This is a genomic window from Tessaracoccus terricola, assembly GCF_054776555.1.
Genome location: NZ_BAAHBS010000003.1, coordinates 1 through 229,025, shown reverse-complemented (window position 1 = coordinate 229,025; position 229,025 = coordinate 1). Strand labels below are relative to the sequence as shown.

Sequence of the window (229,025 nt, the reverse complement as noted above, 5' to 3'; positions counted from 1 at the left end):
GCCGCTCGTAGGAGTGCAGGCTGCCGTCGGCTCCGATGGCGCGCAGCAGCGCCAGCGAGAGTGCGCCGGAGCCGACGCCCGCCTCCAGCACGCGGGCCCCCGGGAAGATGTCTGCCCACATCAGGATCTGGGCGGCGTCCTTGGGGTAGACCACGGCGGCCTCGCGGGGCATGGAGACCATGAACTCACTGAGCAGGGGCCGCAGCACGAGGTACTCCATGCCGCCGACGGAGGTCACCACGATGGCGTCGGGCCTGCCGATCATGTCGTCGTGGCTGACCGCACCCTTGGTGGTGTGCCAGACCCCACCCTCGCGCAGTACGAGGGACTTGCGGCGTCCCTTCGGGTCGGTGAGGGTGACGCGGTCGCCCACCTGGAGCGGGCCGTCGGTGACGCCTGATAGGTTCATCTGCTTCTTTCGTTCCAGACCGCCACCAGATCGTCCCAGGTGGTGGACCTGAGCCCGGTGGTGGAGACCTGCATCCTCGGGTGCGGCTCGAGCTGAGCCAGAGCCGGTACAGCATAGACCACCGCGCCCGCCGCGAGCGCCGCCTGGGACCCGGGCACCGAGTCCTCCAGCACGATCACGTCCGCGGGCTCGACGCCCAGACGTGCCATCGCCTGCAGGTAGCCCTCGGGGTCCGGCTTGCTGTTCTCGACGTCGTCGGAGGTGACCACGAAGCTGACCGTGGGCGGCAGGTGCTCCATCACGGGCGCCATCACGCGGCGGCTGCTGGCGGTCACGATGGCGCTCGGCACCCCGGCGGCGTCGATCTGCTCCAGCAGGTCGTGCGCCCCGGGCAGCCAGGAGATGCCCTCCCGGATCCGGGCGACCACCCCCTCCTCCGCGCGATCGTAGAAGTGGATGGCCTTGTCCGCGTCCCCCAGCGCCTCCGCCACCAGTTCGGCGGTGGTCATGGCACCGATCCCGATCAGGGAGTTCATCTTCTCGTCGTCCCAGTACAGGCCGTAGGTGGCCAGAAGCTCCTGTTGGACCTGGGACCAGACGGTCTCGGTGTCTGCGAGGGTGCCGTCGAAGTCCCACAGGACGGCGGCGGGGGTGTGCTTGCTGGACATGTCCCCGACCCTACTTCGCGTTGAAGTACTTGGCCTCCGGGTGGTGCAGCACGATCGCGTCCGTCGACTGCTCCGGGTGCAGCTGCAACTCCTCGCTCAGTTCCACGCCGATGCGGTGCGGCTCCAGCAGTTCGACGAGCTTGATGCGATCCTCCAGGTCCGGGCAGGCCGGGTAGCCGAAGGAGTACCGGGAGCCACGGTAGGCCTGGTCGCGAATGGCCCCCTCGACGTCCCCTTCGCCCTTGAGGCCGAGCTCCTGCCGGGTGCGGTGGTGCCAGAACTCGGCCAGGGCCTCGGTGAGCTGCACGGACAGGCCGTGCAGTTCGAGGTAGTCGCGGTAGCTGTTGGACTCGAACAGCTTCGCGGTGCCCTTGGCCACCTCGGAGCCCATCGTCACCAGCTGCATGGCCAGCACGTCGGGGCCGAGCTCCGCGGCCTCCTCCGCGTTGCGGAAGAAGTCGGCCAGGCACAGGTGGCGGTCGCGGCGCTGCCTCGGGAAGGTGAACCGCGTCAGTTCGCGGCTGGGATCCTCCGGATCTCCGACGATGAGGGTGCGGCCCTCGCTGTGCACCGGCCAGTAGCCGTGCACCACCGCGAAGTTGGCCAGGTTCTCGGTCTTGATGCGGTCCATCCACATCCGTAGCCGCGGCAGCGCCTCGGTCTCGACGAGTTCCTCGTAGGACACGCCATCCCGGGTGCCCCGCAGCCCCCACTGCCCCATGAACGTGGCCCGGTGGTCCAGCCACTCGGCCACGTCCGCCAGTGCGATGCCCTTCACCACGCGGGAGCCCCAGAACGGGGGCGTGGGCACGTCGATGCGGCGGGCGACGTCGGAGGTGGGGAGCTCGTCCATGTCCACCTCGTCCACCACCTCCACCTTTGCGTAGCGGCGCTTGCGCGGCTCGGGCAGCTTGGCGCCGGGGACGCCCTGCTTGACGGCCATCACCGCGTCCATGAGCGCGAGCCCTTCGAAGGCGTCCTTGGCGTAGCGGACCTGGCCCTCGAACATGTCGCCGAGGTCGTGCTCGACGAAGGTGCGGGTGAGCGCGGCCCCGCCCAGCAGGACCGGGTACTTGTCAGCCAGCCCGAGCCGGTTCAGCTCGGCCAGGTTGTCCTTCATGACCAGCGTGGACTTCACCAGCAGGCCGGACATCCCGATGACGTCGGCGTTGTTCTGCTCGGCGGCATCGACGATGGCGTTGATGGGCTGCTTGATCCCGATGTTGATGACGGTGTAGCCGTTGTTGCTGACGATGATGTCGACGAGGTTCTTGCCGATGTCGTGCACGTCGCCGCGGACGGTGGCGAGCACCAGGGTGCCCTTGCCGGCGGAGTCCTCCACCTTCTCCATGTGGGGCTCGAGGTGGGCCACCGCGGTCTTCATCACCTCGGCGGACTGCAGCACGAACGGCAACTGCATCTGGCCGGACCCGAACAGTTCGCCGACCACCTTCATGCCGGCCAGCAGGTCCTCGTTGATGATCTCGAGCGCGGGCTTGGTCTGCAGGGCCTCGTCGAGGTCTGCCTCAAGGCCCTTGGCCTCGCCGTCGATGATGCGGCGGGAGAGCCGCTCGGACAGCGGCAGCGCGGCGAGTTCGGCGGCGCGGGTGGCGCGGACGTCGGCAGCGGTGACCCCCTCGAAGAGCTCCAGGAACTTGGTCAGCGGGTCGTAGCCCTCGCGGCGGCGGTCGTAGACGAGGTCCAGGGCCACCTTGCGCTGGTCCTCCGGGATCCGGTCCATCGGGAGGATCTTCGCGCTGTGCACGATGGCGGAGTCCAGGCCCGCGGCCACGCACTCGTTGAGGAACACCGAGTTCAGCACGATGCGGGCGGCCGGGTTGAGCCCGAAGGAGACGTTGGAGACGCCCAGGGTGGTGTGGACACCCGGGTACTTGCTCTTCAGCTCTCGGATGGCGTTGATGGTCTCGAGGCCGTCGCGGCGGGTCTCCTCCTGGCCGGTGGCGATCGGGAAGGTCAGGCAGTCCACCAGGATGTCGCCGACGTCCATGCCCCAGTTGCCGGTCAGGTCGTCGATCAGGCGGGAGGCCACCCGGACCTTCCACTCGGTGGTGCGGGCCTGGCCCTCCTCGTCGATGGTCAGGGCGACGACGGCGGCGCCGTGCTCCTTGACCATCGGCATCACGCGCGCGAACCGGGACTCGGGACCGTCGCCGTCCTCGTAGTTGACCGAGTTGATGATGCAGCGCCCGGCGAGCCGCTCGAGGCCGGCCTGGATCACGGGGGGCTCGGTGGAGTCCAGCACGATCGGCAGGGTCACGGCGGTGGCGAGGCGGAAGGCGAGGGTGTCCATGTCCCGGGCGCCGTCGCGGCCGACGTAGTCGATGCAGAGGTCCAGCACGTGGGCGCCGTCGCGGGCCTGGGCCTTGGCGATCTCGACGCACTCGTCCCAGTTCTCCGCGAGCATGGCCTCCCGGAAGGCCTTCGAACCGTTGGCGTTGGTGCGCTCACCGATGTTGAGGTAGCTGGCGTCCTGCTCGAACGGGGTCTCGATGTAGAGGCTGGACACGGAGCGCTCCAGGTCCGGGGTGCGCTGCTTGACCGGCTTGCCGCTGAACCGCTCGGCCAGCAGCCGGATGTGCTCCGGGGTGGTGCCGCAGCAGCCGCCGATGACGTTCATGCCGAACTCGTCCAGGTACTGCCCCAGCGCGTCGGCGAGGCCCTCGGGCGTCAGCGGGTAGCGGGCGCCGTCGGCGGTCAGTTCCGGTAGGCCGGCGTTGGGCATCACGCCGATGGCGATGTCCGCGCGGCGCGAGAGGTGGCGCAGGTGCTCGCTCATCTCGGCCGGGCCGGTGGCGCAGTTGAGGCCGATGACGTCGACGCCCAGCGCCTCGAGGGTGGTGAGCGCGGCGCCGATCTCGGAGCCGAGCAGCATGGTGCCGGTGGTCTCCACGGTGACGTTGACGAAGATCGGGAGTTCGATGCCGAGCTTGGCGCGGGCGCGCTTGGCGGCGATCACGGCGGCCTTGGCCTGCAGCAGGTCCTGGGCGGTCTCGATCTGGACGGCGTCGATGCCGCCGGCCACCATGGCCTCCACCTGCAACTGGTAGGCGTCGCGCACCTCGGCGAAGGTGACGTGCCCCAGGCTGGGGAGTTTGGTGCCGGGTCCGACGGAGCCCAGGACGTAGCGGGGCTTGTCCGGGGTGGAGAACTCGTCGGCCACCTCGCGGGCGATCTGCGCCGCCGCCAAGGCCAGTTCCTCGAGCCGGTCCGTGATGCCGTACTCGTTCAGCGCCGCGAGGTTGGTGCCGAAGGTGTTGGTCTCCACGCAGTCGGCGCCGGCCTCGAAGTAGGTGCGGTGGATCTGGGCGACGATGTCGGGCCGGGTGACGTTGAGGATCTCGTTGCAGCCCTCGAGGTCCTGGAAGTCGTCGGCGAGGCTCAAGTCACCGAACGACTGCAGCATCGTTCCCATGGCTCCGTCGGCGACGAGGACACGGGACTGCAGGGCGTTCAGGATTGATGTCGACATGGTGCCCAACACTATCCCTCGCGGCGGGGTGCTCCTGACCGCGTTCGCGAACAGCCGAGACGCCGGCACCCAGCCTGCTGGGGTCCCCCACAACCGCGCCCTATGATGGAGGAATGCAGTTCGAGCGTCTGGGAGATCTTCGCGACCCCGCCGTCGTGATCGCCTTCAGCGGGTGGAACGACGCCGGCAACGCGGCGAGCGACAGCGCCCTTTACTTCCTGGAGAAGTACCCGAACGAGGAGTTCGGGCGGATCGACGACGAGCGATACTACGATTTCCAGGCCACCCGGCCCAATGTCCGCAGCTCGCCCGACGGGCCGTGGCTGCAGTGGCCCCACACCACCCTGCAGCTCGTGCGGCACCCGGATCGGGACCTGCTGGTCGTGGTCGGCCCGGAGCCCAGCCTGCTGTGGCGCTCCTACGTGAACGAACTGGTGGACCGCATCAAGCAGGTGGAGCCCGGGATGGTGGTGCTGCTCGGTGCGATGCTCAGCGACACCCCGCACTCCCGCCCCCTGCCGGTCAACATGTACAGCTACGACTCGGCGCTGCGGGAGCGGCTCGCGCTGGGCACCTCCGAGTACGAGGGCCCCACGGGGATCGTCGGCGTGGTCAACCAGTTCCTGATGGCGGAGAACATCCCCACCATCTCGTTGTGGGTCTCCGTGCCCCACTACGTGGCCACGCCCCCGAACCCGAAGGCGCAGCAGGCCGTCCTGACACAGCTCTCGGACGCGCTGCAGATCTCGGTGGAACTCGACGACCTGCCGGCAGAGGCGGACAAGTGGACGGCCGCCGTCGACGAGCTCAGCCAGGAGGACCCGGACGTGGCGGAGTACATCGAGCAGCTCGAGGAGGCCAAGGACGCCTCCGACGTCGAGGACGCCACCGGCGACGCGATCGCGGCCGAGTTCGAGCGCTACCTCCGTGGCCGCCAGAACCCACCCGGCCCGGGCGGCAACTGACACGCACGAAAGGGGCCGCAGCTCGAACACGAGCTGCGGCCCCCTGCCGTGGCTGACCGGAGTCAGCGCTTGAACCGGACGATGTTGTTCACCACCCATCCGGCGTCGTGGCGGTGCTCCCACACCCCGGCGGAGTCCTGGGACGAGGACACGTACTGGCTCCACACCCAGGAGCGGCACCCGCCCCGGCCGGTGACGGCGGTGTCACACTCGGTCCGCCACTTGCGGCCGTCACTGACCCACTCGCCGGCATTGGCCAGCGGGTTGCTGCCCCAGGCGGCTCTGGTCATGAGCGGGACGTAGGTCAGGGTGTTGAAGTACCAGCCCGTCTCCGATCTGAAGGCTCCGTCGCCGTAGGTCACCTGGGTGGCCCAGATGTTGGTCCGGCAGCGAACCGTCTGCGAGTAGGCCTCGCACTCGGTGAACCACAGCCGGCCGTTGGTGTTGTGAAACCCGGGCGTCGTGTAGACGTCCTTGTCCGCCGGCACGGTCGGCTTCGTCGTCGGAGTCTGCGTGGGCTCCTTGGTCGGCTTCTCGGTCGGCTTGTCCGTGGGCTTCTCGGTGGGCTCCGGATCCGGGTCCTCCGCGACGGTGGAGACCGTCAGGTTCCGCATCCGGCCGAAGTTGTCGAAGGACCCGAACCCGACCCGACCTTCGGTGAAGGTGGTGTCGTTGGCCGTCATCAGTGGCCGCTCCAGCCCGTCCACCCAGACCGCGATGTCGCCGGTGTCCACGCAGTGCACCAGGCGCACGTCGTGGAACTCCTCGTCGGTGACCGCGGGCGGTGCGCCGACGGTGCCGTCCCACTGGTCGTCGATGCGTTCGCGGTCCTTGCCGTCCACCTTGAAGATGCCGTTGTGGGCGTAGATGGTGTTGTCCTTGGACAGGTGCGCGTAGTAGTACTCCGTGTCCGACTGGTGGCCGAACACGAGGATCACGTCCCGGTTGTTCACCGACGCCGGCTCGTCGAGGCGGACCTCCGCGTCGATCGCGACGGACCCGAAGGGCCCCTCGTCCAGGAGCGCGTACTCGAACGGCCGACGGATGCCGTCGTCCGGGTTGGTCCCGGCGCGCGTGAGGATGACCTCGTCGTTCTCGAACGCCCACAGCTCGGGAGTACGGGGCTCCCAGTGCTCCTGCCCCATCACTCCGGTGATCTCGGAGTCGAAGGTGCACTGCGGGATGGTGGGCTCCGGCGCCTGCGCGACGTCGAAGAGCTCGTACTGGGCCCTGACCTGTTCCGGCGACACCGAGGTGTCGAGGAACATCAGGTCATCCATGCGGCCCGTGAACGGGTTGGCCTCCCGGTTGTTCTGCGGGAAGCTGCCGCCGATCTTGATGCCGGCCGGCACGCTCGGGGACGTCTGGCCCTCACCCCACGGGTTGTTGGGGTTGGTGTAGTCACCATCCAGTTCCTCGCCGTTCATGAACAGCTTCATCTCGCCCGCCGCGAAGTCGAACGACGCCGCCAGGTGCACCCACTCGCCCTGCTTGAGGATCTGGTCCCATGGCAGCTTGGCCGCATAGGTCCAGGACGCGGCGCCGTCGACCCGCCGGGCCAACGCCACGACCCGCTGCTCCCCGCCGACGTCGATGACCTCGAGGAGGGCCCGGACGGCATGGCCGTCGGAGGTGCCGGTCAGGACGCCGGCCAGCCCGATGGCGTTGTAGCGATCGTCGGGGTCGGGGGTGTTGCTGTTGGGTGCGGGATGCTCCCCCATCGGCTTGAACCAGCCCATCACTGCGGTGGAGTCCAGCCCCGCCAGACCGCTGAGCGTCTCGACGCCGTTGGCGTCGTGGATGCCCGCCTTCCAGTCATCGTTCGACTGCTCGGTGGGGCTCATCTGCTGGGTCAGCAGGGCCCTGCCGGCGCCGGGGTAGGCCGCGTCGGCGACGCGCATCTCCACGCCACCGTTGACGAGTTCGATCTCCGTGCCGGAGGTACCCCGGTCGGACTCGAAGGTGGGAATCCCCTCCACGGGATGGTCGAAGTCGTAGTGCGCGACGACGTTGCCGGCCAGTTCCGGCAGGACGAACTCCGACTGGGCGGCGACGGTGTGCGCGCCGGTGACCTTCCAGATCTTGCCGTTGGCCTTGGCGACCAGGTACAACTCGCCGTCGGCGTCCGAGCCGAAGCGCAGGTCCACGCGCTTGTCCCCCACCAGTTCCTGGAACGTGGTCTCCTCACCGTCGGCGAAGACCCTGAGCTCGGTGATGGTCGCCAGGTCCGCGATGTCGCCGTCGTTGCGGACCATGTCCTCGTGGTCTGCGGCCAGCACCCATCCACGGACTAGGTCGGTGAACAGGAACTTGCCCTGCAGTGCCTCGATCTCGCCGCGGTAGACGAAGCCGCCGTTGGTGGCCACGCCGGCGTCTCCGGTCTGACCCGGGTCGCGGTTGTGGTCGTAGGCCGCCACCGGGTAGGTGTAGCCGAACTCGGCGTCGTTGTCGGGCAGCGGGAAGATCTGCCGGTTCTCGGCGACGAAGGATCCCTCGCGCACGGACCAGCCGAAGTTGTCGCCCGGCTGGACCTCGTAGATGGACTCCACCTGCCACTCACCGATGTGCCCCAGGTACATCTGGTGCGTGCCTCCCAGGTCCCAGCTGATGCGGTGGGGGTCACGCATGCCGATGGCGTAGATCTCGGGCAGTGCGCCGGCCTCGTCGAGGAACGGGTTGTCTTCGGGGATGCCGTACTGGCCGTTGGCGCTGTCACTACCGAGGGGATCGATCCGCATGATGGTGCCGTGGGCGGTCCCCAGGTCCTGCGGGTTGCCGTTGCCCACGCCGACGCCGCCGTCGCCGACGAGGATGTAGAGCATCCCGTAGTCGGCGTCACCGGGCTCGACGGTCGGGTTGAAGGCGATCTGCTGCACCGTGTGGACGCGCCCACCGAACGGGATGCGCATCAGCTCGCGGCTGGTGCCCGAGAAGGTCTCGGCCGCGGGGTCGGTGGCCGTCCACTCCGTGATGACGCTCTGGAACGCGTCGCCGCCGTAGGCCTCGAAGTCGGCCTCGTCCTCCGGCGCGAGCTTGCTCGAGTCCTCGGTGTGGACGGTGTAGAAGACGCCGTTGTCGGCGAAGTCGGGATGGAACTCGGCGAACCCGAAGCCGGTGCCCAGACCGGCGTGGTTGTGGAAGTTGTCGATGAAGGCATCCCGGACGTTGAGGTAGGCGGTGTGCTCGCCGCTGGCCTTGTCCACCATGTACAGGATGTCGTTCATGTCAGGCACCATCAGCCGGTCGGAGCCGTCGGGCACCTCGTCGAGGTGCGTGATGCGGTTGTGCCGCACCAGCCGCTGGTCCTGGGTGGCCGGGGTGGTCGAGGACTCCGGCAGTTGCGCCAACTCGGTCACCTCGATGCCCAGGGTGGACAGTCTCGGATCCGGCAACGGGTTCAGCAGCGGCTCGGCCACGTCACCGGTGTAGGCGCAGTCGTTCGGGTTGCCGGTGGGCAGCGCGAGGTTCTGGCCGGTGTTGTCGATGGCCACGTCGTCCAGGGCCAGCTGGCCGTTGCTGGAGGCGCCGTTGATCCAGAAGAACCGGTCCAGGTCCCCGTTCACGGCCTGGCGGAACTTGAACTGGCGCTCGACGTCCACGGGAAGCCTGGTCTGCTGCTCGTAGGGACCGCCCTGCGTGTAGACGGTGATCTCGTCGGCGGCGTTGTCCGCCACCACCCACACGCACTGCCAACTGCCCTCGCTCCAGTGGCCGATGGGACCACTGAAGGCCCCGCCGTCGCGCGCAAGCATGTCGTCGGTGTTCTGGTTGTTCACGTAGGCGCGGCTGTTGCCGGTCTGGTTGGGCGAGTCGACGTCGGTGACCCCGAACGAGGTGTCGACGCTGCCGTCGCGGTAGAACCGGAAGAACAGCGTCCCGGTGCTGCCGTCCGCGATGGGCGGGATGGCATGGTGGGCGTGGTTGTTGCCGCCACGCATCTCCAGCACCTGGTTGTTCCCGTTGAGCGGGTCCGCGATGACCTTGGCCGCACCGGTGGCGGTCCACCCGTCCTGCCCGTTGAGGGCGGTGCGTTCGTAGGTCTCGAAGTCGAGGTGTTCGGTGAACTCCCCGTCCTCGGCGACGGCGGGGGCCGCCATGGTTCCGATCCCGAGCACTGCCGCCAGTGAGAGGGCGAGCAGTGATCTCCTGGGACGGCGATCAACACGTTGAGACATCATTGTCCTCCTTGGGTAAGCGCATTCCAAGCGCGCCGCTCCTCACGGTATACGCTTACCCGGCTCATCCACAGGCTTCTGACGAGGGATAGTAGTTTTCCTAGTTTTCCGTCAGCCCACCCGGTCACCCCCCTCGTTGAGGTTCTCGATAGGCTGGCGGCATGCGCATCACGCCCAGCATCCTCAACGCCGACTTCGCCAACCTCGGGGCCGAGATCGCCCGGATCCCGGACGCTGACGCGATCCACGTCGACGTCATGGACAACCACTTCGTGCCCAACCTGACCATCGGGTTGCCCGTCGTCGAGGCCATCCGCAGGGCGACGCAGCAGATGCTGGACATCCACCTCATGATCGCGGACCCGGACCGTTGGGCTCCCGCCTACGCGGAGGCCGGCGCGGAGTCCGTCACCTTCCACGTCGAGGCCGCCAAGGCCCCCGTCCGACTGGCCCGCGAACTGCGCCGCCTCGGTGCCCGGGCATCCCTCGCCCTGAACCCCGCCACCTCCATCGACTCCGTCGCCGATGCCCTCGGGGAGGTGGACATGGTCCTGCTGATGACCGTGGAGCCCGGCTTCGGCGGCCAGAAGTTCCTGGACCTCGTGCTGCCGAAGATCCGCCGCACCCGCGAGCTGCTGGGCGAGCGCGACGTCTGGATCCAGGTGGACGGCGGCGTCTCGGTGGAGACCATCGAACGCTGCGCCGAGGCCGGCGCCAACACCTTCGTGGCCGGGTCCGCCGTCTACTCCGCCGACGATCCCAACGCAATGGTCAACCGCCTGCGAGACCTGGCCGTCTCCGCCTGCACCCACTGGGCTTCACGCTGAAGTTGCCGCGGATGGTGCCCCTCGGATCCAGCGCCTCCTTGAGGGCACCGAGCCTGCAGCCGCGGCGGCATCCGTGGGCACGCCGAACATGTAGAGCGCGAACGGCTCGGACAGCGAGCCGTGCGGGTTCTTGGTGGGTCCGGCGAGCGCACCGCCCAGGTGCCGCACCTGCACCAGCATGAGCGGCGCGAGCGGTTCCGTCAGGAGCTCCTCGACGCCCGCGGCGTCGAACCGGGTCAGCAGTTCGGCGCGTGACATGCCAGGTGCAGGGTCCGTCGGTCCGGCAGCGCCGTCAGGCCGTGGGCGGCGGCCGCGCGCTGCAGGTCCCCCGAGCGAGTTCGGCCGGCTGCTGCAGCTGTTGGACCCAGACATCCGACTCCGCAGCGATGCCGACGCCGTCGCCCTCGCAGCGGAGGGGGTGGAGCACGGGGCCCCGAAGCTGGCGGCGTCAGTGCATGGGCGGGACGCGGTGGCCCGGGTGTTCGCGGGCCGGGCGGAACTGGCGCGCCCCATCCTGGTCTGGGGCGTGCCAGCTGCCGGCTACGTGACGGACGGCACGGTGCATGCCGTGTACCTGGTCACGCTGCGGGGCGGCCGGGTCTCCGGACTGGAGGTGCTGGCTGATCCAGCCCACATCAGCGCCCTGGGAGCAACGGCCTGACCCGGGTGGTCAGACCCGGCGCAGCAGCGCCAGGAACATCGCGTCAGTGCCGTGGCGGTGGGGCCACAGCTGCACGAAGTCGCCGTCGGCGGCGTCGAGGTCCGGGGGCAGGAACTTCGACGCGTCCAGCAGCTCCACCCGACCCTCGGCCAGCACGTCGGCGATGACGTCGCGGGTCTCGGCGCGGTGCGGGGAACAGGTGACGTAGGCCACCACTCCCCCAGGCATCGTCACCTCGATGGCCGAGCGCAGCAGCTCCCGCTGCAGCCCGGCGAGTTCGCCCACGTCGTCAGGGCTGCGCCGCCAGCGCGACTCCGGGCGACGTCGCAGGGCCCCCAGACCGGTGCACGGCGCGTCCACCATCACCCGGGCGTACGGACCCCGTGCCCCGAACGCTGCCGGGTCCCGGCCATCGGAGCACACCACCTCGGCGGTGCCCTCCGGGTACGCCGCGAGGGCCTGCTCCACCAGCTTCGCCCGGTGCTCGGCCACCTCGTTGGCCACCAGCACCTGACCCGCCGCGCGGGCGAGCCCCGCCAGCAGTGCGGCCTTGCCGCCGGGGCCTGCGCACAGGTCCAGCCATGGTCCCTCGGGGGCCTCGGCGAGGGCCAGCGCCCACGCCACCAGCTGGGAGCCCTCGTCCTGGACTCCGGCACGGCCGTCGCGCACCGGTTCCAGGCTCGCCGGTTGGCCGTCGAGGACTGCTCCGAACGGGGAGAACCGGGTGGGCTCCGCGCCGAGTCCGACGAGTTCGTCGCGTTCCAGGAGGCCCGGACGGACCACCAGCGTCGGCACGGGGGCGACGTTGTTGGCGGCCAACGCGGCGGTCACCTCGTCCTCCGGGAGCACGTCGGCGTAGGCGTCGGCCACCCACTGCGGGTGGTGGCCGTTCAGGCCCAGGGCCCGGTCCCACTCTTCCAGGGACTTGGCAGCCACCTTGCGCAGGATGGCGTTGACCACCCCGGTGACGCGGTGTCCGACCGTCTCGCGGGCGAGGTCGACAGTCTCGGTGACGGCGGCGCGGGCCGGCACCGCCATGCTGAGGGCTTGGTGGGCGCCGAGCCGCAGCAGGTCCACGACGGCGGGCTGGAGCGTGCCGAGCCCGCGACCGCCGGCGGCCTCGATGATCCGGTCGTAACTGCCCATGAGCCGGCAGGTGCCAGAGACCAGTTCGGTGACGAAGCCGGCGTCGCGGGTGTCCAGCCCGGCCGAGGCGAGGCGTTTGGCGAGTGCCAGGTTCGCGTACGCGTCATCGCCGGTGACCTGGCGCAGCACGTCGAAGGCCACGCGACGGGGGGAGGCCGCGGTCCTCGTCACGCCAGCACCGCCCCGGAGTGGCCGCCCCGCGCCCAGTCGGCCGCGGTCATGCGCTTCTTGCCGGCGGCCTGCACCTCCTGCAGTTCGAGGAGGCCCTCACCGGTCCCGAGCAGCACCCGGTTCTTCTGCAGCAACAGCTCGCCCGGTGCCAGTGCCACGTCGTCGGTGGCGACGGCGGCGCGGTAGATCTTGATCCGCTGGCCGTCCAGTTCGCACCAGGCACCCGGGTCCGGCGAGCAGGCCATGATGCGGTTCCGGAGGGCCCGGGCGTCGCGGGAGAAGTCCAACCGTGCCTCGTCGACGGTGATCTTGGGTGCCAGTGTGATGCCCTCCCGGGGCTGGGGCACGGGCTGCTCGCCGGCCGCCATCGCGTTCACGGCGTCCAGCAACTGGACCGCACCAGACTCGGCCAGGTGGGCCAGCACCTCCCCGGCGGTGGCATCCGGCATCGGCTGCGGCTCCATCCGGTAGACGTCACCGGCGTCGAGTTCCTTGACGATCCGGAAGCAGGCCGTGCCGATCTCCTCGTCGCCGGCCATGATGGCCCGCTGCACCGGGGCGGCGCCCCGCCAGCGCGGCAGCAGTGAGAAGTGCAGGTTCACCCAACCCAGCCGAGGGATGTCCAGCACGCTCTGCGGCAGCAGGCCGCCGTAGGCCACCACGGGGCAGACGTCGGGTGCGAGCTCCTTCAGGCGGGCTTTGAACTCCTTGTCGGAGGGCTTCGCCGGCTTCAGGACCTCGATGCCCAGTTCCTCGGCGCGCTGCCCCACCGGCGACGGCGCCAGCCTGCGCCCGCGGCCCGAGGGTGCGTCCGGGCGGGTCACCACCGCCACCACCTCGTGATCGGAGGCGAGCAGTGCCTCCAGCGGTGGCAGGGCCACCTCGGGAGTTCCTGCGAAGACCAGTTTCATGCCTACTCCATAACCTCGGGGTCCACCTGGATGTACAGCCTGCCACCTTCCTTGCGCGCAGACCTGATCGCGGCCGCGGCCTTCACCCGCGACACCAAGTTCCGGCCCCGTTCCAGGGGCACGCGCAGGAGGGCTGCGAACTCCGGTTCCGGGCCGGCGCGCAGTTCGGTGGGGCCGAGGATGTCGACACCCTCGAAGGGGTCGTTGTCCAGGAACTCGTTGAGGGCGTCCGGGTCACCGCCCACGCGCACCACCTTCGCCGACGGCGGCAGCCCCACGTCGGTGCGCTCCGCCAGTTCGCGTTCCATGAAACCGCCCACGTCGCCGCGCACCAGCGCCTGCAGCGCCGGGTGCTGGGACGTCCCCACCGCCACCACGGTGCCGCCCTCCTCCGGGCCGCGGCACAGGGCGATGGCGTTCAGCCAGCGTCGCAGCGACTCCTCCTCCACCCGCAGGTCCGGCCGGGCCAGCATCAGGCCGGTGTCCAGCAGGAGCACCCCGGCGTAGCCGTGCGGGGCGACGGGCTCGGCTCCCGGGGTCGCCACCACGATGGCGGAGGTGTCAGGCACCTCGGAACGGATGGACTCGGCCGAACTGTTGACGGCCAGCACCCCGGGGAACGCCCGGGCGAGTTCCTCCGCGGTCCGTGTGGCGCCGGCCACGGTGGAACGCAATTCGGTGCCGTGGCAGTGCCGGCACTCCCAGCGCGCCGGCTGGTGGCCGCACAGCGAGCAGGACGTGACGCCCCTGGACCGCATCCGGAGCGGCGCACTGCACTTGCCGCACAGCGCTTGGTTGCCGCAGCGTCGACAACTGAGGGAGGCGGAGTGGCCCGCGCGGGGTACCTGCACCAGCACCGGCCCCTGCGGCAGCCGATCCCGCAGGAACCGGAAGGCGTCCGACGGCAACCGTAGCCTGGCGGCGGTGGGTTCACGCGCCGGGTCGTCGCCGACGATCCGGACCGGCGGCCCCACCCGGCGGGACTGGGCGGGTGTCATCGCGATGGGGTGCAGCCAGCCGGAGGCGATGAAGCCCTGCGCCTCGGCGGAGCGGGCGTGCGAGGCCAGCAGCAGCGCGCTGCCGGACTGGACGGTCCGCAGCACCGCCACTGTGCGGGAGTGCGGGTAGGGCGCCCGGAGCTCGGCGTGCGAGTCCGAACCGTCATCCACCACCACCACCAGACCCAGGTCCTTCACCGGCGCGAACGCAGCGCTGCGGGTGCCCACCACGATCCTTGCCTGGCCCCGCACCGTCGCGAGGTAGTTGCGGTACCGGGCCGAGCGCCCGAGGTCGGCGCTGAGGGTGGCGACGGCGTTGGCCCCGAACGCGGCGGCGAGCCGGGCCTTGGCCTGTTCGAGCTCGCGGGCCGTCGGGACCACGACGATGGCGCTGCGGCCGGAGGCGACGGTGGCCGAGACGGCCTCAACCACGCCCCCGAGGAGGTCACCGGGTGCTGCGGAGGTGGCCGGGACCTGCCAGAACGCGCGGGGGCTGCCACCGGAGGCGATGGCGCCGAGGAACCCCTCGCCGCCGTCGAAGCGCGGCAGCACCGTCGGCGCAGCCTGCTGCGCGGGGTCCGGCCACTCGCGCTGGTTGGCCTTCTCCGTGGCGCTGTGCCGGGGCGGGATGGCGAGGCGGGCGACGTCGGTCCACACGCCGGCGTAGTGGTCGGCGACGCTGCGCAGGAGGTCGTACAGCTCCGGCGTCAGGATCGGTTCGGGTGAGATGACGGCGTGGAGCTTGGACAGTTTCATGCCCGCCTCGGGCTCACCGAAGCCCACCAGCCAGCCGTCGCGGAGTTGGCCGCTGAACCGGACGCGGACCCGGGCGCCCGGCACTGCGGCCTCGAGCATGTCGTCGGGCACGACGTAGTCGAACAACCGGTCCAGGTGCGCGAGGGGAATGTCGACGGCGACCCGCGCCACCCTGGGTGGCTGCGGGTCGCCGATCAACGCTGGCGCGTCCTGCGACATGTCAGTCGACTAGCCCTTCACCGCCCGGGCGAGGGCGTCGGCACGATCCGTCCGCTCCCACGTGGCGTTCGGGACCTCGCGGCCGAAGTGGCCGTAGGCGCTGAACTCCCGGTAGATGGGGCGCAGCAGTTCCAGGTCGCGGATGATGGCACCGGGGCGCAGGTCGAAGGTGGCCAGCACGGCGTCGCGGATCTGCTCGTGCGGCACGGCCTCGGTCCCGAAGGTGTCCAGGTAGAAGCCCACCGGGTGGGCCTTGCCGATGGCGTAGGCCACCTGCACCTCGCACCGCTTCGCGAGGCCCGCGGCGACGACGTTCTTGGCCACCCACCGCATGGCGTAGGCCGCGGAGCGGTCCACCTTCGAGGGGTCCTTGCCGGAGAAGGCGCCGCCGCCGTGGCGGGCCATGCCGCCGTAGGTGTCGACGATGATCTTGCGGCCGGTGAGGCCTGCGTCACCCATCGGGCCACCGATGACGAACTTTCCGGTGGGGTTCACCAGCACCCGGTCCGGTGCGGCGAAGCCGTACTGCTCCAGCACGGGGTTGATCACGTGGCGTTCGATGTCCGGGCGGATGACATCGTCGAGGGAGACCCCGTCGGCGTGCTGGGTGGACACGACGACGGTCTCGACCTTGGCCGCGCGGCCGTCGGAGTAGACCACTGAGGCCTGGGTCTTGCCGTCGGGGCGGACGTAGTCCAGCGTCCCGTCCTTGCGCACCTGGGTGAGGCGTTCCGCGAGGCGGTGCGACAGGTCGATGGGCAGCGGCATCAGCGACGGGGTCTCGTCGCAGGCGTAGCCGAACATCAGGCCCTGGTCGCCGGCGCCTTGGTGGCTGCCGGCGTCGGTGTCGTGCTCGACGCGCGCCTCGTAGGCGGAGTCCACGCCCTGCGCGATGTCCGGGGACTGGGCGCCGATGGCCACCGAGACGCCGCAGGAGGCGCCGTCGAAACCCATCGCGGAGGAGGTGTATCCGATGTCGAGGATGCGTTGCCGCGCGATCTGCGCGACGTCCGCGAATCCGGTGGTGTTGACCTCTCCCGCGACTACGACGAGTCCGGTGGTGACGAGCGTCTCGACCGCGACGCGGGCGCCCGGGTCCTGCTCCAGCAGGGCGTCCAGGACGGCGTCGGAGATCGAGTCGGCGATCTTGTCGGGGTGTCCCTCCGTGACTGACTCGGAGGTGAACAGTCGACTCATGGTGTTTCTCCTAGGTGTGGCGACAAGCCACGATCGGTGTTTTTGGGTGGCAACAAGCCACCAACCCCGCCAGCAGCGGGGAATCCTTCAGGAGGTGATCAGGAGGCCGGGTCGGGGTTCTGGTCGGCGAACGGGTCGACGAACGCGAACGCCGGATCCGCCTCGGCCTCTTCCGCGGCAGCAGCCTCGGCCTCGGGATCGATGTCGGTGTACTCGAGCAGGTCGTCCTTGATCTCGCGCAGCGCGATGGACAGCGGCTTCTCCTGCGGAGCTGCGGACACGAGCGGTCCGACGTTCTCCAGCAGGCCCTCGCCGAGCTGCGAGTAGTAGGCGTTGATCTGGCGTGCACGCTTCGCCGCGAAGATCACCAGCCGGTACTTCGAGTCGATGGACTCCAGAAGATCGTCGATCGGCGGGTTGGTGATGCCCTCAGGTTGGATGCTCAAGGTTGACCTCTGATCAAAGTGTGCGGAAACTGCCTGTGGTCACAAGCCCATCAAGCTTATCAAAGTGGCCACGGTTTCCTCGACGTCGTCATTCTCCACCACCTCGTCGGCCTCGGCCATGGCCTCGAGCTCCAGTTTCGCCGTCTCCAACCGGCGAGCCTGGGTCTCCTCGTCCTCGGTGCCGCGGCCCCGCAGCCGCTTGACCAGTTCGTCCCACGACGGCGGCTGCAGGAACACCAGCTTCGCCTCGGGAAGGTTCTGCTTCACCTGCCGGGCGCCCTGCAGGTCGATCTCCAGGACGACGGTGCGGCCCTGGGCCAGCGCATCCTCCACCGCCGCGCGCGGCGTGCCGTAGCGGTGCAACCCGTGCACGATCGCGTGCTCGAGCATCTCACCGTCGTCGATGAGTTGGCGGAAGTGATCGTCGGTGACGAAGTGGTAGCTCACCCCGTCGGTCTCGCTGGGGCGCGGCTTGCGCGTGGTCATCGAGACCGAGAAGAACACCTCCGGCCGCTGCTTGCGCAACGCTGCGCAAACCGTTCCCTTGCCGACCCCACTGGGGCCGGAGATCACCCAGACCGACGCGTTCTTGTTGTCCACCCGGGACAGCCTAGCGACTGGGTCAGGAGAACATCTCCTTGAGGCGTTCCACCTGGTGGCGTCCGAGGCCCCGGATGCGTCGGTTGGGGGCGATCTGGAGGCTCTCCATGATCTCCTGGGAGCGGGTGATCCCGACGCGCGGCAGTGCGCGCAGGAGGTCGACCACCTTGACGCGCGAGAGGACCTCGTCCTCGGCGGCGCTGTCGAGGGCCTGCCCGAGGGTCACCTTCCCGGTGCGCACCTTCTCCTTGAGCTCGGCACGTGCTCGCCTGGCCGCAGTTGCGGCGCTTCGGGCGGACTCGAGCTGCTCGGGGCTCAACTGCGGTATGGCCATGTCTACTCCGTTCAACAACACCCGATCCCCTCGGTCGGGCGTACCAACACTTTGGAGCAATGTAGCCCGCCGCAACGGCTGTTAGCGCGAACAAGCAAAAGGTTCGTGCGATTTCGGTGCCGGCCCGCCCGGGAAGGGGTCAGCCGAGCTGCGCGGACTGCTCCAACAGGCGCGTGGCGCGGTCCTCGAGTTCGGCCCGACCAGCGCCGATGACCTCGCGGCTGGCGGTGGGCAGCACCAGGGCGGAGGCGTCGCCGAAGACCCGCCGGACGGCCTCGATGGTCCCGCCCTGGGCCCCGATCCCTGGCACCAGGATGGATGCGTTGAACGCAGAGACGTCGCAGCCCAGGTCCTCGTGGGTGGCACCCACCACCAGGCCGACGGCGTGCTCCCAGCCGGGGTTGCCCGCGGCGACGGTGTCGACGACGTGCTGGGCGACGCTGCCGCCGTCGACGGTGCCGGTCTGGATGGCGTGCCCGTCGGGGTTCGAGGTGCGGGCCAGGACGTAAATGCCCCGTCCCGCGGCCACCGCCCGCTCGATGGCGGGTGCCAAGGAGCCGACGCCGAGGTAGGGGCTGAGGGTGATGGCGTCGGCGCGCAGCGGGGAGGCCTCGTCGAGGTAGGCGGTGGCGTAGCCGGCCATGGACGAGCCGATGTCGCCGCGCTTCACGTCGAGCAGGGACAGCGCCCCGGCGTCGCGGATGTCGGCGAGGACCCGCTCCAGCACGGCCACGCCCGCGGACCCGAAGGCCTCGAAGAACGCCGACTGCGGCTTGAACACGGCGACCTTGTCACCGAGTTCCTCGACGATGCCACGGGCACACGCTTCGAGCCCCGCCAGGTCCACGCCGAGGCCCCAGGCCTGCAGCACCGACGGCATCGGGTCCACCCCGACGCACAGGCGCCCGCGCCCGTCGGTCAGCTGCTCAAGCCTGCTTCGGTAGCTGCTCATTTCGCTCCAGTTCCCGGATCCCGCTGATCAGCGCGGTGCCCTCGTAGATGAATCCCGTGTACAGCTGCACCAGTTGCGCACCGGCGTCGAACATCCGCCCGGCGTCCGCCGGGGCCATGATGCCGCCCACCCCGATGACGGGGAGGTCGGTGCCGGTGGCCACGTCGTCGACGAAGCGGAGCGCCCGCTGGGTCAGGGGTGCCCCGCTGAGACCCCCTGCCTGCTCCCCCACTGCCCGGTCCGCCGGGGCGAGGCCCTCGCGGGAGAGGGTGGTGTTGGTGGCGATGATCCCGGCTGCGCCGGAGTCATTGATCACGGCGAGGGTCTCGCGCAGCTGCGCCGGCTCCAGGTCCGGGGCCAGTTTGACGAGGATGGGCGTCGGGCGGCCGGAGAGCCGGGCAGCCTCCCCCACCAGTGATGCCAGCAGCCCGGCCAGTTCCTCGGCGGCCTGCAGGTTGCGCAGCCCCGGCGTGTTCGGGCTGGAGACGTTGATGGCGAAGTAGTCCGCGTACAGCTCCAGCGCTCGCAGCGAGTGCAGGTAGTCGTCGATGGCGCGGTCCAGCGGCACCACCTTGGTCTTGCCGATTGAGATCCCCAGCGGGATCCCGACGGCGTGGTTGCCCCGCCGGACACCCATCAGGTGCAGCCGCTCGGCCATCGCCTCGGCCCCGGAGTTGTTGAACCCCATCCGGTTGACCAGTGCGCGCGAGTCCTTGAGCCGGAACACGCGCGGCTTCTCGTTGCCGGGCTGGGCCTGGCCGGTGACGGTGCCCAGTTCCGCGAATCCGAACCCCAGGCGTGCCCACGCCGCGGCCGCCCGGCCGTCCTTGTCCATCCCCGCGGCCAGGCCGACGCGGTTGGGGAACCGGATCCCCGCAACGGTCACCGGGTCCGCCACGGCAGCGCGGCCGCCCGTGGGCAGCTTGGACAGCAGCCCGACGACGTCCTCGTGCACCCGCTCGGGGTCTCCCCCGCGCAGCCGGAAGAACAGCGGACGCAGGCCGAGGGTGTAGGCGGCCTGCATCAGCCGCGTGCGGGCGGACGGGTTGGTCATCGGGTGGCTGCCGCCCATTCCTGCAGCGACTCCACCTCGAGGCCACCGCGGCGGAGCGCCTCGATACCCTGCACTGCGGCCGCGAGGCCGGGGACGGTGGTGACGCAGGGCACGTCGGCCAGCACGGCCGCGGTGCGGATGAGGTAGCCGTCCTCGCGGGGCGAGGCGCCGTCGACGTTGCTGCCCTGGGGCGTGTTGAACACGAAGTCGATCTCGCCGCTGCTGATCAGCTCGACGATGGTCGGGGCGGTGTCGCCCTCCTCGCGCTCGGAGAGCTTGTGCACCTCGGTCACCTCGACGCCGTTGCGGCGCAGCACGGAGGCGGTGCCGCTGGTTGCGAGGAGCTTGAACCCGAGGTCCGCGAGCCGCTTGATGGGCCACAGCGCGTGCCGCTTGTGCCGGTTGGCGACGGAGACGAACACGGTTCCGCTGGTGGGCAGGGGGCCACCGGAGGCGGCCCAGGCCTTGGCGTAGGCGGTGCCGAAGTTGTCGGCCAGCCCCATCACCTCACCCGTGGAACGCATCTCCGGCCCGAGGACGGTGTCGACGAACGCGCCGGTGGAGGTACGGAACCGGTTGAACGGCATCACGGCCTCCTTCACGGCCACCGGCGCGCCGGCGCGCGTGGTGGAGCCGTCGCCCTCTGCAGGGAGCAGGCCGGAGTCGCGGAGGTCCGCGACGGTCTCGCCGAGCATGATGCGGGCGGCGGCCTTGGCGAGTTGGATGCCCTTGGCCTTGCTGACGAACGGGACGGTGCGGGAGGCGCGCGGGTTGGCCTCCAGCACGTAGACCGTGTCGGCGTGCAGCGCGAACTGGATGTTCAGCAGGCCGCGCACCCCGACGCCGTCGGCGATCAGGCGGGTGGCCTCTCGGATGTGCTCCACGACGGCGTCGCCGAGGGTGATGGGGGGCAGCGAGCAGGCGGAGTCACCGGAGTGCACACCGGCCTCCTCGATGTGCTCCATCACGCCACCGAGGAACAGTTCCTCGCCGTCGTAGAGGGCGTCGACGTCGATCTCCACGGCGTCGTCGAGGAAGCGGTCCACCAGGACGGGTGCGTCCTCGGTGATCTCGGTGGCGTTGCTGATGTAGCGCTCGAGGGCGGCGTCGTCGTAGACGATCTCCATGCCGCGCCCGCCCAGCACGTAGCTGGGGCGCACCAGGACCGGGTAGCCGATCTCGGCGGCGATCTCCTTGGCCTCGGCGAAGGAGCTGGCCATGCCATGCTTGGGTGCCGGCAGGCCCGCGCGGCTCAGCAGCCGTCCGAACGCGCCGCGCTCCTCGGCCAGGTTGATGGCCTCGGGGCTGGTGCCGAGGATCGGCACGCCAGCGTCCTTCAGCGTCTGCGCGAGCTTGAGCGGCGTCTGGCCGCCCAGCTGGCAGATGACGCCGACGACGGGGCCCGCCTTGAGCTCGGCGTGGTAGATCTCCAGCACGTCCTCGGCCGTGAGCGGCTCGAAGTAGAGCCGGTCCGAGGTGTCGTAGTCGGTGGAGACGGTCTCGGGGTTGCAGTTGACCATGACGGCCTCGTAGCCGGCCTCCCGCAGCGCCATGGTGGCGTGGACGCAGGAGTAGTCGAACTCGATGCCCTGCCCGATGCGGTTGGGCCCGGAGCCGAGGATCAGCACGGCGGGCTTCTCGCGGGTGGGGACCTCGGTCTCCTCGTCATAGGAGGAGTACATGTACGGGGTCCGGGCCTCGAACTCGGCGGCGCAGGTGTCCACGGACTTGAACACCGGGCGGATCCCGAGGGCCCAGCGCACACCGCGGATCACGTCGGTGCTGTGGTTGCGCAGCTGCGCGATCTGGGCGTCGGAGTAGCCGTGCTTCTTGGCCTTGCGCAGCACCTCTGCGGTGAGCTCGGGGGCGTCGCGCACCTCGGCGGCCAGGTCCCGCAGCAGTTCGAGTTGGTGCACGAACCAGGGGTCGATCTTGGTGGCGTCGTAGACCTGCTCGGTGGTGGCACCCTGCTGCAGGGCCTGCATCACGAGCCGGATGCGGCCGTCGTGCGGGCGCGCCGCGTCGGTGAGGAGCTCCTCGACGCTGCGCTCGGCCGGGGCGGTGTAGTCGAAGGGTGCCGACGCGTCCTCCATGGAGCGCAGGGCCTTGCCCAGCGCCTCGGTGAAGTTGCGGCCGATGGCCATCACCTCGCCCACGGACTTCATGTGGGTGGTCAGCGTGGAGTCGGCGGCCGGGAACTTCTCGAAGGCGAACCGCGGCACCTTGACGATGACGTAGTCGATGACGGGCTCGAACGCGGCCGGCGTCACCTGGGTGATGTCGTTGGTGATCTCGTCGAGGGTGTAGCCGACGGCCACCTTGGCGGCGATCTTCGCGATCGGGAAGCCGGTGGCCTTGGAAGCCAGCGCCGAGGAGCGGGACACGCGCGGGTTCATCTCGATGACGATCATCCGCCCGGTCTTGGGGTCGATCGCGAACTGGATGTTGCAGCCGCCGGTGTCGACGCCGACGGCGCGGATGATGGCGATGCCGACATCGCGCATGCGCTGGTACTCGCGGTCCGTCAGCGTCATGGCGGGGGCGACGGTGATGGAGTCGCCGGTGTGGACGCCCATCGGGTCGAAGTTCTCGATGGAGCAGACCACCACGACGTTGTCCGCGGTGTCACGCATGAGCTCGAGCTCGAACTCCTTCCAGCCGAGGATGGACTCCTCGATCAGGACCTCGGTGACGGGGCTGGCGGACAGGCCGGCGCCGGCGATCTGGCGCAGCTCGTCGGCGTCGTGGGCGAAGCCGGAGCCGACGCCGCCCATGGTGAAGCTGGGGCGCACGACGACGGGGAAGCCGAGCTCGTCGGCCGCGGAGAGGACCTCGTCCATGGAGTGGCAGATGAACGACTTCGCCACCTCCGGCGGGCCGCCGGGGACGTCGAGGTTCAGGCAGATCTCCTTGAACTCCTCACGGTTCTCACCGCGCTGGATGGCCTCCACGGAGGCGCCGATGAGCTCCACCCCGTACTTCTCGAGGACGCCGGCCTCGTCCAGCTTGATGGCGGCGTTCAGGGCGGTCTGGCCGCCGAGGGTGGCGAGCACCGCGTCGGGGCGCTCCTTGGCGATGACGCGCTCCAAGAACTCCGTGGTGATGGGCTCGACGTAGGTGGCGTCGGCGAAGTCCGGGTCCGTCATGATGGTGGCCGGGTTGGAGTTCACGAGGATGACCCGGAACCCCTCCTCGCGCAGCACGCGGCACGCCTGGGTGCCGGAGTAGTCGAACTCGCAGGCCTGCCCGATGACGATCGGGCCCGAGCCGATGACGAGGATCGATTCAATGTCCTGGCGGCGGGGCATCAGGCTTCCTTCCCGGCGTTGGCGGCCAGCATCTCGACGAAACGGTCGAACAGGTGGGTGGAGTCGTGGGGGCCGGCTGCGGCCTCCGGGTGGTACTGCACGGAGAACCCGACGCATCGTCCGTCGCGGTGCAGCTCGAGGCCTTCCACGACGTCGTCGTTCAGGCAGACGTGGCTGACGCGGGCGGTGCCGTAGGGGGTCTCGACGTCCTCCCCGACGGGGGCGTCGACGGCGAAGCCGTGGTTCTGGGCGGTGATCTCGACCTTGCCGGTGGCGAGGTCCTTCACGGGCACGTTGATGCCGCGGTGGCCGAACTTGAGCTTGTAGGTGCCGAAGCCCAGCGCGTGGCCGAAGAGCTGGTTGCCCAAACAGATGCCGAAGTACGGGATCTTGTTGTCCAGGACGCTCTTCAGCACCGAGATGGGGCCGATGGCGGCGGCCGGGTCGCCCGGGCCGTTGGAGAAGAACACGCCGTCGGGGCCGATGGCCTCCACGTCGGCCCAGGTAGCGGTGGCGGGTAGCACGTGCTGCTCGATGCCGATCTCGGACAGGCGCGTCAGGGACATGGACTTGATGCCGAGGTCCATGACGGCGACGCTGTACTTCTTCTCGCCCTGTGCCGGGATGACGTAGGCCTCGTCGATGGTGACCTCGCCGGTCAGGTCGGCGCCCTCCATGGAGGGCTGCTGCAGCACCTTGGCCAGCAGCGACTTCTCGTCCAGGTCGGTGGTGGAGATGCCCACCCGCATGGCGCCGGCCTCCCGGATGTGGCGGGTCAGCGCGCGGGTGTCCACGTCGGCGATGCCGACGACGCCCTGCCTGGCGAGTTCGGCGTCGAGGCTGCCCTTTGAGCGCCAGTTGGAGGGGCGGGGGGCTGGGTCCCGCACGACGAAGCCGGCCACCCAGATGCGGGAGGACTCGTCGTCCTCGTCGTTCCAGCCGGTGTTGCCCACGTGCGGGGCCGTGGTGAGGGCCACCTGCTTGTGGTAGCTGGGATCGGTCAGGAGCTCCTGGTATCCGGACATGCCGGTGGAGAACACCAGCTCCCCGAAGGCCTCGCCGGCCGCGCCGAAGGATCGACCACGAAATACGCGTCCGTCCTCCAGAACCAAGATTGCGGGTTGAGAACTCATGCGTACCTCGTCAGTGATCAGTTTTCAGTGGGCTTCAAGGGATCGGCCGCGGCTCGTGAGAGCAGGCCGTTGAGGAATGTCGGTGACTCGTCCGTGGACAGGTCTGAGGCCAGGCGGACGGCCTCGGAGATCGCCACCGACGCCGGGACGTCGCTGTGGTCCAGTTCGAAGACTGCGATCCGTGCCAGATTACGGTCGACGGCGGGCATCCGCTCCAGCGTCCACGAATCTGAGACGGCGGCGGAGATGCGCGCGTCGATCTCGTCGGTGTGCTCGGCGACGCCGTGGACGATGGTGCGGGTGAGCTCGCGGACGGTTCCGCCCCCGAGGCTCAGCTGCTCGTTCAGGAGGTCGACGATGCCCACGCCGCGCTGCTCCGCGGCGAACAGGACGTCCAGTGCGGCCTTGCGGGCCTTGGTCTGGGCGCCGTAGTGCGGGGCCTCAGCCACCGGTGACGCGGCCCAGGTAGGAACCGTCGCGGGTGTCCACCTTGACCTTCTCGCCGTTGGTGATGAACAGCGGGACCTGGATCTCCTTGCCGGTCTCCAGTGTGGCGGGCTTGGTGCCACCGCTGGAGCGGTCGCCCTGCAGGCCGGGCTCGGTGTAGGTGATCTCGAGCTCCACGGAGGCGGGCATCTCGATGAACAGCGGGTTGCCCTCGTGGGTGGCGACGGTGGCCGACTGGTTCTCCAGCAGGTAGTCCTTGGCGTCCCCGACGACGTCCGCGCTGATCATGAGCTGGTCGAAGGTGGTGTTGTCCATGAAGACGTAGTCGTCGCCGTCCATGTACAGGTACTGCATCTCGCTGCGGTCGACGGTGGCGGTGTCCACCTTGGTGTCGGCGGGGAACGTGCGGTCCACGGTCTTGCCGGACAGGACGTGCTTCAGCTTGGTACGAACGACGGTGTTTCCCTTGCCGGGCTTGTGGTGCTGGAACCACTGCACCTGCCAGAGCTGACCATCGAGGTCGAGCACCATCCCGTTCTTCAGGTCATTGGTCGACGCCACAATTTCCGCCTCTCATCCGCGATCCGGGTGAACCCATCAGGGCCGTCGCGAGAGTCTACCCAAGATCCGACGATGCGCGAAAAGTGCGCGACCCCGTCTCACCGAACCACCCGTCGTGACCCCCTCCCCGACGTACATTGGAGGTCTCGTGCAAGCCCGCACGGGTCCGAGAAGAAGGAGTTGCAATGGGATTGGGAGACAAGATTTCCAACGCCGCCGAGCAGGCCAAGGGCAAGATCAAGGAAGGTGTCGGCGACCTCACTGACAACGAACAGCTCGAGGCCGAAGGCCGTGTCGACCAGGGCAAGGGCAAGTTCAAGGAAGGCGTCGAGGACGTCAAGGACAGTGCCGCAGAAGCCTTCAACGACCTCACCGACGATGACAAGGACCGCCGCTGACGGCGCTCACCCCAGGGAGGCGTAGGCCTCCTCGAGGACCCGCTCCTCCGGGTCCGCGATGATCTGTGGCCGGCCCTGCGCGCTGATTCCAACCAGGCGCAGGGTCGAGCCACGGGACTTCTTGTCCAGGCTCATCAGTTTCCGCAGCTCCGGCCAGGCTGCCTGCTCATAGGTGAGCGGGAGTTCGAGGCCGCCGAGCAGTTCGCGGTGCAGCGCAGCGGTCTCGTCGTCGAGGCCCAGCAGCTGCCGCGACACCTCCGCCATGAACACCATCCCGATGCTGATGGCCTCCCCGTGCCGCAGGGTGAACTTCTCGCGCGCCTCGATGGCGTGTCCGAGCGTGTGGCCGTAGTTGAGCGCTTCGCGGCCGATGTCGGCACCCACGGAGGTGCGCTCGGTCAGGTCCGCGGCCACCACCTCCGCCTTCACGGTGATGGCGCGACGCACCAGTTCGGCGAACCGGATGGAGGTCACGTCCAATGAGTCGGCGAGGTCGTCGGAGGCCAGTCGCAGGATCTGCGGGTCCGCGATGAAGCCGCACTTGACCACCTCCGCCATGCCGGCGCGCACCTCGGCGGCGGGCAGGCTGTCCAGCAGCGAGAGGTCGCAGATCACTGCGCGGGGTTCGTAGAAGGCCCCCACGAGGTTCTTTCCGGCCGAGAGGTTGATGCCGGTCTTGCCGCCGACGGCCGCGTCGACCATGCCGAGCACCGAGGTGGGCACGCTCACGTAGGCGACACCGCGCAACCAGCTGGCGGCGACGAAGCCTGCCAGGTCCGTGGCGGTGCCCCCGCCGAGCCCGACGACGACGTCGTTGCGGGTGAAGCCGGCCTCTGCGAGCTGGTCCCAGCACCAGGCGAGCGTTCCGGGGGTCTTGGCCTCCTCGGCGTCGGGGACCTCGATGCGGAACACCTGGATGCCTTCGAGCATCCCGGCGACGTGGTGGGCCACGTCCTCCAGGGGTGCGGAGTGGATCAGGGCGACGCGATCGGCGCCCTCGAGCTGCGCGGGCAACTGGTCCAGGGCCTCGCGTGAGATGTGGACGTCGTAGGGACCGGCCTTGGACTCGACGCGCACCGTCACGGCCGGCGCCTGTCAGCCAGCTCAGCCGCGATCTCGCGGGGCGAGCGGTCGTCGGTGTCGATGGTGGTGGTGGCCACCGCCTCGTACAGCGGTGTGCGTTCGCGCAGCAGTTCGATCAGCCGGCCACGCACGTTGCCGAGGAGCAGTGGGCGGACGGTGTTCATGCCCACCCGGCGGGTGGCCTGGCCGATGGAGACCTTCAGCCAGACCACGTCGTGGTGGGCGAGGGCGTCTCGCACCTTCCGGCTGAGCACCGCTCCCCCGCCGAGCGAGACGATGGCGTCGGTCTGGATGAGCTCCAGGGTGGCGGACTCCTCCAGTTGGCGGAAGTGCTCCTCGCCGTCGTCGGCGAAGATCTCGCGGATGGGCTTGCCGACGACGTCCTCGATGCGGGAGTCGACATCGATGAAGTCGCGTCCGAGTTCCGCCGCGAGTGCCTTGCCCACGGAGGACTTGCCCGATCCCGGGGCTCCCACCAGCACGATGCTCATGAGTGCACCTGCAGTCCACGCTCACCCAGGTGCGCGAGGTAGGACTCGGCATTGCGCCTGGTCTCGGCCACCGAGTCACCCCCGAACTTCTCGAGGACCGCCTCGGCCAGCACGAGCGCCACCATGGCCTCCGCGACGACGCCGGCCGCCGGCACGGCGCAGACGTCGCTGCGCTGGTGGTGGGCGGAGGCCGCCTCACCGGTGGCGACGTCGATGGTGCGCAGGGCGCGGGGGACGGTGGAGATGGGCTTCATGGCGGCGCGCACGCGCAGCACCTCGCCGGTGGACATGCCGCCCTCGACACCGCCGGCGTGGTGGGTGGCGCGCTCGACGCCGGTCTCGCCGGGCAGGATCTCGTCGTGGGCCGCGGAGCCGCGGCGGCGCGCCAGGTCGAACCCGTCACCGACCTCCACGCCCTTGATGGCCTGGATGCCCATCAGGGCACCCGCCAGGCGCGCGTCGAGCCGCTTGTCGCCCTGGATGTGGGAGCCGAGGCCCGGGGGCAGGCCCCAGACCACTACTTCGACGACGCCGCCGAGGGTGTCGCCGGCCTTCTTGCAGGCCTCCACCTCGGCCTCCATCGCGGCGGCGGCCTCGGGGTCGAAGCAGCGGGTGGGGGCGGCGTCGATGGCCTCGAGGTCCTCGAACGTGGGGATCACCCCGGTGGTGTTCTCGGCGGGGCCGAGGGCGACGACGTGGCTGAGCACCTTGACGCCCAAGGTCTGGTCGAGGAACGCCATCGCGACGGTGCCGAGCGCGACGCGGGCGGCGGTCTCGCGGGCGGAGGCGCGCTCCAGGATGGGGCGGGACTCGTCGAAGTCGTACTTCTGCATGCCGGCCAGGTCAGCGTGTCCGGGGCGGGGGCGGGTGAGCGGGGCGTTGCGGGCCACCTCGGCGAGGACCTCCTCATCCACCTCACCGGGGGCCATCACCTGCTCCCACTTCGGCCACTCGGTGTTGCCCACCATGATGGCGATCGGGGATCCCAGGGTCTCGCCGTGGCGGAATCCACCGAGCAGGGTGAGTTCGTCGGCCTCGAACTTCATCCGCGCGCCACGGCCGATGCCGAGCCGACGGCGGGCGAGCGCCTTCGAGATCTCCGGTACTCCGACCCTGACATGGGCGGGGATGCCCTCCATCGTCGCGATCAGGGCCTGGCCGTGCGACTCGCCGGCGGTGAGGTAACGAAGCATGGGCGTCATTCTTCCATGGTTCGTCAGCGACGTCGTAGCTCGGCCTCCGCGGCGGATAGGCAGTCGGCGAAGGTGACCTGCCTCCCGGTCATCAGGTAGAACTGGTCGACCGCCTGGCCGGCCAGCAGATCCAGCCCGGTGATCACCATCTGGCCGTCGGCGGCCGCGCTGGCGAGCGGCGTCGGCCACGGGTCGTAAACGGCGTCGAACAAGACCTTCGACGCCGCTGCCCAGCGGTTGGCGTGGGGTGCGGTGGCGTCGGTGGGCACGGTGGAGGCGAGCAGGTCCAACTCCGGCAGTTCCTCGTCGAGCGCCACGGCCTCGGTGTTGACACCCAGGGCTGTGCCCAACTCGATCAGTGAGGCTGCCCGCTCGGGCCGGCGCGCCAGCACGAGCACCTCGGCCACCTCCAGCCCGGCCAGCGCCACCAGCAGCGAGCGCGCGGTGGCGCCGTTACCGACGACGGCGGCGCGCTTGAGGGTTCCGAGCCCGTGGTGGCGCCAGGCCCGGACGAAGCCGGGGACGTCGGTGTTGTGGACGGTCACGCCGTCGGCGCCCTTGACCAGCGTGTTGCCGCCGCCGACGAGGCGGGCGACGTGGTCCGGCTCACCGTGGGACAGCAGTGCCTCCTTGTGGGGGGCCGTGACGCTGAGGCCCTTCCATTCGGGGTCATCGAGGACGCCCTGCAGGAACCCGTCGAGTTCCTCGGGGGTGACGGTGATGGCGTCGTAGGTCCAGTCGAGCGAGTTGGCCGCGTAGCCGGCGAGGTGGATGGCCGGGGACAGTGAGTGGGCTGCCGGGTCCCCGATGACTGCGCAGCGCATCACACGCAGCGGCCAGTATTGGCCTGGCACCACTGCTGGAACAGTGCGACGTTGGCCTCGTGCTCCTCGGCGGTCGCGGCGAAGCGCGTCTCCCCCGTGTCGAGGTTGACCGTCACCCAGAACACGTAGTCACCCTCCGACGGGGTGAGCGCCGCCTCGATGGCTGCCCGGCCGGGGCTGCTGATGGCGCCGGGCGGCAGGCCCTCGTAGAGGTAGGTGTTGTACGGGGAGTCGAAGGCGCGGTCCTCGGCCGTGGTGGTGACCTTGGAGAAGTCGCCCAGTGCGAAGTGGACCGAGGAGTCCACCTGCAGCTTCATGCCCTGGTCCAGGCGGTTGTAGATGGCGCGCGCCACCATGGGCCGGTACTCGGGGGTGGCCACCTCCTTCTCGATGATGGAGGCGACGGTGATGATCTCGAACGGCGTCATGCCCACCTGGGACGCCCGGGTCTCGATCTCGAGTTCGGTGGCGACCCGCTTGAACTGGGCCACTTGTGCCTGGGCGATCTGGAGGGGGTTCACGGGCTCGGCCACCTGGTAGGTGTCGGGGAACATGAAGCCCTCGAAGTTGCCGTTCGCCATCTCCGGCAGTGCGACTTCTCCGCTGTTGAACGCGGCCGCGATGTCCTCGCGCGGAATGCCCAGGTCGCGGGTGATGACGGTCCACTGCTGCCCCAACGCCATGCCCTCGGGGATGGTGATGTTGGTGACCTCGAGGTTGGCCGGGTCAAGCAGCATCTCGAGCGCGAGCGCGGCGGGGATCTGGGTCTTGAGGTTGTAGCGGCCGGCCTGGATGCTGTTGGAGTCCGGGTTCTTGGCCGCTTCGTCGCGGAAGGTGGCGGTGGACTTGATGACGTCGTTCTCGACGAGGATGTCGCCGATGTTGGTGATCGTGGCACCCAGCGGGACCACCACCGAGATGTCGTCGACGCCCTCGCCGATGTAGTCCTCGGCGGTGCGCCAGGAGACGTAGGCCTCGTTGATCTTGCTGTAGACGAACCAGCCGCCCCCCACCAGGATCGCGGTGGACAGGAGGACGGCGAAGGCGCTGCGGGCGTGGTAGCCGATCTTGCGCCAGTTGAGGTTGCCGTCGTTGTCAACGAAGGCTGGGCTCACGCTTCGTCTCCTTCCAGAGGCTCGCCGGCCGGGTTGCCGGAACTGATCTCGAGGTCCAGCGCGCGCTGCAGGATCTCGACGGCTGCCGCCTGGTCGATCACACTTCTCTGCTGCTTGGCGCGCTGCCCCGCTCTCCCAAGGTTACGCGACGCCGACGATGTGCTCATCCGCTCGTCGACGAGCCGGATGGTGGCGGGGTCGATCACGCTCCCCAGGCCGGCCGCCTGTTCGAGCACGTACTGCGCGGAGAAGCTGCGCTCACCCTTCAGGGTGAGGGGCAGCCCGACGTAGACGATCTCCGGCTCGTACTCGGCCACGATCTCGCCGATCCGCCGCAGCGCACCGGCCCCGGCCTGCACCGTCTCCACCGGGTAGGCGAGGCTGGTGCCGCGATTGCTCGCGGCCACCCCGATGCGGGCCTTGCCCCAGTCGATGCCGAGGCGCGGCCCGATCGGAAGATCAACCACGGTTCTCCAGGGCAGCGGGGATGGCGGCCTCGACGGCGGCCAGCGCGGCCTGCGCGTTCTCCGGCTGCGAGCCACCGCCCTGGGCCATGTCGTCCTTGCCGCCGCCCTTGCCGCCGAGGGCCTGGCAGGCCACCGAGATCAGGCGTCCGGCCTTGAGGCCGGCCTGGCGGGCGGCGTCGTTGGTGGCGACGAGGGCCGCGGCCTTGCCGTCGCCCCCACCCACGAGCGCGACCACGGCGGGGCCGCTGCCCAGCCGGTCACGCAGGTCCGTGGCCAGGGTGCGCAGGTCTCCCCCACCGACACCCGGCACGGGCACCCCGAGGTAGCGCACGCCGGCGACGTCGCGCGCCTGGGCCACGAGCTCCCCGGCACGGGACAGCAGCTGCTGCGCCTGGGCGGCGGCGAGTTGCTTCTCCGCCTCCTTGAGCTCGGCGACGAGCCGCTCCACCCGGCCCACGAGCTGGTCCGGCTGGACCCGCAGCGTGTTGGTGAGGGTGTTGACCAGCGCGCGTTCGGCGGCGAACTTGCTGAACGCGTCCTGCGCCACGAGCGCCTCGACGCGGCGCACGCCGGATCCGATGGACTGCTCGCTGAGCAGGTTGAGGACGCCGATCTGGGCGGTGTTGGGCACGTGGGTGCCGCCGCACAGCTCACGGGACCAGGGTCCGGCGAGCTCCACCATCCGCACCACCGGCGGGTACTTCTCGCCGAACATGGCCATCGCCCCGAGCGCCTTCGCCTCCTCCAGCTTCATCTGCTGGGCGGTGACCTCGAAGGAGTCCCGGATGGCCTCGTTGGCGCGCTGCTCGATCTCGAGCTTCAGCTCCTCGGACATGCCTTGGGCCGCCGAGTAGTCGAAGCGCATGTAGCCGGGCTTGTTGTAGGAGCCGGCCTGGGTGGCGGTGGATCCCACCAGCTCGCGGAGCGCGGCGTGGATGATGTGCGTGGCGGTGTGGGCCTGCGAGCCGGAGTGGCGGTGTGCTGCGTCGACGACGGCGCGGGCGTGCGCCCCCGCCGGCAGCTCACCGAGCACCTGGACCCGGTGCACCACGAGCCCGGGCACAGGGCGCTGCACGTCGAGCACGTCGAGGGAGAAGCCGTCGCCGGTGATGCGGCCGGCGTCGGAGTCCTGGCCGCCCGCCTCCGCGTAGAACGGGGTCTCTGCGAGGACGATCTCCACCTCGTCGCCGTCGCCCGCGCGGTCCACAAGGACGCCGTCGGCGATGATTCCGGAGACGGAGGTCTCGACGTCGAGGTCGGTGTAGCCGAGGAAGGGCGTCTCACCCTTCTCGCGCAGGCCGCGGTAGGCCTCGAGGCTGGCGGCGCTACCCTTCTTCGACTTGGCGTCGGCGCGGGCGCGCTCCTTCTGCTCGGTCATGAGCGCGTTGAAGCGTTCCCGGTCCACCTGGAGGCCCTGTTCCGCGGCCATCTCGATGGTGAGGTCGATGGGGAAGCCGTAGGTGTCGTGCAGCTGGAACGCCTTCTCGCCGCCGAGGGTGGCGGAGTGCTCCTGCTTCGCGGTGGCGACGGCGGTGTCCAGGATGGTGGTGCCGGCCTGCAGGGTGCGGCGGAAGGACTCCTCCTCGGCGCCGGCGGCCTGCGAGATCCGGTCCCAGGACTCGTGGATCTCCGGGTAGGACACACCCATCAGGGCGCGGCTGACGGGCAGCAACTCACCCAGTACCGGGTCGCCGACGCCCAGCAGGCGCATGGCGCGGATGCTGCGGCGCAGGAGGCGGCGGAGCACGTAGCCGCGCGCCTCGTTGCCGGGGGTGACGCCGTCGGTCATCAGCATCAGGGCGCTGCGGACGTGGTCCGCCACCACGCGGAACCGGATGTCGTCGGCGCTGTTCGCGCCATAGGTCTTGCCGGAGAGCTCGGCGGCCTTCGCGATGACGGGGAAGACCTCGTCGATCTCGTAGAGGTTGTTCACGCCCTGCAGCAGGTAGGCGGTGCGCTCCAGGCCGTTGCCGGTGTCGATGTTCTTGGACGCCAGGGGGCGCAGCACGTCGAAGTCGTCCTTGGCGCGCACCTCGGAGAGCTCCTCGGTCTGGAACACGAGGTTCCAGATCTCCAGGAAGCGGTCCTCGTCGGCCTCGGGGCCGCCGTCGGGACCGAACTCGGGACCGCGGTCGAAGTAGATCTCCGAGCAGGGTCCGCCGGGGCCGGGTACTCCCATGTGCCAGTAGTTGTCCTTGAGGCCGCGCTCCTGGATGTGCTCGCGCGGAACGCCCACCTTCTGCCACAGGTCGATGGTCTCTTGGTCGCCGTGGAGGGCGGTCACCCAGATGCGGTCGCCGTCGAAGCCCCAGTTGCCGTGCTCGACGCTGCCGGTGACCAGCTCCCAGGCGTAGGCGATGGCCTCGGCCTTGAAGTAGTCGTTGAACGCGAAGTTGCCGTTCATCTGGAAGAAGGTGCCATGGCGGGTGGTGACGCCCACCTCGTCGATGTCCAGGGTGCGCACGCACTTCTGGACGGACACGGCCCGCTTGTAGGGGGCGGGCTCGTCGCCCAGGAAGTAGGGCTTGAACGGCACCATGCCGGCATTGACGAACAGCAGGGTGGGGTCGTTGTACAGCAGCGACGCGCTGGGCACCACGGTGTGGTCGTGGCGCGCGAAGAAGTCGATGAAACGGCTCCGGATCTCGGAGGTCTTCATGGGTGGTTGTCCTTGTGGTGCGTGGGTTCTCAGTTGCTCTCGGTGACGCCGAGTTCCTCGCGGAGCTCGGCCTCCCGGGCAGCCATGGAGGTCTTGAAGGTGGCGTAGAAGTCACCGAAGCTGGCGGCGGCCTGGTTGCCGGTCTTCTCCACCTGCTGGGCCACGCCGGCTGGCGTGAGGCGGTGGAGGAAGGCGCGTCCCTTCATGATGACGAACCAGGTGAGGACGGCGCCCACCAGGAGCCAGAACAGGTTCTTCACTTCTTCTTGCGTCCCTTCAGAGCCGAGCGGACGCCGTAGGTGAAGGCGGCGGTCTTGACCAGCGGGCCGCCGAGCGTGGCGGAGAACAGCTGGGACATCTGGGCGGCGTTCTCGCTCACCACGGTGGCGTGACCAGAGACCTTGTGGAGATCCTCTGTCACCAGCGAGAGCTTCGCGATCTCGTCGTTGGTGTTCTCGACGGTGCCCTTCAACTCCTGCAGGATGGGCACGGAGTTGTGGCCGACGTCGCGAACTGTGAGCCGGAGCTCCTCCAGGACCCGGCCGAGCTTGAACAGCGGCACGGCGCAGAAGGCCACCAGCACGCACAGTGCCACGGCGGCCAGTAGGCCCGCGATCTCTCCAACGGTCATGTTTCGCTCTCCTCGTTGCGCTTCGCGGTAACTCTAGCTGACTGGGGCCCGCCGGCAGTGACCTCCTCGATGGCGGCCAACCGCTCGCCCACTGCGGCCTCCGCCCCATTGCTGGTGGGCCGGTAGTAGGTGGCGCCGACGAGATCGTCCGGAAGGTACTGCTGGGCCACCAGTGCATGCGGGTAGTCGTGCGGGTACTTGTAGCCCTTGCCGTGCCCCAGCTTCTCCGCCCCGGCGTAGTGGGCGTCACGCAGGTGCGGCGGCACCTCCAAACCCTTGCCGGAGTGGACGTCGGCGATGGCCTCGCCGATGGCGGTGACCACTGCGTTGGACTTGGGCGCGGTGGCCAGGGCGATCGTCGCGTGCGCCAGCGTGATGCGGGCCTCCGGCATGCCGATCAACTGCACCGCCTGGGCCGCGGCCACGCAGGTCTGCAGCACCCCCGAGGCGGCCATGCCGACGTCCTCTGACGCGTGCACGATCAGGCGGCGCGCCACGAACCTGGGGTCCTCCCCCGCCTCCAGCATCCGCGCCAGGTAGTGCAGCGCACCCTGCGGGTCCGAGCCGCGCAGCGACTTGATGAAGGCGCTGATGACGTCGTAGTGCTGGTCGCCGTCGCGGTCGTAGCGGACGGTGGCGCGGTCCACGGCCGAGGCCACGACGTCGGGGGTGATCTCGTTGGTCTCCAGCGCGACGGCGCTGGCCGCGGACTCCTCCAGGAACGTCAGCGCACGCCGGGCGTCGCCCTGGGCCATCCGCACCAGGTCCGAGCGACCGGCCTTGGTGAGCGTGACGTTGCCGTCCAGGCCGCGCTGGTCGATGACCGCACGGTCGATCAGGCCGCCGATGTCGTCGTCGGTGAGCGGCTTGAGGCGCAGCAGCAGCGACCGCGACAGCAGGGGCGAGATGACGGAGAACGACGGGTTCTCCGTGGTGGCGGCGATCAGGGTGACGATCCGGTTCTCCACCGCCGGCAGCAGCGCGTCCTGTTGGGTCTTGGAGAAGCGGTGCACCTCGTCGATGAACAGCACGGTGGGGTTGCCGCGCTCCAGCTCGCGACGCGCCTTGTCCAGTTCCGTGCGCAGTTCCTTGACGCCGGCACTCACGGCCGAGACCTCGACGAAGCGCGCCCCCGATGCGCGGGACACGATGGAGGCCAGCGTGGTCTTGCCCACTCCGGGCGGACCCCACAGGAACACGCTCATCGGCTGGCCGTCCACCAGCCTCCGCAGCGGCGAGCCGGCCTTGAGGAGGTGCTGCTGTCCGACGATCTCCTCCAGCGTCCGCGGCCGCATCCGCACCGCCAGCGGCGCTCCCTCGACGCGGGCGTCACCCAGTGACCCGACGGGCTTGGCAGGCGTCGGGTCCGGGTTGCCGAACAGGTCGTAGTTCACGCGTGCCAGCCTAGCCCGCGCCACTTCGAGCATCGGATACGTTTGAAACATGAACCAGATTCCCCTGTCGGTCCTCGACCTCGTGTCCGTGTCCTCCAACCAGACCCCCGCCGAGGCGATCGAGGTCTCCATGGAGGCGGCGCAGTTGGCGGACCGGCTGGGCTACGAGCGGCTCTGGTACGCCGAGCACCACAACACTGCTTCGGTGGCGTCGTCGGCGACGTCACTGCTCATCGGCCGCGCGGCCGCGCTGACCGAGCGGATCAGGATCGGCTCCGGCGGCGTGATGCTGCCCAACCACGCCCCGCTCATGGTGGCCGAGCACTACGGGACGCTGGCGCAGATGTTCCCCGGCCGGATCGACCTGGGTCTGGGCCGTGCCCCGGGCACCGACCAGCTGACCGCGCGCGCCCTGTCCCGTTCCAGCGCACAGCCCGAGGACTTCACCGCCAACATCGTGGACCTGATGAACTGGTTCGACGGGGGCCGGGACCGCCTCGGCATCCACGCCGGCGTCGCCGAGGGGACAAAGGTGCCGATCTGGATGCTGGGCTCCTCCACTGCGGGCGCCTCCATGGCGGCCGCACTCGGCCTGCCGTACTCGTTCGCATCCCACTTCGCGCCCGACGCCCTGTTCCAGGCACTCGACGTGTACCGCTCGAACTTCGATGCCGAGGCCCAGACCGCACAGGTGACCAAGCCCTACGTCAGCGTCGGAATCAACGTGATGGCCTGCGAGGACGAGGCGGAGGCGCATCACCAGTTCAGCGTCACCCGCAACATGTTCATGGGGATGCAGCGCACCGGCGGTCGCCAGAAGCTGCAGCCGCCCGGCGAGCCCAACTTCGAGGTCACCGAGATGGGCCAGATGATGGCCGACCGGATGCTGATGGTCAGCGCCATCGGCACCCCCGACCAGGTTGCCGAGACCCTCCAGTCGGTCGCGGACCAGACCGGCGCGGACGAGTTGATCACCGTCACCTACGCCCACGACCCGGCCGTACGGCTGCGCTCCCTGGAGCTCACGGCCAAGGCCTGGGGCATGGTCGGCTGAGCCCGGCTCAGCTCTCCTCGGGAGGCTCCACCGGCTGTTCGGCCGTGTCACCGGGTGGCGGGCCCGGCCGATCGCCGGGAGGTGGTCCCCCACCGTCTCCCGGAGGGCGTCCACCGCCGTCTCCCGGAGGCATGCCGCCGCCGGTGGGTTCGGTACGGGTGTCGACGCCCACCTCGAGCCGGACGTCGTAGCCGGCCTCGAGCCCGCCGGTCACCGTGGCCAGTTGCAGCGCACCCTGGTCCTCCCCGAACACGTTGTCCGAGGCGAGGGTGACGCCGGCGAGGTTCTTCACCGACGCGTCGTAGCCGGTGGTGGCGTACACGTCGTTGCAGACGTCCTCGGGCAGCGCCACCTGCGAGGTTGCGATGGCGTTGGTTGAGTCCAGGATGGCGGCCTCGTCGGGGTAGACCTCGAAGTGGATGTGGGGCCAGCGCCCGGCGTAGCAGGCGGGGAAGATGCTCGTGTACCGCACGACGCCGTTCTCGTCGGCCACCTGGACCCCACGCAAGTAGTTCTGGTCCGTGACGCCGTTCGAGTAGAGCGAGTAGGCACCCTCGCGGTCGCAGTGCCACACGTAGACGGCCACCCCGGCAAAGGGCTTGGAGTTGGCGAGGTCGACGATCGCCAGCTCGAGTGTCATCAGGATGCCCTCCGCGGTGCCGGTGTACTCGCCGAAGCTGGAGCGGATGTCGGAGCGGACGATGCCGCTCTCCTCGAGCACGTCCGGCCCGTTCGAGCCGTCCCCGGGATACGGCCCGGCGGTCTCGTCCGGGATCTCGCCCAATCCCCCGGCCGACGTCGTGACTCCCCCGCTCGGCGTCTCGGTGGCGTCGGCGGCGGAGTCCACGCCACAGGCGGCCAGTCCGACGGTGGCGGCCCCCGCACCGATCAGGCCGAGCACCCGCCGTCGGCCCAGCAGCGTGCCGACGTCGAACGCGAGCCCCTGGTCCTCGAGGTCCTCGTCGGGGCGTGGGAGGGCTCTGCCCTCGAAATGGGTGACCCGTTGCGGGTCTTCGCGCTTCGTCATGACCACAAAAGTAGGGCCGGAAACTGTGCGTATCCTGTGGCCGCAATGAATCGTTTCTGTGAACGGGGCAGGTGGGTATAGCATCTGTTGGCAACGTCGCCCACGCCCGAGTCCCCACTCCGCCGTGGGCTCTTCTCATTCCGCACCATTTCCGGAGCATCGTGGAAACCACCAACCTGGGTGACCGCTACAGCAGCCGCCGCCGCATCGCCATCGTCATCGCCCTGGGCCTGCTGACCGCACTGGGCCCCTTCACCATCGACCTGTACCTGCCCTCCTTCCCGAGCCTGAAGGTGGACCTGGACATCACCGACCCCCAGGTCCAGCTCACCCTGTCAGCGACGGTGATCGGGTTCGCGGTGGGCCAGCTCCTGGTCGGCCCGCTGAGCGACCGTTTCGGCCGCAAGCTGCCGCTGGTCGCGATGACCGCGCTGCACGTGGTGGCCTCCGTCCTCGTGGCCCTCGCCCCGAACGTCGCCTTCCTCACCGTTCTCCGCGCCCTGCAGGGCTTCGCCGCGGCTGGCGGCGCCGTCGTCGCGATGGCGATGGCACGTGACCTGTTCGACGGCCGCCGGCTGGTGGTCATGCTGTCCCGGCTGGCCCTGGTCTCCGGCCTGGCGCCGATCATCGCACCGGTGATGGGCTCCTGGCTGGTGGGCATCTTCAACTGGCGCGGCATCTTCTGGGTGCTCGCGGCCTACGGCCTGGTGGTCGTCGTGCTGGTGGCCGTCCTGGTCCCGGAGAGCCGTCCCGCCGCGGACCGCTCCACCGGTGGCGTCCGTGAACTCAAGGGCGCCTACGGGCGGGTGCTGGGCGACCGGACCTTCGTCGGCGTGTGGCTCACCGCTGCCCTCGCGTTCTCCGGGCTGTTCTCCTACGTTTCCACCTCGTCGGTCCTGCTGCAGGAGACCTTCGGACTCACCCCCGGCGGCTTCGGCCTGATCTTCGCGCTGTGCTCGGTCGGTGTGTTCATCGGCGTCCAGGTGGGCAGCCGCCTGGCCGCCCGCCTCGGCCCGCAGTGGACGCTGGTGATGGGGACCTCGGTCATGGTGGTGGCCGCGCTGGTGCTGCTGGCGATCGGCACCATCGCGACGAATGCCTGGGAACTGGTGGTGCCGATGTTCTTCTACACCTTCGGCTTCGGCTCCTCCATGCCGAGCTGCCAGGTCATCGCCCTGCAGAACCATCGTCGCGACTCCGGAACGGCCGCCTCCCTGATGGGCGCCCTGAACATGGGCCTGTCCGCCGTGGTGGGCCCCGTGATCGGGATGTTCGCGATGACCAGCGCCATCCCGATGGCCGCGGCCATGCTGATCTGCGCGTTGGCCGCCGTCATCGCGCTGTGGCTGGTCGTGCGCCCCTGGAAGTTGCAGATCAGCCTCGACTGACACAAAGCAGAAGGCCCTCCCCGATCACGTCGGGGAGGGCCTTCGTCGTCTACTGCTGGATCAGGGGACCTGGACCGGGTCCGCCGACTCACCGTGCTTGGCGTCGGGACGGTCCTGGGACTTGGCGTCCTTGTCCTTCGGCTTGAAGTCGATCCCCGCCTCCTTGCGCTGCTGGGGCGTGATCGGGGCCGGGGCCTGGGTGAGCGGGTCGAAACCGCCGCCGGACTTCGGGAACGCGATCACGTCGCGGATGGAGTCCGACTTGCTCAGCAGGGCGACGATGCGGTCCCAGCCGAACGCGATGCCGCCGTGCGGCGGGGCGCCGAACGCGAACGCGTCCAGCAGGAAGCCGAACTTCTCCTGCGCCTCCTCCGGCCCGATGCCCATGACGTTGAACACGCGCTCCTGGACGTCGCGGCGGTGGATACGGATGGACCCGCCACCGATCTCGTTGCCGTTGCAGACCATGTCGTAGGCGTAGGCCAGGGCGCTGCCCGGGTCCGTGTCGAACGTGTCGAGGTGCTCGGGCTTCGGCGAGGTGAACGCGTGGTGCACGGCGGTCCAGGCGGACGAGCCGAGCGCGACGTCACCCTCGTCGACGGCCTCATTGGTGGGCTTGAACAGGGGCGCGTCCACCACCCACAGGAAGCTCCACGCGTCCTCGTCGATCAGGCCGCAGCGACGGCCGATCTCACCGCGGGCGGCACCGAGCAGGTTCTGCGACGCGGTGCGGGCACCGGCGGCGAAGAAGATGCAGTCACCGGGCTTGGCGCCGGTGCGCTCGGGCAGCGCCGCCAGCTCGGCCTCGTTGAGGTTCTTGGCGACGGGGCCGCCGAGTTCACCGGTCTCGGAGACGGTGACGTAGGCGAGGCCCTTGGCACCGCGCTGCTTGGCCCACTCCTGCCAGGCATCGAACTGGCGACGCGGCTGCGAACCGCCGCCAGGCATCACCACGGCACCCACGTAGGGGGCCTGGAACACGCGGAAGGCGGTGTCGGAGAACAGGTCCGTGAGCTCGTTGATCTCCAGGTCGAAGCGCAGGTCCGGCTTGTCGGAGCCGTACTTGTCCATGGCATCGGCGAACGTCAGGCGCGGGAACGGCGTGGCCAGCTCCACGCCCTTGAGGGCCCAGATCTCCTTGACGACGGCCTCGCCGAGCTCGATCACGTCGTCCTGGTCCACGAAGCTCATCTCGATGTCGAGCTGGGTGAACTCGGGCTGCCGGTCTGCGCGGAAGTCCTCGTCGCGGTAGCAGCGGGCGATCTGGTAGTAGCGCTCCATGCCGGCCACCATAAGCAGCTGCTTGAACAGCTGGGGCGACTGCGGCAGCGCGTACCAGGAACCCGGCGAGAGGCGTGCGGGCACCAGGAAGTCGCGGGCACCCTCAGGGGTGGAGCGGGTCAGCGTCGGGGTCTCGATCTCGACGAAGTCACGCGCGTCCAGCACCTTGCGGGCGGCGCGGTTCACGTCGGAGCGCAGCCGGATGGCAGCGGCGGGGGCGGGCCGACGGAGGTCCAGGTAGCGGTACTTCAGACGCGCCTCCTCACCCACCTCGACGCGCTCGTCGATCTGGAACGGCAGCGGCGCGGCGGTGTTGAGCACCTCGAGCTCGCTGATGGCCACCTCGATCTCACCCGAGGGAAGGTCGGGGTTGGCGTTGCCCTCGGGGCGCTCCTCGACGACGCCGGTGACCTGGATGCAGTATTCGTTGCGCAGGTCGTGGGCGCCGGAGGACTCGAGCACCTCGTCGCGGACCACCACCTGGGCCACGCCGGATGCGTCACGGAGATCGATGAAGGCGACGCCGCCGTGGTCGCGGCGCTTGCCGACCCAACCACTCAGTACAACGGTCTCACCGGCGTCGGAGGCTCGCAGCTCTCCGGCCTTGTGGGTGCGCAGCATGATGAAGCTATTCCTTTCTGGGCGGACTGCAGAGACGGTGCAGCCACCGGTCCCCCATGCTAGTGCGCTCCCCCGCATCTGACGAACGCCGCAGCCCACCCCTGCCCTACGGTTGAGCGGTGCATGAACCCGACGTGGCCGCGGCCTACGACCGGCTCCACGGCCCCTACACCGAGCTGTTCGGATCCGTGGAACTGCTCCATCCCCGGGACCGCGAGTTGGTCACCGCTTGGCGCGACACCACCCGCGGGCCGCTGCTCGACGCGGGCTGCGGGCCGGGGCAGTGGACGGACCTGCTGGCCGCCTCCGGCCGGACCGTCGTCGGGCTGGACGTCGCCCAGGAGTTCCTGCGCAGCGCGGCGAGTCGCTTCCCGGGGCCGGTCTTCGTCGAGGCGTCACTTGGGCAACTGCCCATCCGCCCCAGCAGCGTCGGCGGGATCCTCGCGTGGTACTCGCTGATCCACCTACCTCCCAAGTCTGTTCCCGACGCACTGTCCGGATTCGCCTCCACCCTGACCGACGGTGGCAGCCTGCTGCTGGGGTTCTTCGACGGAGCGTCGGGGACGCCCTTCGACCACAAGGTGGCCACCGCCCACTTCTGGGCCGCCGACGACATGGCCGACGCCCTGGCCACCGTCGGCCTCCTCGTCACCCACGTGGAGACGAGGCAGGACGAGGGTGCCCGGCCCCACGTCGCGATGATTGCGGAGAAGCGCTCGTGAACCTGTACCTGGTGCGGCACGGACGGCCGCTCATGGACCTCTCGGTCCCGGCCTCCCGCTGGGAGCTGGACCCCACTGCGGCCCCGGAGATCCGTGCGCTCGCCGAGTGCCGCGGCCGGCTCCTCACCGCCGTCGAGCCGCTGCTCTCCGACGAGCACGACGTCATCCTCGTGGGCCACGGCACCGCGTGGACCGTCCTGGCCGCGGCCCTCACGGGTGACGAGCCGGACCTCGAGCGCTGGCAGCACCTGCGGATGCCGGACGTGATCACAATCCCCCGCCTACGGACCAATCGTCTCCCACAAGCCCCGACGCCAATTGTCAGTGCTCCATGACAGTGTCGGTGCATGGAAATCGAACCCTTCGAGTTGGACAGGACGCAGGTGGCCGACGAGGCACTGACGCAGGTGCAGCTTGCGCGGGAACGGATCCGCCTCGGGGAGGTGGAGGAGGCAGTCGCGCTGGTGGACCTGGCGCTGGCCTACCGGGTGGAGGTGGACACGCTCATCGGCGAGCTGCAGGACAACTACGTCCGGCCGGGCCACGACGGCACTCCCTACATCTCGGAGTTCCTCGCACTCGAACTCTCCGCGGCGACGGGCACCACCCAACGCTCCGCGCTGAACCGGGTGGCCGAGGTGCTGGACCTGAAGTACCGGCACCCCGCCCTGTGGGAGGCGTTCTGCGCCGGCCTGGTGCCCCGCTGGCAGGCGGTCAAGCTCACCGAGCTGACCGTCGCGCTGGACGTCCGGGCCGCCCACTGGGTGGACGAGCAGCTGGCTCGGAAGGTGGGGCGCGTGTCGTTCCCGCGGCTGCAACGGATCGGCAGGGGGCTGGTGGCCAGGGCGGATCCGGAGTTGCGCAAGCGGCAGGAGGAGGACCTCCGCAGCGCGCGCAGCGTCCAGTTCGGGCATCCCGAGGCCGGCACCACGGATATGTACGCCACCCTCGAGGCCCGCGATGCCAAGGCCCTGGACGAGACCCTCAACCGACTCGCCAGCGCCATGGGTGAGTCCGGCGACGAGCGCACCCGGGAGCAGCGCCGCGCCAGCGCGCTGGGGCTGCTGGCCGACCCGGCCACCGCCCTCGACTGGCTGAACGGCAGCACCAACGGCGACACGTCGACCGGGATCACGCCCGCCGCCTGTTCGGGCAGCACGGCTCGCGGGCATCGTGGACGCACCATCGTGCACGTCCACCTTGCGGCGGAGACCATCGTGGACCCGGCCTCCGGCGTGGCGCGGATCGAGGGCTTCGGCCCGCTCACCACCGCGTCGCTGCCGGAGTTCCTGGCCGGGTCCAACGTGACGCTGCGGCCGGTGATCGACGAGGCACGGATCACACCGGTGGACTCCTACGAGATCCCCGAGCGCATCAGGGAGGCGGTGCACCGCAGGCACCCGGTGGAGAACTTCCCTTTCTCCTCCCGCAGTTCTCGCTCCCTGGACCTGGACCATCTGAAGAGCTATCGGCACGGCAGCGACTGGGAGCCGGGCCAGACCGGCACCCACAACCTCACCCCGCTCAGCAGACGGGTGCACCGCGCCAAGACCTCCGGGGCCTGGCACGTGATGGAGACCAGCACCGGACACTACGCCTGGCGCTCACCGCTCGGGCGGAAGTACATCGTGGACCTCGACGGCACCTCGCCGCCGCCGCACCTCAGGCGGGAATGACCCCCGGATTGCGGTCCTCGACGGGTGGTTCCCACGTGGCCGCATCCGCGGTGACCTGCTCGCCGCTGCGGATGTCCTTCACGGAGTCCGTTCCGAACCACACGTAGGGGATGCCCCTGCGCTCGGCGTAGCGGATCTGCTTGCCGAACTTGTCGGCCTTGGGCGCCACCTCGACGGCGATCCCGCGCGCCCGGATGGCGGCTGCGACGGCGATGGCGTCCTCGCGCGTCTCCTCGCTGTCCACGGCCACCAGCACCGCCGAGGGAACTGAGCGGTTGGCCTTCAGCGCGCCCTTGCCGATCAGCGGTGCCAGGATGCGCGTGATGCCGAAGGAGTAGCCGACTCCGGGAAAGGTGGTCTTGCCGTCAGAGGCGAGGGAGTCGTAGCGGCCACCGGAGGCGACGGAGCCGAGCTTCTCCGAGCCCACCAGCAGGGTCTCGTAGACGGTGCCGGTGTAGTAGTCGAGCCCCCGGGCGATCTTCAGGTCCGCCACCACCCGGTCCGGTACGGAGCGTCGGGCGACGCGCACCAGCGCCCCGAGCTCCTCGAGGCCGGTGGTCAGCAGATCGTGCTCCACGCCCAGGGCCACCACCTCGTCGGCGAAGGACTCGTCGGTGGCGCTGATGCCGGCCAGTGCCACGCACTTCGCCGCTTGGCCGGCGTCGAGGCCCAGTTCGGTCGTGAGGAGTTCGGTGACGGCGTCGGGGCCGATCTTGTCGTACTTGTCCACGCGCTGCAGCACGGGCGCCGTGTCCTCGATGCCGAGCCCGCGGTAGAAGCCCTCCAGCAGCTTGCGGTTGTTGACGCGCAGGCTGACCGGCGGCAGGCCCATGTCCTTGTGCAGCTTCTCGAACACGTCCAGCGCCACGAGCGGGATCTCCACGTCGTGGTGCGACGCGAGGTTGCCCTGGCCGACGATGTCGATGTCGGCCTGGGTGAACTCGCGGTAGCGGCCCTCCTGGGGACGCTCACCGCGCCAGACCTTCTGCACCTGGTAGCGGCGGAACGGGAACGCCAGGTGGCCGGCGTTCTCCAGCACGTAGCGGGCGAACGGCACCGTCAGGTCGAAGTGCAGGCCCAGTTCGTCGGCCTCGCCCTCGGCGGCATGGAGCCGCCTGACCACGTAGATCTCCTTGTCGATCTCGCCCTTGCGCGCAAGCTGCTCCAGCGGCTCGACGGCGCGGGTCTCGATCGGCGCGAAGCCGTGCAACTCGAACGTCTCGGTCACGGTGCGCAGCACCTGCGTCTCGACGAAGCGGCCGGCTGGGAGGAACTCGGGGAAGCCGGAGATCGGCTTGGGACGTGCCATGTGTTGGGGACCTCGGAAGGGGCTGGATTCGGTTATGGAACTGTTACCTCGCAGGCCACAGTCGCGTTCAGCCTACTCGGATCGGACAACGATGCGACGCGGTGACTCATTCCGGCTAGATTTGTGCGCATGACTGAAACGCAAGCGCCCAAGGACTTCGGCCGCGTCGATGAAGACGGCACGGTCTACGTCACCGTGGGTGACACAGAAAGGAGCGTCGGGCAGGTTCCCGACGCCACCCCCGAAGAGGCGCTCGGGTTCTACACCCGACGCTACGAGAACCTTGCTGCCGAGGTGAACCTCCTCGGCTCCCGCGTCGAGTCCCAGGCGATGTCGCCCGAGGATGCCCGCAAGGCGATCGACACCCTCAAGACCAACGTGGCCGAGGCCAACGCCGTCGGGGACCTCCCGGCGCTGACGGCCCAGCTGGAGAAGCTCGAGGCGCTCCTCCCGGCCCAGATCGAGGCCCGCAAGGCCGCCAAGGCGGAACAGAACGCCGCCACCATCGCCGCCAAGCAGGCCATGGTGGACGAGGCCGAGGCCCTGTCCACCGGCAATGACTGGCGCGGCGGGGTGGACCGGTTCCGGAACCTCCTGGAGGAGTGGAAGGCACTCCCCCGGATCGACCGCGCCACGGACAACGAGCTCTGGCGCCGGTTCTCGTCTGCGCGCACGCAGTACACCCGCCGTCGCAAGGCACACTTCTCCGAGGTGAACGCCCACCGTGACGAGGCCAAGGCCATCAAGGAGAAGATCATCGCGGAGGCCGAGCCGCTCGCGGACTCCACCGACTGGGGCCCCACCGCCGGCGCGTTCCGTGACCTGATGTCCCGTTGGAAGGCTGCCGGCTCGGCCCGTCGCTCCGACGACGACGCCCTGTGGGCCCGGTTCCGTGCCATCCAGGACAAGTTCTTCGACGCCCGGACCGCGGCCCAGAACGCCGTCGACGGCGAGGAGGCCGAGAACCTGGCCGCCAAGACCGCGCTGGTGGAGCAGGTGGAGAAGGACCTGGAGGGCGTCACCGACGTCGAGCAGGCCAAGACCACCCACCGCGAGTTCCTGGAGAAGTTCTCCGAGCTCGGGCACGTCCCGCGCAAGGCGATGCGTGACCTGGACAACCGCGTCCGTCGCGTGGGTGACAAGGTCGCCGAGCTGGAGGCCGAGGAGTGGCGCCGCACGGACCCCGAGGCCCGTCAGCGTGCGGAGGACACCGTCGCTCTGTTCCAGTCGCAGGTGGACAAGCTGCAGCAGGACCTGGCCGATGCCGAGGCCAAGGGTGATGCGCGCAAGGTGAAGGACACCACCAAGTCGCTGGAGACCTACCAGTCCTGGCTGGACCAGGCCAAGGAGACCCTGGGCGAGTTCAACGCCTAGGAGGGCCTCCGGTGGCTAGACACGGAAGACGTCGAAGACACCGGGGACCTGGCGCACCTGCTTCATCACATGACCCAGGTGCGTCGGGTCCGGTGCCTCGAACGTGATCCGTCCGATGAACTGGCGGTTCTTCGACGTCGTGATGTTGGCGGACAGGATGTCGATGTGCTGCTCGGAGAAGGCGGCGCTGACGTCGGAGAGCATCCTGGCCCTGTCCAGCCCCTCCACCTGGATGGTCACCATGAAGGAGCCGACGTTGTCGGCCCAGGTCACGCCGATGATCCGTTCGGGCTGCTGCTCGCGAAGTGACGGCACGTTGCTGCAGTCACCGCGATGGACCGAGACGCCGTCGCCCCGGGTGATGAAGCCCACGATCTCGTCACCGGGCATCGGGTAGCAACACTTCGCGAGCTTGACCATCATGGTCGCGTCACCCTCCACCAGGATCCGGGTGTCCCCGGAGGTGTCGGGGCGGTGCCGCTGCTTGACGACGACGTCCTCGGTGACCGTGTCCACCGTCTCGTCCTCGCCACCGTGCAGGGCGACGAGGTGCTCGACGGCGGACTGGGCGCTGACGTGGCCCTCGCCGATGGCCTGGTAGAGGTTGGGGACGTCGGTCTGGCGCAGTTCGTTGGCGACGGCGGTGAGGTTCTCCAGCGTCAGCAGGCGCTGCATGGGCAGCCCCGTGCGCCGCAACTGCTTGGCCAGCATCTCCTTGCCGGCGTCCATCGCCTCGTCCCGGCGTTCCCGGGAGAAGTGCTGCCGGATCTTCTGGCGAGCGCGGCTGGAGACGACGAATTCGAGCCAGTCCCGGCTCGGTCCGGCGTTGGGGCTCTTGGAGGTCAGGACCTCCACCTTGTCGCCCTGCACCAGCGGGGTCGACAGTGCCACGAGGCGGCCGTTCACCCGGGCGCCGATGCAGTGGTAGCCCACCTCGGTGTGCACGGAGAACGCGAAGTCCACGGGCGTGGCGCCCTTCGGCAGTGCCATCACCTCGCCCTTCGGGGTGAACACGTAGATCTCGTCGGAGTTGATCTCGAACAGCACCGAGTCCAGGAACTCGCCCGGGTCCTCTGTCTCCTTGCTCATCACGCCGAGCTGGTGCATGGCCCGCAGGCCCGCCTCCTCCGGCGTCACGCCGTCGCGGAGGTTGGCCTTGTACTTCCAGTGGGCAGCCACACCGTACTCGGCGCGGCGGTGCATCTCGTGGGTACGGATCTGCAGTTCGACCGGCTCGTTGCGGGCCCCCAGCACCGTCGTGTGCAACGACTGGTACATGTTGAACTTGGGGTTGGCGATGTAGTCCTTGAACCGGCCCGGGATGGGTTTCCAGGCCGAGTGGGCGACGCCGAGCACCGAGTAGCATTCCCGGACGTCCTCGACGAGGATCCGCAAACCGATCAGGTCGAAGATGTCCTTGAAGTCACGGCCCCGCACCATCATCTTCTGGTAGATCGAGTAGTAGTGCTTGGGGCGTCCGTAGACGGTGGCCTTGATCTTGTTCTCGCCCATCAGCTGCTGGAACTGGGCGATCAGCTCCCGCAGGTACTTCTCCCGGCCCGGGGCCTGCGCGGTCACCAGTGCGGCGATCTCCGCGAACACCTTCGGCTCGATGGCGGCGAAGGACAGGTCCTCCAGCTCCCACTTGATGGTGTTCATGCCCAGCCGGTGCGCGAGCGGCGCGAAGATGTTGAGCGTCTCGGTGGCGATCCGGACTTGCTTGTCAGGCCGCAGGAAGCCCAGGGTGCGCATGTTGTGGAGGCGGTCGGCGAGCTTGATCACCAGCACGCGCACCTCCTCGCTGGTGGCCATGATCATCTTGCGGATGGTCTCGGCCTTGGCGGTCTCCCCGTAGGTGACCTTGTCCAGCTTGGTGACGCCGTCAACCATCCGGGCCACCTCGTCGGAGAAGTCCTCCCGGAGCTGCTCGAGCGAGTAGTCGGTGTCCTCGACGGTGTCGTGCAGCAGCGCGGCGACGATGACCGGCTCCGTCATTCCCAGCTCGGCCAGGATGGTGGCCACGGCGAGCGGGTGCGTGATGTACGGGTCGCCGGACTTGCGCTTCTGGCCCTGGTGGTGGTGGTCGGCCACCCGGTAGGCGCGCTCGATGATCTCCAGGTCCGCCTTGGGGTGGCTGGTGCGGATGATCTTGAACAGCGGGTCCAGGACGGCCGACCTCGACCGCACCGCTCCGAGCCGCGCCAGCCGATGGCGCATGCGGAAGCGGGGCTGCTCGGGCGACGAGAATCGTCGCAGGATGCTGCCCTGCTCAACCTCCGGCTCAGCCATGATCCACCTCCATCGTCGAGATTACTCCTCCCGCTCCCGTTTCCCGTCGATCCGACCGGCACCCTTGCGGACCACGATCAGTTCGTCACCCGCCTCGATCTTCGCGGCGGTCGGGTCGTAGAAGCGGCGGAGCGTGTCGTTGCGCACCACGCCGATGACGCGCTCCCCGACGAACGAGGCAGGGTTCTTGCCCACCTCGTCGGGGGTGGCCTGACGCTGGTTCACCTCGAGCCCGGTGCCGCTGGTCAGGAGGTCCTGGATGATGGCGCCGAGGTCCGGGCCGACGGCGGACAGTCCCATCAGGCGTCCCACCGTGTCCGCGGAGGTGACGACGGAGGTGGCACCGGACTGCCGCACAAGGGGCACGTTCTCGTGCTCCCGCACGGAGACGACGATGCCGGCGGACGGGTTGAGCTGCCGCACGGTGAGCGTGGTCAGGATGGCCGCGTCGTCGCGGTCCAGGCAGATGATGATCTCCTTCGCCTTGGAGATCTCGGCGCGCCGGAGCAACTGGCGGCGGGTGCCGTCGCCCTGGAACGCGGCGAGCCCGTCCAGGTTGGCGTCCTCGACGGCCATTGAGCTGCCGTCGATGACGACGATCTTCTCCGGGGGCACGCCGTGCCGGCGCATGGTGTTCACGGCGCTGCGGCCCTTGGTGCCGTAGCCGATCACGACGACGTGGTTGCGCATTCTCTTCCTCCACTGCAGGTCACGGATGACACGGCTGCCCTGGTTGGCGAGCACCTCGATGGTGGTGCCCACCAGCAGGACCAGGAACCCGACGCGCATGGGCGTGATGATGATGGCGTTGAGGAGGCGGGCGTGCGGCTCCATGGGCGTGATGTCGCCGTAGCCGGTGGTGGTCATGGTGACCGTCGAGTAGTACAGCGCGTCGATGAACCCGACGCCGTCGGCGTTCACGTTGTCCACGTAGGCTCCCCGGTCCAGCCACACCAGCAGCGTGCTGAACAGCAGCAGGCCGAAGGCGAGCAGGGCGCGCCGCGCCAACTCCATGATCGGTCGCTGCGTGGGCCGCGGCATGCTGACCATGGCGTTGATGCCCCGTGAGTCAGCCCGCCTCACTCTTGCCATGGGTATCAGACTGTCAGGATTGCGCTGGAACTGTCGATGCCACGCTGGAGGAGACGTTGCCTGCCACCCAGGAAACCGAGCTCCATCACGACGGCCACGTGCACCAGCTCGGCGCCGACCTGCTTGAGCAGGTTCGAGGTGGCCCCCACCGTGCCACCGGTGGCGAGCACGTCGTCGACCACCAGAACCCGGGCGCCGGGCTGGATGGCATCTGCGTGCAGGTTGAGCTCGGCGGTGCCGTACTCGAGCTCGAACGACTCAGTCAGCACGGTCCCCGGCAGCTTGCCGGGCTTGCGGACCGGCACGAAGCCCGCACCGATGGCGAGCGCCACGGGGGCGGCGAAGATGAAGCCGCGGGCCTCCATGCCGACGACCACGTCGATGTCCTTGGGTGCGGCGTCGATGATCTCCGTCACGGCAGCCTGGAAACCGTTCGGGGAGGCCAGCAACGGCGTGATGTCCTTGAACGTGACGCCCGGCTTCGGGAAGTCCGGCACGTCACGGATGAGACCCGCAACCAGACGCTTGCGGGCCTCACTCTGCTCCAGGTGGATCAACGCTTCTTCCGTTCGGCCCGGGTGGTGTTGGTCCTGCGCGGCCGGCGGGTGGCCGTCGAGGCGGATGCCACGCTTGCCGGTGACTCCGAACCGACCTCTGCCGTTGCCAGCGCGAACTCGGCCTCCTTCTCCGCACGACGCTGCTCCTTGGCCTCCGCCCGCTCGATGCGGCGCTTGATGGTGGCCCGGTGCTCCACCTGGGCCGGCTCGCGCTCCTTCAGGAGGGCCAGCAACGGCGCGGCGATGAACAGCGAGGAGTAGGCGCCGGCGATCATGCCGACGAACAGTGCGAGCCCCAGGTCCTGCAGCGGACCGCTGGCCAGCGTCAGCCCGCCGATCAGGAGGGCGGCCACTGGCAGCACGCCGATGATGGTGGTGTTGATGGAGCGGACAACCACCTGGTTGGTGGCGAGGTTCGCACGCTCGGAGTAGGTGTCCTTCGAGTCCTTGAGGCCTGCGACGTTCTCCTTGATCTTGTCGAAGACCACGACGGTGTCGTAGAGCGAGTAGCCGAGGATGGTCAGGATGCCGATCAGCGTCGCAGGCGTGACGGTGAACCCGACGAGGGCGTAGACGCCCAGGGTGATGATCACGTCGTGCGCCAGTGCCAGGACGGCGGCTACGGACATCTTCCAGTCCCGGAACCATGCCCAGATCAAGAGCATGACGAGCGCCACGAAGATCACCAGCGCGATGCCGGCCTGCTGGGAGACCTGCTGCCCCCACGAGGCGCCGATGGCGTTGTAGGTGACGTCCTCCGGCGAGACACCCGCGAGTTCAGCGATCGCTGCGCGCACGGAGGTGGTCTCCTCCGGGTTCAGCGAGCGGACCTGGATGCGGACGGCCGAGTCACCGAGGGCGAAGACCTGGGCCTCCAGGTTGTCCACCTCGAACTCGTCGACGGCTGCGCGCACCTCGTCGACCGTGGTGGAGGTCACCTGCATCGGGGCCTGGAAGTCGGTGCCGCCGACGAACTCGATGCCCAGCACGAGCCCGCGCAGGAGCAGTGCGAGAACTGCGATGCCCACGAGTACGCCCGAGGCGATGTACCAGATCTTCTGGTGCTTGATGAACTGGATGGACGCCTGGCCCGTGTAGAGCCGGTGCGCGAGTCCCATCTTGGTGGCAGACATCACGCCTCCTTGAGTCGGTTCGTGCGGCGGATGCGACGGCCCAGCAGGGAGTCACGCGAGACCCCCATGTGGGCGGCGTCGAGGCCGGAGAGCTTGTGGCCTTCGCCGAAGAACTTCGTCCGTCCCAGCAGCGTGACCAGCGGCTTGGTGAAGAAGAAGCACACCGCCAGGTCGATGAGCGTGGTGAGGCCGAGGGCGAAGGCGAAGCCCTGCACGCCGCCGACGGCGAGCAGGAACAACACGGTGGCCGACAGCAGCTGGACGAGGTCGGAGATGACGATGGTGGAGCGTGCCTTCACCCAACCCGTCTGGATGGCCGAGCGCAGGCTGCGTCCCTCGCGGATCTCGTCACGGATGCGTTCGAAGTAGATGACGAACGAGTCCGCCGTCACACCGATCGCGACGATGGCGCCCGCGATGGCGGGGAGGCTGAGCGTGAAGCCCACGGCCTGTCCCAGCAGCACCATCGAGGCGTAGGTGGCCAGCGCGGCCACGGACAGCGATCCGAGGACGACGATGCCGAGTCCCCGGTAGTAGACGAAGCAGTAGAGCAGGACGATGATCAGTCCCACCAGGCCGGCAAGGAGGCCCACCTGCAGCTGCTCGCCGCCCAGCGTCGGGGACACGTTCTCCACCTGCGAGGGCTCGAACGAGAGCGGCAGCGAGCCGAACTTGAGCACGTTGGCAAGGGCCGCCGCTGACTCGGCGGTGAAGTTGCCGCTGATCATCGCCTCGCCGTTGGTGATGTGGGCGTTGGTGGTGGCGGCGGACTCCACGACACCGTCGAGGACGATCGCGAACATGTTCAGCGGCTCTGTCTTGGGCAGCAGCGTCTGGGTCAGCTGCGACATCTGCTGGGCGCCCTCGTCGTCGAAGTCGAGCGTGACGACGTACTGCACCTGCTGGGCCGGGATGCCGGACGACGCGTCGGTCACCTGCTCGCCGGCAATGGCGACGGGACCCAGGAGGTACTTCTGGGAGCCGATGGCGTCGCACGCGAACAGCGGCTGGTCCAGCCTGTCGGTGGTGTCGGCACCGCAGACGAACTCGTTGAAGGCGGCCGTGTCCTCGGCGCTCGGCGTGTAGGCCAGCACCTCTTCCATCGGTAGGCGCTCGCCGTCGCCCTCCTCGGGCGGCGCCGTCGGCAGGCCGGGGCCCTCGTCCTCGGGTTCCGGCACGATGCCCGTGCCGGTGGCCACGGCCAGAACCGGACGGAACGCCAGCTGCGCCGTGGCACCGACGAGGTCCACGAGGTCGTCGCGCTGGACGTTCGGGGCGGAGACGATGATGTTGCGGTCGCCCGAGGTGGACACCGATGCCTCACCGACGCCGAGCCCGTCGACGCGCTGCTGCATGATGTTCTTGGCGGTCTCGAGCGACTCGGCCGGGACGTTGCGGTTGGTGGCCGTCAGGGTGATCGTCATGCCGCCCTGCAGGTCCAGACCCAGCTTCGGGGTCCAGGTGCTGGTGGCGGCCATGAGTGTGTACATCAGGCCGACGACGACCAGGAAGATCGTCAGCGTCAGACCCGGGCGGGGCTTGCGGGAACTTGTTGCCACAGTATGGAGTCGTTTTCGTCGGGGCGCCGCTACCGGCGCCGGATGTCAGTTGTCGTTCTTGCGGTTCTCGTCGTCGCCCTCGGAAGGGCGCGGATCGAACTCGCCGGCACCGGAGCCGTCGTTGAAGTGGTGCGGCTCGAGATCGTCCGCGCTGAACTCCTGCACGGATTCGTCGCCCTCGACGCCTTCGAGGTCTTCGGTGTCCGCCACGGCGTCGTCGCTGAACTCGAACTCCTCCTCGTCCTCGGTGACGACGCGGGCCACGTTGCCCTTGAGGAGGGTGATCTCCACGCCCGGCGCGAGCTCCACGATCATCTGCTTGTCACCGACGTGGCGCAGGGTCGCGAACATGCCGGAGGTCAGCAGGACCCGGGAACCGGGCTGGAGGGAGGCGATGAGTTCCTGGTGCTGCTTCATCCGCTTCTGCTGCGGGCGAATCATCAGGAAGTACATGATCGCGCCGAAGGCGACGACCATAAGAATGAGATCCATTGTTTTCCTTCATTGGGACAAGCAGGTAGCCGTCGTTCACTTTAGCCCACAGCCCCCAAATCCCCCAGACGGTGTTCAGGCCTCGTCGTCGAACAACGAGGGCGTCGAACCTGCGGGTGGCTCGAGGCCGAGATGGCGCCAGCCGGCGGGGGTCGCGACCCGGCCACGGGCGGTGCGCATCATGAGGCCCTCGCGGATCAGGAACGGCTCGGCCACCTCGGAGATGGTCTCGACCTCCTCGCCCACGCTCAGCGCCAGCGTGGAGAGCCCGACCGGTCCCCCACCGAAGAGCTTGCACAGTGCCCGCAGCACGGAGCGGTCCAGCCGGTCGAGGCCGAGTTCGTCCACCTCGTAGAGCTCCAGGGCCTGGCGCGCCTCCACGACGGAGACGACGTGGTGGCCGCCCACCTGCGCGTAGTCCCGGACGCGCCGCAGCAGCCGGTTGGCGATTCGCGGGGTCCCGCGTGACCTGCCGGCGATCTCGTCGGCGGCATCCGAGCGGATGTCCACGCCCAGCTTGCGGGCGGAGGTGCGCACGATGCCGCCGAGGTCCGCGGCGGCGTAGAAGTCCAACTGGGCGGTGAACCCGAACCGGTCGCGCAGCGGTCCGGGCAGCAGCCCCGCACGGGTGGTGGCCCCGACGAGGGTGAACGGCGGCAGTTCGATGGGAATGGCCGTGGCGCCGGGCCCCTTGCCCACGACGACGTCCACGCGGAAGTCCTCCATGGCCAGGTAGAGCAGTTCCTCCGCCGGGCGGGCCAGCCGGTGGATCTCGTCGAGGAACAGGACGTCACCGGAGTCCAGGCCGGTGAGGATGGCCGCCAGATCCCCGGCATGGGTGATGGCGGGCCCCGAAGAGATCCGGAGGTTGGACTCCAGCTCGGCGGCCATGATCATGGCAAGGGTGGTCTTGCCCAGGCCCGGGGGGCCGGACAGGAGGACGTGGTCCGGGCTGGTGCCGCGGAACCGGGCGGCCTCCAGCACGAGGCCCAGCTGGTCCCGCACGCGCGGCTGCCCGTGGAAGTCGTCGAGCCGCTTGGGGCGCAGCGCCGACTCGAACTCACTGTCCTCGGGATGTGCGAGTGCGTCCACCTCGGAGTGCTCCATGGGACGGCTCACTTGCGCGCCAGGGAGTTCAGGGCGGCACGCATGAGGGTGCCGATGGCGATGCCGGGTTCCTCCTCGACGAGGTGCGCGACGTTGTCACACGCGGTTGCGGCGTCCCGGGCGGACCAACCCAGGCCCTGCAGACCCTCGCCGACCTGCTCGCGCCACAGTTCCCCACCGGCGGCTGGCGCCGGGGCCGCGCCGTCGCCCGACTCGTCGTCGGGAAGCAGCAGCACCTTGTCCTTGAGTTCGATCACGATCTTCTGTGCGCCCTTGCGCCCGATCCCGGGCACCGTGCACAGCCGCGCCAGGTCCTCGGTGCTGACCGCGCGACGGATCTCCGCCGGGCTCAGGACGGAGACGATGGCGGCCGCCAGGCGGGGACCCACCCCCGAGGCCGTCTGCACCAGCTCGAAGGCCTCGCGCTCACCGGGCAACTGGAAGCCGTACAGCGTCAGCGAGTCCTCGCGCACCACCAGCGAGGTGTGGATGGTGGAGGTCTCGCCCGGACGCACGGCGGCCGCGGTGGCGGGGGTGGTGTTCACGAGGTAGCCGACGCCGCCGACCTCGAGCACGAAGGACGTGGCCCCCGCCTGCGCGACGGTGCCCGTGAGTTGCGCGATCATCCGATTCCCTTCGCTCGTGCCACTGCGGCGGCGTACCTGTTGTTGCCGCCCCCGCGCCAGAGGTGGCAGATGGCCAACGCCAACGCATCGGCGGCGTCGGCGGGCTTGGGCGCGGCGGTCAGTTTCAGGATGCGGACCACCATCGCACCCACCTGCGCCTTGTCCGCGCGGCCGGATCCCGTGACCGCGGCCTTCACCTCACTGGGGGTGTGGAAGGTCACGGGCAGGCCCCGTCGGGCGCCGACGAGCGCGGCCACCCCGGAGGCCTGGGCGGTGCCGATGACGGTGTTGAGGTTGTGCTGGGCGAAGACCCGCTCCACGGCGACGACGTCGGGGCGGTACTCGTCCAACCAGTCCCCCAGCCCGGCCTCGACCTCGGCCAGGCGGCGGGCGACGTCGAGGGTGGCGTCGGTGCGGACGACGCCCACCCCCACCAGTCTGGCCTGCCGACCCATCTCACCGTCGACCACACCGACACCGCACCTGGTCAGGCCCGGGTCGATCCCCAGTACTCGCATGTCACGCCCTCTCGAACATCTGTTCGGATCCTACCGGGTCTGGTGGGGTCCGTGGGGCTCGACACGCGGGCTCAGTCCTCGCTGGCCAGTTCGGCCTGCACCTCGGGGCTGAGTTCGACGTTGTCGTAGACGTTCTGCACGTCGTCGGAGTCCTCGAGGGCATCCACGATCCGCATCACCTTTCCCGCGACGTCGGCGGAGTCCACGAGCTGCCCGAAGGACGGCACGAACTGGACCTCGGAGGAGTCGTAGTCCAGACCTGCCGCCTCGATGGCCTTGCGGACCTCGACGACGTCGTTGGGATCGGAGATGGCCTCCCACGCCTCGCCGGCATCGTTGGTCTCCTCCAGGCCCGCCTCGAGTGCGGCCTCGAGGATGGCGTCCTCGGAGACCTCACCTGAGGCCTGCTCCTTGGGGACGGTGACGACGCCCTTGCGCGCGAACAGCCGCTGCACAGAGCCGACGTCGGCCATCGTGCCGCCGTTGCGGGTGACGGCGACGCGGACGTCGGAGGCGGAGCGGTTGCGGTTGTCCGTCAGGCACTCGATCAGGATGGCCACGCCCGAGGGCCCGTAGGCCTCGTACATGATGGTCTCGTAGTCCGACCCACCGGACTCGGCACCGGAACCGCGCTTCACCGCGCGGTCGATGTTGTCATTGGGGACCGAGGACTTCTTCGCCTTCTGGATGGCGTCGTAGAGGGTCGGGTTGCCGGCGGGGTCACCGCCCCCCATGCGCGCGGCTACCTCGACGTTCTTGACCAGCTTGGCGAACAGCTTGCCGCGCTTGGCGTCGATGACGGCCTTCTTGTGCTTGGTGGTGGCCCATTTGGAGTGTCCGGCCATTCGACCTGCCTTGAATAGTGGGTGGACGGATTGCGCCCTCCACCCTACCGAACTCAGGGATTGCCCGGAGCCACGAGTTTGCTCATCAGCACCAGGCCGTCGCGGGGCTCGTAACCGAGGTTGCGCTTCAGCAACCCCGGCGAGGCCGGATCCGTCGTGTCCACCCCGATGCCGGCCTCGTCGCAGCCGTCCTCCGCCATGGACACGAGGGTGCGCTGCAGCAGGGCGATGGCGATCCCCCGGCCACGGAAGTCCGGGTGGACACCCACCCGGTCGGTCCAGCCGATGGTGGCCCCCTCCAGGGCGAGGTCCTCGTCCAGCCCTGACAGCGCGTAGCCCACCGGCGCGTCGTCGACGATGGCCACCCAGGACCAGTTGGGGCGGAAGCTGTCACGCTGCAGCGACTCGTGCCAGACCCGCTTGCCCACCTTGCGCGTTCCCAACGTGTCCCGGAAGCAGATGTTGTGCAGGTCCAGCAGGTCGGCCGCGTGCCGGTCGTCGAAGCGCTCGATGCGGACCCCGTCCACGCTCAGCGTGTCGGGCAGGTGCTCGAGGCTGCGGTGCATGTCGTAGAAGTAGCGCTCCTGTTCGAAGCCCAGCTTGCGCAGCAGCTTCTCCAGACCGGTCTGGGCGTGGTCGACGTAGCAGCCGAGCCACACAGCCTCCCCCGGCCGGTGCTCGTCGCGCCACTCCTGCGCGCGCCGCTCCTGCCACCTCAGGACCGAACCCCCTATCCCCAGGTAGCGGTGGGTGGGGTGCACCCCGCCCAGCAGGTAGACCTGCGGGACCTCGGAGTCCTCGGGCACGTTCCAGCCGTAGGCGAGCAGGCTGCCGTAGTTGTCCCACCCCCCGACGCTGTTCTCTGGGAGTCCGGACACGTCATCGGTGCCCACCAGCCGCTCCACCGAGGACAGCACCGGGTCGTCGAGCAGTTCGATCTGCGCGCGCAGGGAGTCCAGGTCCGCCAGGTCGTCCTCGCCCAGGGCTCGCCAGTTCAGGTGTTCATCGACGTACAGGTCCATCGCCACCCCCAGGAGTGTGTTGCCGCCGAGTCTATCCGCGTGGTTTCGACGGCTGTCGCCAGATCCGCCTTCGGGACCTCTGGGCCCGCGGGGCCGTCTGGTGCCACAGGCGGCGCCACCTCGGCATCGGCTCCGCCACGGGCTGGTCCTCGGCACGACGGTGCTGCACCGTCCACCACGACAGGTCCCCGGTGTGGAACAGCTGCTCCACCGACGACTGCAGTTCACCCGTCGCCTCGGCGAGCGAGCGTCCGCGCACGTAGATGGGGGAACCGAAGCGCACGGAGACGTGCGGCTTGTTCTGCAGCGCCAGGCCCAGCACCTCGTTGAGCTTGAACGTCCCCACGAGTGCGACGGGCACGATCGGCACGTTGTACTGGCTCGCGAGCTGGGCGGCCAGCGGGGTGAACTCCCCCACCTCACCGTCGACCACCGGGTCGTCGGTGAACAGCACGACGCTGTTGCCCTTGGCCAGGGATCGGCTGGGTGTGCGGATGGTTGCCCGGAAGCCGCTGGGGAGGATGGCGCGCAGCACCTGCCAGTCGAGGACACCAGCCTCGTTGACCGCGAAGATCACCGGCGGCTGCAGCCCAGACAGGGCGTCGAGTCCGGCCACCTGGTAGTCGAGACGCCACGTCAGTAGTTGCAGCAGGTTGGGGGTCTTCTGCAGGTCGGCCAGGCTCAGGCGGAGCTTGCCCGCGGGCGCCTTGGGCGGGGCACCCTGCGGCCGCTTGTGGCGCAGCCCGAACATGCCACGGGCGAACCCGAACACGTCCGAGAACCAGGTCAGCCTCGCGCGCGGGCGGCCCTTGGACTCCTGTGCCCAACTCTCGAGTTGCCTGGTCACCGCACTACTCCGAGCAGTCGGCCGGGGCCGTGCAGGTGGGTGATGTCCGGGTGGGACCCGACGGTGTTGGAGCCGATCTCCAGTGCGTCGGCGAAGGTGGTGGCGGCGCGGTGGCCGAGCATGGCGGCGCTGCGGCGGTCCCCGCCCACCCAGATCACGTCGCCGAGGCGGGAGGTGGCCTCACGGATCCGGTACCAGGTGTGGAACACCTTGAGGGGGTGGTTGGCGTAGTGGTCGCGGTAGAGCGCCAGGTACCAGGCGTCCAGCGAGGCCGTGGCCTCGAACCGTTCGTGGATCTCCTCGGGGTCCAGCGTCTCGGGCAGCACCGTCGCGAACAGGTCGGCCGCGGCGGACTGGGTGCGGTTGGAGAAGTTCCGCGTCAGCGGGTGGCGGGCGATCAGCACCCCGCCGTCGCGCACCAGCGGCGCACCGGCGTGGCTGCCGGCCTGGGTCACCAGGGCGTCGTGGGCGGCGTGGATCGGGGATCCGACGGGGTTCGCGTTGTCGAACGAGGCCCCCCACACCGACACTGCCAGCACGTCGGCCGAGCCCGGCAGTTCCACCGAGTTGGCGGCCACCCAGGCCTCCCGGGCCTGCTGCCGCACGAGCGCCGGGTCCCCTCCGATCATGTCGGAGATCGCATAGTCGGCAAGGGGGTTGCCGAACAGCTTCTGCGAGCCGCGCTTGGAGACCGCGGTGAACTGGCGCGCCGTCGCGAAGGCGAACTGGTCCGGCAGGCGCCACTCCCACTCGCGCTTGTTCAGGAACGACAGCGAGGTCCCCAGCAGCGGCTGCCCCAGGACGGCCGTGACCGCGAAGGTCGGGACCGCACCGTTGACGAGGGTGATGATCTGCTCGCTGGTGGCGTCGTCGCGGTGCAGTCCCTCGAGCCGGTTGATGGTCTCGACGTCCGTGAGCCCCAGGGCCAGGCCGCAGCCGGAGGTGTGGTCGCTGGCCACGCCGACGCTCACCACCAGGTCCGACTCCGCGACCCGCTTGTTCAACCGCACCGGGACGCCGTCGACCTCGCCGATGGTGACGAGGTCCTCGGCGGTCACGTCGTGGCTACCGATCAGTCCGTCGGGGATGAAGGACGTCGCGACCCGGTCCCCCAGGATCGCGCTGGTCTCCGGGCGGCTCCAGCGGCGGTTGAGGCCGGTGGCTATGACGATCTGAACGTCGTCCACACCCGCCCGGGCCGCGTGCTCGAGGACCCGTTCGACGATGCTGCGCCGGACGTCGAAGCGCATGCGGGGTTCGGGCTGCTTGTCATCGCGCACGACGATGGTCAGCTTCGTGGACCGGCCCAGGCGGTTCGGCAACGCCTCCGCCCCGACGGGGGTCTCGAGCGCGGCGTCGATCAGACCCACCGGGTCCTCCGACGCCACCGGGTCGGCCGGGTAGGCCACCCGGGTGCCGGAGCCGAAGCGCTCCAACCGGAGGTGGGACCCGGACAACGTGAGCAGCGGCGGGGTCTTCTCGTCGACCTCTAGGACAAAACCGGGACGGGACATTTACCGTTCCTCTCTCACGTGGGGAAGCTTCCAGCGGGGCTGCGGGGAGTCGGACGACCACTCGATCACGGACCACGAGCTGGATCTCGCGGCACGCATCAGGCCGACGTCCGGGTTCACTGCGACGGGGTTCCCGACGGCCCGCAGCATGGGGAGGTCCACGTGGCTGTCCGCGTAGGCGAACGACTTGGACAGGTCGAACTTGTGGAGGTTGGCGTAGTGGTTCAGCCACGCGGAGCGGGACTCACCCACCATCGGCGGCCCCGAGAGGAAGCCGGTGCACACGCCGTCCTCGTCGGTGGCCAGGTCCGCGGCCACGATGTGGTCGAACAGGCCCTCGAAGGGACGCGTGAGGGGGCGGATCACACCGGTCATCAGGACCGTGGTGTGGCCGGCCTCGCGGTGTTCGCGGATCCGACGGATGGCCTCCGGGGAGGTGCGGTCCAGGATGAACGGGGACAGGTGCTCCTCGACGAAGTTCTCGAGCTCGGCCAGGTCCGCCCCCGCGTAGCGGCGGTAGATCTGGCGGAGGAACACACCACGGTCCTTGCGCTCGGCCCCGATGTAGTTGGGCAGCTGCCAGATCACCTTCGCGACCTCGGCGGCCCGTTCGGCGATGGACAGCTCCGGGAGCTTGAGCCAGAGGTAGGTCTCCACGACGTTGGTGGCCATCACCGTGCCGTCGAGGTCGAAGGCGGCCAGCACCGTGCCTGGCTCCGAGGGCTTCAGCGTCTTGTAAGTGGCGGAGCGCTGGCTGCGGCGCTTCCGGGCGGCCTCCAGGCGGCGGACGGGGTCCGTGATCGCCGGGATGTGGACCTCCTCCATGTAGTGGGTCCAGTCGAAGTCGCCGGAGTCGAAGCTGAACGCCTCCACGTCGTCCGGGTGCAGCGAGTTGTGCAGGGCGAGCGTGCAGTCGTCGACGAAGTGCACCTCCGACTGCAGGTACTCCCCGTACAGGGTGAGGTACTTGTTCAGGAAGTCCAGTTGCTTGGCGGTCTTGTCCAGGGACGTCGCGGCGGCCCGGACCTTCTTGCCCCTCGGGGCGAAGCTGAGGAGCTTGTTGCCGATCTTGACGCCCTTGTCCGCGAACCAGAGCATCCGCTCCACCGGCTCGGCACCCGGGAACTGCCACTCGGCGAGCGGGACGGATCCCTGTCCCTCGGTGTAGGGGTGCGCCGCGAAGTAGTTGCGGACGTGTTCGAAGATGCCGCGGAACGTCAGCGGGTTCCGGGCCCCCGAACTGCAGTGGTAGAACTCGGGCTCCCCCACCTTCGGCTGGGTGGCGCAGACGGCAACGATGGCGTTGACGACGTAGTCGCAGGGAATGATGTCGATGACGGCGTCCGGTGAGGCCGGGAACTCCGGCAGCTGGCCGCGGCCGTAGGCGAGGATGATCGGGTCAGCCATCTTGAAGCCCTCGATCCAACCCGGGTACGGGTCGACCAGCGAGGACTCCACGATGGCGGGCCGCACGACGGAGATCTGCATGTCCCGGCCCAGGTCCGCGACGACGCGCTCCCCCATCGCCTTCGCGAAGGTGTAGACGTCGGTCCAGCCCAGCGAACGGGCGCGTTCGGTGCCTGCGGCCACCAGCTCCCGGGCCACCCACTCCTGGCGCCGGCGCTCCGTGTCCTCCGACGTCGTCAGGTAACCGGCGCGTCGGTGCAGCTTCTCGGCCTCCTTGCGGAGTTCGGTGAGCTGTTCCGAGCTCCGCGAACGGGTCTCGACGTGCTCCTTCATGGCCATCGCGGCGCGGGTCTCGGCCTCGTAGTCGACGTCGTGGGCGTGGGCCGCCTCCGGGATCGCCCCCCGCCGGCGGCCGGCGGTGTAGGCGGTGGAGATGTGGACGTAGTGCGGGACCCGCTCGAGGTTTCCGTCGGCGTCGCTGCAGGACTCCCGGAACTTGGTCAGCAACGCCTTGGTGCCGATCACGTTGGTCATGAAGGCCTGGTCGATGGGCGGGTCGAAGGAGACGTCGCCGGCGCAGTGGACGAGGATGTCGATGTCGCGCGGCAGGTCGGGCACGTTGGGGAGGTCGCCCTCGATCACGTCGACGCGTTCGGCCATCAGTGCCTCGACGGAGCCGGCGGCCTCCACCAGGGGCTTGAAGATCTTCTTCTTCAGCAGGCTGGCGACGCGCTCGGCGGCGGTGACCGAACCCTTGCGGCGGACGAGGACCCCGGTGCGCACGTCCGGGCACTCGGTGAGGAACTTCCACAGCATCTCCTCGCCGATGAACCCGGTGACACCGGTCATCGCGATCTTCTTGCCGGCCAGCAGGTCCCGGATCCGCCCGTCCAGCAGGGGTGGGTTGTGGACGGTGGCTGTTTCCGGGACGCCGAAGCTACTCCTCGGCGCGCGCGCCATGTCAGGGCCTCCCGGCCACGTCGAGCGCTTCCCGAAGGGTGAAGTTGCCCATGTAGAGCGCGGTGCCGATGATCGCGCCCTCGACGCCGGCGCCGACGAGTTCCCGGAGCCGCCGCAGGTCCTCCAGCGAGGAGATGCCGCCGGAGGCGATCACTGCTGCCTCGGTGCGCTCGCACACCGCCCGGAGGAGGTCGAAGTTGGGGCCGGTCAGCATGCCGTCGGAGTTGACGTCGGTGACCACGAACCGCTCGCAGCCGGCCGCCGACAGCCGGTCCAGGGTCTCCTGCCACGGCCCGCCCTCGCGGGTCCAGCCGCGGGCGGCGAGGTTCTCGCCACGGACGTCGAGCCCGATGGCGATCCTGTCACCGTGCTCGACGATGATCTTCTCGCACCACTCGGGCTGCTCCAGCGCGGCGGTGCCGATGTTCACGCGACGGCACCCCGTCGACAGGGCCCGGTCCAGGGAGGCGTCGTCACGAATGCCGCCGGAGAGTTCCACCTGCACCTCGAGCTGGTCGATGATGCCGCGCAGGAGTTCGGCGTTGGAGCCCCTCCCGAACGCTGCATCCAGGTCCACGAGGTGGATCCACTCGGCGCCGTCGTCCTGCCAGCGCATGGCGGCGGCCAGCGGATCGCCGAACTCCTTCTGGGTACCGGCCACCCCCTGGACGAGTTGGACGGCTTGGCCGTTCTGGACGTCGACTGCGGGCAACAACTGCAAGGCTTCCACGACGGGCAAGCCTATCCGACTCGGCACCCCAAACGGGACACACCCCTTGGGCTGGATTGTTTCCGGCAAGTTCTAGGCCTGGTTCGTCGCACGGCCCGGGGCGAACATCCCGACGCCCGCTACCACGACGCACACCGCGACGGGCGGCAGCGCCACGGCCGGGATGGTGGCCGCGGAGACCAGTACGCGCAGGAAGTAGTCCACGGCCCCGGGCACGTCCCGCAGCAGCGCCCTCGACCCGAGCGAGGCCTGGATGGCCGTGCTGAGCGCCGGGACGATCCAGACCAGCACCAGACCCGCAACCGCGGCCAGCACCCGAGCGACGGTCCTCAGGCCACCCCAGGCGATGGCCGCTCCGACGAGCACGGGTGGCAACCAGCGGGCCAGCAGCCCCAGCACGCCACCGACGTCGAACAGTGGTTCTCCGATGGCGGACCACGGGGCCGTCAGCCACGGCGCCAGCGCCAGGGCACCCACGCTGAGCCCCACCACCGCCCCGGCACGCGGAGCCAGTGCGACGAGCAACAGTGACACCGCGCCCGTGACCACCGCGAGTGCCGTCACCGCCACGAGGGTCCCGAGGTACAGCGCGGCGGATGTTCCCGCCTCCAGCCCGGCGTTGATCTCCAGGGCGGTCTGCCCCAATGCCAGCAACTGGGCCAGCAGCAGGCCGCCGACCAGCACTGCCAGTCCTCCCCGCCCCAGGCGGTGCCGCAACATCCGCCCGGCCAGCCCGGCCACGCCCGACCCGACCACGACCAGACCGATGATGGTGGTCACGTGGTACTGGCTGAACGGGAGCAGCACGAATGGCATGTCGTCGGGCAGGGTCGAGGTGGCCCACAGGTTCTGCAGCGGCGCAGTGCCGCCCGTCACCAGCCAGGGCAGCAGGCCGACGGCGGCAGCCAGGATCCCTGTCACCGCCCCCACCACCGCGGGGAGAGGTACCGGCTGCTCCTGCATGTGTTGCTCCCTCAGACCGCGAGCCAGTTGTGCAGCAGCCGTGCCCCGGCGGCACCGGACTTCTCCGGGTGGAACTGGGTGCTGGCGACGTTGTCCCGCTCGACCGCTGCGACGAAGTCCCGGTCCTCGTGTCGGGCGACGGTCACCAGGCCGTCGCCCGGTGCGTCGGTGGCCGCGTAGGAGTGCACGAAGTAGAACCGTTCCTGCTGCAGCCCGTCGAACAGGAGCGAGCCCGCCGGCACGTCGACGGTGTTCCAGCCCATGTGCGGCAGCCGACGCGCGGGCAGCTGCTCCACGGTGCCCGGGTACAGGCCGAGGCCGGGGGTGGAGATGCCGTGCTCGGTGCCCCCCTCGAAGAACACCTGGTGTCCGACGCAGATCCCCAGCAGCGGACGGCCCGAGGCCACCCAGTCGGAGACCAATTCACGGCCACCGGCGGCCTCGAGACCGGCCATGCAGGCCGCGAAGGCACCGACCCCCGGCACCACCAACGCGTCCTGGCGCTCGAGCAGTTCGCGCTGCGAGGACACCGTGACGTCGGCGCCCGCGGCGCGCAGCGCCTGCGCGGCCGAGTGCAGGTTGCCGGAGCCGTAGTCGAGGAGGCCGACCCGCCTCGGGCCGCTCAGAGTGCGCCCTTCGTGCTCGGGATGGCACCCTGCTGGCGGGCGTCGGGCTCGACGGCGGTGCGCAGCGCACGGGCCAGGGCCTTGAACTGGGCCTCGACGATGTGGTGCGGGTCTCGGCCGGAGATCAGCTTCAGGTGCACGCACAGGCCGGCGTTGAGCGCGAGGCTCTCGACGACGTGGTAGGTCATGGAGCCCGCGTACGGCACGCCCGAGCCCCCGATCAGCGCGTAGACCTGGCTGTCGGGCTCCCCGTCGCACACCACGTACGGGCGCCCGGCGACGTCCACGACGCACTGCGCGAGGGCCTCGTCCAGCGGGACCAGCGCGTCGCCGTAGCGGCGGATGCCCGACTTGTCGCCGAGTGCCTCCCGCAGGGCCTGGCCGAGCACGATGGCGGTGTCCTCGACGACGTGGTGGCCGTCGATGTGGACGTCGCCGGTGGCCTGGATGTCCATGTCGATCAGGGAGTGCTTGCTGAGCGCGGTCAGCATGTGGTCGTAGAAACCGACGCCGGTGGAGATGTTGGACTTGCCCGTGCCGTCGAGGTCAATGGAGACCTTGATGGTGGACTCGCTCGTGGAGCGTTCCTTGGTGGCGGTGCGGTTCATGGCTTGGTTCCTTCCAGCGTCGGCGCGATGTCGGTCAGGGCGTCCCTGAGGGCCGCCATCTCGTCGGGGGTGCCCGCTGATGCTCGCAAGTACCCCTCGGGTCCAGTCTCCCTGATCAGGACGCCGCGATCCAGCAGCTGCTGCCAGACCGCGTGCCGGTCCGGGAAGCGCCCGAACAGGACGAAGTTCGCGTCCGAGGGCACCACGTCGTAGCCGCGCTCGCGCAGCCAGGACTGCAGGGCGCGAGCCTCCGCGGCCAGTTCGTCCACGCGGGCGAGCAACTCGCCGCTGTGCCGGAGCGCCACCCGGGCCACCGCCTGCGTCTGGGCGCTCAGGTGGTAGGGCAGGCGCACGATCCGGCAGGCGTCCACCACAGCGGGGTGCGCGGCCAGGTAGCCCACGCGCCCGCCGGCCAGCGCGAACGCCTTGCTCATGGTGCGTGAGACCACCAGCCGCGGGAACCGCGGCAGCAGCTCGAGCGCCGACCTTCCCCGGGAGAACTCCTGGTAGGCCTCGTCGACGACGACGATCGCGTCGGTGCCGGCGGCCACCTCCTCGATCACCTCGAGGGGTGTGGAGGTGCCGGTGGGGTTGTTGGGGGTGGTGATGAGCACGACGGTGGGTCGGTGCTCGGCGACGGCCGCGAGGATGAGCGCCGCGTCGAGGGTGTGGTCCGGCTTGCGGGGCACCGTCACGTAGTTGGTGCAGGTGTTGCGGGCGTACTCCGGGTACATCGAGTACGTCGGGGTGAACGCCAGCACCTTGCGGCCGGGCCCGCCGAACGCGGTCAGCAGGTGGGACATGATCTCGTTGGACCCATTGGCCGCCCAGATGTTCTCCGGCCCCAGGCCGTGGCCGAGGTAGGCGGCCAGGTCGCGGCGCAGTTCGAGGGCTTCACGCTCCGGGTACCGGTTGAGGGTGCCGGCGGCCGAGACCACGGCGTCGGCCATCTCGCGGCGGACGGCCTCCGAGGGCGGGTACGGGTTCTCGTTGACGTTGAGCACGACGGGTACCACCAGCTGCGGTGCGCCGTAGGGCTCGGCGCCCACGAGGTCCTCGCGCAGCGGCAGGTCCGACAGCTCGAAGGCCTGGCTCACCTGGGCCTCCGCACGGTGATGGCCGCGGCGTGTCCGGGCAGGTCCTCCGCGTTGGCGAAGCGCTCGACGCCGTCGGCCAGCTCCAGCAGCGCCCGCTCGTCGTAGTTGATGACGTGCACGCTTCGCATGAAGCTGCGCACGGTCAGGCCGGAGCTGTGGCAGGCGCAGCCCGCGGTGGGCAGGACGTGGGTGGAACCGGCGGAGTAGTCCCCCAGGCTCACCGGCGAGTAGTCGCCCACGAAGATGGCGCCGGCGTTGCGGATCCGGCGGGCCACCGCCTCGGCGTTGGCGGTCTGGATCTCGAGGTGCTCGGCACCGTAGGCGTCGGCCACGCGGATGGCCTGGGCCTCGTCCCGGACGAGGACGACGGCGCTCTGCCTGCCGCCGAGCGACGTGCGGATCCGCTCGGCGTGCTTGGTCACGGCGACCTGCCGCTCCAGTTCCGCCTGGACCTGCTCGGCGAGCTCCGTGGAGTCCGTGATCAGCACGGAGGCCGCCATCGGGTCGTGCTCGGCCTGCGAGATCAGGTCCGCGGCCACGAAGTCCGGCCGCGCCGTCGAGTCGGCGATGACCGCGATCTCCGTCGGGCCGGCCTCGGAGTCGATGCCGACCACTCCGCGCAGCAGTCGCTTGGCCGCCACCACGTAGATGTTGCCGGGTCCGGTGACCAGCGAGACGGGCTCGCACACCCCGGGCACGCCGTGGGCGAACATGGCCACGGCCTGCGCCCCGCCCACCGCGTACACCTCGGTGACGCCCAGCATGTGGCACAGCGCGAGGATGTTGGGGTGCGGCCAGCCACCGAACTCCTGCTGCGGCGGCGAGGCCACGGCGATGCTGCCGACCCCGGCCACCTGGGCGGGCACCACGTTCATGATCACGCTGGAGGCGAGCGGCGCGAGGCCGCCGGGGACGTAGAGGCCGACGCGCTCCACGGGGATGTTGCGCAGGCCGACGGTGGCTCCCTCCGAGAGGAAGGCCGGCGACGGATTGGGGTCCTTCTCCAGTTCCTCGGCCACCTGGCGACGACGGCGCACCGCCTCCACGAAGGCGGCCGCGAGTTCGGGATCGAGCTCCTCGGCGCACTTCTCGAGCAGCGCCACGGGCACGCGCAGGCTCTCGGGAACCACGCCGTCGAACTTCGCCGAGTACTCCTCGAGGGCCGCCTCGCCGCGGACATGGACGTCCTCGCAGATGGGGCGCACGACCTCCAGCGCGGCGTCGACGTTGAAGTCGGCGCGCGGGAGGTGGGCCCGGAAGTCGAGGTCCACTCCGGTCAGGTCAACAGTTCTCAGCACGACAACACAGTCTAGTCGGCCGCGACGCCCTCCCCGGCCACCATGTCCGCCGGCGTCGGGGACTCCTCGGGCCAGAACGCCGAGAACAGCATCACCGGGGTGATCGCCAGGAACGGGGCCACGAGGATCGCGGCGTGGGCCTGTAGTGCCAGGTCCACCGGTACGACGTCACCGGGACCCGCACTGGCGAGCCGCTCGGAGAAGCCGCTGCCGCCGAGCAGGAGCCCGAACTGCCACACCACGAGCGCACCCGCGGTGGAGCCCACCACCGCCAGGAGGCACACCCACCAGCCCAGGTTGCGGAACAGCAGCCAGCTCACGATCCCCGCCGCAAGGCCGAGGATCCCCACCAGCAGCGTGAAGAACGCATCCGCCGCGAACATGCCGGCCAGCCCGCGCTCGTCCATGGTGGCGCCGAGGTCCTCCAGGACGGTGTATCCCGGTCGGTAGGCCCCCAGGAACCAGATCAGGCCGAGGACCAGTCCCGCCAGTGCGCAGCCCACCAGGAACGACGGTATGGACCACCGCGCGTCGCTCAGTGTCCTGCGCCACCGCGCGAACCAGCGCGGCTGCGCGGCGAAGGGGATCTCACTCATTTGTTCCAACTCTAGCCACGCCCACCGCGCTGGGACCGAGGATGGCCTTCAGGTCCGCGAACAATGGCGAGCCCGGTGCCACGCGGTAGCCGTCGCCCAGCTTGAACGTGGTGACCTTCTGGTCACTGCGCAACTGCAGGTGCACCTCGGAGGAGCCGGGGTACTCCGAGAGCACCTTCTTCAGCCGGTCGACGATGGTGGGGGTGCACCGCACGGCGGGCAGGGTCAGCATCACCGGACCCGAGCCGCCGTCGGGGTTCACCTGTGGGGCGACGATGTCCTGGGCCCGCATCCGGACCCGGTCCTCCTCGGAGTCCACCACGCCGCGCACGGACACGATCGTGTCCGGTGCGAGGTGCATGGCCACCTGGTCGTAGACGCGTGGGAACACCATCACCTCGATCGACGAGGTGAGGTCCTCCACCGTGATCGTCGCCCAGAACGCGCCCTTCTTGTTCACCCGGCGGTTGACGCCGGTGATGAGGCCGCACACCGTCGTCTCGCCGCGATAGCCCTCGGGCGAGGCGACCGACGTGATGGAGTGCTGCCCGTTGGCCTCCAGCACGTGCTCGAGCCCGTTGAGCGGGTGGTCGGAGACGTAGAGACCCAGCATCTCGCGCTCGAAGGCGAGCTTGGTGCGCCGGTCCCACTCGTCCAGGTCCGGGATCGGCGAGTGCTCGTAGGCCTCGTCCCCGTCCTCCATCCCGAAGGCCCCGAAGAGGTCGTCCTGCCCGTTCTCGGCGTTCTTCTTCACGTCGATGATGCCGTCCACGGCGTTCTCGTAGACGCTCATCAGGCTGCGACGGGTGTGGCCGAGTTCGTCGAAGGCGCCGGCCTTGATGAGCGACTCGATGACGCGCTTGTTGCAGATCAGCAGCGGGGCCTTGTCCAAGAAGTCGTTGAAGTCCTTGGCGGGTCCCTTCTCGGCACGCTCCGCGGTCCAGGCCTGCACCACCTTGTCACCAACGTTGCGAATGGCACCCAGGCCGTAGCGGATGTCCTTGCCCACCGGCGTGAACTGCGTCTCCGAGGAGTTGACGTCGGGCGGCAGCACGCGGATGCCCATGTGGCGGCACTCGGCCAGGTAGCCGGCGGACTTGTCCTTGTCGTCGCGGACGGACTGCAGCAGGGCCGCCATGTACTCGGTCGGGTAGTTGGCCTTGAGGTAGGCGGTCCAGTAGGAGATGACCCCGTAGGCAGCCGAGTGGGCCTTGTTGAAGGCGTAGTCGGAGAACGGGAGCAGCACGTCCCAGAGCGCCTTGATGGCCTCCTTGGAGTAGCCCCGCTCCAGCATTCCGCCGGAGAAGATCTCGTACTGGGCGTCCAGCTCGGACTTCTTCTTCTTGCCCATGGCGCGGCGCAGCATGTCGGCACCGCCCAGCGTGTAGCCGGCCAGCTGCTGGGCGATGGCCATCACCTGCTCCTGGTACACGATCAGGCCGTAGGTCTCGCCCAGGATCGGCTCCAGCGCCTCCGCCAGTTCCGGGTGGAGCGGTTCCACCTCCTCGCGCCCGGTCTTGCGTCGGGCGTACTTGTTGTGGGAGTCGGCGCCCATCGGCCCGGGGCGGTAGAGCGCGCCCACTGCGGAGATGTCCTCGAAGGTGTCGGGCCGCATGGAGCGCAGCAGTGCCCGCATGGGCCCGCCGTCGAGCTGGAACACCCCGAGCGTGTCACCGGCCGCCAGCAGGTCGAAGGTCGCCTGGTCGTCGAGGGGGAGGTCGTCCAGGACGAGGTCCACGTCCTGGTTGATCTTGATGTTGCGGACGGCGTCGTCGATCACCGTCAGGTTCCGCAGCCCGAGGAAGTCCATCTTGATCAGGCCGAGGGACTCGCAGCCGGGGTAGTCGAACTGCGTGATGATGGCGCCGTCGGACTCGCGCTTCATCACCGGGATGACGTCCTGCAGCGGGGCGTTGGACATGATCACACCGGCGGCGTGGACGCCCCACTGGCGCTTCAGGTCCTCGATGCCCTTCGCCGTGTCCACGACGGTGCGCACGTCCGGGTCGCTGTTGTAGAGGTCCCGGAACTCGTTGCCCTCGTTGTAGCGCTTGTGGTTCGGGTCGAACAGCCCGGTCAGCGGGACACCCTTGCCCATCACGTCCGGGGGCATCGCCTTGGTGATCCGCTCCCCCACCGCGAACGGCATGTCCAGGACGCGGGAGGCGTCCTTGACGGCGGCCTTGGCCTTGATGGATCCGTAGGTGACGATCTGGGCCACCTTGTCCGAGCCGTACTTGCGGGTCACGTACTGGATCACCTCGCCGCGGCGACGATCATCGAAGTCGATGTCGAAGTCGGGCATGGAGACGCGCTCGGGGTTGAGGAACCGCTCGAACAGCAGGCCGTGCTGGATGGGGTCCAGGTCCGTGATCCGCAGGGCGTAGGCACAGATGGAGCCGGCGCCCGAGCCTCGCCCGGGACCCACGCGGATGCCGTTGTTCTTGGCCCAGTTGATGAAGTCGGCGACGACGAGGAAGTAGCCGGTGAAGCCCATCGAGGAGATGATCCGGGTCTCGAACGCCGCCCGCTCCCGGACCTCCTGCGAGATGCCGTTCGGGTAGCGGAACTGCAGCCCGCGCTCCATCTCCTTGGCGAACCAGGTGTCCTCGGTCTCGCCCTCGGGGACGTCGAACTTCGGCATGTAGGTGCCCATGCCCTCGTCGAACTCGGTCTCGATCTGTTCGGCGATGGCCAGGGTGTTGTCGCAGGCCTCGGGAAGTTCTGAGAACAGGGCGCGCATCTCGGCGGCCGACTTCAGGTAGTAGCCGGAGCCGTCGAACTTGAACCGGTCCGTGGCGGCCTTGCGGGAACCGGCGGACACGCACAGCAGGGTGTCGTGGGCGTCGGCGTCGTCGGCGTGGACGTAGTGGAGGTCGTTGGTGGCCACCAGCGGCAGCTGCAGGTCCTTGGCCAGCCGCAGCAGGTCCTTTCGGACCTTGTTCTCGATCGACAGCCCGTGGTCCATCAGCTCGACGTAGAAGTTGCCGGCACCGAAGATGTCGCGGAACTCCGCCGCTGCGTTGCGGGCGTTCTCGTACTGGCCGAGCCGCAGGAACGTCTGCACCTCCCCCGACGGGCAGCCGGTTGTGGCGATCAGGCCCTTGCCGTACTCGTTGAGCAATTCCCGGTCCGCGCGCGGCTTGTAGAAGAACCCTTCCAGGGAACTGCGTGAGCTGAGCCGGAAGAGGTTGTGCATGCCGGCCTTGTTGGCGGCCCACATCGTCATGTGGGTGTAGGCGCCCTTCGAGGCCACGTCGTCGCCGGTGCCGTCGCCGAACTGGACGCGCTTGCGCTCCGAGCGGTGGGTGCGTGGCGTCAGGTAGGCCTCGAGGCCGATGATGGGCTTCACGTCGTAGTTCTTCGAGGCCTTGTAGAACTCGTAGGCACCGAACAGGTTCCCGTGGTCGGACATGGCCAGGGCGGGCATGCCCATCTGCTCCGCACCCTTGAACAGGTCATGGATCCGAGCTGCACCATCCAGCATCGAGAACTCCGTGTGCACATGCAGGTGGACGAACTGGTCCGACACCCAATCTCCTCTTGTTTCCTCGAGCCTTGGTCAACGAGCCCCCACCCTACCCCTGCGGCCCGACAGTTCTGGCGCGCGACCCGGCCCTCTCGCCTAGGCTCGGGGAAGGCGAGGAGGCCAGCATGAGCAACACCGACACCGACCCACAACTCCTGGACTGCACGGCCAACCGGGAGCACCATCCGGACCACGTCCAGGTGCTCGAGCCCAAGGACGTTCCGCTCGGCGGCGAGGACGCGATGCGCGTGCGCCGGACGCTGCCGTCGATGACCCGCTCGTTCGTCGGGGCCTGGTGCTTCGCGGACCACTACGGCCCGGAGGAGGGCGTCTGCATGGACGTCGCCCCCCACCCCCACACCAGCCTGCAGACGGTGAGCTGGCTGTTCTCGGGTGAGATCGAGCACCGCGACTCGGGCGGCGTGCACGAGATGGTGCGTCCGGGCGAGGTGAACCTGATGACGTCCGGCTATGGCATCTCCCACTCCGAGGTGTCCAAACGAAGCGGGACCTGCTGCACGGCGTCCAGCTGTGGGTGGTGCTCCCCGAGGAGGACAAGGACCTGGTGCGGGACTTCCAGCACCACGTGCCTGACCTGTACGAGGCCGACGGGGTGCGGGCGAAGGTCCTGGTGGGCGCGCTCGACGACGCCTTCTCCCCGGTGCGCTCCGAGACTCCGCTGCTGGGTGCAGAGGTGGTGCTGGACCCGGGCGTGACCTGGGAGTTCGCCGTCGACCCCGGGTTCGAGCACGGGGTGCTGGTGGACACCGGCCACGTCGACTTCGACGGTGTCCGGCTGGACCGCAGCGCCATGGGCGTGCGCGACTCCGGACTGGACCACATGCGCCTGACGAACCCCACCGACGCCCCAGCCCGGGTCATGCTCCTCGGCGGCGAGCCGTTCGACGAGGGCATCGTGATGTGGTGGAACTTCATCGGCCGCAGCCACGAGGACATCGTGCGGCTACGGCAGGAGTGGAACGAGGCGCCGGAGGACCGGTTCGGTCGGGTCCGTGGGTACCGCGGCCCCATGGACCGGCTCCCGGCGCCGGAACTGCCGGCCAACCTGCGGCTGAAGCGCCGGTTCCGGCGCGGCCGCGAGAGCTGAGTTCCGCTACTTCTCGGTCCGGCCGATCCGCACCCGCCAGACCTCCGGCCCGTTCTCGAGGTAGTCCCAGGTGAACTCGCCCTCGTGCTCCGCCGCGAACTGGTAGTACAGCGGCTTCGGGTCGTGGTCATTGACCAGGACGAAGGCCTCGCCGGCACCCAGCGCGTTCCACGTGCTGAAGATGGTGCTGTGGCGCTGCGCGGGAGCGAGTTCTCGGACGTCCAGATCAGGGGTGTCAGTCATGCCCCGAACGTTAGTACAAGTATTTTGTATTTATCCCAGTAGCTCCTGGAGGTGCTGGGCCGCCTCGGCGTGGCCGGGGCGGAAGGCGTAGACACAGCGGATCCGCACCAGGGTGGCCCGCTCGAACACGGCGACGTCCTGCGGGGGCACGCCCAGTGACTCGGCGATCCGGTCCACGGCTGCCCGGACCACGTCGGCCCGGTCCTCGGACCACAGGCCCTGCAGGACACGCCATTGGGCGTGGGCGCGCAGGTTGCCGAGGTCCAGGCCGGGGTGGGCCAGGCACGCGGTGTCGACGTCGAGCAGCCCGGGTCCGAGGTCGGGATCCCACAGGAGCTGCTTGTCGTGCAGGTCCCGGTGGGTGGGCGCCCAGAACGGCACGCGCAGTCGGAGCAGACGGGAAGCGGCGGCGTCGACGAGGCCGCGCAGGCCAGTCGGGTCCTTCACCCAGTCCGCGGCCCGCTGGTACCACTGCTCCAGCACCCTCGCCTCGTCCTCGAGTCCGTGGCGGCGGGCGGGGACGTCTTGGGGCGGCGTGGCCGCCCCGTGGCTGCGCAGCACGGCGTGCGCCACGTCCGCCCAGGCCAGGCGCCACTGCGCGTCGGTGAACTCCTCGGACACGTGGAGGCTGGTTCCCGGGAGTCCTGCGAAGGTGACGGTGGCGTCGGTGGTGCCGAGCACCTCCGGGGTGCGGAACCCTGCCTCGAAGGCGCGAGCCTGGTCGATGCCCGCGAGGATTCCTTCGGCGCGGCCGGCGCGGACCACCTTGGTGAACTCGGCGCCGTCCTCGCCATCCATCTTGACGACGGCGCGCTTGCGGAGGCGGTGGGACACCACGGCGCCCTTCGCAGCCAGCCCGGGCAGGTCCTTCAACTTCGGGTCCGAGCCGACGGGCAGCAGCTCGAGTTCCCCGCCGTGCCAGAGGCCGGCGGCCACCGAGCCGTCGCCGGCGTCAGCCTCGACGGCGAGCCCGGCCGCGGGCTCGTCGCCCAGCGGCCAGGCGCGGGCGATCCGCCAGACGCGACCGTCGGCCACCACCTCCGTGGGCGGCATCTGGACAGTGGTCATGACAGTCTCCCCAAGGCTTGTTCGGTCAGTTCCAGACGGGTGGCGAGCTGCACGGGCCAGTCCGGAAGCAGCTTCCTGAAGGGGTCGATGGCGGCCCGGAACTGCGCGATCGCCTCCGCGATCGTCAGGCGGCGCAGGTCCGGAGGGCCCATGGACTCCGCGTGGCCGGCGAGGAACGGCTCAACCAATTGCGACAGGTCCTCCGCCGCGCAGGCGGCCAGCCACGACCCGACGTCGAGGACCGCGGGCCCGGAACGGGCACGGTCGAGGTCCACCACCCGGATCCCCGCGGAACCGTCGTGGAGGACCTGGTCCGGTGACAGGTCACCGTGCAACCACGACGGCTCGGAGCGTCCCAGTTCGTCGAACAAGGGTGAGAGCCGGTCGGCGATGCGCCGGATGCGGCCCTCCTCCCACGGAGCCGACTCGAGCAGCCCCGCGGCCGTGGCGTCCGGACGGGACTCAGGGGGCGTCTCCGGCTGCCACGCCATACCCTGGGTGCGGGCGTGGAGGGTGCCGAGCCTGCGTCCCGCGGCCAGCGCCGCCGCCGGTAGCGGCTCGGTGTGGAGGTCTCCGCTCCCCCACCAGGGCGTCAGCGAGGCCGTCCCGCGAGACCCCAAGGTCTCGGGCACCAGCGTCGGGACCCCCGCCTCGGCCCAGCGCCGCGACGCGTCGACGAGGTTGTCGGTGCCCGTGCTCACACGGAGCACGGCCGGACCCGAGCCCGCATCGACCGCGGCCACCACTCTCTTGCCGGGGTTGTAGCGCAGCACGCGCCAGTCGATCTCCTCACCGAGGGCCTCGCGGGCGGACAGCAGGTGCTTTCCCAGCGCCCGATCACTGCGCAGCCCTCCCCACAACAGCAGGCTGCTTCCCACCCGCTGGAGTTGGACGTTCTCCCCCGCGAGCTCCGCTCGCAGGACCGCCTTGTCAGCCTTGTGCGGGTCCTTCGTCACCTCCGCCCAGCCCCAGTCCGGCGTCGGGGAGCCGTCGGCCGCCCGCCACGCGACGTGGATGCTGCGTCCCACCTTGAGGCGCACGTGCTCGATGACCGCCCGGTGACCCATCAGCGCGGACAGTGCTGCATCGTCCAGCACGAGCCCGGCGCCTTCGAGGCCTGCGAGGGCGGCCACCGTCTGCGTGGCCTCGGCGGTGCTCGGGGCGGTCATGCGTCCAACTCCACCGGAGTGCGCTGGGAGGCCACCAGCACCTCGGCCTCCGGATTGTGATCGGCCGCCCAGCGGGCCAGGCGACTGCTCGGGTCCGCCAGCAGTTCCTGCGGGCGTCCGTCCTCCAGGATGCGTCCATCCTCCAGCCAGAGCACACGGTCCATGTCGCGCAGCATGATCAGGTCATGCGTGATGGCCAGGGCCGTGCGGTGGCGGGTCAGTTCGCGCAGCCCCTCCTGCACGTGTTGGCGGGAGGCGGGGTCGAGTCCCGTGGTGGGCTCGTCGAGGATGACGATCGGGGCGTCACGCACCATCGCACGGGCCAGCGAGATCCGCTGCCGCTGTCCACCGGAGAGGGTGTCACCGCGCTGCCCGAGCGGCGTGTCGTAGCCCTGGGGCAGGGACATGATGAAGTCGTGGGCGCCGGCGCGGCGGGCGGCCTGCTCCACCTCCGCGTCGGTGGCCTCGAGCCGCCCGTACCGGATGTTCTCACGCACCGTCGTGGCGAACAGTACGGCCTCCTGAAGGAGGATCGCCATGGTGTGGCGCAGGTCCTCCTTGCTCACCAGTCGGGTGTCGAAGCCGTCGATCAGGACCGCACCGGTGTCGGTGTCCGCGAGCCGCAGCAGGTAGCTGACCAGCGTCGACTTGCCGGAGCCGGACGGGCCCACGATTCCCACCCGCTGGCCGGCGGGGATGTAGAGGTCGAGCCCGGCGAAGAGCTGACGGCCACGCCCATCGCGGGCGCTGATGCGGTCGAAGGCGATGTCGCCACGGATGCGGCGCATCGGAACGGCTCGGTCCGGGTTCGCGATCTCGACCTCCTCGTCCAGCAGGTCCGCGATCCGCTCCCCGGAGGCAGTTGCGCGCGAGATCCGGCCGGTGTACTTGGCCATGTCGCGCAGGGGCTTCATGGCCACCTTCAGGTACATCAGGAACAGCACCATGTCTCCGGGGGTCATGATGCCGCCCAGCACCTGCCAACCGCCGAAGCCGAGGACGACAGCGGTGGAGAGCCCCACGAGGACGTCGGTGGAGCGCTCGAGCCGTGCGGACAGGCGCCGGGCGCGGATGTTGGCCTTCAGGGCCGAGGCGTTGCCGGAGGCGAAGCCCTTGGCGACGGTGTCCTCGAGCCCGTAGGCCTGGACGACGCGGATGGCCGCGAGGGCCTCCGCGGCGTCGCCGACGAGCTTGCCCTCACCCTTGCGGGTGGCGCGGGAGGCAGAGGTGATCTTCGGTGCGGAGACCCGCGAGAGCAGGAAGTACAGGCCCGCCGTGGCGACCACGATCAAGGACAGCACCGGGTTGAGCACCAGGACGACGACGAGCAGCACCGACAGCGTCATGACGTTGCCCACCAGCGGCAGGCCGGCGGACACGGCCACCTCCTGCAGCCTGCCCATGTCACCCACCAGTCGCTGCGAGGTGTCGCCGATGGAGGCGTTGGAGTGGTAGCGCATGGACAGCGACTGGATGTGGTTGAACACGCGGGTGCGCAGCCTGGTGACCACCTTCACGCCCGTCTTGGCGAAGGAGATGGTGGACACGTAGTTGCAGGCGGCCCGGCCCGCGACGAGCACGGCCAGAACCAGGGCCCAGGTGACCAGGGTGCGGGCGACGTTCGGGTCCATGTTGGTGACGCCTACGAGGTTGGCGCCGAGCGCCTTGGTGACCGCGTCCACGGCGTACTTTACGGGCCACGGCTCGAGGATGCGGAACACGACGTCGCCGGCCAGCGCGGCCAGGCCGACGGCGATCAGGACGCGATGCTCCTTGAGGTACGGGACCAGCAGCCGCAGGGTCCGGCGCAGGCCGTCGTTGTGGCGGCCGCGATCAGAGGCGGTGCGGCTGCTCATGCTGCGAGCCCCTCCTCCTCGGCGGTCGCGTCGAGGTGGCCGAGCAGTTCCAGCGCACGCTGGTTCCACCCGTGCCCGCGCACCACGGCCTCGCGGCCGGCACGCCCGAGGTCGGCCCGCAGCCCGGGCCGGTCGGCGAGCAACCGCAGGGCTTCGGCCAGCGCCGGGACGTCACCGGGGGGCACGGTCAGGCCGTTGCCCCCGTCGAGCAGGTCTGGCAGTTCGCCGATCGCCGATGCCACAACCGCCACGCCGGCGGCCATGTACTCGTACACCTTGAGGGGTGAGAAGTAGTGTCCGTCCTCGCTGGCGGGAGCCGGGTAGGGGGCGACGGCGACGTCGAGGCCACCGAGCAGCGCCGGGACGTCTGCGGGGGCCACCGCCCCGTGGAAGACGGTCCGCTCGGAGATGCCGAGCGAGGCCGCGAGCTCGGCGAGCCGGCCCCGTTCCGGGCCGTCGCCGCAGATCTCCAGCCGCCAGTCCTCCCGGTCGGCGGCGGCGAAGCCTTCCAGGAGCGCCTCGGTACCGTGCCAGGGCTTCAGGGTCCCGACGAAGCCCACCGTGAACGGGCGGTCCGCGGGGCTCGGGACGGGGCGGATGCGATCAGTGTTGACCCCGTTGGGAATGACGTGGACGCGTCCGGCGGCGCCGGGCGTGCGGCTGCGGACCCAGTCGGCCACGGGCTTCGACACGCAACTGACGACGTCGGCCCCGGCGAGCGTGGCCGAGGTGAGGTCCTCAGCCAGTTCCTCGTGGGCCAGGTGGCGATGGGCGCGCTGCTCATCGAGCAGGGGTGCGTTGACCTCGAGCGCCAGCCGGGTGGCGTGGCCACGGGCCCGCATGAGGGCACGGAGTTGGGCGCCGGCGGCCGAGAACAGGGAGTAGCGCTCGTAGACGAGGTCGATCCCCTCCACCCCGGCGTCGGCGGCGGCCTGCACGGCCATCCGGGCGGCGGCCCGGGACACCTCCAGCTCCCGCTCACCCGGATCCTTGCTGCGAGCCATGGCGATGGTTCGCACCTCGAGGTCTGCGAGGTCGTCGGGGACCAGTTCGTCGCCGTTCTTGAGTCCGCGCAGCAGCGTGTAGACGGTCACCTCGTGGCCCTCGGAGCGCAGCGCGCGGACCATCTCCTGGACGTGCACGGAGGCACCCTTGGTGCCGAAGACGCCGATGCCGGGATCGGCCAGCAGGTATGCGATCCTCATCGCTGTCCCCTTCCGGTGGTGACGAGTTCCCGCAGGCGCGCGGCCTGGCGGCGTGAGTCGAAGGTCTCCTCGACCAGCCGGCGGGCGCGGCGGGTGACTTCGGTGTGGTCGGCCCCGGGCGCCACGGCGTCGGCGACGGCGTCGGTCAGGGCGTCCAGGTCCCCGGTGGGGACCAGCCAGCCGGTCTGGCCGTCGATGACCACCTCGCCGACGGCGGTCACCTCGGCGGCCACGCACGGGATGCCTCGGGCCATGGCCTCAAGCAGCACGGTGGGCAGGCCGTCGGCGTTGCCGTCGGCCCCGATGACGAAGGGTGCGACGAAGGCGTCGTGGCTGCCCAGCAGCCGGCCGACCTCCGCCTGCGTCACCGGGCCGAGCAACCGGACCCGGTCCTGCAGGCCCAGTTCGGCCACCTGGCGGGCAAGGTCCTCGGCCAGGGGCCCGTCGCCGGCGATGTCGCACTCGACGTCGATCCCGCGCTCGCGCAGGGCTGCGACGGCGTCGATGAGCAGGCCGAAGCCCTTCTTCTCCACGAGCCGCCCGACGGACAGCAGCCGGGGGCGTTGCCCGTTGACACGCACCGGGGTCTCCCGCACGGGGAAGCGGTCCAGCTCGAGTCCGTTGTGGACCAGGCGCAGGTTTGCACTCTGGGTCGGGAACCGACGCCGCAGGTCCGTCTCGTTGTAGCCGCTGATGGTGATGGCGTGGTGGGCCTCACCCAGTTTGCGGCCGAGTTCGGCCTCCACGACGTCGTCGTGGAAGATGTCCTTCGCGTGGGCCGTGAAGGAGTACGGCAGGCCGGAGAGCCGGCCCGCGAGCCTGGCCACCGTCGTGGCGACCGAGGCGAAGTGGGCGTGCAGGTGGGTGACACCGTGGGCCAGCGCCTGGTGGGCAACCTCGACGGCCTGGGCCGCCTCGTCGGCCGGGTGGACCAACAGTTCCGGCAGTTCCCGGGCGACGGCGGCGGTGAAGCCGGCGTCGCCGGTCCGCAGCTGTTCCCACATCCGGTTCACCGACGTGGGGCGTCCGACATGGATGACCGGGGCCTGCACCCGCGCCAGTTCCGGGTGGAACTTGGGGTCCGTGGTGGGGCGCAGGGAGAAGATGACGATCCGCTCCCCCTGTGCCTCGCGGGCGAGGATCTCGGAGACCACGAAGGTCTCGGAGAAGCGGGGGTACATCTTGAGCACGTATCCGATGACTGGTTCAGGCTGCATGGTTTCCGACCTTCGCTGCGGTGTTGCGGGAGTTGATGAGTTCTGCGGCCAGGCGGCCCACCTCGGCGAGTCCGTCCAGGCGGATGCCGTCGCGCCGGGTGCGGCCGCCGACGGCGCCGGCGAACCACCGGCCGAGGGCCGTCGGGGAGAGTTGTTCGGCCGGCAGGACCTCGACGGCCCCGAGCGCGGCGAGGTCACCGGCCCGCATGGGCTGCTCCGCCCGGCGGGCGTTGCGCGGGACCACGAGGGCGGGGGTGGCGGTGGCCATGATCTCGGCGAGGGAGTTGTAGCCGGCCATGGACACCACGGCGGACGCCTCCTGGATGAGGGCGGGCACGTTGCTGGCCGAGCGCAGCACCCGGATGCGGTCCCCGTCGGGGTTGTCCTGCCCAAGTGCCCGGGTGGCGGCGACGTCGTCGGTAGGCATCTGCGGTCCGGTGACGATCACGTGGCGGTGTCCCGCGGGCACGGGGGCCGAGGCCGCGGCCCGGGCGATGTGGCCACCGTCCGAGCCACCGCCGACGATGGTGAGGACGTAGGGCACCTCGGCGGCCTCGCCGACGTCGGCCGGCCGCCCCTTGGACAGGTAGCCGGTGAAGTACGCGCGGTCGGCGAACAGGGCAGGCAGTTCACCGGTGGCGAGCGGGTTGTGGACGGCCTCGTCGCCGTAGATCCAGACCGCGTCGTACATGGCGGCGGCAGCCGCGGCCCCGCCGATGTCCTCCCACTCCTGCTGGACCACCGACGGGGTGTCCAGCACCTCGCGCATGCCCAGGATGGTGGTGGTGTGGTGCCGTTCGCGCAGCATCTCGAGGGCTGGGCGGAGTTCGTCGCCGACGCCGAAGGGGTGCCGGTCCGCGATGAACAGGTCCGGGCCCACCGACTCCAGCGCGGCCTTCACGGCCGCTGCTCGGAGGTCAACGAGTTCCTCCATCGCGAAGCCCAGGTTGCGGGCGGCGTAGCCCTCGGGGACCCGGGCGTAGCCGGGCAGGACGAGCCAGTCCCAGCCGTCGGGAAGGGAGTCCTGGGTGGCGTCGGGGTGACCGGCGATCAGGAAGCCGGAGACTTCCTGACCGGTGAGGGCCGGGAGGTGTTCGGCGAGGGCGTGGGCGATGGCCCGGTTGCGCCGGGCGTGGCCCAGTCCCACCGAATCGTGGGAGTACATCGCTACCTTCAACAAGATCTCATCCTTCGCTCGCGGCCTGCTTCTGGCTGGTTGGAAAGAGTCAACCAACCGTTGATGAGCGGCAGATGAGCCGGGGGTGAGTGAATTCTGAGCCCAGGATGAGAGTTTGATGAGAAGGGTGCCCGACGCTGCTGTGGCTACTCCTGCCTGACGCGGTCCTGCAGCAGCAGGACGCGCTCCAGCATGCCCATTCCCGCGAGCTCGTCGTGGTCCAGGTCGTCGAGCTGGTGCCACAGGCCCTGCTGCCAGTCCTCGTCGTCGAGCTCCGGAAGCATCCGGCTGAGTTCGAGCGAGGCGGCGGCCAGCTCCACCTGGTGGCGGGCCTGCCGGGTCAGCGGGTGGTCCGGGCCGTAGGCGGCCCTGCGCCCCGCCAGCAGCTCTGACCCGATGGCGACCTTCTCCCCGAACACTTGGAACCCGATTGCGTGCTCCAGCACGAGCGCGAGGCTGTGCTGCGTGTCCGGATGCGTGCTGCCGAGCAGCCGCCGCTGGGACTCCAGCAGGGGCCACAGCTGCTCGATCCCCTCGCCGTAGTTCCCGGAACCGCTGATCGCGGCATCGACGAACTCCTCGCGCGCGGCGATGGTGTCCGGGTGGTCGTCCCCGTGCCGCTCCAACAGCTCCCTGAGCCGCACCTCCAGCCGATCCGCCTCGTCCTGGGCGTGGCCCGTGGCCTGACGGAAGTCGCTGAGCATCTGCAGGTAGAAGTCGCTCGAGTCCTCGTCGCCGGCCATTGCGGCGTCACGGGCCACTGCCTCCATCTCCGCCACCACCGCGCCGAGGTCACTGCCCTCCGCATGGCCCTGCCACCAGGCCAGGTCGAACCGGGCGGACAGGACCTCGGGGCCCATGGGCGGGCAGGCCGCCAGGGTGTCAGCGAGGAGGCTCTGGGCAAGGTCGATCGCCAGTGCGTGTTCCCCGCCCCAGCCGGCCCTGGCGACCAGCCAGGACCGAAGCAGCCAGAGGTTGCGCTCGGGCAGCCCGGCCTTGCGGAAGCTGCTGACTGCTCCCTTGCCCAGCAGCACCGCCCCGGTGGTGTCGCGGCGGGCGGCAGCGTCCTCGGCCAACCGCCGGAACGCCAGCCCCCGGGCCACCGGGTCAGCCGTCCCGTCCCTGTCGGTGAGGGCGACGTACCAGCGGGCCACGAGCGAGGCGAGGACCGGCTCCCGCAGGTCGAACGTGCCCTCCCTGCGCTCGAGCAGCCATTGCTGCAGCGCAGCGGTGACGTTGCCGCGGACCAGCCGGGACCACGCTCCGCCGCCGAATTGGCTGCCCCGCCTGGCCTCCGCCTCCTCGTGCGCGCACTCGGCGAGGGCGCGCTCGGTGAACAGCTGCCGACCGTCGGGATGGGCCACGCACCAGCGGGCCGGGTCCACCGCGGCGTGGAGGGCCGCGTCGGCCGCGATGAGGGGCATGCCCCGCACCTCCGAGAACATCCTGGAGATGATGTCCAGCGGGAAGGGCGCCGTGACGTCGAGGTCCGGGTCCCGGGGCGCGTCGCCCTGCCACAACGGGTTCGCGACCATGGCGTGCAGCAGCGCCTCACGCGTGTCCGCCGGGAGCGCACGCCACCGGCCGCGCACCACGTCCCGGATGTCCCGGGGCAGGACGACGGAGTCGTCGTCGGACAGGTCGATCGAGCCGGTGACAGGGTCCGGGCCGATGTGCGCGGCCACGTCCTCCTGGGTGAGCCACAGCTTCAGGAACAGCGGGTTGCCGTCGAAACCCTGAGCAATCCTCCGCGCCACCTCGGCCGACGTGGCCCCCGCGTGGTCGAGGACGATCTGCGCCAGGTCCTCCGGCGGCAGCTTCGGCGGTCGACCTCCCCCTCCCCGCCCCGGGTGCGGAGCCGCTCGTAGAGCTCGCGCACGATCCTCGACTTGCCGCTGCCGGATGGTCCGGACAGCAGGGCGATACGCGGGCCGCTCCAGTCCGCACCGTCTCGGCCGCACAAGTCGTCGAGCAGACCTTCCAGCTCGTCGACGATGCCTCGGTGCGGTCCGTGGAGGGCTGCTGCCATGGATGGTCCCTTCGATGCCGTTGGTGTGGTGGCGGAGTCCGGAGACCCGGATCGCTCGACGCGTCACAGTACCGACGGGCGGGGCCATGTGGCGTCCGGATTCCCGGGGTGGGGTGGGCCAAGAGCGCCTGTGGGAAGGGAGTTCAGCGCCTGTGCGCGTCGAGGAAGGCCAGGATCGCGCGCACCCGTGGGTTGGCGTCGGGCGAGCCCGCCAGCCCCAGCTTGGCGAAGATGTTGCCGGTGTGGGTCTCGACGGTGCGCTCCGACAGACTCAGGCGGGAGGCGATGGCCTGGTTGGACCAGCCCTCGGCCATCAGGGCCAGCACGTCCAGCTCGCGTGGCGTGAGGGGGTCCAGCAGGGAGCCCGCCCGGGCGGCGCCCAGCAGGCGCGTCACCACCTCCGGGTCCACCGCGCTGCCCCCGGCCGCGACCCGCGCGAGCGCGGCGAGGAAGTCGGCCACGTCGAGGACCCGATCCTTGAGCAGGTAGCCGATGCCACCACCGGCGAGCAGTTCCACCGTGCGGCGGGTCTCGACGTGCTGGGACAGCAGCAGCACCGGCGTGGGCGGGTCCCAGGCGCGGATCTCGAGGGCGGCGGCGATGCCCTCGTCCGCCGCCGGCATCCGGACGTCCAGGACCACCACGTCCGGTCCCAGTGCCCGGACCTGGCCCACCGCAGCCGCTGCGGTGGCAGCGCGTCCCACCACCTGGTGGCCGTTGGACTCGAGGAGCGCGCCCAGCGCCTCCCGGAACAGCGCCGAGTCCTCCCCGATCACGATCCGCACGGCAGCCTCGCCTCCACCGTCGTGCCGGTGCCGGGACGCGAGTCCAGCGTGAGGGTGCCGCCCAGCGCTCCCACGCGGTCCGCGAGCCCGGTGAGGCCACCGCCCGGGGCCGGCGCGGCGCCGCCCGCGCCGTCGTCGTCCACCCGCACCGTGAGGGTGCCGTCGACGTGCTGCGCGGTGATCCGGATCCGGGAGGCCCCGGAGTGTCGCAGCGCGTTCGCGAGTGCCTCCCCGGCCACGAAGTACGCGGTGGTGGTGATCGCGTCCGGCAGTTCGGGCGCGTCCACGTCGAGCTCGACCACCTCCGGCGCCAGACGCTGCAGGTCCGCCAGCGCGGCACCCAGGCCGTCGTCGAGAGTGCTGGGCCGAACGCCGTGCGCGATGGAGCGCAGTTCCGAGACCGCCGTTGCGATCTCGGCCACGGCCGCTTCCAGGGCAGCGTCGAGGGATCCGTCGGCGCCGACGGAGCGCTGCAGCACACGCATCCGCATCCCCAGGGCGACGAGGCGCTGCTGGGCACCGTCGTGGAGGTCACGCTCCAGGCGGCGGCGTTCCTCGTACCCGGCGCGCAGCAGCCGGGCCCGGGAGGCCTCCACCTCCGAGAGGGCGGCCGCGACGACGGCGTCGGTCCGGACCGCGTCGAGCAGGGGCGCCGTGGCCCGGACCACCTCGGTGCCCGGACGCTTGACCCGCTCCGGGGAGCAGATGATCGCGCCCACCTCCGTGCCGCGCAGGTACACGGGAACGGTGGCGGGGGTGCGGACGGCGGGGCTGCCGTCCAGGTGCTGCAGTCCTGAACCGGCGCCATGCAGGTGCGCCACCCGCAGACCGTGATCACGCAGCGTCTCGCGCAGCACCCCCTCAACCTCACAAGGATGCGCGCTGCCGGCCGCAACCCGTTCGGACAGCGCACGCAGGGCGGCGACGCAGCGGGGCCGCTCCGGGTAGAAGGCCCGCTCCAGGGCTCGCTGCAAACGAGGGTGGAGCAGGGCGGCGAGCGTGGTCAGGACCGCCACCACCACCACGGCTGCCGGTGGCCACCACTGCGCGAGCGTCAGGCCCACGGCTGCGCAGGCGAGGGACAGCACGGCGAGCACCGCGCCCGCGAGGAGCGTGGTCGTGGCGGTGGCGAGGGTGGCCGCATCGACGTCGAACCGGGCCGGGCGGAGCACCGCGACGGCCACCCCGACGGGAATCGCGAGGTGGACCACGACCAGTCCGTAGACCGCCAGCTCGGGCGTCCCCAGCACGAGGTATCCCGCCCAGCACAGCAGCAGGGCCAGCGGCATGGACCAACCAGCGAGGAGGACCCACCCCAACCGCCCACGCTGGGCCTCGTCCGCCACGCGGAACCTGGCCACCGGGGCGGCCGCGCACGCGAGGAGGAGCACGAGGAACACGGGCAGCAACCCGAGCGCGACGCCCTGTGCCCACCGTCCGCCCGCTCCGTGCACCCATTCGAGGGCGACCAGCGCGTTGAAGGCGAGCACGACGCCGAGCATGGCCCAACCGAGCCCACGCCGGCGGGCCGACCCCGCGCGCCCGTCGGGCACCACCAGCAGCAGGACTGCGGGAGCCAGGTACAGCAGCATCCACGAGCCGGCGAAGGGGCCGAGCACGTCCGGGCGGAAGGAACTGGCCGCCACCACGGACAGTCCGCAGCATGCCAGCAACGGCCCGACGCTGCTGCCGGGCTCGGCTCGTGCGACCAGCGTGCCGAGCAGCAGCGGGACCAGCGCCGCCGCGTACACCGCCACCAGTTCAGGCAGCCGGACCAACAGTCCGGGAGCCACCACCGCTGCGCCGACGGCCAGCAGCACCGCAGCGGCCCAGACAGCCGCCACGGCGACGAATGCCCACGGGGCAGGCCCCCTGCCTGCGACCGGTTCCGGTCCTCCCATGGGAGAACTCTACGACCGCCCCGCCGCCCGCGGCATCCGTGCCAGCACGCAGGCGAGGACCGGTGGTGCCACGGTTCCGGTCACTGCCCCACAAGGACGAAGCTCGGTTGATGGACGACCGGATGGAAAGGAACGGACATGGCTGTTGACCTGGAGCAACACAACGCACGACAAGTCCCCGGGGTGCGGGTCGCACCCACCACGCGGTTCCGGCGCGTCGGCGGCGCGCTGGCCCTCCCTGCGGGCTTCGCCCTGCAGGTGGCTGCGAACAGCATCTACGCCGTTGTGTCCACCGAGAGTGGCCTGACCGACACGGGCGACGGCGCCGAGGCCCTGGAGTTCTTCGGCCGCTACCCCGCGCACTTCGAATGGATGACAGTCCTGGCCCTGAGCGGAGTGCTCCTCATCGTCCCCGGGCTGCTGGCCGCCCTGCGCGTCCTGCGGCCCCACCGGCCGGTACTGGGTCTGGTGGCGGTCACGCTGATGGTGGCCGGGTACGTGTGCTACTTCGGGATCGTCCGCACGAACTTCGACACCATCGCGCTGGCAGAGCACGCGCTCGCGCACCCCTCGGCCGATCTCGGCGCGGTGCTTGACAACGCGCTCACACCTGCAGCCGTCGGATTCGCCCTGGTGTTCGTCGTCGGGAACCTCCTCGGCACGCTGCTGCTCGGCCTGGCGGTCCTGTCGAGCCCGGGCAACCGTGTGGTCGGGCTCCTGGTCATCTGCTGGCCCGTCGGTCACGTCGCCAACCTCCTCGGTGGCGGGGAGTGGTTCGCCGTGGCGGGCGGCGCGCTAGAGGTGGTCGGCCTGTCGATGGTCGCGGCACGGGCACTGCGGACGACGGACCCGCAGTGGGTGGCCCGGGGATGAGGAACGGCCCCACCCGCGGAGTTCGCGGGTGGGGCCGTGGTCTCGGAGCTCAGGCCAGCAGCTGGCGCACCTCCGGCCCGATGGGGCGCGGCAGCTTGGAGGTGCCGGAGAGGAACTCGTCGACGCCCTTCGCGCAGGAGCGTCCCTCGGCGATGGCCCACACGATCAGCGACTGGCCACGACCGGCGTCGCCGCAGGCGAAGACGCCGGGGACGTTGGTGGCGTAGTCGTCGTCGCGGGCGATGTTGCCGCGGGCGTCGAAGTCCAGGCCCAGCTGTTCCCCGATGGTCTTCTCCGGGCCGACGAAGCCCATCGCCAGCAGCACCAGCTGGGCGGGGATGTGGCGCTCGGTGCCCTCCACGGGGACGAACCGGCCGTCGGAGAACCGCACCTCGGTGAGGTCGAGCCCGGAGACGTTGCCGGTGCCGTCGTCGGTGAACCGGGTGGTGGACACGGCGTAGACGCGGTCGCCGTTCTCCTCGTGGGCCGAGGAGATGCGGAAGGTCATCGGGTAGGTCGGCCAGGGCTGGTTGTCCGGGCGGGACTCCGACGGCTGGGGCATGATCTCCAGCTGGGTCACGGAGCGGGCGCGCTGGCGGGTGGAGGTGCCCAGGCAGTCGGCGCCGGTGTCGCCGCCGCCGATGATGACGACGTCCTTGCCCTCGGCCGTGACCTGGCCCGGGACGTCCTGGCCCACGGCCACCCGGTTGGCCTGGGGCAGGAACTCCATGGCCTGGTGGATGCCGCCGAGTTCGCGCCCCGGCACCGGCAGGTCCCGCGGCACGGTGGAACCGATGGCCAGCACGACCGCCTCGTAGCGCTCCAGCAGTTCGGGACCGGTGATGTCGGACCCGATAGTGACGCCGGTCTTGAACTGGGTCCCCTCGAGCACCATCTGCTTGAGCCTGCGGTCCAGGACGGACTTCTCCATCTTGAACTCGGGGATCCCGTATCGCAGCAGGCCGCCGATGGCGTCCGCGCGTTCGTGCACCACGACGGTGTGCCCGGCCCGGGTGAGCTGCTGCGCGACGGCGAGACCGGCGGGCCCGGAGCCGACGACGGCCACCGTCTTGTTGGTGTGCCAGGCGGGCTGCTGCGGCACGACGCGGGAGTCGTCCCACGCCTTGTCGATGATCGCCACCTCGACGTTCTTGATGGTGACGGCCTCCCGGTTGATGGCCACCACGCAGGCAGTCTCGCACGGTGCCGGGCAGAGTCGGCCGGTGAACTCAGGGAAGTTGTTGGTGGCGTGCAGCCGTTCGAGGGCGGGCTGCCAGTCCTCGCGCCAGACCAGGTCGTTCCACTCGGGGATTAGGTTGCCCAGGGGGCAGCCGTTGTGGCAGAACGGGATGCCGCAGTCCATGCAGCGGCCGGCCTGCTGCGAGATGATCGGCAGGAGGGCCCGGCCCGGGGTTCCCGGGTAGACCTCCTTCCAGTCCTGCACCCGCTCCTCCACGGGACGGCGCTCGGCCACCTCGCGCGGCGTGGTCATGAAACCCTTCGGATCAGCCATGAGCGGCCTCCATCATCATTCGCGTTGTCACTTCGTCGTCGAGGCCGTCGGAGGCGGCGCGGTCGCGCACCTCCATGATCCTCGCGTAGTCGCGCGGCTGGATCTTGGTGAACCTGGCCGCGAGTTCGGTGTCGGTGAGCGTGATCAGCTCCCCCGCCACCGTGGAGCCCGTCTCGTCGCGATGCTCCAGGAGCAGCTCGCGGACACGGGCGATGTCGGTCTGGTTGAGCTCGATCGGGTCGACAAACTCGGTGTTGAGCCGGATCAGGTCCAGGTCCAGCACCCAGGCGGTGCCTCCGGACATGCCGGCGGCGAAGTTGCGCCCCGTGGGTCCCAGCACCAGCACCTCGCCACCGGTCATGTACTCGCAGCCGTGGTCTCCCACGCCCTCTACCACTGCCGAGGCGCCGGAGTTGCGGACGCAGAACCGTTCGCCGACGAGTCCGCGCAGGAAAAGTTGCCCGGACGTCGCGCCGTAGGCGATCACGTTGCCGGCGACGATCTGCTCGCGCGGTTCGAAGGCCGCGTCAGCGGGGGGTGCCACGACGACGCGGCCGCCGGAGAGGCCCTTGGCCACGTAGTCGTTGGCGTCGCCCACCAGCCGCAGCGTGACGCCGCGGGGAAGGAACGCCCCGAAGCTCTGGCCGCCGGTGCCGTGCATGGTGAACTCGATGGTGCCGGGTTCCAGGCCCTTGCCGTCGGTGGCCATCGTGACGCGGTTCCCGAGGACGGTGCCGACGGTGCGGTCGACGTTGCGGACGGGCACGGTGTGCGACACCTTCTCGCCTCGGGTGAGGGCCGGTTCGGCCAGTTCGATGAGCCGGACGTCGAGCTTGGCGTCGAGGCCGTGGTCCTGGCCGGTGGTGTTGTGCAGCGTCGCCCCCTCGGGCGCGACCGCGGTCAGGATCGGTGAGAGGTCCAGTCCTGCGGACTTCCAGTGGCCGACGGCTCGGTCCACGTCGAGCGCGTCAACCCGGCCGACCGCCTCGTCGATGCTGCGGAAACCGAGCGAGGCGAGGATCTCGCGCACCTCCTGCGCCATGAACTCGAAGAAGTTGATGACGTGCTGTGCCTCACCGGTGTACTTGGCCCGCAGCTCGGGGTTCTGGGTTGCGATGCCCACGGGGCAGGTGTCCTTGTGACACACGCGCATCATGATGCAGCCGGTGACCACCAGCGGTGCGGTGGCGAAGCCGAACTCCTCGGCGCCCAGCAGGGCGGCGATCACGACGTCGCGGCCCGTCTTGAGCTGTCCGTCGCACTGCACGACGATGCGGTCGCGCAGGCCGTTGATCAGGAGCGTCTGCTGGGTCTCGGCCAGGCCGAGCTCCCAGGGGCCGCCGGCGTGCTTGAGGGAGGTCAGGGGCGCCGCACCGGTGCCGCCGTCGTGTCCCGAGATCAGCACCACGTCCGCCTTGGCCTTGCTGACGCCGGCAGCCACAGTGCCCACGCCCACCTCGCTGACCAGCTTGACGTGCACCCGCGCCGAGGGGTTGGCGCACTTGAGGTCGTGGATCAGCTGCTTGAGGTCCTCGATGGAGTAGATGTCGTGGTGCGGGGGCGGGGAGATCAGGCCGACGCCGGGCGTGGAGTGGCGGGTCTTGGCCACCCACGGGTAGACCTTCGGGCCGGGCAGCTGGCCGCCCTCGCCGGGCTTGGCGCCCTGGGCCATCTTGATCTGGATGTCGTCGGCGTAGGACAGGTACTCCGAGGTGACGCCGAAGCGTCCGGAGGCCACCTGCTTGATCGCGGAACGGCGCACGGGGTCGTGGAGGCGTTCGGGGTCCTCGCCGCCCTCACCGGTGTTGGACTTGCCGCCCAGCTGGTTCATGGCGATGGCGAGCGTCTGGTGCGCCTCCAGCGAGATGGAGCCGTAGCTCATCGCGCCCGTGGAGAAGCGCTTGACGATCTCGCTGACCGGTTCCACCTCCTCGACGGGGATGGGCTCGCGGTCGCGGAACTCCAGCATGGAGCGCAGCGTCATCAGGCGTGCCGAGTTGTCGTTGACCAGCGAGGTGTAGCGCTTGAACACGTCGTAGCGGCCGGTGCGGGTGGCGTGCTGGAGCCGGAACACGGTCTCCGGGTCGAACAGGTGTGGCTCGCCCTCCCGACGCCACTGGTACTCGCCGCCCACCTGCAGGTCGCGGTGCGCCAGGGGGATGCCGTCGGAGGGGTAGGCCTGCAGGTGGCGCTGCCGGACCTCCTCGGCGATCTCGTCCAGGCCCAACCCACCGATGCGGGTGGTGGTGCCGGTGAAGTACTTGTCGACGAGCTCCTGCGAGAGGCCGACCGTCTCGAAGATCTGGGCGCCGGTGTAGGAGGCGACGGTGGAGACGCCCATCTTGCTCATCACCTTCAGCACGCCCTTGCTGAACGCCTTGGTGAGGTTCTTGATGGCCTCCTCCGGCAACACCTTCACGAACGTCTCGCGACGTGCGAGGTCCTCGGCGCTCTCGAAGGCAAGGTAGGGGTTGACTGCGGCGGCGCCGTAGCCGAGCAGAAGCGCGACGTGGTGCACCTCGCGCACGTCGCCGGCCTCCACCACGAGGCCCACCTGGGTGCGGGTCTTCTCCCGGACGAGGTGGTGGTGCACGGCGGCGCACAGCAGCAGCGACGGGATCGGGGCCAGGGCCGGGGTGGAGTGGCGGTCGGAGAGCACGATGGCGCGCGCTCCCCCGCGCACTGCGGCGGAGACCTCCTCGCACAGTTCGTCGATGCGGGCACCCAGGGCGCGGCCGCCGCCGGCCACCTTGTACAGGCCGCGCACCACATGGGTGGCGTAGCCGGGGACCTCGCCGAGCCGCACGATCTTGGCGAGCTGCTCCGAGTCCAGGATCGGGCGGTCCATGGTGATCTGGCGCGCCGAGGCAGCGGTGGGCTCCAGCAGGTTGCGCTCGGGCCCGATCTTGGTGGTCAGGGACGTGACCAGTTCCTCACGGATGGCGTCCAACGGCGGGTTGGTGACCTGCGCGAACAGCTGGGTGAAGTAGTCGAACACCAGCCGGGGCCGCTCCGAGAGCACTGGCAGCGGGGTGTCGGTGCCCATGGAGCCGATCGGCTCCGCGCCGGTGTTGGCCATCGGAGTGATGATCTGGCGCAGCTCCTCCGAGGTGTAGCCGAACACCTGCTGGCGCCGGGTCACCGAGGAGTGGCTGTGCACGATGTGCGCACGCCCGGGCAGCTGGTCCAGCTTCATGGTGTTGGCGGCCACCCACTCGGCGTAGGGCTTCTCGGCGGCCAGCTCGCCCTTGACCTGTTCGTCGGAGAGGACCTGGTGGCGCTCGAGGTCCAGCAGCAGCATCCGGCCGGGCTGCAGGCGGCCCTTGCGGACCACCGAGGACGGCTCGATGGGCAGGACCCCCGCCTCCGAGGCGAACACCACGAGCCCGTCGGTGGTCTCCCAGTACCGGCCGGGACGCAGGCCGTTGCGGTCCAGGGTGGCGCCGATGATGGAGCCGTCGGTGAAGGTCATGCAGGCGGGCCCGTCCCACGGCTCCATGATGGCGGCGTGGTACTCGTAGAACGCGCGGCGCTCGGGTGCCATCTCGTCGTGGCCCTCCCACGCCTCGGGGATCATCATCAGCACGGCGTGGGGCAGGGAGCGGCCACCGAGGTGGAGCAGTTCGAGGACCTCGTCGAACGAGGCGGAGTCGGAGCCGTCCGGTGTGCAGATCGGGAACAGCCGCTCGAGCGGGCCGGGGATGGCGTCGCTGACCAGCAGGGCCTCGCGGGCCCGCATCCAGTTGCGGTTGCCGCGCACGGTGTTGATCTCGCCGTTGTGGGCGATCATCCGGTACGGGTGCGCCAGTTCCCAGGCCGGGAACGTGTTCGTGGAGAAGCGGGAGTGCACCAGCGCCAGGGCGGAGGCCACGCGCTCGTCGTGGAGTTCGGGGAACACCTCCTCCAGCTGCGAGGTGGTCAGCATGCCCTTGTAGACGATGGTCCGGGCGGACAGCGAGGCGAAGTAGACCCCCACCTCGTGCTGGACGCGGCGGCGCAGCACGAAGGCGTGCCGGTCCAGCTCGATGCCCTCCTGCCCGGCGCGGCCGGCCACGACGAGGTGCTCGAAGTGCGGCATCGCACCGATCGAGATGGGCGAGAGCGTCGAGGTCTCGACGGGGACCTCGCGCCAGGCGAGGACGTCGAGGTCCTCCTCCTCGGCGATGCGTTCGATGGCGGCCCGGGCCTCGCTGCGGGCGTCGGCGTCGACGGGGAGGAATCCCATGCCGACGGCGTAGCCGCCCTTCTCGGGGAGCCGCACGTCGAGCTGGGAGCGGAAGAACGCGTCGGGCACCTGGATCAGGATCCCGGCGCCGTCCCCGGCCGCCTCGTCGGCGCCGGTGGCGCCGCGGTGGTCCAGGTTGCGGAGGGCCTCGAGGCCCTGTTCGACGATCTCGTGGCGGGCGATCCCGTCCAGCTTGGCGACGAAGGCCACACCGCATGCATCGTGCTCGTACAGCGGGTCGTAGAGTCCGACCTTCTCGTGACGAGGAAAAATCTGATGTGTCATGCGGGCACCTCCAAGTTCGTTACCGGCTTGGAGAATATGCACCCGAACACGGGCGATTCCCCCGGATTCAGCCCTGTTGCACGATTGTAACTTCCGCGTCGCAGAACTGTTGCGACGCAGGAAAACCGCTGTAACGCAGCGGGAAGGAGGCCTCAGGAGTGGCCCCGGCGGACCCCTTCCGCGAGCTGGTCGACGAGGCCCCGGAGGCGGTCCAGGTCACCCGGCATGTCGGCCCCGTCGGAGCCCAGGCACTTGAGCAGGGCGGAGCCCACGATCACCGCGTCCGCGTAACTGGCCACCTCGGCGGCCTGGTCCGCGTTGGACACTCCCAGCCCCACTCCTACGGGCAGCGTTGGGTCGGCCCGGCGGGCCCGCTCCACGATCACGGGGGCGGCGTCGGAGGTCTCGGTGCGGGTACCGGTGACGCCCATCACGCTGGTGGCGTAGACCCAGCCACGGCAGGCCCGCATCGTCATCGCGAGCCGCTCGTCGCTCGAGGACGGGGCCACGAGGAAGATCCGGTCGAGGCCGTGGGTGTCGCTGGCGGCGAGCCACTCGTCGGCCTGGTCGGGCGTCAGGTCCGGGGTCACCACCCCGGCGCCGCCGGCGGCCGCGAAGTCTCGTGCGAACCGGTCCGCGCCGTACTGCTCGATCAGGTTCCAGTAGGTCATCACCACGGGGATCTTCCCTCCGGTCGCCACGGCCTCCGCGGCCCTGAATGCGTCCCGCACCCGCACGCCACGGCGCAGGGCCTTGGTGGTGGCGTGCTGGATGACCTCGCCGTCGAGGACGGGGTCCGAGTACGGGATCCCGATCTCGACGACGTCGGCCCCGACACCATCGGTGAGTGCACTGAATGCCGCGACGGAGTCGTCGACGCTCGGGTAGCCCAGGGGCAGGTACGCCACCAGGGCGGCGCGGCCCTCGTCAGCGGCGGCGGCGAGCACCTTTCCCGAGATGCCCAGCCTGTCGACGTCGGCGAACCTGCTCACTCCATGCCTCCCACTACTGCGTCCGGCTCGCCGGACATGTTGAACCACTCGAACGCGGTGGCCACGTCCTTGTCCCCGCGCCCGGAGAGGCACACGAGGATCTTCGGCCGCAGGTCCGGCTGCTCCTCGGCCAGGCGCTGCCCGAGGCGCTTGGCGCCGGCGACCGCGTGGGCGGACTCGATGGCGGGGATGATGCCCTCGGTGCGGGTCAGCTGCCGGAAGGCGTCCATCGCCTCCGCGTCGGTGACCGGCTCGTAGGATGCGCGGCCGGAGCTGGCCAGCCACGCGTGCTCGGGGCCGACCCCTGGGTAGTCGAGGCCGGCGGAGATGGAGTGCGAGTCGATGGTCTGGCCGTCCTCGTCCTGGAGCACGTAGGTGCGGGCACCGTGCAGCACCCCGGGGCGGCCCGCGGTGATGGTGGCGGCGTGCCGCGGGGTCTCGACTCCCTCACCGGCCGCCTCGAAGCCGAAGAGGGCCACCGACGGGTCGTCGATGAAGTCGGCGAACATGCCGATGGCATTGGAGCCGCCCCCGACGCAGGCCGCCACGTAGTCGGGCAGCCCGTCGTGCTCGGCGATCATCTGGGACCGGGCCTCGGTGGAGATGACGCGCTGCAGTTCACGCACCAGCCACGGGAACGGGTGCGGTCCGCCGACGGTGCCGATCAGGTAGTGGGTGGTCTCGACGGTGGAGACCCACTCCCGCATGGCCTCGTTCATGGCGTCCTTGAGCGTCCGGGAACCCGCCGCGACGGCCACCACCTCGGCACCCAGCAGCTGCATGCGCGCCACGTTCAGCGCCTGTCGCTTGGTGTCCACCTCGCCCATGTAGACCCGGCACTCCAGCCCCAGCAGCGCCGCGGCGGTGGCGGTGGCCACTCCGTGCTGGCCGGCTCCCGTCTCCGCGATCACGCGGGTCTTGCCCATCCGCTTGGTGAGCAGCGCCTGCCCGAGGACGTTGTTGATCTTGTGCGCCCCGGTGTGGTTCAGGTCCTCGCGCTTGAGGTAGATGGTGGCGTTGCCGCACTCCTTGGAGAAGTTCTCCGCCACCGTGATGGGCGTCGGGCGCCCGGAGTAGTCCCGCTGCAGGCGGTGGAGGTCATGGGCGAACGTGGGGTCCGAGCTGGCAGAGGTGAACTCCTCGGCCAGCTCCGACAGGGCAGCTTGGAGGGCCTCCGGCACGAACTTGCCGCCGAAGTCCCCGAAGCGTCCCATTGAGTCGGGGAGCTGGGTCATGCCCACAGCCTAGTGCGAGTTGGCACTCCCGGAACCCGGCGCCCGTTCCACGACCTGCGCGACCACGCCGGCCTCGGTGTGCTCCGCACCGACGACGACGGGCTCGTCGTCGTGCTTCTTGCCGAAGGGCAGGAAGTGGACGACGGCGACGACCACGCCGCCCCAGACGATGCCGATCACCATGGAGCACAGGGTGTTGACCAACCACGCCAGGAAACCACCGACGCCGGGCACCCCCACGACGAAGCCCTCGAGGTGGTGGACGAACTCGTAGGGCAGGTGCCAGCCGAGGGTGTCGAGGCCGGCGAGGATGATGTGGCCGCCCACCCACAGCATCGCGAAGATGCCGATGAAGGAGATCACCTTCAGCACGATGGGCATCGCGGCGACGAGGCCGCGGCCGACGGCTTGGGAGCGCTCCGAGTCCCGCTTGGTCATGGCCAGGCCGATGTCGTCCATCTTCACGATCAGGGCGACGGCACCGTAGACGAGGGCCGTGATGCCCAGGGCCACCACCACAAGGATGATCGCCCGCGAGAGCAGCGGCTCGGTGGCCACCTCGTTGAGCGAGATCACCATGATCTCGGCGCTCAGGATGAAGTCCGTGGTGATGGCGCCCGAGATCACCTTCTTCTCGGCGTCGGCGCCCTTCACGAGGACCGGGGCCTTCTGCTCGGCCTTGTGGCCGGAGACCAGTTCCCAGACCTTCTCGGCGCCCTCGAAGCACAGGTAGGTGCCACCCAGCATCAGCAGTGGCGTGAGCAGCCACGGCAGGAACGTGCTGATCAGCAGGATGGCGGGGAGGATGAAGATGAGCTTGTTGCGCAGGGAGCCGATGGCGATCTTGCGGATGATCGGCAGCTCGCGCTTCGGGTCCACACCCGCGATGAAGCGCGGGGTCACGGCGGCGTCGTCGACCACCACGCCCGCGGCCTTGGCACTGGCCTTCATGGCCCCCGCCGCGACGTCGTCGACGCTGGCGGCGGCCAGTCTGGCCAGTGCCGCGATGTCGTCCAGCAGTGCAGCGAGTCCACCGGCCATGCGCTTGTTACCCCTTGATCAGCTCCGCGACCGCCTCGGTGGGCGACCCGTGCCTCACGAGTGCCTCACCCACCAACACGACGTCGGCCCCCTCGGAGGCGACGCGTGCGGCGTCCGCAGGAGAAAGAATGCCAGACTCGGCGACCTTCACGGCCTGGTCCCCGATGCGATCCGCCAGGGAACCGAAGGTTGCGAGGTCCACGTCGAGGGTCTTCAGGTTGCGGTTGTTGACGCCGATGAGCTCGGCGCCGGCTGCGAGCGCCCGGTCCACCTCCTCGGCGGTGTGGGTCTCCACCAGGGCGGTCATGCCGAGTTCCTTGGAGAGGTGGAGGAAGCGGCCGAGTTCGCTGTCGTCGAGGGCTGCCACGATCAGCAGCACGATGTCCGCGCCGTGGGCGCGGGCCTCGAAGAACTGGTACTCGTCCACCATGAAGTCCTTGCGCAGGACGGGGACGTCCACGCGGTCGCGCACCGCGTCCAGGTCCGCCAGGGTGCCGTTGAAGCGGTGCCGCTCGGTCAGCACGGAGATGGCGGCCGCCCCGCCCTCGGCGTAGGCGGCGGCCAGGGATGCCGGGTCCGCGATCTCGGCCAGGTCACCCTTGGAGGGCGAGCGGCGCTTGACCTCGGCGATCACCGCCAGTTCGGGGGCGCGGAACCGCTCCATGGGGGACAGCGCGGGTGCCGCCTCGACGGCCTCGCGCTCCACGAAGAACATGGGCTTGGCGGCCTTGCGCTCGGCCAGGTCCTCGCGGACGCCCGCGATGATGGAGTCGAGGACGGTGCTCATCAGGGCTGGCCGAGGCCCGCGGCCTTCATCACCATGGTGGTGAGGCACGCGATCAGTACGATGGCGGCACCGATGCCGGTGATGATCCAGTTCGGGCCGAGGACCGAACCGATCGCGGCGACGATGAAGCCGACGGCGCCGATGATGGAGCCGGTCCAGGCAGCGGGGCTGCGTCCGTGGTGGTAGTACTTCGGGGTCCGTGCCATGGCTGGGCCTTTCTGTCCTTGCGGGTCCTCCGGCTGAGATTATCGTGGATCGTCGTCGGGGACCACGTCCGCCTCGCCCGCGGTCGGGTCCTCACCGGCGTCGAACTGTTTCCACTGGTCCCGCGGCGCCTCCCGGGGGCCGTTGCCGGCGCGTGTCGGCCAGCCGGGTCCCCAGCGTGCGGCGGCGGCCCCGCCGAGCACGAGGAGGGCCGCCGGCAGCAGCAGGAACCATCCGGTCCCGCCCGTCAGCGCGCCGAGCACCCCGGCCCCGATGCCGAGCAGGACCAGCAGGACCCCCATGGCCCGCAGCCCGGGGCCCCGGAGCATGAGCATCAGGAAGGCACCGGCGGCAGCGGCCCAGCCCAGGGCCACTCCCCCACCGGAGCCCAGCACGTTGGCGCCGATCACCAGCCCCAGCGCACCGAGCGCCAGGACCACCAGTACCAGCGGCCGCCTCACCGGGTCCGTCCCGACGCGGCAGCGCGTCCCAGGGCCGCGATCACGGCTGCGGCCTTGTGGCTGCACTCGGCATCCTCTGTCTCGGGGACGGAGTCGGCGACGATGCCCGCGCCGGCCTGCACGTGGGCGGTGCCGTCCTTCAGCAGCGCGGTGCGGATGGCGATGGCCACGTCGGAGTTGCCTGCGAAGTCGAAGTAGCCCACCACCCCGCCGTACAGGCCGCGGCGGGAGACCTCGAGGCGGTCGATGATCTCCATGGCCCGCACCTTGGGTGCGCCCGAGAGGGTACCTGCGGGGAAGCAGGCCAGGGTGGCCTCCAGCGCGGTCCTGCCCTCGGCCAACTCGCCGCTGACGGCGGCCTCCAGGTGCATGATGTGGCTGTAGCGGTGGATGTTCATGAACTCGTGCACGGTTACCGAGCCCGGCTTGCTGATCCGCCCCAGGTCGTTGCGGCCCAGGTCCACCAGCATCAGGTGCTCGGCCTTCTCCTTCGGGTCCGCCAGCAGTTCCGCGGCCAGGGCCTGGTCCTCGGCGTCGGTGCGGCCACGGGGCCGGGAGCCGGCGATGGGCCTGGTGGTGGCCACGCCGTCGCTCACGGTCACCAGCGCCTCGGGGCTGGAGCCGACGATGTCGAACCCGTCGAGCCGCAGCAGGTACAGGTACGGGCTGGGGTTGGTCAGCCGCAGGCTGCGGTACACGTCCAGGGCATCCGCGCCGGAGGCGACGTCGAAGCGCTGCGAGACGACGATCTGGAACGCCTCACCCGCCTTGATCTCCTCGATGGCGGCCAGCACTGCGCCCTGGAACTCCTCGCTGCTGCGCTGCCGGGTGACCTCCAGTTCCACCGGCTCCATGGCGATGGGCTGCAGCGCCTCGCGCGGCCTGCGGAGGGTCTCGGCCATCGCCTCCACCGCGGCGACGGCCTCGGCGTGGGCCCGGTCCACGCCGTCGGGGCCACCGTCGAAGTTGATGGCGTTGGCGATCAGCCAGACCTGCGAGGTGTGGTGGTCGAACACCGCCAGCTCCGAGGTCAGCATCATCACAAGTTCGGGCACCTGCAGGTCGTCCGGGTTGCTGTCCGGCAGGTGCTCGATGCGGCGCACGACGTCGTAGCCGAGGTAGCCCACCATCCCCGCATGGAACGGCGGCAGTCCGGGCGTGGCGGGAGTGGCCAGTTCCTCGAGCGTCTGGGCGAGCACCGCCAGCGGGTCGCCGTCGCCTACGCCCACGAGTTCCCGGCCCACCCAGGTGGCCCGGCCGTCGGTCTCGGTCAGGGTGGCGGCGGTGCGAACCCCGATGAACGAGTACCGGGACCACACGCCGGCCTCGGCGGACTCGAACAGGAAGGTGTTGGTCCTGTCCCCGCACAGGGCGTGGTAGAGGGCGATGGGGGTGACGTCGTCGGCGACGACGCGGGCGTGGACTGAGATGACGCGCCTGCCGTCGGCAAGGGCGCGGAACTGCTCGAGGTCGGGGGTGATGTTCATGCCTGCTCCCCGCCGGGGCCGGTGAGTTCGGTGAAGAAGCAGGTGCGGTTGCCGGTGTGGCAGGCGGCACCGGTCTGGTTGACCTTGAGCAGGATGGTGTCGTTGTCGCAGTCGATGGCCACCGAGACCACCTCCTGGGTGTGGCCCGAGGTCTCCCCCTTCACCCAGTACTCGCCGCGGCTGCGCGACCAGTAGGTGGCCCGCTTCGTGGCCAAGGTGCGCTCGAGCGCCTCGGCGTCCATCCAGGCGAGCATGAGCACCTCGCCGGAGGTGGCGTCCTGGGCGATGGCGGGCACGAGCCCGTCGCGGCCGAGCTTGAGTTCGACGTCGAAGGTGGATTCCATGAGCGCAATTGTGCCCGAATAGGATTGGGGCCATGAGTCTCGCCCACCGCATGCGCCAAGCCACCTGTGACACGTTCGAGGAGGTGGGGGCGCTGGCCCCCACCAACTGCGAGGGCTGGCTGGCCCAGGACCTCGCCGCCCATCTCTGGATCCGGGACCGTCGCCTCGATGTCCAGCCCGGGATCGCGCTGGAGCGTTTCGCCCCGCACACCGAACGCGTCCAGCGCGAGAAGCTGCATGAGTTGGGCTTCGAGAAGCTCGTGGCCGACCTGCGTCGACCGCCGCTGCCCATCCGGGTGCTGATGGACTTCCCGAACGCGTCGGAGTTCACCATCCACCACCTCGACGTCGCCCGCCCCAACGGGATCGACGTGGAGCTGACCGAAGCCGAGGAGCGCTCGCTGCTGCCGGTGGTGCGGATGTTCGCCCGCAAGGCTGCCAGGGGGTTCGGTGGCCGCCTCGTGGTGACGCCGGACGTCGGCGGCAGCTTCGCCCACGGCACCGGCAACCGGCCGGTGCACCTCACCGGCGCCCCCTCGGAGATCCTCTACTTCTGCTCCGGGCGCGTCGAACACGCCTACGTCGGGCTGACCGGCGAGGGCGAGACCGTCGAGGCCCTCAAGGCCTCGATCGGCGGACTCTGAGGCCCTTCGGCTACGCCAGCTTCTCCATGATCAACTCCCGGACGCGGGCCGCGTCCGCCGAGCCGCGCATTACCTTCATGACCTGACCGATCAGGGCACCGGCGGCCTGGTGCTTGCCGTCGCGGATCTTGGCGGCCACGTCGGGGTTGGCGGCGATGACGTCGTCGACCGCTGCGGACAGCGCGCCGTCGTCGGAGACCACCTCCAGCCCGCGGGCTGCCACCACCTCGGCGGGGCCGCCCTCGCCGGCGAGCACGCCGTCGAAGACCTGGCGGGCCAGCTTGTCGGTGAGCTTGCCCTCGTCCACCATGGCCTGCACCTCGGCCACCTGGGCCGGGGTGATGGTCAGCTCGTCGACGCCGATGCCGGCCTCGTTGGCGCGGCGGGCCAGTTCGGTGCCCCACCACTTGCGCGCGGCCTGCGGCGAGGCTCCGGCCGTGACGGTGTCCTCCACCAGCCCCAGGGCGCCCAGGTTCACCAGCGTGTCCATCGCGATCTGGTCGAAGCCCCACTCGGAGGCCAGGCGCTTGCGGTGCTCGGCGGGCGGTTCGGGCAGTGTGGCCCGCAGCTCCTCCACCCACTCCGCCGACGGTGCCACCGGCACCAGGTCCGGCTCGGCGAAGTAGCGGTAGTCGTCGGCGTCGGACTTGGGCCTGCCGGAACGCGTGGTGCCGGTGGCCTCGTCGAAGTGCCGCGTCTCCTGGACCACGGTGCCGCCGCCGGCGAGGACGGCGGCCTGGCGCTGCATCTCGAACGTGACGGCCCGCTCCACGGAGCGCAGCGAGTTCACGTTCTTGGTCTCGGTGCGGGTGCCGAGCGTGGTGGCGCCGATGGGTGCGAGTGAGAGGTTCGCGTCGCAGCGCAGCGAGCCCTGCTCCATCCGGACGTCGGAGACGTCGAGCGCCCGCATCAGTTCACGCAGGTGCGCCACGTAGGCGCGGGCGACGGCGGGGGCCTTCGCACCGGCACCCAGCACGGGACGGCTGACGATCTCCACCAGCGGCGTCCCGGCGCGGTTGTAGTCGATCAGCGAGTACTCGGCGCCGTGGATGCGGCCACTGGTGCCGGCATGGGTGAGCTTGCCGGCGTCCTCCTCCATGTGGGCGCGCTCGATCTCGACGCGGAACGTCTCCCCGTCCACCTCGACCTCCACCCAGCCGTCGTGGGCGATGGGCTCGTCGTACTGCGAGGTCTGGAAGTTCTTGGTCATGTCCGGGTAGAAGTAGTTCTTCCGCGCGAACCGGCCCCACGGGGCGATCTGGCAGTTGAGCGCCAGCCCGATCCGGATGGAGCTCTCCACCGCCTTGCGGTTCACCACCGGCAGCGCCCCGGGCAGGCCCAGGCAGACTGGGCAGGTGTTCGAGTTGGGTTCGTCACCGAAGGCCGTCGAGCAGCCGCAGAACATCTTCGACGCCGTGTTCAGCTCTACGTGGACCTCCAGGCCCAGTGCCGGCTCGTAGCGCTCCAGCACCTCGTCGAATTCGAGGATACCCTCGGTCATCGGACCACCGCCTTCGTTCCGGGGAGCGGGGCCATCGAGCCCAGGATCGGGCCGCCCCACTCGCGTTCGAGTTCCGCCTCGAGGAAGCCGCCCACCCGGTACAGCCGGTCGTCGGCCATCGGCGGGGCGATCACCTGGATGCCCACCGGCAGCCCGTCCGACGACAGGCCCACCGGGAAGGACGCCGAGGCGTTGCCCGCCAGGTTCGACGGGATGGTGCACAGGTCCGCCTTGTACATCGACATCGGGTCGTCCATGCGCTCACCGAGCCGGAAGGCGACGGTGGGCGTGGTGGGCGAGACCAGCACGTCGCACTGCGCGAACGCGGCCTCGAAGTCCTGCGCCACCAACGTGCGCACCTTCTGCGCGGAGCCGTAGTACTGGTCCTGGTAGCCGCTGGACAGGGCGTAGGTGCCGATGATCAGGCGCCGCTTCGCCTCCCGCCCGAAGCCCTCGCCGCGGGTGAGGGACATGACCTCCTCCACGCCGCGGGTGCCGTCGTCACCGAGCCGCAGCCCGTAGCGCATCGCGTCGAAGCGGGCCAGGTTGCTGGACAGCTCCGAGGGCATGATCAGGTAGTAGGCGCTCAGCGCGTAGAGGAAGTTGGGGCAGGACACCTCGACCACCTCGGCGCCGGCGCCGCGCAGCAGCTCCACGGCCTCGTGGAAGCGGGCCTCGACATCCGCCTCGAAGCCCTCGCCGCCGAACTCCTTCACGACGCCGACGCGCATGCCCTTGACGTCACCGCGGCGCGCCGCCTCGGACAGCGCCGGCAGCGGCTGGGCGATGGAGGTGGAGTCACGCGGGTCGTGCCCGCCCATCACCTCGTGGAGCAGGGCCGCGTCGAGGGTGGTGCGCGTGACCGGGCCGGGCTGGTCCAGGCTGGAGGCCATGGCCACGACGCCGTAGCGGGAGACGCCGCCGTAGGTGGGCTTGACGCCGACGGTGCCCGTCACGGAGCCGGGCTGCCGGATGGAGCCGCCCGTGTCCGAGCCCACAGCCAGGGGCGCCAGGAAACCGGCGACCGCGGCGGACGAGCCGCCGCCCGAGCCACCGGGGATCCGGTCGGTGTCCCACGGGTTGCGGGTGGGGCCGAAGGCGGAGGTCTCGGTGGAGGAGCCCATGGCGAACTCGTCCATGTTGGTCTTGCCCAGGATCACCAGACCGGCCTCGCGCAGCCGCGTCACCACGGTGGCGTCGTAGGGCGGCACCCAGTCCTCGAGCATCCGGGAGCCGCAGGTGGTGGGCTGCCCGAGGGTGCAGAAGTTGTCCTTCACGGCGATCGGGACGCCGGCGAGCGGGCCGAGCTCAGCGCCGGAGGCGCGGGCGGCGTCGACGGACCGGGCGGCCTCGAGGGCGCCGTCGGCATCGACGTGCAGGAAGACGTTCAGGGTGGGGTTGAGCGCCTCGATCTGCTCGAGGTGCAGCTGGGTCAGCTCCACGGAGCTGACCTCGCCGTCGCGCAACAGTCCGGCCAACTCGTGGGCCGGGCGTGTCAGGAGGGTGGGGTCGGTCATCAGTCCTCGCTCAGGATCTGGGGCACGCGGAAGCGGCCGTCCTCCACGGCGGGCGCGGCTGCGAGCGCCTCTGCCGGGGTGAACGACGGCTGCACGACGTCCTCACGGGTGACGTTGACCAGCGGCATCGCATGGGTCATCAATGGCACGTCGGGGCCGGCCACTTCGGCCACCTGGTGGACTGAGGTCAGGATCACGTCCAGCTCGGGCGCAAGCTCCGCGCACTCCTGCTCGGTGAGCGAGATGCGTGCGAGACCTGCGAGCCGGGCGACCTCCTGCGGGGTCAACGCCACGGTCGATCTCCTTGTCAAGGTTCGGGTTCAGCCCAATCCTAGGGCTCCCCGGCCCCGACGGGGAAAGCGAGTCAGGCGGAGGCCTTCGACAGCCCCCGCAGGATCGGCTCGTAGTGCTTGACCACTGCAGCCCGGTAGGCCTCCGCGTCGCCGGCCTCCGCGGCACGGAGGATGTCCCCGTGGGCCTCGGCGGTGATGTGGACGTCGTCCGGCGTCGGGATCTCCAACTGCGGGTTGACGGCGGTGTGCACGTCCCAGAACGCCGCCACCAATTGTGAGGCCATCTCCAGGCCCGCCTCGTGGAGGAGCCGGGTGTGGAACTCCCGGTCGGCGGCGGCGAAGGCCTGGCCCGCCCGGGCGCACTCGGCCATCTCGTCCACGAGCTCGTGCAACCGCTCGTCGTGCTTGCCGGAGAAGTGGGCCACCACCCGGTTCGCGAAGGCCTGGTCCATGCCGACGCGGACGTCGACCACCTCGCGCAGGGCGCGGAAGTCGTCGCCGGGGCTGATGACGGACCGGAAGGCCAGCGTCTCGACGAGCGGCTGCAGGCTCATGGCGCCGACGAAGGTGCCGCGGCCGTGCTGCACGTCCACGATCTCCAGGGTGGTGAGGGTCCGGATGGCCTCACGCACCGATGAGCGCGAGACGTTCAGGCGTTCACACAGTTCCGACTCGCTCGGCAACGCGTCACCCGGGCGGAGCCCCGAGGACAGGATGAGCGCCTTGATCTGCTTCGCGGCGGTGGCTGCCAGGGAGTTACCATTCCTGACGACCGCACGCTGGCCAATTGCGGCCATCACACCTCCATGTGTATCGATTGGGTCACAGATGCCAAGGATCTCATGTCCATCCCTTGCACCGCGTCTTGACCCTAGTGTATACCTGACATCAGTCATCAGACATCTGATCATCAAAGGAGATCCAAGGATGAACCTCCCAGTCGAAGCGAACGCCCTCTCGCGTCGCTCCTTCGTGAAGCTCATCGGCGCCACCACGGCCGCCGCCGGCCTCACCGCAACCCTGGCCGCCTGCGGCACCACCGAGCAGAACCCCACCTCGGGAGCAACCACCCCGGCCGGCGGTGACACCACCAGCGCCCCGGCCGAGACCACCGGTTCGGGCTCGGGCACCGGCACGATCAACGCGGGGATCTCCTACGAGCTGGGCACCAACGGCTACGACCCGATGACCACCACCGCCGCCCTGACCGTGGCCGCCAACTGGCACACCATGGAGGGTCTCACCGAGATCGACCCCGCCTCGCGCGAGGTCGTCCCGGGCCTCGGCGCGGAGCTGCCGCAGCAGGTCGACGACACCACCTGGGAGGTCACCCTCCGCGACGGCGCCGCCTTCTCCGACGGCACCCCGGTCACCACCGAGGACGTGGTGTTCTCCTTCAACCGCGTGCTCGACCCGGCCAGCGCCTCGCTGTACGCGTCGTTCATCCCCTTCATCGACTCGGTGAGCGCCAAGGACGACACCACCGTCACGATCAAGACGAAGTACGCATTCTCCCTGACCCCGGCCCGTCTGGCCGTGGTGAAGGTCGTCCCGCAGGCCCTCGTCGAGGCCGACCTGGCCGCGTTCGACCTGGCCCCCGTGGGCACCGGCCCGTGGCGCATGACCGACAACGGCGCCGGCTCGCAGCAGGTGGTGTTCGAGAAGAACGAGCACTACACCGGCACCCGTCCCGCACTGGCGGACAGCATGGTCTGGCAGATCCTCCCGGACAACGCCACCCGCACCAACGCCCTCACCTCGGACACCGTCCAGGCGATCGACTCCGTGGCCGCGGCCGACCTCGCCACCCTGGCCGAGACCAAGACCGTCGCCGCCGAGCAGGGCTTCGGGCTCGTGTTCATCATGTTCAACTGCGGCCTGGCCCCGATGGACGACGTCCGCAACCGCCAGGGCATCATGTGGGCGCTGGACTACGACCAGATCTGCAGCGTCGGCATGTCCGACCTGGCCACCCCGGCCACCGCCTTCGTCCAGAAGGAGCACGCTTCCTACAAGGAGGCCGCCAACGTCTACACCCACGACGTCGACAAGGCCAAGGCCCTGTTCGCCGAGACGGGCCTGACCGAGGTGCGCCTGCTGGCCTCCGACCACGGCTTCTTCGAGGCCGCCCGACCGATCATCAAGGAGTCCCTGGAGGCTGCCGGCCTGAAGGTCAACTACGAGGAGAAGCAGTCCGCGGACGTCTACGGCACCATCGACAGCGGCCCCGACTCCTTCGACATCGTCGTGGCCCCGGGCGACCCGTCGGTCTTCGGCGACGACGTCGACCTGCTGCTGCGCTGGTGGTACGCGGCCGACATCTGGACCGACACCCGCATGCACTGGAAGGGCTCCGAGTCCTACAACCAGGTGCAGGCACTCCTCGAGGAGGCCGGTGCAGCCACCGGCGAGGAGCAGCTGGCGGCATGGCACGAGATCTTCGACATCGTCTCCGAGGCGCTGCCGATGTACCCGCTGTTCCACCGCAAGACGCCCACCGCGTGGGACGACGAGACCCTCCAGGCCTTCAAGCCGATCGCGGTGACCGGCCTGTCCTTCCTGGACGTGTCCTCGAGCAAGTAGCAACAGATAGTCCGGCCGCGAGAGTCCCCCGCTCTCGCGGCCGGCACCCCTGCACCGAAGGCAAAGGAGCACAACCCGGTGTCCAACCTCATCCGCGTCCTTGGTAGGCGGCTGATAGCCCTGCCCATCATGATCCTGGGAGCCACCCTGCTGGTGTTCCTGGTCATGGGGCTCTCGACAGCGGACCCGGCCCGGCTCGCCCTCGGCGAGTCCGCCTCCCTCGAGGCGCTCGAGAACTATCGCGAACAGCGCGGCCTCAACGACCCGATGTTCGTGCGCTACGCCCGCTACCTGGGTGCGCTGGTGCAGGGTGACCTGGGGCAGAGCTTCACCGGCGTGAACATCTCGGACATGGTGGCCTACTCCTTCCCGATCACGCTGCAGCTGACCATCCTCGGCGTCGGTCTGGCTGTCATCATCGCCACCGTGCTCGGTGTGGTCGCCGCCCTCTTCCGCGACCGCTGGCCCGACCAGCTGATCCGCGTGCTGTCCATCGCCTCCCTGGCCACGCCCTCGTTCTGGCTGGCGCTCCTGCTGATCCAGTGGCTCGGCAACATCCCCGGCGGGGCCGGCTTGTTCCCCGCGGTGATCACCGAATGGGTGAACTTCACCGACAACCCGGCCCGCTACGTGGACCAGGTGTTCCTTCCGGTCATCGCCATCGCCGTGCCCACCTCGGGCGCGCTCACCCGCGTCGTGCGCACCTCCATGGTGGAGGAGCTCGACCGGGACTATGTCCGCACCGCCATCGGTGCCGGCATCCCGAAGTCCGAGGTGGTGGGCCGCAACGTCCTGCGCAACGCCCTGATCACCCCGATCACCGTGCTCGGCCTCCGTTTCGCCTACGCCATGGGGGGCGCCGTGGTCATCGAGGTCATCTTCAACATCCAGGGCATGGGACAGCTCATCCTGCAGGGCATCACCCGCAACGACATCAACATCGTGCAGGGCGTGACCATCACCGTCGCCATCGCGTTCATCGTGGTGAACATGATCGTCGACCTGCTCTACATCCTCGTCAACCCTCGGATCAGGAGCGTGTGATGCTTTCAGCCGAGTCCCGCAAGAAGCTGCAGCGCCCCGGCCTGCGCCTGCCCGCCCTGAAGGCCCTCCCCCTCGCGTCCAAGATCGTGCTGGTGGTGCTCTTCCTGATCGCCATGATGGCTGTCTTCGCCCCGCTGATCTCCCCCTTCGAGCCCGGCGCCTCCGGCCTCGTGCCACCTGAGAAGATCGTCTACACCGAGGTGGAGATCGAGGGTGTCGGCACCCAGAAGCTGCCCGACTCCTCCATCCCCCCGGACAGCGAGTTCATCTTCGGCACAGACGACAAGGGCCGAGACATCCTCTCGCGCATCATCCACGGCACCCGGGTCTCCCTCCTGGTGGGCCTGGCCTCGACGGGCCTCGCCCTCGTGGTGGCGGCCGTGCTGGGATCCATCGCCGCAACCGCCAACAAGGTGGTCTCCGAGGTGCTGATGCGCATCCTCGACATCGTCATGAGCTTCCCCGGCATCGCGCTCGCCGCCGTCCTGGTCACGGCACTGTCCTCCCGACTGCCGATGCTGCCCGTGGTGATCATGTCGATCGCGTTCCTCTACGTGCCGCAACTCAGCCGAGTGATCCGCGCCAACATCCTCAGCCAGTTCGGTGAGGACTACGTCTCCGCGTCCAAGGTGATGGGCGCCGGCACGGCCTGGATCCTCGTCAAGCACGTGGCCCGCAACTGCGTGGCCCCGATCCTGGTGTTCGCGACGGTGCTGGTGGCCGACGCGATCGTCTTCGAGGCCTCCCTGTCGTTCATCGGCACCGGCATCAGCTCCGTCAACGCCCCCACCTGGGGCAACATGCTCTCCGAGGGCAAGGCGCTGCTGCTGTCCGGTCACTGGTGGACCACGTTCTTCCCGGGCCTGTTCATCCTGATCACCACCCTTTGCCTCAACGTGCTCTCCGAGGGGCTCACCGACACGCTGGCCGCACCGCGCGCCAGGGTGAAGGTGGACGTCGAGGCCGACGAGGCGAAGCTGCACGGCGAGAAGACGGCCGAGGGCATGGCCGCCGTCCACGCCGCCCAGGCCGCATCGCTCAAGGGTCGGCTGGACCTGCTGCGCACCTCGGAACTGGCCCGCGGGGACCGGCTCGTGCTCGCGGACCCGGAGACGGAGCCGCTGCTGCAGGTCAGGAACCTGTCCATCTCGTTCCCGGCCGCCCACGGCGACGTCCGCATCGTCGACGGCGTCTCCTTCGACGTGCGGCCCTCGGAGACCATGGGCCTCGTCGGCGAGTCCGGCTGCGGCAAGTCCATCACCTCCATGGCCATCATGGGCCTGCTGCCGGAGACCGCGAAGATCACCGGGGAGATCCTCTTCGACGGCAAGAACCTCCTGGAGCTCGGCCCCAAGAAGCGCAACGCCCTGCGCGGCCACGAGATGGCGATGATCTACCAGGACGCCCTGAGCTCGCTCAACCCGTCCATGCTGGTGCGCACGCAGCTGCAGCAGCTCATCAAGCGGGGCGGGCAGCGCACCCCCGAGGAACTCATGGAACTCGTGGGGCTGGACCCGGAGCGCACGCTCAAGTCCTACCCGCACGAACTCTCGGGCGGCCAGCGCCAGCGCGTGCTGATCGCCATGGCCCTCACCCGCAACCCGCGCCTCGTGATCGCCGACGAGCCCACCACGGCCCTCGACGTCACCGTGCAGGCGCAGGTGGTGGACCTGCTCAACGAGCTGCGCACCAAGCTCGGATTCGCGATGGTGTTCGTCTCCCACGACCTCGCCCTCGTGGCCCAGGTGGCCCACCGGATCACCGTGATGTACGCGGGCCAGGTGGCCGAGGAGGCCGAGACGCCCGACCTGCTGACCGACCCCCGCCACGAGTACACCCAGGGCCTGCTCGGCGCCGTGCTCTCCATCGAGGAGGGCGTCGGCAGGCTCCACCAGGTGCCCGGCACCGTCCCGAGCCCGCACGAGTTCGTCCCTGGGGACCGGTTCGCGCCGCGCTCGTCGCACCCCACCGTCGGCCTGGAGACCAGGCCGGAGCTCGTCCGGGTGGGCGATTCCAACCACTACTACGCCAGCACCCCGGAGCTGCGCGAGGTCCTTGCGAAGGAGGCACGAGATGTCTGAGGACACCCCCACGGTCGAGCTCAGGGGCGTGCACGTCGTCCACAAGGCCCGCACCGGCAAGCTGTTCCGCCCGGACAAGGTGCATGCCGTCAACGACGTGTCACTGACCGTCTCCCGCGGCGAGACCCTCGGCATCGTCGGCGAGTCCGGCTGCGGCAAGTCCACCACCGCCCGCGTCATGGTGGGCCTGCAGCCCGTCACCGACGGCGAGGTGCTGTTCCGCGGCAAGCCCCTCGCCAAGGGATCCCGGGGCCGCAAGGAACTGGGACGGGCCGTCTCGGTGATCTTCCAGGACCCGGCCACCGCGCTCAACCCGCGCATGACCGTCCGTGAGACCCTGCTTGACCCCTTCCGGGTGCACGGCATCGGCACCGCCGCCAGTCGGCTGGCCAAGGTCAAGGAACTCCTCGGTCTCGTCGGCCTGCCGCAGTCCGCGCTGGACGTGCTCCCCCGCCAGATCTCCGGCGGCCAGCGCCAGCGCGTGGCCATCGCCCGCGCGCTGACCCTCGAGCCCGACGTGATCATCGCCGACGAGCCCACTTCCGCCCTGGACGTGTCGGTGCGTGCGCAGGTGCTCAACCTGCTGATGGACCTGAAGGAGAGCCTGGGCCTCGGCCTGGTGTTCATCTCCCACGACATCAACACGGTCCGCTTCATCTCGGACCGGATCGCCGTCATGTACTTCGGCAAGGTGGTCGAGCTCGCCCCGACCAACGAGATCTTCGACTCCCCGCAAGACCCCTACACAAAGAAGCTGCTGTCCGCAGTCCCGTCGCTACTCCAGGAGCAGAACGCATGAACGCCCCCGCCTTCCAGGGCATCTACCCGCCCGTCGTGACCCCCCTCCACGAGGACGGGAGCATCGACTTCGCCTCGCTGGACAAGGTGGTGGACCACCTCATCGACGGCGGCATGCACGGCCTGTTCGTGCTCGGCTCCACCGGTGAGGTGGCCTACCTCACCGACGAGCAGCGCGTCCAGGTCATCTCCGCCATCGCGCAGCGCGCCGCGGGCCGGGTCCCCCTGCTGGTAGGTTGCATGGACATGACCGCCACCCGCGTGATTGAGCAGGGTCGCCGCGCGGTCGAGGCCGGCGCCGACGGCATCGTCGTGACCGCCCCGTTCTACGCGCTCAGCAACCAGTCGGAGATCGCGGACCACTTCCGCCTGGTGGCCGCCGGCGTCGACGCGCCCGTGTTCGCCTACGACGTCCCCGTCCGCCTCGGCGGGGTCAAGCTCGCCCCGGAGACGCTGGTGCAACTCGGCACCGAGGGCGTCCTGGCGGGAGTCAAGGACTCCTCCGGCGACGACGTGAGCTACCGCCGCCTGATCTCGCAGAACAAGGCGGCCGGCTCGCCGCTGCAGGTGTTCACCGGCCACGAGATGGTCAACGACGCCGTGGTGCTGATCGGCTGCGACGGCATGGTGCCCGGGTTCGCCAACGTGGACCCCGTCTCATACCGCCGCCTCTGGGACGCCGCCACCAGCGGTGACTGGGCCACGGCCGTCGCCGTGCAGGAGCAGATCAACGCCGAGTTCGAGATCGTGTTCAAGCCCCAGGGCCGCGGCGGCGACGCCACCGGCCTCGGCGCGTTCAAGACCGCCATGCACCTGCTCGGGCTCATCGCCACCCCGCGCCAGCCGCTGCCCATCCCGGCCATGACCGAGGGCGACGTCGCGGCCGTGCGCGAGGTGCTCGTCGAGACCGGGCTGTTGAAGTGAGCATCGACGTCGACTCCTTCAAGGGGCGCCTGGTGGTCTCCTGCCAGGCCTACCCCGGCGAGGCGATGCGCGACCCACGCACAATGTCCCAGGTGGCGCAGGCCGCCGTCGTGGGCGGGGCCGCGGCCATCCGGGTGCAGGGCATCGAGGACATCCGCGAGACCGCGAAGGTGGTCGACGTGCCGCTCATCGGGCTGTGGAAGGAGGGCAAGGAGGGGGTCTTCATCACCCCCACGCTGCGACACGCCCTGGCCTGCGCGGAGGCGGGGGCCGACGTCGTGGCCATCGACGCCACCAGCCGTCCCCGTCCCGACGGCTCCACGTTCGCAGACATCGTCGCGGGGCTGAAGGCCGAGTACCGCGAAGTCCTGGTGATGGCCGACTGCGGCTCGCTGGAGGACTGCGTGCGGGCCGAGGCCGAGGGCGCTGACATCATCGGCACCACCTTGGCCGGCTACTCGGGCGACCGCGAGAAGACCGAGGGCCCTGACCTGGAACTGGCCCGCGAGGTGATCGCCGCCTGCAGCCGACCGGTCGTCATCGAGGGCCGCGTCCACACCGTCGAGCAGGCGGCCGCAGTGATGGCGCTGGGTGCGCACTCCGTGTGCGTGGGAACCGCCATCACCCACCCGTCAACCATCACGGGCTGGTTCGCCGCTGCGGTCGAGGGCAGCGCGCTCCGCTGAGACCACCGACGCCCTGGGGGCCTTCCGCAGCCGCGGTTGGTCCACCAGGGCGGCGGAGACGGTCCGCACGAACAGCAGCAGCCACACGAACACCAGCCCCACGGCCACGATCTCGAATGCCGTGACGTTGAGGTAGTCGATGCCGTTGCGCAGGTACACGAACGCCACGGTCAGCACGATGGTGACCGCGGTGACACCGATGAACCCGCCCGGGAGCTTGCGGAACAGGATGGGGACCGCCACCAGCGTCACGGCGAAGATGTACATCAGCGTGTAGGTGAAGAAGTTGTGCCCGAAGCGGGAGAAGCTCACCGGGAAACTCCCGATGCCGGCCAGGCACACCCCCATCGCGAACAGCGAGAGCCGGATGGCGGTGACCTTCCAGCGCCGCTCCCCCACCCGTGAGGCCCAGATCCGCAGGTCGTTGGTGAGGAAGTCGGCCAGCGTGATCAGGACCACGCCGGTGAGGATGAGGGTGAAGTTGAACACGATCCCGGACGCGTCGAGCGTGGCGCCCAGTGCCGAGAAGTGCACCTGCCACCACAGCTCGTTGGAGGCGTTCAGGGCGCTGGCCAGCGCACCCACCACCAGGAAGATCGCCACCAGCAGGGACAGCGACTCCGTGGTCAGTGCCGTGGCGCTTGCCGCCGTGGCGTAGGCGGAGACCCCGCAGACCACCGCCACCATGAATGCGCCCACCCAGTTGTCCAGCAGGACGCCGCGGAAGGCGTCGTTGAACACGGAGAACAACCCGACGGTGACCAGCGTCGCGAGCGCGCCGTGCACCAGCGCGAGGCCCAGGATGCTGAACACCTGCCGGAACTTCGGCAGTTGCCGCAGCCAGGGCCGCACCCGTGCCATGACGAAGTTCATGGCGAAGCCGAAGGCGAGCGCGGAGACGGGCAGCGCCGTCGCGGCGGCCACCTCGCCCACGGAACCTCGGCCGAACAGTCGGGACTCCGGCCCCAGGACGATGAGTCCGACGAGGCCCCCGATGACCAAGCCGATGCCGCCCAGCAGGAGGCTGAGGTTCTCGCGCCTCGAGTCACGCACGACGGGCTGGGTCATGCGCCCATTCTTCCAATGTGGTGCCCGGACGCAAACCGGCGGGTGGCTGGCGTGTTCCTCACCCCAGCACGGCCGCCATCGCCTGCGGCTCGGTGAGCATCAGGTAGAACATGCGGCCCAGGAAGAACACACCGACGGCGAGGGCGACGGCGATCACGGGAACCAGCACGCGCTGCCACTTCTTCCAGCGGGTGCCGGGCACCTGTTCGGGGCCCCACTCGCCCACCTTCGGCTGGGCCCGCATGGGGCTGGGGCCGTTGAGGTTCAGGTCGGAGAAGACGCGCACGCCTCCATCGTAGCGAGCCCGGGGCCGCGGGCTCGGGCTCAGATGCCCCGCTCGGCCCAGACCAGCTCGTCGAGGCGGCGCAGCGCGCTCAGTTCGGGGGCGGTGCGCACGCCGTCGGCCCGGCGCAGGTCCGCCTCGGTGGTTCCCAGTTCCGCGAGGATCGCAGCGCGGGCGGCGTCCACGTCGTCGAGCGTCGTGATGGCGAAGGTGGCGGGGCGGACCCTGGTGCGGGTGCGGGTGGTGTCGTTGAGCATTTCATCCCTCCGTGGTCTCGGTGCTTCCAGCATCGCACCCGCCCTCCGGCCACCTGCAGGCACCCCCCGCTTATCGGGCCAGTTGCTCCTCGAGCAGCGGTGCTGCGGTGCGCAGCGCCTCCAGTTGGGGCACCACGTCCCGCAGCTGCCAGCCCGCGAGGCCGCACCCGGTGCCGAGGACCAGGCGGTCGGTGAGCGATGCCGGGTCCAGTTCGAGGGGTCGCAGGACACGCAGCGCCTCCGTCACCAGGGCATCGGCGCCGCGGCGCTCCGGGCGGGAGGCGTCCACCACACCGGCCACCAGTCGGTGCCCGCCCTCGAGCCAATCGCCCAGCCTGTCGAGGGCGGCGGTGGAGGTGAACAGCCGGGTGTCGATCGCGGCCCCGGTGAAGCCGGCCGCCGCGGCCGTGGGCAGCCAGTCGCCGGGGGCGCAGCAGTGCAGGAGGGCGCCGTCGGAGATGGGCTTGAGGGCGGTGGCGAGCTCGGGACCGTCGACCGCGCGGTGGCGGGAGAAGCCGCTGGCCGTGGGCAGGGAGCCGTCGGCCACGGCGATGAGCAGCGGCTCGTCCACCTGCAGCAGGATGGTGGCGGCGGGCAGGCGGCGGCGCAGGTCCGCCAAGAGGTTGCGGACCCCCTCGGCGAGGGCCTCGGAGAGTTCCCGCCGGGCACCGTGGTCCGCCAGCAACCGGTCGCCACGGGTCCGTTCGACGCTGCCCGCGAGCGTCCAGGGACCGGCCACTCCCACCTTGAGGACGCCGTCGAAGCCCTGGAGGAGTTCCTCGGTGTCGTCCAGGTCGGTGCGCCACTGCGCGGTGACTCGACGGTGTTCGGGGCTGGAGCCGGGGACGAGGCGCCAGCCGGCGGGCTGGAGGTCGAAGCCGAGTCCGTCCACCAGTCCCAGGGCGCGGCCCACCATGCCGGAGGCGGCCCCGCGTGCGGGCAGTTCGGGCAGGGGCAGGACCTCGGGGAGCACCTCGGCCATGGCGGACAGGGCGCCACGGAAGTCGCCACCCGGCAGCGAGCCGGCCGCGGTAACCCGCATCAGTGCGATTCCGCCAGGGTCGCCGAGCCGACGACGCGGTCACCGTCGAAGACCACGACGCTCTGCCCGGGCGCGATGCCCGTCGCCGGCTGGTCGAGCTCGACGACGAGGTCACCCGAGCGCAGGGAGATGGTGGCGTCCACGGGGGTGCCGTGCGCGCGGTACTGCGCCTGGCCCCGCCAGGGCCCCTCGACGGGGTGCTGGGTCCAGGTGGGGCGGATGCCCCGCAGGGTGGACACGGCCAGCTGTTCGCGGGAGCCGACGACGACGGTGTTGTTCACCGGTTCGATCTTGAGCACGTAGCGGGGGCTGCCGTCGGGGGCGGGGATCTTCAGGTCCAGCCCCTTGCGTTGGCCGACGGTGAAGTTGTGGCTGCCGTGGTGGATGCCGAGCTTCACGCCGTCGGCGTCGACGATGTCACCCTCGTCGGTGCCGAGGTAACGGGACAGGAAGCCCTGCGTGTCGCCGTCGGGGATGAAGCAGATGTCATGCGAGTCCGGCTTCTTCGCCACTGACAGCCCGAGCCGCGCCGCCTCCTCACGGACCTCGGTCTTGGGGGTGTCGGCGAGGGGGAACAGGGAGTGGCGCAGCTGGGTCTGGTTCAGCACGCCCAGTACGTAGGACTGGTCCTTGTCCGGGTCCACCGCGCGGTGGAGCTCCACCTCGGAGCCGTTGTCTACGACGCGGGCGTAGTGGCCGGTTGCGACGGCGTCGAAGCCGAGCGCGATGCCGCGGTCCAGGACGGCGGCGAACTTGATCTTCTCGTTGCAGCGCAGGCAGGGGTTGGGGGTGCGGCCGGCCTGGTACTCGGCGACGAAGTCATCCACCACCTGCTCCTGGAATTCCTCGGCGAAGTCCCACACGTAGAAGGGGATGTCCAGCACGTCGGCGGCCCGTCGGGCGTCGTGGGAGTCCTCGATGGAGCAGCATCCCCGCGCGCCCGTACGGTAGCTCTGCGGGTTCTTCGACAGTGCGAGGTGGACACCTGTCACCTCGTGGCCGGCGGCCACCATCCGGGCAGCGGCGACGGCGGAGTCGACCCCACCGGACATTGCAGCAAGAACACGCATGGGCTCCAGTCTACGCCGGGGGCGGCACGGCCCACCGGTTGCGGGACGCCCCATCCGCCACGCGGACGAGCCGGAGACCGTGCGCTGCACGATCCCCGGCTCGCGGGCAACCGAGGGCTACTTGCCCAGTCGCGCAAACTGCGCGGTGAAACCGTCCCAATCCTCCTTCTCCGCCGATGTCGAGTCATCCGCGCTGTAGGGATCGGTGGCAGCGTCGAGCGTCGCAGGGTCGTGGGGAAGGGACCCGATCGCCGACTGGCCGAACGTGGAGATCAGCATCACACCAATCCCGTTGGCCTCGAGGGACTCACGGGTCGTACCGAGTGTCGCGAACGGGATCTTCATCTCATAGATCGTGTCCTGGCTGGTGTCGTGGCCGCTGCCCAGCAGATCGGTGAACCTGGTCACGTCTGCCACATCGGCCGGGGTGTACCCCTCGTACCCGTTGGCCTTGATTCCCATCAGCGAGGACCCGACGAACCCGTCACCATGGGCGTACTCGATGCCACCGGCGGTGAAACCAGTCACGTTCTCGGGTTCGTAGTCGAACGAGTCCGAGGCATTGAGCGAGAACATCGAGGGCTGGCCCACACCGGGCTTGCTCGAGAACAGGGCGAGGTGGTCCACCTCTTCGTTCTCGAAGGTCGTTCGCAGACCCCAGACCCCTTCTTCCGTGCCATCGATCAGGCCATTGCCACCCCGATCGTTGACGTCGAAGGCAATGCCCTGCGGGATGTCTCCGTTGTAGGGCTTCCCGTTGTCGCTGATGGGGTAGCCCTGGCCCGGGTCCACCACGTCGGTCACGTTGGTGAACTGCCACATGAGGTACACGTTGTCATCGTCCCACGCGCCGTAGAGTGCGTACGGGTCATAGACGGGCCCCTCGTGGCTGCCGCGGAAGATGCGCGGGTCGTCGTTGGCGACGCCCTGGGCGATGATCATGTCCTCGCTCCACTCGGAGGCATCCCCGTCCACTGTGATGGTCGCACTCGCCCCAACCTGGCCGTTCGGGTTCTGCTGGTAGTACCCGTCCGAGTAGTCGGTACCCACCGGCGTACCCGGGTTGCCCGGGTCGCCCGGCTCATCGGGATCCTCCCCCGAGCCGGTCGTGACCCGGACGGCCTCACTCCACCCCGAGAGATTCCCGGAGGTGTCCACTGCGCGAACATCGAACTCGTAGTCCGTTGCCTCCTCAAGGTCCGCAAACACGTGCGTGACCTTTGCCGTGGACGTGATGCTGGGCTCGGCGCCAACAACGACCTTGCGGACCTGGTAGGAGGCCACTGCTACGTCGTCGGTGGCCGCATCCCATGACAGCCTCACCGTCGTGCCATCCACCTCGGCACTGACACCACCGGGTACCGAAGGTGCCGTTTCATCGGCCTCGCCGGCCGTCGAGACGGTGATGGTGTCGCTCCATGCCGAGGCGTTTCCGGAGGTGTCGACCGCCTGGACCTTGAACTCGAAGGTCGATTCTGGCGTCAACTGGAAGAACCCGACACTGGTGCCGGTGACGTGCACACCGACGGTGCCCTCTCCGCCCCCGGACTTGAGCACCCGGTATTGGGCCACTGCGACGTTGTCGGTCGAGGCGGACCAAGTCAGGGTGATCTCGTCCTGCACGGCGACGCCTTGCAGCCCTGCTGGGGTCGACGGTGCCTCCGTGTCCTCCACAGGCTCCGGATCGGCGCAAGGGCTGATGCCGGACACGACGCCGTCGGCGATCCTGACCGTCGCCCCACTGACCACGTAGTCCTTGGAAGCGTTGTTGTCCCATTCCCCGCTGCCGTTGTTGAACGCGAGGGTGGCACCGTCGGCGCCAGCGGGTACAGTCAGCGAGGCCCAACCCTCACAGGCCTCCGCCATCCTGGGACCCGGTGCCGTCGTCCACGCACCCGTGCCGACGCGGAAGTGTGCGTGGTAGGCCGACCAGCCCTTGTCCATCTTGTAGAACACCGTCATGTCCTCGCCGGTCGGCTCACTGCACGGTGCCATGCTCGTGACAACCCCGCCGGAGATGGCGACATTCGATCCACTGACCTCATAGTCCCGGGAGCCGTTGTTGTCCCACTCCCCGCTGCCGTTGTTGAACGCAAGGGTGGCCCCCTCAGCGCCCTGCGGCACGGTGGCCGACACCCATCCCTCACAGACATCGGCCATCTTCACTCCCGGTGCCGTCGTCCACGCGCCCGTGCCGACGCGGTAGTGGACGTAGTAGTTCTCCCAGCCCCTGTCCTTCCTGTAGAAGGCGGTCAGGTCACCGGTCGACGGGGTGTCTGCGGTGGTTGCGGAGACGGGGGCACTCGCCCCGGAGCGGTTGACACCGTCCGTGGCTCGCACGGTGTAGGTGTACTCCGTCGCCGGATCCAGCCCGGAGTCGGAGTACGACGTCCCGGTTCCCGGGGACGAGAAGGTTTCGCTGGCCCCGCCACCGGTACGAGTGATCTCGTAGCCGGTGACCGCGCAGTCATCCGTTGAGGCGGACCAGCTGACCGTGATGGTGGTGCCGTTCGCGGTGGCAGCCACGTTCGTCGGGGTCGTCGGCGCCTGCTCGTCCACGCACTCCCCCGGCGGGTCGCCATCGGAGCGGGCGCCCACGTGGAGGGCGACCGCGCCATTGCCCGGAACCGTCGCTTCGAACTGCCCCCCGGAGACCGTGATGGTCTCACCCGACCAGGTGCTCCCGGTCCTCGTCGCCGAAATGACGTTGTAGTACTCACCGTCGGGCAGGCTCGTGGTGAACGTCCGCGTGAACTGTCCGCCGCGGTTGATCACGACAGTGCCCTTCTCACCGCGGCTGAACGCGATGGCGTCGCTGCCGTTGGTCCACTTGTCCGTGACTGCGGTGCCATGGGTGGCAACGCGGAATCCAACCATGTTCTTGATGTTGTTCTGCGCGTGTTTGCAGGTCCACACCGAGCCGGCCGTGCAGGTGGGGTCGATGACTTCTCCCGATGCCGTCTGGGGAGGCCCTGCGTCGTAGTCGGTGAACTCGTACCCGGAGTGCACCGATGGCGAACCGTAGTTCCAGGCCAGTGTGAAGATCTGCGCCAGGTCGTAGGCCGCTCCGTCCTTGTAGGTGAGCGTCTCGCCGTTGCGCTCGGTGTCATGGTTGTCGACGAACACACCCGCGTCGGAGTGGTCGAGGAAGCCCTCCCAGGTCTCACCGATGCCTGCGCCGGTGGTCAGCCAGTTGATGGTGCCGTTGCCGAAGGCCTCCTTGAGTTTGCGGGCGTAGGCGAACTCATGGATGTCTCCCATGCCCAGGTACTCCTCGGGCTGGATCGGCTCGTTGGCGCGGATCACCTCCTGCACGATGTAGAGCTGGTCGCGGTTGTTCACCTTCGACAAGATGCCATCCATGTCGGCAGCCGAGATGTGCTTGACAGCATCGATTCGGAACCCGGCAGCACCCAGGTCCACGAGGCGGTTCAGGTAGTCGGCGATGGTCTGCTGGACGTAGGGCGAGCCCGTGTCGAGGTCCGACAGGTTGACGAGGTTGCAGTTCTGCACCTCCCAGCGGTCCTGGTAGTTGGCGATGTCGCGCCGACACGAGTGGAAGTCGGCGTCGCTGTACAGGCCCGGATAGTCGTAGTGGCCGAACTCGGTGCCGGCCCATCCCGTGCCACCCGCCGACTGGCCGCTCATGTGGTTGATGACCGCATCGACGATCACGCCCACGCCGGCCTCGTTGCACGTGTCGATCATCTGCTTGAACTCCGCCTCGGTCCCGAGGCGGGATTCCAGCTCGTAGCTGACGGGCTGGTAGTAGGTCCACCACTCACCCCCGAGCACGTGCTCCTGCGGTGGCGAGGTCTGGACGTACCCATAGCCCGCCGGGCCCAGGGTGCTCGTGCACTCCTCGGCGATCGCCTTCCATGTCCAGGAGAACATGACCGCGATGGTGTCTTTCGGACCGGGTGCCTCCGCGGCTGCCTTCTGGGCAGGAGTCAGGGACGCGATCAGCGCCACCAGGGTCAGTCCGATCGTGAGCATCGCCCACGAGACCTTTCGTCTGGACCGGCCCCCGGGGCGGTCATGGGTGCGTACGGGGATCATTGTGTGCTCCTTCGCAGACATGAACGGTGTGCCGTCGACTGCTCCGACACCTTGGCCGGGATCGACTGCTCCACACGCTAGGGACTGGAGGATCCGTTCGCAATCATTTCCGCAATTTGCAACGCGTTTGCAGAAACTCAGCCGCCACTGTGTTGCAGAGCTCCCCTGGCGCGGTCGACGGACCCGGGGAGCACCTCAGCCAGTTTCACGACATCCTGCTCGGTGCTGCTGTGTCCCAGGGAGAAGCGCACGGTGGCGGCGGCGTCGTCGGAGCTGCGGCCCATCGCGAGCAGCACCTCGCTGGGCTGGTGGACCCCTGCGCGGCAGGCGGAGCCGACGGAGGCGTAGATGCCGCGCTGGTCCAGCAGGAACAGCAGGTCGTCGGCGCGCAGGCCGGGGAAGGTGACGTTCACGACGTGGGGGGCGTGCTCGGCGCGGGTGGTGTTGACCACTCCCCCGCAACCGGTGACGAGGTCCACGACCTGCTGCTGCAGCCCACGCAGCCGGACCGACTCGGTCTCCAGTTCGGCCACGGCCTGCTCGGCCGCGGCCGCGAAGGAGGCGGCCAGGGCAACGGTCCCCGTGCCGGAGCGGATCTCGCGTTCCTGACCGCCGCCCAGCCCGATGGCGCCGGGCTTGAGGGAGCGCCGCACGGCGAGCGCGCCGATGCCGACGGGTCCCCCCACCTTGTGGGCGGAGACCGACATCAGGTCGAACCCGCCGTCGCGGAACCCGAGCGGCACGTGCCCGAGCGCCTGCACGGCGTCGGTGTGGAACCACGCCCCGACGGCACGGGCCGCCCGACGCACCGGCTCCAGGGGCTGGATGATGCCCGTCTCGTTGTTGACCGCCATCACGGACACCACGCCGACGTCACCGTCGACGGCCGCGACCGCCCGGTCCACGTCGAGGATGCCGTCCGGGGTGACGGGCAGCGTCTGCGCACCGCGCTCAGTCATGCCGAGGACGGCCGGGTGCTCGATGGCCGAGACCAGGCAGCGGGTGCGTCCCTCGCCCTCGCGGGCCCGCATGCCACCGACGACGGCGATGCTGTCCGCCTCCGAGCCGCCCGAGGTGAAGACCACCTCGGTGGGGTGCGCACCGAGCGCGGCGGCCAGTTGCTCGCGGGCCTCCTCGAGGGCGCGGCGGGCGCGCTGGCCGGCCACGTGCAGCGCCGAGGGGTTTCCCACCAGTGAGAGGTGGCGGTTCAGGGCGTCGATGGCCACCTGCCGCATCGGTGACGTGGCGGCGTGGTCGAAGTAGGAGTTGGCGGCGCTCACGCGGCAAACCTAGCGCGTGCGGCGGGGCGGTCCGGGACACCACTGTGAATATCCGTACAATGGAGCGGCTCATAACCACACGTGGGCCATTCTCGATGGACGACCAGGGACTTTCTGCTTCATGACTGATGGGCTTACGGACACGAGCCGGCTCGGTGCGCGCGTGACGAGCGACGGCGTGCGTTTCGGACTGTGGGCGCCACGCGCCGAACGCGTCGAACTGGTCCTGGTGGACGCACTCTCGCAGCAGTCGAACCTCTACATGGCGCTCGGCGAGGGCGGCATCTGGGAGGTGTTCGCGCCCGGCGTCGGTGACCAGCAGTTGTACGGATACCGCGTCCACGGTCCCTGGGACCCGGGAGCAGGCAGCCGCTTCAACCCCGCCCGCCTCCTCGTGGACCCCTACGCCAGGGCCATCACCGGCGGCATCGACTACTCCGGCCCCATCCACGACCACGTCCCCGGCGACCACTTCGAGATGGACCCGACTGACTCGTTCGGCTCGGTCCCGCTGTCAGTGGTGGTGGCGGACACCCCGGCCCCGACGCCGCTGCGGGAGCGCCGCAGCCTGGCCGAGTCGGTCATCTACGAGATGCACCTGCGGGGCTTCACCAAGACCCACCCGGCGGTGCCGGAGCACCTGCGCGGCAACTACGCCGGCCTCGCCTACCCCAGCGTGATCTCGTACCTGAAGGACCTCGGTGTCACGGCGGTGCAGTTGCTGCCCGTCCACCACTTCGTCTCCGAGCCTTTCGTGGCCCAGCGCGGCATGCGCAACTACTGGGGCTACAACACGCTGGGGTTCTTCGCGCCGCACGCGTTCTACGCGACGCTCGGCACCACCGGGCAGCAGGTGCACGAGTTCAAGGCCATGGTCAGCGCCCTGCACGAGGCCGACATCGAGGTCTACCTGGACGTGGTCTACAACCACACCGCCGAGGGCGGCCACGAGGGTCCGACGGTGTCCATGCGCGGCATCGACCACCACCAGTACTACCGCCTCACCAATGACCGCCGCGACGACTACGACGTCACCGGGTGCGGCAACTCGGTCAACACCTCCAACCCGATGGTGGCCCGGCTCGTCCTCGACTCGCTGAGGTACTGGGTGCAGGAGATGGGGGTGGACGGGTTCCGCTTCGACCTCGCGACCACCTTGTTCCGCGACGGCAACCACCACGTGGACCAGAACCACCCGCTCAAGCGCGCCATCAACTCCGACCCTGCGTTCGAGGGCATCAAGATGATCGCTGAGCCGTGGGACGTGGGGCCCTACGGCTACCAGGTGGGCAAGTTCGGGCCGGGCTGGTCCGAGTGGAACGACCGGTTCCGAGACCACTCCCGTGACTTCTGGCGCGGCGCCGTGCCAGGGGTGCAGGAACTCGCCACGCGCCTGTCCGGCTCCCCGGACCTCTACGACCGCCCCGGTCAGCGCCCGCAGTCCAGCATCAACTTCATCACCGCCCACGACGGCTTCACGATGCGTGACCTGGTCAGCTACGACGTGAAGCACAACCTCTACAACGGTGAGGCCAACCGCGACGGCACGGACAACAACCGCTCCTGGAACCACGGCTGGGAGGGCGAGACCGACGACCCTGCCATCAACGCGCTGCGACGCCGGCAGGTGCTGAACCTGCTCGCCACCCAGATCCTCGCCGTCGGCACCCCCATGCTACTGGCGGGCGACGAGTTCGGCCGCACCCAGCGCGGCAACAACAACGCCTACTGCCACGACAACCCGCTCACCTGGGTGAACTGGAACGTCGACGACGAGTGGGAGCAGGTGCGGGAACGCACGGCCGCGCTGCTCAAGTTGCGCGCCGACCACCGATTGCTGCGCAGCGACGAGTACCTCTACCACCAGGAGATCGTCAACCCCCACGGCGAGAACCTGCAGCGCGTCGACCTCACCTGGATGGACGGCGAGCACGGCCAGATGGGCGAGGACGACTGGCACGACGGCGGCCGCCGGCTGCTGGGGATGTACGCGTCGAACTCCACGGAGGCCTTCCTCACCTGGTTCCACTCCGGCCCCGACCCCATCGAGGTCACGCTGCCCGGCCTGCCCTGGGCCAGCGGCTACTCCATCGCCTGGCACTCGGTGCTCGACGGGGAACTCCCCGCCGAGCCGCTGGTGGCGGGCAGCGCGTTCAAGCTGCCGGGGCGCAGCGTGGTGGTGATGCGGGCCGATGTTCCCACCACCACGGCCGACCTGCTGGAACTGCGCGAACTGGAACCGCTCGACTCCGAGGACACCGCCCAGATCTTCGAGTGAGCCCGGCGGCCGGGCGTCGCCGCTAGGCTGGCACCGTGAGCGAGACAGCCCCAGCACGTGCCCACCTGACCCGCACCGAGGGCGGTTTCGGCCGCATCCCCGTGACCGGGGTGCAGCCGGTGATCGCCGACGGCGCCTACCCCGTCAAGGCGGTGGTGCACGAACGCATCCTGATCCGTGCCAACGTGTTCCGCGAGGGTCACGACGCCGTCAACGCGTCGGTGATCCTGACCGCTCCGCACGGCTCGCAGCGCCGCGTCGACCTCAAGCAGGTGGAGCCCATGGGGCTGGACATCTGGCAGGCCCACGTCCGGATGGCCTCGGAGGGCGACTGGACCTTCCGAGTGGAGGGCTGGTCTGACCCGTGGGGCACCTGGCTGCACAACGCGGAGGCCAAGCTGCCGCTCGGGATGGACCTCGAACTGGTCTGCATGGAGGGCCGCGAGGTGGTGGGCCGCGCCATCGACAACGCCCACAAGCTCGGCGTCCACAGCGCAGCCACCATCCTCGAGGCGCTCGTGGAGGTGCTCCGCCCCGAGACCCCGGCCGAGGAACTGGTGGAACTGATCGAGTCCCGCCCGATTGCCCGGGCCATGGCTCGCTTCGGGCCCCGGGACCTGGTCAGCGCGACCAAGGAGTACCCCATCAGGGTGGAACGCAAGCGCGCCCTGTACTCGTCCTGGTACGAGTTCTTCCCCCGCTCGCAGTTCGCTCAGCAGCACGAGGACGGGTCCTGGACCTCCGGCACGTTCGACTCGTCCCACGCCCGCCTGGACGCGGCAGCGGCGATGGGGTTCCACGTCGTGTACATGCCACCCATCCACCCCATCGGCACTGCCTTCCGCAAGGGCAGGAACAACACCCTCACCCCGGGAGAGCACGATCCGGGCTCGCCGTGGGCGATCGGTTCCCCCGACGGCGGCCATGACGCCATCCACCCCGAACTGGGTGACTTCGAGGCCTTCGACCGGTTCGTCGCCAAGGCCAACTCCGTGGGGCTCGAGGTGGCCCTGGACCTGGCGCTGCAGGCCTCCCCGGACCACCCGTGGGTCAAGGAGCACCCCGAGTGGTTCACCACCCGGCTCGACGGCTCGATCGCCTACGCGGAGAACCCGCCGAAGAAGTACCAGGACATCTACCCCATCAACTTCGACAACGACCCGCACGGCATCTACCACGAGGTGCTGCGGATCGTGAAGTTCTGGATCGAGCGCGGCGTCACCATCTTCCGCGTCGACAACCCCCACACCAAGCCCGTCGAGTTCTGGGACTGGCTGCTCGAGAAGATCCACCACTCGAACCCCGAGGTGATCTTCCTGGCGGAGGCGTTCACCCGCCCGCAGATGATGGCAGCGCTCGGCAAGGTGGGGTTCCAGCAGTCCTACACCTACTTCACGTGGCGCGTCACCAAGGCCGAGCTCACCGAGTACCTCACCGAGCTGTCCACGGACATGGCGCCCTACTACCGGCCCAACTTCTTCGTGAACACCCCGGACATCAACCCGTTCCACCTCCAGACGGGCAACCCGGCGATCTTCGCGATCCGCGCCATCCTGGCCGCGACGATGTCGCCCACCTGGGGCGTCTACTCCGGCTTCGAGCTGTTCGAGCACGAGGCGTTCGCCCGGGGCCGCGAGGAGTACCTGGACTCCGAGAAGTACGAGTACCGGCCCCGCGACTACGACGCCGAGCCGAACCTGAACCTCCTGATGGGCAGGCTCAACGCCATCCGGGAGAACCACCCGGCACTGCAGCAGTTGCGTGACGTGGACTTCCACGAGACCAACCACGAACAAGTGATCGCCTACTCCAAGCACGACGGCGACGACGTCGTGCTGATGGTGGTCTCCCTGGATCCCGACAACACCGTGGAGACCGTCCTGTCCCTCGACCTCGAGGCACTGGGCGCCGGGGAGGCCGGGGAGGTCCGGGTGGTCGACGAACTCAGCGGCGAGGAGTACTTCTGGGGCCGGGACCCGTTCGTGCGGCTCCAGCCCGGCCAGCCCGCCCACGTCCTGCACGTCACCGGCGCGTGATCGACGTGTCAGCGCCCGAGGAACTGCTGGCTCCCGTCTGGGAGTTGGCCGCGGACGCCCGCTGGTTCTCGGGACGCTCCCGCGGTGGGGAGCCCGTCGGGTTGGAACTGGGTGAGTGGCTCGCGCCACCCGCCCCCGGTCCCGGGGTGCGCGCCGCGCTCCTGGAAGTGGGCTACCCGGACGCGGCGCCGGAGCGCTACCTGGTCCCGCTGGTCTACCGGCCGTTGGGGACCGAGGTGGCACCGACACTGGCCGAGGCCACGCTCGACGGCGTCCGCCACTGCGTCGGGGAACTGCTGGACGACCCGGAGGCCACCTCGCTGCTGCTGGGCCTGCTCGCCGAGGGCGCACCCGGGTTCGAGCCCGCCAAGGAGGTCCCGACTGGCCTGCCGGGACGGCGCTACTCCGGCGAGCAGTCCAACACCACCGTGTTCTTCGGGCGCGAGGTGCTGTGCAAGGTCTTCCGGCGCCTCGAGTCCGGCCGCAACCCGGATGCCGAACTGCACGAGGCACTGGCCGACACCGGGGCCGTGGCAGGGCTCTACGGCACCTGGCGCTCCGGCGAGGTGGACCTCGCGATCTTCCTGGAGGCGCTGCCCAACCCCGTCGACGGCTACGTGCTGGCCTGCCAGTACGCCGCGGCCGGCCACAGCTTCACCGAGTACGCACGCCGACTGGGCGCGGCCCTCGCGAGGATCCACCACGCCCTCGCCGAGCGGCTGCCGACTGCCACGGCGTCGGGGACCGACTTCGCCACCGCCGCCCGCGTCCGGTTCGACGCCGCCGCCCGCGAGGTGCCGGAGCTGGCCGGGCTCCGCGGCTTCGTGGAGTCGACGCTGGCCGTGGTCGGGCACGGCGAGTTCCCCACCCAGCGCATCCACGGCGACTGCCACCTCGGGCAGGTGCTGCTGACGCAGGACCAGTGGCGCTACGTGGACTTCGAGGGCGAACCGCTCAAGACCATCGAGGAGCGGCGCCGCCCGGACACCCCCTGGCGCGACGTCGCCGGCATGCTGCGCTCCTTCGAATACGCGGCCGCCAGCACCGATGCAGACACGGGCACCTGGCTGCCCGAGGTGCGGCTCGCGTTCCTCGACGGCTACGGCGCCCGCGACGTCGACCAGCGCCTGCTGCGGGCACTCGAGGTGGACAAGGCCGTCTACGAGGTGGTCTACGAGTCACGCAATCGGCCCGCGTGGCGTCACGTACCGATAGATTTCCTTGAATCACTCGCGAGGGAGAACTGACATGACGCACGACTACTTCGGTGGCCTGACCGGCTGGGACTTCGAGGGGTTCCACAGCGGTGGGGACACCGAGATCTGGAAGAAGTTCGGCGCGCACCACGTCACCGTCGCCGACGACGAGCGCGGCTCCGTCGACGGCGTGCGGTTCGCGGTCTGGGCACCCAACGCGCAGGCCGTTCAGGTGGTGGGGCCGTTCAACTGGTGGACCGGCGACGAACTGCGCCTGATCCCCGGTTCCGGCGTCTGGGGCCGCTTCATCGAGGGCCTCGAGGAGGAGACCCTCTACAAGTACCGGATCCAGGGTCCCGACGGCGTCTGGCGCGAGAAGGTGGACCCGGTCGCGAGCTTCAGCGAGCAGGCCCCCGCCAACGCCAGCATCGTGTACAAGTCCCGCTACGCGTGGTCCGACGACGAGTGGATGGCCAGGCGCCGCGAGTCCCGCGCCCACGCCGAGCCGATGAGCGTCTACGAGGTGCACCTGGGCGGCTGGCGAAAGGGCAAGTCCTACCTGGAGCTGGCCGACGAGCTGGTGGAGTACGTCACCTGGCAGGGCTACACGCACGTGGAGCTGATGCCGGTGGCAGAGCACCCGTTTGAGCCGTCGTGGGGCTACCAGGTCTCCGGCTACTTCGCCCCGACTTCGCGGTTCGGCAAGCCGGACGACCTGCGCCACCTCATCGACAAGCTCCACCAGGCGGGCGTCGGTGTCATCCTGGACTGGGTGCCGGGCCACTTCCCCAAGGACGAGTGGGCGCTGGGTCGCTTCGACGGCACGGCCCTCTACGAGCACGCCGACCCCCGGCAGGGCGAGCACATGGACTGGGGCACCTACATCTTCAACTACGGCCGCAACGAGGTGAAGAGCTTCCTGGTCTCCAACGCGCTGTACTGGATCCAGGAGTTCCACATCGACGGGCTGCGCGTGGACGCCGTCGCCTCCATGCTGTATCTGGACTACTCCCGCGAGGAGGGCCAGTGGGTGCCCAACCAGTACGGGGGCCGCGAGAACCTGGAGGCCATCGACTTCCTGCGCTACGTGAACCGCCACCTGTACGAGCGGGAGCCGGGCGTGCTGATGATCGCCGAGGAGTCAACGAGCTTCCCCGGCGTCACCAAGCCGGTGCACGAGGGCGGGCTGGGCTTCGGCTTCAAGTGGAACATGGGCTGGATGAACGACTCGCTGCGCTACCTGCAGCTGGATCCCGTCTACCGGCAGTACGACCACAACCTGCTGACGTTCGCGATGGTGTACGCCTACTCGGAGAACTTCATCCTGCCCATCAGCCACGACGAGGTGGTCCACGGCAAGGGCTCCATGATCAACAAGGTCCCGCAGGACGACTGGCGCAAGTTCGCCACCCTGCGCGCCTTCTACTCCTACATGTGGTCCTTCCCCGGCAAGCAGCTGGTTTTCATGGGTTCTGAGTTCGCGCAGCGCCCCGAGTTCGACGAGTCCACCAGCCTGGAGTGGTGGGTCTCGGACCTGTGGGGGCACGGCGGGCTGCAGCGCCTGTTCCGGGACCTCAACCACCTCTACCGGGACCACCCCGCGCTGTACGAGCTGGACAGCCAGCCCGAGGGCTTCACATGGATCAACGCCGACGACGCCGGCCACAACGCCCTGAGCTGGGTGCGCAACGACTCGGCAGGCAACCGCGTGGCCTGCATCACCAACTTCTCCGCGGACCCGTTGCGGGACTACTCCATCGGCCTGCCGGAGGCGGGAACCTGGGAGGAGATCCTGAACACCGACTCGCTGCACTACGACGGCTCCGGCCAGCACGGCAACCTCGGCGCCGTCGAGGCCTCGGCCGAGCCCTGGGGACACTTCGGCGCCCAGGCCCGGGTCACCGTGCCCCCGCTGGCGTCGGTGTGGCTGCGGCGCAACGCGCAGCGGTGACGGACTTCCGGGTCCACGTCGACATCTCGGCCGGCGTGGGCAGGCTCCGCTGGGAGCAGCAGGTGGTGGACGCGGCGACCCTGCAGCGCGCCGTCAGCCTGGCCGCCGACGACGCCATCATCGCCCACGACCTACGGCGGCTGCAGGTGGACCTGCTCGCCACCGATCGCCCCGCCAGGATCGCGGTCCACCGGTGCGGCTTCCGGCTCGAGGGCAGGCTCCGCAACGCGCAGGAGACGCCCGACGGGGAGCTCGTGGACGTCCTGGTCTACGCCCGGCTGGCCGTGGACCCGGTCTACGGCGCCGAGGGGTTCTCGGGAGTGATGAACTCCGTGCTGCCAACCAAGCGGGTGATCGGGCACGCCGTGTTCCGCAACACCGCCGGCGAGGTGCTCCTGACCGAGACCGTCTACAAGGACGACTGGGAACTGCCAGGCGGCGTGGTGGAGCGCGGGGAGACGCCGCGACAGGGTGCGCAGCGCGAGGTGCTGGAGGAGATCGGGCTCGAGTTCCGGTTCGGCCAGCCGGCGCTGGTGGACTGGATGCCCCCGTACTTGGGCTGGGACGACGCCGTCGAGTACATCTTCGACGGCGGCACCCTCCCCGACGACGTCGCCGCCGCAGCGGTGGCCTCGGACGCCGAGATCCGGGAACTGCACTGGGTGCCGCGCTCCGAGCTGCGTGGGCGGGTCACGGAGCTCTCGGCGCGGCGCATCGAGCTGGTCCTGGACGGCTACCGGGGCATGACCGAGAACGGGTTCCCGGTCACCTGATCCCCCGGAACGAGAACCGGAACACCAGTTCCTCGTCGCGTGGCAGCAGGTACTCGGGGTGGGTCTCGGCCCCCCAGGAGTTGTCGCCACCCACTCCCCTGCGCATCAGTGCCGGGCGCACCACGGTGCGCTGGATGGGCGGCAGGTCCACCGGGTGGAGGGCGTTCTCGATCTCGAAGGGCGTCCAGGGCAGGGCGGAGAACTCCATCTCGTCGGAGGCCTCGAACCGCAGCCCGGCACCCTGGCCGTCGGTGAGTTCCGCCCAGCGCACCCCGGTGCGGCTCCCGGACTCCTGCGGACGCACGTAGCCGGTGAGCATCTCGGTGACGTCCGCGGAGTGGACCCCGAGCCGGGCGCCGGCGCGGCGGTCGACGTAGCACTCGTCGGGGCCCTCGCCGTACCAGGCCAGGTTGCGCAGTTCCGCGCCGGTGGTGAGCAGCATCCCGAACTCCGGCATGTCCGGCAGCCCCACACCGGGGCGGGCCGTGAGGGTGACCTCGATTCGCCCGTCGCCATGGACCAGGTAGGCCACGTCGCACTCCCCCGCCGGGTTGCTGGGCAGTTCGTAGGTGTAGCGCACCTCGACGGCGTGGTTGTGGACCTGCACGGCGGGGCCCGCCTCGCTCGCCTCGGCGTAGCGGCTGGCGAGCAGCCATTGGCCGTCGCGGAAGGGCATGTTCCAGCCGCGCTCGTTGGAGGTGGGAGCGTGCCAGAAGTTGGGCTTGGGGATGCCCTGCAGGAACTCCCGGCCACCGTCGCTGGTCATGCCGTAGCGGTAGGACACCAGTCCGCCGTAGAGCTTGGAGAACAGCGCGGTGAAGTGTTCGCCCCGCACGCCGATGTTGTGCACGCCGTCGACGAGCTCTGGGGCGGGGCGCTGGGGCCGCGGCCGCGGCACGCCCGAGACGGTCACCACCGCCTGTTCCCAGGCCACCTCGTGCCCGGCCGGCGCCCATGCCGTCGGCCGCGCGAGGCGGAAGCTGACGTCGAAGGTGTACTCGCCGTCGACGTCGGGCAGGTCCAGCGGGAGCGGGAACGTGCCGGTGGTGCCGGGCGCCACGTCGACCTGCAGGGTGTGGCCGGCCTGTTCCCGCCCTTCACGCAGCAGCGTGACCACGCAGTCGTATCCGGAGGTGTCGGTGAACAGCATCCGGTTGGTCACCTGCACGGCGTCAGTGGAGATCTCGATCGCCAGCGGCTGGTAGAGCTTGCGCACCTCCGCCAGCAGCGGCTTGGGGGTGTGGTCGGCGAACAGGATCCCGTTGGCGCTGAAGTCGCCGTCGTGGGGTGACTCGCCGCAGTCCCCGCCGTAGCCGAAGAACTCCCGGCCGTGGCGGTCGGTCAGGGCGATGGCCTGGTCCGCGAAGTCCCAGATGAACCCGCCCTGGAACAGCGGCTCCCGGTGGGCGAGATCGACATACTTGTCCACCGCGCCGAAGGAGTTGCCCATCGCGTGGGCGTACTCGCACAGGATGAAGGGCTTGTCGCGGTTGGTGCGCAGGAACTCCTCCACGTCGGCGGCGCTGGTGTACATCTGGCTGACGACGTCGGTGGTCTCCGGGTGGCGGGGGTCCCAGTGGACGCCCTCGTAGTGCACGGGGCGCTCGTCGAGGGATCGGAACAGGTCCGCGACGTCGCGCAGGTTGGTGCCGCCGAAGGACTCGTTGCCGCAGGACCACATCACGATGCTGGGGTGGTTCTTGTCCCGCTGCAGCATGCTGGTGGCCCGGTCGAACAGGGTGGCCCGCCACTGGGGCAGGTTCCCGGGCACGGCCTCCTCGAGCGGGATGCGGCCGCGGGTCACCCAGTCCCACATGCCGTGCGATTCCAGGTTCATCTCGTCGATGACGTAGAGGCCGTAGGTGTCGCACAGTTCGTAGAGGAACGTGTTGTTCGGGTAGTGGCTGGTGCGCACGGCGTTGATGTTGGCGGCCTTCATCAGCCGGATGTCGGCCTCCGTCTGCTCCCGGCTCATGACGCGTCCCTGCAGCCCGAACTCGTGCCGGTTGACGCCGTTGAACACCACCCGCTGCCCGTTGATGCTCAGCACGCCGTCCTCGATGCCGAAGCGCCGGATCCCGACCCGCTGCCGCACCACCTCCGTGGTCCGGCCCGACTCGTCGAGCACCTCCAGGGTGAGGTCGTAGAGCTGGGGGTCCTCGGCGCTCCACAGCCGCGGCCGCTCGACGTTGACCGCCAGGGCACCGTCGGCTTCGGTGAGTTCACCCACGTCCGTGAGCCGGGCCCGGACCCGGCCGGCACCCTCGAGCGTGGTCTCCACCCGCACCACGGCAGTGGACAGGTCCTGCGGGACCTCGGTGGTGACGCGCAGGTCCTGCAGGTGGACGGCGGGGCGGCGGCGGAGCACCACGTCGCGGAACAGGCCCGAGAACCGGTAGAAGTCCTGGTCCTCGATCCAGGCGGCGCCCGAGTGCTTCACCACCTGGGCGGCGAGCTTGTTGCGGCCCTCCACCAGGTGGTCCGTCACGTCGAACTCCGACGGCGTGAACGCGTCGGTCCCGTAACCGACGTAGTGTCCGTTCACCCAGACCGCCACGCTGCTCTCGGCGCCCTCGAAGGAGACGCTGAGGCGCTCGCCGTCGGCCAGGGGATGGTCGAGTTCGAAGTGGGTGACGTAGCTGCCGACCGGGTTGTGGTGCTGCGGGATCTCGCCGGGCGCGATGTCCTCGTAGCCGTCCCAGGGGTGCTGCACGTTGGCGTACTGGGGCCGGTCGTGGCCGGCCAGCTGGATGTGGCCGGGCACCCGGATGTCGTCCCAGTCCGAGGTGTCGAAGTCCACGGCCTCGAACCCCGGGACGGCCAGTCCGCCGTTCCGGGCGTGGTGGAACTTCCAGGTGCCGCACAGGGACTGCTCGAAGCTGCTGCTGCCGGTGGCGAGTTCTGCGTGGTCGGCGAACCAACGGTGGTCCGAGTGGGCCGCCATCCGGTTCTCGGAGACGAACTCCGGGTCGGCGATGCGGCTGGGGTCGAATGTCATTTGATGGCTCCTGTGATGCCCTCGGCGAAGGCGCGCTGCAGGACGAGGAAGATCACCATCGTCGGCAGGGACGCCAGCAGCACCGCGAGCATGAGTACTCCGTAGTCGGTCACGTAGCCGGCCCTCAGGTTGGAGATGAGCATCGGCATGGTCTGGTAGTTGTTGTTGACGAGGATCACCTTCGGCCACAGGAAGTTGTTCCAGGCGGTCATGAAGGTGATGACGGCCGCGGCCGCCAGGGTGGAGCGCATCGTCGGCAGGAAGATGCGCAGGTAGATGCTGACCTCGCTGAGCCCGTCCAGCCGGGCGGCCTCGACGATCTCGTGCGGGAAGGTCCGGGCCGACTGCCGGAACAGCAGCACCAGGAACGGCGTCGAGATCGCCGGGAGGATGACCGCCAGGGAAGAGTTGACCATCCCGTAGTCGGCGAACATCTGGAACAACGGGATCATGATGGCCGCGAACGGGATCATCATCGCCAGCAGCAGGAAGGCCATCAGCCGGTCCTTGCCCTTGGAGTGGAAGACCTCGAAGCCGTAACCGGCGATCGAGCACACGAACAGCGCCAGCACCGTGGTGCCGACGGCCTGGATGGTGGAGTACCACATGGCCGAGGCGACGTCCTGCTGGGCGAGCAGGCTGCTGAGGTTGTCGAACAGTGCGGTGCCCGGCAGCAGCCGGGAGTCGAGCACGTCGTTGCTGGTGTTCGTGGCGGAGACCACCATGAAGTACAGCGGGAACAGCGATGCGATGGCCGCCACGGTGAGGAAGGCGTATCCCGGGATCCTGCGGAGCTTGTTCCTAGTCACGCTTGTCACCAACCTTCAGCTGGATCGCGGCGAGGATGGCCACCATGACCAGGATCACGTAGGAGATGGCGGCGCCGTAGCCGAAGTTCGGGTTCTTCTGGAAGGACAGTTCGAACAGGTAGTGGGACATGGACATCGACGTGTAGGCCGGGCCGCCCTGGGTCAGGTTCCACGACTCGTCGAAGAGTTGGATGGTGCCGTTGGTGGACATGATCGCCGTCAGCAGGATCATGGGGCGCAGTTGCGGGATGGTGACGTACCAGAACGTCTTGAAGGAACCCGCGCCGTCGATCTTGGCCGCCTCCAGCGACGAGTAGTCGATGTTCTGCAGCGCCGCCAGGTAGAAGACCATGTTGTAGCCGGTCCACCGCCACAGCAGCCCGAGGATGATCACGAACCGGGCGGTCTCGGTCTCCCCCAGCCAGTTGATTGGCGAGTCGATGAAGTTCAGGCCCATCAGGACGTCGTTGACGAAGCCGTCGTTGGCGAACATCGTGCGGAACACCAGCGAGTAGCTGACCAGCGAGACTGCGCAGGGCAGGAAGATCGCCGTGCGCCAGAGTCCCCGGAACCGCAGCTTGCGGTCGTTGAGGAGGTTGGCCAGCACCAGCGCCAGCACCAGCATGATGGGCACCTGGATGACCAGGTAGAGCAGCGTGTTGCCGACGGTGAGCTTGAAGATCTCGTCGTTGAGGAGCCGCTCGTAGTTGTACCAGAGCGGTTCGGCGAACTCGAGCCTGGTGCCGCGGCCGGTCTTCATGGACAGGATGAATGCCTGGAGCATGGGCCAGAAGTTCATCCACAGGATCAGCAGGGCGGCCGGGAGCAGGAAGACCCAGCCGGTCAGGCTGCGCTGCTTCTCGAGCCCGAAGCGCCGCTTGCGGCCGGCGCGGTCGGCATCGGGCTCCCCCTCCGCGGCGGGCCCGCCCCGTCTGCGGACGGTGCGCGTGGTTTCAGACATGTTCAGATCCCCTCGGGGTGGTCTCGGGGGTAGGGCCGGCGAACCGACCCCACCCCGGTCACGACCGGTCCCCCGTCAGCTCATCGCGAACTCGACGTTGCTCTGCGCCTCGGCGAGGGCAGTGGCGACGTCGGCACCGTCGAGGATCTGGGTCAGGGCCGCGCTCACGGCGTCCCGGCCCTCGTAGTAGTAGGCACCCGTGTTGTTGCTGGGCACCTCGGCGGCGAACTCCAGCACCTTGGAGAAGATGGCCTCGCCACCGAAGAACTCCTGGGGCTCGCCGTAGACGTCGCTCTCACCCGCGGGCAGCCAGTTGGCCAGCGCACCCGAGGACGGGAGGATGGTGTCGTAGAGCTCGGTGGAGCCGGCGAAGGTGGAGGCCAGGAAGTCCTGCGCCAGTTCGACGTCGGCGTTGGAGCTGATGGCCCAGGACGAACCACCGTTGGCGGAGTAGTGGGTGGCGCCCTCGAGCCCGTCGATCTTTGGCAGGTTGGTGATGCCCCAGTTGCCGGACTGGTCCTCGGCGGTCTGGATGGAGCCGAGGATCCACACGCCGTTGATGGTGCCGGCGACGTTGGCGTTCACAAGGGTGCCGATGTACTCGTCCCAGGAGTTGACCTCGATCATGACGCCGGATTCGACGAGGCGCTCGTAGATGTCGATGGCGGCCATCAGGGCCTCGTTGTCGACGATGGTGGGGTTGCCCTCGGTGTCGAACAGGCTGGCGCCGGCGGACTGCAGCAGCATCATGATCAGGTCGGAGGACCCGGCCTGGCCCGAGAGCAGCGGCTGGCCGGTCTTGGCCAGGATGTCCTCGCCGTTGGCGATGTACTCGTCCCAGGTGATGTCCGTGAAGTCGTCGACGGTGTAGCCCGCCTCTTCGAGGACGTCGGTGCGCAGTGCGGTGATCGCGGTGCCGTTGTCGAATGGCAGGCCGAAGTTGGTGTCGTCCACCACGGAGTAGGCCACCACGCCGGCGGGGAACTCGTTGAAGTCCACGTCGCTGCCGGAGAAGTCGCTGAAGAGGTCCGGGTAGTTGATGACGTTCTTCTGGAAGGCGTTGTTCTGCATGAGGAAGATGTCGGGCAGTTCCTCGAACTCCTGGGACTGCGCCAGGGTGGTGAGCTTGGTCTGCAAGTCGTCCCAGGGGGTCTCGACCACCTCGACGGTGACGTCGGGGTGCTCCTGCTGGTAGATCTTGGCGGCCTCGTCCATGGCGTAGATGTTGAAGGCGGGGTCCCAGGCCCAGACGGTCAGGCTTCCGGATCCGTCGGTCCCGGTGCCGTCGCCGCCACCGTTGCCGTCGTCCCCGCTGCCGCCGCAGGCGGAAAGTGCGATGCCGAGCGGTACGAGCACCGCCAGCGAAGTTAGCTTCTTCCAGACGTTCATGTGACTTCCTTGTCTGTCGTCGTGACCGGCGAGCCTCCGCCGACCCAAATGTTTACGTCAACGTAGCACTCTGGAACGGTGCGATCCACCCCCTTCCCATAATCATCTCGTAACGACGAAGTTCACGTTGGCGGCGGCGCGGCACGAACAATGGTGACGTAACCAAACGGCGCGCTACACTCCCGCCATGGGTACCGTGAGCGGACGTGGCCGACGCAAGACCGGCCCCTCGATCGAGGACGTGGCGCGCCTGGCGGGCGTGTCCGCCCAGACCGTCTCGCGGGTGTCGACGGGCGCGGACCCGGTCCGGCCGCAGACCAGGGAGAAGGTGCTGGCCGCCATGGCCCAGCTCGGGTACTCCCCCAACCGTGCCGCGAGGGCGCTGCGCAACGGCTCCTTCGGCACCATCGGCGTGCTGGCGCACCGCTACGAGCGCACGGGCGAGGTGCTGACCACCGAGGGCGTGGTGAAGGCCACCGCCGCCGAGGGCTACACCGTCACCATGCTCAGCATCGAGGCGGACAAGGTGGACGCCGCCGAATGGGAGAGCGCGGCGCACAGGATCTCCAGCCAGGCCATCGACGGCCTCGTCATCATCCGGGCAGAGGAGGCCACACCCGACACGCTGACGCTGCCTGCGGGGATGCCCGTGGCTGTCTCCGACTCACGCCTGGTGGGCCACTACCCGGCGGTGACGGCGGACCAGATGCAGGGGGCCAGGGACGCCACCCGGCACCTGCTGGACCTCGGACACCGCCAGGTCCACCACGTCGCCGGGCCCTCGGACTCCGAACCCGCCCAACTGCGACGTCGGGCGTGGGAGCGGACGCTGGAGCAGGCGGGCATCACCGTGCCGCGGGTCTGGCAGGGCGACTGGACCCCCCGCTCCGGCCACGAACTCGGCTCCCGGCTGGCCGAGGACCCCGACGTCACCGCGGTCTTCTGTGCCAACGACGAGATGGCCTTCGGCCTGATCAGGGCACTCTCGGAAGCCGGCCGACGGGTCCCGCAGGACGTCTCGGTGGTCGGCTTCGACGGGATCGCGCTCGGAGAGTACGTCTGGCCTCCCCTGACGACGCTGCGGCAGGACTTCACCCACATCGGGCAGGAACTCGTGCGGCTGGTGCTGTCACAGATCCGCTCGCCGCGCAGCGCCCTGCCCAGGCACGACCGGGTGGTGGTGCCCACCGAGCTGCTGGTGCGCGGGACCACCGCCCCGCCGTCCCGGTGACGCGCGACAACTAGAACAACAGCGACGACAGGCGGCGGCGGGCCTTGCCGACGATGGGATCGGTGCGTCCGATCACCTCGAACAGTTCCAGAATGCGCACCCTGATGGGTTCGCGCTCCTCGGCGGTCTTCTCGGCGGCCAGACCCAGCAGGCGGTCGAGCGCGGCCTGGTACTCGCCCTGGATCACCTCGAGGTCCGCGGCGTCCAACTGGACGGCCACGTCGTCGGGCTGCGCTGCGGCGGCCTCGACGATCGCCTTGGCGTCGAAGGCGAGGCTGCGCTGCAGGAGGGCCGCCTGGGCGCGCCCGGCCACCACCTCGCCATCGTTCGGGGTGGCGGCGAGCAGCTTGTCGAACTCCTCGACGGCCCGCGCGTAGTCACCGGAGGCCAGCGCCTCGTCCGCCGCGGCGAACCGCGGGTCGGCCGGCTGGGCTGCCGCGTCGGTGCCGCTGGTGGCACCCGACGCGCCCGCTGCGGGCACCGGCTGGGCGCGGCCGGTCATGCCGTTGGCCACGGCGAGCTGCGCCACCTGGTCCAACAGCGGCTGGACCTCCTCACGGCTGCGGGTGCCCTGGAACAGCGGGGCGAGCTGCCCCCCGATGATGGCCACCACGGTGGGGACCGCCTGCACGCCCAACTGCTGGGCGATCTGCGGGGCGGCATCGACGTCGACGCGGGCCAGCAGGAAACGTCCCTCGGCCGCGTTGACCATCGATGCCAGCAGGTTGGAAAGTTCTGCGCCGCGAGTGTCCCTGGCGGAGTGGAACTCCACGATCACCGGGTGCTGCGCGGACAGGTTCACCAGGGCCTGGAAGTCCGCCTCGCCTGCGTCCACGACGTAGCTGGCGCCACCTGGGGCCGGGGCTTCGGCAGCCGTGGCGAGGGCCGAAAGGTCGACGGCTCCTGGACGGGTGAAGTTCGGGTCAGTCATGGCCCCATCTTTGCGGGCGGGGGCAAACGGTTCAACCGGAGCGATCAGGTGCGGGCCGGCTCGGCAGGTGCCAGTATGGGGGCCATGGCACACGAGCGCGCCGGCCAGCCGGCAAGAGAAGCGGACCTCATCGACGTCGACGCCCTGCTGGGCGCCTACTACGATCGCCGTCCGGACCCGCAGGACCCGGACCAGCAGGTGGTCTTCGGCACCTCCGGCCATCGCGGCTCCAGCCTCGACACCGCCTTCAACGAGGCACACATCGCCGCCACCACGCAGGCCATCGTCGAGTACCGCAAGGGCCAGGGCATCACCGGCCCCCTGTTCATCGGGAAGGACACACACGCCCTGTCCGGGCCGGCTTGGCGCACAGCGATCGAGGTGTTGCACGCCGCCGGGGTCACCGTGCATGCCGAGCGGGACGACGAGTACACGCCGACGCCGGCCGTCTCGCGCGCCATCATCCGCCACAACCGCGGGCAGTCCGGGGCGCTGGCCGACGGCATCGTCGTCACCCCTTCGCACAACCCGCCCCGCGACGGCGGATTCAAGTACAACCCGCCCAACGGCGGCCCGGCCGACTCCGACGCCACCTCGGTGATCGCCGCCCGCGCCAACGAGCTGCTGGGCGACCCCGATGCCATCGCGCGGACCCCCTACGAGCGGGCGGCCGCCGACGTCGTGCGCTACGACTACAAGTCCACCTATTGCGCCGAACTCGCCGACGCACTGGACCTGGACGCCATCGCCGGCGCCGGCGTGCACATCGGCGCCGACCCGATGGGCGGCGCATCCGTGCAGTACTGGCAGCACCTTGCCGAGACCACCCGGTTGAACCTCGAGGTGGTCAACCCGGAGGTCGACCCCACCTGGCGCTTCATGACGCTGGACACCGACGGCAAGATCCGGATGGACTGCTCCTCCCCCGACGCCATGGCGTCACTGATCTCGAACCGGACGCGCTACGACATCGCCACGGGCAACGACGCCGACTCCGACCGCCACGGCATCGTCACCCCGGACGCGGGCCTGATGAATCCCAACGCGTTCCTCGCCGTCGCCATCGGATACCTCTTCGCGAACCGTCCCGGCTGGAGCAAGGACGCGGGCATCGGCAAGACGCTGGTCTCCTCGTCGCTGATCGACAAGGTGGCGGCCAAGCTCGGCCGACGCCTGGTGGAGGTGCCGGTGGGCTTCAAGTGGTTCGTCCCGGGACTCACCGACGGCTCCATCGGCTTCGGCGGCGAGGAGTCGGCCGGGGCCTCGTTCCTCGCCAAGGACGGCACCACCTGGACCACGGACAAGGACGGCATCCTGCTGGCCCTGCTCGCCAGCGAGATCAAGGCGGTAACCGGCCGGTCCCCCAGTGAGCACTACGCGGACCTGGAGGCCGAGTTCGGCAAGTCCTTCTACGCCCGCATCGACGCCGACGCCACCCGGGACCAGAAGGCCCGACTCTCGCGACTGAGCCCGAGCGACGTGTCGGCCTCCGAACTGGCCGGGGAACCGATCACGGCCGTCCTGACCGACGCCCCCGGGAACGGAGCGGCCATCGGCGGCATCAAGGTCACCACCGCCAACGCGTGGTTCGCGGCCCGTCCCTCCGGCACCGAGGACAAGTACAAGATCTACGCGGAGTCCCTCAAGGACGCCGACCACCTGGCCGCGGTCCAGGCCGAGGCCAAGGCCCTGGTGAACGCCACCCTGGACGCATGATCCTCAGGCGACGGCGCCGGCCTCGTACCTGGTGACGCCGCGGTCCGTGGCCACGTAGGACTCCAACAGGTGGTTGGCCAGTTCGCGGTGCACCGGCGCGAACCAGTCCTCGTCCTCCGGCGTCGTGACGGCCGGGCCGGTGCGGCCCCGGACCAGCACGTAGTCCAGACCTGCGCCGCACGCCGTCTCGCACATGCCGCGCAGGAAGCCGACGACGCGTTCGCGGTCGGGTTCGGGACTGAACCCATGGATCATGATGGGATCCGTGGCCAGGTAGCGGTCCTCCGTGAGGAGGAAGAATCCCAGGCAGCCGCTGTGGCGGTCTGAGTCCCGTACGAACAGGTCCACCACGTCGGGCATCAGTTCGAGGGTGATCGGATGGTCGTCCCAGTCGTGTGGGAGGTCTTCGAATGTCATACCCACACTCTGGTTGTCCGGACAGGCCATCCGTGATTTGTCCACAGGCCCGGTCCCGGCTGGCTCAGTGGTGCATGTGATCCAGTTGCATCGTCTTGCGCAGGCCGGCGCGCTGGATCACGCGCTGGATGGTCAGGTCCCGCTCCTCGGGGCGTCCGACGAACCGGATCTCCTTCAGGCCCTGGTCCTGGGCGGCGGACTCGAACACGAAGTGGCCGTAGCCGAGCAGCTGCCCCTCCAGCGACTGCGTCAACGAGATGTCGAGGATCCGGGTCATGGGCATCGTTGCCAGGTGCTGGTTGAACACCCCGTGGATCCGGAACACCCGCATGTTGGTGATCACGAACCGGTCCATGTGTGCGACGTGGCACTTCCACATCCCGACGCAGAACGCGAACACCCCCACCGCCAGTGGCGCCCAGAAGTAGTTGCCGGCGGGAATCATGAGAACGAAGCAGACGCCGCTCAGGGCGATTACCACGTACCACCACAGCGTGGCCGCCCAGTGCTTGCGCACCTCGTCGACCACCACCTCGCCCTCCTCCTGGAGGAGGTGCCGACTGACGTCGGGTTCGAGGAACCTCGCGAGGAAGCCCATCGCAGGCGCCTAGCCCGCGAGGCTCGTGAAGAACGTACCGAGTGCCTCGAACGCCCCGAAGAACGTCTTGACCGCCTCTGCGGCGGCCTCCGGCCGCGTGAACAGGTAGAACACCACGAAGGCTGCCACGAGCACAACGAGGATCTTCTTGATCCAGCCCACCAGCACTAACCTCCTGCGTCGCCCAGTGATTGCGCCTACCAGTGTGCACGAACGGCAGGCCGAATCCGGGCAACCCGCCGGGCGCGCCGCGATCCGGGCGGTTATGCCCACCCCGCCGCTCCGGGGCGAAGGGCCTCGTGAGACGCTGGGGGCATGGAAAACGACGACCTGTTCATCTGCATCGACCACGTCGGCCTCGCCGTCCCGGACCTCGACGAGGCCGTGAAGTTCCACGCCGAGACGTTCGGCTGGCGGGAACTGCACCGGGAGGTCAACGAGGAGCAGGGAGTGGCCGAGGCGATGCTCGGCACCGGCGAGCAGGGCGAGGAGAACGCCAAGATCCAGTTGCTGGCACCCCTGCGCCCGGACTCGGCGATCGGGAAGTTCCTGGACCGCAGCGGCCAGGGCATCCAGCAGCTCGCCTACCGCGTGAAGGACCTGGACAAGGTCTCGGAGGTGTTGCGCGGACGTGGGATGCGCCTGCTGTACCCCGAGCCGAAGCGTGGCACCGCCGGTAGCCGCATCAACTTCGTCCACCCCAAGGACGCCCGCGGAGTCCTCCTCGAACTCGTCGAGCCGGCCACCGAACCCGACCACTGAGTGGTTGTGCCCCCTCGATTTGTCCGACGCACCCGCTAGGCTCGTCAGGAGTTCGTCGGGGGAGATCGAGGAGGATGACTGGTGACTGATTCACGCAGGGACTACGAGGACACGGAGGAGACCGGACTCAACCTGTTCGAGGACCGCGCTTCCGCCGCGGGCAACTTCCCGCACTCGATGCTCGGCTACGACCGGCAGGCCGTGGACAGTTACGTGCGCGAGATGGAGCAGAAGGTCACCGAACTGCGCGTCCAGCTCCGTGAACTCCGGCGGGAGATGGAGTTCGTCCGCGCGGAGACCGGCACCAGTGACTTCACCCGCCTCGGGGCCCACGCCAAGAACCTGCTGTCCTCGGCCGAGGCGCAGGCGGCCGAACTCGTGCGCCTGGGCGAGCAGGAGGCCGAACGGATCAAGTCCGAGGGCCGCCGCAGCGCCGCCGCACTGCGCGAGTCCGCACAGAAGGAGGCGGACGACGTCCGGCTCAGCGGGTTGGCCGGGCTGCGCAAGCTCCGCCAGGAGCAGGCCGACGCCGGCAAGCAGGCCCTCGAGGCGGCCAAGAACGACGCCGCACTCGTGGCCGCGGATGCCGAGTCCCGGGCCAAGGCGATCGTCGGCGACGCCGAGGCCAAGGCGCAGGCCACCCTCGAGTCTGCCCGGGCAGAGGCTGCCAAGCTGCTGCAGGAGGCGGAGCGTGCGGGCACTGCCGGCAAGCTGGAGGCCCAACAGGCGGCGGAGAAGACGCTGGCGCAGGCCGCCGAGCAGGCGGCGAAGGCCGAGGAGGCGCTGAAGGCGCAGCTGGCCGTGGGCGAGGAGAACTCCAAGGCAGCATCCCAGCTGGTCGCCGCCGCTCGCGAGGAGGCGGTCGAGATCCGCAACCGCGCCATCGCCGAGGCCGAGGAGATCCGGCTGGTGGCCACTCGCGAGGCGGAGGACACCCTGACCACCATGCGGGACCGCGCCCGCGAGACGGAGTCCGCGATCGAGGAGCAGGTCGCCTGGCGCAAGGAGCAGCTGGAGCGCGAGATCGGCGCCCTGAACGCGAAGCGCGCATCCATGGTGGCTGCCCTCGGGAACCTGAAGGAGATGGCCGCCGAGGCGGACTCCGCGGACAACGAGGAGACCGTCATGTTGACCCCGGAGAGCGAGTAGCAGGTGGCCCTGTCCCCCGACGAGGCCGATGATGCCCTCGTCCACGACGAGCAGCCGTCGGCTGCCGCCCCGGCTGAACAGGAACCGGAGGTCGAGGAGGCCCCGCCCGCGAAGGGCTGGCGGGAGCGCTGGCAGGAGCGTCGGCTCCGGCTGCAGGAGCAGCGCAAGCCGTCCCGGGCCCGGCGGCTGGCCAGGCGGTTCTTCGGCGACGCCCGCCGCGGGGCCAAGCAGTTCCTGACGCCGGTCCCGGTGGACCGGCCCACGCCGGTGCCCCCGGTGGTCGTCAGCGGCGAGTCGCGCCTGCTGAAGTCCTCGCCGTTCGCCCTGGGGTTCTGGGGTGCGATCGGCGTGCTGGTGGCCGTGGCGCTGTTCACCGCCGTCGGCCAGGTGTCGAACATCCTGATCCTCGTGGTGATGTCGCTGTTCCTGGCGCTCGGCCTCAGTCCCGCCGTCGAGTTCCTGGCACGCAGGCGGGTCCCGCGGGGTCTCGCCGTGATGGTGGTGACCCTGACCCTGCTGGGCATCATCGGCCTGGGCATAACGGCACTCGTGCCGATCTTCTCCTCCCAGATCCAGGACCTGGCCCGGAGCCTGCCGGTGGCGATCGACAACCTGAACAACAACCCGCAGATCGCGGCCTGGGACGAGCAGTACCAGATCCTGAGCCGGGTCGAGCAGTTCCTGGTCTCGGGTGAACTCATCCAGAACCTCTTCGGCGGCATCTGGGGCGCGGGCCGCCTGCTCGCCAACGTCGTGTTCTCACTGATCATGACGCTGGTGCTGACCATCTACTTCCTGGCCTCCCTGCCCTCGATCAAGGAGACGATCTACCGGCTCGCCCCGGCCAGCCGCCGCCCCCGGGCCAAGTACCTCGCCGACGAGATCTTCCGGGGCATCTCGGGCTACATCACCGGGATGTTCATGATCGTCAGCGTCGCCTCGGGCTGCGCGTTCATCTACATGAACTTCGCCGGTCTCGGGCAGTACTCGCTGGCACTGGCCTTCATCACCGCCCTGTTCTGCTTCATCCCGTTGGTGGGCTCGTCCCTGGCGATGATCGTCGTGGCCCTCGTCGGGTTCGCCGTGAACCCCACCATCGGCATCGTCACCATCATCTACTTCCTCGTCTACCAGCAGTTCGACGCCTACGTCCTGTACCCGAACGTGATGAAGCGCACGGTCAAGGTCCCAGGTGCCCTGGTGGTCCTGTCGGCGATCATCGGCGGCACCCTCCTGGGGGTCATCGGGGCCCTGATCGCGATCCCCACCGCGGCCGCGATCCTGCTCCTGTTCCGGGAAGTGGTCATCCCGCACCTCGACGCCACCTGAGCCCTCACGGGGCTTGGTAGATTGGCGGCGTGCGTTTGGTGATTGCCCAGTGTCAGGTCGACTACTCAGGTCGGCTGTCCGCCCATCTTCCCCTCGCGAAGCGACTGATCATGGTCAAGGCCGACGGCTCGGTGTCGATCCATGCCGACGACCGTGCCTACAAGCCGCTGAACTGGATGAGCCCACCGTGCACCCTCACGGTGCTCGAACCCGAGGCCGCGGCCGCGGAGGAGCTGGGCATCAAGGAGGTGTGGCAGGTGCGTTCCAAGGACGGCGACACACTGATGGTCAGCATCGGCGAGGTCTTCCTGGACACCGACCACGCCTTCGGTGTGGACCCCGGCCTGCAGAAGGACGGCGTCGAGGCCCACCTGCAGGCGCTGCTCGCCGAGCATCCCACCACGTTCGGCGAGGGCTGGCAGCTGGTCAAGCGCGAGTACTACACCCCCATCGGCCCGGTCGACCTCCTGCTCCGCGACGCCGACGGCGGCCACGTCGCCGTCGAGGTGAAGCGGCGCGGCGAGATCGACGGCGTCGAGCAGCTCACCAGATACCTGGACCTGATGAACCGGGACCCCCAGATCGCTCCGGTCCGTGGGGTGTTCGCCGCCCAGCAGATCAAGCCGCAGGCCGCAGTGCTGGCTTCCGACCGCGGGATCTCCTGCCAACTGCTCGACTACGACGCGCTGCGCGGCATGGACAACGCCGAGGACCGGCTGTTCTGATGCCCAGCAAACGCCGCCCCAGCAAGCACCTGCGTCCCCCGCGGCCGTTGAACCGGGCCCACCACGCGTCGAGGCGCAGCACCCGTTCCGGCACGTTCCTGGTCCGTGACGTCCCTGCGGAGCGCGCCCTGAAGCCCTACACCTGTCCCGGTTGTTCCAACCAGATCCCGGTGGGGATGGCCCACGTGGTGGCCTGGCCCGAGGACCCGGGGCTGGGACACGCCTCCGGTCTCGAAGAGCGCCGACACTGGCACAAGCACTGCTGGAGGATGCCGCTGTGAGCCTGCATGCCACCACCGTCGGCGACGGCCCCACCCACCTCGTCTTCCTCCACGGCCTGTTCGGGCAGGGCAAGAACTGGACCACGATCGCCCGCGGTCTCGAGAGCCTCGCCACCAGCCACCTGCTGGACCTGCCGAACCACGGCCGCTCGTCGTGGACCGTGGACTTCACCCTGGACAACCAGACCGACGAGGTTGCGGCCTGGCTGCGGGAGAACTTCGATCATCCGGTGGCCGTCGTCGGTCACTCACTGGGGGGCAAGGTGGCCATGCGCCTCGCTCTTCGGCACCCGGAGTTGGTGGAGCGCCTGCTCGTCTCGGACATCTCCCCCGCCCGAAACGAGGCCACCACCGATTTCTCGTCGCTGGTCTCAGCCATGCGCAACCTCTCGTTGGAGGACCTCCCGAGCCGCACTGAGGCGGACCGGCGGATGGCCGCGCAGGTACCGGACGCGTCGGTGCGCGGATTCCTGCTCCAGAACCTGCGGCGCCAGGAGGGCGCATGGGTCTGGACCTGCAACCTGGACCTGCTGGGTGACAGCCTCTACACCATCGGCGGCTGGCCGCCCCTCGACGAGGCCTTCGACGGGATCGTCTACTGGGTTGCCGGAGGGTTGTCGAACTACGTCTTGCCCGAGCACCGGGAGCCCATGCAGGAACTGTTCCCCAAGGTGATCTCGGTGACCATCAAGACCGCGGCCCACTGGGTGCACGCCGACGAGCCGGCGATCTTCGTCGCAACCGTCAAGCACTTCCTGCAGGCCTGAGCGCAGGGCGGCCGGGCTCCCGGCTCCGGCCACCCTGCGTCCCGATCAGTACTCGCCCAGGTCCTGCCACGGGCCGTGCTGCGCACCCGGCTCCTGGTAGCGGGTCCACCACTTCGCGCGCCACTGGTGGCGCGGCAACCGCCATGCCGGCGGGCCATCGCTTCCTGTCGGAAATCGGGTTTGGGCATGGGTCTCCTCTCGCGGTGCACCTTCGCGCCGCTGGGTCTGTTTCCCACGAATGGAACCGTTACCATTCTTGGTCGAGCACTACGGTAAGCGCATTCCCGATTGGGTGTCAACCACCTCGCGACAGGTGGGACGGCTCCCTCAGCCGAGTGTGACGGAGCCGATATGGGCCTCGGCGATGGGGCTGGTGCCGTCCTCCGCGGCGATGCCCTGCGCGGCGATGCCGCCGATCACTTCGAGCCCGGCCTGGTCCATGGTCCCGAACACGGTGTACTCGGGCGGCAGCGGGGTGTCGGCCCAGACCAGGAAGAACTGGGAGCCGGTGGTGCCCGGCTGCGGGCGCTTGGCCATGGCGACGGTGCCCGCGGGGTACTCGCTGGTGTGCTCGAGCTCCTCCGCCATCACGTAGCCCGGGCCGCCGGTCCCGGTGGCCGTGGGGTCGCCGCACTGCAGGATGAAGATCCCCTGGTCCACCAGACGGTGGCAGTCAGTGCCGTCGAAATAGCCCTGCTGGGCGAGCGAGACGAACGAGTTGACGGTGCATGGCGCCTTCGCGCGGTCCATCGTGATCACCACGTCACCGGCGGTCATGTGCAGCGTGGCGGCGACGGTGCCCGCGTTGGGGACGTCCGTGGTGGGCGGTGGGTCGACGGGGCGGGCGGGAGAGCCGTCGCCCGGGTAGTCGCAGGTGGTGGCCTGCACCATCTCACCCGGCTGGGCGGACTGGTTGGCGTCGGCGCAGCCCACGAGGGCCACGAGGCAGGCGGAGGCGAGCAGGGCGATCAGTCTCTTCGGCACGCCCCCACTGTATTGATGCGGGGGCGGGCACGCGATTCGGTACACGCCGATCTCGGATAGGTTTGCGCACATGGTGAACCTGACCCGCATCTACACCCGTACCGGCGACGCCGGGCAGACCCGCCTGGCCGACAACTCGGTGGCCGACAAGACAGACATCCGGGTGGAGGCCTACGGAACGGTTGACGAGACCAACGCCGCGATCGCCGTGGCCGTGGCCCTGGGCGGCCTCCCCGAACGCGTCGTGGAGATGCTCGACCTGATCCGCAACGAACTCTTCGACGTCGGCGCGGACCTCTCGACCCCACTCCACAGTGACCCGGAATGGCCGCCGCTTCGGATCGAGCAGCCGTCAGTGGACAGGCTCGAGCAGTGGTGCGACGAGTTGTCCGCGGACCTGCCGGACCTGCGATCGTTCATCCTGCCCGGCGGCTCCCCCTCCGGCGCACAGCTGCACGTTGCGAGGACTGTCTGCCGCCGCGCCGAGCGCGTGGCCTGGCGCAGCGTGGAGGCGCACGGCACCGAGGTCTCGGACGAGCGCGGTCAGGGCGGCGTGAACCTGCTGGCCATCACCTACCTGAACCGGCTGAGCGACCTGCTGTTCATCATGGGCCGTGTCACCAACGGGACCGACGGCGACGTGCTCTGGGTGCCCGGCACGGACCGTCCGAAGCCGGATCGCCCCCGCCGGGCATGAGAAAACCCGCCCGGCGGGGAGCGGGTCACAGTGGCGAGTCTGCGCTGTGCGGGAGGTAGTGGCTGCCTGGCGGGGCTGACTCCAGCCAGCTCATCAACGCCATGGCGGCGTCGGGGTCCATGGCAAGCGCGTGCTCCCGACTGGTCACCCTGTCCTTGAGGGTCACGATCCGGGACTCGTCGAACAGCACCACGGCCTCGAGGCCACTGGACGGGCGTTGGTAGGTGAGCGACGTCACTCCGCGCTGGAACTGGAGCGATGGCCGCAGCGCGAGGGAGAACGCCCGGTACCACTCCAGGTTGTCACCGCGGTACCGCGCGAGCCCCAGCACCCAGCCGCTGCCGGGCACGCCGTCGCCGGTCCGGTACGCACAATCAAAAAGACCGCCGTGGCCAGTGAGCCAACGGCGGCGAGCATAGAGCCCGATGAAGGGCATGCACAGGATCGTGATGACACACACCACGATGAGCGCAGTCCCTAGATCCATGGATGAAAGATACCCTTAGATTCCCTCAGAAATGACCAAGGCGGCCCTGCTTGGGACCGCCTTGGTCGATTGATGCCGAATTGTTGTAGAAGTCAGGCTGAACGCACGCGTTCGCCGGCCCGGATCTGCGCATCGAGGATGTGCAGTCGGTGGACCTGGTCCTCGTCGGCGTCGCCGGTGCGCTGCAGTTCACGCAGTTCCGACGCCTCGCGCTCGGCCCGGTCCAGGGTCACTTCCTGACCCATGACCGCGCTCTGGCTGAGGATCCACACGTGGCCCTCCGCGACGGAGATGAAGCCGCCGTCGACGGCCAGCGTCTCGCTGCGCCCGTCCGCGGTGACGATCTCCACCACGCACGGGACGAGGGCCGCCATGAGCGGCTCGTGCCCTGGCAGGACGCCGACGTCGCCCTCGGTGGTGCGGGCGATGATGTTGATGACATCACCGGCCCACACCTGCCGATCGGCTGCGACGACCTCGACCTTGAGGGGCTCGCGATCCACTGTCTCAGCCTTCCTTGCTCATCTTGTCCCAGTTGCGCATGACGTCCTCCATGCTGCCGACGTTGAAGAACGCCTGCTCGGCAATGTGGTCGACGTCACCGCGGGTGATCATCTGGAAGCCCTCGATGGTGTCCTTCAGCGGCACGGTGGAACCGGGCACGTTGGTGAACTTCTCGGCGGTGTAGGTGTTCTGCGAGAGGAACTGCTCGATCCGGCGGGCACGGGCCACCATGATCTTGTCCTCCTCGGAGAGCTCGTCGATGCCGAGGATGGCGATGATGTCCTGGAGCTCCTTGTTGCGCTGCAGGATCTGCTTGACGCGCACCGCGGTGTCGTAGTGCTCCTGGCCCACGTACTGCGGGTCGAGGATGCGGCTCGAGGAGGTCAGCGGGTCCACGGCCGGGTAGAGGCCACGCGAGGCGATCGCACGCGACAGCTCGGTGGTGGCGTCCAGGTGGGCGAACGTCGTCGCCGGGGCCGGGTCGGTGTAGTCGTCGGCGGGGACGTAGATGGCCTGCATCGAGGTGATGGAGTGACCCTTGGTGGAGGTGATCCGCTCCTGCAGCTGGCCCATCTCGTCGGCCAGGTTGGGCTGGTAACCCACTGCCGAGGGCATGCGCCCGAGCAGCGTGGAGACCTCGGAGCCCGCCTGGGTGAACCGGAAGATGTTGTCGATGAACAGCAGCACGTCCTGGTTCTGGACGTCACGGAAGTACTCGGCCATCGTCAGGGCGCTCAGCGCGACGCGGAGACGGGTGCCCGGGGGCTCGTCCATCTGGCCGAAGACGAGGGCGGTGTCCTTGAGGACGCCGGCCTCCTCCATCTCGTTGATGAGGTCGTTGCCCTCACGGGTGCGCTCCCCCACGCCGGCGAACACCGAGGTGCCACCGAAGTTGTGGGCGATGCGGTAGATCATCTCCTGGATGAGCACGGTCTTGCCGACGCCGGCGCCACCGAACAGGCCGATCTTGCCACCCTTCACGTACGGGGTGAGGAGGTCGAGCACCTTGATGCCGGTCTCCAGCATCTCGGTGCGGGACTCCAGCGCGTCGAAGGCGGGGGCGGGGCGGTGGATGGGCCAGCGCTCCGTGATCTCGATGCTCGAGGGGTCGACGTTGAGCACGTCGCCGGTCACGTTCCACACGTGGCCCTTGGTCACGTCACCCACGGGGACGGAGATGGGGGCCCCGGTGTCACGCACCTCGGCGCCGCGACGCATGCCGTCGGTCGGCTTCAGCGCGATGGCGCGGACCAGGTTGTCGCCGACGTGGAGTGCGGTCTCCATGGTCATGGTCATCTTGTCGCCCATGACCTCGGTCTCGACGAGCAGCGCGCTCCCGATCTCGGGGATCTGGTCAGCCGCGAACTCGACGTCGACCACGGGGCCGATCACTCGGGCGACTCGGCCGATGCCGCCGGTGGCGACAGCTTCCGTCGAATCTGCAGTGGTAGTCATTGCTTTCCTCACTCGTTTCCGGCTGACTCGGCCAGCGCCGCGGCACCGCCGGTGATTTCAGAGATTTCCTGGGTGATCTCGGCCTGACGGGCCTGGTTGGCCTCGCGCGTCAGGCGCTCGATCAGCTGCTGTGCATTGTCGGTGGCCGCCTTCATGGCGGTCTGGCGGCTCGCCAGCTCGGAGGCACTCGACTGCAGCAGCACGGTGTAGACGCGGTTGGCGATGTACAGCGGCAGCAACTGGTCCAGCACTGCTTCCGCGCTGGGCTCGAAGGTGTAGAACGGGATGATCTCACCCTCGCCCGCGGGCTCGTCGCTCTCCTCCACCACCAGCGGCAGCAGCCGCGTGGCAGTGGCCTGCTGCGACAGCATCGAGATGAAGCGCGTGCCGACGACGTGGATCTGGTCCACGCCGCCCTCCTCGTAGGGCAGGAGGAACTTCTCGATCAGGACGTCCGCGATCTCGCGTGCGTGCGAGTACTGCGGCTTGTCGGAGAAGCCGGTCCACTTCTGCTCCACCGGGCGGTTGCGGAACTCGAAGTAGCCCACGCCCTTGTTGCCGGTGATGTACTGGACCACTTCCTGGCCCTCGTCGGTCAGCTTGGTGTACAGCTGCTCGGCCGCCTTGATGACGTTCGAGGAGTACGCACCCGCGAGGCCACGGTCGCCCGTGACCACGAGCATCGCCGAACGCCGGGCAGGGACCCGGTCCTCCAGCAGCGGGTGGGCCACCTCGCCGAGCGACGCCAGGGCCGAGACCGCGTGCGTCAGAGCCGTGGTGTACGGCATCGCGTTGCGCGCGATCTGCTGGGCCTTGACGATCTGCGACGAGGCGATCAGCTCCATGGCGCGGGTGATCTTCTTCGTCGCGGTCACCGACTGGCGCCGCTGTCTGAGTTCTCGCAGGCTACTCGCCATGGTCTATCAACCCCGCTTGGAGACGCGGATGGTTTCCTGGCCGATCTCGCTGTCTTCCATCGCCTCGTGCTCCTCACGACCGACGAGCAGCTTGCCCTCGGAGGTGCGGAAGACCTGCTTGAAGTCGGCCAGCGCAGCCAGCGTGGCCTCCTTGGCCTCGTCCGAGAACTTCTTGGACTCGGCGATGTCCTGCAGGACGGTGGCGTTGTGGCGCAGGTGGTCCAGGAACTCCTGCTCGAAGCGCAGCACGTCGTCGACGGGGACGTCGTCGAAGTGGCCCTCGTTGCCGGCCCAGACGCTGACCGTCTGGTCCTCGACCGGGTAGGGAGCGTACTGGCCCTGGCGCAGGATCTCGACGAGGCGTGCGCCGCGCTCGAGCTGGCGACGCGAGGTCGGGTCCAGGTCGGAGGCGAACATCGCGAAGGCCTGCATGTCGCGGTACTGCGCGAGGTTGATCTTCAGCGAACCGGAGACCGACTTCATCGCCTTGATCTGCGCGGCGCCGCCGACTCGGGAGACCGAGATGCCGACGTCGATCGCGGGGCGCTGGTTGGCGTTGAACAGGTCCGACTGGAGGAAGATCTGGCCGTCGGTGATGGAGATCACGTTGGTCGGGATGTAGGCCGAGACGTCGTTGGCCTTGGTCTCGATGATCGGCAGGCCGGTCATCGAACCTGCACCCAGCTCGTCGGAGAGCTTGGCGCAGCGCTCGAGGAGGCGGGAGTGGAGGTAGAAGACGTCACCGGGGTAGGCCTCACGGCCCGGGGGACGACGCAGCAGCAGCGACATCGCGCGGTAGGCCTCGGCCTGCTTGGTGAGGTCGTCGAACACGATGAGGACGTGCTTGCCCTGGTACATCCAGTGCTGGCCGATGGCCGAGCCGGAGTAGGGGGCGATGTACTTGAAGCCTGCCGGGTCGGAGGCGGGCGAGTGCACGATGGTGGTGTACTCGAGGGCGCCCGCGGCCTCCAGGGTGCTGCGCACCTCGGCGATCGTGGAGCCCTTCTGGCCGACGGCGACGTAGATGCAGCGGACCTGCTGCTTCGGGTCGCCCGACTCCCAGTTGGACTTCTGGTTGATGATGGTGTCGATCGCGATGGCGGTCTTGCCGGTCTTGCGGTCACCGATGATCAGCTGACGCTGGCCACGGCCGATCGGGGTCATGGCGTCGATGGCCTTGATGCCGGTCTGCAGGGGCTCGCGGACCTCCTGGCGGTCCATGACGCCGGCGGCCTGGATCTCCAGTGCGCGACGCTCTTCGATGGGGCTGATCTCGCCGAGGCCGTCGATCGGGTTGCCCATGGCGTCGACGACGCGGCCGAGGTAGCCGTCGCCGACGGGGACCGAGAGGACCTCGCCGGTGCCGTGCACCACGGAGCCCTCGTCGATGCCCTCGGAGTCACCGAGGACGACGACGCCGATCTCGCGCTCCTCGAGGTTCAGCGCGATCCCCATCGTGCCGTTCTCGAAGCGCAACAGCTCGTTGGCCATCGCCGAGGGCAGGCCCTCGACACGGGCGATGCCGTCACCCGACGTGACGACGGTGCCCACCTCGGTCTTCCCGGCCGCCTCGGGCTGGTAAGACTGGACGAAGCTGTCCAGGGCATTGCGGATCTCGTCCGGACTGATGGTTAGTTCAGCCATTGCGTCCTACTTTCGGAAGTTTTCAGTGTGAGTTCAGCAGCCGACGGGCTTGTTCGAGCCGCCCGGCCACGGTTGATTCGATGATGCTGTCGCCGAGCTGGACGGTCACGCCACCCAGCACCGACGGGTTCACCTCGACCTGCAGGGCGACGGGGCCGCCCACCTGGGCCTCGAGCGCACGGCGCAGCCGCTGCGTACGGGACTCGTCGAGGGGCTTGGCCACCGTGACCTTCGCGATCTGCTGGTTGCCCAGCGCTGCTGCGATCTCGAGGTAGGTGTCCACTGTGATGGGCAGGTTCCGGATACGTCCTGCAGCCGCACGACTCAGGAGCACCGAGGTGATCGGGTGCACCCTGCCGTCGGTGAGGTCCGCGACCAGGCGCCGACGGGCCTCGAGCGGGAACCGGCGGTTCCGCAGCGCGTCACCGAGTTCCGCGTCGTTCTGGACGGTGGCCGAGAACGAGTGGAGCTCCTGCTGGACGCGGGCGAGGTCTCCCCCACCGTGGGCCACCTTGAGCAGCCCACGCACGCCCTGGCGCTCCAGCGCCTCCACGAGTCGGCGGCCGGTGAGACCACCGGTGGCGACGACCGTCGAGACGACCTGCATGGCCGGGGCGCTGATCCGGCCGGCGAACAGCCGCTCGGCCAGTGCTGCGCGGGCCTCACCCGCGGCAGACGGGTCGGACAGTGAACGACGCAGCGGGGGCTGGCCGTCGAGCACGTCGACGACAGCGAAGAGTTCACTCGAGGCGGTGGCGTCGAGCGTGGACTCGTCCACCTTCGCGTCGAGGGAGCTGGTGGCTGCGTCGCGGGCGCTCATCGAACAGAACCTGACGACTCAAGCTCGGCCAGGAACGCATCGACCGTACGGTTGGCGCGCGCGTCGTCGGAGAGGGACTCCCCCACGATCTTGCCCGCCAGCGTGGTGGCGAGGCCGCCGACCTCGCCGCGCAGCTGCAGGATCAGCTGTGAGCGCTCGGCCTCGAGCTGGGTGCGACCGCTCTCCAGGATCCTCGCGGACTCCTTGGCGGCCTTGTCGCGGGCCTCGGCCAGGATCTGGGCGCCGGAGTTCTTCGCGTCCTCTCGGATGCGAGCAGCCTCCTCACGTGCGGTGGACAGCTGGGCGTTGTACTCGGCCAGCGCAGCCTCGGCCTTGGCCTCGGCTGCGGCCGCACGCTGCATGCCACCCTCGATCTGGTTCGAGCGCTCCTCGTACATCTTCTCGAATGCCGGAACGATGAACTTCCACATCACGACGAAGATGAGCAGCATCAGGATGATGCCGACGATGACTTCGGACAGATGGTGGGGCGCAAGAGGCCCTAGGTCGATCTCTTGCAACACCCCGAATGCGGGGACCATGCTGCGACTCAGTTGAGAACGAAGGCGAGGGCGATGCCGATGATGGCGAGGGCCTCAACCACGGCGAAGCCGATGAAGGCGGTGCTCATCATGGCGCCACGGGCCTCGGGCTGGCGAGCCGTGCCGTTGATGACGGACGCGAAGATCCAGGCCACACCGAGGGCGGGGCCGATGGTGGCGATCGCGTAGCCGATCATGTTGATGGATCCGGAGATTTCAAGGAGGGACAGCATGGTTTTCCTTTCGGGTGGCTTCCGGCAGGTCTGCGGGAAGTCGGACTTAGTGTGCCTCGGAGATGGAGGTCGAGACGTACTGGGCGGTGAGGACGGTGAAGATGTATGCCTGCAGGGCCCCGATGAAGACCTCCAGGCACAGGATGATGATGCTGAACAACAGCGAGACGACGCCGGAGACGTTGTAGAACAGGTTGTCCTGGTAGGTCAGCAGGTAGCCGCCGCCGACGACGAACACCATCACGACGAGGTGGCCGGCGAACAGGTTGGCGAACAGACGCAGTGCCAGCGTCACGGGCCGCGTGATGAAGACCGACAGGAACTCCAGCGGGATGATCAGCGGGTACAGCGCGACCGGCACGCCTTCCGGGATCAGGGAGCGCCTCAGGAATCCCAGGCCGAACTTCTTGAACCCCGCGCCCAGGTAGATCAACCAGGACAGGATCGCCAGGCCGTAGGCGTACCCGACGTTGGAGAACGTGGGGTACATGAAGAAGAAGAACTCGCCGAACAGGTTGTTCACCAGGATGAAGGAGAACAGTCCCACGAGGTAGGGCAGGAACTTGCGGAAGTCATGGTGCAGGATGTCGCGGGCGATGCCGTTGCGCACGAACTCGTAGACGTACTCCGCGAAGAACTGCCCCTTGCCGGGCTTCGTCTTCAGGTTCCGGGAGGCCCACCACCACAGCAGGATGACCAGCAGCGCACCGATGACGGCTTGGAAGAACGGCTTGTTCATCCACTCGGGCATGCCCTCTACAAGGGCGCCCCAATGGAAGTCCTCAACACCGGGAGGGGTGTAGCCGCCGTCCTCGAGCGGGAACAGTCCTGGGTTCACTCGGTTCTCCCATATCGCTTGATGATCAGGTAGATGCTGCAGGCCAGTCCAACGATGAGGCCCACCGGCAGCAACCACGAGGTGTTCAGGTAGTGGTCTCCCAGCCAGCCCAGACCCCCGTAGAGGATCAGCCCGGCCAAGATGTAGCTGAGCACGATCATCCCATCGTCGGTACTGCCGCCCCTGCGGGGTTCCGGCGACTCGTCCGATGAACTCTTCATGCCCATGTCGACATGGAGCCTAGCGGAAAATCCGCGGCTAATCACCTTCGCCCCCGGCGGCAGGGGGAACATAGTCAGCATCGTAGATCGGGACGCGTTGCCTGCTCGCCACGAGCACCACTCCGCCCACCCAGGCGATGACCGTTGCCACCATGGACAGGAGCAGCCAGCCACCCTCCACGTGGGGCGCGACCGCCGGGTTGTAGAGGATGTAGTACATGCCCACACCGATCCCCACCACCCGCACCAGGTAGGACACGAGCGCCAGTCCCATGCCCTGCACCGGCTCCAGTTCACACGCGATGATCTCGATGAACTGGCCGACGGAGAAGAAGATCACGACGGCTGCGAAGCCGAGCGCAACGGTGATGGCGGCGTCGGTCCCACCGATCACGAGGGCCAACCCGAGGACCGTGATGCCCGCGGCGTGGCCGAGCACCAGGCCACCCACCATCATCTGGCGGGCACGGCGGGTCGCCCCCGACACCTTCTTCTCAGTGGCTGCCATCGATTTCCTTCCTGGCCGAGTCCGGCTCCGGCGAGGAGGCGGCCGGCACCTCCGTCGGCGTCGTGGCACCGGCGACGGCGTGCTGGCCGGAGCGCAACGGGTAAACGGTCAGGATGAGGACGAGGACCAGGGCGATCCCCACCCCCCACACCGCGGTCGAGCGGTGCGTCACAGTGATGAACACCAGACCGCCTGCGAACACCGCGGTCCAGCCGTACATCAGGAACACCGCGCCCCGGTGGGAGTGGCCGCGGCGCACCAGCATGTGGTGGATGTGCTGCTTGTCCGCCACGAACCAGAACTGCCCTCGGCGGGTGCGTCTCACGTAGGCGAGGATCAGGTCCAGGAACGGCAGCGCGAGCGCGGCGAACGGGAGCAGGATCGGCAGCAGCGCGGGGAGGATGTCCCCGCCGGCCAGGGCGCTGGCGTCGGTCTGGCCGGTGAAGGAGATGGCGCTCAACGCCATCAGCAGCCCCAGCAGCATCGCACCTGAGTCCCCCATGAACATCTTGGCCGGGTGGAAGTTGTGGGCGAGGAACCCGAGGCAGATGCCGCACGTGGCCACTGTGATGAGGCTCGCAGTGGTCGCACGGACCAGCTCCTGCTCGTAGGCCAGCAGGTAGCAGTACGCGAAGAAGGCTCCGGACCCGATGGCCACCACGCCCGCCGCCAGCCCGTCGAGCCCGTCGACGAAGTTGACCGCGTTGACGCACAGCGCGATGAACAGGACGGTGACGAGGATACTGGTGGCGTCGCCGAGGTTGATGATGGTGTTGGGCAGCGGGATCCAGTAGATGCGCACCCCCTGCAGCACCGCCACGCCGGCCGCGAGCACCTGACCGCCCAGTTTCACCATGGCCGGCATGTCGAACTTGTCGTCGAGCACGCCCACCAGGCAGATGATCAGCGCCGCCCAGAGAACGGCCTCCGCGTCGTGGGCCACGGTGGCGTGCTTACCGAGGAACGGCAGCTGCCGCGCCAGCAGGAAGGCGACGGCCAACCCGCCCAGCATCGCCACGCCCCCGAGGTACGGGATGGGTTGGGTGTGGACGTCCCGGGCACGGACCCGGGCCAGGGTCCCGGTCCTGATCGCGATCCTGCGGCACAGGCCGGCCAGCAGGTAGGTGGCGGCGGCTGCAACCAGCAGGACCAGGGAGTACTCACGCATCTGTAGGTTTCTCGCCCCCGTCGGTGACGTCGGTCCCTTCGATGACGTCCCCCTGGGCGCGTGCCTCGTCGTCGGCACCCGGTGCTTCCAGTTCGGCCGGCGGTTCCTCTTCCTTTGCGGCCGCCGGTGGCGTCGGTTCCTCGTACGGCTCGAGGCGGGGTGCGGTGAGCTTGAGCTCCTCGAATGCGATGGCTCCGTTGCGCAGCACGCGACCGCGGTTGGACCCGGTGAAGTCGACGATGGTGGAGGCCACCTGTCCCTCGGACTCGCCGCCGTCGAGGTAGACGGCCACCGTGTCCCCGAGCATCTCCAGGGCCTCTGCGACGGTGTTCGCGGCAGGCCTGCCCGAGATGTTGGCAGAGCTCACGGCCAGCGGGCCGGTGCGCCGCAGCAGTCGGCGCAGCTCGTCGTGGTCGGGCACCCGCACGGCGACGGTGCCACCGGTCTCCCCCAGTTCCAGGTTCAAGGTCTTCTGCGCCTTGAGGATCAGGGTCAGCGCCCCGGGCCAGAAGTTGCGTGCCAGCGCCATGGCGTCGCGCGGGATGTCCGCGGTCAGGGCACGCAGCATGGAGCGCTCCGCGATCAGCACCGGCGGCGGCATGTCCCCACCGCGCTGCTTGGCGGCGAGCAGGCCGCGCACGGCGTCGCCGGAGAAGGCGTCGGCGGCGATCCCGTAGACGGTGTCGGTGGGTACGACGACGCAGTGGCCTTCGGCGATCGCGGCCGAGGCGGCGTCGATACCCGCTCCCGGGTCCTCGTTGAGATCATGGAGCGCGGGTGCGGAGGGGGTTTCGGTCACGATTCCAATCCTGCCACGTCGCGGCCACCGGACCGCCGCGCGGTCACGTGGCGTGGGCGGCCAGTGAGGTCGTCATGGTCGGCGACGTCCTCGAACAGGGGTCCCTCGAGCAGGTCGACGACAGCCTCGGCATGTGACTCGTCGTGCTCGGCCACGAGCAGGCCACCGGGGCGCAACAACCGGGCGGCGACGTCCTTAACCACCCGCATCGCGTCGAGGCCGTCCGCGCCGCTGAACAGCGCCAGGTCCGGGTCGTGGCCGACGACGTCCCCCGGCAGGGAGCCGCGCACCGTCTCGGGCACGTAGGGCGGGTTGACCACCACGACGTCGACTGTGCCGTCGAGTCCGGGCAGGGCCACGGCCATGTCCGCGTGGACGAGGTCCACTTCCAGCCCGGACAGGTTGTGGACCAGGTAGGGCCAAGCCTCGTCCGAGATCTCCACGGCATGCAGTTCCAGGCCACCGAGCTCCGTGGCGAGGGACCTGGTGATGGCGCCCGACCCGGCGCAGAGTTCGACCACGCGGCGTCGCTCCGGCGGGCGGCCGCCGAGTTCACGCAGCGCGAGGTCCACCAGCAGTTCGGTCTCGGGGCGTGGGATGAAGACCCCCGGCCCCACCTTCAACGTCTCGTAGCGGAAGTGGGCCTCCCCCGTGAGGTGCTGGACGGGCACGCCCGCCTCCCGACGCTCCAGGAGTGCGTCCAGCGTGGCGCGCTGGCCGGCGGTCACCCGGGGGGCGAGGAGCATCTGCGAGACGTCGAGGCCGAGCACGTCGGCAAGGAGGATGCGCGCGTCGGCACCCGGCGAGGGCAGCCCGGCGGCGGCGAGCCTGGCCGCCGCGGCCAACGCGACGTCGTATGCGGGTTCCGAGGCGGTCACCGCGCAGTGCCCTCGAGCCGTTCGGCGAGGTCGCGCTCCTGCAGGGCCTCCAGCACGGGCCCGATCGCTCCCGCCAGCACGGCATCGAGGTTGTGGGCCTTGTAACCGATCCGGTGGTCGGCGATCCGGTTCTCGGGGAAGTTGTAGGTCCGGATCCGTTCGGACCTGTCCACCGTGCGCACCTGGGACTTGCGCGCCTGCGACGCCTCCTCCGCGGCCTTCTCCTCCGCGAGCGACGTCAGGCGGGCCCGCAGCATGCGCATCGCGGAGATCTTGTTCTGCATCTGGGAGCGCTCGTTCTGGCAGCTGACCACGGTGCCGGTGGGCAGGTGGGTGATACGGACCGCGGAGTCTGTGGTGTTGACGCCCTGGCCGCCGGGCCCCGAGGCCCGGTAGACGTCGATCCGCAGGTCGTCGTCGTTGATCTCCACGTCGTCGGCCTCCACGTCGGGCATGACCAGGACGCCGGCGGCGGAGGTGTGGATCCGGCCCTGCGACTCCGTCACGGGGACGCGCTGCACGCGGTGCACCCCGCCCTCGAACTTCAGCAGGCCGTAGGGTCCCACGCCATCGCTGGCCGCACCCTTGACCGCGATGGTGACCGACTTGTAGCCGCCGAGGTCCGTGGTCTGTTCGTCGAGCAGTTCCACCTTCCACCCCACCTGTTCGGCGTAGCGGCTGTACATCTTCAGCAGGTCGCCGGCGAACAGGGCGGACTCGTCGCCACCCTCGCCGGACTTGATCTCCAGCAGGGCGTCGGCGTCGTCGTTGGGGTCGCGCGGAGCGAGCAGCCTGGTGAGCCGCTCGGTCACCGCTTCCAGTTGCGCGTCCAACGTGGAGACCTCGTCCGCGAACGCGTCGTCCAGCTCCGCGAGTTCCGCCGCAGCGGCGCGGTCGCCCTCGAGGCGGCGGTACTCGTCCAGCGCCTCAACGACGGGACGCAGCGCCGCGTAGCGGCGGCCGACCTTGCGGGAGCGCGCGGGGTCCGCGTGCAGCTCGGGGTCGGCGAGCTCCTGCTCCAACTGGTGGAACTCCGTGACCAACGGTTCTGCGGACTCGAACATCATTCTCCCGGGGATGAGAAAACCGGACGCGGGGCGGGCCCTGAGGCCCACCCTGCGCCCGGTTCTGGGTGCTTACTTCTTGTAGCGCTTCTCGAAGCGGGCCACGCGGCCACCGGTGTCGAGAATCTTCTGCTTGCCCGTGTAGAAGGGGTGGCACGCGGCGCAGACGTCGGCGCTCAGCTTGCCCTTCGGGGAGGTGCTACGCGTGGTGAACGAGTTGCCGCAGGTGCACTGCACCTGGGTCTCGATGTAATCGGGATGGATTCCCTGCTTCATGACTTCTCCTAGAGATTGTGTTTACCCGGGTCGCAGCGCAGTTGGTGCGCAGAGTGCGTGAACCGGCACAGGGGCCAATTCTGCCACCCCGCGCCCCCCAAACCAAACCAGCAGACCCCAAGCCTTTCCGGGGTCCACGGGGCGAAGCCCCCGCGCGTCAGCCGTCCTGGGCCGGGGTCGTCTTGAGGACGCTGAGCAGGAACTCGTGGTTGTCCGCGGTCTTGCGCATCCTGGTGAGCAGCAGTTCGAGCGCGCCCTGGTCGTCGAGACCGGACAGTGCGCGGCGCAGCTTCCACATGATGTTGAGCTCGTCGCGGCCGAGGAGGAGTTCCTCGCGGCGGGTGCCGGAGGCGTCCACGTCGATGGCCGGGAAGATGCGCTTGTCGGCCAGTTCGCGGCGCAGACGCAGCTCCATGTTTCCGGTGCCCTTGAACTCCTCGAAGATGACCTCGTCCATCTTCGAGCCGGTCTCGATGAGCGCGGTGGCGAGGATGGTGAGCGAGCCACCGTTCTCGATGTTGCGGGCGGCGCCGAAGAACTTCTTCGGCGGGTACAGCGCCGCGGAGTCCACACCACCGGACAGGATGCGGCCGGAGGCGGGCGCGGCCAGGTTGTAGGCCCGGCCCAGGCGGGTGATGCCGTCCAGCAGCACCACGACGTCGTGGCCGAGCTCGACCAGTCGCTTGGCGCGCTCGATCGCCAGTTCGGAGACCATGGTGTGGTCCTCCGCCGGGCGGTCGAAGGTGGAGGCGATGACCTCACCGGAGACGGTTCGCTGGAAGTCGGTGACCTCCTCGGGACGCTCGTCGACGAGGACCACCATCAGGTGCACCTCTGGGTTGTTGGCGGCGATCGCGTTGGCGATGGCCTGCATCACCATCGTCTTGCCGGCCTTGGGCGGGGAGACGATCAGTCCGCGCTGGCCCTTGCCGATGGGCGAGACCATGTCGATGATGCGGCCGGTCAGGTTGGTGCTCGCGGTCTCGAGCTTGAGGCGCGTCTGGGGGTACAGAGGCGTCAGCTTGGAGAACTCGGGGCGATTCTTGGCCTTCTCCGGGTCGTCACCGTTGATGGAGTCGATTCGCACCAGCGGGTTGTACTTCTCCTTGCGCTCCCCCTCGCGCGGGGTGCGAATGGCCCCGGCGATGACGTCGCCGCGGCGCAGTCCGTACTTGCGCACGGTGGACATCGGGAGGTAGGCGTCGTTCGGGCCGGGCAGGTAGCCGGTGGTGCGCACGAACGCGTAGTTGTCGAGGATGTCGACGATGCCGGAGGTGTTGGCCAGGACGTCGTCCTCGCTGATGCTCGGCTCGTTCTCGTAGCGCTCCATGCCCTGGTTGCCACGGCCGCCACGGCGGTTCTGGCGGTCCCGGGTGCGACGTCGACGGCCACGGCGACCGCCCTGGTTGTCGTCATCGTCGTAACGGCTGCCGCCACCACCGCTGTTGCCGTTCTGCTGCGGTTCAGGCGCGGCCGCCACCTTGGCCTGGGACTGGCCGCCACCCATGGCGGCGGCGAGACGCTCGCCGACCTCGTCGTTGACCTGCTCCTGCGAGGCGCGATCGCGATCGCGGTCACGGCCACGACGGCGGCGGTTGTTGTTGCTGTTGCCGCGCCCGTCGGAGGAGTTGTCGCCACCGCCGTTGTTGTTGCCGCCAGAGCCGGTGTTGCGGTTGCCGGCGGCGGAGTTCTGCTGTTCGGCGGGGGCCTCGCCGTTCGGGGCTGCGGCCTTCTTCTCGGCTGCCAGCTTCTGGCCGACGGCGTCGGCCACGGCCTGCTCCTGCTTGGCGGGTGCGGTCTCGACGGCCAGCGCCGGCTGGCTGTCCGCTGCCGGGGCTGCTGCGGGGCGGGTGCTGCGGCGGGTCTGGGTGCGCGGAGCGTCGTTGCCCTGCGTCTGCGGCTTGGAGCCGGCAGCGGCGATGGCGGCGACGAGGTCTCCCTTGCGCATGGCGGAGGTGCCGCGCAGACCCATTCCTGCTGCGATGGTCTTGAGTTCAGCCAGCTTCATGCCCGCCAGGTTGGTACCGGTATCGGTCACGGATTTCCTTCCAAGGATTCACCGGGGACGAGCCTGTGTACAGGGGGTCCACCGGAGGTCAAGATTTGGTCACCACTCGGCGCAACACAGGCAGTCTGCAAGAAAAAAGGGGACTGGGCGCCATCTGTGTGGATTGACCTCTACAAGGCTAGCACCGCGGGACCCCAACTCCAAGCAGGGCCGCCCCGAAAGCGTGCGAGTCAGTCCACCCGCCGGAGTTCGACGCCGTCTGCGATGGGCAGTTCGTGGCGTGTGAAACCCGCAGCCGACAGCTCGTCCCCCGGCGCCAGCTGCGCCGGCGTGCCCACCGCGAACACCGTCGGGCCGGCCCCCGAGATGGCCGTCGGCACGCCCAGTTCCCGCAGCGCGAGCACCAGTTCGTAGGAGGGACGCATGAGTTCTGCCCGGTATGCCTGGTGGAGGCGGTCCGCCGTCGCCGCCAGCAGCAGGTCCGGGCGGCGTTCCAGCGCCAGCGGCAGCGCGGCCGAAGCGATGGCCTGGGCCACGGCGTCGCGGCGGGGAACCTCGTCGGGCAGCACGGACCGGGCCCCGGCGGTGCCCACCTCGAAGTCGGGGATCCACACCCGGGTGCCGATCTCGGCGGGCACCTGCAGGCGCACCAGCTCGACGTCGTCTCCCTCGAACCAGCCGAGGATCGCACCTCCCCAGACGGCGGCACCGGCGTTGTCGGGGTGCCCCTCCATGAGGCTCGAGATCCGGGTCAGTTCGGCCCGGTCCAGTTCCTCGCCGGGGCGGGCGATGCCCCATGCCAGCGCGAGGCCGGCGACGATCGCCGACGCCGAGGAGCCGAGGCCACGGGAGTGCGGGATCCGATTGGTGCACCGCAGCACGATGCCACCACGACTCCCACCCCATGCCGCGAGGCCCTCGTCCAGTGCGCGCAGCACCAGGTGGGACTCGTCCAGGGGAACTTGGTCAGCGCCCTCACCGTTGACCAACACCTCGATGGCGTCGGGGGCGTCGAGCAGTTCGAGTTCCAGTTCGTCCGCGATCCCGAGCGCGATGCCCACGCAGTCGAATCCAGAACCGACGTTGGCGGTGGTGCCGGGCACCCTGACCCGTAGCACCGTCAACTCAGCTGCCCTCGACGCGCATGTAGTTGACGCCCGTCCCCACGAAGGATGCCTCGGCCAGCTCCTCAAGCACACCCGCGAGGTCGGTCTCGCTGGCCTCGTGGGTCATGACGCCCAGGCGCGCGGCGAACCCGTCGCGGCGCTCGAGGCCCTCGAGGTAGGACTGCTGCACCGTCTGGAGTGAGACGTTGTGGCGGGCGAACACCGTCGCACAGGCCGCGAGCACGCCCGGGCGGTCCTCGACGTCGAAGCTGATGTAGTAGCGGGCGGTGGCGTCCCCGATGGGTGCCACCTCACGCTTCATGTAGCCGGTCTGCACGTGCGCGGCGCTGCCCCGCAGCCGGTTGCGGGCCGCGGTCACGACGTCACCCATGACGGCGCTGGCGGTGGGGGCGCCACCGGCTCCGGCGCCGAGGAACATCAGCTGCCCGGCGTCCCGGGAATCCACGAAGATCGCGTTGAACGCACCGGAGACCGACGCCAGCGGGTGGGTCTTGGGGACCATCGTCGGGTGCACCTTGACGATGACCCGGGGCTCGGGATCCGAGGTCAGCTTCGTGATGGCCAGCAGCTTGACGACGCAGCCCATCGCGTCGGCCGCGGCGATGTCATCGGGCGTCACCGAGGTGATGCCCTCGCAGAACACGTCCGAGAGGCGCACGTCGGTGTGGAAGGCCAGCCCGGCGAGGATGGCGGCCTTCGCGGCGGCGTCGTGGCCCTCCACGTCGGCGGTGGGGTCGGCCTCGGCGAACCCGAGGTCCTGCGCCTGCTGCAGGGCTTCGTCGAACGACAACCCGGCCGTGGTCATCTTGTCCAGGATGTAGTTGGTCGTGCCGTTGACGATCCCCATCACCGCGCGGATCTCGTCACCGACGAGCGACTCGCGCAGCGGGCGGATGATCGGGATGGCGCCCGCGACGGCGGCCTCGTAGTAGAGGTCCACCTCGTTGTCGTTGGCGGTGGCCGAGAGCCTGGCCATGTCCTGGGCCAGGAGCGCCTTGTTGGCGGTGATGACCGACGCGCCGTTGCGCATCGCGGCCAGGACGAGGCTGCGGGCGGGTTCGATGCCACCGATGACCTCGATCACGAGGTCGATGTCACCGCGGGTGACCAAGGACATGGAGTCGGTGGTGAACAAGGCCGGGTCGATGCCCGGACGCTCCATGCCCTCGCGGCGTACACCGATGCCGACGAGCTCCAGCCGGCGTCCGATCCGAGACTCGAGGGTGTCCCCCTCGGCCAGGAGCACGCGGGCCACCTGGGAGCCCACCACCCCGGCACCCAGCAGCGCCACCTTCAGTGGTCCGTTCTCAGCCATGTTCACTCCCCTACGTCCAGTCGCATCAGGTCTTCCAGGGTCTCGCGGCGCAGCATCGTGGTGACCTCGCCGTCGCGCACCCCGAGCAGCGGGGGCCGCGGGACCTGGTTGTAGTTGCTGGCCATGGCACGTGCGTACGCGCCGGAGGCCGGTACCGCGATCAGGTCTCCCGGCTCGATGTCGCGCGGGAGGAACACGTAGCGGATCAGGATGTCACCGCCCTCACAGTGCTTGCCGACCACGCGGCACAGCACCGGCGCGGCCTGCGAGGTGCGGTTGGCGATCACGCACGAGTACTCGGCCGCGTACAGGGCGGGACGGATGTTGTCGCTCATGCCACCGTCGACGGAGACGTAGACCCGGGCCTTGTTGCTCTCGATGTCGACCACCTTGACGGTGCCCACCTCGTACAGGGCGACGCCCGCGGGCCCGCAGATGGCGCGGCCGGGTTCGATGGACAGCTTGGGGCGGGTCAGCCCGAGGGCGCGGCACTCGTGCTCGATGAGGTCCTCGAACGCGGCCGCGAGTTCCGGGGTGGGCATCGGTGAGTCCGACGGGACGTAGGCGATCCCGAAGCCGCCGCCGAGGTCGAGCTCGGGGAGCTCGGCGCCCGTGGCGGTGCGGAACTGGTGGGCCAGCTTCAGCGTGCGACGGATGGCCACCTCGAACCCCGCGGTCTCGAAGATCTGGGAGCCGATGTGGCTGTGGATGCCGAGCAGGTCGATCACGTCGGAGGTGTGGCAGCGCACCAGTCCGGTCAGCGCCTGGCCGGAGCTGATGGACAGGCCGAACTTCTGGTCCTCGTGGGCGGTGGCGATGTACTCGTGGGTGTGCGCCTCGACCCCGGTGGTCACCCGGACCATCGCGTTGGCACGGACCCCAAGTTCACGGCACAGGGCCTCGATGCGGTCGATCTCGTCGAAGGAGTCGACGATGATGCGCCCCACTCCCTGCTCCAGGGCGAAGCGGATCTCGTCGACCGACTTGTTGTTGCCGTGGAACCCGAGCCTGGCGGCGGGCATCCCCCCGGCCAGGGCGACGCGCATCTCCCCCATGGTGGTCACGTCGAGGCTGAGTCCCTCCTCGGCCACCCAGCGCGCGACGGTGCGGGTGAGCAGCGCCTTTCCGGCGTAGTAGACCTCCCAGCCCTTGAAGCTGTCGCGGAAGGCGGCGGCGCGCATCCGGAAGTCGGCCTCGTCGATGACGTAGGCGGCGGTTCCGTGCTCACGGGCGACGTCGACGAGCGAGGCGCCGCCCACCACGACGGCACCGTTGCCGTCCCGGTACGTCCCGGACGGCCACAGTTTCGGGTCCAGGGCGTTCAGGTCCGCGGGCAGCTCCAACCACTGCGGGCCCGCCTGTGCGACGTCCGCGTGGATGGATCCGGCGATGTGGGTGTGCGTCATGGTCTCCAAGCCTGCCAGATGGGACACCACCACCGCGATGTGGCTCTCAGCTTCGGTCATCCGGACCGTCTGTGGGACCGCCGGGGCCAGCGGTGTCAGGAGTGGGTCCAGATCTTTGCTAACCTTTGCAGGTCGCTTCGGCGACGGGCCACACCAGCCCCCGTAGCTCAGGGGATAGAGCACCGCCCTCCGGAGGCGGGAGCCGAGGTTCGAATCCTCGCGGGGGCGCTTTCCATGCGCATCGGTAGCACCAGTGAAGGGACGCCAGTGACAGGCCAATCCGAGCAGGCCGCTCGGCCACCCGCACAGGGCTGGCTCCCGGCACTCGGGCTGGTGGCACTGTTCGTCCTGGTCACGTTCGTCAACTTCCAGTTCTGGCAGCTCGAGGCCGTCAAGTTCGTCGAGAACGACATCAGCTACTACGGCTACCACCTAAACGACATGCTGGAGAACGGCAACGACGTGATGCCGGAGTACCCACTGCCCGCACTGTGGATCCTGCAGGCCATCTACACCGTCGGCGGCGGTTGGCAGACCTGGGCGCCCTGGTTCTCGGGCGTCATGCTGGCGCTGACAGGCATCGTCGCCATCACGTTGTTCCGCCGCGACAACGCCCGTGGCGCCCTGTTCTGGATCTTGTTCATGGGAGCCTGCGGACCCATCGTGTGGTTCCGGTTCGACCTGATCCCCGCGGCCCTGGTGGCGTGGGCGTGCCTGTGGATCACCGCCCGGCCCCGACTGGCCGGGGCCCTGGTGGCGATGGGCGCGTCGGTGAAGCTGTGGCCGGCGCTGCTGGCCTTCCCGATGGCAGCCCCCGACCCGCTGCGGCGCACGAAGGGTCGGCAGCGGGTGCTGTCCTTCCTGGTGGTCGGGTTCGCGCTGGGGATGTCGTCGCTGGTGCTGGTGGGTTGGGAGCGCTCGGTCTCGCCGGTCACCTGGCAGAGCGAGCGGGGCCTGCAGCAGGAGTCGGTTCCGGCCACTCCCCTGATGTTCCTGCGCACGTTCACCGACTCCCCGGACTGGAACCTGTTCCTCTCGGAGTACAACGCGATCGAACTCGACGGCCCCGGTGTGGAGTTCCTGCTCACCGTCTCCTCGGTGCTCACGGCCGGGTCGTTCGTCCTGACGGGCCTGCTCACCTGGCGTCTGGTCAGGCGGTTCCGGGAGGACTCGCGGCACCTCCACGAGGCGATGTTGCTGGTCATCCTCGCGATCGTGCTGGCCACCATCGTGGTCAACAAGACCCTGTCCCCGCAGTACGTGACCTGGCTGGGCGGCCCCGTCGCCGCCCTCCTCCTGGCACGGCGTTCCCACTGGCTGAGGCGGCCCGTCGTCGTGCTCTCGGTCGCGATGGTGGTCGTCGCGGGACTCACGCAGTACACCTACCCGTGGGGGACCCACGGCATCATGGCACTTCCCAACGGCTCCGGACTGGAGACCTCCATGCTCATCCTGCGCAACCTCCTCCTCGTGGGGCTGCTGGGATATGCGACGCGGCTCGCCTGGCGCGCCACGTCATCGACCTCGGAGGCGTCATCGCCGCTCGAGCAGGTCGAGTCCGAGCTTGACCGGGAAGAGCCCGTCAAAGCTGGCGCGGCCTGACCGCGCCGACGTTGACCATTGGGTAAGCTTCCAATCCGGGGGCACAGCCGCCGGAAGACAACTCACAGAGGGGAATCGTGGCCCAGCCACTGGCACACATGTCATCATCGGATTCAAACGACGCTTTCGGCGCCAACTCATGGTTGATCGACGAGATGCGTGACGCATACGAGAAGGATCCGCAGTCGGTCGACCAGGAGTGGCGAGCGTTCTTCGCCAAGGCCGCCAACGGCGGCGGTGCGGTCACCGAGGACAAGCCCGAGCCGAAGCCGGCGGCCGCCAAGCCCGCCCCCGCCAAGGCCCAATCCCCCGCCCAGTCGAAGCCGGCCCCCGCCAAGCCCGCGGCAACCGGGGCGAAGCCTGCGCAGCCGGCCAAGCAGGCCGACAAGCCCGCACCGAAGGACGAGAAGCCCGCGGCCCCGAAGGCCGAGGCCAAGCCCGCCGCGAAGCCCGAGGCGCCCAAGGCGGTCAAGGAGAAGCCGGCGGACCCGGGCTCCGGCGCCGGCCTCTCGGCCAACGCCCCCAACCCGAGCCTGCGGCCCGAGCCCACGGGCGCCCAGCCGAAGCTCACCACCATGCGCGGCGCCCCGATGCGCACGGCGAAGAACATGGATGCGTCCCTGTCGGTGCCCACCGCCACGTCCGTGCGCAACGTGCCGATGAAGCTGGTCATCGACCAGCGCACGCTCATCAACAATTTCCTGCGCACCTCCAAGGGCGGCAAGGTCTCGTTCACGCACATCATCGCCTACGCGATGATCAAGGCGATCAAGGCCGTGCCGTCGATGAACGACGCCTACGACGTCGTGGACGGCAAGCCCACCCACATCCAGAACCCGAGCATCAACATCGGGATCGCGATCGACGTCAAGAAGAAGGACGGCACGCGGCAGCTGCTGGTCCCCAACGTGAAGGACTGCGAGTCGCTGAACTTCGCGCAGTTCTGGGCCGCCTACGAGGCGCTGGTGACCAAGACCCGCAACGGTGAGCTCACCGTCGACGACTTCGCCCGCACCACGGCGTCCATCACCAACCCCGGCGGCATCGGCACCAGTCACTCGGTGCCGCGCCTGATGACCGGCCAGGGCATGATCCTCGGCGTCGGCGCCATCGACTACCCCGCCGAGTTCCAGGGCACCTCCATCTCCCGCATCACCGAGCTGGGTGTCTCGAAGGTCACCACCCTGACCTCCACCTACGACCACCGCGTCATCCAGGGCGCCCAGTCGGGCGAGTTCCTCAAGGAGATGCACGAGCTGCTGCTCGGCAAGAACGGCTTCTACGACGAGATCTTCGAGGCCCTGCGCATCCCCTACGAGCCGTTCCGCTGGTCGAACGACATCTCGGCGCACCGCGCCAGCCAGGTCACCAAGCACGGCCGCGTGCTGGAGCTGATCGCCGCGTACCGTTCCTTCGGCCACCTCGTCGCGGACACCGACCCGCTCGAGTACCGGCAGCGCGCCGCCGAGGACCTCCGCCTCGAGACCCACGGCCTGTCCATCTGGGACCTGGACCGTGAGTTCGCCGTCGGCCGGTTCGGGACCGAGGACCGCGGCTACCTGACCCTGCGCGAGATCCTCGGGATCCTGCAGGACTCCTACACCCGCACCGTGGCCGTGGAGTACATGCACATCCCGGACCCGGAGCAGCGCAGCTGGTTCCAGAAGCGCATGGAGGTGCCCCGCAGCCCCCTGACGCACGACGAGCACATGCACGCCCTGGACAAGCTGAACGAGGCCGAGGTCTTCGAGACCTTCCTGCAGACCAAGTTCGTCGGCCAGAAGCGCTTCTCCCTCGAGGGCGGCGAGTCGATGATCGTGCTGCTCGACGAGATCTGCCAGCAGGCCGCGAACGACTCCGTCGACGAGGTCTGCATCGGCATGCCCCACCGGGGCCGCCTGAACGTGCTGGCCAACATCGTCGGCAAGAAGTACGCGCAGATCTTCCGTGAGTTCGACGGCTCCCTGGACCCGCGCAGCGGCACCGGCGACGTGAAGTACCACCTCGGTTCCGAGGGCGCCTTCGTCGCCAGCAACGGCCGCACCATCAAGACCTCGGTGGCCGCGAACCCGTCGCACCTGGAGGCCGTGAACCCGGTGCTGCAGGGCATCGCCCGCGCCAAGCAGGACGTGCTCGGCTCCGACGACTACCCGGTCCTGCCGCTCCTGCTGCACGGCGACGCTTCGTTCGCCGGCCAGGGCGTGGTGTTCGAGACCCTCCAGATGAGCCAGCTGCGTGGCTACAAGACCGGCGGCACCATCCACGTCGTGGTCAACAACCAGGTGGGCTTCACCACGGCTCCCAGCGAGAGCCGCAGCTCCATGTACTCCACCGACGTGGCCAAGTCCATCGGTGCCCCGGTGCTGCACATCAACGGCGACGACCCGGACTCGTGCATCCGCGCGGCCCGGATCGCCTTCGAGTACCGCCAGAAGTTCCACAAGGACGTCGTCATCGACCTCGTCTGCTACCGCCGTCGCGGCCACAACGAGGGCGACGACCCGAGCTTCACCCAGCCGAAGATGTACGACCTGATCGAGCAGAAGCGCTCGGTGCGTCGTCTCTACACGGAGTCCCTGATCGGCCGTGGCGACATCTCGATGGCCGACGCCGAGGACGTCATGAACCGGTTCCGCAGCCGGCTCGAGAACGTGTTCAAGGAGGTCCGTGAGGCCCGCAACCAGGACACGCCCGACGACGAGTACTCGCGCGTCCCGTACTACCCCACCAAGCCCGAGCAGCGCCTCACGGAGATCACACCGGAGACCCTGGAGCTGATCTCGAGGGTGCACACCGAACTGCCCGAGGGCTTCACGGGTCACCCGAAGGTGCTGCCCCAGGTGCAGCGTCGCGCGGAACAGATCCTCAACGGGCCCATCGACTGGGCCACCGCGGAGATCCTGGCGTTCGGTTCGCTCCTGCTGGAGAACCGCCCCGTGCGCCTGGCCGGGCAGGACTCCCGCCGCGGCACCTTCTCGCAGCGCTTCGCCGCGATCGTCGACCGGGTGACCAACGAGGCCTGGGTGCCCCTGAAGCACCTCTCCGAGGACCAGGCGTCCTTCGAGGTGTGGGACTCGCTGCTGAGCGAGTACGCCGCCCTCGGCTTCGAGTACGGCTACTCCGTGGCCCGTCCCGACGCGCTCGTGCTGTGGGAGGCCCAGTTCGGCGACTTCGTCAACGGCGCGCAGACCATCATCGACGAGTTCATCGCCTCCGGACAGGCCAAGTGGGGCCAGAAGTCCGGCGTGGTCCTGCTGCTGCCCCACGGCTACGAGGGGCAGGGACCAGACCACAGCTCGGCACGCATCGAGCGGTTCCTGCAGCTGTGTGCGGAGAACGCCCTGTCGGTGTGCCAGCCGTCGACGGCGGCCAGCTACTTCCACCTGCTGCGCCAGCACGCGTACGTGAACTTCCACCGTCCGGTGGTGATCGCGACGCCGAAGTCCATGCTGCGCAGCAAGGCGGCGGCCTCCGCGCCGGAGGAGTTCACCTCGGGCCAGTGGAACCCGGCGCTGGACGATCCGACCATCACCGACCCGTCGCAGGTCGAGCGGCTGCTGATCTGCTCCGGCAAGATCCGCTGGGAGCTTGCCGCCTACCGCGAGAAGCACGGTCTGGAGGGCAAGGTGGCGATCGTCGCCCTCGAGCGCCTCTACCCGCTGCCCGGCGAGGAGGTTGCCGAGATCCTGAAGCGCTACTCGCACGTCACCGACATCCGCTTCGTGCAGGACGAGCCCGCCAACCAGGGCCCGTGGCCGTTCATCTCGGTGCACCTGCCGAACGCGGTTCGCACCGCCTCGGGCATCGAGCTGAACATGAAGCGCGTCGCCCGCGGCTGGGCCTCGGCCCCGTCGGTGGGTTCCCACAAGGTGCACCTGCAGCAGTCCGACGAACTGCACGAGCGCGCCTTCACGGAGTAGGCGATGTACTTCACCGATCGCGGCCTCGAGGAGCTCGAGGACCGCAGGGGCGAGGAGACCATCACGTTCGGCTGGCTCTCGGAGCAGTTGCGCACGTTCGTGGACCTGAACCCCGAGTTCGAATCAACGATCGACAGGCTGGGCTCCTGGCTCGCCCGTCTGGATGACCCGGAGGACTGATGGCAGACCACTCGACAGGTGCGGGACTGGATCTCGGCGCACTGCGCTCCAAGTACGAGGAGATTGCAGGCACTCAGGCCGACGGACTCTGGTTCGCACCGGGGCGGGTCAACCTCATCGGAGAGCACACCGACTACAACGACGGCTTCGTGCTGCCGTTCGCACTGTCCCAGAAGGCCGTGGTGGCCGCTGGGCGGCGCGAGGACGGTCTGGTGGTCATGCACTCCCTGGAGCTCGACGAGACCGTCGAGGTGGCGCTCAGCGACCTCGCACCGGGCGCCGAGGGCTGGTCGGCCTACCTCGCCGGCGTCGTGTGGGCGTTGCGCGAGTCCAGGGCCGAGGTGGGTGCCGTGACGCTGGTGCTGACCTCGAACGTGCCGCTCGGCGCCGGGCTCTCCAGCTCGGCCGCCATCGAGTGCGCCGTCGTCGCCGCGATGGTGGACCTGTTCGGACTCGACATCGAGCCCGTGGAGCGCGCGAAGATCGCACGACTGGCGGAGAACGCGTACGTCGGGGCCCCCACCGGTCTACTGGACCAGGCCGCGAGCACGCTCTGCGAGGCGGATGCGGGACTGTTCCTGGACTGCCGCTCGCTGGAGTCCTCGCTGGTTCCGCTGCCGATGACCGAGCAGGGGCTCGAGGTGCTCGTCCTGGACACGAAGACCCCCCACAGCCACGTCGACGGCGAGTACGGGGCACGGCGCGCCACATGCGAGGCCGCGGCCGCCAAGCTGGGCATTCCAGCCCTGCGTGACGTGGTGGACATCGACGCCGTCCTGGCGGAACTCGACGACGAGGTGATGCGCAAGCGCGTGCGCCACGTCGTGACGGAGAACGCCCGCACCATGGAGGCCTTCAAGGTGGCCATGGACGGCCGTCTGGCGGACCTCGCTCCCCTGCTGGACGCGTCCCACGCCTCCATGCGCGACGACTACGAGATCACCGTCCCCACAGTCGATCTCGCGGTGGACACCGCCCGGTCCGCCGGTGCGCTCGGCGCCCGCATGACCGGTGGCGGCTTCGGTGGGTGCGTGATCGCCCTGTGCCGCACCGGCGAGGGCGACGGTATCGGTCGCAAGATCACGGACGCGTTCGCAGCTGCCGGCTTCGGCGCCCCTGAGTGGTTCATCGCCATCCCCTCGCCGGGGGCAGGCCGTCTGGCCTGACGGTTTTGCTCCATTCGACGGGGCCGTTGGGCGTTCGCCCGCGGCCCCGCTGCTGTTCCCTGCCGGGTGGGGGTTCGCTTCCAGTTCTGCATAGCTGTCACGGTTGGCTCCGTCTACGGTGCCAACTACGCCAGCCAACTGCGCCACCCAAATTGGTTGGCGCACTTGGCTCCGTCTCCGGTGCCAAGTACGCCACTCACCCGAGTCGCCGCGCGTCCATGCCTGCCGACAGAGTTTTCCACAGGTTGGACGCCTCCCCTCGCTTATGATCCCGACGACTGGCAGGATTCAACGCGTCGGTTTCCCAACAGCGGAGCAATACATGAAGCGCAGCGCAGCGATCACAGTCCTGGCGATGGCACTCGGTGCCCTCTCCGCCTGCAGCCCGGACACGGAGAACTCCCCCAGCCCGACGCCGACCGTCACGTCCGCTGATCCGACGCCGTCGCCATCCCCCAGCGAGTCCCCCACAACCGCCTCACCTGACCCGACGCCGACGCCCTCAGAGACCCTCGACGCCGACCAGCAGGGCGCCCGCGACGTGGTCAATGAGTTTTTTCGATTGTATGACGAGCTAAGACGTAACCCAGAGATGCCGGTACAACCGCTGGCAGATATCACTCTTAACGATGTCCAAGCTGACTATCTTCGAGAGGTTCAAGCATTCCGCGACGCAAATGCCCTACTCGTTGGAGAGATCGCCCGCGAGATCATCTACGTGGATCAGGTGGAGACACGCGAAGGCGAGAAGCTGGTAAGGGTGGAAGCTTGCACGGATTCAACTGACGCAGACGTTATCGATGCCGACTCCAGAGAATCAATCCTGCCAACAGATCGCCAGCCGGTCGTTCATTGGAGCGTCGAAGCAACCACCCTGAGCGCCACACATTGGTATGTGAGCGCCTTGGTAACTGACCTCTCAGGATCAAAATGCGCTGGCTAGGCAGAAATCTCTTGGCCTTGACCGTTCTCATTGCCAGCACAATGATCGGCCTGTCGGCAAACGCCGACCCATCTGGAGGCACGGACTGTAACCACGCGAGCGATCTGGGGTGGTCACAGTGCGATCCGTGGCTCGAGGACCGCGGCGGAGACTCTGCTCCGGGGCAGGGGCCCGCCGGCGGGAATTCCGGTATCGAACGGGTCTGTCGGTACGCCCGTGAAGAGATCCCATGCAACAACGAGTACGGCTGGTGGCATTCGGGCATCGGCTGCTACATCAGTCCCGCGAATCCGCAGCCACCTGAAGACTCCCCCTCGCGCCGAGGGCATACCGATGGCGTGTTTGTGGACTGCCGATTCCCCGGCGGGACTCTCTGGTTCCAGTTCTGGATGGAGAGTGCCGATCCAACCCCACCGCCTGACCCCGAAGTACTGGCTCAGCGCGCGGTGTCGCGCATGAACATGACTGCCATCGACATCGGCTCGTACCCGCACACGACACAGCGCTCACCCGACTCCATCGGAATCATCGGCTGGAACGTTTGGATGTGGGTCTCGGATGCTTCGGCGGAGACCTTCGGACCGATCACGAAATCCGCCTCAGCCGGTGGCTACACGGTCACTGCCACTGCGCAAGTCACAGAAGTCGTCTGGGACATGGGCAACGGTGACACGGTCACGTGCGGCAAGGGGACCAAGTACACCGGCATGGGCACGTCGGACATCAAGTCGCCCACGTGCGGCTATCGCTACACCGACGACGGCGACTACCAGATCAGCGCCACCACCCACTGGCAGGTCCACTGGAGTGGCATCGGGCAGTCGGGGACCATCGAGATGGACCTCGTCACCCCCGCCGAGCAGCTCACCATCGCAGAGATCCAGGTCGTGAACGTCCCCGTGGAGCAGGGCTGACGTGCGCTCGCGCCGCCGGAACGAGAGGGGGTCCATCGCGGTTTGGGCCGCGACGGTGATCCCGGCGTTCGTGGTCATCGTCGGGCTGGGTGTGGACTTCGCCGGCCACGCGGCGGCGGAGCAGGCGGCCCGTGCCGTCGCCGCGGAAGCTGCGAGGGCGGGCGGACAGTACCTGCACGCGGGGCCGGGCTCACGGCCGGAGCCGAACACGGTCATGGCCCGACAGGCGGCCACTGCCTACGTGGAGGCCTCGGACCTCGCCGGCACGGTCAGTCTCGAGGCGGGCATCATCACCGTGCACGTCACCGGGCGCTACGAGACGTTGTTCCTCGGCATCATGGGCGTCAACGAACTGCCGATCCATGGCCAAGGTGCTGCCAGCGTGCACACCGTCGTGGACGGGAACGAGCGCTGACTAGCTCTCGTTGCTCTCCAGCGCCTCACGGGTGCTGGGCAGGACGGCGGCCACCAGCGTCACCACGAACACCACGATCGCGATCCCCGCACCGACCTTCTGCGCGGTGTCCCCTCCGGTCAACAGGTTGATCGCGATGGCGATGTGCAGCAGCGCGGGTGCGACTATCAGGCCGCGGGCCAGCGAGTTGCGCTTCCAGCCGAGCCACGCCCCCAAGCAGACGAAGGCGCCGTAGACGATCAGGAACAGCCCGATCCCCCAGCTGAACACCGCATGGTCCGAGGCCACGGAGGCCACACCGAACCCCACGATGACCAGACCGGCGAGACCCGCGCACACCAGGGCGACCCACAACGACACTGGATGAGACCGCCCCAATTTTGTTTGCATGCTGGTACTCTGCCGAAGGCACGTTCCCGAGGCAACCGGGACTCGCGCCCACGAATTACGCAACGTCCCCACTTTCGGACCGATACTTGTTTATCTTGGTTCCCGGGGGTAAGTTCTGTTCGCTCACACCCGCCCGTTCGGCGGACCCACCTCTGTAGAAGGAGTGCCACACAGATGGATTGGCGCCACAAGGCTGCCTGCCTCACGGAAGACCCCGAACTCTTCTTCCCCGTAGGCAACACAGGCCCCGCACTCCAGCAGATCGAGGACGCGAAGAAGATCTGTCAGCGCTGTGAGGTCCGCGAGCAGTGCTTGGCCTGGGCCCTCGAAGCCGGCCAGGACCATGGTGTCTGGGGCGGTCTGAGCGAGGACGAACGACGCGCCATCAAGCGTCGCGCCGCCCGCTCCCGCCTGCGCAACAACTGATCCCCTCACCCATCCTCAGAAGGTGAGCTTGATCCGGGCCATCGCGCCCGGGCCGTCCTCACGGTTCCGCAGTTCGAGGGTGCCTCCGTGGTCCTTCATCAAGGTGGAGATGATGGCCAGCCCGAGGCTGGTCTGCTGACCCAACTCGAAGTCCTCCGGAAGCCCTGCGCCGTCGTCGAGGACATCCACCGTCAGGTTGGGCCCGACCCGCTGGGGTCGCACCTCCACCTTCCCGGAACCGCTCCCCAGCCCGTGCTCGACGGCGTTCTGCACCAGTTCGGTGATGATCATCGCCAGCGACGTGGCCGCCTCCGACGGCACCACCCCGAAGCTGGCCACCCTCCGGGCGTCCACCGTCCCCGAGGCCGCTGCCAGGTCTCCCGCCATCCGTAGGATCCGGTCGCAGATCTGGTCGAAGGCGACGTCGTCGTCGAAACTGTGGCTCAACGTGTCGTGCACGAGCGCGATCGAGGAGACCCGGCGGTTTGCGTCCCGCAGCGCCTCCTTGCCCTCCGGCGAAGTCAACCGGCGTGACTGCATCCGCAGCAGCGCCGCGACGGTCTGCAGGTTGTTCTTCACGCGGTGGTGGATCTCACGGATGGTGGCGTCCTTGGTCACCAGCATCCGGTCACGGCGCCTCAGGTCGGTGGTGTCACGACACAGCACGAGCATTCCCTGGGTCTCCCCCTCGACCACCAATGGCAGCAGGACGAACCGCATGGACGCCCTCGGGCGCTCGATGTCGAACACGACGCTGCGCTGCGCCTGCAGGTCCGCCATCAGGGTCTGGCCGACGGACTCGACTCCCTCCCACATGGAGGCCACGAGGTCGCTGAAGTTCTCGCCCTCGATGTCGTGCTCCACCCCCATCCTGCGGAACGCCGTCACCGCGTTCGGGGAGGAGTAGGTGATGGCGCCGCTGGGCTGCACCCGCACCACGCCGTCGCCCGCCTTGGGCTCGAGCGCCTTGTCGCTGGGCGGTGCCAGCGGGAAGTTACCCTCCAGCACCATCTTCGTCAGCACATCCGCGGCCTCGAGGTAGTTCTCCTCCAGCGCCCCCACGGCACGCACACCCATCTGGTTGGTGTGACGCTCCATCACGGCGATGCACCGGTCACCGCGTATCACCGGCACGGCCAGCACGTCGACGGGGATGCCGGCGTTCAGTTCGTTGTCGCTGGTCTCCGACATCTCACGGGTCAGGTAGGCCACCAGCACGGGATTGTCGGGCTCGAACTCCAGCACCTCGCCGGTCACGTCGTCCTCCAGCGCCGTGGGGCCGGTGACGGGACGGATCTGGGCGACGCAGGTGAAGGAGTCGAACTCCTCGTCGGGGAGCCACAGGAGCAGGTCCGAGAAGCTGAGGTCCGAAAGCAGGTGCCACTGTCCCACGAAGGCGTCGAGCCACTCCGTGTCCGACAACGCGTGAATGTCTCCATTGGCCATGGCGCAACTCTGCCAGATAGGTACCCTCCAGCGCCTACTCGGGGTGCCCGGTTTCAGTTGGCGGTGCACCTCTGGCAGAATGGACCAGCACTCACCAAGACTTTAGGAGGCAGCCATGGGCAAGCGAGGCCGTAAGCGTCGCGATCGACGCAAGAACAAGGCGAACCACGGCAAGCGTCCCAACGCCTGACCGAGCAAAACGCCAAAGCCCCCGCCAAGCGCGGGGGCTTTCTTGGTCTTTGGGCTGTTTCAGGCCCGACGACGGACGCTGAGGCTGGTGATCCTGGACGTCAGGCTCGCGGGTGCGGTGGCGGGCGCCTGGCTGCGCTGGATCATCTCCGTGATGGTGGTCTCGATCTCGAAGTTCTCCATACATCGCTCGCAGGCGTGCAGGTGGTGGCGGATCATGTCCGCGTCAGCCTCGAGCAGTTCGTTGTGCAGGAACGCGTGCACCGACTCCAGGGCGCGGACGCACTCGTCGAGTTCGTCGTGGTCGTGGCTCGACATGGCGGGGTCGGACATCACCGCCCTCCTTCCCGGCCACGGGCGATGCCGCGCTCTGCGGCGTAGTCGGCCAGCAGCTTGCGAAGCTGCGCGCGCCCACGGTTGAGGCGGCTCATCACGGTTCCGATCGGGGTGCCCATGATCTCTGCGATCTCCTTGTACGCGAAGCCCTCGACGTCGGACAGGTACACGGCGAGCCGGAAGTTCTCCGGCAGTTGCTCCATGGCTTCCTTGACCGTCTGGTCGGGGGTCTGGTCCAGTGCATCCATCTCGGCCGAGCGGAGCCCGGTCGAGTCGTGCGACGCAGCGCGCGCGATCTGCCAGTCGTCGACGTCGGCGTCGCCACTGGTCTGCGGCGAGCGCTTCGCCTTGCGGTACTGGTTGATGTAGGTGTTGGTGAGGATCCGGTACAGCCACGCCTTCAGGTTCGTGCCCGGCGTGAAGGTCCGGTAGGCCTGGAACGCCTTGGCGTAGGTCTCCTGGACCACGTCCTCGGCATCGGCAGGGTTCCGGGTCATCCGCAGCGCGGCCGAGTAGAGGCGGTCGATGTGGCTGAGCGCCTCGGTTTCGAACGCAGCGATCTGGTCGACGTCCGACGCCGGCGCGTCGCTCGTCGAGACCTTCTCGTCGGTTGCCTCGATGTTCATCAGGTAGGAGGATACCTCCGACCAAGCGAACGAGCCCAACCGACTCGGTGGCGCTGCTGTTGTGACCATGCCAAGTCAACACCACCGACCCGGCCGGTATTCCCTATCCGGGCCAGGAACCGCTGCCTGTTCAGGCGATCTCCGCCACCAGCTGCGGCCCGTCGTTGCCGACGGTGTTCACCGCGCGCGAGACCTTCCGCGGCACCAGGTCGGTCAAGGGCAGCAGCAGGGAGCGGGCCCGTTCCGGGTTGTCGACGGCGGGGTCCAGCCAGGCGTCGACGTCGGCCACCGTCATCGGCATCCGGTCGTGCAGCCAGCCGGTCTCGTCAGTGGCCGAGGTGGTGATCACCGACGCGGTGGCGAGCCAGCCGTCGGGGCCCCTCCAGAACTCGTAGATCCCGGCCATTGCCAGCGTCGGCGACTGCCCCGGGTGCAGGAAGTAGGGCTGCTTGACGGTCTTGCCGCCCTCCTGCTCGGGGCGCCACTCGTAGTAGCCGAGCGCCGGCAGCACGCACCGTCGCGCCGCGAAGGCCTTCCGGAAGGAGGGTTTCGACGCCACCGTCTCCACCCTCGCGTTGATCAGCCGCGCCGCGCCGGAGGGGTCCTTGGACCAGCTCGGCACCAGCCCCCAACGAAGGCCCACGAGCTTGCGCACGGCCTTCCCGTCGTCGAGCCGCTCCACGACGGCGGGCACGGTGTCGGTGGGCGCGAGGTTGTACCTGGGGGCGCAGGCCTCGGCGCCGTCGTCGGTCACCAACGAGATGTCGTACTCCTCGACGAGCTCGTCGGGGTTGGCCGTTGCCGCATAGCGTCCGCACATGCCCACAATCTATGCCCGCACGGTTCGCGCGCCCCCACAAGTGGGTATGTTTGGGCCATGAGTCTCTTGCGTTTCATCGCCCGCAGCCTGATCGCCGGCACGTTCATCGTGGACGGCATCAACAAGGTGACCAAGCCCGCGGAGTCCGCGGCCGAGGCCGAGGCCTTCACCGACAAGGTGACGCCGCTGGTGCAGCGTGTGGCCCCGGCGGGCTACTCGTCGTGGGTGCCCGAGAACTCCGAGACCTGGGTCCGGATCGGGGGTGTGGCCCAGATCGCGGGCGGAGCCATGTTCGCAACCGGCATCGGACGCCGGCTGGGGGCACTCCTGCTGGCCAAGGCGAGCGTGCTGAACATCGCAATCGCACTGCCGGGCAAGGACGCCACGAAGGCGGAGAAGCAGGCCGCCCGCCCGGAGGTGCTGACCCGGGTCGCGCTCCTCGGGAGCACTCTGCTCGCAACCCAGGACCTGCAGGGCAACCCCAGCCTGTCCTGGCGCGCCGGCCACACCATCGACAAGGTGGAGAAGCAGGCTTCCGAGACCACCGAGAAGCTCTCCCGCAAGGCGAAGAAGACCGCCAGGAAGGCGCGCAAGCAGGCAGACAAGCTCGCCAAGAGCACCCGCAAGTCCTTGGAGTCCGTGGTTTCCTGATGACTGCACTGCTTCCCCACGCCCTGTCCCCCGTCACGGGCCGCGTACAGGTCCCCGGATCCAAGTCCGAGACCAACAGGGCGCTGGTCCTGGCTGCGCTCGCCGACGGACCCAGCAGCATCGCCGGCGCACTCAAGTCCCGCGACAGCGACCTGATGATCGGCGCCCTGCGCGCGCTCGGCGTCGAGATCACCTCTGAGGCTGCCGGGACGCTCCGAGTGGACCCGCCCACCACCTTCCGGGCGGCCGGCCAGAGCATCGACTGCGGCCTCGCGGGCACCGTGATGCGCTTCGTGCCCCCCATGGCCGCCCTCGCCGACGGCCCCACCTCCTTCCACGGCGACCCGCACGCCAGCGAACGCCCCATGGCCGGCATCCTGGACGGCCTGCGCCGCCTCGGCGCCGACGTCGACTCGGATCGGCTCCCGCTCACCGTCACCGGCCCACTGGGACGCGGCGGCGAGGTGACCGTGGACTCCAGCGCCACCAGCCAGTTCGTCTCCGGGCTGCTCCTGATCGGTCCCCACCTGGCCGACGGCCTCACCGTCCGGCACGAGGGCGAGGGGCTGCCGTCCCGCCCGCACATCGCGATGACCGTCGAGATGCTGCGCAGCCGCGGCATCGACGTCGAGGAGGTTGACGACGTCACATGGCGCGTCTCCCCCGACCCGATCGCCGCGCTGGACACCCGAATCGAGCCCGACCTCACCAACGCCTCGGTGTTCCTCGCGGCGGCCGCCGCCACCGGCGGGACGGTGACCATCCCCGGCTGGCCCGCGGAGAGCCTCCAGCCCGGGATGATCTTCCTCGACGTCGCCCAGCGGATGGGCGCCACGATCGCCGGGGACGGGGACTCGGTCACCCTGACCGGGCCCGCGCAGCTGCGCGCCATCGACGTGGACCTGCACGCCGGTTCCGAGCTCACCCTCGTGGTGGCCGCGCTGATGGCGCTGGCCGAGGGCGAGTCCAGGATCCGGGGAGTTGCGCACATCCGCGGCCACGAGACGGACCGCCTTGCGGCGCTGGTGACCGAGTTCACCCACCTCGGCATCGATGCCACCGAGACCGAGGACGGCATCATCATCAAGGGCGGAGGCGGCAGCTACCGGCAGCCGTTCGAGACCTACGCTGACCACCGCCTGGTGCACGCCGCGGCGATCCTCGGCCTCCGCATCCCCGGGATCACCGTCACGGACCTGGAGTGCGTCGGCAAGACGATGCCCGACTTCGAGCGGGACTGGACCGCGCTGGTGAACGGCTGATGGCCCGCGGGGGCATCCACGACGACGACCACGCAGCCTTCGAGAGGCCGCGCAAGCGGAGCCGTCCACGCACCAAGGAGCGCCCCAACTACGACGACGCACCCGTCGCGCTCGTCGTGACGGTGGACCGTGGCCGCTACCGCTGCCAGGTCCCCGACGGTCCGCTGGTGACCGCCACCCGCGCACGGGTGATCTCCCGCAAGGGGATCATCGTCGGGGACTCCGTCAAGCTCGACGGCGACACGTCCGGCACCGAGGGCACCCTCGCCCGCATCGTCGAGGTGGAACCCCGCAGCACGATGCTGCGCCGCAGCGCCGACGACGCGGACACCTTCGAGCGGCCCATCGTCGCCAACGCGGACCAGTTGATGATCGTCACGGCACTGGCCGACCCGCCGCCTCGTATGGGAATGATCGACAGGATCCTCGTGGCCGCCTACGACGCGGGGGTGGCCCCCATCCTGTGCCTCACCAAGGCGGACCTGGCCAGCCCGGACGAGCTGGTGGCTGCCTACGAGCCCCTCGGGGTTCCCATCGTGGTCACCCGCCCGGGCATGGACCTCGCCCCCGTGCTGGAGATCCTCGTGGACCACCGCACGGTGCTGGTGGGACATTCCGGGGTGGGAAAGTCCACGCTCGTGAACGCGCTGGTCCCGGGCGCGGGCCGGGCGACGGGCCAGGTGAGCGACCTCACCGGCAAGGGTCGGCACACCTCCACCTCGGCGATGGCCATCGAACTCCCCCAGGGCGGCTGGATCATCGACACCCCCGGCGTGCGGTCCTTCGGCATCAGCCACGTGAAGCCGGAGTCCTTCGTGGCGGCGTTCCCGGACCTGGCCGAGTTCACCGCGGACTGCCCCCGCGGCTGCAAGCACACCAGCGACTCCCTCCAGTGCGGCCTCGACGAGGCGGTCGAGGACGGCCGCCTGGACGCGTCCCGGTTGACGTCGTTCCGCCGGATGGAGCGCGCCTTCTCGTAGCCACCGACAGGCTTCGATAGGTTGGGGGGCATGGCCCAATCGAGATCTCTCACCGACGACGTCCGCCTGATGCACGTGATGGCCGACGACGCCGACTCGCTGTCCATGAGCCGGTTCAAGGCGCAGGACCTCAGGTTCGACCAGAAACCCGACAACACCCCCGTCACCGAGGCCGACACGGCCGTCGAGGAGGCGATCCGGCGGACCCTGTCCCGCACCCGTCCCCGCGACGCGGTGCACGGCGAGGAGTTCGCCGACACCGGGGACTCCAGCCGGCGCTGGATCATCGATCCCATCGACGGGACGAAGAACTACCTGCGCGGGTTGCCCGTGTGGGCGACGCTGATCGGGCTGGAGGACGAGGGCGAGATCGTCGCCGGCCTGGTGTCCGCACCGGCGCTGCAACGCCGTTGGTGGGCCAGCGCAGGAGGGGGCGCGTTCACCGGCAAGTCCATCATGAACGCGAAGGACATCAGCGTCAGCCGGGTCGGTGCGCTGGAGGACTCGTCGTTGTCCTTCTCCGAGCTGTCCGAGTGGGTGGACTCCGGCCGTGGCCAGGGGTTCGTGGACCTGATGCGTCAGGTGTGGCGCACCCGCGCCTACGGTGACTTCTGGAGCTACATGCTGGTGGCCGAGGGCGCGGTGGACATCGCGTGCGAGCCGGAGCTGGAGCTCTACGACATGGCGGCGTTGGACATCATCGTCCGGGAGGCCGGCGGCAGCTTCACCAACCTCGACGGCAGGACGGGCCCCTGGGGGCCGGGTGCTCTGGCCACCAACGGCCGGCTCCACGAGGCCGTGATGGGGGTCCTGGGCAGCTGACCCGGGACCCCCCGTCGGCTCAGATGATGCGGACGCGCTTGGTCTCGTCGAGCGCCTCCAGCTCGGCCAGCAGGCCGTCGTAGCCATCACCCGCGATGTCGGTCACCGCGTAGCCGATCTCGCCACGGGTGGCCAGCATCTGGGAACCGATGTTCATGTTGTGGTTGGCCAGCGCCGAGTTGAGGCGCGCCATCACCCCGGGCACGTTCTGGTGCAGGTGGACCACGCGACGGGTCTCGGTCTCGCTGGAGGCCACCTCCGGGAAGTTCACCGACATCGAGGTGTTGCCCAGCGCGTCGTAGTCGCCGAGCTTGCCCGCGACGAAGCGGCCGATGTCCTCCTGCGCCTCCAGGGTGGAACCACCCACGTGCGGGGTGAGGATGACGTTCGGGATGCCGCGCAGGTTGGAGACGAACTCCTCACCCTTGCTCCTGGGCTCCGACGGGTACACGTCGATGGCGGCACCGGCGAGGTGTCCGCTCTGCAGGGCGTCGTGCAGGGCGTCGAGGTCCACCACCTGGCCGCGGGACAGGTTGAGGAACAGCGAGCGGGGCCGCATCTGGGCGAACTGCTCGGAGCCGAAGAAGCCCTTGTTGCTGGGGCGGCCGTCGACGTGCAGCGAGATGGTCTCGGCCACCTCGAGCAGTTCCTCGAGGGATCCGACGCGCTTGGCGTTGCCCAGCGCGAGCTTGTCCGCGAGGTCGTAGAAGTACACGTGCATCCCCAGCGCCTCGGCGACGATGGACAGCTGCGAACCGATGTTGCCGTAGCCGACGATGCCGAGGGTGCGGCCGCGGACCTCGTGGGAGCCGATGGCGGACTTGTCCCACAGGCCGGCGTGCATGTCACGGTTGCGGTCAGTCAGGTGGCGCGCCATCGCGATGATCTCGGCGATGGCCAACTCCACCACGGAGCGCGTGTTGGAGTAGGGGGCGTTGAAGACTGCGACGGAGTGCTCCGAGGCGGCGCCGAGGTCGATCTGGTTGGTCCCGATGCAGAAGGCGCCGATGGCGCTGAGCTGGGGCGCGGACTCGAGCACTCGACGGGTCACGTTGGTGCGGGATCGGATGCCCAGCATGTCGACGCCGTCGAGGGCCTTGATGAGGTCGTCCTCGCCCAGCGCACCGGATGCGGTCTCGATCTCGTAGCCGCGGTTGGTGAGCACGCGGACAGCTTCGGAGTGGATGTTCTCAAGCAGCAGGATCTTCACAGGCGCGGAGTCTACTCTGCAGCGGGGCGTTCACCACTCTCGCGGGCCCGCGGTGGAATCAGATCGGCAGGGTCGCGGCCAACAATTCCCGGGTGTATGGGTGCTGCGGCCGGTCGAAGATCTGCCGGGTCGGCCCGGTCTCAACCACCTGTCCACGCTCCACCACCACCACCGTGTCACACAGATGGCCGACGACCGCCAGGTCGTGGGAGACCAGCACGAGGGCCAGGCCGCGTTCGCTGACAGCGTCGGAGAGCAGGTTCAGCACCTGCGCCCGGACCGACACGTCGAGCGCGGAGACCGGCTCGTCAGCGATCAGGACGTCCGGCTCACTGACCAGCGCGCGTGCGATCGCCACCCGCTGCCGCTGCCCGCCGGAGAGCTGGTGCGGGAAGCGGCGAAGCACTTCCGCGTCGAGGCCGACAGCCTCCAGCACGGCCACGACGGTGGCGTCGGTGTCGGGTGGCAGGTTTCCACGGGCCCTGAGCAGGGGGGAACGCAGCGGCTCCCCCACGATGCCGCGCAGGTTCATGCGCGGGTTGAGGGAGGAGTTCGGGTCCTGGAACACCATCGAGACGCCCTGCCGCAGGTCCGCCAGCTGCCGCTCGGGCAGCCCGTCGATCCGGCGGCCGCGGAAGTGCACCTCGCCCGCGCTCGGGCGCACGAGTCCCAGCATGGCGCGTGCGATGGTGGTCTTGCCGGAGCCGGAGCCGCCGACGATGCCGATCCGCTCGCCACTGCGGACCGTGAGGTCGACGTCCCGCAGGGCTTGGAACCCGTCGCCGCGTCGGCGGTAGGTGACCTCGACCCCCCGCAGTTCGAGGATCGAATCGCTCATTCCTCGGCCCCCTCGTAGAAGTCGGCGACGGTGGGCAGCCGCTGCCCGGGTGGGACGTCGGCGATCCTGGCCGAGGCGATCAGACCCTTGGTGTAGGGGTGTTGCGGATCGGCGATCACCTCTTCGATCGGCCCCGTCTCCACGATCCTGCCCTCCAGCATCACGGCCACCCGTTGGCACACCCGCCTGACCACGCCCAGGTCGTGGGAGACGAACAGGCAGGCGCGGCCCTGCAGCTCTGCATCGAGGAGGTCAAGGATCTGGCGCTGCACCAGCACGTCCAGGGCGGTGGTGGGTTCGTCGCAGATCACCAGTCCGGGCCGGTTGGCCAGCGCCATGGCGATCAGGGCCCGCTGCCGCTGGCCCCCGGAGAGCTCGTGCGGGAACGACTCGGCCACCCGTTCGGGGTCCCTGATGCCCACCCGGGCCAGCCAATCGATCACGCCGGCCCTGATTCCGCCCCGCTGTTCGCGGTGGTGGAGGGCGACCACCTCCCCCACCTGTCGACCCACCTTCATCGTGGGGTCCAGCGCGGTCATCGGCTCCTGGAAGATCATGGAGACCTCGTTGCCGCGCAGGTCCTGCAGGCGGCGTTCGGGCATCCCGACCAATTCACGGCCGTCGAGCTTGATCGACCCCGAGACGTGGGCGTTGTCCGGAAGCAGGCCGATGACCGCGAGCGTGGTGACCGACTTGCCCGAGCCGGACTGGCCGATGATCCCGAGCCGTTCGTCCGCCTCGAGCGTGAAGGACACGTTGTCCACGGCCACCTTGCGGCGGCGGCCGAAACTGATGGTGAGGTCGTTCACCTCGAGGTGGCTCATGCGATCTCCCGCAGTCTCGGGTCCAGGAAGTCCCGCAGGCCGTCGCCCAGGAGGTTGAACCCGAGGGTGGCGACCGCGATGGCCAGTCCCGGCCACAGCGCGATCAGCGGGGCGTTGAACAACTGGTCCTGCGCCTCCCGCAGCATCCTGCCCCAGGTGGGCTCGTCCTGGCCCGACCCCAGCCCCAGGTAGGACAGGCCCGCCTCGGCGAGGATCGCCAGGCCGACGCTGACGGACGCCTGCACGCCCAGCACCGGGGCGATGTTGGGCAGCACGTGGCGCAGGGCCACCTGGGTCCGGGGCGTGCCGGAGAGCTGGGCCGCCTCCACGAACCCGAGCTCCATCACCTGCATGGTGGAGGCGCGTGCGATCCGCACGAACGCGGGGACGGTCGCGATCGCGATGGCGGCCATCGCCGTCCAGGTGGAGCCTCCCAGCGCCGCCGCGAACAGGATCGCCAGCAGCAGGGCCGGGAAGCCGTAGAGGATGTCGGCGGCCCGTGCGAGCACCTCGCCGAACCAGGCCCGCGACATGCCGGAGACCACCCCGACCGGGATGCCGACGATCCCCGCCCCGAGGACGGAGACCACCCCGATCAGCAGGCATCGCTTGGCGCCGTCGATGATCCTGGAGGCGATGTCGCCGCCGAACGCGTCGGTGCCGAGGACGTGCGGCCAGCCGGGCGCCTGGAGGCGGGGGCCCACCAGTGCGTTCGGGTCGAACGGCATCCAGAAGAGTCCCACCAGCGCGGTGACCACGATCAGTCCGATGAACGCCCCACCGACCACGAGGTTCGAGTGCTTCATCGCCCCTCCCCCGCGCGCCGGACCCTGGGGTCGAGGACCTGGTAGGTCATGTCCACCAGGAAGTTGATGACCAGGACCGCGCTGACCAGCAGCAGCACCACGGCCTGGACGACGACCAGGTCGCGCTGGCTCACCGCCAGTAGGAGGCGGGACCCCAGCCCCTGCATCGCGAACACCTGTTCGATGATGATGGCCCCCACCAGCACCGTCGCCAGTTGCAACCCCACCACTGTCAACAGGTTCATCCCTGCGTTGCGGGCTCCGTGCCGCAGCAGCGCCCCCACGCGGGACCAGCCCACCGAGCGGGCCGTGCGGAACCAGTCCTCGCCCAGCACCTCGACGACGGCGCTGCGCACGTAGCGCGACAGCAGGCTGGCCTGCACGATGGCCAGCGCGGACACCGGCAGCACCAGGTGCTTCGCCCACAGCAGCGGGTCCACCCACAAGCTGACGTACCCGCCCGCGGGCAGCCAGCGCAGGTACACCGCGAAGATGATCACCAGCCAGATGCCGGCCCAGAACGACGGCACCGCCAGACCGATCTGGCTGATCGTCGAGACCACAAGGCCACTGGTGCGGCGGCGTCGCATGGCTGCCAGCGCCCCCATCGGGACCGACAACACCACCGCCAGCAGCATCCCCAGCCCCGTCAGCGACAGGGAGACCTCGAGTCTGGGCGCGATCAGGCCCACGACGTCGCGTCCGGAGATCATGGACGTCCCGAAGTCCCCCCGCACCACACCCGTGATCCACTCGAGGTAGCGGACGCTCAGCGGCCGGTTCAGGCCCAGCCGTTCGCGCAGCGCCTCCAGTTCGCCCGGCGCGGCGTTCGTGCCGAGGATTACCTGGGCGATGTCCCCGGGCAGGGCGTTGGTGGCCAGGAAGATCAGCACCGACGCCACCAGCAGGCTCGCGACGAGCCCGAGGACTCGCAGCCCGAGGGGGCGCAGGAGGGACACGGGCGGTGGGTTAGCGGCTGGTGGCGACGGCGGTCAGGTCGATCGCCAGGCTCGCAGCGTTGACGGGGATGCCGGACACCTCGGTGGTGGTGACCACGATGTTGGGCATCAGGAACAGCCAGTCTGCGGCAGCGTCCTCCGTGAGCATTCGGGCGGCTGCGCGCATACCGTCGATCCAGTCCTCCTCGCTCGGAGCCGCATCGGCCGCGGCGAGGGCCTCGGCGAAGGCCGGGTTGTCGTAGTTCCAGTAGTAGTCGGGGTTGGCGAACTGGCCGATGTCGCGCGGCTCCACGTGGGCGACGATGGTCATGTCGTAGTCCTTGTTGGTGAAGACCTGCTCCAGCCAGGCGCTGAACTGCAGTTCCTCCACCTGGACGGTGATCCCGACGGCTGCGAGCTGGTCAGTGATCACGCGCGCCGAGCTGGGGCCGTAGGGCAGCGTCGGGATCCTCAGCCGCAGGGTCAGTCCGGACTCGTAGCCGGCCTCTGCCAGCAGCGCCCGCGCCTTCTCCGGGTCGTATTCGTAGTGGTCCACCAGGGTCTCGTCGAACCAGGGGTCGAAGGTGGGGACCATGGACCCGATCAGTTCGCCCTTGCCGCCCCAGACCGTCGCGAGCAGTTGGTCGCGGTTGATGGCGTGGTTGATGGCCTGCCGCACCTCCAGCACGGACAGGGCCTCGTTCTCGTGGTTGAAGCCGAGCACCACCTCACCGTGGGTGAGGCCTTCTGTGACCTTGAAGCGGCTCTCGTCCTCGAACAGTTGCAGGGCGTCGGGGATGGTCAGGTTGGAGATGGCGTCCAGCTGGCCGGAGACCATGGCGGTGTTCATGGCGTTCGCGTCGGCGTAGTAGCGGAACACGACACCGTCCACCCGCGGACCCGTGCCCCAGTAGTCGGGATCCGTGTCGAGCGTGATGCTCGAACCGGTGTCCCAGGAGTCGAAGACGTAGGGACCCGATCCGGCGGGCCGGGAGTCCAGGGTCTCGAGCCCCGCCGGGTCGTAGACGATGCCGGCGGGTCCGCTCATCTGGTACAGCCAGCCGTGGCTCACGCGGTCCAGCGTGACCACGAGCGTCTCCTCGCTGGTGGCCTCCACCGACGCGACGGGATCGAAGCCGCCCCGCACGAGGCTGGTGATGCGCTCGTCGGTCATGGCCCGCTGGAACGAGGTGGCCACCGCTTCAGCCGTCACCTTGGTGCCACTGGCGAAGTGGGCGTTCGGGTCGATGTGGAACGTGTAGGTCAGGTTGTCCGGGGAGACGCTCCAGTCGTTGGCCAGCAGGGGGCGCAGCCGGTTCTCCTCGTCGAGCTTCACGAGCGTCTCGTAGACGTTGTACAGCAGCACGTACGACGTCCCGGCTCCGCTGACCGTCGACGGGTCCAGGCCCGTCGGCTCGAGCGTCGCACCGATGTCCAGCACCACCGCGTCCGGTTCGCCGGGCAACTGGTCCGGACGCGTGCAGCCGGCCAGTGTCATGGCGAACACCACCAGGAGGCTGCACAGTGCTGCGATGCGACGACGATGGTTCATTCGGGTTCCTTGCGCGTGGACGGATCGCCGCTCATCCTAGCTTGCGGGCCCTGCGCAAGCCGCCCTCCCCAGCGGCGCCGCTGCACTAGGCTGATCGTGTCCACACCGGAGGGGACGCGATCAGCCGGTGACTCGAGCACCACCCTGGAGCAGAACTGTGAGTGAGAAGCCAACTCAACGCGGGTTCTCCTGGCAGGCCACCGGCCGGGGGATCCAGCACGCCACGGTGCGCGCCTTCGACCTCAGCGAGCGTGCCGCACGGCGGGGGTGGCGCTCCCAGAAGAAGCGTGTGAGCCGGTGGCGCTCGCGCCTGTTCGTCATCATCCAGATCTCCCTCGCGGCCGGGTTGTCCTGGTGGGTATCCCAGAACCTGCTCGGGCACGAGCAGCCCTTCCTCGCGGTGGTCGCCTCGATCGTCTGCCTGGGCTTCTCGTTCGGCCAGCGCCTGTTCCGCGCCCTCGAGATCTCGGTGGGCGTCACCGTCGGCGTGGCCCTGGGAGACCTGTTCTGGCACTGGTTCGGAACCGGGGTGTGGCAGATCATGCTGGTGATCGCCGCCGCCATGTCCATCACCACCTGGCTCGGGGCACGCACCCTGATGGTGACGCAGGCGGCGGTGCAGGCGTCGGTGGTGCTCACCATCCCACCGAGCCTCGACGCGGGCTTCTCCCGCTGGTCCGACGCGCTGGTCGGCTGCGCCGTCGCGCTGCTGTTCGCCACGGTCGCCCCGGTCAGCCTGGTGGAGAAGCCCCGCATCCAGGCCGCGAAGGTGCTGCACGAGACGGCCTCGGCAATCCGCTCCATGGTCATCGCCCTGTCGAACCGGGACGAGGAGGCGGCTGCGGAGGTGCTGGAGCGGGCCCGCGCGACGGAGGCACAGCTGTCCGAGTTGACCACGCTCGTGAACGAGGGGGTGGCGGTGGTGCGCACGTCGCCGTTCCTGCGGCACCGTCGCCGCAAGGTGCTGGAGATCGCCGACATCGCCGTTCCGCTCGACAGGTTCACCCGTAACCTGCGCGTCCTCGCCCGGCGCTCCGCCATGGGCGTCTACCGCGGCGAGCAGATCCCGAAGCCGCACCTCAGGCTGCTGACCCGGCTGGCCGAGGTGACCGACGACTGTGCGGCCGAGCTGTTCGCCCGCCGCCGCCCCGACTCCAAGATCGACGACATCGCCGCCGTCGGGCTGGCGTCGTCGAAGGTCCCTCTGGAGCCCAACCTGTCCTCGACGGTGGTGGTGGCGCAGGTGCGCTCCATGCTGGTGGACCTGCTGGAGCTGTGCGGCCTCGAGTACACCGACGCGCGGGACCTGGTCCCGCAGATGGAGGACTGATGGAGGGCTGGGACCCGGGTCTGGTGTTCCGGATCGCCGACGTCGCCGGGGTGGTCGGCAACGGCCTGCTGGGCGGCGCCGTCGCCCGCGCCAAGCGGTTCGACCTGATCGGGTTCCTGTTCCTGGCCATCGTCTCGGGCCTGGGCGGAGGCATCATCCGCGACGTGATGCTCGGCGCCCGCCCCGTGGCACTCACGGACCCGTTCTACCTGGGCGGTGCGGTGGCCGCCGCCGTCATCGCATACGTGCTCACGCTCGACGGGCCGATCTCGCGGCGGGCACTCAGCCTGGTCGACGTCGTCGCCCTCGGCTGCTGGTCGGCCACCGGCGCCTCCAAGGCGCTGGCCGCCGGCCTGGGCTGGATCCCGGCGATCCTGCTCGGGGTGATCACCGCGGTGGGCGGCGGCATGCTGCGCGACGTGCTGGTCAACGAGACCCCGGCCATCTTCGGCGGCAAGCCGCTGTACGCCACGATCGGCGTGGTCGCCGCCCTGGAGATGGTGGCACTGCAGCACTACGGCCGCCCCACCCTCGGGATGGGGGTCGCGATCCTCACCGCCACCACCCTCGGGCTCGTCGCCCGTTGGCGGAACTGGCAGCTTCCCGGCCCGGCCGACGTGACGTTCCGCTCCGCGAGGCTGCTCCGGCAACGTCGCCGGGACTACGAGGACCCTGACGAAGCACCCTGCGACGGCCCCGATTTTGGGTCCTGACCAGGAGCGTGTATTGTTGTTCTCGCAACGCGGGGTGGAGCAGCTCGGTAGCTCGCTGGGCTCATAACCCAGAGGTCATAGGTTCAAATCCTGTCCCCGCTACCAACGGAACTCCCGTCCAGTACCAACTGGGCGGGAGTTCTTCATTCCCGCCCCATGGCTGCCATAGGGTTTTCCGCGTGGACAACGACGACACCGAGTACCAGAAGATCAATCGTGCCAACTGGGACAGTCGCGCCCCGCTGCACGTCAGGGGCTACGGCATCGAGGACCTGCTCACCGCACCGGACGTGCTCTCCTCGGTGGTGCGCTTCGACCTGCCGCGGCTCGGTGACCTCGAGGGCCTGGACGTGGTGCACCTGCAATGCCACATCGGCACCGACACCCTGAGCCTGAACCGCCTCGGCGGCCGGGTGGTCGGGGTGGACCTCTCCCCCGCTTCCCTCGAGGAAGCCCGTGCACTCGCGCAGCGGGCAGGGGTTGCCATCGAGTACGTCGAGTCCGACGTCTACTCCGCGCCCGAGGTGCTCGGCGGCCGTCGCTTCGACCTCGTCTACACCGGGATCGGGGCCATCTGCTGGCTGCCCAGCATCGAGCGCTGGGCACAGACGGTGGCGGCGCTGCTGCGGTCGGGTGGGCGGCTGTTCATCCGGGACGGGCACCCCGTGCTTAACTCCGTGCTGGGGACGGTGGTGGCCGAGGAGCACCCGGACCGCACCCAGCAGGGCTGGATCTCGGCCCCCGGGGACGCCACGCCGTCGCTCGAGCTGCCCTACTTCGAGCAGGATGCTCCCCTGGTCTGGGACGATCCGGCCACCTACGCCAGCGACGAGCCCGTCGCCTCCCCCGTCTCGTGGGAGTGGAACCACGGGCTGGGCGAGATCGTCACCGCGGTCCTGGGAGCCGGGCTGCGGCTCGACGTGCTCGTGGAGCATGACAGCGTCCCATGGGACGCACTGCCCGGGATGATGGAGCGCGACGAGGTCACCCAGGAGTTCCGGCTGCGCGACCGGCCCGAGCGGCTGCCGGCTTCCTTCACCCTCATCGCCACCCTGGCCGACTGAACAACCCGCCCGGTCAGGACCCGAGCAGCGGCTTCTCGATGGCGGGACAGGTGTCCATGACGACGTCTAGTCCGGCCGCACGGGCGCGCTGGGCGGCGTCCTCGTCCACCACGCCCAGTTGCAGCCACACCGCCCCGGCGCCGACGGCGATGGCCTCGTCCACCACGGCCCCGGCCAGCTCGGACCGGACGAACACGTCGACGACGTCGATGCGCCCCGGGACATCGGCCAGCGTGGCGTAGCCCTGCGCCCCGTGGACCTCCTCGGCCTTCGGGTGCACCGGGATGATCTCCATCCCGAGCTCCTGGAGGAAGCGTGCGATCCGGTACGCCACCCGGTCCGGGTTGCGTGACAGACCCACCACCGCCCAACGTCCGGGCGTGGTGAGCAATCTCTCGATGGTCTCCGGGTCATTGACGTGTGCCATGGACCCACGAAACCACATCAGCCCGCCCAGGACGCTGCCCACGGCAGGTTCAGGCTCGGGCGAGGCGTAGCAGAGCCCCGGCGAGGTCCTCCACGAAACGGTCGCGCTGCACTGCTTCGAGGCGGTCCAGGGACAGGTACGGGTTCAGGTCCTCCAGTTCCACGAGGAGCAGTCGGCCGTCGGTGGTCAGGCAGGCGTCCACGCGCTGGATCCCGTGGCGGATGGTGTTCCAGGCGATGAAACCTTGTGCGAACTCGAGGTCCTCGGCACTGGGCGCGAACGGCTCGAGCTCCCAGCGGGCCCCTGCATCCGCGGTCTGGAGCGCGTAGTGGAACCGGCGGTCGATGAAGTAGAACGAGACTTCCCTCGCGATGGCCACCATCGGCTGGACCAACAGCTCGGGATCCACGACGGCGCGCGCCTCGGTCGCGTCGACCACGCGCATCCCCGCCGAGTCCGCGCCCTGCTTCGGCTTGACGACGTAGGCGGCGCTGTCCGGAAGGGATCCGACGTCGTCGCCCCCTGCGACGGTCGGGATCACGGGCGCACCCGAGCGGTACAGGTCCAGCAGGTACTGCTTGCCGAGCATGTCGGCCCGCCCACTCAACTCGTTGAACACCTTCGTACCCCGCTGGCGGGCGGTGTCCCGGAACTCCTCGTAGGCCGGCAGGTACCCCAGAACGGGACCGCTGTTGCGGACGAGGACGACGTCGAACGCGTCCATCACCGTCACCGCGTCAGCGGGGTGGCACGTCGCCACGGTGAACCAGTCGCGAAGCCGTGATGCGAGGAAGATGTCCTCGTCGCAGTAACGACGCCCCCTGGCCTCGTACGAGTGGTCCGTGACGAGCAGGAGATCGGGGCGAGCAGGGGTCATGGCGCCCACCCTAACCACTGCCCGCAGGAACCTGCGCGTCAGGTCCTGCGGCGCAGCTTCGCGAAGCGCCGCTGCAGGGCCGTCGGCCCGGCTCCCCGTTTCGGCCGCGGTCCGACCGGGTCATCACCCAGCAGCGGGTCATGACCACTCTGGTAGCGATCGGACCAGATCTGGATCAGCGTCCATCCCACCGCGGTGTACGGCACCGCGAGCAGCGCGCCGAAGAACCCGCCGATGATGGTGCCGATGGTCAGGGCGAGCAGGACGATCAGGGCGTGCAGGCTCAGCGTGCGCCCCATCACCACGGGCTGCAGCAGGTTGCCCTCGAGCTGCTGGACGCCGATGACGATGGCAAGCACCACGAGCGCCTCGACCGGCCCGTTGGCGACGAGCGCCACCATGGCCGCCAGCGCCCCTGCGACGGTGGCGCCGATGATGGGGATGAACCCGCCGACGAAGACGATCACAGCCAGGGGTAGCGCCAGCGGGACCCCCACGATGGCGATGCCGATGCCGATCAACACGGCATCCACGAAGGCGATGATGGCGGTGCCGCGCACGTAGCCGCCGAGCACGGCCGAGGAACGCTCGGCGGACTCGGCCAGCTTCTCCCGCGTGTCGCCGGAGAACCAGCGCAGACCGAAGTTGAGGATCTGGGAGCCGTCCTTGAGGAGGAAGAACAGCACGACCGCCATCAGCACCAGCCCCGTGAGGAACTGGGTGACGGCCGACAGGCCGCTGATGGTGTTGCTGGCGAGGCCGCTCGTCAGGCCGCCGCTCATGATCAGTTCGCTGATCTGCGCCCAGGCGTCGTCCACCACGCTCGCGTCGATCGGCAGCGGCAGGTTGCTGACCCAGCCCTTCAGGGCCTCCCAACCGTCCGCGGCCGAGGCCGCCAGGTCATCCCATTCGGAACGGACCGCGAACACGATGCCGGTCACTGTCGCACCGAGCAGGACCAGGATGCCGAGGAAGGCCGCGACAGTGGCCAGCAACTGGGTCCACCCCTTGGAGACCAACCACCGCACGAGCGGCGCGACGGCGGCCGCGAGGATCAGCGCCACCAGGACGGCGACCACGACGACGCTGATGCGCAGCAGCAGCCAGATCGCCCCCGCCACCACCGCACCGATCATCAGGGTCTGGCCGGCACGCGCCCCAGCCCGTCCGAACGAGTCGCGCCACGGGCCACCCGCGGGCACGCTCCGGACTGCGGCAGCACTGGTCGCGGGCCGGGCTCCGGCCGCACCGTCGCCGCCGATGACGTCGCGCTCGTGGTTGGGGGCTTCCTTCGGGTCGGTCACGTGTCGGCCTCCTGTGGACGAAGTGTTGGGCCAATCTTCACATGCCGGACAAGTGGCGGACTGTTCTGGGCGCGACACGCCCGGGCCCCACCTGCCGCCTGCGGGGCCCTGCACGGGTGAGAATCGTGCCAGAGGGGAGTTTGGCATGACCGAGACCCACGACCGAGAAACACCCGATCGCGTCAACGCGGACGAGATCCGAGCAGTCGGTGCCGCCTGGCGCACCTTCGAGCGCGGTCTCGCCAAGTGCCTGGCCGTGATGGCCCAGGGCCAGGAGCCCAGCCGCCTCGTGCTGGAACTGGCGGGCCCCGGGCGGGCGGCCTGCGATGCCGACCGCCACTTGGAGTTGTCCTCAGATGGCGGCGGCAGGCTCCTGCGCGCCACCACGGCCGGGGACCAGCACCTGGAGCGGGCGCACCGGATGACCGCCGACGACGGTGCCGGCCTGCGACGCCGGGGCTGGAGCGGCCACGACGCCACGGACTCGCGGTGGAGCACCGAACGCCCGGTCACCGAGGCCCCTGAGCTGGCGGCGGACGCGGTCTGGCTGCTGCGCAACTGCCACCGGGTTGCCCACCCCCACCTGCTGACCTACCGACTCGACGGCACCCACCAGGGCGCGGAGGCGTTGGGCCTGCGCCCGACGGCCGAGGTCCCCGTCGAACCCAGGGCATCGATCCGGTTGGCGCAGGCGCAGGAGCCGGACGACGGTCCTCCCCTCCCGATCGTCACCACCTCCACCCATGATCTCGCCAGCCTCGTCGAGGCCGCTTTGGCCCACGGTGCCGACATCCACGTCGACTTCGCCCTGTACGTGGAGCGCCAGCCGGTGTTCGTGCGCGTCAGCGACGACCAGTGCTCGGTCAGGCTCTCCGCCCGGGTGGTCCGGGAGGTGAGCTCCCCCACCGAGGCGCGCACCGACATCCGCATCTTCAACCGGAGTGGCTGGCTGGACTGGCACGTTGCCCGGCGCGACATCTGGGTCTCCGGGACCGTGTCCACCGATCCCTACGACCCGGCAGCGTTCCGCGAGCGGTTGGAACAGTTCCTCGACACGCTGCTGTCCCATCGGCACGCCCTCGCCAGGCGCACCGGTGGCCGGGCGTACTGACCCTGCGACCTCCTGACCCCATCTTGACAAGCAGCGCAGTATTTAGGCAACAGGAAAGCACTCAAATCCTTGAATTCAACAACCCTTCGGTAAGGCTCTCCTTGCTAGAAAAGCGCTAGTCAGGAGCGTATGGTGGTGCCCAATCAGTCATTCATCAGTCGTTTTACGAAAGGTTGGGAAAAATGCTCACTCTCACTCCCGTGAAGTCCTGCGCAGCCACCACCTGCGCCTACAACCAGGACGGGTGCGCCGCCGGTGCCATCACCGTCGCCGGTTCGGCCAACGCCGCCAGGTGCGACACGTTCCTGGCCCTCGACGCGCGCGGCGGCCTGCCCGTGGCCGCCGGCACGGTCGGCGCCTGCCAGCGCCTCGAGTGCGTGCACAACAAGGACCTGATGTGCACCGCAACTGACATCACCGTGACCGACACGGCCGTCTGCACCACCTACGAGGTGGCCCCGGCCTGACCGGTGGCACGAGCGCAAAGAGGCGGGCCCCCGCATCGCAGCGGGGGCCCACCTCTTGGTTTTACGGGGAGCGGCTATGCGGCCGCTTCCCAGACGTCCGCCAGCAGCGCCTCGAGCCCCGTCCGGACGCCGGCCACGTCACGCACGGGTTCGGGGAAGGGGACGTAGACGGTGGTGGCCTCCATGGCCGTGAAGTGCATCACGGTCACGCCGGTGGAGTCGACGTCGACGCAGCGCACCGTCCCGATGGTGTGGGAGCAGACGGTGGGCAGGTCCCAGCGGGTCAGCTCCTCCCCCGGGATCCGGCCCGTCAGGACCGACTGGATGATCTCGACCCACTGCGCCGCGGTCAACGCGGAGACCGCCTCTGCCCCCGAGAGCTCGTCCATGAACTGCGGGAACGGGGCGGAGAGCCCCTCCTCCCGCAGCTCCCGCCAGGTGAGCGGGATGATCCCTGCGCAGTCGTGCAGCAGCACCCGCACGACGTCGACGGCACCGATGCGCACCCCGGGCTTCCCGGCCAGGGCCGCCACCATCCCGGGCAGGTGTCCGGACACCTCCGGGCGCGCCAGATACTCCTCGTCGACCCATCGCAGGCGCCCGAGTGCGTGCATTGTGGCAGCACGGATGCGCAGGGCGGGTTCGGGTGCGTCCTTCTCGACGTCGAGCCGCACGTCCAGCGCCTCGTCCCCACCGGCATCGTGGCCCCCGCCCGCGGCGGCCACGACGAACGTACCGTCGGGCAGCGTGCCGTGCGCGAGCACCTCGATCGAGTACTGCGGCTCCGCCCTGAACACGAAGAGTTCCGCACGACCACTGCCACCCAGCAGCCTGGAGGCCACGGAGACCGCGCGACGATGCATGGTCGAGGCGTCGACGCCCTCTGGACTCAGTGTGTCATCGAATTTCACGATGCCCAGCTTTTCAAATTGATGCGAGTGAGGCAAACCCGGGACCCGGGTCCCAGAATGCGGAACGCCGTCCCGGGGCGGGCGATTGGTGGCTGTGGCTAGACTCGCGGCTCAGGCGGCCCTCTCCCAGGGCCCGAACCATCCCACAGGGAGTGTCGATGACCCCAGGCCCGGAGCTCACCTACGAGCTGGCAACCCACACGCTCGACAACGGTCTCCAGGTCTGTGTGCAACCGGACCCGCAGGCACCGGCCGTCGCCGTCAACCTCTGGTACCAGGTGGGCTCCTACGACGAGCAGCCGGGCAGGTCGGGCTTCGCGCACCTGTTCGAGCACCTCATGTTCCAGGGCTCCGGCAACGTGGCCAGTGGCGAGCACATGGCCACCGTGGAGGCAGTGGGTGGTTCGGTCAACGCGACCACGTCCACGGACCGCACCAATTACTTCGAGACCGTCCCGGCGGGCGCCCTGGAGCTGGCGCTGTGGCTGGAGGCGGACCGGATGGGCTCCCTCGCGATAACGCAGGAGAACTTCGACGCCCAGGTGGAGGTCGTCAAGGAGGAGAAGCGCCAGCGCTACGACAACCAGCCCTACGGGGACCTGTTCGAGTTGCTGGTCGCCCACCACTTCGACGCCTCGCACCCCTACGGACACCTACCGATCGGATCCATGCGGGACCTCGACGATGCCGGGTTGGGTGACGTGCAGGCCTTCTTCGACGCCTGGTACCTGCCTTCCAACGCCCGCCTCGTGCTGGCCGGCAACGTGGCCGTGGACCAGGCCGTGGAACTCGTGGAGCGCCACTTCGGGGGACTGCCCCGGCTCCCCCGCCCCGGGCACGCCGACGCCCCGAGCGGCCTCACGGATCCCGTCACCACCCGGGTGGCGCGCAACGTCCCCCATTCCCTGCTCTACGCCTCCTGGCCCACGCCCCCGGCCGCCCACGCCGACCAGTTGGCCCTCGACATCGCCTTGGCCATCCTCACCGACGGGCACACCTCCCGCCTGCACCGGTCCCTGGTGCGAACCCGCGACGTCGCCGAGGAGGTGCACAGCGCCTCGCTGCTCCACCTGCGCGAGCGTTCCGTCGCCACCTTGCTGGCTCGCCCGGCCGACGGAGTCCCCACGGAATCGGTCTCGGAGGCCGTCCAGCAGGAGCTGGCGCTCTTCATCTCCGAGGGCCCCACCGAGGAGGAACTGGCCCGCGCCACCGCGCAGTTCGAGCGCGACTGGCTGCTGGACCTCGCCACCGTCGAGGCACGCGCCGACATGCTCAACGACTCCTGGCTGACCCACGGGGAACCGGGACGCATCAACTCGCGCCTGCGCGAGCTCGCGGCCCTGACCCCCGACGACGTGCGTCGCGTCGTCGCCACCCACCTCGGCTCCGCCCCCAGCGAGCTGCACTACCTCGCGAAGGAGGGCACCCGATGAACCGCCCCACGGTCCACCTCGCCAAGCGCTGGAGCTTCCCGACACCGCAGCTGCAGAGCCTCCCCAACGGCATCACGGCCCAGGTCTACGACCTCCCGGGACAGCACGTCGCGGCACTGGAACTGGTCCTGCCCACACCGCTGGCGGCGGAGCCGCGCGGCCTCGAGGGCCTCGCCACCGTCGCCCTGACCGCGATCGACGAGGGCACCATCGCCCACCCCGAGGGCAGGATCTCGGAACTGCTCGAACTGCAGGGGGCCGCCATCCACGGCGTCACCCTCCAGAGCAGCACCCGACTGGGCACGGACGCCCCCGCGCACCGCCTGGCCGAGGTCACCCCGCTGTTCGCAGAGGTCCTCGCCAGCCCCACCTACACGGCCGCCGACGTGGCCCACCACGTCGGTCTGCAGGTGGCCACCCACGACTCGCTCGAGGCGTCACCCGGGGCGGTGGCGAAGCGGGCCTTCAGGGCAGCGTTCTTCGGGGCGGACGCCCGTGAGGGACGCCCCTCGGCCGGCACCCCCGAGACCCTGACGGCCATCAGCCGCGACGACGTCGTCGCCTGGCACGGCAGGCACTGGCTCCCAGCGGGCGCCACCCTCATCCTCGCCGGTGACCTGTCCGCCGTGGACGTCGACGAGGTCCTGGCCCCGATCGGCGCCTGGCACGCCCCGGGCACCCCGGCACCGCGGTCCGTCGCACCGGCGCTGGCCCCCTCCGTCGTGGTGGTCGACATGCCGGATGCGGTGCAGGCCACCGTGCAGTTGGGGTGCCTCACCCCCGGGCGCCGCCACCCGCAGTGGGCGGCCCTGAAGCTCGCCGGGCACGCCGTCACGGGTGCGTTCGCGAGCCGGCTCAACCTGGAACTGCGGGAGCGCCTCGGATACACCTACGGGGTCCAGGGCGGCTTCGGCGCACGCCGCACCGACGGCCAGTTCAACGTGGGCACCAGCTTCCGGACCGAGGTGGCGGCCGACGCCGTCGCGAAGATGTTGCAGGGCCTGGAGCTCGCCGAACCGTTCAGCGACGAGGAGGTGGCCGACGCGCGCGCCTTCCTGCTGGGTGTGGCGCCGCTTGCCAACGAGACCGCCTCGGACATCGCACGCCAGGCAGCGGCGCTCGCGGCCGCGGACGAGGACCCCGCGTTCGTGAACGAGCACTTCGACCGGCTCGAGGATCCTTCCCCCGCCGACGTGACGGCCGCGTTCCGGGAACACGTGCGCCCGGACCGGGTGACCATCGCCGTCAGCGGCAACGCCGCACAACTGGAACCGGCGCTGCGAGCAGCGGGACTGGATCCCGTCGTGCTCGACAGCGCCGGCTGAAGGCGGTCCCGACTCAGCTCTCCTCGAGGGCGGCCAGCGCCTCCTCCATGACGTCGCGCGCCTGCTTGTTCTTCGACTGGTAGGTGCCGAGGTCGCCTTCGGCGAGTGCCTGGTCGGCCTCGATGAACAGTTGCATACCCTCACCGAGCAGTTCCTTGGCGCGCTCCGCGCCCACCAGTTCGCTGCCCGGCTCCTCGGGGATGATGTCCTCCTCGTCGACGTTCTCCCCGGTGTCGGCGCCGGCGTCGCCCTGGAACACCTGGTCCAGCGCCGCCTGCAGGGTGTTGCCGATGCCGACGTGCTCGCCGAAGCGGACGACGACGAACCGGAGCGCCGGGTAGGAGCCGGAGGCGTCGTTCTGCGTGTAGATGGGCTGCACGTAGATCAGGCCACCACCCAACGGGAGCGTGAGGAGGTTGCCGTAGATGGCGGTGGCACCCTCCTGCCGGTTGAACGGCAGCAACCGTTCGGCGACCGCCTCGTTGGTGGTGATCGCGTTGAACGTCTGGCCGGGACCGGCGATCTGCTCGGTGTCGGAGAGCTTCAGCGCGCGCATCTGCCCGTAGTTCTCGCTGGTGGCGTCGGCGTTGACCGACATGTACACCGAGAGGTTCTCGCGGCCGCGCGGCACGAACACGGTGGTGTTGGCGAAGTGCGGCTGCGTGTCGCCGGGCCAGCGGATGGTCAGGAAGTACGGGGGCTCCTGGGTGGGCTGCTGCCCGCCGCCCACCGGGTCGTTGGGCACCTCCCAGATGTCAGACTCCTGGTACCAGGTGTTGGTGTTGGTGGTGTGGTAGCGGCCCAGCACCTGGCGCTGGATCTTGAACAGGTCCTGCGGGTAGCGCAGGTGTGCCATCAGGTCCGGGGAGATCTCCTCCTTCGGCGTGACCACGCCGGGGAACACCTTGTCCCAGGTCTGCAGGATCGGGTCGTTCTCGTCCCACTCGTACAGCTTCACCGTGCCGTCGTAGGCGTCGACGGTGGCCTTGACCGAGTTGCGGACGTAGTTGACCTGGGTGCCCACGAGCAGCCGATCCGCGGAGGTCCTGGTGTCGGAGATCGCCTGGGCCCAGTCCACCTTCGTGGAGTTCGGGTAGTTGGCCGTCGACGTGTAGGCGTCGATGATCCACACGATGCGGCCGTCGACGACGCTCGGGTACGGGTCGGAGTCCAGGGTCAGCCAGGGTGCGGCCTCCTGGACACGGTCCGCGGGGACGCGGTTGTGCAGGATCCGGGACTCCTCGTTCACGCGGTCCGAGAGCATCAGGTTGACGTCGCCGAAGCGGATCGCGAACAGGGACTTGGTGAGGAAGTCGCCGATCGGGACGCCACCGTCGCCCTGGTAGGTGTTCTTGGACTCCATGCCGCCCTCGCCACCACCGGGGGTGTCGAGCTCCACGGGCTCCGCACCGTCGGGTGCACCAGCCACCACCCAGTGGGTGGAGCGCTCACCGAAGTAGATGCGCTGCTCGTGCTCCGGGAGCAGGCCGACGGTGGGGATGCCACCGGAGAAGAACACGGGCTCGCCGTTGGACTGGCGCTGGTTGCCGTAGGCGGCGGCCAGGCCGTGGCCGTGGGTGTAGACCGTGCGCATGTTGTTCCAGGTGTCGCCCGACTCCACGGAGGCCAGGTCGAGTTCGCGGACGGCGACCACGGCGTCGGCCTGGTTGCCGTCGATCGTGTAGCGGTCGACGTCGAGGGTGGACGGGAACGCGTAGTAGCCGCGGACCTGCTGGAGCTGCTCGAACGCCGGTGGGATGACAGCCGGGTCCATCAGTCGGATGGCGGGCAGGGCGGCGGCGTCCTCGCGCAGCTGTCCGGCGCTGACCGTCGTGGTGGCCTCGTAGTCCTCGATCTCAACCTCGTCGATGCCGTAGGCGAAACGGGTGGCCTCGATGTTGGCCGCGATGTAGGGGCGTTCCTTGTCCGGCTCGTCGGGGTCCACCTCGATGGTCTGGATGAACCAGGGGTAGCCGATACCGAGGATCAGCGACGAGACCACCAGCAGCGCGATGGACACACCGGGCACGCTCCAGCGCACCCGCCACGCGTTGTAGAAGCACACCAGGGCGCAGATGGCGGCGATCACGGCGACGATGAGGTGCGCGGGGATGCGCGAGGCGGCGTCCGTGAAGGTCACACCCGTGAACAGGTGGTTGGTGGTGGTGAGCAGCGAGTAGCGGTCGAGGACCTGCGAGGTGGCGAACAGCAGCAGCACCACGCCCAGCATCACCGAGAGCTGGCGCTGGGCCGCGAGACCACCCTTCGCGCCGGTCACCGACACGTTGCCCAGCCCGCGCAGGGCCTTCGACGTCAGGGAGCCGGTCAGGAAGTGCACCAGGAGTGCGCCGATCAGGGACAGCACGACGGCGAAGGTCACGTAGCCGAGGACGAAGCGCCACCACGGCAGGTGGAACACGTAGAACGAGGCGTCCAACCCGAACACCGAGTCGCGCTCACCGAAGGGGGTGGCGCGGATCCAGGCCAGGAACAGCGACGACGCGCTGGCGGCCACGGCACCCCCGAGGAGTCCGAGCGCGGCGGCGGGCACGGCCATGATCAGCGTGGAACGGCGGTCCAGCACGTCGCGGAGCTGGACCAGCATCTCCGAGTCGAGGTTGGCGTGGCGCACCCGTGGGCGCAGTCGGTAGGCGATGGCCAGGCCCGCGAACACGATGCCACCCATGAGCAGGGCGAACACGATGAACAGGCCCACCTGCGCCGCGAGCTGCGTGGTGAACACGGTGCCCATCTCGATGCTGCGGAACCAGAGCAGGTCCGTCCACACCCGGGACGCGATGACCACCACCGCCACGACGACGGCCAGGATGATGATGGCTGGCAGGAACGCGCCCCGACGCTGCTGGTCGTCGGGCACGTGCGAACTGGAAGCTGTCACTGCGGGGTTCCTTCGAAGGTGCCCAGGAGGGCATCGGCGAGGCCCGGAACCAGGTCGTCGGCTCCGAGCAGGTCGTCGGGGTTGGACACGAGGCGCGCGAGGCCGTGGCGGGTGCCGTCACGTTCGACGCCCACCACCACGCGGACGTCGGTCCGCTCGGGGTGCTTGCGGACGAAGTCGATCGCCTGGTCCACGTCGTCGGGGATCTCGTCCTCGAACTCCGGGGGGAGGAAGGAGCGCTCCATGGCGATTGCGGCGCCGTGGACCGTCTCCGGCCAGTAGATGCCGGCGAGCCGCTCGAAGACGTCGTTGCCGGCTGCGAAGTTCTCCTGCTCGATCGCGGTCAGCGCGTCGGGCATGGCTTCGGGCACCCTGTCGCGCAACTGGGGCTCCAGTTCCAGCAGGGATGCCGTGGTCACCAGCGCGAACAACCGCGCCGGCTGGTCCCAGCCGTTGTCCGAGACGTGTCGTTCGATGTCTGCCAGGCAGGCGATGAGCCTGCTGGAATCGGGCTCACTCACAGGTGGGTACCTCCATGTCTGACTGGCCTTCCTTGATCAGCTGCAACGCAGCAATCGCGTCCTTGAGGGTGTCCACCGGCACCAGGCGCAGGTCCGTGTGGAAGTCACCGATGTTCTTGCAGGTCTCGCCGGGCAGGACGAAGATCGTGGCCCCCGCGCGCTCGGCCCCACGGATCTTGGCCCGGATGCCGCCGATGCCCTTCACCTTCCCCGAGGCGTCCACCTCGCCGGTGATGGCCACGACGTGGTCGCCGATCAGGCTGCCCTCGGTGATCTTGTCGTAGATGGCCAGCGCGAACACCAGCCCCGCGCTGGGCCCGACGATGGCGGGATCGATCTTGTACTCAACCTGCGGCGCGAACAGGTAGCCGACGTCCACGCCGATGCCCGCGTAGGGCTGGGAGTCGGCGTTCGCGGTGGTCACCACGCTCACGGTGAGCTGCGCACCGTCGCGCAGCACCTTGAACACCACCGGGTCGCCGACGGAGCGGTTCCGGATGACCTCCGCCACGTCGTCGCGGGTGGAGACCACCTGGCCGTCGATGCTCTCGATCAGGTCACCGGCGTGGAGCTTGCCGTTCGACGGCCCGGCCAGCACGACGCTGGAGACCATCGGCATCTCCGTGACCGGCTGCCCGGCTGCCCGCAGCGCCGCCACGACGGCGTTGTCCCGCGAGGTGTCCATCGACGCGACTGCCTCCTCCCGGACCTGCTCGTTGGACTTGCCCGGTGGGTAGACCACGTCCCGCGGCAGGGAGTCGGAGTCGGGAGCGAGGTGGGCGATGAGCGCCTCCGGCAGGCTGACCGACGCGTTCACGCTGGAGCGCGACACCGTCGTGAGGCGCAGCTCACCGCTGGTGGGGTAGTTCTCGAGGCCGTTGATCTGGAGCAGGGGGCCCTCGTCGTCGGATGCGAGGACGTCGATGGTCTCCCCCGGCCGCCAGGTGACGATGGGCACGGGGACCAGGACGATCAGGGCCGCAAGCACCACGAACAGGATTGAGGAGACGATGGCCACCACGTTGCGCGACATCGAGCCTCCCTTCACCGCCGACACCCGACAGTGGACAAGCGTACCAACCGCCACAGGGAGGTCATTGGCAGGGGTTTGACCGGTGTTGTTCAATGGGTGGTACGGCTGAGGAAAGGGACCCACCATGTCAGGACCCACACCGGGTGGCTTCGGAGGATTCGACTTCGAAGAGATCCGAAAGCTGCTGGAGCAACTCGGGATGACCGGCGGCGGGGACGTGGACTTCGCGAAGCTGATGGAACAGTTCTCGCGCGCGCAGGCGGCCGGCGGGGCCGGTTTCGGTTTCACCAACGCGGACCGGGACCCGGATGCGGCGTGGCGCACCACCATCACCTCCGCCAAGCAGTTGACCCAGGAACTCGGCCCGGACCCGGCGCTGACGGCCTCCGAGAGCCACGCCATCGTCGACGCCGAACGCCTGGCGCAGAGCTGGCTGTCGGCACAGACGGCCTTCCCCGAGACGGGGATCGCGCCCGAAACGCTGCGCAGGGAGGACTGGCTGGACGAGACCAGCTCCGGTTGGCGGGAGATCGTGGAACCGATCATGAACGGCCTGGCGGAGGCGCTGGGGCGCGGCGCCATGGTGGAGGACGAACCCGAACTGGGCGCGTTCACCTCCATGCTGGCACCGATGATGAAGCAGTCCGCCTCCCTGATCTACCGGGACCGGCTGAAGAAGGTGCTCGCCGAGGTGGCGGGCTCGACGCTGACCGGCACCGAGATCGGCATCAACCTCCTCCCCCGGGCACGCGTGACGATCCTGCCGAGCAACGTCGCGGAGTTCACCCGGGACCTCGAGATCCCCGAGGCCGACGTGCTGCTGCACCTGGTGCTGCGGGAGGCCGCCCGGATCCGCCTGTTCCACCACGTGACGTGGCTGGCCCCGCAGCTGAACGCCCTGCTGGCCCACTACGCCCGCGAGATCGTGATCGACTTCGAGGCCATCTCCTCGGAGTTCGACCCCTCGAGCCTCGAACAGTTCTCCCTCGAGGACATCGTGGCCGTCGGCGAGCGGGTCCGGGGATCCTTCTTCAAGCCGGCCAGCACCGAGACCCAGCTCGAGATCCTGGGACGCCTGGAACTCCTGCTGGCCCTCATCGAGGGCTGGGTGGACCACGTGACCGTCCGCGCCACGGAGGCGTGGATGCCCAACGCCGGTTCCCTCAGCGAGGTGGTGCGGCGCCGCCGCGCGGCCGGAGGCCCCACCAAGGACGTCTTCAGCAACCTGCTCGGGCTGGACCTGCGCCCCCGGCTGGTGCGGGACGCCGAGAACCTCTGGGCAGCCATCGAGCACGAGCGCGGCACCGAGGCCCGCGACGCCGTCTGGCAGCACCCGGACCTGCTTCCGACGGCCGCACACCTTGCGGACCCCCTGTCCTACGGCAAGGAGTCCGGCGCGGAACCGGAGCAGGACGAACTGGACGTGGAACTGCGCAAGCTGCTCGAGGGCAACGGAAACTGACCAAACACTTGACGCGGACCCTCGAACCCCGACAGACTCTTCTCCCGAGAGTCCCGGACGGACGCACGCGCAGGGGAAGGCGAGTGCAGCCGACGGGACTCTCGCTCATCCCAGCGGGAATCCAAGTTGAAGTGGGCGGCCCGGGTTGCGCCGGATTCCACCCCTCAACGGCTACAGTTGCACAGGACTCGCCTCGGTGAACGGGGCGAAGGTACTAAAAATCTAGGAGGAACAATGGCTGCAGAGACCTACGAGGGCTCGTTCTACTGCGTGAAGTGCAAGGAGAAGCGCGACGCCACCGGTGAGGTCGTCGTCAACGCCAAGGGCACGAAGATGGCCAAGGGCAAGTGCCCCGTGTGCGGCACCAACCTGAACCGCATTCTCGGCAAGGCCTGAGCCCACAGGGCTCCAACGGGAGCGGGCCGGTGAGCGATCACCGGCCCGCTCCCGTTTTTCATTCCCCGGGCGCGAGGTGGGACGAGATCACCTGCAGCACCCCGGGACCGTAGCGCTCGGCCTTGGCCATCCCGATGCCGGGCACCCGCAGCAACTCCGTGCGATCCCGCGGCGTGGCCTCCGCGACTGCCTGCAGTGTCGCGTCGGTGAACACCACGAAGGCGGGCAAGGAGGCGGCGGCCGCGGTCTGGGTGCGCCACTCCCGCAAGGACTCGAGCAGCGACTCGTCGTAGTCGACGACACAGTCCAGGTGGCGCAGCAGCTTGCGTTCGGCACCCGAGTTCACGGGCTGGCCGCAGACCGAGCAGCGCCGGGACCTCGCGGTCTGGGCGGGGGTGCCGGTCCGGGGCCGTTGCTGGGCCGGTGCCACACCGTCGAGGAACCTGGAGCGGAAGGCCTTCCCCCGGGTCTGGGACGTCGGATGCGAGACCCGCAGGTGGGTCCGGGCGCGGGTGAGGGCGACGTGCAGCAGCCGCCGTTCCTCTGAGAGGGCCGGTTCCTCCTGGCTGAGCGCGAAGGGGACCAGCCCTTCCCGGACCCCGACCACCGCCACCGCGTCCCACTCGAGCCCCTTCGCGGCGTGCATCGTGGCCAGCGTCACCGACTCGGCCACCGGGGACGCCTCCCACGCCGCCCGCTCCGACAGCCACGCACCGAACTCCGCGGCCGTCCAGCCGACCCGACCCTCCGCCTCGGCCACCACCATGTCCCGGAGCGCGTTCAACGATTCCCACTTCTCCCGCTGCCTGCCCATCCCCGACGGCGGTTCGGTGGTCCACCCGTTGGCGGCCAAGTAGCGCTCGACCAGCACCACCGGGTCCGCCTCCGGGTCCCGCGACGCAACCGTGGACAGCGCCAGCACTGCCTGGCGGACCTCCGGCCGCTCGTAGTAGGAGTCGGTGCCCCGCACCGAGTACGGGATGCCGGCGTCCGCCAGTGCCGCCTCGAACGTGGGTGCCTGCGCGTTGATGCGGTACAGGACCGCCATCTCCGACCAGGGCGTGCCCTGGGCGTGCAGTGTCCTGAGCCAGTCGGTCACCGCGGCCGCCTCGTCTGCCTCGCTGCCCTCGGCGTGGAAGGCAGGAGGCTCCCCGGATCCGCGCGTGGGTCGCAGCGCGGCACCGGCCGTGGGGGTGAGCCGCAACACCTTGTTGGCCACCTGGAGGATCTCCGGGGTGGAGCGGTAGTTGCGCACCAGCCGCACCTGCTGGGCGTCCTCGTACTCCTTCGCGAACCCCAGCAGGTACTCGGCCCGGGCCCCCGCGAAGGAATGGATCGCCTGGTTCGGGTCACCGACGACGCAGACGTCGCTGCGGCCGTCGACCCACAACGCGACCAGACGGTGCTGGATCGCCGAGACGTCCTGGTACTCGTCGACGATGAAGTGGCGGTACTGGTCCCGGATCGCCTCCCCCGCCGCCGGGTGTTCGGCCAGCAGCGCCGCCGCGCACAGCAGCACGTCGTTGAAGTCCACCACTCCGGCCGCGGACTTGGCCTTCTCGTAGTTCACCATCACCGCCGCCACCTGGGTGGGGGTGGCCCCGGAGACCTCCCGTCCGTTCGGGCCGGCCAGTTCGGCGTAGCGGGCCGGTGCCACGTTGCTGGACTTGGCCCAGGAGATCTCGGTCTCGAGATCCCGCACCAGCGCGGTCTCGGCTCCGCCCAGCACCTGGTTCGCCGCCCGTGCCACGAAGGAGAAGGTGTTGTCCGCGACGGCCGGGAACTCGGTGCGGAACGTCTGGGGCCAGAAGTAGCGGCACTGCCGCAGGGCCGCGGCGTGGATGGTGCGGGCCTGTGCCCCTCGCACGCCCAGCGCGGCCAGCCGACTGCGCATCTCCCCCGCTGCGCGCGTGGTGAATGTGACCGCAAGGGTGGCCGTCGGCAGGTAGCGCCCCTCGCGCACCGCGTTGGCCACCCGGTGCGTGATGGCACGGGTCTTTCCCGTGCCCGCACCGGCGAGCACCACCAGCGGGGTCTCCAACATGGTGGCGACCCGCAACTGCTCCGGGTCGAGGACGTCGAGGATGGGATCTGTCACAACCCCATTGTGGTCCACCCCACCGACATCCCGGCCCCCGGCGGGCCCGCACCAGACCTGTCAGTGGTGCTCGATAGGGTGTGCACGGTACCTGGGAAGGGGGACTGGAATGGGCGTTCGCATCCACCGCGCCGCGCGCTGGCGGGACTTGGTCGGCACGCTGGCCGAGAAGCTCGCAACGGCCCCGCCCGGGCCCTTCGAGCAAGTCGAGGTGGTCGTCAGCTCGCGCGGGGCCGGCAGGATGCTGGGCCAGGCGTTGGCGCAGCGGCTGCCGACCGGCATCTGCGCCGGGATCTCGTTCCCGACGCTGCAGGAGTGGACCAGGTCCGCCGCCGCCCGGCACGGGCTGCTGGAGGAGCTCGATGCCTGGCAGGGCGTCCGGGCGGTGGTGGTCGCGGCGCGCGTGCTGGCGGACCTCGCCGAGGAGCACCCGGTCCTGGCCGCCCACCTCAATGCCGACGGCTCCCCCGCCCGACGCCAGCAACTCGCGCAGCGCAGCATCCAACTGTTCCGCCGCTACATCGGACACGCCCCGGGCATGGTTTCCGGTTGGCTGGAGGACATGGACCTGGACGCGGCCGGTGGTGAGCTGCCGCCGCACCTGGCCTGGCAGCCCGCACTGTTGCGGGGGGTGGCCGAGCATCTCGAGGTGGATCCCATCGACGTCTGGACCGGGCTCGCCGAGGCCGTGGCCGGTCCCGGCACGGGCGCGCCGCTGTTGTTCTGCCTGCCGCAGGTCTCGGCGACACAGCTCGAGGTCCTGCGGGCGGTGGGTTCCGCCGGGGAGCTCGAGGTCTGGCAGGTCACCGAGAGCGGCTTCGACGACTGGACCCTCGGGCTGGAGCCGGCACGCCAGGACGCGCCGCGTCCCACCCCACCCCCGGTCAGCCTCCACGGCTCCCACGGCCCGTCACGCCAGGTGGAGGTCCTCCGCGACGAACTCACCCGCCGGTTCGAGCAGGACCCCACCCTCGAGCCCCGGGACGTCCTGGTGGTCTGCGAGGACCCCGCTGCCTGGCGCCCCCACCTCCTGTCCGCCTTCGCCCCGGTCCCCGATGACCCGCGCGCCCATCCCGGGCGCGGCCTGCGGCTCCAGGCCGGGTCGGTGTCGGAGACCAACCAGGTGGTCGACGTGGTGCGCCGCTGCCTGCGGATCTCGGAGTCCAGGGCCACCGCCTCTGACCTCGTCGAGTTGATGCTGCTCGCACCCGTGGCGCACCGATGGCGCCTGACCCCGCGGCGGGAAGACCTTGTGCGGCTGGTCTCCGAGTCAGGCATCCGCTGGGGCTTGGACCAGCACCACCGCAGCCAGGTCGGAGTGCCCGGGATCAGCCAGAACACCTGGGTGCGTGGGGTGGACCGGCTGCTGGCCGGCATCGCGCTGGCACCCGCCTCCGAGGCGCCTTTGGCGGTCACCGGCGTCACCACGGCCTCCACCTCGGACCTGGACCTCGTCGGCACCATCGCCGAGCTCCTCTCCCGGCTGCGCCGGTTCAACCTGGCAGCGGCTTCCCCGGCACCGGTGGCCGACTGGGTGGAGCGCGTCAGGCAGCTGCTCACGGACGTGGTGGGTTGCAGCTTCGACGACGAATGGATGCTGCTGCAGACGAACTCGGCACTCGCGGACCTGGCGGAGCAGTTGCGGGGTCAGCCCGACGAACTCGCACGCAGCGAGTTCACGCGACTGTTCGAGTTCGTGACCCGCGAGTTCCCGCCGCGCCCCACCGTGGGCAACGGCGCACTCCAGGTGGTGGCCCTGGGAGACCTTGCGCACGTGGACTTCCGACTGGTGTGCCTGCTCGGCATCGGGGACCGACACGGCGGCGGCGACGTGGACACGGTCCCCCTCGGCGACGTGCCCGATTCCCGCAGGCTCCGGCTCTCCCGCCTGCTCGCCCATGCCCGAGCTGCGGACGAGGTGCTGGTGGTGGGCCAGGCCCGGGACCCGCTGACCAACCAGGAGGTGGCCTCCGCCACGACGATCTCGTGGTTGCTGCGCCAGTTGGACGCGCCCGTGGCAGAGGTCGTGCAACACCCACTGCTGGCCCACGGCGAGGCCAACTTCGTCACCGGCCGCAGCTTCGACACACCGGCGCTGGCGGCCGCCCTGGCCCTGCGGAGCGCCGCCCGTGGGAGCATCGCGCCCCACGTCGCCCGCCGCACGGCCGCCCTGTCGCTGCCGCACGGCGACGAGTCCCACGAGGTGACGCTGCGCGAACTGGCAACTTTCCTGAAGGACCCGGCGAAGGACTTCCTGCGCTCGGCGGCCGGGGTCCGACTGTTCAACGCCCCCGAGCTGGAAGACGAGCTGCCCCTCCTGCTGGACGGGCTGGACGAGTGGGGCATCAGGGACCGGCTGCTGGCCGCGTTCAAGCAGGGGCTCCACCCTGCGCAGGCCGAGGCCCTGGAGGTAGAACGCGAGTTGCTGCCGCCGGGGCAGATCGGGCGCCGGCTCCTGCAGGACCAACTGGAGGTGGCCGTGCAGCAGTGGCGCAGGGCCTGGCCGGACTGGAACGCGCCGGTGGCCGACCACCGGGTGGAACTCACCCTGGGAAACGTCGTGCTCGCCGACACCATCCGCACCCGCGGCGGCCGGATCATGGAGGTGACGGCCGGGCAGGGCACCAAGACCCAGATCGAACCATGGCTCGCGCTCCTCGCGCTGGCCGCGAGCGGCATCGAGGTCGATGCCATCATCCACCGCGTGAAGAAGCACTACGGGATCCTGCAGCCGGAGACCGCCCAGTTGGGCCCCCAGTCCCCGGAGGTCGCCCAGCAGGTGCTGGCCCGGATCGCGCAGGCCTGGTCGCAGTCCCGGCACCGCCTTGTCCCGCTCCCGCTCGAACCGGCGCTCGAGTTCGCCGCCGAACTGGCGGAGGCCAGGCACGTCGAGAGGCTCTGGGAGGTCACGTCACCGCCGTGGGAGGCGCGCTGGAGCCACATCCCGCAGCACTGGCGGCTGTTCTACTCGGAGGTGCCGGCGGACCTCTTCCGGGACGCGGCCACCACTCGTGACCCCTCACCCCCCGAAACCGCGGGCAGTGGTTCTGCCTTCGCGGCGTGGGCCGCCGCCATCTACCTGCCGATGTTCCAGGGAGGCAACTGATGTTCGACGTCCTCGGAGACCTGCCCAGCAGTCCCCTGCTGCTGGAGGCCAGCGCCGGCACCGGCAAGACCTGGACCATCGCAGCCCTCACCACCCGGTTCCTCGCCGAGACGGACATGGGCATAGACAAGGTCCTGCTGATCACCTTCACCGAGCGCTCCACCCGGGACCTGCGCAGCCGGGTGTTCGACCGGCTGCAACAGACCGAGCTGGCCCTCACCCGCCACCTCGAGGACGGCGAGGAGCCCACCGAGACGGTCTGTGCCCTGCTGAGCCGCGGCGACGCGCGGCTCCACCGGGACCGGCTCCGGGACGCGCTGGCCAACTTCGACCGTGCGATGATCTCCACCATCCACGCGTTCTGCGAGACGATGCTCAAGGAACTCGGTGTCCTCGGGGACTGGGACTCCGACGACGCCGTACTCTCGGACCCCCGCGCCCTGGTCGAGGAGGCCGCCACCGACGTCTACCTCAACATGTTCGCCGACGCCGAGGCCACGGCCCTCGAGCCACGACGTGCACTGCTCGTGGCCAGGGAGGCGTGTGAGTCCACCCTTCCCCTCACGCCGCCGGACTCCGTCGAGGCTGCCTACTGCCAAGCCGTCAGGGAGCGCTTCGCGCAGCGCAAGCGGGAGCTCGGCGTGGTCTCGTTCGACGACATGCCCGTGCGCCTGGCGCAGGTCCTCGCCTCCCGCGACGTCGGGCCCGCAGCGGTGACGGCGCTGCGAAGCCGGTTCTCACTGGTCATGGTGGACGAGTTCCAGGACACCGACCCGGTGCAGTGGGAGATCCTGCGGTCCACCTTCATGAACCGCGGCCGGGCCACCGTCCTGATCGGCGACCCGAAGCAGTCCATCTACGGCTTCCGCAATGCGGACCTGCTCAGCTACCTCGACGCCCGGGAGGCCGCCCGGAGGGAATCCCTGGGCGTCAACTACCGCTCGGACGCGCCGGTGGTCGACGGGGTCGAGGAACTCTTCAAGGGCGTGGCCCTCGGCGACGAGGACATCAAGGTCACCCCGGTGCGCGCAGAGCACCCGTCCCGGCTGGACATGCGCGGCGCGCGCGCGAAGCTCCTGCTCAGGTGCGCGAGCGAGGAGGACCTCGGCGTGGCCGCGGGCACCGCCGTCGCGCGCGACGTCATCGACATGACCAAGCAGTTGCTGGCGCACGCGCGGGTCGAGGACCGTGCCCTCGTGCCGTCGGACGTCGCCGTGCTGGTGCGCAGCCGCGCGGAGGGGGCGGCCCTGCTGCGCCAGCTGCAGGCGGCGGGAATCCCTGCCGTGGCGGCCGGACAGGAGAACGTCCTGACCTCACCCGCCGCCGTCGAGTGGACCCACCTGCTGGAGGCCATGGCGTCGCCGAACCGGTCCAGCATCGTGCTGGCCGCCTGCACGGACCTGCTCGGTTTCCGGCTGACCGACCTCGTGGACGAGTCCAGCCGCGCCAGCGAGGACGCCTTCGTCGTGGTGAGGCTCCTGGCCAACGCCTACGAGGAACAGGGCTTCGCCGCGGTACTCGCGACGCTCGAGGCGAGGACGAGGCTGCGCAGCCGCATCGTCTCCCAGCCCGACGGGGAACGCCACCTGACGGACCTGCTGCACGTCGCCGAACTGCTCGGTGCGGCCCCGGCCGCCAACCTGCAGGACCTCCTGGACTGGTTCAGCCGTCAGAAGGACGAGCGTTCCCGCGACGTCGAGTCCGTGGACCACAAGATGGCATCCGACGCCGACGCCGTGCGGGTGCTGACCCTGCACTCGGCCAAGGGGCTGGAGTTCGGGGTGGTCCTGCTTCCCGAGGTCAGTGACCTCGTGCTCCGCAAGAACCAGCCGTTCCCGGTGGTCACCGAGACCGGAAGACACCTCTACGTCGGGCCGCCCCCAAACAAGGACGACGAGATCTGGCAGGCGTTCCAGCAGCAGTCGCGTGACGAGGAACTCCGGCTCCTCTACGTCGGCCTGACCCGCGCCCGGCACCTGGCGATCGCGTGGCACGTCGAGGGGAAGCGGAGCGTGCTGGGGGCGCTCACCGCTCTCCTGGCACGGGACCGGACGGCCCCCGAACTCGCCCGCTCGTACCGCCGCGTCCCACGAACCCCGTCCCTGGACGCCTCCCTCATCAACGTGACCCGGTTCTTCGACGGCGAGGAGCCCACCCGCGCCGTCACGCCCGTCAGCGACGCGCCGTTGCGCGCGGCCACCATGACTCGGCAGGTGGACCACACCTGGCGGCGGACGTCCTACTCGGGCCTGACGGCCGGGCTGCACGAGATGGCCCACGCCGCAGTCGTCGACGAGCCCGAGGCGGACCTGGACGTCCAGCCCAGCCCCAGCGGCGAACTGGCGCTCCCCTCCCCCATGGCGGAGCTCCCCGGAGGCGCCGCCTTCGGAACCCTGGTCCACGCCGTGTTCGAGGAGGTCGACTGGGCTCCCGGCGCCCTGGAGGCCAGCGCCCGCAGGAGCCTCGGGCAACTGGCGCCCCGCCACGGTCTCTCCCCCGAGCACGCCGAACTGCTGGCAGGCGCCGTGGTCGACGTCTGCACCACCCCGCTGGGTTCGTTGGCCGACGGCGCCGCCCTCACGGACTTCCCCCTCGCCGCACGGCTGGCGGAACTCGACTTCGACCTCCCGTTGGCGGATCGGGGTGCCCCCTCGACGGTGGCTGCCCTGGCCGAGCTGATGGCAGAGCACCTGGGCGCCGAGGACCCGCTGCTGGCCTACCCGCGGCACCTCGCCGAATCGCCCGCCGCGTCGCAGGTCCTGAGTGGCATGCTCACGGGTTCCATCGACGTCGTGCTGCGCACCGAGGCCGGTCGCTTCGTGGTGCTCGACTACAAGACCAACCGGCTACCCGTCGGACCCGACGAGGAACTCGCCGTGGGGCACTACCAGCCCCGGGCCATGGCCGAGGCGATGATCGCCTCGCACTACCCCTTGCAGGCGCTGCTGTACTGCGTGGCCCTGCACCGCTATCTCTCCTGGCGGCTCCCCGGTTACCGACCGGAGGAACACCTCGGGGGCGTCGGCTACCTGTTCGTGCGTGGCATGGCGGGCCCAGGAACCCCGGTGGTCGGCGGCCACACCTGCGGGGTGTTCACGTGGTACCCGGCACCGGATCTCGTGCTGGCCGCCTCGGACCTGATCGGAGGCGTGCGATGAGATCCCACGAGGTGCCGGTGGCGGCCACGGGCCTGCTGCTGCAGTTCTGCGAGGCGGGGATGCTCCACCCCGTTGACTTCCACCTGGCCCGCCGCATGGCGCAGCTGGCCGGTGAGGGCGACGAACGGGTCGAGCTTGCCATGGCCCTGACCACCCGCGAGCTCCGTCTGGGATCCGTCTGCCTCGACCTCACCCAGGCGCATGCGTTGCGCCCGGACGTGGACGAGGACCCGGTCTCGGAGACCACGACGGAGGCGGTCCTGGCCTGGCCACCGGCCGACGAGTGGCTCGCCGCCCTGCGCAACTCACCGGCGGTGACTGGCCCCGAGGGCCCCGACCGACCGTTCCGACTGGTGGGGAACCTCCTGTACCTCGAGCGGTTCTGGACCGAGGAGCGCACCGTGGAGTCCAGCCTGCTGGCGCGCAGCGCCCTGCCCGCAGCACCCGTAGCCGCTGACGCACTGGCCGCGGCGCTCGCCACGGATCCGCCGCTGGAGCCCACCGACCCGCAGTACCTGGCGGTGGAGGCCGCGCTCACCAATGCCACCACCGTGATCACCGGTGGGCCGGGGACGGGAAAGACCACCACGGTCGCCCGGATCCTGCGGGGCCTGCAGGACCCGGTGCACCCGCCACTGGTGGCGCTGACCGCACCCACGGGCAAGGCCGCCACCCGACTGGAGACCGCGGTGCGCGAGCACCTCGGGAACACCGAAGGGCTGCGCGTGCGCAGTTCCACGCTCCACAAACTCCTCGAGATCGTCCCGGGGCGCGAACGTCGCACCTTCGGCCCGGACAACCCGTTGCCGCACGACGTGGTGATCGTCGACGAGACCTCCATGGTGTCGCTGACGATGATGTCCTGGCTGCTGGAGGCGGTCTCGGAGTTCACCCGCCTGGTCCTCATCGGTGACCCGGACCAGCTCGAATCCGTCGAGGTGGGTGCCGTCCTGGCGGACATCGCCGCCTCCGAGGGGCTGGTCTCCTCCCCCTCCGGCAGCGCGGTGGTGGCCCTGACCCACAACTGGCGCAGCAACGCCGAGATCAACGCCCTTGCCGACGCAATCCGCAGCGGCGACTCGGATCTGGCGCTCGACCTCTTGGCTGAGGGCAGCACGTGCACCCTCACCCCGTTCACGGGCACCGAGCCGCTGTCCCACTTCGCGACCTTGACCGCAGACCTGCTCGACTGCGCGAAGGCGGTCCGGGAGGCCGCCGCGGCCGGTGACGGCGAACTCGCCAACCGGGAACTGGAGCGCCACCGCATCCTGTGCGCACACAGGGAGGGACCGTTCGGGGTCGGGCGGTGGGGGGCCGGCGCCCGGGCCTGGCTGTCCGAGCAGCTGCCCGACTACGGGCTGGGCTCCGGTCCGTGGCTGGGCCAACCGTTGTTGATCACGCGCAGCAGCGACACCGTCGCCAACGGTGACACCGCGGTCGTGGCGCTCCGCGGTGACCGGTTGGTGGCCTGCATCGACCGGGCACGTGGCCCCCTGTGGCGGGACCCGGCAGTGCTCGATGACGCCGTCGACCTGCACGCGATGACCATCCACAAGTCACAGGGCAGCCAGTTCGGGACGGTGAGCGTCATCCTGCCGCCGGTGGGCTCTCCCCTGCTGACCCGGCAGTTGCTCTACACGGCGGTCACAAGGGCGAGGTTCGGGGTGCGCCTCTACGGCACCCCGGAGTCCCTCGCCGAGGCGGTGGCCACCCCGGCGCGTCGCGCCAGCGGGCTCGGGCGCTGAGGCCCGGCCCGCCCCGTCGCGTCACCGAACCGCTGCGATCGCCTTCGCGACGTGTTCGACGTTGGAGCTGTTGAGCGCGGCCACGCACATCCGGCCCTTGTCGGTGCCGTAGACACCGTGGTCGCGGCGCAACGCCACCATCTGGTCCTTCGTCAGCCCGGAGTAGCTGAACATCCCGAGCTGCTCGCTGATGAAGCCCATGTCGTCGACGCCGCTGTCCTGCAGACCCTGCACCAGGCGGCCGCGCAGGGACTTGATCCGCTCCCGCATCCCACCGAGTTCGGCCTCCCAGTTGGCGCGCAGCTCCGGGTCACCGAGCACGATGTCGACGAGCGCGGCGCCGTGGGTGGCGGGGTTGGAGTAGTTGGTTCGGATGCAGATCTTGACCTGCGAAAGCACCTTTTTGGCGGTGTCGGCGTCCGGGGAGACGACGTGGAGGGCGCCGATGCGCTCGCCGTAGAGGCTGAACGACTTCGAGAAGGAGGTGGTCACGAAGAACTCCAGGCCGGCATCGACGAACTTGCCGATCACGGCGCCGTCCTCCTCGATACCGAATCCGAAGCCCTGGTAGGCCATGTCCACGAGCGCCACCAGGCCCTGGTCCGAGATCACGCGGATCACCTGGTCCCACTGCTCGGGCGCGAGGTCGTAGCCGGTGGGGTTGTGGCAGCAGGCGTGCAGCACCACGACGGTGCCGGCTGCGGCGGCGCGTAGGTCCGCCAGCATTCCGTCGAAGTCGATGCCGCGTGCCTCGGGCGCGTAGTAGCGGTACTCCTCGACGGTGAAACCGGCACGCGTGAACAGTGCGCGGTGGTTCTCCCAGCTCGGGTCGGAGATCAGGACCTTCGCGTCCTGGTCGATCGTGCGCAGGAAGTCTGCCGCGACCTTGAGCGCGCCCGTGCCGCCGAGGGTCTGGACGGTGGTGATCCGGCCGGATCGCACGGCGTCGGACTCGCCGCCGAAGACCAGCGCCCGGGTTGCGGTGTTGTAGCTGGGCAGGCCGTCGATGCCGAGGTAGCCATGGGGCTTGGCGAGGCCTGCGAGCCGCTCCTCCGCGATCCGGACGGCGTCCATCAGCGGCAGCTTGCCGTCCTCGCCGAGGTAGACCCCGACCCCGAGGTTCACCTTGTCAGAGCGTTCGTCGGTCTTGAACGCCTCGGTGAGTCCGAGGATCGGATCCGCCGGGGCGAGCTCTACGCGGTCAAGGATTGGCATGGGCAGCACCTTTCGTCATTTGCGCACCTCAGCCTACCGCTGGCCGACAGTCCCGGATTCCACCTGTTCAGGCACCGGCTCGACTATCTTTTTCTCAACTGAGGAGGCTGCATGAGGATCGGCTTCGGTGACTCGCGACAGTCCACGCTGGGCGTGGAGTGGGAGCTCGCGATCGTGGACCTGACGACGCTGGAGCAGGTCCCGGCGGCGCACCACGTCCTCGAGCAGGTGGAGGACCCGGTCAACGGCCCCATCCGGGGCGAGTACCTGCGCAGCATGGTGGAACTCGTCTCGGGGGTCCACACAACCGTGGCCGGCGTGGTGGCCGAACTGGCGGAACTGCTCGAGCACGTGGTCTCGGCGCTGGAGCCGCACGGCTGCACGGTCCTCGCGATGGGCGCCCACCCGTTCGGTGAAGCGCGCCTGCAGGAACCGGTGAAGAAGGCGCAGTACCGTCGGGTGCGGGAACGCAACGGCTGGTGGGGGGAGCTGATGGCGGTCAACGGGCTCCACATCCACACCGGCATCGCCCAGCGGGACAAGGCCCTCCCGATCACCTTCGGCCTGGCCAGGTTCATCCCCTACTTCATCTCGCTCGCGGCCTCGTCGCCGCTGTGGGAGGGGGTCGACACCCATTTCGCCTCCCAGCGCACGATGCTGTTCCAGCAATTGCCCACCAACGGGCTGCCGTACCACATGGACTCCTGGGGGGAGTACGAGAAGTACGCCACTGAACTGGAGGGGGTCGGACTCATCCAGTCCCCGTCCGAGATCCGCTGGGACGTGCGCCCGTCCACGTTCGGGACCGTCGAGAACCGCTCCATGGACAGTGTGCCCACCTTGATGGAGATCGGGGCGTTGGCCGCGCTCAGCCAGTGCCTGGTGGAGCGGATGTCCCGCGAGCTGGACTCCGGCGGCACCATCGACAGGCTGCCGTTCTGGTTCATGCGCGAGAACAAGTGGCGTTCGGCCCGCTACGGGCTGGGGGCCGAGGTGATCACCCCGCGCCCCGAGGAGCACACGATCATGCTGCGCGAAGGGCTGCAACATTGGCTCGAGGAACTGGTCCCCGTCGCGGAGGAACTGGGGTGCGCCCCACATCTGGCCGACTGCTCCCGACTGCTGGCCTCCGGCCCCAGCTACGTCAGACAGCGACGGGTGTTCGCTGCCACAGGGGACCCGCGCGCAGTGGTGCGCTCCGTGATCTCGGAGACCATGCACGGGCGCCCGAGGTTCGAGGTGCACCGGTGAGGCCCTACCTGTTGCTCAGTACCCGGCCCGAGGACGAGGCGGCCCACGGCGAGCACGAGGCGGTCGCCAGGTTCGCGGGTCTGGATCGCGACCAGTTGCACCAGGTCCGGGTGGAAGCGGCACCGCTGCCCGCTCTGGACCTGGCCGAGTACTCCGGCATCATCCTGGGCGGTGGTCCGTTCAACTCCAGTGACCCGGACAAGTCGGAGCTGCAGCTTCGGGTCGAGGCCGACCTGCGGCGCCTCCTCGACGACGTCCTGGCCCGTGACCTGCCTTTCCTCGGCCTGTGTTACGGCGTGGGCACGGTGACCACCCAGCTCGGGGGTGTGGTGGACCGCCGGTTCGGGGAGCCCGTCAGCGCGGTCGACATCCGACTCACTGATGCCGGACGCAGGGATCCGCTGCTGACCGAGCTCGCGGCCCTGCCCGGTCCTTTCACGGCTTTCGTCGGGCACAAGGAGGCCGTGTCGCAGCTTCCCGACGGTGCGGTGCTCCTCGCCTCCGGGGACGCCTGCCCGGTCCAGATGTTCCGCGTCGGCGCCAACTGCTACGTCACGCAGTTCCATCCCGAGCTCGACGGTCCCGGTATCGGGCTGCGGATCCACGTGTACCAGCACACCGGCTACTTCCGCCCCGAGGAGACCCAGTCCCTGTTGGCGACCACTTCGGCGGCAACGATAACGCCGCAGGTGCACAGCATCCTGCGGCGTTTCGTGCGGCGCTACGCGCGCTGATCCAAAGTCAGTCGAGGTAGTCCCGCAGCACCTGCGAGCGCGACGGGTGGCGGAGCTTCGACATGGTCTTGGACTCGATCTGGCGGATCCGCTCGCGGGTCACGCCGTAGACCTTGCCGATCTCGTCGAGGGTCTTGGGCTGGCCGTCGGTGAGCCCGAAGCGCATGGAGACCACGCCGGCCTCCCGCTCGCTGAGGGTGTCGAGCACGTCGTTGAGCTGTTCCTGCAGGAGCGTGAAGTTAACCGCGTCCGCGGGCACGACGGCCTCGGAGTCCTCGATGAGGTCACCGAACTCGGAGTCACCGTCCTCGCCCAGCGGGGTGTGCAGCGAAATGGGCTCGCGCCCGTACTTCTGGACCTCGACCACCTTCTCGGGCGTCATGTCCAGCTCTGCGGCCAGCTCCTCCGGCGTGGGTTCGCGGCCGAGGTCCTGCAGCATCTGGCGCTGCACACGGGCCAGCTTGTTGATGACCTCCACCATGTGTACCGGGATGCGGATGGTGCGGGCCTGGTCCGCCATGGCGCGGGTGATGGCCTGCTTGATCCACCAGGTGGCGTAGGTGGAGAACTTGAAGCCCTTGGTGTAGTCGAACTTCTCGACTGCACGGATGAGGCCGAGGTTGCCCTCCTGGATCAGGTCCAGGAACAGCATGCCGCGTCCGGTGTAGCGCTTGGCGAGGGACACGACCAGGCGGAGGTTGGCCTCGAGCAGGTGGTTCTTGGCCTTGCGGCCGTCGCGCGCGATCCAGTCGTAGTCGTCGAGTTCCTCGGCGCTGACGGGCTGTTCCGCGTCGCCGAGACGCTCCTCGGCGAACAGGCCGGCCTCGATGCGCTTGGCGAGCTCCACCTCCTCGACGGCGTTGAGGAGTGCGACCTTGCCGATCTGCTTCAGGTAGTCCTTCACCGGGTCGGCCGTGGCACCGGCGGAGACCACCTGCTGCTCGGGCTCGTCGGCGTCGTCGGAGTCCTTGAGGGCGAAGCCCTCCTCCTCCACGAGTTCCTTCTCGAGGGGCGCTTCCTTGGCCTGGTCGAACTTGGAGTCGTCCACGTCGTCGAGCGAGCGCTTCTTGCCACCGACGGTCAGGACGACGTCGTCGCCGTCGCGCTTGACCTCCACCTCGATCTCACCGGAGGCCGCCTGCTCGATGGTGGGCTCGGCCTTGCCGACCGCCGCCGACTTGCGCGTCGCGGTCTTCTTGGCGGGCGCAGCCTTCTTGGCGGGCGCAGCGGCGGAGCCCGTGGCTCGGGAACGGGTCGCAGGCTTTGCAGCGGTGGTGTTCTTGTCAGCGTTCGTCCCGGTGGTTCGGGTACGGGACGCCTTCGCGGGGGCCTGATCTTGACTCGATCCAGCAGTCACAGCGATCCTCTCGGAAGGTCCTACAAATTTTGGGCACGCAACGACCCGTGTCAGTCAAGGGACGTCACCCTCCATGATTCCACGCGAATCGGCAGGACTCAAACCAGATTCGGGGTTTCTCCCTCAGGGACATCCCCCATGGGGCCCGGCCCGCGTACTACCTGGGTCTGATCTTCGGCCGGATCGGGCCGGTGGATGGAACCTTCTGCGGTCCCGAGGCGTTGTACATCATGTAGACGCGAGAAAGGGACATCAATGATCTCAACCGCTCGAACCCGGAGCACCGACGGCATCGATGGCAAGGACGCTGTAGGACTCTACCTCGACTCGATCGCCAAGACCGCACTGCTGTCAGCCGCGGACGAGGTGGAGTTGGCACGCACCATCGAGGCCGGCCTGTTCGCCGGCAAGGTCCTCGCCGGTGAGGCGGAGACCTCCGTCAAGGCCACCGATGCGGAGCTCGAGGAACTCGTCGCCCAGGGCGAACGCGCCCTGCAGCACTTCATCAAGGCCAACCTGAGGCTGGTCGTGTCCGTCGCACGCAAGTACGGCCGTGCGCAGATGCCGCTGCTCGACCTGGTGCAGGAGGGCAACACCGGCCTGATCCGCGCCGTGGAGAAGTTCGACTACGCCAAGGGCTTCAAGTTCTCCACCTACGCGACGTGGTGGGTCCGGCAGGCCATCTCCCGCGGCATCGCACAGCAGGGCCGGATCGTGCGCCTGCCGGTGCACGTGGCCGAGCAGGTCAACCAGGTGGCCGCCGTCCGCCGCAACCTCGAACGTGAGCTCGGCCGCGAGCCCGAGGTCGCGGAGATCGCCGCGGAGCTGGACCTGACCGAGGCCCGCATCATCGACCTCATCCGCTACTCCCGGGAGCACGTCTCCCTGGACGCGCCTGTCGAGGCCGACGGTGACACCGCCCTGGGCGACCTGATCGCCAGGGAGACTGCCCCCGGTCCGGACGAGATGGTGCTCGACGCGGAGGACCGCGCCCGTCTCGACGGCATGCTCTCCGGCCTCGACGAGCGCTCCGCCGACGTGGTGCGTCGCCGCTACGGACTCGTCGACGGCCGGCAGGCGAAGCTCGCCGACATCGGCCAGCACTGGGGGATCACGGCCGAACGTGTCCGCCAGATCGAGCGCATGGCCCTGGCCAAGATGCGTGAGACCACGGACGCAGCAGCCAGCACCGCGGCCTGACCAGCCACGAAAACGAACGCCCAGGAGGGCCTCATCCCAGCCGGATGAGGCCCTCCTGTGCGCAGGAGGCCACCAGCACCCCGTCCTGGTAGAGGCTCCCCCGGCAGAATCCGCGTGCCCCGGCGGTTGACGGCGAGACCATGTCGTAGAGCAGCCACTGGTCAGCGCGGAACGGACGGTGGAACCACATCGCGTGGTCGATCGAGGCCGCCTGCAGGTTCGGTGACATGAAGGCCATCTCGTGCTGCACCGTGGACACGCTCAGCAGCGTGATGTCGGACAGGTAGGCGGCGACGGCGGCGTGGAGCCGTGGATCATCGGGCAGCGGGGTCTGGGTGCGGACCCATGCCCGCATGACTCCGCCCTGGTCGCTCGGACGGGGTTCGCTGGCGAGCCTGACGTCCAAGGCGTCCCACTCGTTCAGGTGGTCCAGCCGGCTGCCGAACTGCTCCTCCTGCACCTCGCGCAGGGGCCGGCACTCCTCCGGCGGCAGCACGTCCGTGGGTGGCTGCGCGAAGTGGTTCAGCCCGTCCTCGGGCTCCTGGAAGCTGCAGTTCAGCTGGAAGATCTCCCGGTCCTCCTGCCGGGTGACCACCCGCCGGGCGCTGAAGGTGCGGCCGTCGCGCAGGTCCTCCACTTCGAAGCGCAGTGGCGCCTTCGGGGACCCCGGGCGCAGGAAGTAGGCGTGCAGGGAGTGAATGAGCCGTTCCTCGGGCACGGTCTGCAGCGCCGCCCACAGGCTCTGGGCCAGCACCTGGCCACCGAACAGGCGCTGGAAGTAGGTGTCCGGCTGCGGGCCGCGGAACTTGAGGTCCGCCACCTGCACGATCTCGAACAGGGCTACTAGGTCATCGACGGTACGTGGCACCCAGCCATCATGCCACCGCGGATCTGGCGGCCGCGACAGCCTGCCTGATTCGTTTCGGGGAGACCGGGACCGCGGTGCGCACCCCTTGGGCGAACTGGCTGATGCGGAACTCCTCGATCAGGAACGCGATCTCCTCGACAGCGGCGGGCAGTGGACCGGGCGGTTGCTCGTCGCACAGCTCGGCGTAGAGGAGTTCCATGTCCTCCACCTCCGCCCTGGAGCGGGCGTCGCGGTCCGGGTTCTTCGCCAACCCGTCGAGCCGCACGGAGACGGCCTGCAGGTACGCGGGCAGCCGCTCGAACCACGGGTCCGGGGTGGCGGAGACGAACTTGTTGAACAGCAGGTTGGACAGCTGCTCGCCGATGTCGCGACGGACCGGGTCGTCCGGCGCCAGGGTGGCGAGTCGCCGTTCCACCTCCGCGGCTGTCGCCAGGGTCCTGGCCGTCACCCGGACCACCTCCTGGGTCCGCTCGGCGCAGTCGGCCCGGACGAGGTCGGCCACCCGGCGGTAGGCGTCGGCGTCCCGGACGTCGGTCGGGTCGGCGTGCTGCCGCAGGAGCTGTCCACCGGCCTTGAGCCAGCAGTCCGCCAGCAGGTCGGGCACCGAGGGGTACTCACTGGCCCCGAGGGCGAGCTTGTCGGTGTTCGACATGTGCGCCACCACGGAGCGGATCGGTGAGGGGTTGGTGCACACCAGCAGTCGACGCAGGCCCAGCTCGTGCTGGCGCCGCGCCCGGACCGCGGTGTCCGCGACGGCGACCCCGACGGCGTTCCCCTCGTCCACGAGACCGGGATGGCCGACGACGCCGGGGCCGAGTTCGACGGTGGGTGGGATCGTGCCGAACGTCCACGAGGTCTGTCCGGTCGCGGTCAGGCGTTTGGCGGACCGGTTGAGCTTCTGGCGCACCTTGGGTGCCAGTTCGGCGCGCAGCGCGTCTAGGTCGCTGCCGCGGGCCACCTCCCGCTTCCCGTCCCGGACCACGAAGGTGGGACGCAGGTGGCTGTCGACGGCGGCGGGGTTCCAGTCGGTGGGCGCCACGATCTCCCCGGTGAGGGCCTTGAGCGCGCGGGCCAGCGCTGCTGGGAACGGCTCGGTGGTGGCGGCCCCTTCGTCGCGCAGCCACGCCAGCGCCCGCGCCGCCCAGTCCGGCGCCGGCACGAACCGGGTACGGATCCGCTTGGGCAGGGTGCGCAGCAGGGCCGTCGCGAGTTCACCGCGCAGCCCGGGCACCTGCCACCCGAACGGGGTCCCGTCCAGCTGGTGCAGCACTTCCAGCGGCACGTCGATGGTGACGCCGTCGTGGCCGGCTCCCGGGTCGAAGACGTAGCTGATGGGCAGGGCCTGCTCCCCCACCTCCCAGCGGTCCGGGAAGTCGGCAACACTGAGCGCCCCGGGCTGGGTGAGGCAGTCCGCCGGCGTGAGCCGGATGAACGTGTCGTCCTCCAGTGAACGCAGCCACTTGTCGAAGGTGGCGCCCGAGACCACCTCGGCGGGGATGCGGGCGTCGTAGAACTCGTAGAGGGAGTCGTCGGGGATCAGCAGGTCCGGGCGGCGCATCCTGTCGGTGAGCCGCTCGGCCTCGGACAGGGCGAACCGGTTCGCCACCACCACTTCCTGTCTGGTCTCCCACTCCCCCTCGACCAGCGCCGTACGGATGAAGATCTGCCGGGCGATGGCCGGCTCCTTCGCGGCGTAGTTGACCCGCCTGCCGCTGATCAGTGGCACCCCGAACAGGCTCACGGTCTCACTCGCCACCACCGTGCCCGTGCGCTGCTGCCAGTGCGGCTCCGACAGCGTCCGGGTGACCACATGTCCGCCGACGGCCTCCACCCAGTCGGCCTTCACCGGCGCGACGGTGCGCGCCCACAGCCGGGAGGTCTCCACCAGTTCGTAGGCCACCACCAGCGGCGGGGTGCTCCTGGCGCACGAGGAACCGGGCTGGATCGCGAATCGAGCGCCGCGCGCACCCTGGTACTCAGTCAGGGGCTTGCGCCTGCCCTGCTGTGGCTTGGCGCGTTCGGTCTGGGCCAGGCCCACGTTGGACAGCAGCCCGGACAGCAGGCTGGTGAGCACCTCGGACATGTCGGCGGTGCCGCGCCTCAGTTCGAGTTCCCTGGACACCTCACGCAGTTGGGAGACCAGGTCCTCCCACTCGCGGAAGCGCACGAAGTGCAGGTACTCCTGTCGGCACAGCCGCCGGAACGCGCTGCCGGAGAGTTCACGGCGTCGACCGCGGAGGTAGTGCCACACGTTGAGCAGCACCTCGAAGTCGCCGCCCGCCAGGGAGGACTTCGGGGCCGCTTCCTTGCGGGTTCCCGTGTGCACCGTGTGCCGCAACGGTTCCCTGTCGGTGGCCGGTTCCGGGTCCGGTTCCGTCCCCGGCACGCCCTCCCAGAACCGTCGGTGGAGGCTGTCGGCCGCCTGCTGGTGTTCGGCGGGCCGCTCCCGCACGTCCGGCACGGTGAGTGCGGCCACCAGGACCTGGACCTGGTCCAGGCAGCCCCTGCGGGATCCCTCGAGGAGCATCCTGCCCAGTCTCGGGTCGACGGGCATCCGCGCCAGCATCCGCCCGGTGCGTGTGAGCCTGATCTGCTCGTGGCGCTTGCGCGCGCTGATGGCCCCTAGTTCGGTGAGGACGCGGATGCCGTCGTTGATCTGTGAACCGACCGGTGCCTCGACGAACGGGAAGGACTCGACGTCGCCCAGCCCGGCCTGCGCCATCAGCAGGATCACGGTTGCGAGGTTGGTGCGCAGGATCTCCGGCTCGGTGAACTCGGGACGGGACTCGAAGTCGTCCTCGCTGTAGAGCCGGATGGCGATGCCGGGTCCCAGCCGGCCGCAGCGGCCGGCACGTTGGTTCGCGCTCGCCTGGGACACGGGTTCGATCGGCAGCCGTTGGACCTTGGTGCGTGCCGAGTAGCGGGAGATGCGGGCCGTGCCGGTGTCCACGACGTAGCGGATGCCCGGCACGGTGATCGAGGTCTCCGCGACGTTGGTGGCCAGCACCACGCGTCGGCGGGTGTGGGACTGGAACACCCGCTGCTGCTCCGCGGCGGAGAGTCTGGCGAACAGCGGAAGGATGTCCCAGTCCAGTCCCAATCCCGCGATCGCGTCGGCCGCGTCCCTGATCTCGCGTTCCCCGGAGAGGAACACCAACACGTCCCCGGAGCCGGGTTCGGTGGCGATCTCGGTCACGGCGTCGGCGATGGCGTCCACCTGGTCGCGGTCCTCCTCGACGGGGCGGTAGCGCACCTCGACGGGGTAGGTGCGGCCGGAGACCTCGACGACGGGGGCGTCCCCGAAGTGCTCGGAGAAGCGGGCCGTGTCGATGGTGGCGGAGGTGACGATCACCCTGAGCTCGGGCCTTCGCTGCAGCAGGCCCTTGAGGTAGCCGAGCAGGAAGTCGATGTTGAGGCTGCGCTCGTGCGCCTCGTCGATGATGATCGTGTCGTAGCGTCGCAGGTCCCGGTCGTGGGTCAGCTCGCTGAGCAGGACGCCGTCGGTCATCACCTTGATCCGGGTCTCGCGGGAGACCTTCCTGGTGAATCTGACCTGGTAGCCGACGAAGTCGCCGATCTCGACTTCGCACTCCTCCGCGATCCGCTGCGCCACCGTGCGGGCCGCGATGCGTCGGGGCTGGGTGTGGGCGATCCGCTCGCGTCCTGCGAGCAGGCAGATCTTGGGCAGCTGGGTGGTCTTCCCCGAGCCGGTTTCGCCGGCCACCACGACCACCTGGTGTTCGCGGATCAGGGAGGCGATGCGGGGAGCCTCCGCGGAGATCGGTAGCGCCGGGTCGAACTCGAGCCGAGGGGTGCTGGTGTCGGTCAACGGGTTCAGTCGATGATCAACAGCGGGCACGAGGCGTGCGCCATCAGCCCGCGGAGCAGTCCACCCAGACCGAATCCGGGGATCCCGCTGTCACTGGTGCCCAGCACGAGCATGTCGTAGCGCGCCGAGCGCGAGACGAGTTCGTTGATGGGGCTGTCCGCGACGACGACCACCTCGTAGGCCACCTCCGGGAACTTCTCGGCCATGGACTTGGCGACGGCCTCGATGCCGCCGCGTGTGAACTCGAGCTGTTCCTCCAACTCGTCCGGGGACATCTTCGGACCGAAGATCCCGATCGGTGGCTGGAGCGCATGAATGATCTCCAGTCGCGCACCTTGGCGCTTGGCGTACTTGAACGCCTCTTCCAGAGTCTCGTGCTTGCCGGGGCTGGTGTTGAGCCCGACGCCGACCAGACCCAGCCCGCCCACGGGCTTGGGGGTCGAGGCTGCGGAGATGACCACGACTGGGCAGGCGGCGTTGGCGACCACGCTGACGCTCGTCGACCCCACGAACATCCGCTCGAGCCCGGAGACGGAACGTCGTCCAACGACGATCAGGTCCGCCACCTCGCTGAGTCTCCCGAGCACGCCGCCGGGCGAGCCCAGCACCACCTCGGTGCGCAGCTTGTCCTCCGGGACCCCCATCTCGAGGGCGACCTGCTTGGCCTGCTCGTTCGCGGTGGCGCCTGCGTTCTGGAGTACCTCCGGGTCGTAGACGACGCCCCAGGCTCCGGCCAGCATCGCATCGTCGACGGCGTGCACCAGCAGGAGTTCCGAACCGAAGGCGAGGCTGGTCCCGGCTCCGAACCGGACCGCGCGAAGTCCGTCCTCACTGCCGTCAACACCGACGACGATGAGGGGTTGCTTCTTCTCTTCCATCTTGAACCTCCTGGTTGCCCGGCCGCTTGGACGGGGTCCTGCAATTCTATCCGGGGAACGTGGTCCGCCCGCTCAATCTGGACGCAAGTTCGTCATCGATCCCGTCCGCAACCGCAGAGATGGCCTCCAGAGCGTGCTGGAGGTGCTCAGGGACGAACGGCTGGGTGAACACCGACAACTGGACGAACACCCGATCACGGTGCAGCGCGAACCGGCAGTACCGGGCCTCCATGTTGAGGTCGTTGAGGATCTCGCAGGCACGCGAACGCCCGGCGACGTCGTGGACCAACGCCGCGAAAAGCACCAGTTCCCGGTAGTCGGGCGTCGAGCGAAGGAAGATCATGGTCGACCCGACGCGGATGGCGACGTCCCCGTCGCTGTTGCGCATGGGCGGATGGCCGAACTGTCTGGTGAGTTCGACGTCGACCATCGCGTCCAGCTGCTCCTGGCTGGTGGGTTTGACCACGCCCCGCGCGTCGGGTTCCGGGACGTCGTCCTCGTCGTCCTTCGGGATCCCGCTGAGGAGTTCCGCGAGCTGGTCCGGTTCGAGGAACACCGGGTGCAGCACGCCGAGCACCTGGGCCAGCGTGGACGTGGTGATCTCGGCCAGCCGCCGGGAGTCCTCCTGTTCCACCTGGACGCGTTCGGTGCCGTCGTCCCGTGGGATCCAGCCGAGGCCTGCCAGCCGCGCGTCGTCGGGACCAAGCAGGGTTGCCTCGATCACTCCCGGGCTCACCGCCGAGAACCGGATGGCCGGCGGCACGTCGAAGGTGGCGCCGCTCCGGGACACGGAGATGGTGAGGTCCGCGGTTTCGTCCATCACGGACAGGACGTCGTCGAGCCTGTCGGTGAAGGCTTCCCAGGCCATGGTCGTGGTCCTGTCAAGGTCGAAGTCCTCGATGTCAGCCATTCAGCCTCCCTTCGCAAACTTCAACCTAGCAAACGTTCACGCTACTGGTTCAGGCAACCCCGCTCCGCGATTCACTCGGTGAACTTGCGTGCGGCTCCCTTGTCCGCGGACTGGGCGAGCGCTCCGTAGATCCGCAGTGCGGTGGAGACCTGGCGCTCCCGGTCAGCGGGCTTCCAGCCGCGCTCGTCCGCCGCGGCCCGGCGCTGCTTCAGCGTCGCGTCGTCGACGTCGAGGATGATGGAGCGGTTGGGGATCGAGATGGTGATCTGGTCCCCGTCCTCGACCAGCCCGATGGTCCCGCCCGAGGCCGCCTCCGGGGAGACGTGGCCGATGGACAGGCCCGAGGAGCCTCCGGAGAATCGGCCGTCGGTGATGAGGGCGCACTTCTGGCCCAACCCGAGCGCCTTCAGGTACGAGGTGGGATAGAGCATCTCCTGCATTCCAGGGCCGCCCTTCGGGCCCTCGTAGCGCACGATGACGATGTCGCCCTCGACGACCTGCTTGCCGAGGATCATCTCCACGGCCTCGTCCTGGGACTCCGCCACCCGCGCGCGCCCGGTGAAATCCCACTGGTGCTCTGGAACCCCGGCGGTCTTCACGATCGCGCCATCCGGCGCGAGGTTGCCGTAGAGAACGGCCAGACCGCCGTCAGCGGTGTAGGGATGCTCCACAGAGCGGATGCAGCCGTTCTCGGAATCCGTGTCCAGGCTCGCCCATCGATTGTTGGAGGAGAAGGCCTCGGTGGTGCGGACGCCTCCCGGAGCCGCGTGGAACAGTTCGACGGCGTACTCGGATGCCTTGCCGCCACGGATGTCCCACTCATCCAGCCAGGCCTGGAGCGATGGTGAGTGGACGCTGTGGACGTCGGCGCTCAACTTGCCGCCCCGGTGGAGCTCGCCGAGGATGGCCGGGATGCCGCCGGCGCGGTGGACGTCCTCCATGTAGTAGCGGTCCGAGTTGGGTGCGACCTTCGCCAGGCACGGCGTGACGCGGCTGATGGCGTCGATGTCGTGCTGGTCGAAGTCGATGCCGGCCTCCTGGGCCGCGGCCAGCAGGTGCAGGACGGTGTTGGTCGAGCCGCCCATGGCGACGTCCAGGCGCATGGCGTTGGAGAACGAGTCCTTCGTCGCGATCGACTTCGGCAGGACGGAATCGTCGTCCTCGTCGTAGTAGCGGCGGGCGAGCTCCACGACGAGCTTGCCGGCCCTGATGAACAGGTCCTTGCGCGCCGCCGCCGTGGCCAGCGTGGAGCCGTTGCCGGGCAGCGCGAGGCCGATGGCCTCGAGCAGGCAGTTCATGGAGTTCGCGGTGAACATGCCGGAGCAGGAGCCGCAGGTGGGACAGGCGTTGTCCTCGATCCGCTGGAGCTCGTCGTCGCTGACGTTCGGGTCCACTGCGGCCACCATCGCGTCGACGAGGTCGAGTGAGGTCTCCACCTCACCATCGCGGATGACTGCCTTGCCCGCTTCCATGGGGCCGCCCGAGACGAACACGGTGGGCACGTTCAGCCGAAGAGCCGCCAGGAACATGCCGGGGGTGATCTTGTCACAGTTGGAGATGCACACGAGCGCATCCGCACAGTGGGCGTTGACCATGTACTCGATCGAGTCAGCGATCAACTCACGGCTCGGCAGGGAGTACAGCATGCCGCCGTGGCCCATCGCGATGCCGTCGTCGACGGCGATGGTGTTGAACTCACGGCCGACACCGCCGGCTTCTGCGACAGCCTCGCTCACGAGCTTGCCCATGTCCCGCAGGTGCACGTGGCCGGGCACGAACTGAGTGAAGGAGTTCGCCACGGCAACGATCGGCTTCCCGAAGTCGGATTCGCCCATTCCGGTTGCTCGCCAGAGAGCTCGGGCGCCGGCCATGTTGCGGCCGTGGGTGCTGGTGCGGGAACGCAGTTGCGGCATGGAGTCCCTTTCCTGGTGGTCCAACCATGAAGATTACTCCGCTGTCCAACTCCCCCGACAAACCAGGGCCTAGCGTCCAGAAGGCGGACGGAAGGCGGGAATCCAACATGGAAATCTCCACCAACAAAAAATCACCCCCTGGCGTGAACCAGGGGGTGATT

Annotated in this window: 197 protein-coding genes, 2 tRNA genes and 3 pseudogenes (1 of these 202 running past the window's edge); 64 read left to right on the top strand and 138 right to left on the bottom strand. The window is 69.3% G+C overall.

Going from position 1 to position 229,025, the window contains the following annotated elements:
• Both ACYU7G_RS05695 and metH read right to left on the bottom strand, forming a co-directional pair.
• Window positions 1-1,077: pseudogene (locus ACYU7G_RS05695) on the bottom strand (HAD-IA family hydrolase) (it extends 545 nt beyond the left edge of the window).
• A gap of 10 nt (window positions 1,078-1,087) precedes the next feature.
• Window positions 1,088-4,567: a methionine synthase gene (gene metH / locus ACYU7G_RS05690; protein ID WP_461105665.1), complete on the bottom strand. Its 3,480-nt coding sequence runs from the start codon at window positions 4,565-4,567 to the stop codon at window positions 1,088-1,090.
• A 113-nt stretch (window positions 4,568-4,680) separates the two neighbouring features.
• Between metH and ACYU7G_RS05685 the strand changes: the two genes are divergently transcribed.
• Window positions 4,681-5,532, top strand: a complete 852-nt coding sequence (locus ACYU7G_RS05685) for a PAC2 family protein (RefSeq protein ID WP_461105663.1) — start codon at window positions 4,681-4,683, stop codon at window positions 5,530-5,532.
• 62 nt (window positions 5,533-5,594) lie between these two features.
• On the opposite strand, the gene ACYU7G_RS05680 is transcribed toward ACYU7G_RS05685, so the two are convergent.
• Complete coding sequence (locus ACYU7G_RS05680) at window positions 5,595-9,707, bottom strand: PQQ-dependent sugar dehydrogenase (protein WP_461105661.1); 4,113 nt, start codon at window positions 9,705-9,707, stop codon at window positions 5,595-5,597.
• A gap of 161 nt (window positions 9,708-9,868) precedes the next feature.
• Between ACYU7G_RS05680 and rpe the strand changes: the two genes are divergently transcribed.
• On the top strand, window positions 9,869-10,534 hold the full coding sequence (gene rpe / locus ACYU7G_RS05675) for a ribulose-phosphate 3-epimerase (protein ID WP_461105659.1): 666 nt from the start codon (window positions 9,869-9,871) through the stop codon (window positions 10,532-10,534).
• Here rpe and ACYU7G_RS05670 read toward each other — a convergent pair.
• The gene (locus tag ACYU7G_RS05670) at window positions 10,526-10,792 is read right to left on the bottom strand and encodes a hypothetical protein (RefSeq protein ID WP_461105657.1); all 267 of its coding nucleotides are present in this window, start codon (window positions 10,790-10,792) and stop codon (window positions 10,526-10,528) included. The two genes, rpe and ACYU7G_RS05670, sit on opposite strands and share 9 nt — an antisense overlap.
• Here ACYU7G_RS05670 and ACYU7G_RS05665 point away from each other — a divergent pair.
• Window positions 10,791-11,195, top strand: coding sequence for a hypothetical protein (locus ACYU7G_RS05665; RefSeq protein WP_461105655.1), 405 nt, complete (start codon window positions 10,791-10,793; stop codon window positions 11,193-11,195). The two genes, ACYU7G_RS05670 and ACYU7G_RS05665, sit on opposite strands and share 2 nt — an antisense overlap.
• 9 nt (window positions 11,196-11,204) lie before the next feature.
• Here the strand turns inward: ACYU7G_RS05665 and ACYU7G_RS05660 are convergent, their stop codons facing one another.
• From ACYU7G_RS05660 to efp, 13 genes are all read right to left on the bottom strand, one after another.
• Window positions 11,205-12,512: an RsmB/NOP family class I SAM-dependent RNA methyltransferase gene (locus tag ACYU7G_RS05660; RefSeq protein WP_461105653.1), complete on the bottom strand. Its 1,308-nt coding sequence runs from the start codon at window positions 12,510-12,512 to the stop codon at window positions 11,205-11,207.
• On the bottom strand, window positions 12,509-13,423 hold the full coding sequence (fmt, locus tag ACYU7G_RS05655) for a methionyl-tRNA formyltransferase (RefSeq protein ID WP_461105651.1): 915 nt from the start codon (window positions 13,421-13,423) through the stop codon (window positions 12,509-12,511). The genes ACYU7G_RS05660 and fmt overlap by 4 nt, the downstream gene beginning before the upstream one ends.
• A 2-nt stretch (window positions 13,424-13,425) precedes the next feature.
• Complete coding sequence (locus tag ACYU7G_RS05650; RefSeq protein WP_461105649.1) at window positions 13,426-15,396, bottom strand: primosomal protein N' family DNA-binding protein; 1,971 nt, start codon at window positions 15,394-15,396, stop codon at window positions 13,426-13,428.
• A gap of 9 nt (window positions 15,397-15,405) precedes the next feature.
• Window positions 15,406-16,593 (bottom strand): methionine adenosyltransferase, encoded by a 1,188-nt coding sequence (gene metK / locus ACYU7G_RS05645; RefSeq protein WP_461105647.1) that lies wholly within the window; start codon window positions 16,591-16,593, stop codon window positions 15,406-15,408.
• A 98-nt stretch (window positions 16,594-16,691) separates the two neighbouring features.
• Complete coding sequence (rpoZ, locus tag ACYU7G_RS05640) at window positions 16,692-17,039, bottom strand: DNA-directed RNA polymerase subunit omega (protein ID WP_461105645.1); 348 nt, start codon at window positions 17,037-17,039, stop codon at window positions 16,692-16,694.
• A gap of 39 nt (window positions 17,040-17,078) precedes the next feature.
• On the bottom strand, window positions 17,079-17,648 hold the full coding sequence (gene gmk, locus ACYU7G_RS05635) for a guanylate kinase (RefSeq protein WP_461105708.1): 570 nt from the start codon (window positions 17,646-17,648) through the stop codon (window positions 17,079-17,081).
• A gap of 13 nt (window positions 17,649-17,661) precedes the next feature.
• Window positions 17,662-17,973, bottom strand: coding sequence for an integration host factor, actinobacterial type (gene mihF, locus ACYU7G_RS05630; protein WP_461105643.1), 312 nt, complete (start codon window positions 17,971-17,973; stop codon window positions 17,662-17,664).
• 139 nt (window positions 17,974-18,112) lie between these two features.
• On the bottom strand, window positions 18,113-18,925 hold the full coding sequence (gene pyrF / locus ACYU7G_RS05625) for an orotidine-5'-phosphate decarboxylase (protein ID WP_461105641.1): 813 nt from the start codon (window positions 18,923-18,925) through the stop codon (window positions 18,113-18,115).
• Window positions 18,900-19,979, bottom strand: coding sequence for a quinone-dependent dihydroorotate dehydrogenase (locus ACYU7G_RS05620; protein WP_461105639.1), 1,080 nt, complete (start codon window positions 19,977-19,979; stop codon window positions 18,900-18,902). The genes pyrF and ACYU7G_RS05620 overlap by 26 nt, the downstream gene beginning before the upstream one ends.
• Entirely contained in the window at window positions 19,976-23,287 is a 3,312-nt protein-coding gene (carB, locus tag ACYU7G_RS05615) for a carbamoyl-phosphate synthase large subunit (protein WP_461105637.1), read from the bottom strand. Before carB ends, ACYU7G_RS05620 begins: the two co-directional genes overlap by 4 nt.
• Window positions 23,287-24,420, bottom strand: coding sequence for a glutamine-hydrolyzing carbamoyl-phosphate synthase small subunit (carA, locus tag ACYU7G_RS05610; protein ID WP_461105635.1), 1,134 nt, complete (start codon window positions 24,418-24,420; stop codon window positions 23,287-23,289). The genes carB and carA overlap by 1 nt, the downstream gene beginning before the upstream one ends.
• 17 nt (window positions 24,421-24,437) lie before the next feature.
• The gene (gene nusB, locus ACYU7G_RS05605) at window positions 24,438-24,869 is read right to left on the bottom strand and encodes a transcription antitermination factor NusB (RefSeq protein ID WP_461105633.1); all 432 of its coding nucleotides are present in this window, start codon (window positions 24,867-24,869) and stop codon (window positions 24,438-24,440) included.
• The gene (efp, locus tag ACYU7G_RS05600; protein ID WP_461105706.1) at window positions 24,862-25,431 is read right to left on the bottom strand and encodes an elongation factor P; all 570 of its coding nucleotides are present in this window, start codon (window positions 25,429-25,431) and stop codon (window positions 24,862-24,864) included. The genes nusB and efp overlap by 8 nt, the downstream gene beginning before the upstream one ends.
• A 182-nt stretch (window positions 25,432-25,613) precedes the next feature.
• On the opposite strand from efp, the gene ACYU7G_RS05595 reads away from it, so the two are divergent.
• The gene (locus ACYU7G_RS05595) at window positions 25,614-25,826 is read left to right on the top strand and encodes a CsbD family protein (protein ID WP_461105631.1); all 213 of its coding nucleotides are present in this window, start codon (window positions 25,614-25,616) and stop codon (window positions 25,824-25,826) included.
• A gap of 6 nt (window positions 25,827-25,832) precedes the next feature.
• On the opposite strand, the gene aroB is transcribed toward ACYU7G_RS05595, so the two are convergent.
• The 10 genes from aroB to ACYU7G_RS05545 are packed head-to-tail and all read right to left on the bottom strand — an operon-like array spanning window position 25,833 to window position 35,683.
• Complete coding sequence (aroB, locus tag ACYU7G_RS05590; protein WP_461105629.1) at window positions 25,833-26,909, bottom strand: 3-dehydroquinate synthase; 1,077 nt, start codon at window positions 26,907-26,909, stop codon at window positions 25,833-25,835.
• Entirely contained in the window at window positions 26,906-27,400 is a 495-nt protein-coding gene (locus ACYU7G_RS05585; protein ID WP_461105627.1) for a shikimate kinase, read from the bottom strand. Before ACYU7G_RS05585 ends, aroB begins: the two co-directional genes overlap by 4 nt.
• A complete protein-coding gene (gene aroC, locus ACYU7G_RS05580; protein WP_461105625.1) occupies window positions 27,397-28,593 on the bottom strand; it encodes a chorismate synthase in 1,197 nt (398 codons plus the stop codon). The genes ACYU7G_RS05585 and aroC overlap by 4 nt, the downstream gene beginning before the upstream one ends.
• Window positions 28,594-28,616: 23 nt before the next feature.
• Window positions 28,617-29,417 carry a shikimate dehydrogenase family protein gene (locus ACYU7G_RS05575; protein WP_461105623.1) on the bottom strand — a complete coding sequence of 267 codons (801 nt, stop codon included), beginning with the start codon at window positions 29,415-29,417 and terminating at the stop codon, window positions 28,617-28,619.
• Window positions 29,417-30,532, bottom strand: a complete 1,116-nt coding sequence (gene mltG / locus ACYU7G_RS05570; RefSeq protein WP_461105621.1) for an endolytic transglycosylase MltG — start codon at window positions 30,530-30,532, stop codon at window positions 29,417-29,419. Before mltG ends, ACYU7G_RS05575 begins: the two co-directional genes overlap by 1 nt.
• Window positions 30,529-30,999, bottom strand: coding sequence for a Holliday junction resolvase RuvX (ruvX, locus tag ACYU7G_RS05565; RefSeq protein ID WP_461105619.1), 471 nt, complete (start codon window positions 30,997-30,999; stop codon window positions 30,529-30,531). The genes mltG and ruvX overlap by 4 nt, the downstream gene beginning before the upstream one ends.
• Entirely contained in the window at window positions 30,992-33,658 is a 2,667-nt protein-coding gene (gene alaS / locus ACYU7G_RS05560) for an alanine--tRNA ligase (RefSeq protein WP_461105617.1), read from the bottom strand. Before alaS ends, ruvX begins: the two co-directional genes overlap by 8 nt.
• A 29-nt stretch (window positions 33,659-33,687) precedes the next feature.
• On the bottom strand, window positions 33,688-33,918 hold the full coding sequence (locus tag ACYU7G_RS05555; protein WP_461105615.1) for a hypothetical protein: 231 nt from the start codon (window positions 33,916-33,918) through the stop codon (window positions 33,688-33,690).
• Window positions 33,915-34,289 carry a DUF948 domain-containing protein gene (locus ACYU7G_RS05550; protein WP_461105613.1) on the bottom strand — a complete coding sequence of 125 codons (375 nt, stop codon included), beginning with the start codon at window positions 34,287-34,289 and terminating at the stop codon, window positions 33,915-33,917. The genes ACYU7G_RS05555 and ACYU7G_RS05550 overlap by 4 nt, the downstream gene beginning before the upstream one ends.
• A complete protein-coding gene (locus ACYU7G_RS05545) occupies window positions 34,286-35,683 on the bottom strand; it encodes a replication-associated recombination protein A (RefSeq protein WP_461105611.1) in 1,398 nt (465 codons plus the stop codon). The genes ACYU7G_RS05550 and ACYU7G_RS05545 overlap by 4 nt, the downstream gene beginning before the upstream one ends.
• Before the next feature lie 49 nt (window positions 35,684-35,732).
• Here ACYU7G_RS05545 and ACYU7G_RS05540 point away from each other — a divergent pair, with 49 nt between their 5' ends.
• Complete coding sequence (locus tag ACYU7G_RS05540; protein WP_461105609.1) at window positions 35,733-36,737, top strand: LLM class flavin-dependent oxidoreductase; 1,005 nt, start codon at window positions 35,733-35,735, stop codon at window positions 36,735-36,737.
• A gap of 7 nt (window positions 36,738-36,744) precedes the next feature.
• Here the strand turns inward: ACYU7G_RS05540 and ACYU7G_RS05535 are convergent, their stop codons facing one another.
• Window positions 36,745-37,764, bottom strand: coding sequence for an intradiol ring-cleavage dioxygenase (locus tag ACYU7G_RS05535; protein ID WP_461105607.1), 1,020 nt, complete (start codon window positions 37,762-37,764; stop codon window positions 36,745-36,747).
• Window positions 37,765-37,925: 161 nt separating this feature from the next.
• On the opposite strand from ACYU7G_RS05535, the gene ACYU7G_RS05530 reads away from it, so the two are divergent.
• Window positions 37,926-39,152: a multidrug effflux MFS transporter gene (locus ACYU7G_RS05530; protein WP_461105605.1), complete on the top strand. Its 1,227-nt coding sequence runs from the start codon at window positions 37,926-37,928 to the stop codon at window positions 39,150-39,152.
• A gap of 60 nt (window positions 39,153-39,212) precedes the next feature.
• Here ACYU7G_RS05530 and aspS read toward each other — a convergent pair whose 3' ends face one another.
• On the bottom strand, window positions 39,213-41,054 hold the full coding sequence (gene aspS, locus ACYU7G_RS05525; protein WP_461105603.1) for an aspartate--tRNA ligase: 1,842 nt from the start codon (window positions 41,052-41,054) through the stop codon (window positions 39,213-39,215).
• Window positions 41,055-41,173: 119 nt separating this feature from the next.
• Here aspS and ACYU7G_RS05520 point away from each other — a divergent pair, with 119 nt between their 5' ends.
• Genes ACYU7G_RS05520 through ACYU7G_RS05510 form a run of 3 tightly spaced genes read left to right on the top strand, consistent with a single transcriptional unit; the run spans window position 41,174 to window position 43,452 of the window.
• Window positions 41,174-41,776, top strand: a complete 603-nt coding sequence (locus ACYU7G_RS05520; RefSeq protein ID WP_461105601.1) for a class I SAM-dependent methyltransferase — start codon at window positions 41,174-41,176, stop codon at window positions 41,774-41,776.
• Complete coding sequence (locus tag ACYU7G_RS05515) at window positions 41,773-42,111, top strand: hypothetical protein (protein ID WP_461105599.1); 339 nt, start codon at window positions 41,773-41,775, stop codon at window positions 42,109-42,111. Before ACYU7G_RS05520 ends, ACYU7G_RS05515 begins: the two co-directional genes overlap by 4 nt.
• A 12-nt stretch (window positions 42,112-42,123) precedes the next feature.
• On the top strand, window positions 42,124-43,452 hold the full coding sequence (locus ACYU7G_RS05510; protein ID WP_461105597.1) for a DUF222 domain-containing protein: 1,329 nt from the start codon (window positions 42,124-42,126) through the stop codon (window positions 43,450-43,452).
• On the opposite strand, the gene hisS is transcribed toward ACYU7G_RS05510, so the two are convergent.
• Window positions 43,439-44,761, bottom strand: a complete 1,323-nt coding sequence (gene hisS, locus ACYU7G_RS05505) for a histidine--tRNA ligase (protein ID WP_461105595.1) — start codon at window positions 44,759-44,761, stop codon at window positions 43,439-43,441. The genes ACYU7G_RS05510 and hisS overlap by 14 nt on opposite strands.
• A 129-nt stretch (window positions 44,762-44,890) precedes the next feature.
• On the opposite strand from hisS, the gene ACYU7G_RS05500 reads away from it, so the two are divergent.
• Window positions 44,891-46,135 carry a DUF349 domain-containing protein gene (locus tag ACYU7G_RS05500; protein ID WP_461105593.1) on the top strand — a complete coding sequence of 415 codons (1,245 nt, stop codon included), beginning with the start codon at window positions 44,891-44,893 and terminating at the stop codon, window positions 46,133-46,135.
• A gap of 15 nt (window positions 46,136-46,150) precedes the next feature.
• Here ACYU7G_RS05500 and ACYU7G_RS05495 read toward each other — a convergent pair whose 3' ends face one another.
• From ACYU7G_RS05495 to dnaE, 22 genes are all read right to left on the bottom strand, one after another.
• Window positions 46,151-48,424 (bottom strand): RelA/SpoT family protein, encoded by a 2,274-nt coding sequence (locus tag ACYU7G_RS05495; RefSeq protein ID WP_461105591.1) that lies wholly within the window; start codon window positions 48,422-48,424, stop codon window positions 46,151-46,153.
• Window positions 48,425-48,445: 21 nt separating this feature from the next.
• Entirely contained in the window at window positions 48,446-49,516 is a 1,071-nt protein-coding gene (locus ACYU7G_RS05490) for a potassium channel family protein (RefSeq protein ID WP_461105589.1), read from the bottom strand.
• Between the two features lie 5 nt (window positions 49,517-49,521).
• Window positions 49,522-50,064, bottom strand: coding sequence for an adenine phosphoribosyltransferase (locus ACYU7G_RS05485; protein WP_461105704.1), 543 nt, complete (start codon window positions 50,062-50,064; stop codon window positions 49,522-49,524).
• A gap of 5 nt (window positions 50,065-50,069) precedes the next feature.
• Window positions 50,070-51,206, bottom strand: coding sequence for a protein translocase subunit SecF (gene secF / locus ACYU7G_RS05480; protein WP_461105587.1), 1,137 nt, complete (start codon window positions 51,204-51,206; stop codon window positions 50,070-50,072).
• A complete protein-coding gene (gene secD / locus ACYU7G_RS05475; protein ID WP_461105702.1) occupies window positions 51,206-52,696 on the bottom strand; it encodes a protein translocase subunit SecD in 1,491 nt (496 codons plus the stop codon). The genes secF and secD overlap by 1 nt, the downstream gene beginning before the upstream one ends.
• A gap of 114 nt (window positions 52,697-52,810) precedes the next feature.
• The gene (yajC, locus tag ACYU7G_RS05470; RefSeq protein ID WP_461105585.1) at window positions 52,811-53,257 is read right to left on the bottom strand and encodes a preprotein translocase subunit YajC; all 447 of its coding nucleotides are present in this window, start codon (window positions 53,255-53,257) and stop codon (window positions 52,811-52,813) included.
• Window positions 53,258-53,332: 75 nt separating this feature from the next.
• Entirely contained in the window at window positions 53,333-54,364 is a 1,032-nt protein-coding gene (ruvB, locus tag ACYU7G_RS05465; protein WP_461105700.1) for a Holliday junction branch migration DNA helicase RuvB, read from the bottom strand.
• A gap of 8 nt (window positions 54,365-54,372) precedes the next feature.
• Entirely contained in the window at window positions 54,373-54,990 is a 618-nt protein-coding gene (gene ruvA / locus ACYU7G_RS05460; protein WP_461105583.1) for a Holliday junction branch migration protein RuvA, read from the bottom strand.
• The gene (gene ruvC, locus ACYU7G_RS05455; RefSeq protein ID WP_461105698.1) at window positions 54,987-55,499 is read right to left on the bottom strand and encodes a crossover junction endodeoxyribonuclease RuvC; all 513 of its coding nucleotides are present in this window, start codon (window positions 55,497-55,499) and stop codon (window positions 54,987-54,989) included. The genes ruvA and ruvC overlap by 4 nt, the downstream gene beginning before the upstream one ends.
• A gap of 80 nt (window positions 55,500-55,579) precedes the next feature.
• The gene (locus ACYU7G_RS05450) at window positions 55,580-56,353 is read right to left on the bottom strand and encodes a YebC/PmpR family DNA-binding transcriptional regulator (RefSeq protein WP_461105581.1); all 774 of its coding nucleotides are present in this window, start codon (window positions 56,351-56,353) and stop codon (window positions 55,580-55,582) included.
• A gap of 53 nt (window positions 56,354-56,406) precedes the next feature.
• A complete protein-coding gene (locus tag ACYU7G_RS05445) occupies window positions 56,407-57,375 on the bottom strand; it encodes a GNAT family N-acetyltransferase (protein WP_461105696.1) in 969 nt (322 codons plus the stop codon).
• A 31-nt stretch (window positions 57,376-57,406) separates the two neighbouring features.
• On the bottom strand, window positions 57,407-58,222 hold the full coding sequence (locus ACYU7G_RS05440) for a lysophospholipid acyltransferase family protein (protein ID WP_461105579.1): 816 nt from the start codon (window positions 58,220-58,222) through the stop codon (window positions 57,407-57,409).
• On the bottom strand, window positions 58,219-59,736 hold the full coding sequence (locus ACYU7G_RS05435) for a lactate racemase domain-containing protein (RefSeq protein ID WP_461105577.1): 1,518 nt from the start codon (window positions 59,734-59,736) through the stop codon (window positions 58,219-58,221). Before ACYU7G_RS05435 ends, ACYU7G_RS05440 begins: the two co-directional genes overlap by 4 nt.
• Window positions 59,737-62,103: an HAD-IB family hydrolase gene (locus ACYU7G_RS05430; RefSeq protein WP_461105575.1), complete on the bottom strand. Its 2,367-nt coding sequence runs from the start codon at window positions 62,101-62,103 to the stop codon at window positions 59,737-59,739.
• 1 nt (window position 62,104) lies between these two features.
• Window positions 62,105-62,833 (bottom strand): bifunctional 1-(5-phosphoribosyl)-5-((5-phosphoribosylamino)methylideneamino)imidazole-4-carboxamide isomerase/phosphoribosylanthranilate isomerase PriA, encoded by a 729-nt coding sequence (priA, locus tag ACYU7G_RS05425; RefSeq protein WP_461105573.1) that lies wholly within the window; start codon window positions 62,831-62,833, stop codon window positions 62,105-62,107.
• Window positions 62,834-62,905: 72 nt separating this feature from the next.
• Window positions 62,906-63,796, bottom strand: coding sequence for a hypothetical protein (locus tag ACYU7G_RS05420; protein ID WP_461105571.1), 891 nt, complete (start codon window positions 63,794-63,796; stop codon window positions 62,906-62,908).
• Window positions 63,797-63,807: 11 nt separating this feature from the next.
• Window positions 63,808-64,422, bottom strand: a complete 615-nt coding sequence (gene hisH, locus ACYU7G_RS05415) for an imidazole glycerol phosphate synthase subunit HisH (protein WP_461105694.1) — start codon at window positions 64,420-64,422, stop codon at window positions 63,808-63,810.
• Window positions 64,419-65,030 (bottom strand): imidazoleglycerol-phosphate dehydratase HisB, encoded by a 612-nt coding sequence (gene hisB, locus ACYU7G_RS05410; protein WP_461105569.1) that lies wholly within the window; start codon window positions 65,028-65,030, stop codon window positions 64,419-64,421. Before hisB ends, hisH begins: the two co-directional genes overlap by 4 nt.
• Entirely contained in the window at window positions 65,027-66,127 is a 1,101-nt protein-coding gene (locus ACYU7G_RS05405) for a histidinol-phosphate transaminase (protein ID WP_461105567.1), read from the bottom strand. The genes hisB and ACYU7G_RS05405 overlap by 4 nt, the downstream gene beginning before the upstream one ends.
• On the bottom strand, window positions 66,124-67,425 hold the full coding sequence (gene hisD / locus ACYU7G_RS05400; protein WP_461105565.1) for a histidinol dehydrogenase: 1,302 nt from the start codon (window positions 67,423-67,425) through the stop codon (window positions 66,124-66,126). The genes ACYU7G_RS05405 and hisD overlap by 4 nt, the downstream gene beginning before the upstream one ends.
• Before the next feature lie 11 nt (window positions 67,426-67,436).
• The gene (locus ACYU7G_RS05395; RefSeq protein WP_461105563.1) at window positions 67,437-68,021 is read right to left on the bottom strand and encodes a hypothetical protein; all 585 of its coding nucleotides are present in this window, start codon (window positions 68,019-68,021) and stop codon (window positions 67,437-67,439) included.
• A complete protein-coding gene (gene dnaE / locus ACYU7G_RS05390; RefSeq protein WP_461105561.1) occupies window positions 68,014-71,553 on the bottom strand; it encodes a DNA polymerase III subunit alpha in 3,540 nt (1,179 codons plus the stop codon). The genes ACYU7G_RS05395 and dnaE overlap by 8 nt, the downstream gene beginning before the upstream one ends.
• 122 nt (window positions 71,554-71,675) lie before the next feature.
• On the opposite strand from dnaE, the pseudogene ACYU7G_RS05385 reads away from it, so the two are divergent.
• Both ACYU7G_RS05385 and ACYU7G_RS05380 read left to right on the top strand, forming a co-directional pair.
• A pseudogene (locus ACYU7G_RS05385) lies at window positions 71,676-71,996 on the top strand (pirin family protein); the annotation flags it as partial.
• A 92-nt stretch (window positions 71,997-72,088) separates the two neighbouring features.
• Entirely contained in the window at window positions 72,089-72,658 is a 570-nt protein-coding gene (locus ACYU7G_RS05380; protein ID WP_461105559.1) for a pirin family protein, read from the top strand.
• 6 nt (window positions 72,659-72,664) lie between these two features.
• On the opposite strand, the gene ACYU7G_RS05375 is transcribed toward ACYU7G_RS05380, so the two are convergent.
• The 10 genes from ACYU7G_RS05375 to ACYU7G_RS05330 all read right to left on the bottom strand — a co-directional run bounded on the left by ACYU7G_RS05375 (window position 72,665) and on the right by ACYU7G_RS05330 (window position 85,308).
• Window positions 72,665-72,901: a DUF2249 domain-containing protein gene (locus tag ACYU7G_RS05375; protein ID WP_461105557.1), complete on the bottom strand. Its 237-nt coding sequence runs from the start codon at window positions 72,899-72,901 to the stop codon at window positions 72,665-72,667.
• Window positions 72,902-72,931: 30 nt separating this feature from the next.
• Window positions 72,932-73,969 carry a phosphotransferase family protein gene (locus tag ACYU7G_RS05370; protein WP_461105555.1) on the bottom strand — a complete coding sequence of 346 codons (1,038 nt, stop codon included), beginning with the start codon at window positions 73,967-73,969 and terminating at the stop codon, window positions 72,932-72,934.
• Window positions 73,966-75,138 carry a phosphotransferase gene (locus tag ACYU7G_RS05365; protein WP_461105553.1) on the bottom strand — a complete coding sequence of 391 codons (1,173 nt, stop codon included), beginning with the start codon at window positions 75,136-75,138 and terminating at the stop codon, window positions 73,966-73,968. The genes ACYU7G_RS05370 and ACYU7G_RS05365 overlap by 4 nt, the downstream gene beginning before the upstream one ends.
• The gene (locus ACYU7G_RS05360; protein WP_461105551.1) at window positions 75,135-76,994 is read right to left on the bottom strand and encodes an ABC transporter ATP-binding protein; all 1,860 of its coding nucleotides are present in this window, start codon (window positions 76,992-76,994) and stop codon (window positions 75,135-75,137) included. Before ACYU7G_RS05360 ends, ACYU7G_RS05365 begins: the two co-directional genes overlap by 4 nt.
• On the bottom strand, window positions 76,991-78,199 hold the full coding sequence (locus ACYU7G_RS05355; RefSeq protein ID WP_461105549.1) for a glycosyltransferase family 4 protein: 1,209 nt from the start codon (window positions 78,197-78,199) through the stop codon (window positions 76,991-76,993). The genes ACYU7G_RS05360 and ACYU7G_RS05355 overlap by 4 nt, the downstream gene beginning before the upstream one ends.
• Window positions 78,196-79,416: a glycosyltransferase family 4 protein gene (locus ACYU7G_RS05350; RefSeq protein ID WP_461105547.1), complete on the bottom strand. Its 1,221-nt coding sequence runs from the start codon at window positions 79,414-79,416 to the stop codon at window positions 78,196-78,198. The genes ACYU7G_RS05355 and ACYU7G_RS05350 overlap by 4 nt, the downstream gene beginning before the upstream one ends.
• Window positions 79,406-80,596 carry a glycosyltransferase family protein gene (locus ACYU7G_RS05345; RefSeq protein WP_461105545.1) on the bottom strand — a complete coding sequence of 397 codons (1,191 nt, stop codon included), beginning with the start codon at window positions 80,594-80,596 and terminating at the stop codon, window positions 79,406-79,408. Before ACYU7G_RS05345 ends, ACYU7G_RS05350 begins: the two co-directional genes overlap by 11 nt.
• 143 nt (window positions 80,597-80,739) lie before the next feature.
• A complete protein-coding gene (locus tag ACYU7G_RS05340; RefSeq protein ID WP_461105543.1) occupies window positions 80,740-82,350 on the bottom strand; it encodes a hypothetical protein in 1,611 nt (536 codons plus the stop codon).
• Between the two features lie 415 nt (window positions 82,351-82,765).
• The gene (locus ACYU7G_RS05335) at window positions 82,766-83,407 is read right to left on the bottom strand and encodes a LuxR C-terminal-related transcriptional regulator (protein WP_461105541.1); all 642 of its coding nucleotides are present in this window, start codon (window positions 83,405-83,407) and stop codon (window positions 82,766-82,768) included.
• Entirely contained in the window at window positions 83,395-85,308 is a 1,914-nt protein-coding gene (locus ACYU7G_RS05330; protein WP_461105539.1) for a sensor histidine kinase, read from the bottom strand. Before ACYU7G_RS05330 ends, ACYU7G_RS05335 begins: the two co-directional genes overlap by 13 nt.
• Before the next feature lie 138 nt (window positions 85,309-85,446).
• On the opposite strand from ACYU7G_RS05330, the gene ACYU7G_RS05325 reads away from it, so the two are divergent.
• A complete protein-coding gene (locus tag ACYU7G_RS05325) occupies window positions 85,447-86,181 on the top strand; it encodes a hypothetical protein (RefSeq protein ID WP_461105537.1) in 735 nt (244 codons plus the stop codon).
• Between the two features lie 49 nt (window positions 86,182-86,230).
• Here ACYU7G_RS05325 and ACYU7G_RS05320 read toward each other — a convergent pair whose 3' ends face one another.
• From ACYU7G_RS05320 to hisI, 10 genes are all read right to left on the bottom strand, one after another.
• Entirely contained in the window at window positions 86,231-87,694 is a 1,464-nt protein-coding gene (locus tag ACYU7G_RS05320) for a glutamate synthase subunit beta (RefSeq protein WP_461105535.1), read from the bottom strand.
• Entirely contained in the window at window positions 87,687-92,204 is a 4,518-nt protein-coding gene (gltB, locus tag ACYU7G_RS05315) for a glutamate synthase large subunit (RefSeq protein ID WP_461105533.1), read from the bottom strand. The genes ACYU7G_RS05320 and gltB overlap by 8 nt, the downstream gene beginning before the upstream one ends.
• 152 nt (window positions 92,205-92,356) lie before the next feature.
• Window positions 92,357-93,169, bottom strand: coding sequence for a tryptophan synthase subunit alpha (gene trpA, locus ACYU7G_RS05310; protein ID WP_461105692.1), 813 nt, complete (start codon window positions 93,167-93,169; stop codon window positions 92,357-92,359).
• A gap of 23 nt (window positions 93,170-93,192) precedes the next feature.
• Complete coding sequence (trpB, locus tag ACYU7G_RS05305; RefSeq protein WP_461105531.1) at window positions 93,193-94,431, bottom strand: tryptophan synthase subunit beta; 1,239 nt, start codon at window positions 94,429-94,431, stop codon at window positions 93,193-93,195.
• A 9-nt stretch (window positions 94,432-94,440) separates the two neighbouring features.
• The gene (locus ACYU7G_RS05300; RefSeq protein ID WP_461105529.1) at window positions 94,441-95,472 is read right to left on the bottom strand and encodes a DUF808 domain-containing protein; all 1,032 of its coding nucleotides are present in this window, start codon (window positions 95,470-95,472) and stop codon (window positions 94,441-94,443) included.
• Between the two features lie 7 nt (window positions 95,473-95,479).
• The gene (gene trpC, locus ACYU7G_RS05295; protein ID WP_461105527.1) at window positions 95,480-96,259 is read right to left on the bottom strand and encodes an indole-3-glycerol phosphate synthase TrpC; all 780 of its coding nucleotides are present in this window, start codon (window positions 96,257-96,259) and stop codon (window positions 95,480-95,482) included.
• Complete coding sequence (locus tag ACYU7G_RS05290) at window positions 96,259-96,465, bottom strand: HGxxPAAW family protein (protein ID WP_461105525.1); 207 nt, start codon at window positions 96,463-96,465, stop codon at window positions 96,259-96,261. The genes trpC and ACYU7G_RS05290 overlap by 1 nt, the downstream gene beginning before the upstream one ends.
• Window positions 96,466-96,504: 39 nt before the next feature.
• Window positions 96,505-96,924 carry a hypothetical protein gene (locus ACYU7G_RS05285; RefSeq protein WP_461105523.1) on the bottom strand — a complete coding sequence of 140 codons (420 nt, stop codon included), beginning with the start codon at window positions 96,922-96,924 and terminating at the stop codon, window positions 96,505-96,507.
• Window positions 96,921-98,411 (bottom strand): anthranilate synthase component I, encoded by a 1,491-nt coding sequence (locus ACYU7G_RS05280; protein ID WP_461105521.1) that lies wholly within the window; start codon window positions 98,409-98,411, stop codon window positions 96,921-96,923. Before ACYU7G_RS05280 ends, ACYU7G_RS05285 begins: the two co-directional genes overlap by 4 nt.
• Window positions 98,408-98,755: a phosphoribosyl-AMP cyclohydrolase gene (hisI, locus tag ACYU7G_RS05275; RefSeq protein WP_461105519.1), complete on the bottom strand. Its 348-nt coding sequence runs from the start codon at window positions 98,753-98,755 to the stop codon at window positions 98,408-98,410. The genes ACYU7G_RS05280 and hisI overlap by 4 nt, the downstream gene beginning before the upstream one ends.
• Window positions 98,756-98,787: 32 nt before the next feature.
• Between hisI and ACYU7G_RS05270 the strand changes: the two genes are divergently transcribed.
• On the top strand, window positions 98,788-99,399 hold the full coding sequence (locus tag ACYU7G_RS05270) for a maleylpyruvate isomerase family mycothiol-dependent enzyme (RefSeq protein WP_461105517.1): 612 nt from the start codon (window positions 98,788-98,790) through the stop codon (window positions 99,397-99,399).
• Between the two features lie 10 nt (window positions 99,400-99,409).
• Here ACYU7G_RS05270 and gatB read toward each other — a convergent pair whose 3' ends face one another.
• From gatB to ACYU7G_RS05250, 4 genes are all read right to left on the bottom strand, one after another.
• Window positions 99,410-100,900, bottom strand: coding sequence for an Asp-tRNA(Asn)/Glu-tRNA(Gln) amidotransferase subunit GatB (gene gatB, locus ACYU7G_RS05265; protein ID WP_461105515.1), 1,491 nt, complete (start codon window positions 100,898-100,900; stop codon window positions 99,410-99,412).
• Window positions 100,897-102,417, bottom strand: coding sequence for an Asp-tRNA(Asn)/Glu-tRNA(Gln) amidotransferase subunit GatA (gatA, locus tag ACYU7G_RS05260; RefSeq protein ID WP_461105513.1), 1,521 nt, complete (start codon window positions 102,415-102,417; stop codon window positions 100,897-100,899). Before gatA ends, gatB begins: the two co-directional genes overlap by 4 nt.
• Entirely contained in the window at window positions 102,417-102,710 is a 294-nt protein-coding gene (gene gatC, locus ACYU7G_RS05255) for an Asp-tRNA(Asn)/Glu-tRNA(Gln) amidotransferase subunit GatC (protein ID WP_461105511.1), read from the bottom strand. The genes gatA and gatC overlap by 1 nt, the downstream gene beginning before the upstream one ends.
• A gap of 71 nt (window positions 102,711-102,781) precedes the next feature.
• A complete protein-coding gene (locus tag ACYU7G_RS05250) occupies window positions 102,782-103,507 on the bottom strand; it encodes a FadR/GntR family transcriptional regulator (protein WP_461105509.1) in 726 nt (241 codons plus the stop codon).
• 130 nt (window positions 103,508-103,637) lie between these two features.
• On the opposite strand from ACYU7G_RS05250, the gene ACYU7G_RS05245 reads away from it, so the two are divergent.
• The 6 genes from ACYU7G_RS05245 to ACYU7G_RS05220 all read left to right on the top strand — a co-directional run bounded on the left by ACYU7G_RS05245 (window position 103,638) and on the right by ACYU7G_RS05220 (window position 110,826).
• A complete protein-coding gene (locus tag ACYU7G_RS05245) occupies window positions 103,638-105,293 on the top strand; it encodes an ABC transporter substrate-binding protein (protein WP_461105507.1) in 1,656 nt (551 codons plus the stop codon).
• Between the two features lie 78 nt (window positions 105,294-105,371).
• A complete protein-coding gene (locus ACYU7G_RS05240; RefSeq protein ID WP_461105505.1) occupies window positions 105,372-106,337 on the top strand; it encodes an ABC transporter permease in 966 nt (321 codons plus the stop codon).
• Window positions 106,337-108,418, top strand: a complete 2,082-nt coding sequence (locus ACYU7G_RS05235; RefSeq protein WP_461105502.1) for a dipeptide/oligopeptide/nickel ABC transporter permease/ATP-binding protein — start codon at window positions 106,337-106,339, stop codon at window positions 108,416-108,418. Before ACYU7G_RS05240 ends, ACYU7G_RS05235 begins: the two co-directional genes overlap by 1 nt.
• Window positions 108,411-109,217 carry an ATP-binding cassette domain-containing protein gene (locus tag ACYU7G_RS05230; protein WP_461105500.1) on the top strand — a complete coding sequence of 269 codons (807 nt, stop codon included), beginning with the start codon at window positions 108,411-108,413 and terminating at the stop codon, window positions 109,215-109,217. The genes ACYU7G_RS05235 and ACYU7G_RS05230 overlap by 8 nt, the downstream gene beginning before the upstream one ends.
• Window positions 109,214-110,140, top strand: coding sequence for a dihydrodipicolinate synthase family protein (locus tag ACYU7G_RS05225; RefSeq protein WP_461105498.1), 927 nt, complete (start codon window positions 109,214-109,216; stop codon window positions 110,138-110,140). Before ACYU7G_RS05230 ends, ACYU7G_RS05225 begins: the two co-directional genes overlap by 4 nt.
• A complete protein-coding gene (locus tag ACYU7G_RS05220) occupies window positions 110,137-110,826 on the top strand; it encodes an N-acetylmannosamine-6-phosphate 2-epimerase (RefSeq protein WP_461105496.1) in 690 nt (229 codons plus the stop codon). The genes ACYU7G_RS05225 and ACYU7G_RS05220 overlap by 4 nt, the downstream gene beginning before the upstream one ends.
• On the opposite strand, the gene ACYU7G_RS05215 is transcribed toward ACYU7G_RS05220, so the two are convergent.
• The 7 genes from ACYU7G_RS05215 to ACYU7G_RS05185 form a co-directional block, all read right to left on the bottom strand.
• Window positions 110,773-111,894: a DUF998 domain-containing protein gene (locus ACYU7G_RS05215; protein ID WP_461105494.1), complete on the bottom strand. Its 1,122-nt coding sequence runs from the start codon at window positions 111,892-111,894 to the stop codon at window positions 110,773-110,775. The genes ACYU7G_RS05220 and ACYU7G_RS05215 overlap by 54 nt on opposite strands.
• A gap of 58 nt (window positions 111,895-111,952) precedes the next feature.
• Window positions 111,953-112,180: a hypothetical protein gene (locus ACYU7G_RS05210; RefSeq protein ID WP_461105492.1), complete on the bottom strand. Its 228-nt coding sequence runs from the start codon at window positions 112,178-112,180 to the stop codon at window positions 111,953-111,955.
• Window positions 112,181-112,218: 38 nt separating this feature from the next.
• On the bottom strand, window positions 112,219-112,434 hold the full coding sequence (locus ACYU7G_RS05205; RefSeq protein ID WP_461105490.1) for a hypothetical protein: 216 nt from the start codon (window positions 112,432-112,434) through the stop codon (window positions 112,219-112,221).
• Between the two features lie 70 nt (window positions 112,435-112,504).
• A complete protein-coding gene (locus ACYU7G_RS05200) occupies window positions 112,505-113,476 on the bottom strand; it encodes a uroporphyrinogen decarboxylase/cobalamine-independent methonine synthase family protein (RefSeq protein WP_461105488.1) in 972 nt (323 codons plus the stop codon).
• Window positions 113,476-114,546: a tRNA 2-thiouridine(34) synthase MnmA gene (gene mnmA, locus ACYU7G_RS05195; RefSeq protein ID WP_461105486.1), complete on the bottom strand. Its 1,071-nt coding sequence runs from the start codon at window positions 114,544-114,546 to the stop codon at window positions 113,476-113,478. Before mnmA ends, ACYU7G_RS05200 begins: the two co-directional genes overlap by 1 nt.
• 117 nt (window positions 114,547-114,663) lie before the next feature.
• Window positions 114,664-118,605: a carbohydrate binding domain-containing protein gene (locus ACYU7G_RS05190; protein ID WP_461105484.1), complete on the bottom strand. Its 3,942-nt coding sequence runs from the start codon at window positions 118,603-118,605 to the stop codon at window positions 114,664-114,666.
• Between the two features lie 137 nt (window positions 118,606-118,742).
• Window positions 118,743-119,885 (bottom strand): cysteine desulfurase family protein, encoded by a 1,143-nt coding sequence (locus tag ACYU7G_RS05185; protein WP_461105482.1) that lies wholly within the window; start codon window positions 119,883-119,885, stop codon window positions 118,743-118,745.
• Between the two features lie 121 nt (window positions 119,886-120,006).
• Between ACYU7G_RS05185 and glgX the strand changes: the two genes are divergently transcribed.
• From glgX to ACYU7G_RS05160, 5 genes are read left to right on the top strand one after another with little or no spacing between them, the layout of a single operon-like run.
• Window positions 120,007-122,163 (top strand): glycogen debranching protein GlgX, encoded by a 2,157-nt coding sequence (gene glgX, locus ACYU7G_RS05180; protein WP_461105479.1) that lies wholly within the window; start codon window positions 120,007-120,009, stop codon window positions 122,161-122,163.
• Window positions 122,164-122,198: 35 nt separating this feature from the next.
• Complete coding sequence (locus tag ACYU7G_RS05175; RefSeq protein WP_461105477.1) at window positions 122,199-124,199, top strand: alpha-1,4-glucan--maltose-1-phosphate maltosyltransferase; 2,001 nt, start codon at window positions 122,199-122,201, stop codon at window positions 124,197-124,199.
• Entirely contained in the window at window positions 124,196-125,446 is a 1,251-nt protein-coding gene (locus ACYU7G_RS05170) for a phosphotransferase (RefSeq protein WP_461105475.1), read from the top strand. Before ACYU7G_RS05175 ends, ACYU7G_RS05170 begins: the two co-directional genes overlap by 4 nt.
• 1 nt (window position 125,447) lies before the next feature.
• Complete coding sequence (gene glgB / locus ACYU7G_RS05165; RefSeq protein WP_461105473.1) at window positions 125,448-127,346, top strand: 1,4-alpha-glucan branching protein GlgB; 1,899 nt, start codon at window positions 125,448-125,450, stop codon at window positions 127,344-127,346.
• Window positions 127,343-128,119 (top strand): NUDIX hydrolase, encoded by a 777-nt coding sequence (locus tag ACYU7G_RS05160; RefSeq protein WP_461105471.1) that lies wholly within the window; start codon window positions 127,343-127,345, stop codon window positions 128,117-128,119. The genes glgB and ACYU7G_RS05160 overlap by 4 nt, the downstream gene beginning before the upstream one ends.
• Here ACYU7G_RS05160 and lacZ read toward each other — a convergent pair.
• From lacZ to ACYU7G_RS05140, 4 genes are all read right to left on the bottom strand, one after another.
• Window positions 128,112-131,117, bottom strand: coding sequence for a beta-galactosidase, LacZ type (gene lacZ / locus ACYU7G_RS05155; RefSeq protein WP_461105469.1), 3,006 nt, complete (start codon window positions 131,115-131,117; stop codon window positions 128,112-128,114). The two genes, ACYU7G_RS05160 and lacZ, sit on opposite strands and share 8 nt — an antisense overlap.
• Window positions 131,114-131,926, bottom strand: coding sequence for a carbohydrate ABC transporter permease (locus ACYU7G_RS05150; RefSeq protein WP_461105467.1), 813 nt, complete (start codon window positions 131,924-131,926; stop codon window positions 131,114-131,116). The genes lacZ and ACYU7G_RS05150 overlap by 4 nt, the downstream gene beginning before the upstream one ends.
• Window positions 131,919-132,887 (bottom strand): carbohydrate ABC transporter permease, encoded by a 969-nt coding sequence (locus ACYU7G_RS05145; protein ID WP_461105465.1) that lies wholly within the window; start codon window positions 132,885-132,887, stop codon window positions 131,919-131,921. The genes ACYU7G_RS05150 and ACYU7G_RS05145 overlap by 8 nt, the downstream gene beginning before the upstream one ends.
• A 75-nt stretch (window positions 132,888-132,962) precedes the next feature.
• Entirely contained in the window at window positions 132,963-134,276 is a 1,314-nt protein-coding gene (locus ACYU7G_RS05140; RefSeq protein ID WP_461105463.1) for an ABC transporter substrate-binding protein, read from the bottom strand.
• 187 nt (window positions 134,277-134,463) lie between these two features.
• Between ACYU7G_RS05140 and ACYU7G_RS05135 the strand changes: the two genes are divergently transcribed.
• Complete coding sequence (locus ACYU7G_RS05135) at window positions 134,464-135,507, top strand: LacI family DNA-binding transcriptional regulator (protein WP_461105461.1); 1,044 nt, start codon at window positions 134,464-134,466, stop codon at window positions 135,505-135,507.
• Between the two features lie 10 nt (window positions 135,508-135,517).
• Here ACYU7G_RS05135 and ACYU7G_RS05130 read toward each other — a convergent pair whose 3' ends face one another.
• On the bottom strand, window positions 135,518-136,438 hold the full coding sequence (locus ACYU7G_RS05130) for a co-chaperone YbbN (protein WP_461105459.1): 921 nt from the start codon (window positions 136,436-136,438) through the stop codon (window positions 135,518-135,520).
• 84 nt (window positions 136,439-136,522) lie between these two features.
• Between ACYU7G_RS05130 and pgm the strand changes: the two genes are divergently transcribed.
• The gene (gene pgm / locus ACYU7G_RS05125; protein ID WP_461105457.1) at window positions 136,523-138,154 is read left to right on the top strand and encodes a phosphoglucomutase (alpha-D-glucose-1,6-bisphosphate-dependent); all 1,632 of its coding nucleotides are present in this window, start codon (window positions 136,523-136,525) and stop codon (window positions 138,152-138,154) included.
• A 3-nt stretch (window positions 138,155-138,157) separates the two neighbouring features.
• Here the strand turns inward: pgm and ACYU7G_RS05120 are convergent, their stop codons facing one another.
• The 3 genes from ACYU7G_RS05120 to ACYU7G_RS05110 all read right to left on the bottom strand — a co-directional run bounded on the left by ACYU7G_RS05120 (window position 138,158) and on the right by ACYU7G_RS05110 (window position 139,331).
• Window positions 138,158-138,571 (bottom strand): hypothetical protein, encoded by a 414-nt coding sequence (locus ACYU7G_RS05120; RefSeq protein ID WP_461105455.1) that lies wholly within the window; start codon window positions 138,569-138,571, stop codon window positions 138,158-138,160.
• 64 nt (window positions 138,572-138,635) lie between these two features.
• On the bottom strand, window positions 138,636-139,169 hold the full coding sequence (locus tag ACYU7G_RS05115; RefSeq protein ID WP_461105453.1) for a PH domain-containing protein: 534 nt from the start codon (window positions 139,167-139,169) through the stop codon (window positions 138,636-138,638).
• Window positions 139,170-139,178: 9 nt separating this feature from the next.
• Window positions 139,179-139,331 (bottom strand): hypothetical protein, encoded by a 153-nt coding sequence (locus ACYU7G_RS05110; protein ID WP_185975797.1) that lies wholly within the window; start codon window positions 139,329-139,331, stop codon window positions 139,179-139,181.
• A gap of 153 nt (window positions 139,332-139,484) precedes the next feature.
• Between ACYU7G_RS05110 and mce the strand changes: the two genes are divergently transcribed.
• From mce to ACYU7G_RS05080, 6 genes are all read left to right on the top strand, one after another.
• The gene (gene mce / locus ACYU7G_RS05105; protein WP_461105451.1) at window positions 139,485-139,931 is read left to right on the top strand and encodes a methylmalonyl-CoA epimerase; all 447 of its coding nucleotides are present in this window, start codon (window positions 139,485-139,487) and stop codon (window positions 139,929-139,931) included.
• A gap of 81 nt (window positions 139,932-140,012) precedes the next feature.
• A complete protein-coding gene (locus tag ACYU7G_RS05100) occupies window positions 140,013-141,080 on the top strand; it encodes a DivIVA domain-containing protein (protein ID WP_461105449.1) in 1,068 nt (355 codons plus the stop codon).
• 3 nt (window positions 141,081-141,083) lie between these two features.
• Window positions 141,084-142,409 carry an AI-2E family transporter gene (locus ACYU7G_RS05095; RefSeq protein WP_461105447.1) on the top strand — a complete coding sequence of 442 codons (1,326 nt, stop codon included), beginning with the start codon at window positions 141,084-141,086 and terminating at the stop codon, window positions 142,407-142,409.
• 29 nt (window positions 142,410-142,438) lie between these two features.
• Entirely contained in the window at window positions 142,439-143,134 is a 696-nt protein-coding gene (gene nucS, locus ACYU7G_RS05090; protein ID WP_461105445.1) for an endonuclease NucS, read from the top strand.
• The gene (locus ACYU7G_RS05085) at window positions 143,134-143,415 is read left to right on the top strand and encodes a hypothetical protein (protein ID WP_461105443.1); all 282 of its coding nucleotides are present in this window, start codon (window positions 143,134-143,136) and stop codon (window positions 143,413-143,415) included. Before nucS ends, ACYU7G_RS05085 begins: the two co-directional genes overlap by 1 nt.
• On the top strand, window positions 143,412-144,182 hold the full coding sequence (locus ACYU7G_RS05080) for an alpha/beta fold hydrolase (protein ID WP_461105441.1): 771 nt from the start codon (window positions 143,412-143,414) through the stop codon (window positions 144,180-144,182). The genes ACYU7G_RS05085 and ACYU7G_RS05080 overlap by 4 nt, the downstream gene beginning before the upstream one ends.
• Before the next feature lie 327 nt (window positions 144,183-144,509).
• Here the strand turns inward: ACYU7G_RS05080 and ACYU7G_RS05075 are convergent, their stop codons facing one another.
• Window positions 144,510-145,166: a peptidylprolyl isomerase gene (locus tag ACYU7G_RS05075; RefSeq protein WP_461105439.1), complete on the bottom strand. Its 657-nt coding sequence runs from the start codon at window positions 145,164-145,166 to the stop codon at window positions 144,510-144,512.
• A gap of 70 nt (window positions 145,167-145,236) precedes the next feature.
• Between ACYU7G_RS05075 and ACYU7G_RS05070 the strand changes: the two genes are divergently transcribed.
• Window positions 145,237-145,863, top strand: coding sequence for a cob(I)yrinic acid a,c-diamide adenosyltransferase (locus tag ACYU7G_RS05070; protein ID WP_461105437.1), 627 nt, complete (start codon window positions 145,237-145,239; stop codon window positions 145,861-145,863).
• A gap of 25 nt (window positions 145,864-145,888) precedes the next feature.
• Here ACYU7G_RS05070 and ACYU7G_RS05065 read toward each other — a convergent pair whose 3' ends face one another.
• The 20 genes from ACYU7G_RS05065 to lysA all read right to left on the bottom strand — a co-directional run bounded on the left by ACYU7G_RS05065 (window position 145,889) and on the right by lysA (window position 164,073).
• Window positions 145,889-146,350 (bottom strand): DUF2550 domain-containing protein, encoded by a 462-nt coding sequence (locus tag ACYU7G_RS05065; RefSeq protein WP_461105435.1) that lies wholly within the window; start codon window positions 146,348-146,350, stop codon window positions 145,889-145,891.
• 92 nt (window positions 146,351-146,442) lie between these two features.
• On the bottom strand, window positions 146,443-146,853 hold the full coding sequence (locus ACYU7G_RS05060; RefSeq protein WP_461105433.1) for a F0F1 ATP synthase subunit epsilon: 411 nt from the start codon (window positions 146,851-146,853) through the stop codon (window positions 146,443-146,445).
• Window positions 146,854-146,857: 4 nt separating this feature from the next.
• Complete coding sequence (gene atpD, locus ACYU7G_RS05055) at window positions 146,858-148,309, bottom strand: F0F1 ATP synthase subunit beta (RefSeq protein WP_461105431.1); 1,452 nt, start codon at window positions 148,307-148,309, stop codon at window positions 146,858-146,860.
• An 8-nt stretch (window positions 148,310-148,317) separates the two neighbouring features.
• Window positions 148,318-149,226 carry a F0F1 ATP synthase subunit gamma gene (locus ACYU7G_RS05050; protein WP_461105429.1) on the bottom strand — a complete coding sequence of 303 codons (909 nt, stop codon included), beginning with the start codon at window positions 149,224-149,226 and terminating at the stop codon, window positions 148,318-148,320.
• A 6-nt stretch (window positions 149,227-149,232) separates the two neighbouring features.
• Window positions 149,233-150,870: a F0F1 ATP synthase subunit alpha gene (gene atpA, locus ACYU7G_RS05045; protein WP_461105427.1), complete on the bottom strand. Its 1,638-nt coding sequence runs from the start codon at window positions 150,868-150,870 to the stop codon at window positions 149,233-149,235.
• Between the two features lie 22 nt (window positions 150,871-150,892).
• Complete coding sequence (locus tag ACYU7G_RS05040; RefSeq protein WP_461105425.1) at window positions 150,893-151,690, bottom strand: F0F1 ATP synthase subunit delta; 798 nt, start codon at window positions 151,688-151,690, stop codon at window positions 150,893-150,895.
• Window positions 151,687-152,232: a F0F1 ATP synthase subunit B gene (locus tag ACYU7G_RS05035; protein WP_461105423.1), complete on the bottom strand. Its 546-nt coding sequence runs from the start codon at window positions 152,230-152,232 to the stop codon at window positions 151,687-151,689. Before ACYU7G_RS05035 ends, ACYU7G_RS05040 begins: the two co-directional genes overlap by 4 nt.
• Window positions 152,233-152,240: 8 nt before the next feature.
• A complete protein-coding gene (atpE, locus tag ACYU7G_RS05030; RefSeq protein WP_461105421.1) occupies window positions 152,241-152,465 on the bottom strand; it encodes an ATP synthase F0 subunit C in 225 nt (74 codons plus the stop codon).
• Window positions 152,466-152,511: 46 nt separating this feature from the next.
• Window positions 152,512-153,303, bottom strand: a complete 792-nt coding sequence (gene atpB, locus ACYU7G_RS05025) for a F0F1 ATP synthase subunit A (RefSeq protein WP_461105419.1) — start codon at window positions 153,301-153,303, stop codon at window positions 152,512-152,514.
• Window positions 153,300-153,524: an AtpZ/AtpI family protein gene (locus ACYU7G_RS05020; RefSeq protein ID WP_461105417.1), complete on the bottom strand. Its 225-nt coding sequence runs from the start codon at window positions 153,522-153,524 to the stop codon at window positions 153,300-153,302. Before ACYU7G_RS05020 ends, atpB begins: the two co-directional genes overlap by 4 nt.
• Window positions 153,525-153,561: 37 nt before the next feature.
• Complete coding sequence (locus ACYU7G_RS05015) at window positions 153,562-154,032, bottom strand: hypothetical protein (protein WP_461105415.1); 471 nt, start codon at window positions 154,030-154,032, stop codon at window positions 153,562-153,564.
• Window positions 154,019-155,200 carry a glycosyltransferase family 4 protein gene (locus tag ACYU7G_RS05010; protein ID WP_461105413.1) on the bottom strand — a complete coding sequence of 394 codons (1,182 nt, stop codon included), beginning with the start codon at window positions 155,198-155,200 and terminating at the stop codon, window positions 154,019-154,021. The genes ACYU7G_RS05015 and ACYU7G_RS05010 overlap by 14 nt, the downstream gene beginning before the upstream one ends.
• Window positions 155,193-155,999, bottom strand: coding sequence for an L-threonylcarbamoyladenylate synthase (locus ACYU7G_RS05005; RefSeq protein ID WP_461105411.1), 807 nt, complete (start codon window positions 155,997-155,999; stop codon window positions 155,193-155,195). Before ACYU7G_RS05005 ends, ACYU7G_RS05010 begins: the two co-directional genes overlap by 8 nt.
• On the bottom strand, window positions 155,996-156,877 hold the full coding sequence (prmC, locus tag ACYU7G_RS05000; RefSeq protein ID WP_461105409.1) for a peptide chain release factor N(5)-glutamine methyltransferase: 882 nt from the start codon (window positions 156,875-156,877) through the stop codon (window positions 155,996-155,998). The genes ACYU7G_RS05005 and prmC overlap by 4 nt, the downstream gene beginning before the upstream one ends.
• On the bottom strand, window positions 156,874-157,941 hold the full coding sequence (gene prfA / locus ACYU7G_RS04995; protein WP_461105690.1) for a peptide chain release factor 1: 1,068 nt from the start codon (window positions 157,939-157,941) through the stop codon (window positions 156,874-156,876). Before prfA ends, prmC begins: the two co-directional genes overlap by 4 nt.
• A 72-nt stretch (window positions 157,942-158,013) precedes the next feature.
• Window positions 158,014-158,217 (bottom strand): 50S ribosomal protein L31, encoded by a 204-nt coding sequence (rpmE, locus tag ACYU7G_RS04990; protein WP_461105407.1) that lies wholly within the window; start codon window positions 158,215-158,217, stop codon window positions 158,014-158,016.
• A gap of 157 nt (window positions 158,218-158,374) precedes the next feature.
• Window positions 158,375-160,225 (bottom strand): transcription termination factor Rho, encoded by a 1,851-nt coding sequence (gene rho, locus ACYU7G_RS04985; protein ID WP_461105688.1) that lies wholly within the window; start codon window positions 160,223-160,225, stop codon window positions 158,375-158,377.
• 230 nt (window positions 160,226-160,455) lie between these two features.
• On the bottom strand, window positions 160,456-161,328 hold the full coding sequence (thrB, locus tag ACYU7G_RS04980) for a homoserine kinase (RefSeq protein WP_461105405.1): 873 nt from the start codon (window positions 161,326-161,328) through the stop codon (window positions 160,456-160,458).
• Between the two features lie 22 nt (window positions 161,329-161,350).
• Window positions 161,351-162,667, bottom strand: coding sequence for a homoserine dehydrogenase (locus ACYU7G_RS04975; RefSeq protein ID WP_461105403.1), 1,317 nt, complete (start codon window positions 162,665-162,667; stop codon window positions 161,351-161,353).
• Window positions 162,668-162,669: 2 nt separating this feature from the next.
• A complete protein-coding gene (gene lysA, locus ACYU7G_RS04970; RefSeq protein WP_461105686.1) occupies window positions 162,670-164,073 on the bottom strand; it encodes a diaminopimelate decarboxylase in 1,404 nt (467 codons plus the stop codon).
• Between the two features lie 156 nt (window positions 164,074-164,229).
• On the opposite strand from lysA, the gene ACYU7G_RS04965 reads away from it, so the two are divergent.
• From ACYU7G_RS04965 to ACYU7G_RS04930, 8 genes are all read left to right on the top strand, one after another.
• A tRNA-Arg gene (locus tag ACYU7G_RS04965) sits at window positions 164,230-164,301 on the top strand.
• Window positions 164,302-164,340: 39 nt separating this feature from the next.
• Complete coding sequence (locus tag ACYU7G_RS04960) at window positions 164,341-165,675, top strand: glycosyltransferase 87 family protein (protein ID WP_461105401.1); 1,335 nt, start codon at window positions 164,341-164,343, stop codon at window positions 165,673-165,675.
• A gap of 77 nt (window positions 165,676-165,752) precedes the next feature.
• On the top strand, window positions 165,753-169,595 hold the full coding sequence (locus tag ACYU7G_RS04955) for a multifunctional oxoglutarate decarboxylase/oxoglutarate dehydrogenase thiamine pyrophosphate-binding subunit/dihydrolipoyllysine-residue succinyltransferase subunit (RefSeq protein WP_461105399.1): 3,843 nt from the start codon (window positions 165,753-165,755) through the stop codon (window positions 169,593-169,595).
• 3 nt (window positions 169,596-169,598) lie between these two features.
• A complete protein-coding gene (locus tag ACYU7G_RS04950; protein WP_461105397.1) occupies window positions 169,599-169,775 on the top strand; it encodes a DUF6104 family protein in 177 nt (58 codons plus the stop codon).
• Complete coding sequence (galK, locus tag ACYU7G_RS04945) at window positions 169,775-170,941, top strand: galactokinase (RefSeq protein WP_461105395.1); 1,167 nt, start codon at window positions 169,775-169,777, stop codon at window positions 170,939-170,941. Before ACYU7G_RS04950 ends, galK begins: the two co-directional genes overlap by 1 nt.
• A gap of 322 nt (window positions 170,942-171,263) precedes the next feature.
• The gene (locus ACYU7G_RS04940) at window positions 171,264-171,884 is read left to right on the top strand and encodes a hypothetical protein (protein ID WP_461105393.1); all 621 of its coding nucleotides are present in this window, start codon (window positions 171,264-171,266) and stop codon (window positions 171,882-171,884) included.
• Between the two features lie 455 nt (window positions 171,885-172,339).
• Window positions 172,340-172,798, top strand: a complete 459-nt coding sequence (locus ACYU7G_RS04935) for a hypothetical protein (RefSeq protein ID WP_461105391.1) — start codon at window positions 172,340-172,342, stop codon at window positions 172,796-172,798.
• Window position 172,799: 1 nt separating this feature from the next.
• Complete coding sequence (locus ACYU7G_RS04930) at window positions 172,800-173,213, top strand: pilus assembly protein TadG-related protein (RefSeq protein ID WP_461105389.1); 414 nt, start codon at window positions 172,800-172,802, stop codon at window positions 173,211-173,213.
• Here ACYU7G_RS04930 and ACYU7G_RS04925 read toward each other — a convergent pair whose 3' ends face one another.
• Window positions 173,214-173,573, bottom strand: a complete 360-nt coding sequence (locus tag ACYU7G_RS04925; RefSeq protein ID WP_461105387.1) for a hypothetical protein — start codon at window positions 173,571-173,573, stop codon at window positions 173,214-173,216.
• A 204-nt stretch (window positions 173,574-173,777) separates the two neighbouring features.
• Here ACYU7G_RS04925 and ACYU7G_RS04920 point away from each other — a divergent pair, with 204 nt between their 5' ends.
• The gene (locus tag ACYU7G_RS04920; RefSeq protein ID WP_461105385.1) at window positions 173,778-174,029 is read left to right on the top strand and encodes a WhiB family transcriptional regulator; all 252 of its coding nucleotides are present in this window, start codon (window positions 173,778-173,780) and stop codon (window positions 174,027-174,029) included.
• A gap of 15 nt (window positions 174,030-174,044) precedes the next feature.
• On the opposite strand, the gene ACYU7G_RS04915 is transcribed toward ACYU7G_RS04920, so the two are convergent.
• Complete coding sequence (locus ACYU7G_RS04915) at window positions 174,045-175,475, bottom strand: sensor histidine kinase (protein WP_461105383.1); 1,431 nt, start codon at window positions 175,473-175,475, stop codon at window positions 174,045-174,047.
• A 115-nt stretch (window positions 175,476-175,590) separates the two neighbouring features.
• On the opposite strand from ACYU7G_RS04915, the gene ACYU7G_RS04910 reads away from it, so the two are divergent.
• Window positions 175,591-175,665 carry a 50S ribosomal protein bL37 gene (locus ACYU7G_RS04910; protein ID WP_143938999.1) on the top strand — a complete coding sequence of 25 codons (75 nt, stop codon included), beginning with the start codon at window positions 175,591-175,593 and terminating at the stop codon, window positions 175,663-175,665.
• Between the two features lie 59 nt (window positions 175,666-175,724).
• Here ACYU7G_RS04910 and ACYU7G_RS04905 read toward each other — a convergent pair whose 3' ends face one another.
• The 3 genes from ACYU7G_RS04905 to ACYU7G_RS04895 all read right to left on the bottom strand — a co-directional run bounded on the left by ACYU7G_RS04905 (window position 175,725) and on the right by ACYU7G_RS04895 (window position 177,446).
• Window positions 175,725-175,997, bottom strand: a complete 273-nt coding sequence (locus ACYU7G_RS04905; RefSeq protein WP_461105381.1) for a zf-HC2 domain-containing protein — start codon at window positions 175,995-175,997, stop codon at window positions 175,725-175,727.
• Entirely contained in the window at window positions 175,997-176,626 is a 630-nt protein-coding gene (locus tag ACYU7G_RS04900; RefSeq protein WP_461105379.1) for a sigma-70 family RNA polymerase sigma factor, read from the bottom strand. Before ACYU7G_RS04900 ends, ACYU7G_RS04905 begins: the two co-directional genes overlap by 1 nt.
• A gap of 130 nt (window positions 176,627-176,756) precedes the next feature.
• Complete coding sequence (locus ACYU7G_RS04895) at window positions 176,757-177,446, bottom strand: SOS response-associated peptidase (protein WP_461105377.1); 690 nt, start codon at window positions 177,444-177,446, stop codon at window positions 176,757-176,759.
• Window positions 177,447-177,503: 57 nt separating this feature from the next.
• Here ACYU7G_RS04895 and ACYU7G_RS04890 point away from each other — a divergent pair, with 57 nt between their 5' ends.
• The 4 genes from ACYU7G_RS04890 to hisN are packed head-to-tail and all read left to right on the top strand — an operon-like array spanning window position 177,504 to window position 181,161.
• Entirely contained in the window at window positions 177,504-178,097 is a 594-nt protein-coding gene (locus tag ACYU7G_RS04890) for a DoxX family protein (RefSeq protein ID WP_461105375.1), read from the top strand.
• Window positions 178,097-179,359, top strand: a complete 1,263-nt coding sequence (gene aroA, locus ACYU7G_RS04885) for a 3-phosphoshikimate 1-carboxyvinyltransferase (RefSeq protein ID WP_461105373.1) — start codon at window positions 178,097-178,099, stop codon at window positions 179,357-179,359. Before ACYU7G_RS04890 ends, aroA begins: the two co-directional genes overlap by 1 nt.
• The gene (gene rsgA / locus ACYU7G_RS04880) at window positions 179,359-180,339 is read left to right on the top strand and encodes a ribosome small subunit-dependent GTPase A (RefSeq protein ID WP_461105371.1); all 981 of its coding nucleotides are present in this window, start codon (window positions 179,359-179,361) and stop codon (window positions 180,337-180,339) included. The genes aroA and rsgA overlap by 1 nt, the downstream gene beginning before the upstream one ends.
• Before the next feature lie 30 nt (window positions 180,340-180,369).
• Window positions 180,370-181,161 carry a histidinol-phosphatase gene (gene hisN / locus ACYU7G_RS04875; protein WP_461105369.1) on the top strand — a complete coding sequence of 264 codons (792 nt, stop codon included), beginning with the start codon at window positions 180,370-180,372 and terminating at the stop codon, window positions 181,159-181,161.
• 19 nt (window positions 181,162-181,180) lie between these two features.
• On the opposite strand, the pseudogene serA reads toward hisN, so the two are convergent.
• The 6 genes and pseudogenes from serA to ACYU7G_RS04845 form a co-directional block, all read right to left on the bottom strand.
• Window positions 181,181-182,377 (bottom strand): annotated as a pseudogene (serA, locus tag ACYU7G_RS04870) (phosphoglycerate dehydrogenase); the annotation flags it as partial.
• Window positions 182,378-182,429: 52 nt separating this feature from the next.
• Window positions 182,430-183,209, bottom strand: coding sequence for an ABC transporter ATP-binding protein (locus tag ACYU7G_RS04865; protein ID WP_461105367.1), 780 nt, complete (start codon window positions 183,207-183,209; stop codon window positions 182,430-182,432).
• Window positions 183,206-184,033: an ABC transporter ATP-binding protein gene (locus ACYU7G_RS04860; RefSeq protein ID WP_461105365.1), complete on the bottom strand. Its 828-nt coding sequence runs from the start codon at window positions 184,031-184,033 to the stop codon at window positions 183,206-183,208. The genes ACYU7G_RS04865 and ACYU7G_RS04860 overlap by 4 nt, the downstream gene beginning before the upstream one ends.
• Window positions 184,030-184,839, bottom strand: a complete 810-nt coding sequence (locus ACYU7G_RS04855) for an ABC transporter permease (protein WP_461105363.1) — start codon at window positions 184,837-184,839, stop codon at window positions 184,030-184,032. Before ACYU7G_RS04855 ends, ACYU7G_RS04860 begins: the two co-directional genes overlap by 4 nt.
• Entirely contained in the window at window positions 184,836-185,798 is a 963-nt protein-coding gene (locus ACYU7G_RS04850; protein WP_461105361.1) for an ABC transporter permease, read from the bottom strand. Before ACYU7G_RS04850 ends, ACYU7G_RS04855 begins: the two co-directional genes overlap by 4 nt.
• 10 nt (window positions 185,799-185,808) lie before the next feature.
• Window positions 185,809-187,329 (bottom strand): ABC transporter substrate-binding protein, encoded by a 1,521-nt coding sequence (locus ACYU7G_RS04845; RefSeq protein ID WP_461105359.1) that lies wholly within the window; start codon window positions 187,327-187,329, stop codon window positions 185,809-185,811.
• A 157-nt stretch (window positions 187,330-187,486) separates the two neighbouring features.
• Between ACYU7G_RS04845 and ACYU7G_RS04840 the strand changes: the two genes are divergently transcribed.
• The 4 genes from ACYU7G_RS04840 (at window position 187,487) to ACYU7G_RS04825 (ending at window position 190,436) form a co-directional block, all read left to right on the top strand.
• Window positions 187,487-188,659 (top strand): FUSC family protein, encoded by a 1,173-nt coding sequence (locus tag ACYU7G_RS04840; protein ID WP_461105357.1) that lies wholly within the window; start codon window positions 187,487-187,489, stop codon window positions 188,657-188,659.
• Window positions 188,659-189,372 carry a trimeric intracellular cation channel family protein gene (locus ACYU7G_RS04835; RefSeq protein WP_461105355.1) on the top strand — a complete coding sequence of 238 codons (714 nt, stop codon included), beginning with the start codon at window positions 188,659-188,661 and terminating at the stop codon, window positions 189,370-189,372. The genes ACYU7G_RS04840 and ACYU7G_RS04835 overlap by 1 nt, the downstream gene beginning before the upstream one ends.
• Before the next feature lie 28 nt (window positions 189,373-189,400).
• Window positions 189,401-189,477: transfer RNA gene (locus tag ACYU7G_RS04830), tRNA-Met, on the top strand.
• Between the two features lie 74 nt (window positions 189,478-189,551).
• Window positions 189,552-190,436, top strand: coding sequence for a class I SAM-dependent methyltransferase (locus tag ACYU7G_RS04825; protein ID WP_461105353.1), 885 nt, complete (start codon window positions 189,552-189,554; stop codon window positions 190,434-190,436).
• A 13-nt stretch (window positions 190,437-190,449) separates the two neighbouring features.
• Here ACYU7G_RS04825 and ACYU7G_RS04820 read toward each other — a convergent pair whose 3' ends face one another.
• Genes ACYU7G_RS04820 through ACYU7G_RS04810 form a run of 3 tightly spaced genes read right to left on the bottom strand, consistent with a single transcriptional unit; the run spans window position 190,450 to window position 193,044 of the window.
• Entirely contained in the window at window positions 190,450-190,863 is a 414-nt protein-coding gene (locus ACYU7G_RS04820; RefSeq protein WP_461105351.1) for a CoA-binding protein, read from the bottom strand.
• A 49-nt stretch (window positions 190,864-190,912) separates the two neighbouring features.
• A complete protein-coding gene (locus ACYU7G_RS04815) occupies window positions 190,913-191,740 on the bottom strand; it encodes an ATP-grasp domain-containing protein (protein WP_461105349.1) in 828 nt (275 codons plus the stop codon).
• A gap of 38 nt (window positions 191,741-191,778) precedes the next feature.
• Entirely contained in the window at window positions 191,779-193,044 is a 1,266-nt protein-coding gene (locus ACYU7G_RS04810) for an AI-2E family transporter (RefSeq protein WP_461105347.1), read from the bottom strand.
• A 145-nt stretch (window positions 193,045-193,189) separates the two neighbouring features.
• Between ACYU7G_RS04810 and ACYU7G_RS04805 the strand changes: the two genes are divergently transcribed.
• Window positions 193,190-194,155, top strand: coding sequence for a TY-Chap domain-containing protein (locus ACYU7G_RS04805; protein WP_461105345.1), 966 nt, complete (start codon window positions 193,190-193,192; stop codon window positions 194,153-194,155).
• A gap of 182 nt (window positions 194,156-194,337) precedes the next feature.
• Window positions 194,338-194,622 carry a DUF1540 domain-containing protein gene (locus ACYU7G_RS04800; protein ID WP_461105343.1) on the top strand — a complete coding sequence of 95 codons (285 nt, stop codon included), beginning with the start codon at window positions 194,338-194,340 and terminating at the stop codon, window positions 194,620-194,622.
• 74 nt (window positions 194,623-194,696) lie between these two features.
• Here the strand turns inward: ACYU7G_RS04800 and ACYU7G_RS04795 are convergent, their stop codons facing one another.
• A complete protein-coding gene (locus ACYU7G_RS04795) occupies window positions 194,697-195,533 on the bottom strand; it encodes a hypothetical protein (protein ID WP_461105341.1) in 837 nt (278 codons plus the stop codon).
• 158 nt (window positions 195,534-195,691) lie between these two features.
• Between ACYU7G_RS04795 and ACYU7G_RS04790 the strand changes: the two genes are divergently transcribed.
• Both ACYU7G_RS04790 and ACYU7G_RS04785 read left to right on the top strand, forming a co-directional pair.
• Complete coding sequence (locus ACYU7G_RS04790; protein ID WP_461105339.1) at window positions 195,692-196,966, top strand: M16 family metallopeptidase; 1,275 nt, start codon at window positions 195,692-195,694, stop codon at window positions 196,964-196,966.
• On the top strand, window positions 196,963-198,291 hold the full coding sequence (locus tag ACYU7G_RS04785) for a M16 family metallopeptidase (protein ID WP_461105337.1): 1,329 nt from the start codon (window positions 196,963-196,965) through the stop codon (window positions 198,289-198,291). Before ACYU7G_RS04790 ends, ACYU7G_RS04785 begins: the two co-directional genes overlap by 4 nt.
• A gap of 13 nt (window positions 198,292-198,304) precedes the next feature.
• Here the strand turns inward: ACYU7G_RS04785 and ACYU7G_RS04780 are convergent, their stop codons facing one another.
• From ACYU7G_RS04780 to ACYU7G_RS04770, 3 genes are read right to left on the bottom strand one after another with little or no spacing between them, the layout of a single operon-like run.
• The gene (locus ACYU7G_RS04780; protein ID WP_461105335.1) at window positions 198,305-201,190 is read right to left on the bottom strand and encodes a UPF0182 family membrane protein; all 2,886 of its coding nucleotides are present in this window, start codon (window positions 201,188-201,190) and stop codon (window positions 198,305-198,307) included.
• Window positions 201,187-201,711: a PPA1309 family protein gene (locus ACYU7G_RS04775; RefSeq protein ID WP_461105333.1), complete on the bottom strand. Its 525-nt coding sequence runs from the start codon at window positions 201,709-201,711 to the stop codon at window positions 201,187-201,189. Before ACYU7G_RS04775 ends, ACYU7G_RS04780 begins: the two co-directional genes overlap by 4 nt.
• Entirely contained in the window at window positions 201,704-202,744 is a 1,041-nt protein-coding gene (locus tag ACYU7G_RS04770) for a YlbL family protein (protein WP_461105331.1), read from the bottom strand. Before ACYU7G_RS04770 ends, ACYU7G_RS04775 begins: the two co-directional genes overlap by 8 nt.
• A 124-nt stretch (window positions 202,745-202,868) precedes the next feature.
• Here ACYU7G_RS04770 and ACYU7G_RS04765 point away from each other — a divergent pair, with 124 nt between their 5' ends.
• Entirely contained in the window at window positions 202,869-204,206 is a 1,338-nt protein-coding gene (locus tag ACYU7G_RS04765; protein ID WP_461105329.1) for a zinc-dependent metalloprotease, read from the top strand.
• A gap of 234 nt (window positions 204,207-204,440) precedes the next feature.
• Window positions 204,441-204,602: a DUF5679 domain-containing protein gene (locus tag ACYU7G_RS04760; protein WP_185975793.1), complete on the top strand. Its 162-nt coding sequence runs from the start codon at window positions 204,441-204,443 to the stop codon at window positions 204,600-204,602.
• 58 nt (window positions 204,603-204,660) lie between these two features.
• On the opposite strand, the gene ACYU7G_RS04755 is transcribed toward ACYU7G_RS04760, so the two are convergent.
• Complete coding sequence (locus tag ACYU7G_RS04755) at window positions 204,661-206,700, bottom strand: ATP-dependent DNA helicase UvrD2 (protein ID WP_461105326.1); 2,040 nt, start codon at window positions 206,698-206,700, stop codon at window positions 204,661-204,663.
• A gap of 109 nt (window positions 206,701-206,809) precedes the next feature.
• Here ACYU7G_RS04755 and ACYU7G_RS04750 point away from each other — a divergent pair, with 109 nt between their 5' ends.
• The 3 genes from ACYU7G_RS04750 to recD are packed head-to-tail and all read left to right on the top strand — an operon-like array spanning window position 206,810 to window position 214,709.
• Window positions 206,810-209,806, top strand: coding sequence for an exodeoxyribonuclease V subunit gamma (locus ACYU7G_RS04750; protein ID WP_461105324.1), 2,997 nt, complete (start codon window positions 206,810-206,812; stop codon window positions 209,804-209,806).
• A complete protein-coding gene (locus ACYU7G_RS04745) occupies window positions 209,806-212,964 on the top strand; it encodes a UvrD-helicase domain-containing protein (RefSeq protein WP_461105322.1) in 3,159 nt (1,052 codons plus the stop codon). Before ACYU7G_RS04750 ends, ACYU7G_RS04745 begins: the two co-directional genes overlap by 1 nt.
• Entirely contained in the window at window positions 212,961-214,709 is a 1,749-nt protein-coding gene (recD, locus tag ACYU7G_RS04740; RefSeq protein ID WP_461105320.1) for an exodeoxyribonuclease V subunit alpha, read from the top strand. The genes ACYU7G_RS04745 and recD overlap by 4 nt, the downstream gene beginning before the upstream one ends.
• A gap of 21 nt (window positions 214,710-214,730) precedes the next feature.
• Here recD and ACYU7G_RS04735 read toward each other — a convergent pair whose 3' ends face one another.
• Window positions 214,731-215,924 (bottom strand): amino acid aminotransferase, encoded by a 1,194-nt coding sequence (locus tag ACYU7G_RS04735; protein WP_461105318.1) that lies wholly within the window; start codon window positions 215,922-215,924, stop codon window positions 214,731-214,733.
• 111 nt (window positions 215,925-216,035) lie between these two features.
• On the opposite strand from ACYU7G_RS04735, the gene ACYU7G_RS04730 reads away from it, so the two are divergent.
• Both ACYU7G_RS04730 and ACYU7G_RS04725 read left to right on the top strand, forming a co-directional pair.
• Window positions 216,036-217,175, top strand: a complete 1,140-nt coding sequence (locus tag ACYU7G_RS04730; protein WP_461105316.1) for a carboxylate-amine ligase — start codon at window positions 216,036-216,038, stop codon at window positions 217,173-217,175.
• Window positions 217,172-217,909: a glutamine amidotransferase gene (locus tag ACYU7G_RS04725; RefSeq protein WP_461105314.1), complete on the top strand. Its 738-nt coding sequence runs from the start codon at window positions 217,172-217,174 to the stop codon at window positions 217,907-217,909. The genes ACYU7G_RS04730 and ACYU7G_RS04725 overlap by 4 nt, the downstream gene beginning before the upstream one ends.
• A gap of 7 nt (window positions 217,910-217,916) precedes the next feature.
• On the opposite strand, the gene ACYU7G_RS04720 is transcribed toward ACYU7G_RS04725, so the two are convergent.
• The gene (locus ACYU7G_RS04720) at window positions 217,917-219,266 is read right to left on the bottom strand and encodes an RNA polymerase sigma factor (RefSeq protein ID WP_461105312.1); all 1,350 of its coding nucleotides are present in this window, start codon (window positions 219,264-219,266) and stop codon (window positions 217,917-217,919) included.
• Between the two features lie 255 nt (window positions 219,267-219,521).
• Here ACYU7G_RS04720 and ACYU7G_RS04715 point away from each other — a divergent pair, with 255 nt between their 5' ends.
• A complete protein-coding gene (locus ACYU7G_RS04715; protein WP_461105310.1) occupies window positions 219,522-220,466 on the top strand; it encodes a sigma-70 family RNA polymerase sigma factor in 945 nt (314 codons plus the stop codon).
• A 31-nt stretch (window positions 220,467-220,497) separates the two neighbouring features.
• Here the strand turns inward: ACYU7G_RS04715 and ACYU7G_RS04710 are convergent, their stop codons facing one another.
• The 5 genes from ACYU7G_RS04710 to ilvD form a co-directional block, all read right to left on the bottom strand.
• Window positions 220,498-221,334 carry an acyl-CoA thioesterase gene (locus tag ACYU7G_RS04710; protein WP_461105308.1) on the bottom strand — a complete coding sequence of 279 codons (837 nt, stop codon included), beginning with the start codon at window positions 221,332-221,334 and terminating at the stop codon, window positions 220,498-220,500.
• Between the two features lie 7 nt (window positions 221,335-221,341).
• Window positions 221,342-225,163 carry an ATP-dependent RNA helicase HrpA gene (hrpA, locus tag ACYU7G_RS04705; RefSeq protein ID WP_461105306.1) on the bottom strand — a complete coding sequence of 1,274 codons (3,822 nt, stop codon included), beginning with the start codon at window positions 225,161-225,163 and terminating at the stop codon, window positions 221,342-221,344.
• Between the two features lie 5 nt (window positions 225,164-225,168).
• Window positions 225,169-226,041, bottom strand: a complete 873-nt coding sequence (locus tag ACYU7G_RS04700) for a universal stress protein (protein ID WP_461105304.1) — start codon at window positions 226,039-226,041, stop codon at window positions 225,169-225,171.
• Window positions 226,042-226,087: 46 nt separating this feature from the next.
• Window positions 226,088-226,951 (bottom strand): T3SS (YopN, CesT) and YbjN peptide-binding chaperone 1, encoded by an 864-nt coding sequence (locus tag ACYU7G_RS04695; protein ID WP_461105302.1) that lies wholly within the window; start codon window positions 226,949-226,951, stop codon window positions 226,088-226,090.
• A 71-nt stretch (window positions 226,952-227,022) separates the two neighbouring features.
• On the bottom strand, window positions 227,023-228,864 hold the full coding sequence (gene ilvD, locus ACYU7G_RS04690) for a dihydroxy-acid dehydratase (protein WP_461105684.1): 1,842 nt from the start codon (window positions 228,862-228,864) through the stop codon (window positions 227,023-227,025).
• Window positions 228,865-229,025 lie beyond the last annotated feature (161 nt).

What these genes read in the sequence shown, in the direction of transcription:
- metH (WP_461105665.1), bottom strand. Translation starts at nt 4,567, where the DNA reads ATGTCGACATCAATCCTGAACGCCCTGCAGTCCCGTGTCCTCGTCGCC.
- ACYU7G_RS05685 (WP_461105663.1), top strand. Translation starts at nt 4,681, where the DNA reads ATGCAGTTCGAGCGTCTGGGAGATCTTCGCGACCCCGCCGTCGTGATC.
- ACYU7G_RS05680 (WP_461105661.1), bottom strand. Translation starts at nt 9,707, where the DNA reads ATGTCTCAACGTGTTGATCGCCGTCCCAGGAGATCACTGCTCGCCCTC.
- rpe (WP_461105659.1), top strand. Translation starts at nt 9,869, where the DNA reads ATGCGCATCACGCCCAGCATCCTCAACGCCGACTTCGCCAACCTCGGG.
- ACYU7G_RS05665 (WP_461105655.1), top strand. Translation starts at nt 10,791, where the DNA reads ATGCCAGGTGCAGGGTCCGTCGGTCCGGCAGCGCCGTCAGGCCGTGGG.
- ACYU7G_RS05670 (WP_461105657.1), bottom strand. Translation starts at nt 10,792, where the DNA reads ATGTCACGCGCCGAACTGCTGACCCGGTTCGACGCCGCGGGCGTCGAG.
- fmt (WP_461105651.1), bottom strand. Translation starts at nt 13,423, where the DNA reads ATGAAACTGGTCTTCGCAGGAACTCCCGAGGTGGCCCTGCCACCGCTG.
- ACYU7G_RS05650 (WP_461105649.1), bottom strand. Translation starts at nt 15,396, where the DNA reads ATGTCGCAGGACGCGCCAGCGTTGATCGGCGACCCGCAGCCACCCAGG.
- metK (WP_461105647.1), bottom strand. Translation starts at nt 16,593, where the DNA reads ATGAGTCGACTGTTCACCTCCGAGTCAGTCACGGAGGGACACCCCGAC.
- mihF (WP_461105643.1), bottom strand. Translation starts at nt 17,973, where the DNA reads ATGGCCATACCGCAGTTGAGCCCCGAGCAGCTCGAGTCCGCCCGAAGC.
- pyrF (WP_461105641.1), bottom strand. Translation starts at nt 18,925, where the DNA reads ATGAGCAGCTACCGAAGCAGGCTTGAGCAGCTGACCGACGGGCGCGGG.
- ACYU7G_RS05620 (WP_461105639.1), bottom strand. Translation starts at nt 19,979, where the DNA reads ATGACCAACCCGTCCGCCCGCACGCGGCTGATGCAGGCCGCCTACACC.
- carB (WP_461105637.1), bottom strand. Translation starts at nt 23,287, where the DNA reads ATGCCCCGCCGCCAGGACATTGAATCGATCCTCGTCATCGGCTCGGGC.
- carA (WP_461105635.1), bottom strand. Translation starts at nt 24,420, where the DNA reads ATGAGTTCTCAACCCGCAATCTTGGTTCTGGAGGACGGACGCGTATTT.
- ACYU7G_RS05595 (WP_461105631.1), top strand. Translation starts at nt 25,614, where the DNA reads ATGGGATTGGGAGACAAGATTTCCAACGCCGCCGAGCAGGCCAAGGGC.
- ACYU7G_RS05585 (WP_461105627.1), bottom strand. Translation starts at nt 27,400, where the DNA reads ATGAGCATCGTGCTGGTGGGAGCCCCGGGATCGGGCAAGTCCTCCGTG.
- aroC (WP_461105625.1), bottom strand. Translation starts at nt 28,593, where the DNA reads ATGCTTCGTTACCTCACCGCCGGCGAGTCGCACGGCCAGGCCCTGATC.
- ACYU7G_RS05575 (WP_461105623.1), bottom strand. Translation starts at nt 29,417, where the DNA reads ATGCGCTGCGCAGTCATCGGGGACCCGGCAGCCCACTCACTGTCCCCG.
- alaS (WP_461105617.1), bottom strand. Translation starts at nt 33,658, where the DNA reads ATGAAGACCTCCGAGATCCGGAGCCGTTTCATCGACTTCTTCGCGCGC.
- ACYU7G_RS05550 (WP_461105613.1), bottom strand. Translation starts at nt 34,289, where the DNA reads ATGACCGTTGGAGAGATCGCGGGCCTACTGGCCGCCGTGGCACTGTGC.
- ACYU7G_RS05540 (WP_461105609.1), top strand. Translation starts at nt 35,733, where the DNA reads ATGAACCAGATTCCCCTGTCGGTCCTCGACCTCGTGTCCGTGTCCTCC.
- ACYU7G_RS05535 (WP_461105607.1), bottom strand. Translation starts at nt 37,764, where the DNA reads ATGACGAAGCGCGAAGACCCGCAACGGGTCACCCATTTCGAGGGCAGA.
- aspS (WP_461105603.1), bottom strand. Translation starts at nt 41,054, where the DNA reads ATGCTGCGCACCCACAAGGCCGGAGAGCTGCGAGCCTCCGACGCCGGT.
- ACYU7G_RS05510 (WP_461105597.1), top strand. Translation starts at nt 42,124, where the DNA reads ATGGAAATCGAACCCTTCGAGTTGGACAGGACGCAGGTGGCCGACGAG.
- hisS (WP_461105595.1), bottom strand. Translation starts at nt 44,761, where the DNA reads ATGGCACGTCCCAAGCCGATCTCCGGCTTCCCCGAGTTCCTCCCAGCC.
- ACYU7G_RS05500 (WP_461105593.1), top strand. Translation starts at nt 44,891, where the DNA reads ATGACTGAAACGCAAGCGCCCAAGGACTTCGGCCGCGTCGATGAAGAC.
- ACYU7G_RS05495 (WP_461105591.1), bottom strand. Translation starts at nt 48,424, where the DNA reads ATGGCTGAGCCGGAGGTTGAGCAGGGCAGCATCCTGCGACGATTCTCG.
- ACYU7G_RS05490 (WP_461105589.1), bottom strand. Translation starts at nt 49,516, where the DNA reads ATGGCAAGAGTGAGGCGGGCTGACTCACGGGGCATCAACGCCATGGTC.
- secF (WP_461105587.1), bottom strand. Translation starts at nt 51,206, where the DNA reads ATGTCTGCCACCAAGATGGGACTCGCGCACCGGCTCTACACGGGCCAG.
- secD (WP_461105702.1), bottom strand. Translation starts at nt 52,696, where the DNA reads ATGTACACACTCATGGCCGCCACCAGCACCTGGACCCCGAAGCTGGGT.
- yajC (WP_461105585.1), bottom strand. Translation starts at nt 53,257, where the DNA reads ATGGATCTCATTCTTATGGTCGTCGCCTTCGGCGCGATCATGTACTTC.
- ruvB (WP_461105700.1), bottom strand. Translation starts at nt 54,364, where the DNA reads ATGGAGCACTCCGAGGTGGACGCACTCGCACATCCCGAGGACAGTGAG.
- ruvA (WP_461105583.1), bottom strand. Translation starts at nt 54,990, where the DNA reads ATGATCGCGCAACTCACGGGCACCGTCGCGCAGGCGGGGGCCACGTCC.
- ACYU7G_RS05450 (WP_461105581.1), bottom strand. Translation starts at nt 56,353, where the DNA reads ATGGCCGGACACTCCAAATGGGCCACCACCAAGCACAAGAAGGCCGTC.
- ACYU7G_RS05445 (WP_461105696.1), bottom strand. Translation starts at nt 57,375, where the DNA reads ATGGACCTGTACGTCGATGAACACCTGAACTGGCGAGCCCTGGGCGAG.
- ACYU7G_RS05435 (WP_461105577.1), bottom strand. Translation starts at nt 59,736, where the DNA reads ATGTCCCGTCCCGGTTTTGTCCTAGAGGTCGACGAGAAGACCCCGCCG.
- ACYU7G_RS05430 (WP_461105575.1), bottom strand. Translation starts at nt 62,103, where the DNA reads ATGGCGCGCGCGCCGAGGAGTAGCTTCGGCGTCCCGGAAACAGCCACC.
- ACYU7G_RS05420 (WP_461105571.1), bottom strand. Translation starts at nt 63,796, where the DNA reads ATGCAGGAGCAGCCGGTACCTCTCCCCGCGGTGGTGGGGGCGGTGACA.
- hisB (WP_461105569.1), bottom strand. Translation starts at nt 65,030, where the DNA reads ATGAACCGCACCGCCACCAAGGAACGCTCCACGAGCGAGTCCACCATC.
- ACYU7G_RS05395 (WP_461105563.1), bottom strand. Translation starts at nt 68,021, where the DNA reads ATGAGTGAGATCCCCTTCGCCGCGCAGCCGCGCTGGTTCGCGCGGTGG.
- ACYU7G_RS05375 (WP_461105557.1), bottom strand. Translation starts at nt 72,901, where the DNA reads ATGACTGACACCCCTGATCTGGACGTCCGAGAACTCGCTCCCGCGCAG.
- ACYU7G_RS05370 (WP_461105555.1), bottom strand. Translation starts at nt 73,969, where the DNA reads ATGACCACTGTCCAGATGCCGCCCACGGAGGTGGTGGCCGACGGTCGC.
- ACYU7G_RS05365 (WP_461105553.1), bottom strand. Translation starts at nt 75,138, where the DNA reads ATGACCGCCCCGAGCACCGCCGAGGCCACGCAGACGGTGGCCGCCCTC.
- ACYU7G_RS05360 (WP_461105551.1), bottom strand. Translation starts at nt 76,994, where the DNA reads ATGAGCAGCCGCACCGCCTCTGATCGCGGCCGCCACAACGACGGCCTG.
- ACYU7G_RS05355 (WP_461105549.1), bottom strand. Translation starts at nt 78,199, where the DNA reads ATGAGGATCGCATACCTGCTGGCCGATCCCGGCATCGGCGTCTTCGGC.
- ACYU7G_RS05350 (WP_461105547.1), bottom strand. Translation starts at nt 79,416, where the DNA reads ATGCAGCCTGAACCAGTCATCGGATACGTGCTCAAGATGTACCCCCGC.
- ACYU7G_RS05330 (WP_461105539.1), bottom strand. Translation starts at nt 85,308, where the DNA reads ATGGGAGGACCGGAACCGGTCGCAGGCAGGGGGCCTGCCCCGTGGGCA.
- ACYU7G_RS05325 (WP_461105537.1), top strand. Translation starts at nt 85,447, where the DNA reads ATGGCTGTTGACCTGGAGCAACACAACGCACGACAAGTCCCCGGGGTG.
- ACYU7G_RS05320 (WP_461105535.1), bottom strand. Translation starts at nt 87,694, where the DNA reads ATGGCTGATCCGAAGGGTTTCATGACCACGCCGCGCGAGGTGGCCGAG.
- gltB (WP_461105533.1), bottom strand. Translation starts at nt 92,204, where the DNA reads ATGACACATCAGATTTTTCCTCGTCACGAGAAGGTCGGACTCTACGAC.
- trpB (WP_461105531.1), bottom strand. Translation starts at nt 94,431, where the DNA reads ATGACCCAGCTCCCCGACTCAATGGGACGCTTCGGGGACTTCGGCGGC.
- ACYU7G_RS05300 (WP_461105529.1), bottom strand. Translation starts at nt 95,472, where the DNA reads ATGGCCGGTGGACTCGCTGCACTGCTGGACGACATCGCGGCACTGGCC.
- trpC (WP_461105527.1), bottom strand. Translation starts at nt 96,259, where the DNA reads ATGAGCACCGTCCTCGACTCCATCATCGCGGGCGTCCGCGAGGACCTG.
- ACYU7G_RS05290 (WP_461105525.1), bottom strand. Translation starts at nt 96,465, where the DNA reads ATGGCACGGACCCCGAAGTACTACCACCACGGACGCAGCCCCGCTGCC.
- ACYU7G_RS05280 (WP_461105521.1), bottom strand. Translation starts at nt 98,411, where the DNA reads ATGAACATCACCCCCGACCTCGAGCAGTTCCGCGCCCTTGCCGACGGC.
- hisI (WP_461105519.1), bottom strand. Translation starts at nt 98,755, where the DNA reads ATGGAATCCACCTTCGACGTCGAACTCAAGCTCGGCCGCGACGGGCTC.
- ACYU7G_RS05270 (WP_461105517.1), top strand. Translation starts at nt 98,788, where the DNA reads ATGAGTCTCGCCCACCGCATGCGCCAAGCCACCTGTGACACGTTCGAG.
- gatB (WP_461105515.1), bottom strand. Translation starts at nt 100,900, where the DNA reads ATGACCGAGGGTATCCTCGAATTCGACGAGGTGCTGGAGCGCTACGAG.
- gatA (WP_461105513.1), bottom strand. Translation starts at nt 102,417, where the DNA reads ATGACCGACCCCACCCTCCTGACACGCCCGGCCCACGAGTTGGCCGGA.
- ACYU7G_RS05250 (WP_461105509.1), bottom strand. Translation starts at nt 103,507, where the DNA reads ATGGCCGCAATTGGCCAGCGTGCGGTCGTCAGGAATGGTAACTCCCTG.
- ACYU7G_RS05245 (WP_461105507.1), top strand. Translation starts at nt 103,638, where the DNA reads ATGAACCTCCCAGTCGAAGCGAACGCCCTCTCGCGTCGCTCCTTCGTG.
- ACYU7G_RS05235 (WP_461105502.1), top strand. Translation starts at nt 106,337, where the DNA reads ATGCTTTCAGCCGAGTCCCGCAAGAAGCTGCAGCGCCCCGGCCTGCGC.
- ACYU7G_RS05230 (WP_461105500.1), top strand. Translation starts at nt 108,411, where the DNA reads ATGTCTGAGGACACCCCCACGGTCGAGCTCAGGGGCGTGCACGTCGTC.
- ACYU7G_RS05225 (WP_461105498.1), top strand. Translation starts at nt 109,214, where the DNA reads ATGAACGCCCCCGCCTTCCAGGGCATCTACCCGCCCGTCGTGACCCCC.
- ACYU7G_RS05215 (WP_461105494.1), bottom strand. Translation starts at nt 111,894, where the DNA reads ATGACCCAGCCCGTCGTGCGTGACTCGAGGCGCGAGAACCTCAGCCTC.
- ACYU7G_RS05205 (WP_461105490.1), bottom strand. Translation starts at nt 112,434, where the DNA reads ATGCTCAACGACACCACCCGCACCCGCACCAGGGTCCGCCCCGCCACC.
- ACYU7G_RS05200 (WP_461105488.1), bottom strand. Translation starts at nt 113,476, where the DNA reads ATGCGGGTTACCGCGGCCGGCTCGCTGCCGGGTGGCGACTTCCGTGGC.
- mnmA (WP_461105486.1), bottom strand. Translation starts at nt 114,546, where the DNA reads ATGCGTGTTCTTGCTGCAATGTCCGGTGGGGTCGACTCCGCCGTCGCC.
- ACYU7G_RS05190 (WP_461105484.1), bottom strand. Translation starts at nt 118,605, where the DNA reads ATGATCCCCGTACGCACCCATGACCGCCCCGGGGGCCGGTCCAGACGA.
- glgX (WP_461105479.1), top strand. Translation starts at nt 120,007, where the DNA reads ATGACTGATGGGCTTACGGACACGAGCCGGCTCGGTGCGCGCGTGACG.
- glgB (WP_461105473.1), top strand. Translation starts at nt 125,448, where the DNA reads ATGACGCACGACTACTTCGGTGGCCTGACCGGCTGGGACTTCGAGGGG.
- lacZ (WP_461105469.1), bottom strand. Translation starts at nt 131,117, where the DNA reads ATGACATTCGACCCCAGCCGCATCGCCGACCCGGAGTTCGTCTCCGAG.
- ACYU7G_RS05145 (WP_461105465.1), bottom strand. Translation starts at nt 132,887, where the DNA reads ATGTCTGAAACCACGCGCACCGTCCGCAGACGGGGCGGGCCCGCCGCG.
- ACYU7G_RS05140 (WP_461105463.1), bottom strand. Translation starts at nt 134,276, where the DNA reads ATGAACGTCTGGAAGAAGCTAACTTCGCTGGCGGTGCTCGTACCGCTC.
- ACYU7G_RS05135 (WP_461105461.1), top strand. Translation starts at nt 134,464, where the DNA reads ATGGGTACCGTGAGCGGACGTGGCCGACGCAAGACCGGCCCCTCGATC.
- ACYU7G_RS05130 (WP_461105459.1), bottom strand. Translation starts at nt 136,438, where the DNA reads ATGACTGACCCGAACTTCACCCGTCCAGGAGCCGTCGACCTTTCGGCC.
- pgm (WP_461105457.1), top strand. Translation starts at nt 136,523, where the DNA reads ATGGCACACGAGCGCGCCGGCCAGCCGGCAAGAGAAGCGGACCTCATC.
- ACYU7G_RS05120 (WP_461105455.1), bottom strand. Translation starts at nt 138,571, where the DNA reads ATGACATTCGAAGACCTCCCACACGACTGGGACGACCATCCGATCACC.
- ACYU7G_RS05115 (WP_461105453.1), bottom strand. Translation starts at nt 139,169, where the DNA reads ATGGGCTTCCTCGCGAGGTTCCTCGAACCCGACGTCAGTCGGCACCTC.
- mce (WP_461105451.1), top strand. Translation starts at nt 139,485, where the DNA reads ATGGAAAACGACGACCTGTTCATCTGCATCGACCACGTCGGCCTCGCC.
- ACYU7G_RS05085 (WP_461105443.1), top strand. Translation starts at nt 143,134, where the DNA reads ATGCCCAGCAAACGCCGCCCCAGCAAGCACCTGCGTCCCCCGCGGCCG.
- ACYU7G_RS05070 (WP_461105437.1), top strand. Translation starts at nt 145,237, where the DNA reads ATGGTGAACCTGACCCGCATCTACACCCGTACCGGCGACGCCGGGCAG.
- ACYU7G_RS05065 (WP_461105435.1), bottom strand. Translation starts at nt 146,350, where the DNA reads ATGGATCTAGGGACTGCGCTCATCGTGGTGTGTGTCATCACGATCCTG.
- atpD (WP_461105431.1), bottom strand. Translation starts at nt 148,309, where the DNA reads ATGACTACCACTGCAGATTCGACGGAAGCTGTCGCCACCGGCGGCATC.
- ACYU7G_RS05050 (WP_461105429.1), bottom strand. Translation starts at nt 149,226, where the DNA reads ATGGCGAGTAGCCTGCGAGAACTCAGACAGCGGCGCCAGTCGGTGACC.
- atpA (WP_461105427.1), bottom strand. Translation starts at nt 150,870, where the DNA reads ATGGCTGAACTAACCATCAGTCCGGACGAGATCCGCAATGCCCTGGAC.
- ACYU7G_RS05040 (WP_461105425.1), bottom strand. Translation starts at nt 151,690, where the DNA reads ATGAGCGCCCGCGACGCAGCCACCAGCTCCCTCGACGCGAAGGTGGAC.
- ACYU7G_RS05035 (WP_461105423.1), bottom strand. Translation starts at nt 152,232, where the DNA reads ATGGTCCCCGCATTCGGGGTGTTGCAAGAGATCGACCTAGGGCCTCTT.
- atpE (WP_461105421.1), bottom strand. Translation starts at nt 152,465, where the DNA reads ATGCTGTCCCTCCTTGAAATCTCCGGATCCATCAACATGATCGGCTAC.
- ACYU7G_RS05020 (WP_461105417.1), bottom strand. Translation starts at nt 153,524, where the DNA reads ATGAAGAGTTCATCGGACGAGTCGCCGGAACCCCGCAGGGGCGGCAGT.
- ACYU7G_RS05015 (WP_461105415.1), bottom strand. Translation starts at nt 154,032, where the DNA reads ATGGCAGCCACTGAGAAGAAGGTGTCGGGGGCGACCCGCCGTGCCCGC.
- ACYU7G_RS05010 (WP_461105413.1), bottom strand. Translation starts at nt 155,200, where the DNA reads ATGCGTGAGTACTCCCTGGTCCTGCTGGTTGCAGCCGCCGCCACCTAC.
- prfA (WP_461105690.1), bottom strand. Translation starts at nt 157,941, where the DNA reads ATGTTCGAGTCCGCAGAACCGTTGGTCACGGAGTTCCACCAGTTGGAG.
- rpmE (WP_461105407.1), bottom strand. Translation starts at nt 158,217, where the DNA reads ATGAAGCAGGGAATCCATCCCGATTACATCGAGACCCAGGTGCAGTGC.
- rho (WP_461105688.1), bottom strand. Translation starts at nt 160,225, where the DNA reads ATGAAGCTGGCTGAACTCAAGACCATCGCAGCAGGAATGGGTCTGCGC.
- ACYU7G_RS04975 (WP_461105403.1), bottom strand. Translation starts at nt 162,667, where the DNA reads ATGGCTGAGAACGGACCACTGAAGGTGGCGCTGCTGGGTGCCGGGGTG.
- lysA (WP_461105686.1), bottom strand. Translation starts at nt 164,073, where the DNA reads ATGACGCACACCCACATCGCCGGATCCATCCACGCGGACGTCGCACAG.
- ACYU7G_RS04950 (WP_461105397.1), top strand. Translation starts at nt 169,599, where the DNA reads ATGTACTTCACCGATCGCGGCCTCGAGGAGCTCGAGGACCGCAGGGGC.
- galK (WP_461105395.1), top strand. Translation starts at nt 169,775, where the DNA reads ATGGCAGACCACTCGACAGGTGCGGGACTGGATCTCGGCGCACTGCGC.
- ACYU7G_RS04940 (WP_461105393.1), top strand. Translation starts at nt 171,264, where the DNA reads ATGAAGCGCAGCGCAGCGATCACAGTCCTGGCGATGGCACTCGGTGCC.
- ACYU7G_RS04935 (WP_461105391.1), top strand. Translation starts at nt 172,340, where the DNA reads ATGAACATGACTGCCATCGACATCGGCTCGTACCCGCACACGACACAG.
- ACYU7G_RS04920 (WP_461105385.1), top strand. Translation starts at nt 173,778, where the DNA reads ATGGATTGGCGCCACAAGGCTGCCTGCCTCACGGAAGACCCCGAACTC.
- ACYU7G_RS04915 (WP_461105383.1), bottom strand. Translation starts at nt 175,475, where the DNA reads ATGGCCAATGGAGACATTCACGCGTTGTCGGACACGGAGTGGCTCGAC.
- ACYU7G_RS04905 (WP_461105381.1), bottom strand. Translation starts at nt 175,997, where the DNA reads ATGTCCGACCCCGCCATGTCGAGCCACGACCACGACGAACTCGACGAG.
- ACYU7G_RS04900 (WP_461105379.1), bottom strand. Translation starts at nt 176,626, where the DNA reads ATGAACATCGAGGCAACCGACGAGAAGGTCTCGACGAGCGACGCGCCG.
- ACYU7G_RS04895 (WP_461105377.1), bottom strand. Translation starts at nt 177,446, where the DNA reads ATGTGCGGACGCTATGCGGCAACGGCCAACCCCGACGAGCTCGTCGAG.
- ACYU7G_RS04890 (WP_461105375.1), top strand. Translation starts at nt 177,504, where the DNA reads ATGAGTCTCTTGCGTTTCATCGCCCGCAGCCTGATCGCCGGCACGTTC.
- aroA (WP_461105373.1), top strand. Translation starts at nt 178,097, where the DNA reads ATGACTGCACTGCTTCCCCACGCCCTGTCCCCCGTCACGGGCCGCGTA.
- rsgA (WP_461105371.1), top strand. Translation starts at nt 179,359, where the DNA reads ATGGCCCGCGGGGGCATCCACGACGACGACCACGCAGCCTTCGAGAGG.
- hisN (WP_461105369.1), top strand. Translation starts at nt 180,370, where the DNA reads ATGGCCCAATCGAGATCTCTCACCGACGACGTCCGCCTGATGCACGTG.
- ACYU7G_RS04865 (WP_461105367.1), bottom strand. Translation starts at nt 183,209, where the DNA reads ATGAGCGATTCGATCCTCGAACTGCGGGGGGTCGAGGTCACCTACCGC.
- ACYU7G_RS04860 (WP_461105365.1), bottom strand. Translation starts at nt 184,033, where the DNA reads ATGAGCCACCTCGAGGTGAACGACCTCACCATCAGTTTCGGCCGCCGC.
- ACYU7G_RS04855 (WP_461105363.1), bottom strand. Translation starts at nt 184,839, where the DNA reads ATGAAGCACTCGAACCTCGTGGTCGGTGGGGCGTTCATCGGACTGATC.
- ACYU7G_RS04845 (WP_461105359.1), bottom strand. Translation starts at nt 187,329, where the DNA reads ATGAACCATCGTCGTCGCATCGCAGCACTGTGCAGCCTCCTGGTGGTG.
- ACYU7G_RS04835 (WP_461105355.1), top strand. Translation starts at nt 188,659, where the DNA reads ATGGAGGGCTGGGACCCGGGTCTGGTGTTCCGGATCGCCGACGTCGCC.
- ACYU7G_RS04820 (WP_461105351.1), bottom strand. Translation starts at nt 190,863, where the DNA reads ATGGCACACGTCAATGACCCGGAGACCATCGAGAGATTGCTCACCACG.
- ACYU7G_RS04815 (WP_461105349.1), bottom strand. Translation starts at nt 191,740, where the DNA reads ATGACCCCTGCTCGCCCCGATCTCCTGCTCGTCACGGACCACTCGTAC.
- ACYU7G_RS04805 (WP_461105345.1), top strand. Translation starts at nt 193,190, where the DNA reads ATGACCGAGACCCACGACCGAGAAACACCCGATCGCGTCAACGCGGAC.
- ACYU7G_RS04800 (WP_461105343.1), top strand. Translation starts at nt 194,338, where the DNA reads ATGCTCACTCTCACTCCCGTGAAGTCCTGCGCAGCCACCACCTGCGCC.
- ACYU7G_RS04790 (WP_461105339.1), top strand. Translation starts at nt 195,692, where the DNA reads ATGACCCCAGGCCCGGAGCTCACCTACGAGCTGGCAACCCACACGCTC.
- ACYU7G_RS04785 (WP_461105337.1), top strand. Translation starts at nt 196,963, where the DNA reads ATGAACCGCCCCACGGTCCACCTCGCCAAGCGCTGGAGCTTCCCGACA.
- ACYU7G_RS04770 (WP_461105331.1), bottom strand. Translation starts at nt 202,744, where the DNA reads ATGTCGCGCAACGTGGTGGCCATCGTCTCCTCAATCCTGTTCGTGGTG.
- ACYU7G_RS04765 (WP_461105329.1), top strand. Translation starts at nt 202,869, where the DNA reads ATGTCAGGACCCACACCGGGTGGCTTCGGAGGATTCGACTTCGAAGAG.
- ACYU7G_RS04760 (WP_185975793.1), top strand. Translation starts at nt 204,441, where the DNA reads ATGGCTGCAGAGACCTACGAGGGCTCGTTCTACTGCGTGAAGTGCAAG.
- ACYU7G_RS04750 (WP_461105324.1), top strand. Translation starts at nt 206,810, where the DNA reads ATGGGCGTTCGCATCCACCGCGCCGCGCGCTGGCGGGACTTGGTCGGC.
- ACYU7G_RS04745 (WP_461105322.1), top strand. Translation starts at nt 209,806, where the DNA reads ATGTTCGACGTCCTCGGAGACCTGCCCAGCAGTCCCCTGCTGCTGGAG.
- recD (WP_461105320.1), top strand. Translation starts at nt 212,961, where the DNA reads ATGAGATCCCACGAGGTGCCGGTGGCGGCCACGGGCCTGCTGCTGCAG.
- ACYU7G_RS04735 (WP_461105318.1), bottom strand. Translation starts at nt 215,924, where the DNA reads ATGCCAATCCTTGACCGCGTAGAGCTCGCCCCGGCGGATCCGATCCTC.
- ACYU7G_RS04730 (WP_461105316.1), top strand. Translation starts at nt 216,036, where the DNA reads ATGAGGATCGGCTTCGGTGACTCGCGACAGTCCACGCTGGGCGTGGAG.
- ACYU7G_RS04715 (WP_461105310.1), top strand. Translation starts at nt 219,522, where the DNA reads ATGATCTCAACCGCTCGAACCCGGAGCACCGACGGCATCGATGGCAAG.
- ACYU7G_RS04700 (WP_461105304.1), bottom strand. Translation starts at nt 226,041, where the DNA reads ATGGAAGAGAAGAAGCAACCCCTCATCGTCGTCGGTGTTGACGGCAGT.
- ACYU7G_RS04695 (WP_461105302.1), bottom strand. Translation starts at nt 226,951, where the DNA reads ATGGCTGACATCGAGGACTTCGACCTTGACAGGACCACGACCATGGCC.
- ilvD (WP_461105684.1), bottom strand. Translation starts at nt 228,864, where the DNA reads ATGCCGCAACTGCGTTCCCGCACCAGCACCCACGGCCGCAACATGGCC.